Genomic DNA, 224,506 nt, shown 5'->3' with positions numbered 1-224,506 from the left:
ATCGCGACCTTGGTGGCCACCCCCTTGAACACACTGGTGGTGCTGGCCGAGGGTCCCGTCGAAACCCTGGCCGACCTGGAAGGCCGCAAAATCGGCTACTCCGTCGGCGGCTTTGCCGAGGCCATGTTGAGCGGCATGCTGGCGCCGGCCGGCTTGAGCCTGGAGGACGTCGAGCTGATCAACGTCAACTTCGCCCTCAGCGCCTCGCTGCTGTCGGGTCAGGTGGATGCGGTGATCGGCGCCTACCGCAACTTCGAGCTCAACCAGTTGGAAATCGAGGGTTCGGAAGGCCGCGCCTTTTATCCCGAGGAGCATGGGATTCCGGCCTACGACGAGCTGGTGGTGATCGCCAACGCGAACCGTCTGGAGGACCCCCGCCTGCCGGCCTTCATACGTGCCCTCGAACGCGGCACGATCTACACCATCAACCATCCCGAAGACTCCTGGGAGATCTTCAAGGCCTACAAACCGGGGCTGGACGACGAGTTGAATCGACGTGCCTGGTGGGACACCCTGCCGCGCTTCGCTCTGCGGCCCGCGGCCCTGGACGAAGGGCGCTATCGCCGCTTCGCGCAGTTCCTGATCGATCAGGGCGTGATCGAGGAGGCCCCGGCCTTGGAGAGCTACGCGGTGGAGTTGGAGTAGACCTGAGATCAGGCCGCTTTAGCCGGCGCGGATCTCCGCCAGGAACTGCTCGACTTCGGCGCCCAACTCGTTGGACTGGTTCGAGAGATCGCCCGACAGCCCGAGCAACTGCTGCGCGGTCTCGAGGTTGGTCTGAGCCGCAGTGGACACGCTGGAGATATTGCGTGCCGTCTCCTGAGTGCCCCCGGCCGCCTGCTGAGCGTTGCGGGCGATCTCCTGAGTGGCGGCCGACTGCTCCTCGACCGCCGCCGCGATAGTCGCCGAGATCTGTTGCATCGAAGAGTTGGTCGTCCGAATCGTCTCCATGGCCTGGGCCGCTTCGACGGAGATGCCCTGCATGGAGCTGATCTGTTGGCCAATCTCCTCGGTGGCCTTGGCCGTCTGAGTCGCCAGATTCTTGACCTCACTGGCCACGACAGCGAAGCCCTTACCGGCCTCGCCGGCCCGCGCAGCCTCGATGGTCGCATTCAGCGCCAGCAGGTTGGTCTGCTCGGCGATCTCCTGGATCAGAGTCACGATCGCACCGATCTTCTCGGCCGAGGTCTTCAGACTTCCAACGGTTTGACTGGTCTGCTCGGCCTTGCTGGATGCCTCATCGGCGATCCGCGCGGCCTCGCCGACCTGACCGCTGACCTCCCGGATCGAGGCCGACAGTTCTTCGGCGGCACTCGCAACGGTCTGAACGTTCTGTGCGGCTTCGTCGGTCGTCGCGGCGACGCTGACGCTGGACTGACTGGCGCTCTCGGCACTCTCCGCGACGGTCTGGGACGCAGACTGCATGCTGCCGGCGGCGCTGACCAAGCCGCCCACGAGTCCACCGACCGAACTCTCGAAGCGGGAGGCCAACTGATCGAAGGTGCGACGGCGCTCGGCTTCGGCCTCGCGGCGCGCCTGTTCGGCTTCGGCCTGCATCTGCTGCTTCTGTTGCGCTTGCTCCTTGAAGACCTGCAGCGCCTCCGCCATCCGGCCGACTTCGTCGCCGCGACTGGTCTCGGCGATCGCAACCTCCAGGTCGCCGTCGGCGATCCGTCGCATCTTGGCCGAAAGTCCCCCGAGGCTGCTGACCAAGTCTCTCTGGACCGCGTAGACGAGCGCCACCGCAATCAGAGTGAGCACGACAATCGCCGCCGCCACGCGCGTTGCCAGCGCCATGAAGGCAGCTCGAAGATCGTCGAGATAAACGCCGGTGCCGACGAAGGCATCGAGACTGGGAATAGGAACGACGTAAGACAGTTTCTGTTCCGGCACATCCGAACCGGCGCGCGGCCACATGTAGTATTCACGTCCGCCGCCAGCGCGCGCGGTTTCCGAGAGATTTCGGAAGAAGTAGACACCGTCCGCATCTTGGGTATCCCAGAGATTGCGGCCTTCGAGAGCTGGTTTCGCGGCATGCGCCAAGACCTCGCCATCAAGCTTGATGATGAAGAGATACTCGTTTTCCGCGTACCACATATTGTGAATTACACTGCGAAGCTGTGCGAGTGACTCCTCGGGGGCCAACTCACCGGCGCTCACGCGCTCAGCGAGAGAAGCCGCATAGCTCTGAGCCGTCTCGGAGATGTTCTGCAGCTTGCTAACCCGATCCTCGACCATCTGCAGTCGAGCGAAATGGAGACCGATACCCGCCGCGATCAACAAGGAGATCACGGTAAGCCCCAGCAAACTCCAGAGCTTGGTAGCAATCGACAGGGATTTCAAAGACATGGCAAGCCTCGGCTGGGTGGGTAACGCTCCCGAGACGTTCTATGGGAAAGAGGTCAATGAAAGGTTATTTCGCCTCTAATAACCAAAAAATACACTATAAGTAGAATTTGAAGGCTAAATACACCTCAGCAAAAAGAGCCGGCGCAGTCCGCGCGCCGGCTCTTTCGCATTTCTTGCACTGACTCCAAGCTTAGCCTCAGGCAGCGGCGATCTGCTCGGCCTTCTTGACCATGACCTCGGCCTGCTTGATAGAGGCGATGTCGATCAACCTACCGTCGAGGCTGACCGCACCCTTACCCTCTTTCTGCGCCTGGTCCATGGCTTCGATGATGCGCTGCGCCTTGGTGACCTCTTCCTCGGAGGGGCTGTAGACCGCATTGGCCAGTTCCAGCTGACTCGGGTGGATCGCCCACTTGCCTTCGCAGCCCAGAACGGCAGCCCGATAGGCTTGAGCCTTGTAACCTTCGGGGTCGGAGAAGTCGCCGAAGGGTCCGTCCACCGGACGCAGGCCGTTGGCCCGGGCTGCCACCACCATGCGGGCAATGGCATAGTGCCACATGTCGCCCCAGTGGTAATCGCGGCCGCCGTCGCCGTTGGGGTCGGTCAGAACGCCGTAGTTCGGGTTCGGTCCGCCGATGACGGTCGTGCGCGCCCGCGTCGAGGCCGCGTAGTCGGCGACACCGAAATGCAGCGACTCGTTACGCTTGCTGGCGCCCGCGATGGCGTCGACGTTCGCCATCCCGAGCGCGGTCTCGATGATCATCTCGAAGCCGAGCCGCTTCTTGCGCCCGACCGCGTCCTCGACCTGAGTGACCAGCATGTCGACCGCGTACACGTCGGCGGCAGTGCCGACTTTCGGGATCATGATGAGGTCGAGGCGCTCCCCGCCCTGCTCGATCAGGTCGACCACGTCCCGGTACATGTAGTGGGTGTCGAGGCCGTTGATGCGGACCGACATGGTCTTGCTGCCGAAGTCGATCTCGTTGAGCGCCTTGACGATGTTCTTGCGCGCCTGCTCCTTGTCGTCCGGCGCCACCGCGTCTTCCAAGTCCAGGAAGATGACGTCGGCCTCGGCGTCGGCCGCTTTTTCGATAAAGCGATAGTTGCTTCCAGGCACGGCAAGCTCGCTGCGGTTCAGGCGCGGCGTTGCTTGCTCGACAATCGTAAAGCTCATTCAGTCTTCCCCTTGATTGGCTGATCTTCTCGCGGCGGACGACAACCGCCAGCATAGGAATAGCGCCGCCGCAGCATCAGTGACGAACGCAAGGGACGCGGCGAGGCGCGACTTTACATAATTGCTGGTAATACCAATCGCAACGGCAAAGCGATGACGGAGATCACTCCGCCGCCTCGGTCTCCTCCGGCTCGACCGGATTGGTCGGCTGAGCCAGGGGATGATGGTCTTCGACCAGCGTCTTCAGCCGATCGCTGAGCACGTGGGTATAGATCTGCGTGGTCGCGATATCGGCATGCCCCAAAAGCTGCTGAACGGAGCGCAGGTCCGCGCCTCGCGCCAGCATGTGGCTGGCAAAGGCATGGCGCAGCACATGCGGCGAAATCTTGCTGGGCTCCAGCCCGGCTTCGACGGCCAGTTCCTTCAGCAGCTGCGCGACTCTGTGACGCGTCAGATGCCCGCCAAGACTGCGCGAGGGAAACAGCCAGGCATCGTCCTCGGACCGGCGGAGAAAACGACGGCGCACTTCGCAATAGGCGTCGAGTGCGGCACGTGCAGGGCGGCTGACCGGCACCATGCGCTCCTTACCACCCTTGCCGCGAACGACTAGCAGACGCGGATCGCGCGTCACCGCCGAGACCGGGAGGCCGACCAGTTCGGAGACACGCAGCCCAGTGGCGTAGAGCACCTCCAGAAGCGCCGTCAGCCGCAGCCCCTCGGCCCCCTCGCGCTGGCGGGCGGCCTCCAGCAAGCGATCGACCTCCGCCTCCGACAGGACCTTGGGCAGGCTGCGGCCCTGCCGCGGACTCTCCAGCGTTGCCGTGGGATCGTCCTGGCGCAGCCCTTCGCCGTAGATAAACCGGTAGAACTGCCGCAAAGCCGAGAGCCGCCGCGCGGCTGTCCGCGCCGACATTCCGGTCGCAGAGAGATGACTCAAGTAGCGGCGCAGCGCCTCGGCGTCGGCGCTTTCCAGAACGCCGCCGTCTTCGGCCAGAAAAGCGCCCGCATGGCGCAGGTCGCGCGCATAGGCGTCCAGGGTGTTCTTTGCCGCTCCTCGCTCGACGACCAGCATCTCGAGAAAGGCTTCGGCTTGTGCAGAAAGGTCAAATCCACGCGCGGATTTTCGGTTCGAGGGGGCCGTCATGGCATTGAGTCTCCGACTCTTTTTTCCGATCTTGTACTGTTTTATGGCGTCAGAGACCCCGTGATGCCAGGGCCTCCATGGCGAATTGTCGTGCTTCCACCCCCAAATCGAGAGAAACCAAGGCTTCTACGACGGCCGCAAGTTCAAGCGGATGCAACTCGCCAGCCGAGCGGTCACCCAGAACGGCCGAGGCCCGGAGCAGTGCCTCGCCCAGGCGCGACGCCTGTCCGGCAGTCGCCAAGGCCTCAAGCTGCGGTTCACCGGTCGGGGCCGCGGCACTTGCGGGGCCGGGGCTCACGGCCGCAAGAGCCTCTCTCTCTCCCAGCCCGTATAACGCAGCCGCGAAAAGCGCTACGGTTTCGCTATCGAGCCCCGTGGCCGCCGTGTCGCTGGCCCAATCTTGAAGATCGGTCCAGCCGGCTGCCGGGGTTCCGGCAAGACGCGCATAAGGCCAGAGAAGGCGGCGCGCCTCGGCGGCCTCCGGCCACTGCGCGGCCGCACTGCCTGCATTCTCAAACCACGCAAGGGCCTGTTCCAGCCGCCCGCTGTAGAAGAGCGCGCGCCCCGGTCCCGAAGCCCAGCGCGCCAAGGCCGGTTCCGGCTGCAAATCAACTACGACCGGCTCGGCAGCCTGCAGACCGGCGAGCGCAACTCCCTGCAGGCTCGTTCCGCTCAGATAGCGGGAGAGCAATTCGACCCGTTCCGGCGGCGAGGCCCCGCTTTCCAGTGCCTGAAACAACAGTGCCCGGTCGCTCGGCTCCGCCGGATCGAGATCCGCACCGAGGGCACCCCGCAGGGTCGGGGCGTCGAAATCGAAAACGTCGTAGAAGTCCGCCAGGCGGCCGCCGGGCAGGACACCGGCCTGTACCGCACGCTCCGCCAGCAGCACACGGTCGGCCGCGGGGAGCGACTGCAGCCCGAGCAACTGCTCGCTTCGGCCAAGTGGCGCATCCGACAGCAATACCACATCGGGGCGCGCCTGAAGCTTGGCGAGCATGGCGATGTTCAGCGCGGTCGGCGCCGGCTTGTCCGGAGCACGGCCAAAACCCAGGAGAGCGTTGGCAAGCTCCAGGAAATCGGGATCGGCCTGTTCCCCGGCATCGGTCCGGTCCTGCTCTCGCAAAAGATCGAGACCGAGCAGGGCGGCCCTCTCATCTCCGGCAGCCAATTGGCAAAAGATCAGCGCCTTGGACCACCAGACACCGCCATGATCGGCAACGCCTTGCTGTCCGAGCCGGCAGGCCTCTCGCTCGTCACCCGTGATCAGACGAGCCTGCAAGCGCGTTCTGTCGAGCAGTTCGTCGCCGGTTGCCTCCGGCGCGACCTCGAGCAAGCGGATCAAGGCGGGCGTGTCGCCCAGCGCAAAGAGCCGGTCCGCCCGCAAACCCAGCAGACTGGGCATACCCGATCCGGCCGGCGCGCCACCCGGTGCCTTGGCGCTGGTCAGCAACAGCCGGCGCAGCAGGCTGCGCAAGGTGGGCGAGGCCAGATCGGCCGGGATGCCGCTCAGGAGCGCTGCGACCTGACGGCGTTCCAATCCAGCCCAGACATCGCCGCCGAAACCGTCTGGATCGCGTTCCGTGAGCACGCCGACAGTGGCGGGATCGATTGGCGCCAGCACGTCGACGAAAATTCCGTCGCGGGCGCGCGGCGCGTCGTCGATCGGCGCCGCCGGCAAGGCATCGACCTGCATACCGTCCGGCACGCGCGGCCGATCCTGTAAGGTTCCCTCCCCGGTCGCGCCAGGTGGCGGAAACAACGACCGGGGTGCACCGGCTTGATCGCTTTGCGCCGCGGCCGAACCGCCGAGCACCGGACCGCACAGCAACAGACCCACGCAGAAAGCGGTGGCCAGATGCGCGGACCCGATGGGCCGCAAGAAGCGAGGGATATCAGTCGAACAGGCGCTCATTCGGAATTACTTTCTCTACCTGCGCAGTCGGCGGCGGTAGGTCGAGGGTCATGATCGCGGCACCCGCCGCCGTCAGAAGCAACAGAAACAAAACCAAAACACCGGCAACAATCTTGCCCATTATCGACCTCGCAACGATTCATCTTTGGTCACTTCGCCTCTCACTCCGCCGGGTCAAACACCAGCGACACGCTGCCGCCCAGCGCAATCGTCGCGGCACCGGCCTGCATCGCTGGCGCTTGCACTCAGCCGGGCTGTCTGTGGTAGATTTTGTCTGTGGCGAAATGGCGGCAGTGATCATAAGTGTAAACGCCGCAAAACGGGCATGCAACGCCGCCCGAAGCCAAGCTGCCGGTGCGGCGGGGGTAAGACTGAGAACAACGGAGACACGGCCAATCATGCCGGAAGACGGCAGTTCAGGCCTCACGGCACCGGCTGACCCCTCGGCGATGGAGCGGCCGCAGAAGCCTCAGCCGCACGGACCGGCGCGCAGGCTGGCCTCCGAGGATAGCGTCGTACTGGTCGGACTGATGGGCGCAGGTAAATCTTGCATCGGACGGCGCCTGGCACAGCGATTGGGCCGACGTTTCGTCGATGCCGATACCGAGATCGAACGGGCGGCCGGCTGCTCGATCCCGGATATCTTCGCCGAGCACGGCGAAGCCTACTTCAGATCGGGTGAAAGGCGGGTGATTCAACGCCTGCTGCAGACGCCGGGGCAAGTCATCGCCACTGGCGGGGGTGCATTCATGGATCCGGAAACCCGGGCCGCCGTGGCCGCGGCCGGCCTTTCGGTCTGGCTACGTGCCGATCTGGATCTGCTGGTCAAGAGAACGTCCCGGCGGGATAGCCGACCGCTGCTGCGCGGGGGCAACCCGCGCGAGATCCTGCAACGGCTGATCCACGAACGTTATCCGGTCTACGCGCTGGCGGACGTCACGGTGGACGCGGCGGAGGGGCCGCCCGAAGCCACCGTCGAGCGCGTTCTCGAGAGTCTGTATCCCAAAGCGCGCAAGTCGGCGCCCGCGGGCACCCATGCCTAACCTCACTGCCGAGCGGCTCAGCGTGGATCTCGGTGCGCGCAGCTACGACATCGCGATCGGTCCAGGCCTCATTGCCCAGGCCGGCGCCGAGATCGCCGGTCTGTCAGACGCACCGAAACGGGTCGTGGCGGTGACCGACCATCACGTCGCGGAGCTACATTTGGCGACGCTCGAGCGCAGCCTGGGCAACGCCGGGCTCGCCTTCGACGCCTTCGTCGTACCGGCCGGCGAAGCCAGTAAATCCTTTGCAGGCTTCGAGAAGCTCTGCGAGGCGCTGCTGAGTGCCGGACTGGAGCGCAAGACCTGGCTGATCGCCTTGGGCGGTGGCGTGGTCGGCGATCTGACGGGCTTCGCAGCCGCCGTGCTGTTGCGCGGCCTCGATTTCGTGCAGATCCCCACCAGCCTGCTGGCGCAGGTAGATTCCTCGGTCGGCGGCAAAACCGGGATCAACGCCGCACAGGGCAAGAATCAGGTGGGGTCTTTCCACCAGCCCCGCTTGGTGCTGGCCGACAGCGGGGCTCTGGCCACGCTGCCGCGACGCGAGTTGCTGGCCGGTTATGCGGAGGTCGCGAAGTACGGCGCCCTTGGGGATGCCTCCTTCTTCGCCTGGCTGGAGGAGCACGGACCCCACGTCATCGAGGGCGACGCCACGGCACAGATCCGGGCCGTCGCCACGTCTTGCCGTGCCAAGGCGGAAATCGTCGCCGCGGACGAGCGCGAAAGCGGGCAGCGCGCCTTGCTCAATCTTGGTCACACCTTCGGCCACGCTCTCGAAGCCGAGACCGGCTACAGTGCCGCCCTGCTGCACGGTGAAGCCGTCGCAATCGGTATGGTCATGGCCTTCGACCTGTCGGTTCGTCTCGGGTTTTGCCAACCGGAGGAGACCGACCGCCTGCGCCGGCATTTGGCCGCCGTGGGCCTGGCCACGGACTTAACCGACCTGCCCCAGGTGGACTGGAACGCCGAGCGGCTGCTCAGCCATATGCGCAAGGACAAGAAAGTCGCGAACGGCCGCCTCACCTTCGTTCTCGCGCAGGGCCTCGGGCGTGCCTTTGTCACCCAGGACGTGCCGGAAGCCGAAGTCCTGGCCCTGCTACAGGACGTGATCGCCGCAAGCGCGCTCGGCCAGCAGGCGATCGGATAGACGGCGCACGACGAGACAAACGGACATGGATGCAGACCTGATTTTCTCCATCGGCGCAATCGCCGCGCTGTTGCTGCTCTCCGGCTTCTTTTCCGGTTCGGAAACGGCGCTGACGGCGGCATCGCGGGCACGCATGCATACCCTCGAGCAACAGGGCGACAGCCGCGCCCGGCTGGTCAACCGCCTCTGGCATCGCAAGGAGCGGCTGATCGGCGCGATCCTGCTCGGCAACAACGCGGTCAACATTCTGGCGTCCGCGATTGCCACGTCGGTGCTGATCCGGTTGGTCGGGGAGGCGGCGATCGCCTACGCGACCATAGGCATGACCCTGCTGGTGCTGGTCTTCGCGGAGGTTCTGCCGAAAACCTACGCGCTGATGTTCGCCGAGAAGGTCGCCCTCTTCGTCGCTCCGGTCATGCGCGTCGTGGTCACGGTCTTCAACCCGGTGGTACGGCTGGTGAACGGCATCGTCGCCGCCACGCTCCGCCTGTTCGGGACCCGTGTCGCCCTCGCCTACGGCTCGGAAGAGTGGGAAGAGGAACTGCGGGGGGCCATCGAGTTGCACAAGGGCCCTGGCGACGAAGTGCGCCACGAGCGCGAAATGCTGCGCTCCATTCTCGACCTGGCCGACGTCGAGGTCAGCGAGATCATGGTTCACCGACGCAACGTCACCACGATAAACGCGGACCAACCCTTCGAGCGCATTATCGAGGAGGTCCTGTCCAGTCCCCACACACGCCTGCCGCTCTGGCAGGATCAACCCGACAATATCGTCGGCGTCCTGCACGCAAAGGCGCTGTTCCGCGCGGTTCAGGCAGCCGGGGGCAAGCTGGACGACCTGGACATCGGGAGCATCGCGGCGAAGCCCTGGTTCATTCCGGATTCCAGCGACCTGCTGAGCCAGCTACATGCCTTCCGGAAGCGTCAGGAGCACTTCGCCATTGTGGTAGACGAATACGGCGAACTGTTGGGCGTGGTGACTCTGGAGGATATCCTGGAGGAGATCGTCGGCGACATCTCCGACGAGCACGACATCGAGGTCGAAGGCGTCGAGGTGCTGAAGGACGGCGCGGCCATCGTCAACGGCTGGGTCACCATCCGCGATCTCAATCGAAAGTGCGATTGGCGCCTGCCGGACGAGGAGGCCGCCACCGTGGCCGGTCTGGTGCTACACGAGGCGCGGCGCATCCCCGAGGTCGGTATGACCTTCGCTTTCCACGGCTTCCGTTTCGAGATTCTGGGTCGGCAGCGCAACCAGATCACCCTGATCAAGCTGACCTCTCTGGAACCCGTCGCCGACGACGACGGAGTCAGGGAAAGCCTGGCGGCAAGCTAGCCTGCTGCCCGACAAATCCGCCCGGTTGGAGTGCGGTCCCGCCCTAGGCGTGACCGGCATCTCCGCTAAGCATGGCGGCATCGAAACCCAGCTTGCGGATCGCTCGTTCCCACTTGTCTTCAAGCCCGCCGTCGAAAACTAGGATTTCGTCCGCCTCAACGTGCAGCCAGCCGTTCTTCTGAATCTCCTGATCGAGCTGGCCGGGCCCCCAGCCCGCATAGCCCAGTGCCAAGAGGGCCTGACGCGGGCCGGAGCCGTAGGCCAGGTCGCGCAGGATGTCCACCGTGGCGGTCAGCGCAAAGGCATCGTTCACCTGTAGGCTGGAATCCTGCAGGTAGTCCGCCGAGTGCAAGACGAATCCGCGGCCGGTCTCGACCGGACCGCCGAAGTGGACGCGAATGTCCTCGCGTGCCTCGGGTCCGTCGATACCGAGTTGTTCCAGCAGATCGGGGAACGTTAGCGAGCCGGCAAGCTTGTTGACCACCAGCCCCATCGCACCCTCGGAGCTATGGGCGCAAAGATAGATGACGCTGCGCTCGAAACGCGGATCGGCCATGGTCGGCATTGCGACAAGCAGCTGCCCGGTCAGATAACCAATGTCTTCCGCATCCTGATCGTCCGGCTTGTCCATTCTATCGACGCGCCTCCTTCCAAACCGCCTAGATAGGGACCTGATCGCGCCCACGGGAGGCTGGACCTGGCGGACAAGAGCAATATGACGCGATCAACACGCCCTTTTGAGGGCACGTGACACGCTGTCCGGTAGTTTGGCCTGCTGACTGCACTTATCTTTAGATCCAAGACCAACAGCCTAGCGCGGAGCCATGCTGAAGGCGATGCCCGGAGTGAGACCGCTGACCCGCATTTTCCTGGCGGCCCTGTTTTTGTTCGCGAGCAGCGGTAGTGCCCTGGCGGCGGCCGGCGCGTGGGACGAGAACGAACAGGCGCGCGTACGCGTCATCGCCGCAACTGGCGCTGTTGGGACCGCCGACCAGCTCAGCGCCGGGCTCCAGTTCGAGCTGGCGGAAGGCTGGAAGACCTACTGGCGCTCGCCAGGGGATGCCGGTCTGCCCGTCACGGCCGATTGGAGCGGGAGCGAAAACGTCGCGGCGGTGGAGTTCGGCTGGCCAGTCCCGCATCGCTTCTCTCTCTTCGGACTCGAGACCTTCGGCTACGGCGAGCAGGTGGTCTTCCCCCTGACCGTCACACCGGAGACACCGGGCGCACCCGTCGCCCTGCGGGGCCGAATCGACTATCTGGTCTGCGAGGAGATCTGCATCCCCCATAGCGCCGAGGTCAGCCTGGACCTGCCGGCCGGCGCGCAGACCCCGGCCCGCGAAGCCTTCCTGATCGAGCAGTTTCGCAGCCAATTGCCGAGCGAAACCTCCGGTCTTTCTCTCGAGAACGCCAGGCTGGTCGGCGAGTCGCTGGAGGTGGAAATCGCGTCGATCCTGCCTCTGACCGATCCCGATGTGCTGGTCGAAGCGCCGTCCGGCTGGGCCTTCGCGGCGCCCCAGAAAACAGTCGGCGCGGAGGGCAAGACGGCGCGCCTCACCCTGACGGTGATCGAGGGCAAGCGCACCGAGGCGCCGCTGGCCGGTACGCCCGTGACCTTGACGCTGACCGACGTCAACCGTGGAGTCGAGCAGGAAATTCGGCTCGATCCGCCGGCCGCCCTCGCGCCTTCTGTGCAACTTGCGCCGGTGTTGCCCGAAACCGGTCTGCTGACGGTGCTGGGGCTGGCACTGCTGGGCGGATTGATCCTCAATCTGATGCCCTGCGTGCTGCCGGTTCTCTCCATCAAGCTGCTCTCGGCAGTCAGCCACGGCGGCCGGAACCGCGCCGCGGTGCGTCTGTCGTTCCTGGCCTCGGCGGCCGGCATCCTCTTCTCCTTCCTGGTTTTGGCCGGTGGCGCCATCGCTCTACAGCTCGGCGGTCTCGCTGTCGGCTGGGGCATTCAGTTTCAGCAGCCGGTCTTCCTGGTCGCCATGGCTGCGGTGGTGACGCTCTTCGCCTGCAACCTCTTCGGCTTCTTCGAAATTCCCCTGCCAAGCTGGCTTTCGGGCACGGCGCAGCTCGGGGACAACCATAGCCTCGGCGGTCATTTCGTTACCGGCGCCTTTGCGACGCTGCTCGCCACGCCTTGTTCGGCGCCGTTTCTCGGCACCGCAGTGGGCTTCGCACTTTCCCGGGGGCCTGGAGAGATCCTCGCGGTTTTCGCGGCGCTCGGACTGGGACTCGCGCTGCCCTATCTCTTGATTGCCGCGGCGCCGGGTCTGGCGACCGCGCTGCCGCGGCCCGGCGCCTGGATGATCACGCTGCGCCGACTGCTCGGACTGGCCCTCGCCGCGACCGCCGCCTGGCTGCTCTCCGTGCTGGCCGTCCAACTCAGCTTGGCCGCGGCCCTGATCCTCGGTGGTCTCCTGACGCTTCTCGGCCTGACGCTCTTCGCCCGTCATCGCGGCCGCCTCGCGGCTCTACCGGGCCGCGCCGCTGCGGCCGGACTGATCGCGATCTGCATCGCCGTGGCAGCGCTGGCCCGCAATCCCGCGCCTGCGACGGCGGAAACTGCCGACTGGGCTCCCCTGGACCGCCAAGCCATCGCCCGCCACGTCGCCGAGGGCCGGACGGTTTTCGTCGACGTCACGGCGGAGTGGTGCATCACCTGCCAAGTCAACAAGACCCTGGTCCTGGACACGGCCGAGGTCACCGAACTGCTGGGCGGCGAGGGGCTGGTGGCGATGCGCGGCGACTGGACCCGGCCCGACCCTATGATCGCCGACTATCTGGCCAGCTTCGGGCGCTACGGCATTCCCTTCAATGCGGTTTACGGCCCCGACGCTCCCAACGGCCTGACCCTCCCCGAACTCTTGAGCCGCTCTGCTGTCCTGGAAGCCCTGGACACCGCCGGCTTCGACGCCAGCACCGCGACGGCGGCGTCACAATAGAGTCTCCCGCGCCGCGCTTGGCGCTGAACGGCCGGCGTCTTATCTATGCGGCGTTACACCACGCGACCGCATTGCGGCGGGCCGCTCGGTTCAGCCGTTGAATCAGGAAATAGTCAGGGAAGGGAAGCTCCGTCATGACGATCAAGGTGGGCGACAAGATCCCCAGCGCCACGCTGAAAGTGAAGACCGAAAACGGTATCGAAGACCTCACCACGGACGCGCTGTTCGGCGGCAAGACGGTCGTCCTTTTCGCCGTTCCGGGCGCCTTCACGCCAACCTGCTCCGCCAAGCATCTTCCAGGCTTCGTTGCCCATGCCGACGAGATCAAGGGTAAGGGCGTCGACACCATCGCCTGTCTCTCGGTCAACGACGCCTTCGTCATGGACGCTTGGGGCAACGATCAGAAAGCCGCTGACAAGGTCACGATGGTGGCCGACGGGAACGGTGAGCTGACGCAAAAACTGGGCCTGGAGATGGACGGGTCGGCCTTCGGCCTGGGCACGCGCTCTCAGCGCTACGCCATGGTGGTCAAGGACGGCACGTTGGCCGCCCTGCATCTCGAAGAGCCCGGCGCCTTCGAGGTCTCGAGCGCCGAGGCCGTGCTCAAAGCGCTGTAAGAGCGTCCTGCTCTTTCCAAAGCCAACGGCGCCGGGGTCACTCTCCGGCGCCGTTTTCCTTTGAACCGAGGGAAGATCGAGACGCCTGGAAGCCCGATTCTAGACCAGACCCTAAACCAATCCTTGAGCCGTCGGGTTGCCGAGCAGCGAGAGGAATTCGCGGCGTGTGGCCGCGTCCTTGCGGAAACAGCCGAGCATCCGGCTCGTCACCATTGTGGTGCCCGGCTTGTGGATGCCGCGTGTGGTCATGCAGTGGTGAGTTGCCTCGATCACCACGGCGACACCGGAAGGCTCCAGCACCGCCTCGACCGTGTTGGCGATCTGCGCCGTCATCTTTTCCTGAATCTGCAGACGTCGAGCATAGGCGTCGACGACGCGCGCCAACTTTGAGATGCCGACCACCCGATGGGTCGGCATGTAGGCGATATGCGCCCTGCCCACGATCGGCGCCAGATGATGCTCGCAGTGGGACTCGAAGCGGATGTCGCGGAGCAACACCATTTCGTCGTAACCCTCGACCTCGCTGAAGGTGCGCTGAAGCAGCTCCAGAGGATCGATCGCGTAGCCGCCGAAGAACTCCTCGTAGGCCCGCGCCACGCGTGCCGGCGTGTCCTGCAAGCCTTCGCGATTGGGATCGTCGCCCGCCCAGGCGAGCAGGGTGCGGACCGCGGCCTCCGCCTCCTCGCGGCTGGGGCGACTGTCGGCGGTCTCGCCGGTGGGGACGGGAGTCAGGGTCATGGGCGATCGCCCTTCGTGCTGTTGGGAAGATCGGCCGAACTGGCCTCTTGTCGAAGCGCGAAATGGCATTAAACCAGCGGAAGTCAAGCAGTCTGCGCCAGCGCCCGAAGCCGGTTCAATTCGGCTGCATCACCTCATAGGGCGAGTCGAGGGAAAAGGCGGGGATATCGATTTCGAAGTTCTGGCCGGCCTCGGGGCCGTCGCAGCGAACCAGTTGATAGCGTCCCACCATCATGCCCGAGGGCGTCGGAAGCGGGCAGCCGCTGGTATACTCGAAGCGCTGCCCCGGTGAGAGCGTGGGCTGCTCCCCCACCACGCCGGCACCCCGCACCTCCTGAATGCGACCGCGCGCATCGGTGATATGCCAGTAGCGGCTGACGAGTTGCACCGTTTCCTCGCCCCGATTCTCGATGTTCACCTGATAAGCCCAGACGAAACGGTCGTCGGTCGGGGACGACTGATCGTCGAGATAGATGGGCCGCACGGTCACACGGATCCCCAGGTCGTTTTTTCGTAGATTCCGCCTTCGTGCATAGCGCCTTTAGATCCTCTACCAGCTTTCAAAAGAGTGACACGGCTGCGGGACGGAACCAAGCCCCGCAAACGACAAGCCCTGCAAGTGATCTGCGGTTTCAGCGCCGGCCGAACAGCTTTTCGATATCGGCCAGCTTCAGCTCAACGTAAGTCGGCCGGCCATGGTTGCATTGGCCACTGTGGGGCGTGGCCTCCATCTGGCGCAGCAAAGCGTTCATCTCCTCGGCGTTGAGCTGCCGGCCGGCCCGCACGGACCCGTGACACGCCAAGGTGCCGCAGACCTCCTCAAGCCGCTCCTTGAGGCTCAAGGCCTGATCCCATTCGGACAGCTCGTCGGCCAGATCGCGCAACAGGCCTTGAAGGTTCGGTTGGCCGAGCAGCGCGGGCACTTCGCGCACGGCGACGGCGCCGGCGCCGAAGGCCTCGAATACCAGGCCCAACTCGGCCAGTTCCCCGGAGCGCGCCAGCAGACGCTCCACTGCCGGCTCTTCCAGTTCGACCACTTCGGGGATCAACAGGAGCTGGGTCTTCACACCGCCTTCGGCCAACTGTCGCTTCATGCGTTCGTGCACGAGGCGCTCATGCGCGGCATGCTGATCTACGATCACGATGCCGTCCTGGGTTTGCGCGACGACGTAGGTGCCGTGTAACTGCGCGCGCGCCGCGCCGAGCGGATAGTCCAACGCCGGCGTCACGGACTCGGAGAGAACTTCGCTGCGCGCCGCCGGCGCGTCGTTCAGATCCGGTAGCGGGGCATGGTAGGTCGCAGCCGCCTCGCGCAAACCGCCACCGAGCCCGGCACCGTAGGATTCGCCGTAAGCCGGCTGTCCGGAGACAGCCTGCGACGGCCGCCAAGCACCGCCGCCGGTGAAAGATGCCGGTGCGGGGCCTTCTTGCGGCCGGAAGGCGCCAAGCGCCGCTTGGGCGACGCTGGTCGAGGCGCGATGCCCGGCCTCGGCAAGGGCATGGCGGCAGGCACCGACAATCAGCCCCCGCACCAGGCCAGCCTCGCGGAACCGCACCTCCGCCTTGGCCGGATGTACATTGACATCGACCGCTTCGGCCGGAGCCTCCAGGAACAGCGCCGCCACCGGATGACGGTCGCGCGCCAGGAAGTCGGCGAAGGCACCGCGCAGCGCGCCCAACAACAGGCGATCGCGCACCGGCCGGCCGTTGACGAAAAGATACTGATGCTGCGCCGTGGCCCGGTTGAAGGTCGGAACGCCGATCAGACCGGTCAGACGAAAGCCTTCGCGCTCGGCCTCCACGGCCAAGGCGTTCTCCGCGAAGTCCTTGCCGAGAAGAGCGCCGAGCCGCCGCAACCGAGCCTCCAAAAGACCGTTGCCAGTCAGATCGAGGTCCGCGCCCAAGTCCGGGTGAGCCGATTCCAGCCGCAGCAGCGTCTTTTCGCCATCGCCGAGCGTGAAACCCACCTGAGGGTTCGCCATCGCCAAGCGCATGAGCGTGTCGCGACAGGCCTGCAATTCCGCCCGCGGCGACTTCAGGAACTTGAGCCGCGCCGGCGTCGCATAGAAGAGGTCGCGCACCTCGACCCGCGTGCCCGGCGGCTGTGCCGCCGGCTTGGGCTGTCCCTGGCGCCCGCCCTCGACGGTCAGAGACCAGGCTTCGGTCGCCTCTCTAGGACGACTGGTCAATGTCACGCGCGCCACCGCACCGATGGAGGGTAGCGCCTCACCCCGAAAGCCGAGACTGCGGATATGCACCAGATCGTCGTCGGGCAGTTTCGAGGTGACGTGCCGCTCGACGGCGACCTCCAGTTCGTCGCGACTCATGCCGCAGCCGTCGTCGGTGACTGCGATCAGCGCCCGCCCGCCGTCGCGCAGCAGCACCTCGATCCGTCCGGCGCCGGCGTCGAGAGCGTTCTCCACCAATTCCTTGACCGCCGCCGCCGGCCGCTCGATGACCTCACCCGCAGCGATCCTGTTGACCAAGGTCTCCGGCAATCGGCGCAGGGCACGCGTTGGGGCTGAGGACTCCGAGAGTGTCACGGTGAGATGCGCTCCAGGTACGCGCGTGCCAGCACTTTGCCTTCCTCCACCGCCGGCTGATCGAAGGGATCCACCTCGAGCAGATGCGCGGCCAGGATCGTCTCCAGCATGAAGTGCATGAAGAGGCCGCCGAGCGTTTCCTCGTCCACAGCGTCGATCAGGATCTGGCGGGTCGGGCGGCCGTTGCGGATCAGAGTGTCGGCCGTGGCCCGTGCTTCGGCATCCAGGAGATCGCCCATCCGCCGGCCCGCCAGATAATCCAACCGCGGATCGTCGAGCAGTTCCGGATCGACCCGTCGCCCCTCGCCTTGCGTGTCCATGCGCAGCACGGAAAACATCTTGTCCCAGGGACCGGCAAGATAGAGCTGAAGCTGGCTGTGCTGATCGACGGTGCCCATAGCCCGGATCGGGGTCGTCCCCTTGCCGTCCTTGCCAAGACTCTCCGCCCAAAGCTGCCGATACCAGAGGCCGAAGTGAGCCAGGCGGTCCAGGTAGGGCATCAGCACGGTCTGCGTGATGCCGTTGGCGCGCTGCAGACCGATCGAAACCGCCGCGCCCAGTGCCGGCGCCGCCCCCTCGGTCGTCGTCGCCGAGAGCGTGCCGTCCAAAACTGCTGCGGCGCCCGCCCGCAAGGCTTCCAGGTCGAGGCCGGCAAGGCTGGCCGGCAAGAGCCCGACGTTGGTCAGCACCGAAAAGCGTCCGCCGACCCCGGTGTTGTGGTCGAGGACCGGCAGCCGGAACCGCTCGGCCAGTGCCTTGAGCGAAGACTCCCTGGGCTCCGTGATCACCGCAACGCGCGCGGCCAGACGCGATTCGTCCACCTCGCGCAACAGCGCATGCAACAGGATCGCGAATTGGCAGAGGGTCTCCGCCGTGCCGCCGGATTTGGAGATGGCGATCACCCCCAGACGTGACAGATCCACCGAGGTGAAAAGCGCCGAAAAACTGTCCGGATCGACATTGTCCAGGAAGATCAGCTTCGGTCGCCCGGCCGGAGGTCCGAACCCGCGATCGACAAGCGCGTTCAGAGTCTGACCGCCGAGCGAGGAGCCCCCGGTGCCGAGCACCGCCACGTGACTGCAGGTCTCCATCAGGGTCGCGGCCACATCGCGCAACGGTCCTAGATCGTCGCTCTGATCGGGAACCTGCAGGAGCGGCAGACTGCCATCCTGTCTCTGCTGAGCAAGCTGCGCCACCGCGGGCGCCAGCGCGCCGAGAGATCGCGCGAAGGTTGCTTCGTCGAGCCCGCCCTTGCCGACGGCGCTGGCTAAGCAGGCTGAATGATCGATCATGAAAGGCATGGCGGAGAACCTAGCAGTGCCGTGGAGTCTCGCAAAGCAGTCCTCGCCTTCGAGCGGCGCTGTCGCCGCAGATATCACAGCGTCGTAACCCGATGGCCGGCTTATGACGGGAGCTGCGCCAGGCGAAACGCTTCCCGGCTTGCGCCCCGGACCGGGCTGGCCTAGGAGACGGAGGTGATGGAGCCGCCTCTACAGGACCGGGGAGACAATGCGTCGGTTATCGGCGTTCCACCGCGGGATGCGGTGAGCGACCGGCCTTCTGCGCAGCCGCAGGCTGCGATTCACCGCCTGGTTCCTCTGATCTTTTCGCTCGTTGTCCTGGGCTATTTCGCCTTGCAGGTCGTCTTCCGGGTGCTCTCGTCCGGCAATCTGGGATTGGACGAAGCCGAGCAGCTGGTGATGGCCCAGAGCCTCGAGGCCGGCTACGGACCGCAGCCGCCGCTCTATACTTGGCTCTTCCTGGCGCTACAGCCGCTCACCGGCCAGGGCGTTCTAACCCTCGCCCTGCTCAAGTTCGGGCTGCTGGCGGTGACGCTGCTTGCCACCTATCGCCTCTGCCGGCAGCTTTTCGGCGATCCTCTGGTCGCGGCAGTGGCGGCGCTCAGTGTCTTCTATCTCCCGCAGGTCGCCTGGGAATCCCAGCGCGCGCTGACACACTCGGTCATTGCCTTGGCGGCCGTAGCCGTGACCTGCACGCTCTTCGTCGACTTGGTGAGCAAAAGGCGAAGCCGGGACTACTGGCTCTTTGCGGTGGCGCTTGCCGCCTGCGCCCTATCCAAGCATAACGCGGTCTTGCTGCCGCTGGGCCTGCTGACAGCCGCTCTTCTGCTGCCGGCGACACGGCCGGCCCTGCTGGACAGGCGCCTGCTGCTGGCCTCGGGACTGACGGCGCTTCTGCTCCTGCCCAATGCGATCTGGATGGCGCTGAACAGTGAGGCGGTGCTCGCCCGAAGCGTGAAGCTCGACCTCGAGCCAACCACCGGCCCACTCGACAGTCTCTTTGCGATGGGCCGTGCGCTGCTCAACTTCGCCCTGCTTCCGGCAGTCCTGCTCGCCCTCCTCGCTCTCCTGCCGACCGCTGGAACGTCGCCCAGGAGACAGGTCGCGGCAGGCGTCAGACGGCTGCTCACCCTGGGCCTGGCGCTGGCGGCGCTAATGGTACTGCTGCTGGTGCTGGCCGCGTCGGCCGACACCCTGAAGGACCGCTGGCTCACCCCGCTGCTGTTCCCGGCAGTCCCTGTCGCACTGGCCTGGATGGCACCGCGCCTCGACCGCAGGCACCTGAGATTGGCCGCCGCGGCAGCGATGGTCATCGCATTGGGCAGCATGGCGGTCTTGTGGCTGCGCCAGTTCGTGCCGCCGGACTGGGCCAGGCCGCCCAACATGGAAGCCCCCTTCGACGCCCTGGCCAGGGACCTGCCGAGCACGGGCACGCTGCTGAGCACCTCCAATTGGGTGGCAGGCAATCTGCGCCTGCACCGCCCCGGACTCGCAGCCATCACACCGGAGTACAGAGCCGCCCTGGATCCGCCGGCTGCCGGTCCGATCCTTCTGGTCTGGCAAGCACGAGACGGCGAGCAGCTTCCGACACCGCTCGCCGCGTTGGCTGCGGCCGCCTGGGGCGGCGATCTGCCCCCGAACCCTCCGGTCGAAACGCTGGAGGCGCCTTTTCCGGGCGGTGCTCCTTTGCTTTCGCTGCGCGTGATTCGGCTGGAGAGGTCGCCCGGCAATCCGTAAACCCAGCACTTGAAAACGAAGGGCGCCGCGAGCCTCCTAAGCTCGCGACGCCCCGATCGTCGGACGACACCGGCGGACTGCCCCACCGCATCGTCCGCTGCAGCCGTAAGCCTGGGACGCAAGCGCTCCTCGACCCGCGGATGGTCGCGACGCCCCCGTGACCGCCGCCGACGAACCTGGCGCTCTCGTCGACCGCAGCCGGACGCCGCGCAACGGGCCGGCAACGCTTGCGACGGTTACGGTCCGCGGCGCTTCGCCGCAGCTCGAAGGCCCGCAGACAGGGTGGGCCCTCCAAAAGCTGCAGCGATCGCGACTTGGATCGGCACCGGCCCAACGGACTCCCCGAAGTCGCCTCCATCGAGTCCCGCCTGGCCGGCGCACGGAGCCCGCTTTCGAACCGGCCGGCTGCTATCCTCCGAAAAAGCTAAGGACGCGCCGACGAGACCGCTCGGGACCATCCGGTAACCGCCTACGTGCTGACGTTCGATTTTGCCTGAACCGCCAGCGTGCGCAAGATGAAGTACAAGGACTCGAAGTTGTTTTCTGTGTAAAAAAGGCAAAACTGCACACAAATATTGCACATGCTACCCACAAATCGATCCACAGATCAAGATATAGCGCGTCTAATGCAGCCTCTTTCTGCTTCCGTCAAAGTTTTCGTGGCATCGGCGTCCAGGGCGCGCGAAACCCTGTAGAGACCGGACTATCGTTCGCAGTCGCGGCAATTCGCAGAATTATGGCGGTGAATTGACTCGTTTGCCGCAGCGCACTAAACACTTAAGTAGGATATCCAAGTCAAAATCGTGAGTCTCAGGTCTGACCGCTTCGTTCTGCAGAGTGCCTGCGAGCCCTGCAGCGACAGCCGGAGTCTCGCCTTAACGATCACCGCAATCGGTGAAGAAGCCGCAGGCGGCGGCGAGCCAAGGAGCGATACATGCCCGCTGAGGAGCAGGCCGTGAAACGGCCACTTTCGCCGCATCTGCAGGTCTATCGCCCGCAGCTGACGTCGGTCCTTTCGATCCTGCATCGAATCACCGGCCTGGCGCTCGCCGGTGGCACGCTGCTGCTGGTTTGGTGGTTGGTGGCGGCCGCAGTGGGACCGGAGGCCTACGCGAGCGCCACCGGGTTCATCGGCTCGTGGCTCGGCCTTTTCATGCTGCTGGGCTGGTCTGCCGCGCTCTTCTATCATCTCGCCAACGGCATCCGGCATCTGGTCTGGGACGCGGGCTACGGCTTCGAGCTGGAAACCGTCTACAGGTCCGGCTGGGCCGTCGTGATCGCAACCATCGCGCTCACCGCCCTGGCCTGGATCATCGGCCTGGTGATCTGGTAAAGGAGCAAAAATCCATGTCGATGAACCTGCGCAGCCCACTTGGACGCGTCCGCGGCCTGGGATCGGCCAAGGACGGTACCGGACATTGGTGGGCGCAGCGCCTCACCGCACTCGCCCTGGTTCCCTTAACGCTTTGGTTTGTCGCCGGCGTGATCGGCAACGTCGGTGCGGATCACGGCGAGCTGCTGGCCTGGATCGGCCATCCGGTAACGGCCGGGCTGTTTCTGCTGCTCATAGGCGCGACCTTCTATCACGCCACGCTCGGTGTGCAGGTCGTGATTGAAGACTATCTTCACAATGAGTGGATTAAGCTGGTCGCGTTGCTGTTGATGAAAGCGACCTTCGTTGTTTTAGGATTGGCAACGGCCTTGGCGGTTCTGTCGATCCTGTTCGCCTAGGGGTTCGTGCGCGAAACCGCTCGCAGGTTCGCGGTCGTATGAAGCTCCGGATTTTTGGGATCGATCAATCTTTCTGCCTTTAACCGGCTGCGGATTGATCTGAAGGGCGCAAGCTCGAAGCAAGAGGGCAAAAGACGCCATGGCCGAGAAGTCGAAGTCGCCGAAGACGTCAGCTAAGAAAGTCACCTCCAGCTACGATATCGTCGACCACAGTTACGACGTTGTGGTGGTCGGTGCCGGCGGCGCCGGACTGCGCGCCACGCTGGAGTTGGCGCAGTCGGGGCTGAAGACGGCCTGCATCTCCAAGGTCTTCCCGACCCGCAGCCATACGGTCGCCGCCCAGGGCGGCATCTCGGCCGCGCTCGGCAACATGGGCGCCGACGACTGGCGCTGGCATATGTACGACACGGTGAAGGGGTCCGACTGGCTCGGTGACCAGGATGCCATCGAGTACATGACCAAGGAGGCGATCCCGGCGATCATCGAGCTGGAGCACTACGGCGTGCCCTTCTCGCGCACGCCCGACGGCAAGATCTACCAGCGTCCCTTCGGCGGCATGACCACCAACTTCGGCGAAGGCACCGCCCAGCGCACCTGCGCGGCGGCCGACCGCACCGGCCATGCCATTCTCCACACGCTCTATCAGCAGTCGCTGCGCAACAACGCGGAGTTCTTCATCGAGTACTTCGCCCTCGACCTCATGATGGAGGATGGGGTCTGCCGCGGCGTCATGGCCTGGAATCTGGACGACGGCACGCTCCATCGCTTCCGCGCGCACAAGGTGATCCTGGCAACGGGCGGCTACGGCCGCGCCTACTTCTCCTGCACCTCGGCGCATACCTGCACGGGCGACGGCAACGCCATGGTGCTGCGCGCCGGCCTGCCGCTTCAGGACATGGAGTTCATCCAGTTCCATCCGACCGGAATCTATGGCGCCGGCTGCCTGATCACCGAGGGTTCGCGCGGCGAGGGCGGCTATCTGACCAACAGCGAGGGCGAGCGCTTTATGGAGCGCTACGCCCCCAGCGCCAAGGACTTGGCCAGCCGTGACGTGGTCAGCCGTTCCATGACCATGGAGATCCGCGACGGCCGCGGCGTGGGCGAGAACGGCGATCACATCTTCCTGCACCTGGAGCACCTGGACCCCAACGTGCTGCACGAACGCCTGCCCGGCATTTCAGAGACGGCGAGAATTTTCGCCGGCGTCGACGTCACCAAGGAGCCGATCCCGGTCATCCCGACCTGCCACTACAACATGGGTGGCATTCCGACGAACTATCACGGCGAGGTGCTGACCACGGTCGACGGCGATCCGGACAAGGTGGTGCCCGGCCTGATGGCGGTGGGCGAGGCCGGCTGCGTCTCGGTTCATGGCGCCAACCGCCTGGGCTCCAACTCTCTGCTCGACCTGGTGGTCTTCGGTCGGGCCGCCGGCAAGCGCTGCGCCGAAACCCTGCTGCCCGGCGAGTCGCACAAGCCGCTGCCCCAGGATTCGGCCGATCTGGCGCTGGAGCGTCTGGACCGTCTGCGCCATGCCGACGGCGAGACCGCGACCTCGGCACAGCGTCTCGAGATGCAGAAGATCATGCAGAACCACGCCGCGGTCTTCCGCACCGGCGACGTCCTGAAGGAAGGCGCCGATAAGCTGGAAGAGGCCTGGAAGCTGCGGGACGACGTCTCCGTCTCCGACCGCTCCATGATCTGGAACTCCGATCTGGTCGAGACCTTGGAGTTTGACAACCTGATCTATCAGGCGGTCGCGACCGTGCACTCGGCGCTGAACCGGACCGAAAGCCGCGGCGCACATGCCCGCGAGGATTTCACGGAGCGCGACGACGCCAAGTGGATGAAGCATTCGGTCGTTTGGGTCGAAGAGACGGGCAATGTTAGGTTCGACACCCGCCCGGTGCACATGAACCCGATGACCAACGAGGTCCAGGCCTTCCCGCCGAAAGCCCGGGTTTACTGATCCCAGTCGCCCTCCTCAGCGATTTGCACGAGAGAAAAGGCAGAGGATACCTATGGCCGAGTTCGCGCTTCCCGCAAACTCCAAGATCGGCAAGGGCAAGGCTTGGCCGAAGCCCGAGGGCGCCAAGAATGTCAAGACCTTCAAGGTCTATCGTTGGCAGCCCGAGGACGGTCGGACCCCAAGCATCGACAGCTACGAGGTCGACCTCGATAGCTGCGGTCCGATGGTTTTGGACGCGCTGATCAAGATCAAGAACGAGGTCGACCCGACCTTGACCTTCCGCCGGTCCTGCCGGGAGGGCGTATGCGGCTCCTGCGCCATGAACATCGACGGCACCAACACCTTGGCCTGCACCAAATACATCTCCGACATGCAGGACGACGTGAAGATCTACCCCCTACCGCACATGCCGGTGGTCAAGGATCTGGTTCCCGACCTGACCCATGCGATCACCCAATATTCCTCGATCGAACCCTGGCTGAAGAGCACGACACCGGCGCCCGAGCGCGAGCGTCTGCAAAGCCCTGAAGAGCGGGCCGAACTGGACGGGCTGTGGGAGTGCATCCTCTGCTTCTGCTGCACCACCTCCTGTCCGAGCTACTGGTGGAATGGAGATCGCTACCTGGGCCCGGCGATCCTGTTGCAGGCCTATCGTTGGATCGCCGACAGCCGCGACGAAGCGACCGGCGAGCGGCTCGACGAGCTGGAAGATCCCTTCCGGCTCTATCGCTGCCACACCATTATGAACTGCACCCGAACCTGTCCGAAGGGTCTCAACCCGGCCAAGGCCATTGCCGAGATCAAGAAGCTGATGGTCGAGCGCAAGGGCTAGCCAACCTTCTGTGGTCTGAAGAAAACGGCCGCCCGATGGGGTGGCCGTTTTGCCTTTCGGCCCACGCTTGGCGCAGGCCTACCATGCAGCCGATGACGGCTCTCCGACGGCACGCCCGCAGGTAACCTGGAGGCCCGCAGCACTTCGACGGGGAAGTCGATATGTACGTTCCGCCCGAGTTCCGGCTCGACGATCCGTCTGCAGTCGAAGCGCTGCTGGACAAGCACGACTTCGGTTTGCTGGTGACCGCCGGTCGGGAAGGACCCGAGGCAACGCATCTGCCCTTCGTCTATGACCGGGAACGCCGTCTGATCGAAGCGCATCTCTCGCGCGGCAACGCCCAATGGCGCAGCCTTGAAAAGCTGGCGAAGGAGGGTGGACAGGCACTGCTGATCGTCCAAGGGCCGCATGCCTACGTCTCGCCCCCTGGTACGAGACGCCGGCGTCGGTGCCGACCTGGAACTACCTCGCGCTCCATATCTACGGCCGGCCCCGTGCCATCGCCGACCGGGAGCGCCTCTATACACAGCAGCAGCGCCTCGCAGCCCGCTACGAGGACCCCGCCGTCTGGACCATGGACTCGGTGACCCCTGATCTTCTGGAGAAACTGCTGCGCGGCATCTACGGCTTCGAGTTGCCGCTCGACCGACTGGAGGCAAAGGCGAAGCTGAGCCAGAACAAGTCGGCCGGCGACCGGGCCGGGGTGGTTTCCGCTCTCGAGGCGGAAGAGCGCGCGGAGTCACGGGACACCGCCGGCTGGATGCGGCGCCTGACCGATCTGTAAGGCTGAAAGACGATCGGGCTGAAGCTAGGCTACAAAGATGACGATTCCGCCGGACGATAGACCGCTACCCGAAGGCAAGCCCGGGCTGTCACGCCACTCGCGCAGCCTGCTGATCCTGACCGGGCTGCTGGCGGTGGTCGCCGTGGCGACACTCTTCGTCGGCGAGGCGCCCGACGGCCCCGCGACCGATATCTGGAACCGGTCCTTCGATCTGCAGGCGCACCGCGCCGGGCGCGGCCTGATGCCGGAGAACACGCTCGCCGCCGTCCGTCATGCCCTGGAGATCGGCGTCACCACTCTGGAGCTGGACCTCGGCCTCACCGCCGACGGGATCGTGGTCGTCCTGCACGACCGTCGCCTCCACCCGGATCTCACCCGCGGGCCGGGCGGCGACTGGCTGGCCGAGGCGGGCCCGGCGGTCCGGAGCCTGACGCGTGCCGAGCTTTCCGCTTACGAGGTCGGACGCCTGAAGCCGGGCAGCGGGACGGCCAAGCGCTTCCCGGAACAGATGCCGGTCGAAGGTGCTCCTATTCCGTCTTTGGTCGAGGTCTTCGACTTAGCCGAAGCTCTCTCCGGGGAAACGATTCGCTACAACCTGGAAACCAAGATCGCACCGGGCGACTTGGCTTCGCCCGCGCCGGAGGCCATCGTCACCGCGTTGTTGCGGGACATCGCAGCAGCCGGTGTCGCGGAGCGCACGGCCATTCAATCGTTCGACTGGCGCAGTCTCGACCTGGTCGAGCTGCAGGCACCGGACATCCCGACGATCTACCTGACCGCCGAGCGAAGATGGCTGAATAACTTGGAGCGCGGCCGGCCGGGCCCCTCGCCCTGGACCGCGGGACTGGATCTCGACTCCTTCAATGGTTCGGTCCCGGCTGCCGTCGCACAGGCCGGCGGGCAGGTCTGGTCGCCCTATTTCCGCGACCTGCGCAGCGGCGATATCGCGGAGGCGAAAAGCCACGGTCTTGCAGTGATCGTCTGGACGGTCAATGAGACGGCGGACATGACCCGTCTGATCGAAGACGGCGTCGACGGTATCATCACGGACTACCCAGACCGCTTGCGCGCCGTGATGATGGAGGCAGGCATGGACCTGCCCCCGTCGGTCGTCGCGAACCAGCCGTGAGAGGCTGCGAGACGATCACAGCGCCCGTTCCAAGAGACGCTCGTCGAAGGGATAATGCGACATCCGTTGGACGCCTGTCTCGGTGACCAGAAACTGGTCTTCCAGCTTGACGCCTTCGGGTCCGCCCGGCTCCCCGATGTAGCTCTCCACGCTGACGACCATGCCGGGCTCCAGCATGCCTTCTCCGGTGAAGCGGTCGAGGTCGCAGGCGTGGGCGACAATCGGTTTCTCGCCATGCATCCCGACACCGTGAATGATCGAGGGATACCGCAAGTCGAAGAAGCGCTCGGGAATCGGCCAGGCCTTCTCTGCAATCTCGCGGAAGCTCATGCCGGGGCGCAGGATCGAGGCGTTGTGGTGAACCTGTTCCCAAGCCATCCGGTAGAGCGAGCGCTGATAGCCGGTCGGCTTGCCGGGACCGGAGAAGAAGGTTCGCGAGATGTCGGCATAGTAGCCGTTGACGCCTACGGTGTCGGTGTCCAGCGCCAGAAGCTCGCCGGGCCTGAGGCGTCGGTCGCCCGCCTCGTTGAACCAGGGATTGGTCTTGGCGCCGGAACTCAAAAGGCGGGTTTCAATGAACTCGCCACCGCCGAGCAGTACCTTGTGATAGAGCTCGGCGAAAAGCTCATTCTCGCTGACACCGGGAGCTAGAGACTCCTCGACGCTCCAGACTGCCGCCTCCGCCGCCGACAGACTGAGCGTCAGACAGGCGACTTCCTCCGGTGTTTTGAGACGGCGAACATGCAGCAGCATCTGCATGCAGTCTTCGACTTCCAGGCCTTCGTCCTGCAACGCCAATGCCAATCCGAAAGCGCAGCGGTCCATCGCGACACGCCGGTTGCCGCCGCCGTCCCGGCGCAGGAGTTCGGCGATTTCGGCGGCGAAGGGTTTAGCCATGATGCGATCACGGCCATTCACGGAGGCGAAGACCAGCTTGGATCCGCGCGCCTCCTGGATCGTCTCCAGCCAGGTGGAAACATGGGCGCTGCCGGGATATTCGAAGAGAATGACGTCGCCTTCCTGCGGGATATAGAGGTAGCGGCTCGAGTTGCGCAGAAAGTAGCCGAACATGTTGCGCGAGCCGGTGGCGTAGCGCTGATTGTAGGGATCGAAGAGGACGACGGCCGCGAGATCTTCTTCACGCATCATCGCGCGAACCCGATCCAGGCGACCCCGCCGCAAGGCGACTGGATCGAAGTCCATCGGCAAACTGTCCATCGGCGAAGTGGAACGGTTTGCCGGCTTCGCCTCGATGGGTTCGAAATCCCCCAAGTCCGGAACTTCGCGCAAGGTGGGGTGGCGACGGTGATCGCTCATAGCCGAAGGGGTCCTTCCTTAAATGAGACCGCGAACCTGCGCGCTCGCCCATCCGCCCGACGGCGGACCGGATGTTAGCTCAACCAGGTGTCGCCGAAGTCGTGATACTGCGTCGGATGCATCTCGTAGCCCTGCACCCTTCGGTTTCCGGCGGACAGCACGGAACGCCACAGCGGCTGCGCAATCACCGCGTCTTCCTGGAGAATGCGCTGAACCTGTTCCATGGCGCTTCGCCGTGCCGTCGGGTCCAGCAGGCCGCTGGCCTCGGTGAGCGCCGCATCGAAATCCGGATTGCTGTACTTGCTCTCGTTCCAGGGGACGCCGGAGCGATAAGCGAGGTTCAACACCATCACCCCCAGAGGCCGATGGGTCCAAGGCGTGAAGCCGAAGGGCGTTTTCAGCCAGACGTCCCAGAACTTCGCGGCCGGCAGCGGGTTCGGCTCGAGCACGATTCCAGCCGGCGCAAGCTGCTGCTTGAGGGCGAGCACGGCGTTGAGTTCCCACTGTCCGGTGGAGCTGGCGACGTCGATCGACACACGCAGGCCGTCGCCGTGACCGGCCTCGGCCAGAAGCGCGCGCGCCCTGTCGTGATCTTGCTTCAGGGGCGGGAGCTGATAGTACTCGGGATGAATCGGGCAGACGTGATGGTTCTCCGCAGGTGCGCCGCGACCGCGCAACGCGATCCTCAGTAGCGCCTCGTGGTCCATGCAGGCCGTGACCGCCTGGCGCACGCGCCGGTCGTCGAAGGGCGCTTGCGTCATCTGCATCCGCGCGACTCCGGTTTGCGCCGTCAGCGCCTCGAAGATCTGCAGACTCGACTGCCGCTCCAGAATCTCCAGCTGGTTGACGTCGTTCTCGTAGGAAAGATCGACCTGATCGGAGACAAGAGCCGAGAGCGTCGCCGCCGGGTCGTCGCCCACGTCTATGTAGTGCACTTCCTCGAGCAGCGGCGCCTGACCCCAGTAGTCGTCCCGGCGGCGCATGACCTGCTTTGCGGAAGGCGCCAGTTCGACCAGCTCGAAGGGACCCGTTCCGACCGGCGCAGCGGCGAGGTTGCCCCCCATCTCCTCAAGGCCGCGGTGAGCCAGGCAGCAGCCGTAGTTGTAGAAGTTCTCCGGCAACGCCAGTTCGGCGCGGTTGAGATGAAACCGGATCGTGTGTTCATCGAGGACTTCGATCGCGCCTTCCGTCATGCCGGTGCGCGTCAGCGGCTTGCCGCTCTCGTCCGTCCCACCGGTCCGCACCTCCTCGGTCATGGCGCTGAAAAGGCCGATGTTGGCCGAACCGATTTCGGGATTCAGCCAGCGCCGCACGTTGAAGGCGACATCCTCCGCAGTGAAGGCATCGCCGTTGGACCAACGTACACCCCGGCGCAGGTTGAAGGTCCAGGTCTTCAAATCCTCACTGGTCGACCAGTTCTCCGCCAGGTAGGGCCGCGTCACGTTGTCGGTCCCGGTCTTGGTCAGATACTCCAGGATATGGCGGGCCTGGTTCGACTGCGTTACCGAATTGAGAAGGGCGGGATCGGCGATTTCCCGCACACGCATGGCGACCCGCAGGGTGCCGCCCGCCTTGGCCTCGGCGCTTCTCGCGGCGGCCGAGGCGGGTCGCGGCAAACCGGTCATGGCGTAAGCTGCGGTGGCGCCTAGGCCCAACAGGGTCGCGCTGCGCAGAAACTCCCGCCGCGAGACCTCGCCCCGCGCGACCTGCGACTGCAGCGACGGCAGCGCCGGATGAACCCTCTCGAGCTCGCGCTTCCAATAGAGATCGCTGGACATGCCTCTCTCCTCCCCAGTTCGTTTTTTGGCCCGAGTTTCTATTTCGTTGGAGTTTGGCAGAAGACGAACATCGATGACTTCACGAATGAAGCGTGAAACTGCATAATCGGACCATCATCCAGAGATCTCGCTGCATGAGCCCGAGTTTGACCACGCCAACGGCCTCGACAGCGGCCAAATCGGATCCAGTCCAGATCGGGATCCTGCTGTTCGACGCCTTCCCCGCGATGGCACTCGCCTGCCTCACCGAGCCTCTCAGGGTCTTCAACAGCCTTTCGGGCGGCCAGCGCTTTTCCTGGTCCCTGCTGGGCTTCCAGACCGACCGGGTGACCTCGTCGAGTGGGCTGGAGATCGCGGTGAGCGGCCGGTTCGAATCACTGCGGCGGCCGCCCGACCTGCTCGCGCTCTGTACAGGCGGCAATGCGACGGCTCTCGCCTCGCCTCAACTTGTCGGACGCCTGCAGGAAGAGGCCCGCCGCGGCGTCGCCTTCGTCACGGTCGCCGACGCGCCTCTGCTACTGGCAGCGGCGAACCTGCTGGACGGTCGCCAGATCGCCATTCACTGGCAGTATGCCGATCTGCTCCAGGAGTCCTCTCCGGCGGTCCGCCTGAGCCGCGATCTGATCTGTCTCGATCCGCCGTTCTTTTCCTGCCACGGCGGCGCCAGCGCCTTCGATCTCAGTCTCGAGCTGATCCGCCACTATCACGGCGAGCCCTACGAATCGCAGCTAAAAGCCTGGTTTCTCTACGATCTCGCCGGACCGGGGGCGCAGCGCCAGGACGACTTCCTCTTCGTGTCCGATGCGGAAGATCATCTGCTGGCGGCTTTCCTGGAACTGGCCTACGCCTCGATCGATCGGGGCCTGACCATCGCGGACATGGCCGCGAGTCTGAGCACGGCTCCGTCCACGCTCAACCGTCACTGCCGCGAGCGCTTCGGACTTTCGGCCGGCGCAACTCTGCTCAAGCTCCGGATCAACCGTGCCAAACGGTTGCTGAGCACCACGCGCATGACGAACGTGGAGATCGCCGTGGCTTGCGGCTTCTCCTCGGCGGAGCACTTCGCAACGCGGTTCCGTAAGGCCAGCGGCAGCACGCCGCGAAGCTACCGCGCCGTCAGGCAGGCGGCAGCCGCAGCTGGGCAGGAACCCGGACGGCCGGCAACAAGCTAGCTCAGCTTGATGCTGTGCTCGACCGTGTGTTCGACACCGAGGTCTTCGAGCTTCAGCAGAACGCTGGCCTTGACGCTGCCGTTCGGGTCCAGCTTGCCCGCCTCTAGAGCCTCGCGCACCGCCTTTTCGATCTCGCGCTGGGACGTGACGCCGACTTCCTTGAGGAACTTGCGCACCTGCATGTTGAACTCGTCTTCGTTCATAAGGGTCCCTCACCTTTCGCGCTGATGGCTATCTGCTTTCGAACGTCACAGCGCTGAAGCTACCGCCGGCAGCCAAGGGCAACAAGTCGCGATACCCCACACCCCGCCTTGTCCGGTGCTTTCCCGGGAAAACAAACTTTTTTTCGGCTGCTTGGAATAAACGCGTCGGTCGCCCCGTTCTCGCCGTGAGATGTCCGAATGGACCCTGCGCTCACAACGAGGAACCGACACATGAAATATCTTTCCGTAGGCGTCGTCGTACTGCTGACCGGTTGCGTTTCCGACGGCACGCAAATCCTGAACTCGATCGGTTCGGTGTTTGAAACCAACCGGCCGCAAACGGCCCAGGTCTCCTCCGAGCTGCCGATCGTGCAGGGTCCGGAGAGCTTCGGCGATTTCCAGACGACCAGCCTGATCGACGGCCGCAACCGCAGCTACGATGTCCAGTCCTACGGGAACGGCGTCCGCGTGCGCCAGGACGATGGCTGCGTCTGGACCCGGAACAACGACTGGTTTTCGCCGTCCGACAGCTGGGCCAACTGCGGCACCTCGAAGAACTGGAATGCCGGCCAGGCGCAAGTGCGCCAGCTGGACTCGCTCTACCCCCTGCGGGTCGGCAGTGAAGGCCGATACCGGCGCGAAGCGACATCCCATACGGGTCGCAGCCGTACGCGTGAAACGGTCTGCAAGGTGACCGGCGCGGTCGATGTCATCCGTCCGGGTCTGCCCGACACGCCCGCCTACGTCGTCAAATGCGACGACAGCAAGCGGGTCCGCACGACCTGGTACGCGCCCGGCGAAGGCCCGGTCGCCTTCACGCAAGTCTCCGACAGCCGGGGCCTCGAAGAGTCCTGGATCCGCAAAGACTGAATCTACCAAGTAAAAAAGAAGGACCGCGACCATGAAGTACTTCCAGCGAATCAAGGCGGAAATCGACCCGCTTCCGTTCCTCCAGGAGATCGACCGGATCGACAATGCCTGGGACGCCTCGACGGGGCGCCAATCCAAGATCAAGGTTCAGCGCGAGGCACTCTCGATCCCGCTGCGCGGCCTGCGCAAGTCGGCAATCGGAGACCGTGACAGACGCGACGTGCATGAGAGCCGTTGGACAACGTCTTCGCGCCACTATCCGCTGGCCTGCAGCTTCATCAAGGATTTCGCAAAGGAACGTAAAGCCCTGCTCAGCCGCGCCAAACTGGTCTGCCTGCCGTCGGGCCACAAGGTCTACCCGCACATCGACCGCGGTCTCTACTACCTGCTGCGCGACCGCTACCACCTGGTGCTGCGTTCGACCCAGGGCTCTTTCCTCCGTGCCGGCGACGAGTCCGTGCGCATGCGCGAAGGCGAACTCTGGTGGTTCGACAACAAGCAAGAGCACGAGGCCGTCAACGACAGCGACGAAGATCGCATCCACATGATCTTCGACCTCCTGCCGCGCCACCTCGAAGCCGAGATCGGCGGCGCCAAAGCCGCGCAGAAAGCTCAGTCATGACTGCGCTGCTGCACCACCTGGAGGTTCCAATGCGAAGCAAAAAGTCGGCACTGGTTCACAGACCGGCACGCGGCCGCCGCGGCCTGTCCTGCTGGATGGTCCTGCCCAACTCCGTCGCGCCGGACGCCGTGCCGCTGATCGCCGTCCACGGCATCCAACGCGGCGCCTACGAAAAAGCCTCGAGGTTGCGCCGGCGGGCCGAAGCCCTGGGCCGACCGCTGATCGCACCGCTTTTCGACCGGGAGACCTGGCCGCATTATCAGCAGCTTGTCCGCAAGGGACGCGCGGACCTGGCACTCCTGGCACTCCTGGAAGAGCTGCGGATGGAAGGCATCTGGCAGACCTCGCAGTTCGACCTTTTCGGGCATTCCGGCGGCGCACAGTTCTCACACCGCTTCGCGATGCTCTACCCCCATCTTGTCAAGCGTCTGATCGTGGGCGCGGCGGGTTGGTACACCTTCCCCGATGCGACCGAGTTTCCTCTCGGCTTAGCCGCGCGTCAGGACAAGCGTGACGACTGGGGCCCTCGGATGGAGGCTGGCTTGGAGCGCTTCCTGCGTCTGCCGATTCGGATCTACGTCGGCGAACACGATAGCCAACCGGACGACAACACGCGCAGCGGCCCGGAGATCGATCGGCAACAAGGGCTGGATCGTCTGACTCGGGCCAAGCGCTGGAGCCGCGCCATTCAAGAAGCGGCCAAGGCACGAGGCCTTCGTCCAGACGTCAGCCTGCAGGTTCTGCCCGGCTGTACCCATCACTTCAGCGACTGCATCACGCGGAGCGAGCTGACCCATCTGGTGCTGCCCGATTCCGACGATATCGGCACCGCAAACAGCAAAATCGCCAAGGCCTGAGCGCCGCACCAAAGGAGTTTTTCCCATGACCAGCTACCGCACCCCTTTCACAGCCTCCCTCGCCGGCGCCAAATGGGCCTTCTCGACCCGCCGCGTGCAGCAGAGCGATATCGTCGGCATCAATGACCGGATCGAAGAGGCGAGGTCCGGCGACCTGGTCCTTGGCCGAGTCGAGCAGATCGGCTCTCACAAGCGCCTGCAGCTGACCTCCGGACGCGGTTCGGAGCTCTACCCGGACGACCTGGTGGTCGTCGCCTGCGGCGACCGTTACGCGCCGGACCAATTCGAAGGCATCGCCCGGCTCAACCGGCAGTCCTCGGACTTGCTCGCCAGCGGCGGCGTGCTCGGTCAGATGCGGCAGAAAAACGGCCGAATCGGCCAGCCCACGAGCGTCGTTCCGATCGGCCTGCTGACGGATGCCAACGGTCAGATCGTCAACCTGTCATCCTACGCCGAAGCATCTGCCCGACCCAGCAGGCGGCCGACAACGATCGGCCTCGTCGGCGCCTCGATGAACTCCGGCAAAACCACAGCAGCAGCGGCTTTGGCCAATGGATTGCGGCGGGCCGGCCACCGGGTTGGCGTCATCAAAATCACCGGCACGGCAGCCTTCGGAGACTACAACGCCTATATCGACTCCGGCGCGCACTTCGTCTGCGACTTCGTCGATGCGGGCATGGTCTCGACGTACCGGCAGCCGGTGAAGCAGATCGAAACGGCGCTGGAGCTTTTACTCGGGCTGGCCGGACAGGCCCATTGCGATGTGGTGATCGTCGAGTTCGCGGACGGCATCCTGCAGAGCGAGACGGCAGCACTGCTGCGCAGCGACTACGTGCGCAGTGAGGTTCCGAGCTTCCTCTTCGCTGTTCCCGACGCCCTGTCGGCGGTCGGCGGCAGCACGACTCTGAGCGAGATCGGTATCGAGCCGCTGGCCATCACCGGCGTCGTCAGCCAATCGCCGCTGGCGTCGGCCGAGGCCGAAGCCATGACCGGCCTGCCCATCTGGACGCGCGACGCTCTCTGCGACCCGGCCAAGGCCAATGCGCTGCTCGCCAGTGCAGCATCGGCCGCACCGCTCTGCGAGGCGGCGGCATGAATAGGCTCCCGCCACTCCTAGCGGGCGGTCGCCGGCTCAGGATTCTGCTCGTCGCGGCCCTGGCCTTGGGCCAGGCCACCGCGGCGGGCATCGCCGCCTTCTCGACGCGCGATGTCTTTGCCGCCTTCCGGGCCTCGTCGGAGGTCTTTCCGCTCCAGCCGTTGCTATTGATCGCGGGCGCCGGCTGCGCCATTGCGCTCCTGCGCGTGGCGGAGCGGGTGGTCGCCGAACGGCTGGGGCAGGACTACGCCCTGGCTCTGCGGATCAAGCTGTTCGAGCATCTGACCCGGATGTCGTCGAAGGACGTGGCGCAACGCCGCATCGGCGCCCTCTCCATGCGCTTCGTCGGCGACCTTGCCGCGGTTCGCAACTGGGTCAGCCGAGGGATCGGACGTTTGATCTCTGCCGGTATCGTCTTGCCCGCCGGAGGTGCCATTCTGTATCTGCTGAACCCCACCCTAGCCTACGCAGCCGCGATTCCGGTCGGTGTCGGGCTGCTCCTGATGGCGCTCGCGGGGCTGCCGCTGGGCCGCATGCATCGCCGGCTGCGCGCGCGCCGCGCGCGTCTGGCCGCCGATATGAGCGAACGCATCCCGCACGCGCCCGAGCTTCGCCTGCTGGGCCGTATGGATATCGAACGGGATCACCTGCAGCGCCGCAGCGAGAAGTTGATCGAATCCTCCGTCGCGCGAACCCGGGTCGCCGAGCTGTTGCGGGCGATCCCCGACGCCGTCGCCGGCTTTACCGCCGCAAGTATCTTGCTGGTCGCACTGACCAGAGGCATGGCACCGGCCGAAGCCGCCGCCGGACTGGCAGCCGTCGGGCTGATGCTCCAGCCGATGCGCGATCTGGCCGGCGTTTGGGATCGCCGCAGGGCCTGGGTCGCCGCACGGGATAAGTGCGAGGCACTGTTGGCGCGTCCGCGCCTGCGCCGCAAGCCGCGCACGGTATCGCGCGAGGACTTGGCGGGACCGCATGCCCTCCGCTTCTCGAAAGTCTCGGCGGGCGTCCTCGAGGACTTCACCGCCACGGCGGCGGCCGGCGAGAAGATTGCCATCGTCGGCGGCAACGGCTCCGGCAAGTCCACCCTGCTGCAGCTCGCCGCCGGCCTTGAAGACTGCAACAAGGGCAAGGTGCGTCTCGGCGACTGGCTGCTGTCGAACCTGAGCGCAAGCGCACGCCGCCGGGCGATTTCCCTGGTCAGTTCGCGTGCCCCGATCCTGGCCGGCAGTTTGCGCCGCGCCCTGACCATGGGCCTGGGCGCCCGGCCGGACGACGCCGAAATCCTGGGCACGGCGGAGACCTTCGGACTGGCCGGCGTGATCGAGCGGATCGGCGGCCTGGGCGGTACGCTTGCCGAAGGCGGCCGCAACCTCTCCATCGGCGAGGCCCGCCGCGTGGTCCTGGCCCGCGCGGCGCTCTCCAAGGCGGGGCTGCTGCTGCTCGACGAACCGGAATCCGGCTTGGATGGCGGCGGCGAGGCGCAGGTCGCGGATCTGCTGCGCAACAGCGGTGCAACGGTGCTGGTGGCAACCCACAGCCGGTCGGTTGCGGCCCAGATGGATCGAATCTGGTATCTGGAGGGCGGCCGGCTGATCGAGAGCGGCAAACCCGAGGAGCTGATGAGGAGCGACCGGCCAACCGGTCGGTTCTTTCGCGGACTCCGCAGCGGCGGAGCGGACGCACCGTTAGCCCTGGCGGGCTGAGCAGCGCCGGGACGGATCGCGAGGTCGGGTTGGACCAGCGCGTAGGACTGCGCGATCAGCGGCGTAGGCGAAAGAAGGTCGTCAGCAGCGCGGCGCAGTCGCTTTCGCGAAACCCGCCGACCACCTCGGGCCGATGGTTGGTGGTCGGCTGTTCGAAGATGCGCGCGCCGTGGTCGACGCCGCCTCCCTTGGGGTCGTAGGCGCCGAAAACGACCCGACGCAGGCGGGCGAAGGCGATCGCCTGTGCACACATCGCGCAGGGTTCCAGAGTCACGTAGAGCTCCGCGTCCTCCAGCCGCTTGCTACCGAGACGCTGAGCGGCATCCCGGATCGCCAGCAGCTCGGCATGAGCGGTGGGATCCTGGAGGCGCTCGACCAGATTGTGTGCGCGCGCCAGGACCTGTCCCCGGGCATCCGCCAGCACTGCGCCGACCGGCACCTCGCCGGCAAGAGCGGCGGCACGGGCCTCTTCCAGCGCCATGCTCATGAGGTCGGGCCTCCGCGGTTCCGTCTGCTCTTCCTGCCGTGCCATGGTCCGCTCAACACCACGGGCCTTGCCCTGGGTCAAGCTTCGCGTTAAGTGCGCGGGCACAATTCGCCAACCTGCCCAATCCCCAAGGAGTTCTCCATGCTGGAGATGGACGTCGACAAGGTCTGTTTCGTCGTCGTGAAGATGCGCGAGTATGAAGAGGAAGGCCTCATTCGGGCGGAGACCGAGGACGACGAGGTCGAACTGGATGAGGACGCCGAAGAGGAGCTGGAGTCCTCTGGAGGCCTGGACGGCGAGGACGTCGACGAAGACGACGAGGAGCCGTTGGAGACCGCCAGCGAGGACGGCATTCTGGAGGAGTTGACCACCTTCATCCGCAACCTCGACGAAGAGGAACAGGTCGAACTGGTGGCACTCACGTGGCTCGGCCGTGGCGACTACGAAGTCGACCAGTGGAGCGAAGCGACCGAGACGGCGAGCGAACGCCACAATAGCCGAACGGCCGAGTACCTGATCGGCATTCCGCTTTTGCCGGACTATCTCGAAGAAGGTCTGGCGGCCTTCGATCTCTCCTGCGTCGACTTCGACGAGAGCCGGCTCTAAGAGCAGGACCTTTGGGCAAACCCGCGATGCCACAGGACACCACCGGGCCCAGCGAAACCGACGGCACGGCGGGCGAGCGCATTGCAAAGGCGATCGCCCGCTCCGGACTCTGCTCGCGCCGCGAAGCCGAGGCGCTGATTGCCCAGGGCCGTGTCGAACTGGATGGAGCGCCGGTCGCGAGCCCGGCCGTCAACGTGACGCCAAGCCAGGCCATTACCGTCGACGGAGAGCCGCTGCCGCGACGCGAACCGCCCCGGCTCTGGCGCTATCACAAGCCGACGGGGCTGCTGACCACGGAACGCGACCCGGAGGGCCGCCCGACCGTTTTCGACCGTCTTCCGGCAGGGCTGCCGCGGGTCATGCCGGTCGGTCGGCTCGATCTCAGTTCCGAAGGGCTGCTGCTGCTGACCAACGACGGCGGGCTGAAGCGTCAACTGGAACTTCCGGCCACCGGCTGGCGCCGCCGCTACCGGGTGCGGGTGTTCGGGATGGTCGCGCCGAAGGCCTTGGAGCGCTTGCGCGACGGCATCGAGGTGGATGGCGTCAGCTACGGTCCGATCGAAGCGCAACTGGATAACAAGCCGACGGAGCGCACCGGGGGCGCCAATGCCTGGCTGACCATGACGCTGCGCGAAGGTAAGAACCGGGAGATCCGGCGTGTCTGCGAGGCGCTCGGCCTCAGGGTCAACCGGTTGATCCGACTGGCGTTCGGGCCCTTTCAATTGGGTGCCTTGAAGCCGGGCGAAGTCGAAGAGGTCCCGCCCAAAGTCATGAAGGAGCAGCTCGGCACCAAGCTGGCCGTCGAGCTGGGAGTGACCAGCGATGCGCATCGTCGCCGGTAGCCTGCGCGGCAAGCGTCTGGTCGCTCCCGACGGTGAAGGTGTCCGGCCGACGGCCGACCGCACCCGTGAGGCCTTGTTCGGGATTCTGGAGGGCGGCCGCCTGACCGGCGGCGTCTCGCCTCTGCCTGCGGCCCGTGTTCTGGATGCCTTTGCCGGCACCGGCGCGTTGGGGTTGGAGGCCCTGTCCCGCGGCGGCGCCCGGGTGGACTTCCTGGAACGCTACGCCCCAGCCTTGAGCGTCTTGCGCGCCAACGTCGCCGCCCTGGGCGTCGCGGAGACCTGCCGCGTGCATGATCGCGACGTGCTGCATCCGCCGAAAGCGGAGGCTCCGGCGGATCTCGTTTTCATGGACCCTCCCTACAATCAGGGTTTGGCGCGGCCGGCTCTGGAGGCCCTGACGAAGGCCGGCTGGGTCGGGTCGGGCACTCTGGTCTGCCTGGAGTTGCTGAAGAGCGAACCTCTGGACTTGCCATCCGACTTTACAGTGCTCGACGAGCGCAGATACGGCAAAGCCAAGCTCTGCTTCCTGCGGATGACGGTACCGCCGGCCGCGGACTCCTCTTCGACCTGAGCCTTGCCCGGCGCGCAGGCTGGGCGTAAGGCTCTCTCCCGCATCACCTTTGAGAGCCTGCCTGCCATCCCATGCCTCTGTTCGAAGCCTCAGATCTCGGCTGCATTCGCGGCGACCGGGCGATCTTCGCGGGGCTCGGCTTCTCGTTGGAAGCCGGCGGTTTGATGCTCCTGATCGGCCCGAACGGCGCCGGCAAGTCCAGTCTGTTGCGGGTGCTGGCGGGGCTGCTCCGCCCTGCCGTCGGGCGGCTTGCCTGGAACGGACAGGAGGTTTGGGACGATCTCGGCAGCCATCACGAGCGCTTGCGCTACCTCGGTCATGGAGAGGCGGTGAAGCCAGCGCTTAGCGCGGTCGAGGACCTTCGGTTTTGGGCCGCTTTACGCGGCCTGCAGGCCGCCGACATCGACCGGGCGCTCGCCCGTTTCGATTTGGCCGATCTGGCAGACCGGCCGGGACGCCTCCTGTCCGCCGGGCAGAAGCGGCGACTGGCGCTCGCACGCATGACCCTCGGCAGCGCGCCGCTCTGGCTGCTGGACGAACCCACCGTGGGCCTGGACCACACCTCGGTCGAGCGGTTGGCGCGAGCCGTCGCGGAACACCGCGCCGCAGGCGGGATGGCGGCCATCGCCACACATATCGGCTTTCCAGGCGAGACCCCTCACGTGCTGGCGGTCGACGAATTCCCGCCGGCTCTGCCCGACCCGGAGGACGAACTTTGGTAGGCGGCCCGCTGACCGCGGTGATCGCCCGCGACCTGCGCCTCGCCCTGCGTCAGCGCGGCGACGCCCTTACGGTGGTTCTGTTCTTCGTGCTAACGGCGGCGCTCTTCCCCTTCGGCTTGGGACCGGAGCCGAATCTGCTGGCGCGGATCGCGCCCGGCATCGTCTGGGTGACGGCCCTGCTCGCCGTGCTGCTGTCGCTGGAGCGGCTGTTCCTGGCCGACTACGAGGATGGCAATCTAGAGCTCCTGGCTCAGGCACCGTTGCCGCTGGAGATCGTCGTGCTGGCAAAGGTCCTGGCCCATTGGCTGACCACCGGCTTGCCGTTGCTGGCGGCGACGCCACTGATCGGCTTGCTCTACGGCCTGCCACCCGAGGGCTACACGGTGCTGATGGCGGCGATGGCACTGGGAACGCCCAGCCTCAGCCTGATCGGCGCGATCGGTGCCGCCATGGCCTTGGGCGCCCGGCGCGGCGGGGTCCTGGTGCCATTGCTGGTGCTACCACTCTATGTTCCCGTTCTGATCTTCGGAGTTTCGGCCGTGGATGCCAGACTTCAGGGCTTCGCGCCCGAACCGCATCTGCTGCTGCTGGGCGCGATCCTGGCAGCGACCTTGCCGCTCGCGGCCTTTGCCGGCGCGGCGGCCCTGCGGCAATCTGTCGAGTAGCGGGCCGGCGGTACAAAATAGCCGGATTTGTGCCGGATTCCAGCGCGATAAGGCTGGCCTCCAGCGATTTGTTCGCACAGAATTGACCCTGCTGCTCTAGACCTGTGGTGTTTCGCTGGTCATGTTATGGCGGCAAAAAGAAAATCGCATCGCGCTGCGCAGAATAAGCAGTGGCAAGCGGCGCGAAGCAGGACGGAAACGGATCGAACCTCCTTTGGTGGACCTGACCCCGTGAGTCGCGCAGCTACGACCGCCAGCGAAAGTCGTTCGCTGCACCGTTTCGCCAATCCGGCGCGCTTTATGCGTGCGGCGGACATCGTCTATCCCTGGGCACTTGGCGGCTTGGTGATCAGTCTGGCCGCCGGGCTTTACCTGGCTCTCTTCGCCTCGCCAGCCGACTATCAGCAGGGCGAGACGGTACGGATCATGTATGTCCATGTGCCGGCCGCCTGGATGGCGCTGTTCGTGTACGCCAGCATGGCCGCCGGCTCGGCCAGCTACCTGATCTGGCGACACCCGCTCGGCGTGATCACCGCCAAGGCGGCGGCGCCGATCGGAGCGGCCTTTACGTTCTTGGCGCTGGCGACGGGCAGTCTCTGGGGCAAGCCGATGTGGGGCACCTGGTGGGTCTGGGATGCCCGCCTGACCTCTGTGCTGATCCTGTTCTTTCTCTATCTCGGCTACATGGCCCTGATGAACGCTTTCGAGAATGCGGAGCGCGGACAGAAGTCCGCATCGCTGCTTTGCCTCGTCGGCGTGGTCAACCTGCCGATCATCAAGTTTTCGGTCGATTGGTGGAATACCCTGCACCAGCCCGCCAGCGTCTCGCGCATCGGCACGCCGGCGGTCCACGAATCCATGCTCTGGCCGCTGGGCCTCATGGCCCTGGCCTTCACGCTCTACTTCGTGGTGGTTCTTATCCTGCGAACGAAGAGCGAGCTGCTGGCTGCGCGCCTGCGCGCGCTCGGCGCCGCCGGGACGGAGGCGCGCTAGGGCCATGGAGGCTTTGCTGACCTATCTCGACATGGGCGGTTACGCGCCCTTCGTCTGGCCCTGCTTCGGACTGGCCGCGGCGGTGATGCTCTACTTCTTCGTCGCCTCGCGGCGGGAACTCCGTCAACGCGAGCAGCGCCTGGAGGTTCTGCGGGCAGCCAGTCCGCGCCGCCGCCGAGACACCATAGGCCAGGAGGCCCCCTCGTGACCCGCAAGCGTCGCCGACTCCAGATCGCGATCCTTGGCATGCTGTCGCTGGGCACGGCGACCGCACTCGTGCTGACCGCCTTCCAGGACAATCTCGTTTTCTTCTACTCGCCGACCGATATCACCGAAAAAGGCCTGTCGCCCGATCAATACGTGCGGATCGGCGGTCTGGTTGAGGAAGGGTCGGTGCAGCAGCTCGCAGACAATCATGTCTCTTTCCGCGTGACCGACTTGGCCAATGCGATCCCCGTCACCTACGACGGCATCCTGCCGGACCTCTTCCGCGAGGGGCAGGGCGTGGTCGCACAAGGCTCGATCGGCGACGACGGAACAACGTTCGTCGCCCGCGAAGTGCTGGCGCGCCATGACGAGAACTACATGCCGACCGAAGTGGCGGAAGCTCTGCAGGCCTCGGGCCAGTGGCGTCCGGAAAGCGGCGAGGCACCGCCAAGGTAGCGACAGTCAAGATCGACGCGCCGTCGGGTGACCGCATCCGGCAGCAGGAAATTGATCGATTACAGAGCTTGGAGCACTCCGCCTCCGCCCCAGGCGGGTTGCTCTAGCCCAGGCAGGAAGGACGTTGCAGGCATGATCCCCGAACTCGGCCATTTCGCCCTGATCCTGGCATTGCTCGTCGCCAGCGTGCAGACGGTCGTGCCGCTGTGGGGCGCACAGCGCGGCAGTGCCGCCTGGATGGCGACGGCCAGCCCGGCAGCCGTCGCCCAGCTCTTTCTCACGGCGGTCTCCTTCGCCGCCCTGACCTACGCCTACGTGGTCAGCGACTTCACCGTGATGAACGTCGTCGCCAACTCCCATTCCGCTAAGCCAATGCTCTACAAGATCACCGGCGTCTGGGGGAATCACGAAGGCTCGATGCTGCTGTGGATCCTGATCCTGGCGGTCTTCGGCGGCGCCGTCGCGTTGTTCGGCGGCAACCTCCCGCCAAGCCTCAAGGCACGGGTGATCGGCGTTCAGGGGCTGATCGGAATCGGCTTCATCTCCTTCACCCTCTTCACCTCCAATCCCTTCGAGCGGGTCTTTCCGCCGCCGCTCGACGGCCAGGACCTGAATCCGCTCCTGCAGGATCCGGGCCTCGCGTTCCATCCGCCAATGCTCTACCTCGGCTACGTCGGCTTCTCGATCGCCTTCGCCTTCGCCATCGCGGCGCTGCTGGAAGGCAAGGTCGATGCCGCCTGGGCGCGCTGGGTGCGACCCTGGACCCTGGCCGCCTGGGTCTTCCTGACCGGCGGCATCGCGCTGGGCAGCTGGTGGGCCTACTACGAGCTTGGCTGGGGCGGCTGGTGGTTCTGGGATCCGGTCGAGAACGTCTCCTTCATGCCTTGGCTCTTGGGCACCGCACTGCTGCATTCGGCTGTGGTGGTGGAGAAGCGCGACGCCCTGAAGGTCTGGACCATCCTCTTGGCAATTCTGACCTTCTCGCTGTCGTTGCTCGGCACCTTCATCGTGCGCTCCGGACTGCTGACCTCGGTTCATGCCTTCGCCAGCGATCCCGAGCGCGGTCTCTATATTCTGATGATGCTGATCATCGTGATCGGCGGCTCGCTGACCCTTTTCGCGATCCGGGCGCCGACCCTCAAACCCGGCGGTCTCTTCGCGCCGATCAGTCGCGAGGGTGGGCTGGTCATGAACAACCTGCTGCTCGCGACCGCCACGGCGACGATTCTGATCGGAACGCTCTACCCGCTGATTCTCGACGCGGTCGGCGGCGGTTTGGTTACCGTGGGTCCGCCCTTCTTCAACATGACCTTCGTGCCGCTGATGCTGCCACTGGTCTTCGTCATGGGTTTCGGGCCGATGATGGCCTGGAAACGCACCGACATGGCCGGCGTGCTGAGCCGGCTGAAGGTCGCGGCGGCCGTCGCGCTCGTCGTCGGGTTGGGCACGCTCTACCTGCAAAACGGCGGGCCTCTGCTTGCGGCCCTGGCACTCGGCCTCGCGGCCTGGCTCTTCGTCGCCGCCTTTACCGATCTGGCGGCCAAGACCAAGCTGTTCCGCGCGCCCTTTAGGGATTCCTGGTCGCGGGCGCGGGGCTTGCCACGCTCACAGTACGGTACGGCGCTGGCCCATGGGGGCCTTGCCATCGCCATCGCCGGCATGATCGGCTCGACCGCCTGGAAGGTGGAGAGCATCTCCGTCATGCAGCCCGGCGAGAGCAAGGATGTCGCCGGCTACAGCTTCACCTTCGAAGGCGTGGAACGCCTGCCGGGACCGAACTTCCTGTCGGAAACGGCAAGCTTCACGGTGCGCGACGGCAACGGTGAAGTCATCGCCCTCATGACGCCGGAGAAGCGAATCTATCCGGTCGCCAACATGCCGACGACCGAGGCGGCGATCCACACCCGATGGCTGGCGGATCTCTATGCCGTGATCGGGGACAAGGAAGAGCAGGGCGAAGGCTGGACCGTGCGGATCTACTACGAACCGCTGGTGCCCTTCCTCTGGCTCGGCTCGCTGGTGATGATGCTGGGCGGGATCGTGTCTCTCAGCGACCGGCGTCTGCGGGTCGGGGCGCCACGCCGGACCAAGGTCCCCGCCGGCCCGGTCATGCAGCCGGCAGAGTAGTCCCGGCAGAGCAACAAGGGTCTTTATGCGCTACCTCCTGTATCTTCTGCCGCTGGTCATCTTCTGCGGCGCCGGCGTCGCCTTCTGGTGGGCACTGGATAGCGGTCGTGACCCGAGTAGGTTGCCTTCGGCCTTGATCGACCGGCCGGCACCCGAGTTCGCGTTGCCGCCGATTGCCGGGATCGACACACCGGGCCTCTCGAGCGGCGACCTTGCGACAGGCGAAGTGACGCTGGTCAACGTCTTCGCGTCCTGGTGCGTGCCCTGCCGGGCCGAGCACCCGATCCTGGTCCGCCTGAACCAGGAGGAGGGTATCCGGCTGGTCGGCATCAATTATCAGGACAAGCCCGAGGATGCCGTCCGCTTTCTGGACGACTTGACCAACCCCTATAGCCGGATTGGCGCCGACCCAGAGGGCCGCACCAGTCTGGACTGGGGGCTGACCGGCGTTCCGGAGACCTTCGTGATCGACGGCACGGGGCGGATCCGCTACCGCCATGTGGGCCCGATCCACCCCTCGGAAGTCGAGTCGATGATCCTGCCGGCGGTCGAGGAGGCACGAAAATGATGCGCGAACTGTTTGCCGTCCGAAACGCCGGACGAGACATCGCCGGAACTCTCCGGGAGATCTTCGGGCGGACCGTCGGAGGACTCGCCGCCGCCGTCGTCGCCCTGCTGCTGGTGTCGCCGGTCTCGGCGCTGATGCCGGACGAAATCCTCAACGATCCGGCCCTGGAGGCACGCGCCCGCGCGCTTTCCAAGGATCTGCGCTGTGTTGTCTGCCAGAACGAGTCGATCGATTCCTCGAACGCCGAGATCGCGCGACAGATGCGTCTTGTGGTACGCGAAAGGCTGGTCGCCGGCGACGGCGACGGTCAGGTCTTGAGCTACCTGCAGGCGCGCTACGGCGACTACGTGCTGATGAAACCGCCGATCAAGCCGGAGACCTATCTGCTCTGGTACGGCCCCGCCGTCGTTCTGGTCCTGGGCGCCATCGGCGCCGGCGTCTACCTTCTGCGCCGGCCCAAGGCGGCGGAGGTGGCGGAGCCCCTGACGGCGGCCGAACGCGCGCGGCTGAACCGCCTGCTCAACAAAGACGACGCATGACCGGTTGGATCTTCTGGACCGCCGCGGCCGCGCTCTCCGCTTCGGTCGTTGCCCTGTTGTTACGACCGCTGCTGCGCCGGCCGCAGCGTCAGGCTTCCAGCGCCGCCTACGACCTGCAGGTCTACAAGGATCAACTGGCCGAGGTTGCGAGTGAACTGGAGCGCGGCAACCTCACCCCCTCCGAGGCTCACGCGGCTCAAGCGGAGATCGAGCGGCGCCTGTTGAAGGCGGCCGAAGCCGAGCAGCGCCAGGACCGGGCCGGTGCCGGTCAGCCGGCCAAAGTCTTGGCGATGGTACTGACAGCTCTGCTGCCGCTCGGGACTCTCGGCCTCTACCTTTACAGCCTCGGTTCTCCCGGCGTGCCGTCGATGCCCTTCGCCGAGCGCGCAGCGGAGCGGCAACAGTCGAACGAACGCGAACGCCTGATCGCCGAGTTGGCGGACCGCATGCGCGAAGACCCGAGCGATCCTCGGGGTTGGGAGATCCTGGCGCGCAACTACGCGGCAATCGGCCGCTATCTTCAGGCAGCGGAGGCCTACGGAGAGGCCATCGCTCGAGGCTTCGATCGGTCCGACCTGCGCGCCAACCGGGCGGAAACGCTGATCGCCGCCTCCGACGGCATGGTGACGCCGGAGGCGCGTCGGGAGATCGAAGCGGCCTTGCGGCAAAACCCCAACGAACCTCTCGCCATCTACTATGTCGGCGTGATGCACGAGCAGGCGGCCCAACCACGCCAAGCCGTCGAAACCTGGGCCAGGCTGCTGCGCGAACTTCCGCCCGACATCGCCGGACGCGGACAGGTGATGGCGCGGTTGACCGAAGTCGCCCGCTCCGCCGGCCTCGAGCCCGCCGACTTCGATACCGCGTCTCGGCTGCCCCCGGTCGGCGCACCGCCGCTCGGGGCCCTACCCCCTGGATCCGCGCCACCTGGCCAAGCTGGAAACCAGTCCGGAAGCCAACCGGGCCCGACGCGCGAGCAGATGGACGCCGCGCAGGAGATGAGCCCGGAAGAGCGCCAGGCGATGGTGCAGGGCATGGTGGAGGGTCTGGCGAGCCGCTTGGAGGAAACCCCCGACGACCTCGACGGTTGGCTGAGACTCGCGCGCGCCTACGCCGTGCTCGGCCAGCGCGACGAGGCTGTCGATGCCTTGGAGCGGGCGCAGCCCCTGATTGAAAATCTGGCAAGCGACGACCCGCGTCGCCAGGCCGTGGAACAAGGCCTGCAGTCCCTCCGCAACGGGTCGTAACACCGGGGCGAGACTTCGCGGCTCAGGAGTTGCGGCCAAAGAGTCGGGGTCAGGGGCAGGGAATCGTATGTTCGGCGTGGATCGCTTCGATCCCCTCCAAAACCTCTTGCGAAAGCTGCACCTCGGCAGCGGAAAGCTGGATTTCCAGCTGCTCCAGCGAGGTGGCGCCGACGATGGAGGCGGTCGCGAAAGGCCGCGAAACGACGAAAGCGTTGGCCATGACCTCGGGCCTCAGATCGTGCCGCCGCGCCAGATCCACATACTTGCGCACGGCCGGCTCGGACGTCGCTGTCCGATAGCGGCTGTTCTGCGGGTAGAGGGTCAGGCGCGCGCCGGCCGGCTGAGCCCCGTCCAAATACTTCCCGCTCAGCACGCCGGCCGCGATGGGCGCATAGGCCAGCAGACGGCAGTCCTCGCGAATCGCCACTTCGGCTTGGCCGACTTCGAAACTGCGATTCAGGAGGCTGTAAGGGTTCTGGACCGACACCATGCGCGGACCCTTGCCCAGCTCGGCGAGTTTCAGGAAGCTCATCGTGCCCCAGGGCGTCTCGTTGGACAGACCCACCGTCCGCACCTTTCCGGCCTTGACCAGATCGTCCAGCACGGCCAGCGTTTCCGCGAGGGGCACCGACTGGTCGTCGGGGTCAGGGTGATAACCGAGCTGGCCGAAGATGTTGGTCGAGCGGTCCGGCCAATGCAGCTGGTAGAGATCGACGTAGTCGGTTTTCAGCCGTTGCAGGCTGGTGTCGATCGCCGCTTCGATGTTCTTGCGGTCCAGCCGGCAGGCTCCGTCGCGAATGTAGGGAAAGCGCGAACCGGGCCCCGTCACCTTCGTTGCCACTACGATCTCGTCGCGGCAGGCCCGGCTCTGCAGCCAGTTGCCGACGATCTCCTCCGTCCGGCCGTAGGTCTCGGCCGACGGCGGTACAGGATACATCTCGGCGGCGTCGAAGAAGGTCACCCCGCGCTCCCGCGCGAGATCCATTTGAGCAAAGCCCTCTTGCTCGGTGTTCTGGGTGCCCCAGGTCATGGTGCCGAGGCAGATCGCGCTCACCTCGATACCGCTGCGCCCAAGCGGACGGTAGTCCATGGTCTCTTCCCCCGATGTCGAAAGGTACCTCTAAAGAAACAGCGTCAGAACGCCGGTGTAGCCGTAGAGGCGGTCGTGACAAATCTCGCCGTTGCCGAAGAAACCGATCATCGGTACCTCGGCTCCGCCGCCGGCGCGTGCCAGCGCCTCCTGCACGAGCGTTGCCTCCAACCCCTCTTGGCCGAAGAGGCTGCGTCCGCGCGCCACGCAGGAGAAATAAAGTGCGGCCCTCGGTACGCTGTCGGCACGCGCCAGCGTTTCGCTCAGCATGCGCTCCAGGTCCTTCCGGGCACTGGCCGGATCGCGGCGGACGAAGACCATGGCCCGGCCCGGTTCGACCGGCTCGCCGACCGCGATCAGACCGCGCTCCGCATCGATCCCCACAAGATTGCGAACCAGATAGTCGGAGCGGTCGGAGTTCTGCAGCGGAAAAGCCACATGAATGTAGCCAGCCGCGCGGCGCAGGTCGCGCGCCAGCAGTTCGCCGACATCTTCCTTCAGGACCTCCAGCGCCGGACGTTCGTCGAGGGTCGCGACGACATTGCGCTCGGCCGAGGTGATTCGACGCACCGGCCCAACCGGCGAACAGCCTTGGCTGAGACCGACGGCGACGGGCAGGGCGCGATCCAGGATCGCGCCCGACAGGCCGTGACCCTGCGGGGCGTCGTGGAGCCGTTCGCCGAAGGTGACGAAGCGATCCGAACCGCCCGCCAGGCCGCCGACAAGATAGGATTCGGCTCCGGCCAGGGCCATCAAGCCCTCGGTCACCTCCAGACTGCGCGGGTCGCCGTGCACGATCCCGAGCCCGGGGGACCGCGGCGGCGGCCTGTCGGGTTCGATGACCTGCACGAGATCGTCGGTCAGATCCGCGACCATCAAAGCGACGGCGGGACGGTCGTAGAACTCGCGCGGTCCGGCGATGATCCCGCCGCCGACCGTGCCGATCCAGCGCGACACGCCGGTCCGCTGCCGCAGCAGCGGGACGAGTCGGCCCTGCAGCGGCCACATCGCTTCGTTGACATAGACGATGCCGAGTCCGCCGGCCTCGGCCGGCTGGCCGAGCCGTGCCATCGCAGCTTCGATCGCTTGCTCCGGCGTATCGCCAAGACCGTAGGCGTCGCGGAAGCCGGTTGCGGCGACGGAGAGACCGTCGTTCATCCCTCGGCCGCCGCGCTCCGCTCGCGGACTCGCAAGATCAGCTCTTCGACCTTGGGGAAGATGTTCTCGACGATCGTCGCAACACCCTCGGCGTTCGGATGGATGCCGTCCGCCTGGTTGAGCTCCGGCACGGTCGCAACGCCCTCGAGAAAGAAGGGATAGTAAATCGGGTCGTATTTCGCTTGCAGGTTCGGAAACACGGCGTCGAAGGCCTCGGCGTAGTCGCTGCCGAGATTGCGCGGCGCCAGCATACCGGCGAGCAGCACGGGAATACCGGCGCGCTCCAACTCCTCCAGCAGCCCATCGAGATTCTGCATCGTGTTGGCGGGCTCGATCCCGCGCAAACCGTCGTTGGCGCCCAACACGACGATCACCGCATCGGGATCGTCGGCCAGGGCCCAGCCGATCCGGGCCAGTCCGGCTGCGGTGGTGTCACCCGAGTTGCCGGCGTTGAGCACGGTGACCTCGCCGTAGCCTTCGTCCTGCAAACGCGCTTCCAGCTGCGCCGGAAAGGGTTCGCCGGCGGGCAGGCCGTAGCCGTGAACCAGCGAGTCGCCGAAGGCCATGATCTTGAGAGGCTCCGCCTGGGCCGGGACGGCGAAGGCGAGAGCCAGCAGTAGGGGAGCGAGAATGCGCATAGCGCCCCAAGAGTTAAGCGTCCCGCGCCGACGATCAAGCGACCTTTCGGCCGACTGATCGGCCTGGGTCCCGCTTACGTAGAGTCATCTGTGACTTCCAATCCAGCGACAACCGCCCATATCCGCCCATATCCCTTGCCTTAACTTCGCCTGAGCCGGCCCGCCAAGGAGACTCCATGACCGAGCCGATGATCCGTTTGAACGATCTCGTCCTGACTTACAGCAACGAAGCGGGACCGGTCGAGGTGCTGCGCCGGATCGAGCTCGATGTGAGGCGCGGCGAAACGGTCTCGGTCGTGGGCCCGTCGGGTTCGGGCAAGTCTTCGATGATGATGGTCATGGCAGGCCTGGAGCGCGCCACCTCCGGGACCGTCGGGATCGACGGGACGGACCTCGGCGGTCTGGATGAGGACGCCTTGGCGCGTTTTCGCGGCGAGCGGATCGGAATCGTCTTTCAGGACTTCCACTTGATCCCGACCATGTCGGCCCTGGAGAACGTGGCCGTACCGCTGGAACTTGCGGGACGGCGCGACGCCTTCGAGCAAGCGGCCGAGACGCTCCAGCAAGTCGGCCTCGACCACCGCCTCACCCACTACCCCGGCCAACTGTCCGGTGGCGAACAGCAGCGCGTAGCTCTCGCCCGCGCCTTCGCGGTACAGCCGCGTTTGCTCCTGGCCGACGAACCGACCGGCAACCTGGACGGCAATACCGGCGAGAAGGTCATCGAACTGTTGTTCGATCTCGTCACGCACCAGGGCACGACCCTGGTGCTCATCACCCACGACCCCTCGCTCGCGCAACGCTGCAGTCGCACGGTGCGCCTGGCCGACGGACAGATCGTCGACGACGGCACGATCTCGGCGGCGGCCGGCGAGCCTCCGGAACCCCAGTTGGCAACAGGAGCCTGAGGCGAATATGGCCGAAGCGATCCTTCCCGCGTCGCGCGGCGCGCGACGCGCAAGTCCCAACGGTCCGCTCGCCCTTCGTCTGGCGCGGCGCGAACTGCGTGGCGGCCTCAAGGGGTTTCGCATTTTTCTGGCCTGTTTGCTGCTGGGCGTCGCCGCCATCGCCGGTGTCGGCTCGCTGTCGTCGGCCATGCTCGACGGTCTGGCCCAGAATGGCCGCGCGCTCTTGGGCGGTGAGGTGGAACTGCGATTGATCCACCGAAAGGCGACCGATTTGGAAGTCGCCTGGCTGCAGGACAACTCCGAACGGCTGTCGCGAACCGCCGAAATGCGCGGTATGGCCCGCAATGTCGAGGCACCGGACACGCGCCGCCTTGTCGAGCTGAAGGGCGTTGACGGTCTTTACCCGCTCTACGGCGAAGCGACCAACAACGAAGGTATTGCTCTGGAAGCCGCCCTGGAGCGGCGCGACGGCGTCTGGGGCGTACTGGTCGACGAAGGGCTGTTGTTCCGCCTCGACCGCGAGATCGGCGACCGGATCGGCATCGGCGAGGTCGAGTACGAGATCCGCGGAACGGTTGCGCGGGAGCCGGACCGGGCCGCCCGCGCCTTCACGCTCGGGCCGCGCGCCATGGTCGCGCTCGATTCCTTGGCCGAGACCGGCTTGGAACAGCCCGGCGCCCTGATCTACTACCATTACAGGCTCGATCTGCCGGCCGGCGAGAGTTTGCCCGAGTGGCGCCAACGCCTGGGCGACGAGCTGCCGGGCGCAGGCTGGCGGGTCCGCGACCTGCAGAACGCGGCACCCGGTCTCGCCGACTCGGTAGAGCGCGTGGCGCTTTTCATGACCCTGGTCGGGCTGACTGCCTTGCTGGTCGGCGGTGTCGGCATCGCCAATGCGGTCCGCGCCTTCTTGGACGAAAAACGCGCCACCATCGCGACGCTGAAGTGTCTCGGCGCGCCCGCGTTCCTGATCTTTCAGACCTATCTGCTCCAGGTTCTGGCCCTGGCGTGCCTGGGAATCCTCGCCGGACTGGCACTGGGTGCCGCCGTGCCGCTGGCCGCCGCGCCGCTTCTGGAGGCGCGGATGGGCTTCGATTTCGCCGGCGGCGTCTATGCGGCCCCCTTGATCGAAGCCGCCGCCTTCGGCGTGCTGACCACGCTGGTCTTCTCGCTCTGGCCCTTGGCCCGCGCGCAGCAGATCCCTGCCGGCAGCCTGTTCCGGGACATGATCCAGCGCGCCAGCGCTCTGCCGCCGACGTGGGCCCTCGCCACTCTGGCGGTGGCGTCGGCGGCTCTGGCAGCCCTGGCGATCCTCGGGTCCGACGAACGGCGCTTCGCGGCGGGCTTCGTGGTCGGCGCCGTCGGTGCCCTGATCGCCTTCCGCCTGGCCGCGCTGGGCGTGATCTGGTTGGCCAGGCGCCTGCCGCGCGTGCGCTACCCGGGCCTCAGGCTGGCGATCGCCAACCTGCATCGCCCCGGCGCCCCGACCAGCAACGTGGTGATGTCGCTGGGCCTCGGCCTGACGGTGCTGGTCGCCATCGCCCTGGTGGAAGGCAACTTGCGGAGCCAGGTCGTCGAGGAGATGCCGGAGGAAGCGCCCGGCTTCTACTTCATCGATATCCAGCCGGAGCAGATCGAACCTTTCAAGGAATTGGTGCGCGGGTTCGACGGCGTGGAAGAAGTGGAATCCGTGCCGATGCTGCGCGGGCGCATCGTCGGCGTCAACGGCCAGCGACCGGAGGACATGGAGCTGCCGGAGGATATCCGCTGGGTCTTCCAGGGCGACCGAGGCCTGACCTGGGCACGCGAGCAGCCGGCGCGCGAAACGGTGATCCAGGGCGAATGGTGGCCGGCCGACTACGATGGGCCGCCGCTGGTCTCGCTCTACGAGGACATCCAGGAAGCGCTCGGCCTGCAGCTCGGCGACCGTCTGACCATCAACATCCTGGGCCGCGACGTCGAAGTCGAGATTGCCAACGTGCGCACCATCGACTGGTCGGAGCTGACCATCAACTTCGTGATGATCTTCTCGCCCGGCCTGTTGGAGGCCGCCCCGCAGACCTCGATCGCCACGGTGCATCTGGACGCGGCTCAGGAGTCGGCGCTTGAGCGGGCCGTCACCGACGCCTTCCCGAACGTTTCGGCGATCCGGGTCAAGGAAGCATTGGCCGGTTTCGCCGAGACCCTGCGCGACATCGCGACCGCCGTCAGTGCCACCGCCAGCGTCACGGTCTTGGCCGGCGTGCTTGTTCTGGCCGGCGCGGTGGCGGCAGGACACCATCGACGAATCTACGATTCTGTCGTGTTGAAAGTGCTGGGTGCGACCCGAAGCACGATCGGAAAGGCCTTCCTGCTGGAGTATGGCCTGATGGGTCTCGTCACGGCAGTCATCGCAGCCGTGATCGGAACGATCGCCGGCTGGGTGATCGTTACCCAAGTGATGGAGCTGGAGTTCGGGTTCCTGCCGCTTTCGGTCGCTGTCACCATGGCCTTGGCGGTTGGCGTGACGCTGCTGTTCGGCTTCGCCGGAACCTTCCGGGCGCTTTCGGTCAAGGCCGCCCCACTGTTGCGGAACGAGTAGACTCCGCGTCAAATATCGGGGGATTTTCGCAGAGTTCATGCGAGAATCGGTTGATTCGCACGTCCCGATTCCCAATATGTATGGGCGATATACGTCAAGCCACGTGATCTGGAGAGAAATGCAGATGGCAAGCCCTGATCGTCGCTATATGACGCGCAACCAGGCTGAAGTAGCGCAGATCGATGAGGGTCTGCGCAGCTATATGCTGCGTGTTTACAACTACATGTCCCTCGGCGTTGCCTTCACGGGCGCCATCGCCATGATGGTCGCGATGAACCCGGCCATGGTTCAGGCGCTGTCCGGCGGTCTGTTCTGGGTGCTCTTCATCGGCATCCTGGGTCTCGGCTGGTTCGCGCCTAAGGTCATGATGACCAAATCGGTCGCCGCCGCGCAGGCCTGTTTCTGGGCCTATGCCGCGCTCTGGGGCGCCTTGCTCGGTCCGATGTTCTACGCCTACCTGGCCGTCGACCCGATGCTGATCCCGCAGGCCTTCTTCATCACGGCCGGCACCTTCGCGGGCATGAGCCTCCTAGGATACACCACGAAGAAGAACCTCGGCCCGATGGGCGCCTTCCTCGCGATGGCCACCATCGGTCTGTTGATCGCGATGCTGGTCAACGTGTTCTTCCTTCAGTCGAGCGGCTTCGAGCTGATCCTCTCGATCGGTGTGGTCTTGGTCTTCTCCGGCCTGACCGCCTATGAGACGCAGATGATCAAGAACATGTACTACGAAGCCGACGGAGCCGAGGTGCAGACCCGCAAGTCGATCTTCGGTGCCTTCATGCTCTACGGCGCCTTCGTCGTCATGTTCATCCACATTCTGAATATTCTGGCCATACTGCGCGGCGATTAGGTCCAACGCTCAAGCGGTTGAACGGGAAAGGCCCGGGAGGCGTTCCTCCCGGGCCTTTTTCGATTCCAGGAGTGACCGCTGAATCGGCGATCGATGACATCGGGCTGCGGGAGTCGTGACCAAGATCACACCGCTGACTTCGGTTGTCGCTATTCTATCATTCGTGGAAATCGGTGAAATTTCTATCGGGAGACGGGCAGATGTTGAAGACAAGGCGTATCGCCGCCATGGCACGGACGGTCCTGGCGCCAATCGCATTCATCGGCTTGATCGTGGCCGCCACGCCGGTCTCGGCGGCTTGCATGGACGTTTTCACCGAAAAACTGGCTGAAATGGGCGTGGCCGAGAGCGACATCCGCAGCATCGAGGTCACCACGACACGAAACGCGAGCGCTGGCGCCGGCAGTCGCGTGCGGGGATACCAGGCGTGGACCCGGCTTGCGTCCTGCGACGGCTACCTGGTGGTGAGCGTGAGCAACATGTGCACCTACCGCGATGCCCACACCACCGGTGGCTGCCGCATGAGCGGCATGCCGACCTACTGAGGCAAAAGGCGATTCACGCCGACCTGCGGCGGGGCGATACCCTCAGGCGCTCGCCTCATCGCGCCGGCGGCGTTGCGACAGCACGAAAATCACGGCGGCAGCGGCAGCCAGCGTGAACCAGGTGATAGCGTACTGTAGGTGGTCGTTCTTCAGCTCCACCCGCGTCTGCCCACCGATCGGGTAGCGGCCGGAGTGCTGGTCGGCAATGGCCGCCAGGTAGAGTTGGGTGACCGGTTGGGACAGCCCTGCGGCCTCCGCCATCTCGGGCAGATCCATCCAGAGCCAGGCATTCGCGGCTGGATCGTTTTCGGGCCGCAGGAAGTCCCGCCCCTGCCAACCGCCGAGCCGAGCCAAGCCGACCAGAGTCACGATGCCCTCGGGTTGTCCATCCGCGCGCAGAGCCGGATCTTCGGCGGAGAGCGATACCCAGCCACGGTCGACCAGCAGCCGCTGACCGTCGGACAAGGCGAGGGGCGTGACGATGTGCAGTCCGGGCTCCCCACGATAAGTCCGCGCCAGCAAGCGCATTTCGCGGTCATGCAGCCAACGCCCGGTGACACGGATCGGACGGTATTCCGCCGTGCCGGGGCTCGCCAGCGCCTCGCCGAGAGTGATCGGCGCCGCAGCGGTGCGCTGCTCCATATCGGCAAGCAGCGCGATCTTCCACTCCAGGCGCTGGAGCTGCCAGCTACCCAGGCCGATCAACACCGCGACCATCAGCAGGGTCAGCAGGCTCGGCAGCAGCTTGGGCCGGAACAGAAGCCGGCCGTCGCGCAGGGGTTGGGAGTCTTCGGACATCTCGTTCAGTCGTAGTGAATGGTACCGCTGTCGCTGGCCTTGTTGCGAAACTGCAAGGCGATCAGCGTCGCCTTGAAGGGCCGCAACAGGGCGAGCGTCAGAGCCAGGATGGCAAGGGGCCAAAGCACGGCATGCAGCCAGTAGGGTGGAGCGAAGACCACCTCGACCCACCAGGCCAGCGGCACGATCACTGCGCCTAAGGCGAAGATAATGAAAACCGCCGGGCCGTCGCCGCTCTCGGCCTTCTGCAGGTCTTCGCCGCAGACCGCACAGCGTTCGGCCACTGTCAGGAAACCGCGGAACAACCGACCGCGACCGCAGCGCGGGCAGCTGCAGGAGAGCCCGGCGGTCCAGGGTGATGCCGGACGGGGTGGCGAACGACGGATTCGAGGGTCCCGATCGCTTGGCATCGGCGGCCTGCCGCTCCTTACCGCAAGAGCCGGAACTGTCCGCAAGAGGGCAAGTTCCCTATAACGCTCAACGGACGGCCCGCCTTCCGTGGCGCGCGGAGGTCCTGCTGTTGCCGCTTGCGAACCCGAGGCGCGCAAGCGGCCGGGCCGGCCTTGGGGCAGGAGCCCTAAAGCAGCTCGGGTCCCGCGCCCCACCAGTAGATGGCGACGAACAGGAACAGCCAGACCACGTCGACGAAGTGCCAATACCAGGCCGCCGCCTCGAAGCCGAAATGATGGTCCTTGGTGAAGTGCCCCTTGTAGGCGCGGAACCAGCAGACGGCCAGGAACAGCGTGCCGACGATCACGTGAAACCCGTGGAAGCCGGTCGCCATGAAGAAGGCGCTGGTATAGACGTCGTCGGCGAAACCGAAGGGCGCGTGGCTGTACTCGTAGGCCTGCAAGCCAGTGAAGAGCAGACCCAGGACGACGGTGAGACCTAGGCCCTGCAGCATGCCGCGGCGGTCGCCCTCGCGCAGCGCATGGTGCGCCCAGGTCACCGTGCAGCCCGACAACAGCAGCACCAGGGTGTTCATGAAGGGCAAGGTGAAGGGGTTGAAGGTGACGGTCCCTTCCGGCGGCCAGACACCGCCCAAGGCCTCGGTCCGCGCCACCTGCTTGGCTTCGTCGGGGAAGAGAGCCGGATCGAAGTAGGCCCAGAAGAAAGCGGCAAAGAACATCACCTCGGAGGCGATGAACAGCAGCATCCCGTACCGCAGGCCGAGCTGCACGACAGGCGTATGCACCTTCTGGAAGGTCGCCTCGTCGACCACCTCTCGCCACCAGCCGATCATGGTGATGATCACCATGATGAAGCCGATCGGCAGGAGCCAGAACGTGATGTCGTGCATGAAGAGGACCAGCCCGACGGCCAGAACGCCGCCCGACAGGGCACCGATCAGCGGCCAGGGGCTGGGATCGACCAGGTGGTAGGGATGGTTCGGCTTCGCGTGATCGCTCATTCTTCCGCCTCTCGGCTTACTGCCGGCTTTTGGCCGGCTTGCTCTGTCGTCGCGGCTGGATCAGCCGCAGGTCTGCTCGCGCTCTAACCTTGTCCGCCCGCGCAGCTACTGGCGCGGCAAGGCCGCACTTTGCGGCGCGGCAGCCGGATCGGAGCCCGGTGCCGCCTTGTCGCTCAACTGCTCTTCCTGCTCCAACTGCCGCTCCCAGTCCTCCAGGTCGCGAAAGAAGGTGTAGGAAAGCGTAATGGTGGTGACGTCGGCCGTCGCCGGATCTTCCTCGATCTCGGGGTCGACGTAGAAGCTGACGCCCATACGGGTCGCCTCGCCCTCGGCCAACTCCTGCTCTTCGAAACAGAAGCACTGGACCTTATGGAAGTAACGACCGGCCTTGGCCGGCGTGACGTTGAAGACCGCCGTTCCGACCGTCGGTATCTCCGCCGTATTTTCGGCGGTGTAGAAGACCAGGCCGGGTTCGCCCGGCACCAGCGTGACCGAGCGCTCTTCCGGTCCGAAATCCCAGGGTAGCTTCTCGTCGACCAGGGCGTCGAAGCGGACCGTAACCTGCCGCGCGCCCATATGCTCAGGCATCGCTTCCGCCACCTGGGTCGTGCCGCCGAAACCCGTCACTCGGCAGAAGAGGTCGTAAAGCGGGACCGCCGCAAAGGACAGGCCCACCATGCCAAAGACCACGCTGACCAAAGCGACGGCCACCTTGGCGTTTTTCGATCCCGCTCTGCGTGTCTCGCTCATTCGAGCCTCCTAGGCGCCCATCCGGACGATTGCCACAATGTAGACGAGGACGATGAAAGCTAACAGGGCCCCCAGCAGGGCCAGATTCTTGCCGCGCTTCTGGCGGTGGATGTCGCTGTCGCCGGACCGGCGGCGCTCTTCCGTCACGGTGCTCACCCTCCCAGCCCGACGAAGGCGACCAGACCCGGCGCCTTGTCCAGCATCATCAACCCGAAGAGGCCGAAGAGATAGGTGAGCGAGAACTTGAACATTGCCTTGGCGGGCTTGTGGTCCTCACCGTCCGCCTCCGGCGACCGCAGCACTCTCAGCGCATGACCGACAAAGGCCAATCCCAGGAGCAGGGCCGCAACGCCGTAAAGCCAACCGGTCAGACCCATGACCGCGGGCAAGGGCGCCAAGGGCAGCAGCAGCAAGGTGTAAAGCAACATCTGCCGCTTGGTCGCCGCCTTGCCGGCCACGACCGGTAGCATCGGAACGCCCACCTTGGCGTAGTCCTCGCAGCGATAGAGCGACAGCGCCCAAAAGTGCGGCGGCGTCCACATGAAAATCAAGCCGAAGAGCAGGATGGAGCCCGGATCGACGGTCCCGGTCACCGCGGCCCAGCCGATCATCGGCGGAAAGGCGCCGGCGGCCCCACCTATCACGATGTTCTGCGGAGTGCGGCGCTTCAGCCAGATCGTGTAGACGAAGACGTAGAAAAGCGTGGCGAGCGCCAAGAGGGCCGCCGCGGTCCAGTTGACCGCCAGCCCCATCACCATGACCGAGAAGATCGTCAGCACGATGCCGAAGGCCAGCGCCTCGGACGGCTCGACACGACCGGTCGGGATCGGGCGGCGTTTGGTTCGGGCCATCACCGCGTCGATGTCGCGGTCGTACCACATGTTGATGGCACCGGCCGCACCGGCCGAAACCGCGATGCAGAGGATCGCGACGGCGGCCAGAACCGGGTGCAGACTGCCCGGCGCCACGATCAGTCCGGCGATCCCGCTGAAAACCACCAGGGTCATGACCCGCGGCTTCAGCAGGTCCCAGTAATCCTGGACCTGCTCGCGCACCGGCTGTCCGGACCCGGACGCCGCCGTAACGCTCCGCTGGTAGACGCTGTCGCTCACGACCTGAAACTCTGCACTCGCCCGTCCAACTCACTCTGTTTTGCAATCGCCGCCCGCCACCGTCGGTCTCGGTGGCGGGCGGCGAAAGATGGTGCCGAGGCCGGCGCCTCTACTTGATGCGCGGCAAGGTCTCGAAGGTGTGGAACGGCGGCGGCGAGGACACGGTCCACTCCAGCGTCGTCGCACCTTCGCCCCAGTAGTTCTCGCCGACCTTGCGGCCGCTCGTCAGCACCCAGATCATCAGGCCGACGAAGAACAGCGTCGACGCGAAGGCGATGTAGGCGCCGATCGAGGAGACATAGTTCCAGAGCGCGAAGGCGTCGGGATAGTCGATATAGCGGCGCGGCATGCCCTGCAGCCCCAGGAAGTGCTGCGGGAAGAAGGCCAGGTTCACACCGACGAAGGTGGTCCAGAAGTGCAGCTTGCCGGCCCACTCCGGATAGGTCCGGCCGCTCATCTTGCCGAGCCAGTAGTAGATGCCGCAGAAGATGCCGAACACGGCGCCCAGGCTAAGTACATAGTGGAAATGCGCCACCACGTAGTAGGTGTCGTGCAACACGGTATCGATACCGGCGTTGGCCAGGACGACACCGGTCACGCCGCCCAGCGTGAAGAGGAAGATGAAGCCGATCGCCCAGAGCATCGGCGTCTTGAACTCGATCGAGCCGCCCCACATGGTCGCGATCCAACTGAAGATCTTGATGCCCGTGGGCACCGCGATGATCAGCGTCGCGATGGTGAAGTAGGCCTTGGTGTTCACATCCAGTCCCACGGTGAACATGTGGTGCGCCCAGACGACGAAACCGACCACGCCGATCGCCACCATGGCGTAGGCCATGCCCAGGTACCCGAACACCGGCTTCTTCGAGAAGGTCGAGACCACATGGCTGATGATGCCGAAGGCCGGCAGGATCATGATGTAGACCTCGGGGTGTCCGAAGAACCAGAAGAGGTGCTGGAACAGGATCGGATCGCCGCCGCCCTCCGGATTGAAGAAGTTGGTCCCGAAGTTGCGGTCGGTCAGCAGCATGGTGATGGCGCCACCCAGGACAGGCACCGCCAGCAGCAGCAGGAAAGCCGTCACCAGCATCGCCCAGACGAACAGCGGCATGCGGTGCAGGGTCATGCCCGGCGCGCGCATGTTGAAGATCGTGGTGATGAAATTGATCGCGCCCAGGATCGAGCTGGCGCCCGCCAGATGCAGCGCGAAGATCGCCATGTCTACCGACGGTCCGGAATGGCCGAGCGAGGAGGACAGCGGCGGATAGATCGTCCAGCCGGTGCCGGCACCCGTGCCGACGAAGGCCGAGCCGAGCAGCAGGAAGAAGGCCGGCACGATCAGCCAGAAGCTGATGTTGTTCATGCGCGGAAAGGCCATGTCCGGCGCGCCGATCATCAAGGGCACGAACCAGTTGCCGAACCCGCCGATCAGCGCCGGCATGACCACGAAGAAAACCATGATCAGGCCGTGAGCGGTGATGACCACGTTCCACATCTGACCGGGGTCGGCCGACAGGAACGTGAAGATCTGCATGCCCGGCTCCTGCAGCTCCATGCGCATGAGCACGGAGAAGGCGCCGCCGATCAGGCCGGCGATCACGGAGAAAATCAGATAGAGCGTGCCGATGTCCTTGTGGTTGGTGGAGAAGAACCACCGAACGAAGAAACCCGGCTTGTGATCGTGATGATCGCCGTGGGCGTGCGTGTCGCTGTAAGCCATGATCTTTCCTCGAGCCGTCGGTTGCTGACGAGCCAGTTGTTCTTATGCGTTAGACGGGCGCTGGTTAGCGGGCGGCCTGAAGGGCATCGGCCACCTGCTTGTCGCCCGGCTCCGGCAGCAGCGCGGCCTGCTGCTCGGTAATCCAAGCCTCGAAAGCCTCCTGCGAGACCACCTCGACCATGATCGGCATGTAAGCGTGGGCCGTGCCGCAGAGCTCTGAGCACTGACCGTAGTAGGTGCCCTCCTGGGTGACGTGGACCCAGGTCTCATTCAAACGGCCGGGAACGGCATCGACCTTCACCCCGAAGGACGGCACGGCGAAGGAGTGCAGCACGTCGCCGGCGGTCACCAGGATGCGCACGGTCGTATCGACCGGAATGACCACCGAGCGGTCGGTCGCCAGCAGACGGGGCAACCCCTGTTCGGCGGCTTCATCGTCTTGCAGCATGAAGGCGTCGAAGACGAAGTTGCCGTGGTCGGGATACTCGTAGGTCCAGTACCACTGCTTGCCGATCGCCTTGATGGTCATGTCGGCCTCGGGGATCACATCCTGCGCGTAGAGCAGCTTCATGGAGGGGATCGCGATGATCACCAGAATCATGACCGGCACGGCCGTCCAGATCACCTCGACCATGGTGTTGTGGGAGGTTTTCGAGGGCGTCGGGTTCGCGGAGGCGCGGAAGCGCCGCATGACGTAGACCAGCAAGGCCAGCACGAAGAGACAGATCAGCGTGATGATCACCAGCAGCAGATTGTGGAAGTCGTGGATCTGCTCCTTGATCGGCGTCGCTCCGGCCTGCAAGCCGAGTCCGCCCGGAACCGGCTGACCCAAAAGCGTTTCCTGGGCCCAAGCGCCGCCGCTGGCCAATAGACTCGCCAGCAAGGCGAAGAATGCGCCGGTCTTGCTCATCAGCTTCATCATCTTTGGTGTCTCGACCCTTATTCTTCATCGGTCCGAAGCCTGCTTTGCAGTCATTCGTCCGGGCCTGTCCTGCGATGTTTTGGCCAATGCGCCCGCAGATGACCACGGACGGAGGCCGCATATGACGGATGTGAACCTAAACCAGGGATCTTAACGCAACAAGTCAGCACCTCTGCGGCATAGTACCGCCAGGATCGGCGAACCGCCCCGGCGACTCGCCCGTGTACGCACGGTCGCGCCACGGCATCGGAATCCGATAACATATTCGCTTGCGGCAATTTGACGCAAAGCCTTGGGATGACTGACAGATTCTCCGCTACTTGCCGACGCGGTCATCCCTGCGCTCCTCCTGGCGCTCGCCACGGATCGAACGCTTGACCCGGCGCACGCCCAGCCAGATCAACAGGACGATGACCGGAATCGACAGGGCGGTGATCTGATCCGGTGCGAGCGGAAGGCCGAAGGACTTACTGCCTTTGGCCAGGTAGCCGACAAGACTGACGAGATAATAGCTGACCGCCGCAATGGAGAGACCCTCGACCGTCTCCTGCAAGCGAAGCTGCAGCTTCGCACGGCGATTCATGGACTCCAGCAGATCGCGGTTCTGCGCCTCCAGGGTCACATCGACGCGCGTGCGCAGGAGCTGGCCGGCTCGCGCGACGCGGCGCGACAGGACGTCCAGGCGATCCTGAGTCGACTCGCAGGTACGAATCGCCGGTGTCAGGCGCCGGTCCATGAATTCCTGGACCGTCTGGACTCCTTCTATGCGTTCCTCTCGAAGCTCCTGAATACGGCGCAAAACCAGTGCGTGGTATGCCCGCGCGGCGGAAAAGCGATAGCTAGTCGCCGCGGCGATCCGCTCGATTCCGGCCGAAATCTCCGTCAGGTCACGGAGCAGCCGTTGCTCGTCCTCGAGCCGGTCGCAGTCGGTCATCTCCCCCAGGCTACCCTGCAGCCGTTCCCCCAGACGCGATAGCTCGCCGCCATGCTGCCGCGCCAGAGGCAAGGCGAGCAAGGCCATCATGCGGTAGGTCTCGATCTCGCAAAGACGCTGAACCAGACGGCCAGCCTGACGCGGACCCAGGTTGACGTCGCGCACCAGCACCCGCCCGAAGCCATCGTCCCCGACCCAGAAGTTCATCCAGGTCTTGGCCGCGCCGCCTGACATCGAGGAGCCGGCGTAGTTGTCGACCCCCATCAGGACCCCGATCCGATCGGGATCCTCCTCAAGCGGTGGGGCGTCACGCGCCTCCAGTTCGACGTGCAGCCCGACCAGAAGCCGGCTCTGCATCTGCTCCAGCCAGTCGCGCGGCACCCGCTCGATCACCGGATGCGCAAAGCGCTCGACCTTGCCGTCGTCCCGCAGCGGTGCCGCTTCGCGCGCGTAGAAGGCATAGGTCGAAAACTCGGTATGGCGTTCCCAACGCAGCCGGAAGGGTCCGAGATCGACCATGTGAAAGTTGGCCGTATCGCCCGGCGGCGGCTTGCCGTAACGGCGGCAGAGCTCGGCCACCAGCGCCCGCTCCTCCGCCACTCCGCTCTCGCCGCTGTGCAGAGCGATATGCGTCACGCGCTCGCTCGGCCGCAGATGCGCAAAGGGGCGCGCATGCACCTCGCGCGTCAGCTCCTGGCGCAGTTCGTGTTCGGTCAGGCCCAAGGGCATGCGCCGTAAATCCCCTCGCTGCGCGCGGAAGAGAACTGCCCCGGCGGCCTGCCCCCTGCATTCGCGCGTTCTAGCCTCTACATTATCGTGACGGGAACTGAAACGCCCTATCCCGATCGCAGCCTATCTAGATCGCAGTGGAGAAGAGTTCGCCATGACCCACCTCGCCGAAACCGACGAACTGTTCTATGCGCGCGCCGGCCTGGATCGGCCGAAGCTGGAGGGCATCGTCGACGATGCCCTGGCCAAGGCCGACGACGGTGAGCTTTTCCTGGAATACCGCCAGTCGGAGGCCCTGGCCTTCGACGACGGGCGGCTCAAGTCGGCCAGCTTCGACACCGATCAGGGCTTCGGCTTGCGCGCGGTGGCCGGCGAGGCGGCCGGCTACGCCCATGCCAGCGAATTGAGCGAGGCGGCGGTGCAGCGCGCCGGCGAAACCGTCAAGGCGGTGCAGACGGGTCACGGCGGCACCATGGCCGACGCGCCCAGCAACACCAACCGCCAGCTCTATACGCCGGACAATCCGCTGAACGCGCTGGCTTTCGAGGCCAAGGTGAAGCTCTTGAGCGAAATCGACGCTTATGTCCGCAGCAGGGATGCGCGCGTGCGTCAGGCCACGGTCTCGCTCGCAGGTTCCTGGCAAGCGGTGCAGATTCTGCGCGCCGGCGGTGAGCGCCGGGCCGATATTCGCCCGCTGGTGCGCCTCAACGTCTCGGTGGTTCTGGAGAAAGACGGCCGCATGGAGACCGGTTCCTACGGGACCGGCGGGCGCGTCGGCTACGACGGCCTGATCGAGCCGGCGAGCTGGCAGGCTGCGGCCGACGAGGCCCTGCGCCAGGCCGAGATCAACCTCGGCTCGGTCGACACGCCGGCCGGCGAGATGCCCGTCCTGCTCGGGCCGGGCTGGCCCGGAATTCTGCTGCACGAAGCCGTCGGACACGGCTTGGAGGGCGACTTCAATCGCAAGAAAACCAGCGCCTTCGCCGGCCTGATGGGCGAGCAGGTGGCGGCGCCCGGCGTGACGGTGATCGACGACGGCACCCTGCCCGACCGGCGCGGGTCCCTGACCGTCGACGACGAGGGCACGCCGACCGAACGCACGGTCCTTATCGAGGACGGCAAGCTGGTCGGCTACATGCAGGACAGGCAGAATGCGCGGCTGATGGGCATGAAGCCGACCGGCAACGGACGGCGCCAATCCTACGCCCATATCCCCATGCCGCGCATGACCAACACTGTGATGCTGGGCGGCGAAGCCGATCCGTCCGAGATGCTGGCCGGTGTGAAGAAGGGCCTCTTCGCCGTCTCCTTCGGCGGCGGTCAGGTCGACATCACCAGCGGAAAGTTCACCTTCTCCTGCACCGAGGCCTACCTGATCGAGGACGGTAAGATCGGACCCGCCGTCAAGGGCGCGACCCTGATCGGCAACGGCCCGGAGACCATGAAGAAGGTGACCATGATCGGCAACGACATGGCACTCGACCCGGGTATCGGCACTTGCGGCAAGGACGGCCAGGGCGTGCCGGTGGGCGTCGGACAACCGTCTCTGCTGGTCTCCGCCATCACTGTGGGCGGTACGGCCTAGAAATTTTATACACAGGCCCTGTCGCCAAAGCGTCATCGTCGCTTTGCGCAAGTGACGCGGCGGTTACATGAGCCCGACACGCTAACGGTCTAGCCTGTCTCCTTCGTCGTTCGGTCTCCGCGCGATGCGGTCCACTTGGGCCGCACTGTTCCGGTCGCCGCCTTGCGAGAGGGAGAATCCTGGCATGCTCAAATCTTTGCTCACGGCCGCGGGCATCGCCTGCGCCGCACTGGCCGGCGGCCTGTTTCCCGGCACCGCGGCGGCACAGACCGTCAGCCTGGCCGTCACCGACGTGGAGGGTCTGGAGCAGCTCCAGCGCGACTGGAGACCGCTGCGCGACAAACTGCAGGCCGTGACCGGCTACGAAATCGAGTTCTTCCCTGTCAGCAGCCGCACGGCAGCTGTCGAGGCGCTGGGCGCCGAGCGATTGGATTTCGTGCTGACCGGCCCGGCCGAGTACGTGGTCATGAACAAGCTGACCGGCGCTTATCCAATCGTCGGTTTCGGACGGCCCGACTATTTCTCCGGCGTCATCGTGCTGGCCAGCAGCGGCATCGCCGGCGTGCAGGATCTTCGGGGCAGAAAGATCGCACTCGGCGACATCGGCTCGACCTCCTCCCACCTCGCCCCCTCGCAGCTTCTCGCCGACTACGGTCTCGACCCTCGCAGCGACATGGAGGTGATTCACACCAGCGAGGCGATCCAGTGGGAGGCGCTGAAACGCGGCGACGTGGACGCGGTCGGCATGAACTATATGAGCGACTTCATCGCCCTTCGCGACCAAGAGACGGAACTGCCGCCGGGCGCCTTCAAGGTCGTCGCCCGCGGGCCCGACCTGCCCAACGACGTGCTGATGGCCGGCCCCCATGTGGATCGGGAGATCGTCGAGGCTTTGCGTAAAGCCTTTGTCGAGAACTCCGACGACCTGGTCGCCGCCGTCATCGCACCGGGGGGCGAGAATACGAAGTACGAAGGCATGGCCTTCGTGCCGGAGGTGACGGACAGCGACTACGACTATGTCCGGCGTGCCTACGCCGCCATCGGGCACCCGCAGTTCGGCGAGTTCGTTGGCGAGTGAGGCCGCTCGCGCTTTAGCCGAGACGTTCGGCGCGGCACTTCGGGAGGCGGCCGCGCCGAATGTCACGTCCCGGATTGCGGCTAACGGTTCGACAGGTAGGGCCGTCCTGACCGTCGAAGGCCTCACAAAACGCTTCGAAACCGGCGAGCCCGTCTTGAACGGCATCGACTTCGCCTTCGGGGTGGGCGAGACCGTCGCCCTGATCGGCGCCAACGGAAGCGGCAAGTCCACACTTCTGCATTGCTGCACGCGCCTGGTCGAACCCAGCGGCGGTCGCATCAGTCTTCTGGGCGACACGGTCACGCGCCTGCCGCGCCGGCGTCTACGGCGGCTGCGCGCTCGTGTCGGTTTGGTGTTTCAGAAGCACAACCTCGTCGGACGCCTCTCGGTGCTGACCAACGTGCTTCACGGTGCGCAGGCCCGCCAATCGGGTCCGCGCAGCTGGTGCCAAGCCTTTGCCACAAGAGCCGCGCGTAAGGAAGCGCTGCACTGCCTGGAGCAGGTCGGTCTGGCCGATCTGGCCGCGCGTCGCGCCGATCGGCTGTCCGGCGGGCAGTCTCAGCGGGTGGCCATTGCACGCGCCCTGATGCAGCGCCCCGAGTTGCTGATGGCCGACGAGCCGGTTGCCAGCCTCGATCCCAGAGCGGGACAGGAGGTCATGGCTCTCTTCGCAGAGCTGGCCCGGGCGCGCGGTTTGACCCTCTTCTTCACCACTCACAATCTCGAACACGCGCTCGACTTCGCGGAGCGCGTTCTGGCGCTGAAACAGGGACGACTCGCACTCGACGCCCAGACTGGAACGCTGCGAACCGAAGATCTTGGGGATCTCTATGCCTAGCCGGGCCGAGGAGCTGCCCAACGGCCGTCGGGAGACCCGGCTGCCACCGCGCTTCTCGCGACCGCATCCCTTGACTTGGCTCGCCTGGGTGATCCTGGCGGCTTTCTTTATCGTCAGCCTGGAGGGCACGAACTGGTCCTTCACGGATCTCGCCGAGGGCGTTCCGGCGCTCGGGCGCTTCCTGTCCAAGGCCTTCCCACCGGACCTCGAACGGATCGATGCCGTCCTATGGGCTCTGCTCGAGACCTTCCAGATGGCACTGGTGGGCATGGTGGTCGGCGTCCTGATCAGCCTGCCTCTCGCGGTGCTCGCCAGCCGAAAACACAGCCCGGCCAAAGCGACCTATGTCGCCGCTCGTGGCCTGATCGCCCTGTTCCGGGTGGTTCCGGACCTGGTCTGGGCTTTGATTTTCGTGGTGACGGTAGGGCTAGGTCCCTTTGCCGGAACCTTGGCCTTGGCTGTCGACACCATCGGCTTTTGCGGGCGCTTCTTTGCCGAAACCATGGAAGAGGTGGACGAGGGGCCACAGAAGGCGCTCGACGCCATCGGTGCCAGCCGCAGCGGCGTCGTCGCCTGTGCCGTTCTGCCAGCGGCTCTGCCAAGCTTCATCAACACCAGCCTCTTCGCTCTGGAGAAAGCCGTGCGCTCCTCCGTCGTTCTGGGACTGGTCGGAGCTGGAGGCATCGGCATCGAGCTGAAGGTCGCGATGGATTTTTTCGAGTTCGACCAGGCGGCGACGATCATTCTCTGCATCTTCGTGCTGATCCTCGCTGTCGAGCGAGTCAGCAGTTGGGCACGCACAAAGGTTATGTAGTTGGGACGGCACAAGGACGGCGAGACGATGACCCTCCAGACAACCGATACTGCCCACCTGGCCTGGGAAGCCGCTTGGCAAAGCGAGGCCGGCCGCGCCGATTGGCTGGTGCCAGAACCGGAGGTCGTGCAGCTTGGGGCCCGTCTGCGCCAGGCCGGCGCCGCGCGAGCCTTGGATCTCGGCTGCGGCGTGGGGCGTCATGCCCTGGCACTGGCCCGGCTCGGGTTTCGGGTCGAGGCGCTGGATGCCAGTCCCTCCGGCTTGGCGGAACTGACTGGCGCTGCGGCACGGGAAGGGCTGGAGATCGCCGCGCACCGGGCGTCCATGACCGGCCTGCCCTGCAGCGACGCGCGCTTCGACCTGCTGCTCTCCTGGAACGTGATCTACCACGGCGACCCGACCGTCGTACACGGCGCAATCGCCGAGATTGCCCGGGTCCTCAGGCCCGGTGGCATCTTCCAGGGCACGATGCTGAGCAAACGCAACAGACACTTCCGCCAAGGCCACGAGATCGCCCCGGACACCTGGGTCGACGAAGCCGGGGAGGGCGACAAGGCACACCCGCACTTCTTCTGCGATGCAACCGAACTTTGTGCGCTCTTCACCGATTTCGAGCTGCTGACCCTCCACCAGGACGACCACGGCAAGGCCGGCCACTGGCATTGGCATCTCACGGCCGAGCGGCGCTAGGTCACGCCTCGACCGCCGCCAGCTGGAGCTGCCGCGCGTCGGAGAAGACCAGCACCTCCAGCGGCTCGCTGCGGCCGCGCAGTTCGAGGTGACGCCGTTCGGCACCTGCCTGCGGCACGCCGGCGCGCTCTGCCAGGGCCGCCGAAATCACCAGTTGGGCGCCGAAGTCCTTGGTGGCCTGTTCCAGGCGGCTGGCGGTGTTAACCGTGTCCCCGACGGCGGTCAGAGAAACGGCCTCACCCCAGCCCATCTCCCCGACGATCGCCGGACCGATGTGGATCCCGATGCCGATGCGCAGGGGCTCGGGCTGGTCGCCGGCGAGCACGCGCTCGACCTCCTGCAGGCCCTCGGCCATCAGTTGAGCCGCTTGCAAAGCATTGCGCGCGGCCTGACGACCGTCGTCCGACAGCGCAGGTCCGACACCGAACAGCGCCATCACACCGTCGCCGATGAACTTGTCCACCCGGCCACCGGCGCGCTCCACCGCTTCGCCCGTCGTCCGAAAATAGCGGTTCAGCAGAAAAACCACATCGAAGGGCAGACGGGATTCGGACAGGCGCGTGAAGCCGCGCAGATCGGCGAAGAGCACCACGATCTCGCGTTCCTCGCCCTGCAGATAGCCTGGCCGGGCACGGGCTTCGCGGGTCGTGACGTTGGGCGGCAGCAGCGGCTGAACCTCCAAATCGTCGGTCGGACGGGTTTGGCAGGCAAGGCGGACGGTGGGCGCGGCGCCGACGCGATGGAGGACCTTCGCCTCCGCTGAGTCGGCCGGCGGCAGGGACGAAAGTCCGAATCCGATCCGAACCCGACAGGTCGAACAGCGCCCGCGCCCGCCGCAGAGCGCAGCGTGCGGGATGCCGGCGCTCCGGCTCGCCTCGAGGATCGTCGTGCCCTGCGGCACCCTGACCCGCCGTCCGTCGGGGTAGGTCAGGATCACAACACCGCGCCGATGCTCGAGGAAACGACGCGCGCGGCGCGCGGCAAGGGCCACCAAAAGCAAGGCGCCGTAGCCCAACCAGACATTGCGTTCCACCGAACCGATGAAGGCGCCCTTCCGGGGATCGGCAATCTGCGAGACCAACGCCTCGGTGAAGGGCGGCTCCCGCTGCTCGTAGCGATACTGAGCCCACTGGCCGGCCATCCAGGTTCCGGTCAGAGAGAGTGTCGGCACCAGTAAAGCGGCGGCGAACAGCCAGCTGCGCCAACGCGGGAACCAGGGTTTGAAGCGAAGCCAGAGGTAAAGGCCGAGGCAACCGTGCATCCAGACGATCAGCGTGACCAGCAGCTGCCGAAGGCCGCTCATCTGTGAAAGCTCGAAGTAGATCAGGAGGATCGGGGGATAGCCGACCTCCGCGCCCAGGAAAGTCTCGATCCCCCGGGTGCCGGCGATATGCAGGACCAGAAGCGGCGGGATGGCGAGGCCCAGCAAAAGCTGCCAGGTCTCGCCCGGCCGCATCCGGAAGTCGCGTCGGGCGTAGAGCGCCCAGACCGCCAGCCCCGCGTGCACGCTGAAGGCGCCGTAGAGCAAAAACAGCCCGACCAGGCCGTTCCAGATAAAACCCTGCAGGATCAAGACGTCCTGCATCGCGGTCAGCGAGACCAGGCCGGCCATGTGATTGATCAGGTGCGTCAGCACATAGGCGAAGAGGATCAAACCCGAAATCAAGCGGGCACGACGGATCACATGGAGGCTCTGCATGCCGGGTGACTGGTCTCGCGTCGGGTCGTGCTGTCGCGGGCCTGCGATCAGCTGGAAGCGGCCGGATCATAAGCGCTGCGGGATCTTTGTGCGACGCGAAACGCGCCTATATGGTGCTGCGCCTTTCGTGACGGACCCGGACCCATGCCGCTTGCACTGACGACCGAAGAGCGACGCCGGCGGCGCTTCTCGCTGCGTAGCGAAGGCCGCAGCCTGATGGACGACTCCGTCGCCAGTCCCTGCGTGTCGATCTGCAAGATCGACAAGACGACGAACCTCTGCCTCGGCTGCAGCCGCTCGGTCGGCGAGATCACCGACTGGTGCCTGCTGACCGCAGAGGAAAAGCGCGGCGTCGCAGCCGAGCTGCCGGCCCGCGATCCAGGGCAGCGGTTCGCCGAAAAGGGCACGGCTTGATCGTCGCCGCATTTTCTTCCACCTGATGGCAGATAACGAACACCGATAAGCGAGAACGACGGAGAGATCGCGTATGCAGTACCTGCACTCCATGGTCCGAGTCAGCGACGTCGAGGCGTCCCTGGACTTCTTCTGCAACAAGCTCGGCCTGGTCGAGGTCGAGCGGATGGACAACGAGAAGGGGCGCTTCACCCTGATTTTCCTGGCCGCGCCCGAAGACGTGGAGCGCGCCAAGTCGCCCCAGCGCGCGCCCATGGTCGAGCTGACCCACAATTGGGACCCGGAAGACTACGACGGCGGTCGCAACTTCGGGCATCTCGCTTACCGCGTGGATGACATCTATGCGGTCTGTCAGCGCCTGCTGAACGGCGGCGTCACCATCAACCGTCCGCCGCGCGATGGCCGCATGGCCTTCGTCCGTTCGCCGGACGGCATCTCGATCGAGTTGCTACAGCGCGGCGAGTCGCTGCCGGCCCAGGAACCCTGGAGCTCCATGCAGAACACCGGCAACTGGTAAAGCGGCGGACGTACTGAAAAACGGGCGGCGCCCTCCCGCGCCGCCCGTTGTTCTTTCGCCCTTTTTCTTTCGCTGGAGACGCCTACTGACCCTGGCCGAGCGAAAAGCCGGGTTCGCCGTCGAAGGTGCAGAGATGTTCGGTCTTGATGAAATCGACACCCGACTCGGCAGCACGCACCTGCAGCGCGGCGATCTGGCCGTGATCGACGGCTGACCCGTCGGCCTCGGCCAGGAAGCGGCAGCGCCAGTGGTCGGTGCAGAAGGTCTCCGGCAAACCCTCCGGCCAGACCTTGACCCCGCGGTTGGTGATCATCGACAGCTTCAAGCCATTACCGCCCAGCGGGAGCACCTTGTCGGCAAGCTGCTGCGGGCTGCCATCGGCCCAGTGCACGAAGAGATCGACGCCAACGGTCTGCTTCACCTTGGGTGCCGAGCGCACCGCCGGCGGGACGGCGATACCCTTGCCCTCCTTGTTGTAGACGACGGCCGGCAGCGTCTCCGGCTTTTGCCCGAGGCGGGCGATCACGGCGTCGGCGAAGGCACTTGTACCCACCTTCTGGCGGCTGACTCCCTCCGCGAAGATGTCGTAAGTGTGGATGCCCTCCTCGAGGGTGCGCAGCCAAGCGTTATGTACACGCTCGGCCGCTTCGGCTTGGCCGATGTGAACCAGCATCATCACGCCGCCCAGCAACAGACCGGAGGGGTTGGCGACATCCTGGCCCGCGCGGCGGGGGGCCGACCCGTGAATCGCCTCGAACATCGCGCAGTGCTCGCCGATGTTGGCGGAACCGGCCAGCCCGACCGATCCGGCGATCTGCGCCCCGACGTCCGACAGCACGTCGCCGTAAAGGTTCGGCATCACCACCACGTCGAAAGCGCCGGGCGTGTCGGCCAGCTTCGCGGCGCCGATGTCGATGATCCAGTGCTCGTTCTCGATCTCGGGGTAATCCGCCGCGACCTCGTCGAAGACTTTATGAAACAGGCCGTCGGTCAGCTTCATGATGTTGTCTTTGGTGAAGCAGGTGACCTTCTTGCGGCCGTTCGCCCGTGCATACTCGAAGGCATAGCGGGCGATGCGCTCAGAGCCTGGACGTGAAATCAGCTTCAGGCACTGCACGACCTCGTCGGTTTGGCGATGCTCGATGCCGGCGTAGAGATCCTCTTCGTTCTCCCGCACCACGACCACGTCCATCTTGGGGTGTTTGGTCTCGACGAAGGGGTGATAGGACACGCAAGGACGCACGTTTGCGAACAGACCGAGCGACTTGCGCACTGTCACGTTCAGGCTCTTGAAGCCGCCGCCCTGAGGCGTGGTGATGGGGGCTTTGTAGAAGACGCGGGTCCGGCGCAGGGAGTCCCAGACGCTCGCTTCGATCCCGGCCGTATTGCCGCGGTTGTAGACCGCCTCGCCGATCTCGACAGTCTCGATGTCAAGCTCCGCGCCGGCCGCCTGCAGGATACGCAGACTCGCATCCATGATTTCCGGGCCGATACCGTCCCCGTGGGCAACGGTGATAGGCGTCGCAGCCATAGTCTTCCTCCTTCTGATCGCTTCTGACGGAATATCTCTTTCGGCGGGACTCCACCGCTGCGAGATCTAGGCACACGAGATGCTTTGGGGAACTTGATTCCGCCAATGACAGCTATCGGCACGTCCAATGGAACCGTTCGATCGAACGCGACGGCGGAGCGTCCGTTATCCGGTTTGCAAGGCGTTCAGCGTCAGAAAGAGGTTTTCGACCGGCTCGGCGAGCAGCGATGGCGGCTCCGGCGACACCTCGGCCAGAGGCGGCTGCAGCTCCGCTGTCGAAGAAATGATGTAGCGAAGCTGCCCCTTGTCGTCCGCCAGCGGCAGGCGAAGCACCTCGACCAAGCCTTCGCGACCCGAGGGAAAGCGATCGCGTACCGTGGTGAGCTGAGCGCAGGGCTCGTCCAGGACGCGGTTCATGGCCGCCATGACATTACTTTTGAAGCGCTCGGAAAAGACTTCGAAGATATTGGCACCGGTCGGATCTACGCCGATCCGCATGACGACCCGTTGGCCGACGATCCGCACGCGAAAATGATCTGGCTCGATCCGTTCGTAGACGATCAGATCCGGGAGAAGCTGGGGAATCTCGGTCGGATCGATCTCGGACTCCCGCGGCAGTCCATCGTCCCTCCGCTTCGAGAGCCAATAGTCTAGAAGAGCCCTATTGAGTGCATGCAAGGCAGGCTGAGGAAGACTATTACTTGAACTACTGGACATGTTAAGCGGCATTATAGACCGGTAAGTCACTTGGCGATCGGCGCAGGCGCGGCGGCCGAGATAAGGTGGACGACGCGTCCGGGTCCCATCGTATCCGATATACCCGCTTATGCGAAGCAGGCCATGGTAGGCTCCACAGGCAAAGCGGTCGCGGCGCGTCCGACATCATCATGCGGGTGACGTGACGCCAGATACACCTGCGCGCACTCTGGCCGACAGCGATTTTTTCGGCTGGCTCGCGCGCTATCAAGGAATGGCGCGCCCGGGAAGATTCGAACTCCCAACCTCCTGATCCGTAGTCAGGTGCTCTATCCAGTTGAGCTACGGGCGCTTGCCGGACGAGACGCAGCGACACCATTGCCGCCTGCACTCTGCCGTGAAGGCGCGGAACATAGGCGAATCGAATTGGGGGTGCAAGAGCCTGTCAGACGCCTATTCCACACGTTCCGGATCCGGCCGATCGGTGCCTTTTCGCCGCTTGGAAGCCAAAGCACGCGCGCTTCACGCGAACCTGCAAGGGCGCTCGACAAGTCCACCGAAATGCGGGCAAATCCGCTTGTCCCCCTGTGACCGCTCAAGTAATATCGCAGCGCCGCGTTTGGGGGACTCGGCATTGGTTTTGTTTACCCGTTGGGAAATCCTGGGTCTCGGCCAGGCAATTCTTTACCGAGTCTTGCAACAGCATGAGATGATCGAATGAAGCGCGTTTCAGGCCTGACCGCCGTCGCCGTAGCTATCGCGATTCTGACCGGGTGTTCGGCCGACGAATCGGATCTGTGGCCCTCGCTCGAAGCCGCCGATCCGGCGGGCGGTGCCCAGGCGACGCAGGATCAAGTCCAGGCGGGCGGGCCGTTGCAGCTCAATACCGGGGTCTTCGAACCCGCGGGCGTGACTCCAGGCCAGCCGACCGGAACAGCCGTCGGCGAGAAGGTGCAGGCTCTGCGCAGCGACCTGCAGCGCCTGCAGACGCAGGTCGGCGAGGAAAACCGGCTGCTTCAGCAGTATCGCGGAAACGCTCGGGAGACGGCGCGCGACTACAACACGATGGTCAGCACGATCAACGCGCGCCTTCAGACCGGCACGACACCCGGCAATCCCGATCTCGTGCAGCTCTGGAACCAGTCACAGCTCGAGCTGTCGCAGGTCGCGACTTCGATCAACAACATGAATGCACTGGCCGCCAATACCGGTGCCACGGCCTCGCTCTCCACTTTCCTGCTCGACTCCGTTCGCGCCACCTATGGCCTGCAGGGTGCCGTCGACGAGGACCATCGCCAGCTTGCGATCCTGGAGGACGAGACCAACCAGACGGTGGTTCTGATCGAACGCCTGCTGACCGAGCTGACGGAGGACGTACAGCGGCAGACGGCTTATCTCGCCTATGAGCGTTCGGAACTGACCGCTCTCTCCGTCGCCATCCGCAACGGTGAGTTTTTTGCCGGCAGCCTCGGCAACCGCTCCTTCGGCATAGCCGCGCCGCCGCCGAGCGGCGGTGCCGCAGGCCTGGTCGGCAGAACACAGCCTTTGGTTGTTATTCGTTTCGATCAGCCGAGCGTCGAATACGAGCCGGCGCTCTACGGTGCCGTCAATCAGGCCCTGTCCGCTCGGCCGAATGCCGGCTTCGATGTCGTCTCGGTGGCCGCCGGTTCCGGCGCCCAAGGTCAGGTGGCCTTGGCCAGCGGACGCTCCGTGCGCAATGCCGAAGCGGTGGTCCGTTCGCTGACCGACATGGGACTTCCGGCCGATCGGGTCTCGCTGTCAGCGGCGACCAACCCGGCGGCAGCGGTGAACGAGGTTCATATCTACCTACGCTAGCGTCCTTGCCGCAGCATCGGGCGACAGGCTGCGGTCAGGGTGACCGTCGCAGACGAGCCTTCGGAAGCCGTCGTCTGCGGCACACCACTGGTCTTTGCCACGCAACGCCCCATCGTTCTCCATAACCCTTCCGGCCATTGCGCTCCGCGCGGCTGGACGGATCGGAGAACCATTTGGGGGCACCAAGACCATGCGCAGTAACCTCCTCGCGGCCGTTCTTTCGGTTTTGGTCATCGGGAACGGCGCATTTCTGGGCGCCGGGACGGCGCAGGCGGATTCCGCAACCGAGTCTGCCAGCGATATCCGTCTGGTGATCGAAAACCAAATCGATGCCTTCAGGCGGGACGATGGAGTCGAAGCCTTCTCCTACGCGTCACCGTCGGTGCAACGGAGGTTTCGGAGCGCGGATACCTTCATGCAGATGGTCCAAACCGGCTACCCGCAGGTCTATCGCCCGCGGGCCGTCGAGTTTCAGGGGCTGGACATCGAAACCGGCCGTGCGGTGCAACGCCTGTTCTTCATCGGTCCCGACGGCGCCGGCGCGCTCGCGCTTTACTTCATGGAACAGCAGCGGGACGGGAGCTGGAAGATCGACGGGGTGCAGCTTCGGCGTTTGCGCGATACCGCCACCTAAGGCGCCTCGCGACCCGACATCCCAGAGCGCCGGCACAGCTAGACCCGCCACAGCTAAACGTTGTCAGCAGCCGCGCCCTCGGCTAGACCCCTGCGGACTGGGGTTGGGAACACGAGGGCATGATGATCGGCAAGACCTTTCCGGTTTCTTGGTGGGAGCTGCATCGCGATGCCAAGGCGCTCGCCTGGCGCCTGATGGATAAGTCCGAGAAGACAGGACCCTTCAAGGGCGTCGTTGCCGTGGCGCGCGGCGGCATGGTGCCGGCGACCATTGTCGCCCGGGAACTGGAGCTGCGTTTGGTCGATACCCTCTGCATCGCCTCCTATCAGGACCGGGATAAGGGCCAAGTCCAGGTCCTGAAGTCGATCGAGGGCGACGGCAGGGGCTGGGTCATCGTCGACGATCTCGTGGATACCGGAGCCACGGCCCGCGCCGTGCGCGGGCTGCTCCCCAAAGCCCACTTCGCCACGGTCTACGCCAAGCCCGAGGGCCGGCCGACGGTCGACACCTTCGTCACCGAAGTGAGCCAGGATACCTGGATCCTCTTTCCTTGGGACAGCGAGATGCAAGAGGTGCCTCCGATCGCCCGCAGCCGCTAGAGCGGATAGGCCGGAGGCGGCGCCGAAACGAGCGCTCTAGGATGACTCCACGGCAATATTGTCGATCAAACGGGTCTTGCCCAGCCAGGCGGCGGCGAAGAGGCGGGCAGGGCGGTCGACCCGCAACAGCGGCGTCAAATCGTCGGCCGCATGCAGGGCCAAGTAGTCGATCTTGGTGAAGCCGGCTGAACCGAGACGTTGCTGGCCCTCGGGCAGAAGGAGCGTCGCTGGGGTCTGACCGTCCGCAAGCTCTTCGGCGATCTCGGTCATCACGCGATGCAGCAGCGGCGCGACCGCGCGCTGCGCCGGCGTCAGATTCACGTTGCGCGAGGAGAGAGCGAGGCCGTCCGCTTCACGCACCGTCGCCACCGGCACGATTTCGACCGGTATATCCAAATCGCGCACCATCCGCTTCACCACCGTGAGCTGCTGATAGTCCTTCTCTCCGAAGTAGGCGCGGTCCGGCTGGGCCTGCAGCAGGAGTTTGCAGACGACCGTGGTGACACCGTTGAAATGACCGGGACGATAGAGCCCCTCCAGAACGTCGCTCACCCCGGTGACACCCACCGTCGAGGCGAAGCCCGGTGGATACATCGCCTCGACCTGCGGCGCGAACAGAAGGTCGCAGCGATGTTCCGCCAGAAGCCGGGTGTCGCGGGTCTCGTCGCGCGGGTAGCGGCTGAGATCTTCCTTGCGATCGAACTGCTTGGGATTGACGAAGATGGTCGCGACGGCGCGGTCGCAGTCGGCAACGGCCCGGCCAAGCAAGGCCAGATGGCCGGCATGAAGAGCACCCATGGTCGGCACCAGACCAATGGTCTGTCCAGCCCGGCGCCAAGGTAGCGTGGCCGCACGCAACTCCTCGACGCGGCGCAGAATGGGCAGCAACGCGGCGGCCGCGCTCATCCACCGCGCTTCCGATAGAGCTGATCCGGGCCCGGGAAGGTGCGGTCGCGTACCTCGCCGGCATAGCGCGCCACCGCCTCTTCGACGACCGGAGTGAGATCGGCGTAGCGCTTGACGAATCTCGGCACTCGGGCTCCGGAAAGGCCGAGCAGATCCTCCGTCACCAGGATCTGGCCGTCGCACTCCAAAGCCGCACCGATGCCGATGGTGGGAATGGAAACGGCTTGGGTGGCTTGTTGCGCCACCTCCTCCAAGGTGCCCTCGATCACCAGAGAGAAAGCGCCGGCTTCGGCCACCGCCCGGGCATCGGCAAGGACCTTCTCGGCCTCCGCCGCATCGCGCCCTCGCGCTCTGAAACCACCCAGGGCGTTCACTGCCTGAGGCGTCAGGCCGACATGCCCCATCACCGGCACGCCACGCGCGGTCAGGAAGGCAACCGTTTCGGCCATTTCCTCTCCGCCTTCCAGCTTGACTGCCGCCGCACCGGTCTCGGCCAAAACGCGCGCGGCGCTGCGAAAGGCCTGTTGTGGGTTTTCCTGGTAGCTGGCGAAGGGCAGATCGACCACGACGCAAGCCTGTCGGCTGGCGCGCGCGACGGCACAACCGTGGGCAATCATGGTTTCAAGCCGGACCGCGAGGGTCGACTCAGCGCCGTAGATCACCATTCCCAGAGAATCGCCGACCAGCAGGACATCGACATGCGCATCGAGAAGACGCGCCATCGGGGCGCTGTAGGCCGTCAGGCAGACCAAAGGGGTCGCCCCCTTGCGTGCCGCGATATCGGGAGGCGTCAGGCGTTTGGCCGCTTTGCTTCGCTCGGGTTCGGCGGGCGTGGTGGACACGGGTTGGCAAGGCTCCGCACTGCGCCATCGCACCTAGTCGGTTAGGGCGTGACCTAGAGACACGATCGGTGTTCGGGAGCAATAGCTTGCCGAGAGCAGCGAAGGCAACGTGCAAGCTGAGTTTGTATCCAACCCGAGCGATCGAAAAGCCGGGCACTCAAGGCGATCGCTCAGATGCCTTCGGCGATCTCGCGTAGGGCCTCGACGCGGGTCAACTCGACCTTGTTGGCCGGGAGCAAGGAAATCAGATTGCTAGTTTTGAGCTGCGTGAAGGTCCGGCTGACGGTCTCGGTGGTCAGGCCCAGGTAATCGCCGATGTCGGTCCGGCTCATCGGTACGGCGATCGGGTTGGGGCTCTGGCCGCGCTGCTCCGAGCGCTTGGAGAGCATCAGGAGAAAGCTCGCGATCTTCTCCTTCGCCGTCTTGCGTCCCAGAAGCAGCATCTGCTCCTGTGCGACGGCAAGTTCGTGACTGGCCATACCGAGCAGCCGGCGCTCCATCTTCGGAAACCGCTCAAGCAACTGCTCGAGCTTCTTGCGCGGGAAGCGGCAGACCGCCGAATGGGTGATCGCTTCGGCGCTGTAGGCATAGAGGCTGTTGTGCGCGAGCCCCATGAAATCGCCGGAAAAGAGGAAACCGATCACCTGCCGACGTCCATCCGGCAGCAGCTTGTAAACCTTCACGGCGCCCGCAGTGACGCTGTAAACGCTTTCGGCCGGTTCGCCTTCGTCGAACAAAGGATCGCTGGGATGCAGCTCGACGGTGCTGACGATCTTGGCGACGTGACCGAGTTCGTCCTCGGCCATCGGCGCGCAGAAGGTCAGGTGGCGAACCGAACAGGCGCCGCAGGGCGAAGGACCGGCCGACACATCCTCCTGCTCGGAGGCGGTCGCTGGACCGAGTTCGCGGATACGAGTGACGTCGAAGGGCGACATGATGCTGCGCTGCGTCCCGATCCGATATCGCATAGGGTCATATGAATTTGACGCATCCGGCCGGACAATTCAACAGCTACCGGCCAGCGTCCAAACCTTTATACACCAAAAGTCATTCGTAGAGCCACAGTTTTAAGCACTTGATAAAACTGGGCAATAGAGGCGGGACCTTGAGCTGCCGCCCGCGTTGACGCAGATCAAGGCGGTCGTCACGCGGCACGCCTCAGGATGCGGCGATGCGCTGCCCCGACCCCGTCTCTCGCGATCAGAACCTCACCGCCGTGGAAAATCCGCCACCCGGGAGAAACGTCACCGTCAAGTCTTTGACGGTCGACCGAGTCGACCAAGCCTTTCCGCTGATTCAGGCGATCGCGCCGGGTATCACCCTGGAGGAGTGGCAGGCTTTCGCCCAGTCTCTGCTCGGCGGCGCGACCGATTCGATGCCCGCGCCCGGTGGCATACTGATTGCCGAAGACGAGCGCGGCTACATCGCCGGGCTGGTGGCCTACCGGGTTCAGCGCGATCTCTTGCATGGCCCGGTTCTGGTGGCCGAACATTTCATCGCGTTCGATTTCTTCGAGCGCGACCGCATCGCCGACGCGCTGGCGCGCGCGCTGGAAGGTCTAGCCGCCGGTCACCGCTGCGCCGCGATCCACACAGTTCTGCCGGACGGCATCGAGCGGGCACGCCGCCAGTGGCTGGTCGAGATGCTCGAGCATCGCGGCCATGCTCCTCATTGCTTCGCTCTGCAGAAGCCGATGATGCAAAAGTGCGCGGACTCGAAAAGCCTGTCTATGCCGCAGACCACGTGATCGTTAGACTGATTGCATTGTGCGTTCCAACTCTGACAGCCGCCTCCCCAATCTGGTCCGCCGCGCGCTAGCACGCGCGCTCGGCGGTGCCCTGCTGGTTTCGGCTCTGCTGCTGCCCTTGCCCACCGCAGCGCAAAGCACGGCGGCGCCGCAAGTGGAAGAGCTCCAGGCCGAAGCGCCGGCGCGCGCCATGGTTTCGGCGGCCAACCCCCATGCGACCCGAGCTGGGGTCGCGATGCTGGAGGCCGGCGGTAGTGCCGTCGATGCCGCGATCGCCGCGCAGTTGGTGCTGGGACTGGTGGAGCCGCAGTCCTCCGGTATCGGCGGCGGCGCCTTTCTACTGCATCACGATCCGGACACCGGGGAGACACGGGCCTACGACGGACGTGAGACCGCTCCGCTGGCAGCCACCGCCGATCAGTTCTTAACGGCCGATGGTACGCCTCTCGGCTTCTGGGATGCCGTGCCCGGCGGCCTCTCCGTCGGCGTGCCGGGCGTCCTGAAAATGCTCGAGTTGACTCACACGGAGCATGGAAGGCTCGCCTGGGCGCGCCTGTTCGAACCGGCCATCGCGCTTGCCGAGACCGGCTTTCTGGTTTCCCCGCGTCTGCACGCCTTAATCGAACGGGACAGGTTGCTACCGAAATCTCCGGCCGCCGCGTCCTACTTCTACACACCGGGGGGCGACCCAAGACCCGTCGGTACGATTCTGCGTAACCCAGCCTATGCCGAGACCCTGCGGCGGATTGCAGCCGAGGGCACGGATGCTTTCTACGAAGGCGAAATCGCAGCTGACATCGTGCGGGCCGTGCGCGGCGCGTCCGTGAATCCCGGCCGTATGACGCAAGCCGATCTCGCCGCCTACCGAGCCGTAAGGCGCGCGCCGCTTTGCGGCGACTACCGGGATTGGCAGGTCTGCGGCATGCCTCCGCCCACGTCCGGGGGGGTGGCGGTCTTGCAGATGCTGGGCATACTTGAGCAGCACGACCTGGGCACGGCGGAGCCGTCGGACCCCCGGACTCTGCATCTGCTTGCCGAGGCCGGAAAGCTCGCCTTCGCCGACCGCAATGCGTTTCTCGCCGACCCGGACTTCGTCGAGGTGCCGGTCGATAACCTGCTCGATCCGGACTACCTGGCCGCCCGAGGCAGCCTGATCGATCTACAACGCGCCCTGCCCGAGGCCGCGCCGGGTCTCGAACTGCGAAACGGGACCTGGATGCAGGTCGAGCCGCCCTCGACCAGCCACCTGAGCGTGGTGGATGCCGAGGGACGGGCCGTGTCGATGACCAGTTCGATCGAAAATGCCTTCGGCTCGCGGCTGATGGTGCGGGGGTTCCTGCTCAACAATCAGCTGACCGACTTCGCCTTCGTGCCGGAGGTCGATGGACGCCCCGTCGCCAACCGGGTCGAGCCAGGCAAACGCCCGCGCAGTTCCATGTCCCCGACCCTCGTCTTCGATGACGGCGGGGGGCTCCGCCTCGTCGTCGGCTCGCCGGGGGGCAGCCGGATCATCGGCTATGTGGTGCGCGCTTTGACGGGTGTCCTCGACCACGGTCTGGGCGTGCAGGAGGCGATCGATTTACCTCACGCGGTCAACCGCAACGGTCCCACGGACCTGGAGTCCGGCACGGCCGCCGCTGCTGCCAAGACTGCGCTGGAGGCTTTGGGTCACGTCGTGCGAGAGACCGAGATGACCAGCGGTCTGCACGGCATCCTCGTGCTGGACGACGGCAGCCTCGAGGGCGGCGCGGATCCACGCCGCGAGGGTATCGCCCTGCCAGCCAATGTCCAACCGTAAGACGGCGGTCGGGCGTCCCAGTCTTCGCCTGAAGTCTAAAGCGGAGCGGCGCCTGCTGCTCGGTCACCCTTGGGTTTTCTCCAACGAACTGGAGATGACCGCCGAGGCCAAGGCCCTCGATCTCGGTACGCTGGTGCGCTTGGAAACGCACGACGGCCGGGCCCTCGGCGTCGCCAGCTTCAACCGCCATACCTTGATCGCCGCGCGCGTGCTGGCGCGCGATCCCGAGGCCGAGATCGACAAGGTCTTCCTTCTGGAGCGCCTGGAGCGCGCCATGCGCCTGCGGGAGCGTCTGATAGACGGGCCCTACTACCGACTCTGCCATGCCGAGGCCGACGGACTTCCAGGCTTGGTGATCGACCGCTTTGGGGAAACGGTCGTCCTGCAGTGCAACACGGCTGGCATGCAGGCCTTGGAGACGCCGCTGATCGAGGCGATCGATAAGCTGCTGCAGCCCCGCAGACTGGTCTTGCGCAACGATTCTCCGGCCCGCACGCTCGAGGGCCTGGAACAGGAAACACGGGTGCTCGACGGCACCGCAGGCGGCCCGCCCGAGGGGCCGGTTGAAGTTCAGGAGTATGCGGCCCGCTTCCTGGCGGACCCGCTGCGCGGCCAGAAGACCGGATGGTTCTACGACCAGCGCGACAACCGCCGCTGGGTTGCGCAGCTGGCACCCGGTGCACGGGTGCTCGACGCTTACTGCTATTCCGGTGGCTTTGCGATCCAGGCGGCACTGGCGGGCGCCGAGTCGGTCACCGCCCTCGACCGCTCCGAAAGCGCTCTGTCGCTGGTCGAGGCGACGGCAGCGCTCAACAAGGTGGCGAATCGGATCGCGACCCGGCGGGGCGACGTTTTCCGGAAGCTGGCGGAACTCGCCACTGCCGGCGACTCCTTCAATCTGGTGATTTGCGATCCGCCGGCTTTCGCCAAGTCGAAGAAGGATCTGCCGCCGGCCCTGAGAGGCTATCGAAAGCTGACCAAGCTGGCGGCCAATCTTGTGGCTCCTGGCGGCTACCTGGTGCTCTGTTCCTGCTCCCATCACGTCAGCGCGGAAGCTTTCGCCGAACAGTGCGCAAGAGGACTGGCGGATGCTGAGCGCCCGGCCCGAATCCTCCACCGCGCCTCCGCGGCTCCTGATCACCCGGTCCATCCTCAGCTTCCGGAGAGCGACTACCTCAAGTGCCTGGTCTTCGCACTGGATTAGGATGAGGACCGTCTAGAGCGAGGAGAGTGTCGTGATCGACCACATCTCCGTTCCCGTCGCCGATTTGGACGCGAGTACGGCCTTCTATGAGCAGGTCCTGGCACCGCTCGGTATGACGCTGCTCGTCGAGCGCGAACGGACGGTGGCGTTCGGCAAGCGCTATCCGGAGTTCTGGCTGAATGCCCGCCCCGCCCTAGCGCCGGCGGCGCCGGACAGCGGGCACCATGTCGGCCTGCGTGCGCGCTCGCGCCAGGCGGTCCTGGCTTTCCACGAGGCTGCACTCGCGGCGGGCGGACGGGATGCCGGACCTCCGGGCGAGCGCAAGGCCGCAATGACGGACTACTTCGGCGCCTTCGTCTTCGACCTCGACGGCAACAAGATCGAAGTCCTGACCTTTCCGCCGAAAGCGTGAAGCCCTAGTGCTCCTGGGAGATTTCAGTCGTGCTGCCGGCTTGCCTCTCGGCGCCGTCATAGCCACGCTTGATCTGCCAGAAGATGAAGAAAACCGAGAAGAGAGCCATGATCAAGCCGGCTTCGTAGAGCGCACTTTCATGGGTGCCGGCAGCCATGAAGAGACCGACCAGACCGATCAGGCCGACAGCCACGCAGATGATGATTCGCAAAATCATGACAACGGTTTCCTCCTGTCGCTGCGGTCGATAAAGCCATTCCGTCGACGCTCTGCGCGTTGACCCACATCAAGCTGCCGTCCGGGCACCGCGGCCGTTGCGCCTTTGGTGAGCCTTCTGGCGCAGAGGCAGCTGGACGCGAAAGCGGGTGCCGCTCGCGTCGCTGTCCTTCAAACGGATATCGCCGCCGTGGGCACGCAGGAGTTCCTTGGCGATGGCCAGCCCCAGGCCGGTTCCTCCGCTACGCGTCGAAACCGCAAAGGGTTGAAACAATCGCTCCCGCGCCCGTGCGGAAAGGCCTGGACCGTTGTCTTCCAGATCGACCTCGATCTTGGTTTTCTGCTGACGGGCACTGATCGTCACCCGTTCCGCACCGGCCTGATAGGCGTTGCGGGCCAAGTTTTCAAAGACTCGGAAAAGCTGATTGCGGTCGGCCTCGACCACTGTGCCGGGCACGACTCGGTTATCCCATTGTCGGCCGTCTCGGGTCTCGGCTGTCAGGTCGTTGCCGACATCCTCCAGCAGGGCGTTGAGGTCGACTCGGCAGAGATCGAGCGATGCCGGGCCTTCCCGGGTAAAGTCCAGCGTCCGGCCGCAGAGCTCGACCGCGCGATCGATCGCGCTGAACAAGGTGGGCACGACGCGGCGCACTTCCGAATCGCTCGATTGGGCCAGACGGTCGGAGATCAGCTGGGCGGTCGACAGCATGTTCCGCAGATCGTGATTGATCTTGGTCACCGCGATGCCGAGAGCCGCCAGCCGCGTCTTCTGATGGAGCGAGGCGCGCAGAGCCTTCTGCATGTCGTGAAGCTGGCGTTCCGCCACCCCGATCTCGTCGCTTCGCCCGGAGGGCTGGACGACTCTCGCCCCATCTTCCGGATCGTCGCGGAAGGAAATCATGTTCTCCGTCAGGCGGCGCATCGGAACCACCATGACCCGGACGAGGGTGAGGTAGACGAGCCCGGCCGTGATCGCCGAGATCACGAGGCTAAGGCCCAGAATTCGCCAGCCGAAGGCGCGCAACTCGTCCTGAAGAGGGGCCTCGTCCATGACCAGTTCGACCAGGGTGTCGGGGCCCTTGGGCGACCAGCCGACAACCCGAATCACGCGATTGCCCTTCGGAAGCAAACAGCCGACGGCGTCGCGGATCAAACCGAAGAACCCGGCCTCGCGCAGGTCGTAGCTGGCCTGGACGCTACCAACCGGCTCCTCGATCATGAGCATCAGCTTGCCGGGGCGCCCGGGCTTCTGCAGTGCGACGGAATAGACGCCGATATGGCTCAGGATTTCCCGTTCCGAGACGGGGTCGATCATATCCACCGGGCTGGCTTCCAGCGCCAGGATGCCGAGATGTCCGGTTGCCAGCTTCTCTTCGAGATAGCTCAGGCGGTAGCGTCCCACCGAAGGCGCAAAGATCAGCACTTCCGCCAGCATGACGAAAAGCACCGTCAGCACCAGCAACCGCGCCGACAGGCTGCGGGCCGGCGGCGGCAAGGACAAGCGGCGCGACGGACGAGCCTCGGTCATGGAAGCCTTATATCACCAGCCACCGCAGTCAGACACACTTCCGGCCCGGGGGAACACGCAGCGGCCGGATAAACGGCCGCGCGGCGCGCTCGCCGGATTGAAAATCAGTCCGGCGAGCGCGCCGCGCGGGCAAACAATCTCTGCTGAAAACCTTAGTTCTTCTTCGCGGCGCAGGGATTGCAGGGGTTACAAGGGTTCGCGGCAGCGCAAGGGTTGGCCGCTGCACAAGGGTTACAGGGGTTCTTCGCCGCACAGGGATTGGCGGCGGCGCAAGGATTGCACGGATTGGCCGCCGCGCAGGGCTTGCAAGGCGTGCAGCTGGCGATTTGCAGGCCGGCAGGACCGGCTTGGGCATGCGCCACGGCCGCGGGCAGCGCCACGGCAACCGTCGCCAGGCTGGCGACCGACAGTGCGAGGGCCGTCTGCTTCGCCGTTTTCTTGATCATGAGGAGCGTCTCCCAATCCTGTTCATGTAAGGCCAGGTCGGCCTGAATCGTCAGGGCTTGGTTTTCTTGCTCAAACCCTTCGCCGCAAGAATGGAGCTACTCGGCAGAAAGCTCGAATCACGATGGCGCACCGAGCTTCACCTTCGCGTGAGAGCGACGTGTAGTTCGGCATCAGGGCAGCCGAAGCAGCAGACGAACGATCTTCTTGGTGCGCTCGCTGAAGAGCTTCGGCGTGTAGAAGCTACCGGCGGCACGCTTGCTGACTTCGCCCAGAGTCGGATAAGGCGCGATGAGCTGCGCCATTGCCGAGATCTTGAGCCCATTGGCAATCGCCAAGACCCAAGGCTGGATCAACTCGCCGGCTTGCGGCCCCGCGATGGAGGCGCCGAGAATCTTGCCCTTCGGAGTGACGACGACCTTACAGAGGCCCTCGGTCTGGCGTTCCGCACGGGCTCGGTCGTTCTCGTGAAAGTCCCAGCGCAGGAGGTTGATCTGCTGCCCGGCCTTTCGGGCCATGGCTTCCGTGAGGCCGACGTGGGCCAGCTCCGGTTCGGTGTAGGTGACCCAGGGCACAGCCTTGGTTTCAACCTTGGCAGGCAGGCGGAACAAGGCATTCTTGATGACGATCCCGGCGTGGTGGCCGGCCATATGGGTGAATTGCGGGCCGCTCGCCACATCGCCGGCGGCGTAAACCCGCTTGTTGCTGGTCCGGAGCCGGGCATCCGTCTTAATGCCGCGCCGGTCGTAGGCGATCCCCGCCATATCCAGCCCGAGACCCTCGACGGTGGGCTGGCGCCCGGCGGCAAGCAGTAAGTGAGAGCCTTCGATCCGTTCCTCGTGCCCCTCGCGCTCGATGGTAACGGCCACACCGTTTCCAGCGGCATCGACTCGCGCGACCTTGGCCTGCTCGTAGAGCTCGACTCCGTCCCGGGTCAGTCGCCGGCGCACCACCTCGACCAGCTCGGGATCGTCGTTCTGCAGGATCCCGCCCATCTCGACCAGCGACACTCGAGCGCCCAGGTGCCGAAAGGCCTGGCCCAACTCGCTGCCGATCGGGCCGCCGCCGATGACGATCAGATGGTCCGGCCGCTCGGTCAGGGAGAATACCGTCTCGTTGGTCAGATAGGCGACCCGATCCAGTCCCTCGATCGGCGGAAGGGAGGGGCGGGAGCCAGTCGCGATCACGAAGCGTTTGGCACGGATGCGCGCACCGTCGGCGACGACGGTCCGGGCGTCCTCGAAGGCGGCTGCGGCTTGGATCACGTCGACCCCGAGGCCGGTGAAGCGCTCCACCGAATCGAGCGGCGCGATGCCATCGATGACATCGCGGACATGGGCGTGCACGCGGGCGAAGTCGACGCTGGGCTCCGGCGTGTCGATGCCGAAAGCCGCTGTATGCCGCCAAGCCTGCGCGGCACGGCCGGCGACCAGCAAGGACTTCGAGGGCACGCAGCCGTAATTGAGGCAATCGCCGCCCATCTCCGCCTTTTCGATCAGCACCGTCTCGGCACCCATCTGGCTGGCACCGGCGGCGATCGACAGACCGGCCGAGCCGGCCCCGATCACGCAGATATCGGGTTCCAGAGATTTCATGGCTGACTCCCAGGTCGGGCTCGAACAGGAACGGGCTTCGGCTTTAGCTCGCGGCGGCGCGGCGGGCCTTCCAGGTCTTATAGGCAACCGGCAGCAGCGCAAGCACCGCCAGGCCGAGAATCGGCGTCAGGATGTCGGGACTGAAGATGATGCCGATATCCGGCGTTTCGCCTTGATCGAACAGGGCGCCGACACCGTTGCCAAGGCTGGCGTAGACGAAGGTCCCTGGGACGATGCCCAGCAGCGTTCCGATCACATAGGTGCGCAAGGGCACCCCCAGGAAGGCCGGAACCAGGTTGACCAGCCAAAAGGGAAAGATCGGAATCAACCGGAGGACCAACAGGTAACTGAGGGCATGCTCGCGAAAGCCGGCCTCCATCCGCTTAAGGGTGCCGCCGACCCGCTTGCGCAGGCTGTCGCCCAAGGCCGTGCGGGCGGCCAGGAAGACTGCGACGGATCCAAGCGTCGCACCGGTCACGACATAGACCGTGCCGAGCAGCGTCCCGAAGAGAAAGCCGCCAAGAACCGTCAGCACGGCTCCGCCAGGAATGGAGAAAGCTGTCGCCAAGGCATAGGCGAAGATGAAAACGGCGACCGTGCGCAGCTCATAGCGCTCGACCTGGTCCAGCAGCCATCCACGGTTCTCGGCCAAGGCTTCAAAGCTCAGATAGCGGCCCAGATCGAAGACGAACCACGCCGTGGCGCCGACCCCGAAGAGCACCGCCAGCGGCAACCAACGCAACCAGGCGGGACCGCCACTGCGATCCACCACCTCCGCGTCCTTGGACTCCTGAGGTGTGTCATCGTTCTTGATGTTGCCGTCGATCTGGGTCATGGCGCCTGTGGAGCCCCTTGCCTTTTGCGGAAGGCCATGGATGTTTTAGCCAGACAACGATGTAAATTTCGTTGCGTTCACCGGCCAATCACCGATCGGTGATGCCTGTGGAGAGCATCACAGATGCGACGGCCACAGCCATCGATCGTCCGCGCCCGAAGATGCGCCCAAAGAGTCGTGCTGCCAGCCGGCAACGTTGACACTCCGCGGGGGCAACTCTATACACCCTCGGCAATTCCGCACAGCTTCCGTGGTATGGAGACTTCAAGGTGAAGCGCACGTATCAGCCGAGCGCGCTGGTCCGCAAGCGTCGGCACGGGTTCCGTTCCCGCATGGCGACCAAGAACGGCCGCAAGATTCTGGCTCGCCGCCGCGCCAAGGGCCGCAAGGTTCTGTCGGCCTAAGCGACCGTGTGAAAAGGCGCCTGACGGCGCCTTTTCGCAGAGTTTTGTCCTGCTTCCTCTGCCGGCTTGCCAACCACGGTGTCTTGGACGGCGCGGTCGGTCGAGGAATCGGACGAAACGGTGCAACAGCGAATGGTCTCTAACCTACGCGCCAAGCGACCGGCCAAGCAGCTCGCACGCCTCAAGCGTCGCAGCGAGTTTCTACGCACGGCTGGACGCGGCCGCAAATGGGCGACCCCCGGACTCGTTTTGCAGGCCTGCAAGAGATTCAAGAGCGACGACGGCGACCCGGACCTGGGGCCGCCGAGGGTCGGTTTCACGGCCAGCCGGAAGGTTGGCTCGGCCGTGCAACGCAACCGTGCGCGGCGACGTCTGCGCGCCGCGGCGGATTTCCTGTTGCCGCAATCGGCAAGCGCCGGAATGGATTACGTCCTGATCGCCCGCGCCGGAACGCTGACGCGACCCTACCAGGATCTGCTCGTAGATCTGGAAACCGCCTTGAAGCGCGTCACGGAGGCTCGCAACGACCGCCGGTCGCCCCCATCTCGGCCACGTAGCAAGACTGTTGGGAAGGGGCGATGAGCGGGTTGACGACGCGACGGAGCGCGGCACCGGGCAACCGGAAGTCTCTCGCCGGCTGGCTCGGACTTCCGCTGGTTTGGTTTCTGTCCGGCCTGATTTGGGCTTACCGCCTGCTGCTTTCACCGCTGTTGCCGCCGTCTTGTCGTTTTGCACCGACCTGCTCGGCCTATGCTTTGGAAGCCCTCGGTGAGCATGGACCGATCCGCGGAAGCTGGCTGGCCGTACGTCGAATTTCCCGCTGCCATCCCTGGGGTGGCGACGGCTACGATCCCGTGCCCGGGCCAAAACGGCCGGAGCTAGAACGTTCACCCCGTCCGACCTGCGGTCACGCAGCCCACAGGAGCCGATAACCCCACCATGGACCAGAAGAACCTGATCCTCGCGATCGCCCTGTCGGTCGGCATCATTCTGCTTTGGGAAGTCTTCATCAGCGGACCGCAGCGCGAGGCCGAGCTTCAGCAGCGGCAGCAACAGATCGAGTTGCAGGCCGAACGGTCCGCCGATGCCGAGATCGCCCCGAGCCTCGATGGCCAGACGACCGGAGTCGAACCGGGCGGTCCAGGCGGATTCGACCGGGCCCAGGCGCTCGAGCAAGGGCCGCGCCTGCGAATCGAAACGCCAACGCTCGACGGCACCATCAATTTGATCGGTGCCCGCTTCGACGATCTGACCCTGCTGCGCTATCGCGAGACGATCGACGACGACAGCCCCAATATCGAACTGCTGCAGCCGGTGGGCACCGCAACACCCTATTTCGCGCGCTTCGACTGGACGTCCGTCGGCGGCCTGCAGGTTCCCGGCCCCGACGCGGTCTGGGAGGCCGACGTCCGAACGCTGACGACGGACCAGCCGGCGACACTGACCTGGCAGAACGACTCCGGGCTGACCTTCGTCCAGGAAATCTCGATCGACGAAGACTACCTCTTCACCGTCACCAAACGCGTGATCAACCAGTCCGGCGACGAAGTCACCCTGGCGCCTTACGGCGCGATCTCGCGCAGCGGAACGCCTGCCACGCTCGACTTCTTCATCCTGCACGAAGGGATGATCGGCGTGTTGGGCGAGGAACTCTTCGAGATTTCCTACGACGACATCCGCGACGACCGGCAGGTGCAGGCCGCCTCCACCGGCGGCTGGATCGGTATCACCGACAAGTACTGGATGACGACGCTGGTTCCCGACCAGCAGACCGAGGTCCAGGGCCGATTCCTCTACTCGGAGGATGCCGGTGTCCCCAAGTACCAGACCGACTTCATCTATCAGCCGCTGGCCGTGCCGGCCGGCGGCAGCGCCGAAGTCACGACCCGTATGTTCCTCGGTGCCAAGCAGGCCACTCTGCTCGACAGCTACGCCGAAGAGTACAGCATCGACCGCTTCGACCTCGCGGTGGACTTCGGCTGGTTCTACTTCCTGACCAAGCCGATCTTCCTGGCCCTGCATTGGCTGAACGGCGTGATCGGCAACTTCGGCGTCTCGATCCTGGTCCTCACGGTCGGCATCAAGCTCGTGTTCTTTCCCCTGGCCAACAAGAGCTATCTGGCCATGGCGAGAATGCGCAAGCTGCAACCGCAGATGCTGGAGATGCGCGAGCGCTTCGGCGACGACAAGCAGCGCCTCAACCAGGAAATGATGGCGCTCTACAAAAAGGAAGGCGCCAATCCACTTGCGGGCTGCCTGCCGATTCTTATTCAGATCCCGGTATTCTTCGCGCTCTACAAGGTGCTTTTCGTCACCATCGAGATGCGCCATGCGCCTTTCTTCGGCTGGATTCAGGATCTTTCCGCCCCCGACCCGACGACTGTCCTCAACCTCTTCGGCCTCCTGCCCTGGGACGCTCCGGAACTCGGCCTTCTAAACATCCTCAACCTCGGAATCTGGCCTCTGTTGATGGGCATCTCGATGTTCATTCAACAGAAGCTGAACCCGCAGCCGGCCGACCCGATGCAGGCCAAGATCTTCCTGGCCATGCCGATCGTCTTCACCTTCCTGCTCTCGACCTTCCCGGCGGGCCTGGTGATTTACTGGACCTGGAACAACACCCTGTCCGTATTGCAGCAAGCCGTGATCATGAAGCGCGCAGGCGTCCCCTTCGGCAACAAGGGCCGAGACATCTTGCCGAAGCACATGCGCAGCTTGGGCAAAGACAAGGGGCAGGACGACGAAACCACGGACCAGGACGAGGACGCCGCGGAAACGACGAACAGCGAGAAGACCGCCGCAAACGCGGATGCGGCTCCCGATAATCCCACGCCCAGCAATCCTGGTCCCAGCAAGCGCGAACGCAAGCGCTCGGCCAAGGGTAACGGCAAACGCCGCAAGCCCTGAGGAGCGGACCGTGGAGCCGGAGGACGACGCGCCCACAGCGACCCCCCGAGCGAATCTCGGAGCGGAGCCCGGCGATCCTGCCGAACGGGAGGCACTGCAAGAGGCGGGCCGGCGGCTCTTCGCCGCCCCCTGCGGCTTCCTTCTCTCGGTCGCGCAGATGGCCCAACTCCCGGCCAGCGACCTGCCGGAAATTGCCTTCGCGGGTCGCTCCAACGTCGGTAAGTCGTCACTGGTGAATGCGCTGACGGGCCGTAAGACGCTGGCCCGCACCTCCAACACACCGGGCCGCACCCAACAGCTCAACTTCTTCGATCTCGGCGGCCGGCTGATGCTGGTGGATCTGCCGGGCTATGGTTACGCGCAGGCGGCCAAAAGCGACATCACTCAGTGGACGAGGCTGACCCGCGACTACCTCCGCGGCCGGGCCCAGTTACGCCGCGTGCTCTTGCTGATCGACGCCCGCCACGGCCTCAAACCCAACGACCGCCAGGTAATGGCGGAACTCGATACCACCGCGGTGGTCTATGAGGTGGTACTGACAAAGGCCGACAAAGTGAAGCCGGCGGAGCTGGAAGCGCTGCTGGCACGTTGCCGGGAGGAGCTGGCAAGCCACGTCGCCGCCCATCCCGAGATCGCCGTCACCTCGGCCGTCAAGCAGAGCGGCATCGCCGAGTTGCGTGCCGGATTGGGCGAACTGGCATTGCGGGAGCCGCTTAGTTAAAGTCCGCGGCGCCATGACCCAGATCCGCAAGAACATCGCCGAGACGAAGCACTGGCTGCGCACGGCGCGCACCCTGACCGAAGCGCTGCCCTTCATGCGCCGCTACGCCGGGCAGACCTTCGTCATCAAGTACGGCGGTCACGCCATGGGCGATGCCGAGCTGGCGAACATCTTCGCGAGCGATGTGGTGCTGATGAAGCAGGTCGGCATCAACCCTGTCGTGGTGCACGGCGGAGGCCCGCAGATCGGCCGCATGCTGGAGCGCCTGAATGTCGAGACCGAGTTCATCGACGGGCTGCGTGTGACCAGCGCGGCAACCGTCGATGTGGTCGAGATGGTTCTGGCGGGCACGATCAATAAGTCCATCGCCTCGGCGATCAATCAGGCGGGCGGCACGGCCATCGGACTGTCCGGCAAGGACGGGAACCTGATCCGGGCCCGCAAGCTGCGCCGGACCAAGCGGGATCCGGAAAGCAATATCGAGCAGATCCTCGATCTCGGCTTCGTCGGCGAACCGGTCAAGGTCAACCCGCAAGTCCTCGCGGCCCTGCAGCAGTCGGGCATGATCCCGGTGATCGCCCCGATCGGTGTGGGTGCCGAGGGTGAGACCTACAACATCAACGCCGACACCGTGGCAGGCGCGGTCGCGGCGGCGATCGGCGCAGCGCGCCTGCTGTTGTTGACCGACGTGATCGGCGTGCTCGACAAGCAAGGCGACTTGCTGACCGACCTGACGGTCGAAGATGTCGCGCGCCTGGAAGCGGACGGCACGGTGACGGGCGGGATGATCCCCAAGCTGCAAACCTGCGTGGACGCGGTGCAGGGTGGCGTCGAGGCCTCGGTCATTTTGGACGGACGGGTTCCGCACGCGTTGCTGCTCGAAATCTTCACCACCAAGGGCCTCGGCACTCTGGTCCGGCGATAATCGCTCTCGCGCCGCAACCTTATAACCTGGACGGGTCTGGCGGCACGGCCCACCTCTGCCGCATGACGCAAGCAAAGGGTCATAATCACGGGCACGGGAACGGGCACAGAAACGAACGACAGGTCGGCCTGGCGGCTCTGGTGATCGGCAGTTTCATGCTGGTGGAAGTCGTCGGCGGGCTGCTCTCCGGATCGCTGGCCCTACTCGCCGACGCGGGCCACATGTTGACCGATTTCGCGGCCCTCAGCTTGGCTTGGTTCGCCTTTCGGATCGCACGCCGTCCGGCCGACCGGGCACGCACCTACGGTTTCGACCGGGTGCCCGTGCTCGCTGCCTTCGTCAATGGCGTTCTACTCGTCGCGCTCTGTCTCTGGATCGTTATCGAAGCGCTGCAGCGGCTGGCCGATCCGCAGCCGATTCTGGGCGGGCCGATGCTGGCGATCGCCCTGCTCGGTCTGCTGGTCAACATCGGCGCGTTCTGGCTTCTGCATCGGGCCGAAAGCGGCAATCTCAATATCCGCGGCGCCATGAGTCACGTGATCGGCGACCTGCTCGGGTCGGTCGCGGCGATCATCGCGGCTTGCGTCATTCTCTGGACCGGCTGGATACCGATCGATCCGCTGCTGTCCCTCCTGGTCGCGGGCTTGATCCTGCGCAGCGCCGTCCTGCTGCTCCGCGACGCTGGACACATCCTGTTGGAGGGTGCCCCGAAGACCTTACGGCATGACGTCATCGCGGACGACCTGCTCGCCGCGGTGCCAGAAGTTCGAGAGGTCCATCACGTCCACGCCTGGTCTCTGTCCCAGGAAAGGCCGCTGGTCACCCTGCACGCCAGGATCGAGGCAACGGCCGAGCCCGAGGAGGTGATCAGAGCGATCAAGAAACGTTTGGCTGCGCGTTTCGAAATCGAGCATTCGACCGTCGAGATCGAACGGCACCTTTGTGCCGACCGACAGGCCGCGCCGGCGATTTAGCGGCGCGCCTTGCGACCTTTCAAGGGCCTGCGCCGTTACAGATCGCGGGCGACGGCGCTGACGAGGTCCCCGAATTCCCTCAAAAAGACGGACCCCTTGACGGTGCGCTGTACCAGGATCGAGCGTTTGTCGGTCTCGTCGATCTTGCGCTTGGCGAACTCAAGCTGCCCCAGGCGATCGAGCGCCCGGCTCACGGCCGGCTTCGAAATCCCCAGCTTCTCAGCCAGACCGCGCACCGTGTGCGGCGGGGCGGAGAGATAGACGTCGAGTAGAATCGCGAGTTGGCGCTGTGTGAGATCGGGCCAGTCGCGTACCAAAACGGCAGATCCCGTGGCTCGGTAGAGCGCCAAGGCCTGTTGCGGCGTCATCTCCATGGCGGTCCGCTCAACGGGTGGTGACGACCGTGCATTTCGCCAGGCTCGCCACCTTGTGCGAGACACTGCCGAGCAGCACCCCCTCGACATCCCCCATTCCACGCCGGCCAAGGACGATGGTGTCGACCTTCCGGCGCTCGGCATACTCCATGATTCCGCGCGCCGGATTTCCGGTCTTGATCTCCGTCTTGACCCCTTTCAGTCCGCAGGACTCCGCCACATCCTTGGCCTTGTCCATAATCGTTTCGGTGTACTCGTCGAGCACGTACTGCGGCTCACCCGAAAGATGCTCCAACTCAATGAAACGCTTCACCTGTTCGCTAGGCTTCAGTTCCTTGGCGACGGTCATCAAGGTCAAGGCGCTACCGAACTTCTGAGCCAGGGCACAGGCATGTTCGGCCGCGCGCAAAGCATGCTTCGATCCGTCGACACAACACAAAATGTTCTGAAACATCGCTCCCCCCAGACCTCGCCGGCTCCCTTCTCATCCGAAATGAGAGCTTAGCATAGGCAACCGCCCGACTGGAGTTTCGCCGGAGGCGGCGGTCTGTCATCCGCTTGCGACGTCTCGGCGGTCTCAGCGCCAGCTCCCGCGCTCGACGGTCGTCTGCACAAGAGCATAGAGCGCGCGCAGGCCCTGGGCCTCGCCGCCTTCGGGCCGCCCCGGCCGTCCCGCCGTGTTCCAGGCCATCAGGTCGACGTGAATCCAAGGCGCCCCTTCCGGCACGAAACGTTCGAGGAAAAGGGCCGCCGTGATCGCTCCGCCGAAGCCACTGCTACCGGTGCTCGAGAGATCCGCGACCTTGCTTTCGAGAAAGCGCTGGTACGGCTGGTGTAAGGGCAAGCGCCAAAGAGGGTCGGCCTCCCGCGCCGCGGCGGCGAGCGCGGCGGCGGCGAGATCGTCGTTGTTGCTGAAGAGCGCCGGCAGGTCCGTGCCCAGGGCAACCCGCGCCGCGCCGGTCAGGGTCGCCATGTCCAGCAACAGATCGGGACGGTCGCGACCCGCCTCGGCCAAGGCGTCGCAGAGAATCAAGCGCCCCTCCGCATCGGTATCGCCGACCTCGACCGTCAAGCCCTGGCGGGTGCGCAGCACGTCGAGCGGTCGAAAGGCCTCACCCGACACGGCATTCTCGACCGCGGGGACCAGAACCCGCAGGCGGAGCGGCAGACCGGCATCCATGATGAGGTAGGCAAGGCCCAGCGCATGGGCGGCACCGCCCATATCCTTTTTCATCAGCTTCATGTTGGCCGGGCTTTTGAGATCGAGCCCGCCGCTGTCGAAGCAGACGCCCTTGCCGATCAGGGTAACCTGCGGACCGGTCTGGCTGCCGGTCCAGGTCAGATCGATCAGCCTCGCCTCGCGGCCGTCGCCGGCGGCACGTCCGACCGTGTGGATTGCCGGATAGTCGCTCTCGAGCAACTGCGCACCCGAGATCACGGAGATCTGGGCACCGTAGCTTGTCGCCAAACTGCGCGCGCTGCGCTCGAGATCGCCCGGCCCCATGTCTTCCGCCGGTGTCGTGACGAGGTCGCGCACCCAGCCGACACCGGCGGCCAAGCGGGTGACGGCCGCCCGATCGACGCCTTCCGGCCAGACGAGGCGCGCGACCGGCGCCTTGTCCTTGGTCTTGTATCTCCGGAAGCGGTAGCCTCCGACCGCCCACCCCAAAGCCGCCGCTTCGGCAAGTGCCCGCGGGCTTTGCGCGGCGAGATGATAATCACCCTCCGGCAAGGCTTCGGGCAGACCCGCGAAGGCCCAGAGATCGACAGGCTCCTCGACCCCGAGCAGCACCCGCGTCAGTTTGCCGTCGGCCGCCGGCAACAGAGCTTGTTTACCGGGGTCCGCCGAAAAACCGAGCGCTTCAACCCAGGCGGATTCGACCGGTTCCGCTTTTGTCAGCCAGCTCTCCAGCTCTGCTTTCGTCAGCGCCACAACTTCGACAGGCGCATCGGCCGTTTCGATCAAATGATCCGAAGCTGTCGGGTTGACGATAACGGTATAAGACTCGCTCATGATCGACCAAGAATTCCTGCGGTTGCGGATGACCGTCCGGCAAGCCAGAAATCGCCACACCTACCCGGCGCGCGCGACCGTGGGCAAAGCCGAAAAAAGAGGGCAGAGAATGTCAGAGGCGCAGACGGAAATCACCTCCCCAAAGCCGGAAGCTGGAAGCAGCGGGACTCCCGGCGCAATGACCCTGGTGATCGGCAACAGGAACTACTCCTCCTGGTCCATGCGGGCGGCCCTCGTCCTGGCGATGACGCCCGCTCAAGCGAAGGAAATCCTGATTCCGCTGGATCAGCCGGAGACACGCTCCCAGCTTCTCGCCCATTCGCCCAGCGGCCTGGTGCCGGTCCTGCTTCATGGGGAGCTTCTCGTCTGGGACTCGCTGGCGATCGCCGAGTACCTGCACGAGATCTTCCCCGCTGCCGGACTTTGGCCTGCCGAGCGCCAGGCGAGGGCTTTCGCCCGCGCGGTCAGTGCCGAAATGCACAGCGGGTTCGCCACTTTGCGGCAGGAGATGTCGATGGACATACGGGCCAGCAAGCCGAGAACACCGAGTCGCGCTTGCCAGGCCGACATCGACCGCATCGCTCAGATCTGGCAGGAATGCCGTGTCGGCTTCGGAGACGGCGGGCCGTTTCTGTTCGGCCGGCCATCGATCGCCGACTGCATTTATGCGCCGGTCGCCTCGCGCTTCAGGACCTACGGCGTACCGCTCGATGCGACCTGCCAGGCTTACGTCGAGGCCCTGTTCGCTTGGCCGCCGATGCAGGTTTGGGTCGAAGCCGCCAAGATCGAGCCTTGGGAGCTGCCGGATCACTGAGGCGGAACAGCTGAAGGACTCCCGGTCCCGATCACGCGGTCGGGCTGGGACCGCCACCACGGTTGCTGCCGAGACGGCGAGCTAGCTTGCCGGCAACGGCACCGGTGATCCGGTCCGCAAAAGAGCGTCGGACGGGAAAGAAACCCTCGCCGCTCAGTTGGTAGCACTCGGCAAGAAAATTGACGTAGCGCCGTGGAAAGCGGGTCGAACTGCGCGGTGAAACGCCGTGTAGGCTGTCGGGCGTATTCAGCCACATGACGAGAGTGTTCGCGCGGTAGGGGATTTCGGCCACCCGTTCGACGCAGCGATCCTTAATATTGTAGTGGCGATCGAAGACCCGGCGATTGCCCCGGTAACGATAGAATCCGAGGTCACCGCCAGGCGCCTCGTCCTGTGGATGCCGGAAATAGAGCAGCCCGGCAAACAGCTTGCAGGGCTTGTCGACATGGGGGCCGCGCACGCTGCTTTCCGCGGTGACCGGGCTGTTGACCCCGAACTGTACATCCAACAGAATGTTGGCCGCTTCCTTGCCAGAGGCTGCCAAGCCAGCCTTGTCCGGCCGGATCGCCGTGGTCACGGCGTCGAGCGGCCTTCCAAGGACCTGCTCGATGTCCGGATAGACACGGCGAATCGCAGGCTGCCAGAAAGCCAGGCATTCCCGGAAGAAATCGTCCGAGGCGTGGTAGGTGAAGAAATCTCTCCAGATCGACGGCATCCGAGGATTCTGCACCACCTCGACGGCGTTCAGCAGATAGGCCTTGTTGCTCTCGAGCGCTCGCTCTTTGCGGATCGTCTCGAAATCCGGATAGCACTCCGAGAGTTCCGCGTAATAGCTTGGCTCGAGCGCATCGGTGACGATCAGATGGGGAAAAGGGTCGTACAGGATTTTGGAGCTGGAACGGCCAGCAAGAATACTCGCAACCACGACAACCGCCTCCGGCAAAAGCGTCTCTACTGATCGACTTCGCCGGTTGTAATGCAGATCGCCGCAGTAGGGAAATGCTTAAGTGTCGGAAGCACCGAATCCTGGTCCGGAAAATAAATCGAGCCCGGTTGTCGTAGGAAGACACCGGCCTGTCCGACTTGAGAGGGAATGAGGAGTTGGAATCGGCGGGAAATCTTCGGGAACGCGGCATTCAGCCGCTACTCGATTTCCCCAAACCCTTCGTGCTGAAGTTGCGGAACGACGTCGAGCTCGGAGGTCGAGGGCTCTTCAGCCGGATCGTACTCCTCGTCGAGGAAGGTGATCCCACGCTGCTCGTAGTAGGCGAGTGCTCCGGGGTGCAGCGGAACGCCCAGACTGTTCAGCGCGGTGTCGAGCTCGATCAGTCTACCCTTCGGGTGGCCGGTATCGAGCAGTCGTCGCGAGGCCGGATGCCAGAGAGCGGCAGTGATGCCGGTGACCAGGTCGTCGGGTAGATCCGCCGACACGAGCCACTGAGCGCCGACGCTGAGCGTCCGAGTCGCGGCGACACCGCGGTAGGTGCCGGACTGGATCGTCGTATGGCTGAAGAAAGGCCAGCTCTGCTCGATCACGATGGCTTCCTCTCCGCTGATCGGCACGAGTTGGATCGCGGTCGTCTCGGCAAGGCCCGCGATCGCCGCCGTAGGCGTACCGGCCACCAGAAACAGCCCTTCCAGCTCGCCCTTGCGCATCAGTTCGACGGCCTGACCGGACGCCAGGTACCGAGCCTCCAGGTCCTCGACGTCGAGGCCGTAGGCGGCCAACACCAGACGTGCATCAACCAGAGTGCCCGAGCCCTCTCGGTCGACCGAGATCCGCTTGCCCTTGAGATCCTCGACCGAGCGAATTCCGGCATCGGCCCGCACCACCAACTGAATGGCCTCCGGGTAGAGGTTGGCCAGCGTGCGGAGCTTCGTAACCCTTTCGTTCCCCTCGAACACCGCCTCGCCATGAAAGGCCCAGAAAGCGACGTCGGCTTGGCAGAGCCCGGACTCCAGCCGGCCGCCGGCGATCGCCGCCACATTGGCGACCGAGCCCTCGGTCGACTGCGCCACGGCGATCAGTCCCGGCACACCGCAACTGCCGCCCCGGTCGCAGCCGCGGCTGCCGGGCGGATTGGAGATCACGCTGGCCAGAAGACTGCCGATCGGGAAGTAGGTGCCGCCGGTCGATCCGGTCCCGATCCGGAAGAAGCTCGCCTGATCGGCGACCGCACGGCCAACGCCGGCTGGCGTCGTCGCCAGCAGCCCGGCGGCAGCCAGTCGCTGGAGCAAGGTTCGGCGCGTCAAGGGCATTGGAGGGTCTGGCCTTTCACTGATCTGCGGCCGTAACCGGGATTATGACGCGCTGCAGTGCAAAATGAAACGGCCATGCCCTTGCCTCACCTCCACTCTCTTGCACAGACTGCGCGCCCTATGATTGAAACAAGCTTTACGATAGTACGCAGCGCGGCCTGGAAATGAACCTCGTCCAGCTTCTTGTCCGGACCGCCCGTGGTCGCGGCGAACGCGCCGCCATCGTCCAGGGTGCCGGCACCCCGACGACCTACAGCACCCTGGCGCGACGGGCAGCCTGTCTCGGCGCCAGTTTGCGCGGACGCTTCGACCTCGTTCCCGGCGATCGCGTCGCCCTCGCGATGAAGAACTGCCCAGCCTACCTTGAAGTGCTCTACGGCTGCTGGTGGGCCGGCCTTGTGCCGGTGCCGATGAACGCCAAGCTGCACCCGAGAGAACTCGCCTACATGCTGGGCAAGTCCGGTGCCCGTCTCTGCTTCGTGACCCCCGATCTGGCGACGGATATTCGGAGCGAAAGCGCCGGCCTCGATCGGTTGCAGGAGGTGATCGAGGTCGAGGCACCGCTCTACCGACAGCTCTTGCAAAGCGATCCGATGCACCCGGCCGATCGCGACCTGGACGACTTGGCGTGGCTTTTCTTCACCAGCGGCACCACCGGCCGGCCGAAGGGCGCCATGATCACCCATCGTAATCTCTGGACGATGACCTCCTGCTACTTTCCGGATGTCGATGCCGTCGGGCCAGACGACGCCCTCGTCTACGCCGCGCCGATGAGCCACGGCGCCGGTCTCTACAACTTCCCCTACATGGCGCAAGCCGCACTGCATGTGATTCCGGAGTCGGGGGGGTTCGATCCCGCCGAATTCATCGGCCTGATGAAGGTCTATCGAGGTCTCGGGGCCTTCTTCGCCCCCACCATGATCAAACGTCTCGTCGAGCACGCCGATGCAGACTCGGCCCCGACGGCCAACCTGAACACGCTCGTCTATGGCGGCGGACCGATGTACGTCACCGACCTCAAACAAGCCCTCGAGGTTTTCGGAAACCGCTTCGTGCAGATCTACGGCCAGGGTGAAAGCCCCATGTGCATCACCTCGCTCACGCGCGACCAGCATGCGGAGATCGACCATCCGGCCTACGAGACGCGTCTCGCCTCGGTTGGACGTGCCCAGATGCTGGTCGAACTTCGGGTCGCCGACGAAGACGACCGCAGTCTGCCACCCGGCGAAGTCGGTGAAGTGCTGGTGCGCGGGCCTTCGGTGATCCCGGGCTACTGGCAGGACGAAGCCGCCAGCGCACAGACGCTGAAAGGCGGTTGGCTGCACACCGGCGATATGGCGAGCCTGGACGAAGACGGCTTCCTGACCCTGAAGGACCGCTCCAAGGACGTAATCATTTCCGGCGGCACGAACATCTATCCGCGCGAAGTGGAGGAGGTCCTGCTCCGGCATCCGAAGGTCGCCGAAGTCGCGGTGATCGGCCGCCCGCATCCGGACTGGGGAGAAGAAGTGGTCGCCGTCGTGGTCGCTCGCAAGACAGCAGCGCCCAGCGAAGACGAGTTGAACCGGCTCTGCCTCGAGCACATCGCGCGCTTCAAGCGGCCGAAGGGCTACCGCTTCGTCGCCGCTCTGCCGAAGAACAACTACGGCAAGGTGTTGAAGACCGAACTGCGGGCTCTGCTCGAAGCGGACGAGCGCTCTCGAGAGACCTGAACGACGGCCGCCTATTCGCCGTGGGTCTTCACATCGCCGCGCAACCGGCGTGCGTGATCCTCCAATTGGCGCGCGGCGGCCTTGAAAGCGTCCTTGATCGCAACGTTGATGTCGGTGTGCCGCGGGTCTCCTGGATGAGCGCGCGTGACGTCGATGGTCCGGCTCGGCGGCACGGTGAGATGAATGCCGATCCGATAGAGGTTCCCCTTGCTGTGCTGTTTGTGGGGCGCCTCGACAACCACGCGGCAGGACGTGATGTGGCTGAAGAAGCGGTCGAGTTTCTGGGCCTCCTGCCGCACGCGGTCCTCCACCGCATCCGAGTGGTCCAGGTCCTTGAAAGCGATTTCGAGAGGCAGTTGCATTGTCTGACACCCCGCTGCGTGGATGAGGGCGTTACCTTCTGGCGGTCCTGGCCGCAGGTCGCCGAAGCGTGGCCAGACCTCCAGCAGAAATCATGACAGCCTCGGCCAGACTTGGCAAAACGGACCGGTCTCAGGCGCCGCGAGAGTCAGGCGCCCAAGAGGCCCATGTCCCAGAAGCCGATCTCCAGGCGGCAGGCCGTCTCGAACAGCTGCCGAAGCGCCGGCCAGCGTGGGTTGGCCGTCAGGTCGCCGGTCAGACCTCTCGCCCTCGCGACGCGTTCCAGCTGTTGCCGGCAGAGTTCGGCGCCTTCCTGGAACTCGCTGCCGCCGTACATCTCTATCCAGTCCCGGTAGGGATTGCCCTCCAGCCGTGTCGCCGGGTCGGCTGCGAGGCGCCGGCCGATCTCCGCATATCCCAGGCTGCAGGGGCTTAAGGCCACCAACAGGTCGAGCAGATCGCCGCTGAGGCCCGTATCCATCACGAAGCGGGTATAGAGACGATTGGCATCGGCTTCCGGCAGGCGAACGAGGTCGGCCTCGCGCAGCCCCCAACGCTCGCAGTAGGTGACATGCAGGGCCAACTCGTGATTGAGCAACAGGTCGACCGCCGCCGCCGACTGGCGCAGATCCTCTACGTCCTGCGACTTCACCACGGCCAGGGCCCAGGCCCGGCTGTAGTGCAGCAGGAAGAGGTAATCCTGTCCAAGGTAGTGGCGAAAGCAGGCCTCGGGCAGCTCTCCCCGCGCCAACTGACGGACGAAGGGATGCCCGATGTAGCCCTCCCACGACGCCGTCGCGGCGGACTTGAGAGTCTCGTAAACAGACGGATTGCTGGACACGGCCGGCGGCTCTATTCCAACAGCATGTTGCGGGTTTCCCCCGGCAACCTGACGGTCAGGCCATCGAGTTCCTCGGTCAGGATGATCTGGCAGCCCAGGCGTGAGGTCTTGGTCAGACCGAAGGCCAGGTCGAGCATGTCTTCCTCGTCCTCGCTCGCTTCTTCCAGACGGGCATACCAAGAGTCGTCAATCACCACATGGCAGGTGGAGCAGGCCAGCGAGCCCTCGCAGGCGCCTTCGATATCGACGTCGTTCCGGTGGGCGATTTCCAGGACGGACAGCCCGGACGGTGCTTCCACCGTCTTCGTGCGGCCGTCACGTTCGATGAACGTCATCTTCGGCATCTAGGATCCTCGGATCTCTTCTTCGTCGTTTCGGAATTTGCGCGCTGGATGTAGCGAATGACGGCTGCTTTTGCCAGACGGCTGAGCCGATCTATTCCGCAGCGGCGGCGGCGGCGCGCACCGCCACGACGGCAGCGGCCAGCAAGTCGGCGGCGCGCCCGACCTCCTCGGCTGTGGTCATGCGCCCGAAGCCGATCCGCAGAGAGCAGGCGGCATCCGCGTCGCTCAGCCCCAGGGCACGCAGAACGTAGGAGGGCTCCACCGCCGCGGAACTGCAGGCGCTGCCGGTGGAGACGGCAAGGCCGCGCGCGGCGGCCATGATCTTGTCGGCGGGGGCTCCGGGAAAACAGAGATTAAGATTACCGGGGATGCGCGCCTCCAAGCTGCCGTTGGCCGCGATGGGTCCAAGCTTCGCCTCGATCGCCGCGAGGAAGGCCTGGCGCAGACCCTCGAGACGCGAGGCCTCTGCCTCCCGCTCGGCGGACGCGAGGCTGCAAGCCTCTCCCAAGCCGACGCAGAGCGGCGTCGGCAAGGTGCCGCTTCGCAAGCCCCGTTCCTGTCCGCCGCCATCGAACAGCGGCTCCAGCCGCACGCGCGGACGGCGGCGCACATAAAGCGCGCCGACACCCTTGGGACCATAGAGCTTATGGCCGGAAAGACTGAGCAGATCGATACCCGCCGTGACGACGTCGAGGGGAACCTTGCCCACCGCCTGAGCGGCATCGACATGCAGCCAGGCACCGGCGGCGTGGACGCGCTCGGCGATCGCCGGCAGCGGCTGGATCACGCCGATCTCATTGTTGACGGCCATGACGGAGACCAGGGCTGTCCGCTCGTCGAGCGCGGCACCCAGTCTATCCAGATCGACCAGACCGTCGGGACGGACCGGCAGGATCTCGGTCTCGAACCCCTCCCGCGCCAAGGCGCGCGTCGATTCCAGAACGCACTTGTGCTCGGTTTCCAGCGTCACCACCCGGTTACGGCCCTCGTGACTCCGGCGAAAGCGCGCCGCCCCCTTGATCGCGAGGTTGTTGGATTCTGTCGCACCGGAGGTAAAGACGATCTCGCGCGCATCGGCGTTCAGACTCGCCGCGACCTGACCGCGGGCTCGCTCCACGGCCTCCTCCGCGTCCCAGCCGTAGGCATGGGCGTCGCTATGGGGGTTGCCGAACTGTTCGGTGAACCAGGGCAACATGACCTCGACGACGCGCGGGTCGGTCGGCGTGGTCGCCTGATAATCCAGATAAATGCCCCTCGGACGGCGGTTCGGGAGATGGGTCGGGCGTGAATCGCTCATGCCGTGACCGCACCTTTCGCAACGGCGCTTCCGGTCACCGGAAACCTCTGCGCCAAGGGCCGCCAAGCTTCGAGGAAGCGCGCATAGTCGGAGTCGCCGCTGGCCCAGCCCGTGGAAATCCGCAGCGCCGCCTTAGCTTCCTCAGTCGATGCCCCCATCGCGCCCAGAACATGCGAGGGCGCCACCTTGCCGGAGGAGCAGGCGGAACCGGAGGACACCGCGATACCGGCCAGATCGAGCGCCATCAGCTGACTCTCGGACGTCAAACCGGGTAAAGCAAGGCAGGTCGTGTTGGGCAGGCGCGGCGCCTCGGCACCGAAGATCACGGCGGAGGGGGCCAGACCTCTCAGCTCAACCTCGAAGGCATCGCGTCGCGCCTCCAGGTGGGCCAAGGTCTGCCGTACCACGGCGGCGGCGGCACCGAAGCCGGCAATAGCCGCCACGTTTTCCGTACCGGCGCGCCGCCCACGCTCCTGACCGCCACCGAGAAGAAACGGCTGCAGCGCCACATCGTCGGCCACGACCAGCGCTCCGATCCCTTGCGGCCCGCCAAGCTTGTGCGCCGACAGGCTCATCAGATCGACACCGAGCAGGGCGAAATCCACAGGAATCTTACCGGCGGCCTGAACGGCATCGCAGTGCACCAGAGCCCCAAACTCGCGGGCAAGCGCCGCCGCCTCCGCCACGGGCTGGATCACACCGGTTTCGTTGTTCGCGAGCTGCAAGGAAACGATGGCCGGCGCCGTATCACCGGCGAGGAGGCTGGCCAGCTTGGCCAAGCTCACCACACCGTCGCGGCGCAGCGGAACCCGGACGACCTCCGGCACCGCCTGCAGCACCGAGGCGTGTTCACCTGCCGAGACGAGCACGCGGGGCCGGCCATGGGCGCGTAAGGCCTGGTTGTTCGCTTCCGTGCCGCCTCCGGTGAACACAAGCTGCTCCGGCCGGGCACCGACGAAGGACGCCACCTGCTCGCGCGCATCCTCCACGAGTCGCCGCGCTCGCCGCCCGAACCCGTGCGGAGATGAGGCGTTTCCGGTCACCGCCAAGGCCGCAGTCATGGCCGCCAAGGCCTCCGGGCACAGCGGAGCCGTTGCGTTGTAGTCGAGATAGACCGGCTCGATCATGGCACTCCCGGGAGGCCGGCCTACTGAGCGGCGATCGGCGGTTGGAAATCCCGGTCCGTCTGAATCAGCCCGCTGCTGCCGAGCACCCGACGCTCGACGACGTCGGCAACGCTGACCGAGGAGAGATAGAGGTAGATCTGATTGCCCAGCTCTTCCCAGAGATCGTGCGTCATACAGCGGGTCTGGTTGGAGCGGCAGCCGAAGGGTTGACCGGGCATGCAACGCGTCGCGCGAATGGGCTCGTCGACAGCCAGAATGATATCTGCGATCCGGGTCGCTTCGGCCTCGCGTGCCAGCAGGTAACCGCCACCGGGCCCGCGTACGGACTTGACCAGACCGCCGCGGCGCAACTTTGCAAAGAGCTGCTCTAGATAGGACAGGGAGATTTCCTGACGCTCGGCGATGTCGGCCAGAGAGACCGGACGGCCCTTGCCGTTGGCGGTCAGGTCGCACATCGCCATCACGGCGTAACGGCCTTTAGTCGAAAGCTTCATCAGTTCAGACCTCTCATCTCTCCGGGGGCGCTTGCCTCTTCGTCCCGGGTACTGCTCCGCTTTAACAGGCGGACTTTTCGCTTTTCGCGGGTTCTTCACCGTTGTGCGCGACGCCGCGTTTCGCTTGGGCGCGTTCGGACCCCGTGGGCTTCGGCCCGGCCTGCTCACCCAGCTTCGCCTCCAGGTCCCGCACCTGCGCGCGCAATCCATGAACTTCGTTCAGGAGACCGTCGAGAGCCCGAGCTACGGGGTCGGGTATATCGCCGGTCGGGGTTCCGTAGGCGACGAAGCGTGCATCCGCTGCTTCCAGGCGAGCGGTTTGATCGCCGACCGCGCGTGCGGGCACGCCAACCACCGTCACTCCGGCGGCGACATCTTTCGTCACAACCGCATTAGCGCCGACGCGGGCGCAGCGTGCGACCGTAATCGGTCCGAGAACCTGGGCGCCGGAGCCGACGATCACATTGTCCTGCAATGTCGGATGACGCTTCTGGTTGCGCTGTTGATCGCTGTCGATCGAGGGCGCAACACCTCCCAACGTGACATCGTGATACAGCGTGACATCGTCGCCGATCTCAGCGGTTTCGCCGATCACCACGCCCATGCCGTGGTCGATGAACAGGCGTCGTCCGATGATCGCGCCGGGATGGATCTCGATACCCGTCAGCAGGCGAGCGATCTGGGAGACCCAGCGGCCGAGCAAATGAAAGCGCCGACGCCAAAGCGAATTCGCGAGGCGGTATATCAAAAGAGCCTGGAAACCGGGGTAACAAAGTGCCACTTCCAGCCGCGACCGGGCGGCCGGATCGCGTGCCATAGTAGCGTCAATGTCCTCGCGGAGTGTCTTGAACATGGCTTTACCCGCCGGTATGGTCCGCGGCCTTTGCGGTATCGCAGTCTGCGGGCAGCCGGGCCCGCAGATCGTTTCGGATGCCATAATATGGTTGTCCGAGTTCTGCGGTCAACTATTCGCGCCTCTGATATCTGCCCGCTGAGGCATTGCAGAGGTGACACCGACGAAAAGATGATGCGGTCAACCCGCTGTCATGCCAGGGAAGCGATCGCGTCGAAGACTCCAGGAATTCAGGAAAGTTCAAGCATGCCCGAAGTCATTTTCAACGGTCCCGAAGGCCGCCTCGAAGGGCGCTACCAGCACGGCAAGGGTCCGACCGCGCCGATCGCTCTGCTGTTGCATCCGCACCCGCAGCACGGCGGCACGATGAACAATAAGGTGGTCTACGCCCTCTATCAGATTTTCGCGCAGCGGGGTTTTTCCGTTTTGCGCTTCAATTTCCGCGGCGTCGGGCGCAGCCAAGGTGTCTTCGACCGCGGCGAAGGCGAATTGTCGGACGCCGCCAGCGCGCTGGATTGGCTCCAGAGCTATAATGAGAATGCGCGCGCCTGTTGGATAGCCGGCTTTTCCTTCGGGGCCTGGATCGGCATGCAGCTGCTGATGCGTCGCCCCGAGATCAGCGGTTTCATTTCGGTGGCCCCGCCCGCCAATCTTTACGACTTTTCCTTCCTTGCGCCTTGCCCTTCGTCGGGCTTGGTCGTGCAGGGCAAATCCGACGAGATCGTGCCCGAAGGGTCGGTCAAGAAGTTAATCGACAAACTGCAGAACCAGCGCGACATCGAGATCGAGTATGCGTTGATCGAGGGTGCCAACCACTTCTTCGCTACCCAGCTCGATCAGCTTTCCTTGTCGGTTCACGACTACCTGAACCGCCATACCGATACGCAGCAGGCCGGCAAGAAGGCGAGCTGACAGGACCTCGTCACGACGTCACTGGAAGTGGATCACCGCGAGCAATCGGGTGACCTTGGATGCTGCGCCGGGTGCGACATCCTCATCGGCCAGCGGGCAGACCAGCGTCACGTACCGTTTGTAGTTTCGGCTCGACCAGGTCAGCGGGACGTCGGCCACGTAGGGCCGGCCACTCGCCACGGCATTGGCCATGCGCGCAGCGACCGGTTCCGAACCCGGAACTTCTTCGCCGTAGCGACCCGTCGGATCGAAACCGGCCTGCTCGACGGCATGGGTGCCCGCAAGGCGCACCCTGAACCTAAGCCTGCCGGCTTCGCGGTGCTCCACATCGACCAGGAATATGTACCCGAGCGCACGGCGGGGCAGCCCGAGAGGATCGACCTCACGCGCCAGCGGCATCGCGCGCCCCGCGGCTAGGCTGTGCCAATAGCGAAAAACCTCGGCCAGCATAGGATCGCTGATCTCTTCGACCCGCTCGACTTCCCGGTAGCAGTCTTCCGAAAGCTGGTCGGACACTTCGAAGGCGTGCGAGCTAGCGTCCTCCATCGTCTACCGAAACTCTCCGTTGAGAGGTCAGCCTTCAGAATACAGGCATATGCGTGAGCCTGTCCTAAATCTCGGGGAGATGCAATTGACCGCCTGCGGTCGGCAGGGCAACGCCGGTCGTCGTGGGCAGGGACAGCGGCAGTCCGGCGCGGCTGCGGAGAGCCAGATAGGCGAAAGCCTGAGCCTCGAGAGCGTCGCCGTCCCAGCCGACGGCCTCCAGACTCTCCACTGCGGCACCAAGGCGCGCGCGCAGGGCCAGCATGATCGCCGGGTTCTTGCGTCCGCCGCCGGTGACCAGCCAGCGCCTTGGCGGCGACGGCAAGAGCGGCAGCGCCGCCGCCACGCTGGCAGCCGTGAACTCGGTCAAGGTCGCAGCCCCGTCACTGACGGAGAGACCCGAGACAGCGGCGGGATCGAAGGCATCCCGATCCAGCGACTTAGGGGCGGGCCGCGCGAAGTAAGGGTGCGACATCAAGACCGCCAGGGCCGCGGCGTCCGCTCTGCCGGCGAGTGCCAAGGCGCCGTCCAGATCGCAGGTCAAAGCGGCATGCTTGGCACACCAGTCATCGATCAACGCATTCCCCGGACCGGTATCGAAGGCGATCGGCGGCTGACTCGCCGACCCGATCCAGGTCACGTTGCCGACGCCCCCGAGGTTCAGCACCGCCACCGGCCGTTCGCTTGGATCCGGAAGGGTGGAGGCGATCAGCGCCTGATGAAATAGCGGGGCGAAGGGCGCGCCCTCTCCACCGGCCGCCACATCGGCGCTACGGAAGTCGTTGACCACCGGAATGCCGAGCTGTTGCGCCAAGAGCGCACCATCGCCGATTTGCCAGGTGCGGCGTACCTCGGGTGCATGCAGCAGAGTCTGACCATGGAAGCCGACTACGGCTATCTCGCCAGGAGCGGCACCGGCCGTCGCGAGCAGCCCTCTGACGGCGGCCGTGTGGCGTTCGGTCAGGGCCAGTTCGACCGCCGCGATCTCTCCGGCCAGTTCGGGCGCCGCCGCGCGTCCGCCAAGCAAAGCCCGCAAGCGCGCGCGGAACGCCGGATCGTAAGGGTGGCTGTCGAAGGCGACAGGCCGAACCTCGGCGTCTCCATCGCTGTCGATCAGAGCTGCGTCGATACCGTCGAGGGACGTACCGCTCATCAGGCCAACGGCCAGGGACATACTGAAAAGGCTCCGCGTTTTCCGAGCAGGCGTTGAGGCGACCGGGGGAGTGTGCTAAGCGAGCGCCCTCCTGGCAACCAGCTTGCCGAACGCCTTTCACCAACGAATCTCAGGCCGATGACCGCTCTTCGCTCCGAGTTCCTGCAAACCCTGCAGGCACGCGGCTACATCCACCAGTGTACGGATCTGGACGGTCTCGACGCCCTGGCACGGGAGGGCGGGGTGACGGCCTATGTCGGCTACGACGCAACGGCCGACTCTCTGCATGTCGGTCATCTCGTCTCCATCATGATGCTGCGGCAGCTTCAGCTCTGCGGCGGCCGTCCCGTCGTACTGATGGGTGGCGGAACCACCAAGGTGGGCGACCCCTCCGGCAAGGACGAGACCCGCCAACTGCTCAGCGACGCACAGATCGCGGACAACATCACCGAGATCCGAAGAAGTTTCGAAAACTTCCTGGCGTTCGGAGCCGATCAAGCAATTCAAGTGAACAACGCGGACTGGCTCGACGCGCTGCACTACATTCCGCTGCTGCGCGACGTCGGCCGTCACTTCACGATCAACCGCATGCTGACCTTCGATTCGGTGCGTCTACGGCTCGAGCGCGAGCAGCCGCTGACCTTCCTCGAATTCAACTACATGATCCTCCAGGCCTACGACTTCCTGGAGCTGTCGCGCCGTCACGACTGCCGCTTGCAAATGGGCGGCTCCGATCAGTGGGGTAACATCGTCAACGGCATCGAGCTGGGGCGGCGCGTCGACGGCGCCGAGCTGTTCGGCTTGACGACAGCGCTGATCACCACGGCCTCCGGCCAGAAGATGGGCAAAACGGCGGCCGGCGCGGTCTGGCTGTCGCCGAAGCGACTGAGCCACTACGACTACTACCAATACTGGCGCAACAGCGACGACGCCGACGTCGGGCGCTTCCTGAAACTCTTTACCGACCTGCCGCTGCCGGAGATCGCGCGGCTGGAGGCCTTGCAGGGCCGGGAGCTCAACGAGGCCAAGAAGGTTCTGGCCCTTGAAGCGACCAAGCTTTGCCGCGGCGAGGCGGCCGCCCAAGAAGCTGCCGAGACCGCGCGGCGAACCTTCGAAGAAGGCGCGGTCGCTGCACAGCTGCCGACCTTGGAGGTGCCGACCGAGCGCCTGGCGGCCGGCATCCCGCTCTACGCTCTGCTGGCAGAGGCGGGACTCTGCGCCAGCAATGGCGAAGCGCGGCGCCTGATCAAGGGCGGCGGTGCCCGCGTGAACGACGAGAAGGTCGAGGACGAGACGGCTCTGGTCAGCCCCGACAGGCTGCTTCCCGAGGGCGTCGTCAAGATCTCCGCCGGGCGCAAGAAGCACGCGCTGGTTCGTCCGCAGTAGCTGCCGGAAACGGCGATGTCGTGAGCCGGACGAGGCGGGTGGCCTCGCCGCCTTGCCGCTGCACCGGCTTTGCGGCATGGTGCGCCGCGCGCGGGTGACTTGCATCGGGGATCTGCCCGCCGCCCTCCACCGCCAGCCATAGAGGACATTCCATGAGCGACGAGTCCGGCTCCTTCGACTACGACGTGATCGTTATCGGTTCGGGCCCGGGCGGCTACGTCTGTGCCATCCGGGCGGCGCAATTGGGGCTGAAGACCGCCTGCGTGGAGTCGCGCGAGACGCTGGGCGGAACCTGCCTCAACGTCGGCTGTATCCCCTCGAAGGCGCTCTTACAGGCCAGCGAGAAGTTCGAGGAGGCGAACCACGCCCTGTCCAACTTCGGCGTGGAGGTCGGCCGGGTGAAACTGAATTTGCCGACCATGCTCAGCCACAAGGACAAGGTGGTCGAGGCCAACGTCAAGGGCGTCGAGTTCCTGTTCAAGAAGAACAAGATCGATTGGTTGAAGGGCCACGGCAGCCTGCAGGGCGGCGGGCGCGTCGAAGTAAAGGGCCAGAAGGCGGCGAAGACCTATAGCGCCAAGCAGATCGTGATCGCCAGCGGTTCGACCCATGTCGACCTGCCAGGTCTGACGGTGGACGAGAAGCAGATCGTGAGTTCCACTGGAGCACTCGACCTGCCCAAGGTACCGAAGCATCTGGTCGTGGTCGGGGGCGGCTATATCGGACTGGAGATGGGCTCGGTCTGGCTGCGTCTCGGCGCCAAAGTGACGGTGGTCGAATTCCTGGACCGTATCGTCCCCACCATGGACGGGGAAATCGGCAAGCAGTTCCAGCGAATTCTCGGCAAGCAAGGCATGGCCTTCAAACTCGGCACCAAGGTGACCGGCGCCAAGACCGGCAAGCAGGGGGTGAGCCTGACCGTCGAGCCGGCCAAGGGCGGCGACGCGGAGGAGATCAAAGCGGATGTGGTCTTGGTGGCGATCGGCCGCAAGCCCTTCACCGAAGGGCTGGGCCTGGAGGCCGCCGGCGTCGAAACCGACGAGCGCGGCCGAATCGTGACCGACAGCCACTTCAAGACCTCGGCCGAAGGCGTCTATGCCATCGGCGATGCGATTGTCGGCCCGATGCTCGCCCACAAGGCCGAGGAGGAAGGCGTCGCGGTCGCCGAGAGCCTGGCCGGTCTGCCCGGCCACGTGAACTACGAGACCGTGCCGGGCATCGTCTACACTTGGCCCGAGGTTGCCAGTGTCGGCCCGACCGAAGAGGAACTGAAGGCCAAGGACGTCGACTACAGGGTAGGCAAGTTCCCTTTCACCGCCAACGGTCGCGCGCGGGCCGCCGGTTCCACCGACGGCTTCGTCAAGATCATCGCCGATAGGCGCAGCGACCGTATTCTCGCCGCCCATATCATCGGGCCGGAAGCCGGCACGCTGATCCACGAAGTTGTGGTCGCGATGGAGTTCGGCGGCTCGGCGGAGGACCTCGCGCGCTCGTTCCATGGCCACCCCACGCTCAACGAAGCCGTCAAGGAAGCCGCGCTGGCCGTCGATGGCCGCCCGATTCACATCTAGAGCGGCTAAATCCGGACCGAATCGCGATCACTTGGACTCGAAGCGGCAGGCGAGCGAGCAGGGGACTCCGCGTCTCCGGATCAGGCCTCGATGCGGTCGACAAGGGCTCCGTCGAGCGTGAAGCAGGCAGCGGCGAGCGGCCCACCGAAACCGCAACCGGCATCGATCGTCACGGTGTGATCGGTTTCGACGATTCCTGGTGCGCCCTCTTCCCGGCCCGGCGCGAAGCCGCGCACAACGCGTGCGAAACCGGCATAGGGCTCGCTTAAGCGTCCAAAGCCGCCGGACGACCACCAGAAAGAGTCCCGCTGAGCCTCGAGCGGGCGTGTCGGATCCAATCCGGCGTTGACGAACAGAAGGGTGCCGTGCCGTCCGTCCAGTGCGGCCATACAGGCGCGACGCAGAGCGGCCATGAACGCGACATGGCCTTCACGGGCCTGCATGGCCCGTCGCAAATCCTGGGTCCAGCGGGTCAGACCGACCGCGCCACCGCGCACCCGCTGCAAGGCCTCCTCGGCGGAGCTGCCATAGGCCGAAAGGGTTGCGCCTACGCCTTGCGCGAGCATCCAGTTGAGCACGCCGCGCGGGTCGGTGGCGAACTGCAACTGAAGCAGCTTCTGCCACATCTCCTCCTGCCCTCCACGCAGAATCACCACGTGCGGCGCTTCCGCCGGCTCGCGGGCCATCACGCCGCAGCGGAAGGCGAGCAACTCGTTGATGGTCCCGAGAACATCGGTCCCACGGCCCAAAACATTGCCCAGGTAGACCAGATGATCGCCGGCTTCCAGCCGCGGCCAGAGTGCGTCGTGCAGCGCTTCCAGACGCTCGCGCTCGCCATGGATCGATCCAACCGCCCAGACACGCCGGGCGGCGCTCAGGACAGCGAATTTCTCCTGATCGCTCATGGCGCAAATGACCCCGTGGCCGCCGTCACGTCAATCGTCTGAAACCGGCGGGCAGGCCAGGACATGGAGGTAAAAAAGAGACACGGTCGCTCAGATTCGGCGGCCGCGATGACTCCGCTGAGGTCTAGGCCGCCTTGAGAAGCTTCTCCAACTTCTCGGCCGCAGCCTGCTCGTCAATCGCCTCGAGCGCCGCCAGTTCGCGGGCCAGGCGATCAAGTGCGGCCTGATACATCTGCCGCTCCGAAAAAGACTGGTCAGGCTGGTCGTCGGCGCGGTGCAGGTCACGCACGACTTCGGCAATCGAAACCGGATCGCCGGAATTGATCTTCGCCTCGTACTCTTGGGCGCGCCGACTCCACATGGTCTTCTTGGCACGGCTGCGGCCCTTCAAGGCCGCCAGCGCCGAGTCCATCATTTTACGGGAGGACAGGCGACGCAGACCGGACTGCTGGGCTTTGCCGACCGGCACACGCAACGTCATGCGATCTTTCTCGAACTTGATCACGATCAGGTCGATCGTCTCGCCCGAAATCTCGTGAGTCTCGATCCCCAGAACCTTACCCACGCCGTGTGTCGGATAGACCACGTAATCTCCGGCGCTGAACTCGATCTTCTTGACCATGATTGAACTTGAGCTCCATCGTTCTGGCGTACCTCGACCATGATCGTCCGGAGGGCTTGACCGTGGCCGGCCTCAAAGTCGACGCTGACGCGCGGTTGCCCGCCGTGGTTCCGTTGCCGCCAAGACCGAAGCGCAACCCTCGCGCTTGCCTCTCACCAACTTCGGAGCGCCAAACGTTCCGTCGAAATCGTCTCACCCCACGGGACGCCCTTCCGCGGTCTCTCACGACTTCAACTGCCCTTCTCCTCATCGGCCTCGCTATCGCACGCAAGCAACCGGCGCAAATCGCCAAAGCGCAATCCGCGTTCGAACTCTGCCGATGATCACGATGCTGGCTCTCCGCTTCCTGCGATACAGAAGTTTGCGCCATCCGCCGTGCTAATAGAGCAAGGCTTGCGTCACGCCGTTCTGCAGATGGCCAGCCTCGGTTTCCCCAAGACGCTGCGACCTGAACCCGGTTTTCCTATCGAGGAGAAACGGATCGTGTCACAAAACTAATATACTACAATCAGCCTCTCGAAACAACCGCCGCAATGCAGCGTCCCGCGACCACGAGGCTCTTGCAGTCAACACGACGTAGTCATTGAGAGATAAAAATTCTGAATATCAACTTTAGGTTTTCGGACACAGGCTGCCCTCTTAAACTTCAGCGATCACTCAGTCGCCCAACCCTGGTTTATCCGAAAAGTACTTGTCGTACTTTTTCTCTTCGTCTCTGTGGGCGTCGGCGTCTGTGGGCGCATCCTTCTTGCGTGTAATGTTGGGCCAGGCCTCTGAAAAATCCTTGTTCAACGTCAGCCACGTGTCCGCCTGCGGATCCGTGTCGGGAAGGATCGCCTCGGGCGGGCATTCGGGCTCGCAAACGCCACAGTCGATGCACTCATCGGGGTGGATCACCAACATGTTCTCACCCTCGTAGAAACAGTCCACGGGGCAGACCTCGACGCAGTCGGTGTACTTGCACTTGATGCAGGCTTCAGTGACGACGTAGGTCATCGCGATCGTATTCTCCTCATGGCCGGGCGCCAGGCGCACCGCACCGATTCTCGACCCCTTAGCAAATCCCCTCAGCCGCAAAGCCGCTCGGCGACGGACGGGGAGTTACCCTTGTATGTTCAACTTTGCCAAGGCGCGCTTGCGCGCCTGCCCGCTTTCCTGATCGGTCACGTGAATTAATGCGGCCAGACGGCGCAAGAGATTCGCCTCGTAGTCATGCAGTGAGCCGTCGGCGTAGACCACTTCCCAAAGCATCTCCAACAGCTCCACCCGCTCATCGTGATCGAAGCGATCCTTCACCGTTCGGACGGAGGAGAAGAGCTCCACGCTTTCGGCCACTTTCTGCTCCGCCAGATCGACCAAACGACCGGCTTCGGCGGGGTCCATTCCGAAACGCTCGGAGAGCATCCGCTGAACCGTCGCTCTTTCTTCGGCGTCGAAGTCGTCGTCCATGCAAGCCGCCTCGACCAGCAAGGCGGTCGCGGCCAGATGCAGTTCGTCCTCACTGTGACGCGCGCCTTCGGCCGGCGCCCCGCCGCGGTCGAGAAAAAATGTACGGATGCGGTCCATCATGATGCCTAGCTGCCTATCATTGCCTTCCGCCCGGGGGCAACCCTTGGCAGACTGCGGCTTTCCACTCAGCGGGTTCTTAGGGAGTCGTCGCGCGTGAGCCAAGATGGGCCTAACCAAACGGCAAACAAGATCGAATTGTCGCCGTCGACGCAAACCGACGACGCCAGACGCCATGCGCCAGCGACGGCACGGAACAGAAACCCGATTCTCGAGGTGCTGCGTCCCCTCGTCGCGGCGCTGCCGAAAGACGCCACGCTGCTGGAAATCGCCAGCGGTACAGGAGAACATGCCGTCTTCTTTGCACGCGCACTGCCGCAGCTCCGATGGCAGCCGAGCGAGCCCGATCCGGACCTGCGCGCAAGCATCCGCGACCACCAAGCCGCCGAGGGCAGCGCTCTCGAAAATCTACGGCCGCCGATCGATCTCGACGTGACTCGTTTTCCTTGGCCGATTTCCAGTGCCGACGCGATGATCTGCGTGAACATGATTCACATCGCACCCTGGTCCTGCTGCGAAGCCCTAATGAAGGGCGCCGCCCAACTTCTCCCAACCGAGGGACCGCTCCTGCTCTATGGCCCCTTCCGGCGCGGCGGATCTCACACGTCCTCCAGCAACGTGGCTTTCGACGACTCGCTGCAGGCGCGGAATCCGACCTGGGGCATCCGCGATCTGGAACAGGTCGCCACCACGGCCGAAAGCAGGGGGCTTCGCCTCACGGAAGTGCAAGAGTTGCCGGCCAACAATCTGGCGGTCATCTTTCGCCGGCACCAGCGCATGGACACCTGACAGTATACGGAAAGCATTTGCACCGAATTTGCGCCGATTTACGAGGTCTTAAGGGTCTAGAGGATTTAGTTTGTGTTGCGCTGGAAATCGATCAACGACCAAAGTCCTGGAGAACACGGGACGGCAACATGTGTAAGCCAGTCTTCGCCTATTGGTAGATGACAACCCCCGTCGCACGTGAGGAGCGGGAGCGGTGAACAGGGTTGACGGAACGGCAGGACGGCTTGAGCTCACCCTGTCGAGAAGAGCGGCGGTCAGGTTGGCCGTGGGCTCCACGGTCGGGTTGATCCTTGCGGCAGCTGCAGCACCGGCCGATGCCGCCGACCGCACCACTACTTTCTTTCGCCTCGGAACCGGCGGCACGGCGGGCACGTACTATCCGATCGGCAGATTGATCGCGGCACAACTCACCGACCATCTCGGCGCGGCCTGCATCGACGATTGCCCGGATCCGCGGATGCTCGCCGTAGCCCAGGCTTCGAACGGCTCGGTCTCCAATGTCAAAGAGCTTGTGGCACGGAGACTGGAAGCGGGGCTCGTTCAGGCCGACATCGCCCACTGGGGGTATCGGGGCGAAGGTATCTTTTCCGGCAGGTCCCCGATGCGCGAGCTGCGGGCGATCGGCCGCCTCTATTCGGAAACGCTGCATATCGTGGCCCGGGCCGATGCCGGCATCCGACGCTTCGACGATCTGCGTGGTCAACGGGTGTCGCTGGACGAAGAAGGCTCCGGCACGCTGATCGCGGCGCGGCTGGTGCTCGAAGCGCATGGCCTGGGAGAGGCCAGAATCGAGCCGATTTACATCAAGCCGGATCTCGCCATTCAGCGGATGCGCGCCGGTCAACTCGAAGCGTTCTTCACCGTCGCAGGCGCGCCGGTCCGCTCGATTACGGCACTCGCGTCGGAGCTGCCGATCACGCTGGTACCGATCGATGCCGAACGGCAAAGGGCAATCGCCGCACGCGTGCCTTTCTTCGCACCCGCGCTGATTCCCGCAGCGCTCTATCCGGACAGCGCGGCAACGGCGAGCCTCGAAGTCGGGGCGCTTCTGCTGACCCGTGCCGACCTGGACGAGGACTTGATCTATCGGGTGACCTCCGTCCTCTGGAACGAGGATACACACGAAGTGCTGGCGAAAGGTCATGCACGGGGCCGGACGATCCGGCTGAACTCGGCCCTGGACGGACTGCCGTTGCCACTTCACCCCGGAGCGGAGCGCTTCTACCGGGGGACGGGCCTGCTGCCCCCATGACGCGTCTGCTCGCCCGCTTGCCGCTGACAGCATACCTCACAGTCGCGCTGATTCTTGGCAGCACAGGCGGCCTGATCACCTACGTGCAGGAGGGCGTGACTCGCGTTCAGCATGGCCTTCCGGTGGAGGTCGTGAGCCAGCAACGTGATGTCGCGGTCTTGGTGCACGACCTCTCCGCACTGGTGCGTTCGCTCGAGGGGACTCGCCGACAGCTGGCTGAAAACCGGGATCTCGACGAAGCTCGCTACCAGCTGCTCCGCGCGCGGATCATCGTCGATCAGGTGCGCCACAGCTACAACCTCGACAATCTGGTCGGTGCCTCGGCACTGCATGCCGTGCTGCACCCGGCACTGATCGACCTGAACAGGTGGCTGAACGATGGCGTCCATGGCGCCGAGGCCGAAAGCGACCTCGTGCTCGATTTGGCTTTGCTGCGGGCCGACAATGCTCTGTCCCAGGTCAGCGCCCTCTTCGAACAGTCGAACATAGCCGCCCTCAACCTGCTCCGGGATCAGGAGGCTGCGCTCGACCGCTTCCAGGCCGGCTTCCTCGCCGTCGCAGTGGCGCTCGCAGCTTTGGCGTTGGGTCTCGCCGTTTTCGTGATTCGTCAGCGGGTCAGCGAACTGGCCGCCAGCAAAGCACAACAGCGTTTGATGCTGGCGATGGCGACCATGCCCGTCGGGGTCGCGCTCTTCGATTCCGACTGCTGCCTCGTCGCCTGCAATTCTCGTTATCGCGATCTTTGGGGCTTCACCGAGGAAGAGGCCAAGCCCGGCGCGGCACTGACCACGCTGGCCAAGACCTACGCCCGCATAGAGGAGATGACACCGGAGGAAGCGACCGCCTTCATGAAGCGCCGTTTGCAGCTCTACAGTCTCGAACAGGATACAGTCCGCCGAGAAGTCCGGAAAAACGGACGGGTGATCGAAATCCATCATCGCTGCATGTCCGACGGCAGTGCCGTGGCGACCTACGAGGACGTCACGGAACGTACGGCATCGGAGCGCGCGCTGCGCGCCGCCAAGGAAGAGGCCGAGTTCGCGAACCGCGCCAAGTCCGAGTTCCTCGCCAACATGAGTCACGAACTCCGTACTCCACTCAACGCCATCATCGGCTTCTCGGAGGTCATGAGCCATGAGGCCTTCGGGCCGCTGCAGGGTCGCTACCTGAGTTACGTCCGGGACATTCAGGCCAGCGGCCGGCATCTCCTGAGCCTGATCAGCGATATCCTGGATCTCTCCAAGGTCGAAGCCGGACAGCATGAGCTGCAGGAGGAGCGGATCGAGTTCGAAAAGTTGATCTCCGATACTCTACGGCTGGTCTCCGAACGTGGAGAATTCAATCGTGCCAGGGTGAAGATCGAGGGCTCGGAAAAGGCTCCAGCGCTTTGGGTGGATCACCGGGCTCTCGTGCAGATTCTGCTTAATCTCCTGTCCAACGCGCTCAAATTCAGCGACGCGGCCACCGACGTCACGGTTCGCGCCGATCTCGACTCGGCAGGCCGGCCGCAGATCAGCGTGGTCGACCGCGGTATCGGAATCAGTCCCGAAGAGATCGACAAGGTGATGCAGCCTTTCACCCAGCTCGAAAGCGCTCATGCACGCCGCTACCAGGGAACGGGTCTCGGCCTGACCATCGCGAGCAATCTGGCGGAGCTGCACGGCGGCAGTCTTGCAATCGAAAGCACATCCGGCAAGGGCACGGCCATCACCTTGACCTTGCCTGCCGAACGCGCGCTTCCGCGGGTGGCGGCACCCTGCGCGCCGACTGCTACGGAGGTTTCGGGGTTGGCTTAGGGCAGGATCGCTTTCCCATAGGATTAGAGCAGGATCTGGCTGAGAGCAGAGTCGTGTGATTTCCGTCGGCGTGTCTAAACTCCGGCCTCGTCTGCCCCAGGGCGCGCGACCGTGCTACACCCCCCGATATGAACGAGACCGATAGAGAATCCTCGCGCCTGCGCCTCGTTTTCATGGGGACGCCGGACTTTGCCGTGCCGGCCCTGCTGGCCCTCGGCGAAGCCGGACACGAGATTGCCTGTGTCTACGCGCAGCCGCCACGGCCGGCTGGGCGCGGCCAAAGGCTGCAACCGAGTCCCGTACAGGCGGTGGCCGAAGCCCGGGGCTGGCCGGTACGGACACCCAGCAGCCTGCGCAGTCCGCAGGCCCAGGCAGATTTCGCGGCGCTCGACGCCGATGCGGCCGTCGTGGCCGCCTACGGGCTGATTCTGCCGCAAGCGGTGCTGGACAGCCCGCGCCTCGGCTGCCTCAACATTCACGCGTCCCTTCTGCCGCGCTGGCGTGGCGCCGCACCGATCCAGCGCGCGATCCTCGCGGGCGACCGCGAGACCGGTATCTGCGTCATGCAGATGGAGGCGGGGCTGGACACCGGCCCGGTCTTGCTGGAGCGGAGCCTCGTCATCGGCGACCGGGAAACGGCTCAGGGCCTGCACGACCGCTTGGCTTCTCTGGGAGCCGGCCTGATCGTCGAGGCGCTCGCAGGCTGGGGCGCCGGCCGGCTCGAACCGCAGCTCCAGGCCAGTGACGGCGTAACCTATGCCGCCAAGCTGGAGAAAGCCGAGGCCCGGCTGGACTGGCGCCGGACGGCCGTCGAACTGGAACGGCAGGTTCGCGCCTTCACCCCCTGGCCGGGCGCCTTCTTCGAAACCGCCAACGGCACGCGCATCAAAGTGCTGGCCGCGGAGTTGGTCGCGGAGGGTCGCGGCCATCCGGGCGAAGTGATCGACGATGCCTTGACCGTCGCCTGCGCGACGGGTGCGCTCCGTCCGGTCAGCTTGCAGCGCCCGGGTAAGGCGCCCGCCGAAACGGCGGCCTTTCTGCGCGGTTTCCCGCTGCCGGCCGGTTCCCGTCTTCCGCCACCCGGATAGAGGTCGGCGCGTGACCCGCTACAAGTTGATCCTGGAATACGACGGCAGTCCGTTCGTCGGTTGGCAGCGCCAAGACAACGGCCCAAGCGTTCAGGCCGCCTTGGAGGAAGCCGTCTTCGGCTTCTGCGGGGAACGCACCACGGTACAGGGTGCCGGACGCACCGACACAGGCGTGCACGCAACCGGGCAAGTCGCTCACGTCGACATCGAAAAGTCCGTGGAGAGCGCCACGGTGGCAAAAGCGCTAAACGCCCACCTGAAGCCCGCCCCCATCGCGGTGCTGGCGGCAGAGCCCGTCGGCGAAGACTTCCACGCACGCTTCTCCGCGACCGGACGGCGCTACCTCTACCGCATTCTCTGCCGACCGGCGCCGCCTGCCGTGTTGCGCGGACAGGTCTGGTGGGTGCCGCAGCGGCTCGATCCAAACGCCTTGCAGGCCGGCGCCGACCGCCTCCTCGGCCACCACGACTTCAGCTCCTTCCGTGCCAGCGAGTGTCAGGCGGCCAGCCCCGAAAAGACCTTGGACGAGCTGCGTATCGAGGCGCGAGACTGCGGACCGGGCGGACTTGAGATCAAGGTCCACGCCGCCGCCCGCTCTTTTCTGCACCATCAGGTGCGCAACATGGTCGGCACCCTACGATTGGTCGGTCAGGGAAAATGGAGTCCCGAGCGGGTGACGCAAGCTTTGGAGGCCAGGGACCGCCGTGCGGCCGGCCCCACCGCACCGGCCGCCGGCCTCTATCTGACGGACGTAACCTACTGACGGCGTGTCGAACCTGCCGAATCCGCGGCACTCTAGTAGAGAGAGAGAGAGAGAGAGAGAGAGAGAGAGATCCAATGCTCTACGCAATTCTGTTCGAAGACGATCCGAATCGCGCCGACGAGCGCGCCAAGCACATGGCCGCGCACCTAGGTTTTCTGGAGGCAAATGCAGCAGTGATACAGGCCGCCGGCCCTCTCAAGGACGCGAAAGACGGAGCAGCGGCCGGCGGTCTATGGTTGGTTGAAGCGGAAAGCGCCGAAGCGGCCGAGGCCCTGGTCGAAAAAGATCCCTTCTGGCCGACCGGCCTCCGCAAATCGGTACGCGTTCTGGCTTGGACCCAAGTCTTCGCAAGCGGCCGCAGACAGGTGCCGGCCTGAGCCTAAGGCCCGCTAACCCACGATCATCGAGTGGCCGACACCGGCAACCAGAAGGTCGAGGACCCAGGCCATCAGGACGATACCGACCGCAGGAAAGGAGTCGACCTGCAGGGCAACGCGGGTGAGGTACCACTGGTAGACGAAGATCGCGATCTGCACCAGCAGCAGAATCCCGCCCAACGCGGCCACCTCGGCGGCACCGGCGAGAGCAGCGACCGGAACGGCGAAGGCGGCCTGAATCACCACGGCCCAGTTCCAGACGACGATGTGCCGGAAGTAGTGCTGGCTGCGCCCCAGTGCCTCGGCGACGAAGGTCATCGCCACGGGGAAGGCCAGCCAGGAAATCCCGTAGGTCAGGCCTTCGATCGCAAAGAGGAACGGCAGGCCGCCCGCCACGCGCTCGTCGCTCAGCAGCATCCATTCGTGCAGCAACCAGAAGGGCAGCACCAGCGCGGCGGCGAAGAACGACTTCACGAAGCCCTCCGGGCCCTCTTCAAGCAGACTTACAGCGCTCCGGTCGCCGCGCAGCAACCGCCAGACGGCGTAGAGGGACTTTAAGGTTTCGGCCTGACTCGGCAGGATCACGCGGTCCCGCTCCCATCAGCGTCGTGCTGTGCCAGCGCACCCTGCGAGACGGGTGCGAAGAAATCCTGCAGCACCAGACGGTACACCTCCGTCAGAGTCACGAGATCGCTCACCGCCACCCGCTCGTCGACCTGGTGCATGGTCTTGCCGACCAGACCGAACTCGGCCACGGGGCAAACATCCTTGATGAAACGCGCGTCGGACGTGCCGCCGGTGGTCGAGAGCTGCGGGCGTTGGCCCGTCGCGGCCTCGACCGCGGTCTGCAGCAGATCGGAGAGCGGTCCCGGCGGCGTCAGGAAGGACTCACCCGAGACCCGAACCTTGAGCTCATAGGCCGCCCGCGCTCCGTCGGGTTTCGCACCGGCGGACATAACCGCGTCGAAGGTCTCGCGCAGCCAAGCCTCCAGCGAGGCGCCGCTATGCAGGTCGTTGAAACGAATATTGAAGGCGGCCGTTGCCTTGGCCGGGATCACGTTTGTCGCCGGATTGCCGACATCGACCGTCGAGACCTGCAGGGTCGAGGGCTGAAAGTGGTCGCTGCCCGCATCGAGCGGTTCAGATGTCACGGCCTGCAGCAGGCGGACGAGATGATGCACCGGATTGTCGGCCAGGTGGGGATAGGCCGTATGGCCCTGAATGCCCTGGACCGTCAGTTGCGCCGTGAGGCTGCCGCGACGACCGATCTTGACCATGTCGCCCAACGCCTCGGGATTGGTCGGCTCGCCGACCAGACAGGCGTCCAGGCGTTCGCCCCGCTCGGCCAGCCAGGCCAGCATCTTGCGCGTGCCGTTGATCGAGGGACCTTCTTCGTCACCGGTGATCAGCAGCGAGATCGAACCGTCCGGACGGCCCCGCTCCGCAAGGTAGTCCGCAATGGCGGCCACCATGCAGGCGATGGCGCCCTTCATGTCGGATGCGCCGCGTCCGATCAATTCCGTGCCCCGGATCTCGGCCGCGAAGGGGTCGGACGACCAATCGGCCTTGCTCCCCACCGGCACCACGTCGGTATGGCCGGCAAAACAGAAGTTGGGTTGCGCCGTGCCGAGCCGGGCATAGAGATTATCCACGTCCGGAGTCCCGGGCTCGGAGAAGAGCAGGCGATGGCAAACGAAGCCCAAGGCCTCCAACTCGCCTTGCAGCAGATCCAGCGCCCCGCCTTCGTCCGGCGTGACGCTCGGACAGCGGATCAGCCGCTGGGCAAGGCCGAGCGGATCGAGCGTGCGAGCTTTGTCGAGGAGAAGGCTGTCGGTCATGATGACTGGTTATATCGCGCTGCGGAACGGCTTGTCTCCCCACGGCGAGATAGGCGCGCCGCCTTGCCGCGACCAGTGCGGCGCTTGCGGGGTCGCTTCAATCGCGCAGCAGCTCGTTGATCGAGACCTTGGAGCGGGTCTTCTCGTCGACTCGCTTGATGATCACCGCACAGTAGAGACTCGGCCCCGGAGATCCATCGGGCAGCGGCTTGCCCGGCAGGCTGCCCGGCACAACCACCGAGTAGGCCGGCACCTCGCCGCGGAAGACTTCGCCGGTCTCGCGGTCGACGATCTTGGTGGAGGCGCCGATGTAGACGCCCATGGAGAGCACCGCGCCCTCGCGCACGATCACGCCCTCGACCACCTCGGAACGGGCCCCGATGAAACAGTTGTCTTCGATGACCACCGGATTGGCCTGCAGCGGCTCGAGAACGCCGCCGATACCGGCGCCGCCCGAGAGATGCACGTTCTTGCCGATTTGCGCGCAGGAGCCGACCGTCGCCCAGGTATCCACCATGGTGCCTTCGTCGACGTAGGCGCCGAGATTGACGAAGGAGGGCATCAGCACCACACCCGGCGCGATGTAGGCACTGCGCCGCACGGTGCAGTTGGGCACGGCCCGGAAACCGGCCTTGCGGAAGCGTTCCTCGGTCCAATCGGAAAACTTGGAGGGCACCTTGTCGAACCAGGCCGCCTGCCCGTGTTCCGGATCCCAGGGACCACCGCTTATAACGGCCATGTCGTTGAGGCGGAAGGATAGCAGGACGGCCTTTTTGAGCCACTGATTGACAAACCAGTCGCCGTTGCCGCCACCGGATTTCTCCGCAACGCGGTAGCGTCCTTCGTCCAGTCCAGCCAGGGACAGCTCCACGGCATCGCGCACGATGCCCTTGGTCGACAGACCGATCTCGGCCCTCTGCTCCCATGCCTCTTCGATCGCCGCCTGCAGGTCAGCCGTCTGCATTCCGTCTCCGCCCCTTCTCTCTCTAAATATGCCGCCCAAAAGAGCGGCGGAGAGTGCGTCGGGGACGACCGGGAATCAAGTGCGCAGAGACTTTGCTTGTCGCGGACGGTCCGAAGTCTCAGGCGCGGTCCGCGCCCACCACCCCTTCCAGCCAGTCGGCGAGGTCTTCGCAACGGTGATGGATGTAGTCGGCCCCTTCGTGGGGATCGACGTTCCAGTCGGCGCCGTGCTGGACGTAGAGGGTGGCCATGCCCAGCGCATGGGCAGGCACCAGATTGCGCGCCGAATCCTCGGCAAAGAAGGCGCGGGTCGGGTCGATGCCATAGCGCACCAGCAACTCGCGATAGGGCGCCGGATCGGGCTTCGGCACGAAGTCGGAGGCGACGATGTCGAAAATCGCCTCGAAGTGGCGGGTCACGCCCAGACGCTGCAGGACGGCCTCGGCATGGGGCACGGAGCCGTTGGTGAAGACCAGTTTGCGGCCAGGCAGGCGGTTCAACGCCGCGTCCAGGCGCGGATTGGGCTGGACCGGCGTATGGTCGATATCGTGCACCACCGACAGATAGTCGTGCGGGTCGATATCGTGGTGGGTCATCAGACCGCGCAGGGTCGTGCCGTGTTCTCGGAAATACTGCTTTTGCAATGCCCGCGCCTCGGCCGGCTCCAGGCTCAGCAGATCGGCGACGTAGCGGCCCATGGCCCGGTCGATCTGCTCGAACAGGCGGCAGGAAGCCGGATAGAGCGTGTTATCCAGGTCGAACAGCCAGACGTCGATCCTGTCCGGGTCGAGCGATGAGCCGACCGGCAAGCGCGCAGGCGATGCTGCCTTCGGTACACCGGACTCAGACGGAGCCTGATCGGTGTCGGATCCGCCCGTCGCCCTCAGCGCGGTCAGCAGGCTCATCATGCTGTCCGGCACATCGGCTTGGACGATCTTGCCGCTCTCGTCGGCAGCCTGACCGCTGCCATCGCTCGAACTCTCTCGAGTCGGTTTTGACACGCCCGCGCTCCTCCCGGGTTCATCGATAGCGCGACATAGGGTTCCGCCGCCGCGGGTCCGATCCTAAATCGTCTTTCCGCAGGCGGCCAGCGCGGTCCCTTGGTTCTGCATGGCTGCGACCGTCAGAGTGCGATTGGACTCGACCCGCCGTAACGCTATCTTCGCTACCCGCAGTTCCTTAGAGCGCAACGACAAGACGATAAAAACAGGACGAACCGATGCCCAGCGACACGACCAGCCGGCAACAGACCCGGCCCCGCACACTGTTCGACAAGATCTGGGACGCCCATGTGGTGGATCGCCAGGACGACGGAACCTGCGTGATCTACATCGACCGCCACCTGGTGCACGAGGTCACGAGCCCGCAGGCCTTCGAGGGTCTGCGCCTGGCCGGCCGACCGGTGCGCCGTCCGGACGCGACCCTCGCCGTGGCCGATCACAACGTGCCGACCTCTGACCGTTCGCTGGGCATCGACGACGAACAGAGCCGCATTCAGGTCGACACGCTGGAGCGGAACGCCGCCGCCTTCGGCATCGAGTACTTCGACATGTCCGACCTGCGCCAGGGCATCGTCCACATCATCGGCCCGGAGCAAGGCCTGACCCAGCCGGGCATGACCATCGTCTGCGGCGACAGCCACACTTCGACTCATGGCGCCTTCGGCGCGCTGGCCTTCGGCATCGGCACCAGCGAAGTCGAGCATGTCCTGGCTACTCAGACGCTGTTGCAGCGGCCGGCGAAGAACATGCGCATCACGGTGGACGGTGACCTGCCGACCGGCCTTACCGCAAAGGATCTGATCCTGGCCCTGATCGGGAAGATCGGCACGGCGGGCGGCACCGGCCATGTGGTGGAATACGCCGGGCCGGCCATTCGCGCGCTCTCGATGGAGGGTCGCATGACGGTCTGCAACATGTCGATCGAGGCCGGCGCGCGCGCCGGACTGATCGCACCGGATCAAACCACCTTCGACTACCTGATGGGCCGCCCGCGCGCACCCAAGGCCGGCGCTTGGGAGCAGGCCTTGGCCTACTGGCGCACGTTACCGTCCGACCCCGACGCGACCTACGACACGGAGGTGTCGCTCTCGGTCGCCGATATCGAGCCGCAGGTGACCTGGGGCACCAGTCCGGAAGACGTGTTACCGATTTCCGGTGCCGTGCCGGGACTGGAGGGTGCGGCTTCGCCGGACCGTCAGGCGGCGCTGGAGCGCAAGCTGAGCTATATGGGCCTGAAGGCAGGTCAGCCATTGCAGGACGTGACCGTCGACAAGGTCTTCATCGGTTCCTGCACCAACGGTCGCATCGAGGACTTGCGTGCCGTCGCCGAGATCGCCAAGGGCCGCAAGGTGGCTGAGAGCGTCTACGCCATGGTGGTGCCGGGCTCCGGCCTGGTGAAGGAGCAGGCCGAGGCCGAGGGCCTCGACCGCATCCTGGTCGACGCCGGCTTCGACTGGCGCGAACCGGGCTGTTCCATGTGCCTGGCGATGAACGCCGACAAGCTGGCGCCAGGCGAGCGCTGCGCCTCCACCTCCAACCGGAACTTCGAGGGCCGACAGGGGCCTGGCGGACGCACCCACCTGATGAGCCCGGGCATGGCCGCCGCCGCCGCCCTCACCGGCCGTCTTGCCGACGTGCGGGACTTCACCGCCTAGTCTCTGGGCGACAGGTCGGAGGTTTGCCTGTTCCGTACGGGGCCCATGTCGGGCCTGAAGGAGTGCGCATGTCCAGTCGGTCGCTCATCTCCTTCCTTCTCGGTTTCGCCTCGCTGCTGGCGGCCGGCTTGGCACTCGCCGGCCCTGCCGCGAAATCGGCTGCGCAGGCGACCGCCCAAACAACACCTGCGGCCGCCGTGCCATCGGATCAGGCCTTGCGATCCGACGCCTTTGCGATCGAGATCACGCACCTTCTCGAGACGCAACTCGCAGCCGGAGCCACGGAGCAGCGCGTTCAAGATCTGGCGGCCTTACAGGGGCTCTATCGCGACTCCGGCTGGCGACCGCTTTGGAGCGATGCTACGGGCGCCGATCCGCGCGCCAAGGCGATGGTCGCCGCGCTGGCGGCCGCCGACAGCCACGGCCTCGATCCGGAAGACTACGGCAGCTCGGCCATTGCCGCCCTTATGGGAGCGACACGCCCGGACTTGCGGGCGGAGTTCGAGGTCCGCCTAGGCTTGGGCGCCATGGCCTACGCAAGCGACCTCGCGCAGGGCCGGACAATTCCCGGCGAGGTCTTCGCCGAGAATCATCTGGCGCCTCATCCAATCCAACGCTTGGCGATCCTGAAGCACCTGCGGGCGCAGCCGGCCGCGCGCACGGCAGGACATCTGGCGGGGCTCGCACCCGCCGACCCGGCCTACGACCGATTGCGCCACGCTCTGGCGGCGCTGCGCGCCGGGGCCGCAGCCGGCGTGAACTGGCCGAGAGTGGACGGCGGGAAGACGCTCGACACCCAGACGGACATCGCGGGCGAGGGTTCCCGTGTCGCCCAACTGCGAGCCCGTTTGCGGGCAAGCGGCGACCTCTCAGCCGAACTCGACGCAGCGTCGGAAGATCCTTCACGTGCCGGCGTCTTCGATTCAGCGCTGGCAGCCGCGGTAAGCCGCTTCCAGGGACGGCATGGCCTGGAGGTGGATGGCCGCGTGGGACCGAACACGCTACGCGCGCTCAACGTGCCTTTGGCCGCGCGCGTTCGCCAAGCTGAGATCAATCTGGAGCGTTGGCGCTGGATGCCCGACGACCTGGGCGACGATCATCTGCTGGTGAACCTCGCGGACTTCTCGGTCGAAGGCACCTTCGATGGCAAGCCGCTCTATTGGACGCGCGCCGTGGTGGGCGCGCCCTATCACCGCACGCCGGTCTTCAGCGACAGCATCGAATACCTGGAGATCAATCCTTACTGGAACGTTCCGCACTCCATCGCCATCAAGGAACTGCTGCCAAAGATCAAAGAAGACCCGGACTACCTAGCCGCCCGGCACTACGAGATCCTGGCTTCCTGGTCCGAGACAGCCACACCGCTCGACCCTGCGCAGATCGACTGGCTGCAGGTGACGGCGGGGAGCTTTCCCTACCGGGTGCGTCAGAAGCCGGGGCCGCAAAACGCCCTTGGGCGCATCAAGTTCATGTTCCCCAACCGCTTCAACGTCTACCTACACGACACACCGGCGCGTAGCCTGTTCGAACGGGCGAGCCGCGCCTTCAGCCATGGCTGCGTTCGGTTGGACAAGCCCCTCGAGCTCGCCGACCTTCTGCTGCGAGACGTACCCGACTGGACGCCAGAGCGTATTCGTCAGACCGTCGCCAGCGGGCGACGCACGATCGTTTCGCTACCGGAACACCTGCCGATTCACATCACCTACCTGACCGCCTGGGCGGACGCGGACGGCACACTGCAGTTCCGTGACGACATCTACGGCCGGGACGCGGCTCTTCTGGACACCCTCTTCGGGCCACGCGCCGGCGCCGACTGACCCGCGTTCGACCTGCCCTGGCGCCACGATCTCCAGGCACCGCAAGGCCCCCTAATGACCAATCTCAGCCTAGAGCCGCGAATTCCCTCGCGCTGTCCGAAAATTGCTTCCCGACAGCGGTGCTTTGGTTATTCCCCCGTTAACCATCTATTTGTTATGGCTTTAACGATTGACGGTGACCGCTACCACCGGTCGGACAATCAAACGGGGACAGCCGGGAAACGAGGAGCCTGCCCAAGATGACGGAGACGTCTCCGCCCTTTTCAGACTGCTGTGCGGCGCCCGACGAAGGCCTGTCCCGCCGCGATGTGATTGCCGGTTTGACTGGTACCGCGGCCCTCACGCTGCTCGGCGGCACGACGTTCGCGGCCTCCAGCGCCTTCGCCGGCGAGCCGCGAGCGCTCGCCTTTCGCAATCTTCACACTGACGAGACGCTCGAGACAATCTATTGGGCCGACGGAGGGTACCGGCACGAAGCCCTTCAGCAGATCAACCACATTCTGCGCGACTGGCGCACCGGCGATCTGCAGGAGATGGACCCGGCTCTGCTCGACTTGCTGTACAGCCTGAAGGCAAAGACGGATTCGCGCGGTCCGTTTCACGTGATCTCCGCCTACCGTTCGCCCAAGACCAACGCCGCCCTGGCATCCAAATCCGGCGGCGTGGCGCGGAAATCCTTCCACATGCGCGGCATGGCGATCGACATCGCCCTGCCGGACCACGACCTGACCGCTCTGCGCGATGCAGCCTGGGCGATGCAGCGGGGCGGCGTCGGCTACTACGCCAAGTCCGGTTTCATCCACGTCGATACAGGCCGCGTGCGCCGCTGGAACTTCTAGAGCGCTCCCGCTTCGCGATTCTAGCCTTGATACGGCCCGGGACTGAGCGGCCGCGGCCGCAAGGGCTGGCCGCTGGGGCAGTCCATCGCCGCCCGTTGCCAGCCGCCGAGGTTCGCGGCAGCGTCGTAGGTGCTCTGCAGGAAGGACAGTAGAGCCGCCCGGGGATCGGCAGCCTGACGCACGGCATCGTAAGGCAGGATGAATTCACCGGCTGCTGTGTCGAAATAGGCCTCCGCCGGCTGTACCGGCGCCGCCCCGAACCCTTCAGGAGTCGGATAGGCATAGGAATAGAAGGCAGGTGCATCGATCGGGCCGCCGCCCGGCCAGAATCCAGCCGAAGAGACCTCGTGGCTGTAGGCCTCTCGCGTCACTTCGTCGGGCAAGGCGGGAATGCCGCCGGGATGCATGGGCGCCGGCCGACCGGAGAAACGCGTCACCGCCAGGTCGAAACTGCCCCAGAAGAGATGGACGGGGCTGACCTTGCCGAGAAAGCCTGTACGGAACTGCTGGAAAACGCCCTCGACAGAGACGAGCGCAGCATGGAACCGCCGCACGGCTTCGCCATCCCAAGGCCGCTCTTTCCGGTCCTGCCGGAAGGGTAGAGGATCGGGTAGCTCATTCGGGCGACCGTGGAACTCCGGCGTTGCCCCGACCGTCTCCAGGGCTGTCAAGAAACGGGCGTGGAAGTCCGCGACGCTCATCGGCTCCAGCGCGAAACCATCCCGATGGCCTCCGGTCGCCTCGGCGATGAGCCGTTGTTCGAAGAAGTCGAACTTAACCTCCACACCGAGATCGCCGTCCGGCACCAGCGCCGTGGTGAGGCCGCGGGGCGTCACATAGAGTGTGGCGTGCCAGGAGTGATTGACCCAGGGCGTGCGGGCCAGCCGGTACTTTCCAACGATCTGCGTGAAGAGATGCAGGGCCGCGGAGGTCTCGCGCCAAGCCTCGAAGGGAATCTCCGGCCAAGCCGCTGTCGGGATGCGATTTTTCGTCTGCATTTCGGACATTAGGCTCATCTCCTGGGGCTTGGCGACACATCCTGCAGCTTAAAGTCGGGTCCGTAAGCTGGCAGAGGCGGGCCGGACTTTCCAATGACAAAGAGTGCAGCAGGGTGACGCCGTGACACATCGATCAACCTCCGTTCAGGAGGGCTCGGCAAACACGGGGGTGTTCCCGCCTGCGCTGCCCACTAGAGTGCGCCTCAGAAGCGATTCCCCCGAATCTAAACTCTCGGAGCGACAGGAATGCCCGCTTTCGATCCCAGTCCGATGGAACTGTTGTTTTGGAACGCTTTGGCCTTGATCGCGGCAGCCTGCTTTTTCGCCCCGGTCTTCCGGCGGCTCGGGCTGGGCACGATCCTGGGCTACCTCGCGGCAGGCTTGGCGGTGCAGCTTGCCTTTTCGGGCAGCTTCTCCGAACACCCGGAAGAACTGCTGCATTTCGCCGAGTTCGGAGTCGTTCTTTTTCTCTTCGTGATTGGGCTGGAGCTGCGACCGACGACCCTCTGGGCCATGCGCAGTGACATCTTTGGGCTGGGAACGGCGCAGATGCTGGTCTGCGGCGGCCTCCTGGCAATTCCGGCCCTCCTCCTGGGACTGCCGGTGGCGGCAGCGGCCATCATCGGTCTCGGCCTGGCGCTCTCCTCCACCGCCCTGGTCATGCAGACACTGGACGAGCGGCGCCAGCGGGCCAGCCTCTACGGACGCAAATCCTTCTCGATCCTGCTGTTCCAGGATCTGGCGATCGTGCCGCTGCTCCTGCTGGTGGCCTTTCTCGCGCCGACCGGCGAAAGCTTGGATCTCGGCCAGAGTCTGGTCCAGTTGGCCATCGCACTGGCGGCGATCGCCATCCTCGTCATCGTCGGAAAGTATCTGCTCGACCCTCTCTTCCACCTGCTCGCCCGCAGCGGCATGCAGGAGATCATGACGGCCAGCGCATTGGGTGTGGTGATCGGCGCGGCCCTGTTGATGGACGTCGCGGGCATGTCCTACGCCATGGGCGCCTTCATCGCCGGCGTGATGCTGGCCGAATCGGCCTATCGTCACGAGGTCGAGGCAAACATCGAGCCGTTTCGCGGCCTGTTCCTCGGATTGTTCTTCATGGCCGTCGGACTGTCGCTCGACCTCGGGGCCGTAACCGCGAACTGGGCGTTGATCCTGGCCGCCGTACCCGTGGCGATGACTTTGAAGGGACTTGCGCTCTACGGAGTGGCACGGCTGTTCAAGATCGACCGCAACGCCTCGATCCAGGTCGCCCTGGCCCTGCCGCAACACGGCGAGTTCGGTTTCGTGCTTTTCGCCGCGGCCGCGACGGCAGGCCTGCTGGGTGATGAGCTTTCTTCGACGCTGATCGCGATCGTGACCCTCTCCATGGCGGTTTCACCGCTTGTGGCGCGTCTGGAGCCCTTGTTTCTGACACAGAGCGCCCCGCGGAACCTCGAAGAGAGTTTCGACGATGCCAAGGGGCGCACGCTGGTGATCGGCTTCGGGCGCTTCGGACAGGTGGTGTCGCAACCGCTGTTCGCCGACGGGGTGGAGGTCACGATCCTCGACAATGACGCGGACCGCGTGTTGGACGCGAAACGCTTCGGCTTTCGGGTGCATTTCGGCGACGGTCGGCGGCGCGACGTGCTGCGCGCCGCCAGCGCGGCCGAGGCCGATTTGATCGTGGTCTGCGTCGACGATCCGGAGTCCGCGGACCGGATCGTCGCCCTGGTCAAAGCGGAATTCGCACAAGCGAAGCTCTATGTGCGCTCCTACGACCGGCGGCACTCTATCCGGCTCAGCCAGGCGGACGTGGACTATTCCGTGCGCGAAACGTTCGAATCGGCCCTGCGATTGGCGGAAAAGGTACTGCTGGCGCTCGGGACTTCGGAGGAAAAGGTGACGCATACGATCGCCGACATCCGCGAGCGCGATCTCGACCGTTTGCGCCAGCAGGCCGAGGGCGGTCTGCAGTCCGGCCTCGACCGTCTGCACGTCGCGCCAGTCAGGCCCGAACCCCTGAACACGACGGAGTGAGGACCGGGCCGCGTTTGGCGCGCCAACTCCCGCGCGACCTCCCTTTATGCAGCCATCTGGCGATGTTACCTTCCGCGCGATCTCGATTGCGGACAGTCGGACCCCGTGCCCAAGAAACTCTATATCAAGACCTATGGCTGCCAGATGAACGTCTACGACTCCGTGCGTATGGCGGACGCTCTGGCGCCGCTCGGCTATGCCAAGACGGCGTCACCCGAGGAGGCGGATTTCGTCATCCTCAATACCTGCCATATCCGCGAAAAGGCGAGCGAGAAGGTCTATTCCGAACTCGGCCGGCTGCGCCCCCTGAAGGCGGCGGCGGCGGCCGAGGGACGACAGGTCCTTCTGGGCGTCGCCGGCTGCGTCGCCCAGGCCGAGGGCGAGGAAATGCTGCGCCGGGCACCGGTCGTGGATCTCGTGTTCGGGCCACAGACCTATCATCGTCTGCCGGAGATGGTGACCCGACTGCTGGCCGGCGAAGGAGGTGGCCTCGTCGACACCGACTTCCCGCTGGAGTCCAAGTTCGATCATCTGCCCGAGGAAGGCGCGAGCCAAGGCGCAGCCGCTTTCCTGTCGGTGCAGGAAGGCTGCGACAAGTTTTGTAGCTTCTGCGTGGTTCCCTATACGCGTGGCGCCGAGTTCTCGCGGCCGGTCGCAGAGGTCGTTGCGGAGGCGAAACGGCTGGTCGCGAGCGGCGCCCTGGAAATCACGCTGCTCGGCCAGAACGTCAACGCCTACCATGGCGACGGCCCCGACGGCGCCACTTGGGGCCTCGGCCGCCTGCTGCGGCGCCTGGCCGAAATCGAAGGGCTGGCGCGCCTGCGCTACACCACCAGCCACCCGCGCGACATGGACGCCGAGCTGATCGCAACCCACCGCGACGAGCCGAAGATCATGCCCTATCTGCATTTGCCGGTGCAGTCGGGGTCGGACCGCATCCTCTCGGCGATGAACCGCAAACACAGCGCCGACGACTACCGACGCATCGTCGGCGAACTGCGCAACGCACGCCCGGACCTGGCCCTGTCCAGCGATTTCATCGTCGGCTTCCCAGGCGAGCGGGACCTTGATTTCGCGGCCACCCTGCGATTGGTGACCGACGTCGGCTATGCTCAGGCCTATTCCTTCAAGTACTCGCCGCGGCCCGGGACCCCGGCCTCCAGCATCGAGGAGCAGGTGCCGGAGGCCATCAAGACCGAGCGCTTGAGCGCCTTGCAACAGCTGATCGACGCCCAGCAACTGGCGTTCAATCACGCGAAGATCGGGGAACGCCTGGAGGTGCTGCTGGAAAAGCCGGGCAAGCGGGCCGGTCAACTCATCGGCCGCAGCCCCTGGATGCAGTCCGTGGTGGTCGAAGCGCCCGAGCGGCTCATCGGTCACATTATCGAGGTGGACATCGAGGCCGCACATGGGAACTCTTTGGCGGGACGCGTAGTCACGCTAGACTGTGCATCGGAATCGCATATTGCCCGCACGGTCTTTGCCCAGACCGGGGCCGCCTGAAGGACCCGCCCGCGTTTGAACGACGCTTCCCCGATCAAGCTTCACTTCGACGATAATACCCTGCTGCCGCTGCTGTTCGGCCAGCACGACCAGAATCTGGTTCGCTTGGAAGAGCTGATCGGCGTCCAGCTGCATTCCTTCGGAAACGAAGTCACTGTCGTGGGTTCGCCCGAAGCCCAAGCCGCGGCAACCCAGGCGCTAGAGGCCTTGGAACAGCGTCTGCGGAAGGGCTTGAGCGTCGGCGCAGCGGAGATCGACGCCGCCGCCCGCATGGCACTTGAGTCGGGACCGAATGGCGAGGTACCGGCGGAGAACGGCGAGACGGACGGGCCAGCGGCCCTGCACGCCGGCGACCTGACGGTCACAACCTACAAGAAACACATCACGCCGCGCTCCGGCCGACAGGCCGCTTACTTGCGTGCCCTCATGTCCAAGGATCTGGCCTTCGGACTGGGTCCGGCCGGAACCGGCAAGACCTACCTGGCCGTCGCGATGGCGGTTGCGCTGCTCAAGCAGGGCGAGATCGACCGCATCATCCTGTCCCGCCCGGCCGTGGAGGCGGGCGAACGCCTCGGTTTCCTGCCCGGAACGATGGAGGAGAAGGTCAATCCCTACCTCCGCCCACTCTATGACGCGCTGCATGACATGATGCCGGGCGACGCCGTGACCAAGCGGATCACGGGCGGCGAGATCGAAATCGCGCCGCTGGCCTTCATGCGCGGGCGGACCCTGTCCAATTCCTTCGTCATTCTCGATGAGGCACAGAACACCACGGCAACGCAGATGAAGATGTTCCTGACCCGACTGGGCGAGAATTCACGCATGGCCGTCACCGGCGATCTCAGCCAGGTCGATCTGCCGCGCAATGAGCGGTCCGGCCTGCTGGAGGCCGTGGCGATCCTCAAGAACGTGCCGGGAATCGGCTTCACGCAGTTCACCGATGCCGATGTGGTGCGACATCCGCTTGTGACGCGTATCGTTCGCGCCTATGACCAAGCGCTTGAAGAAGGGCCGCGAGAAGCCGATCTCTTTGAAGGGAAATAGTTTAGGGACCCCGAAGCCGCCGAGAGCCGTCGAAAGTCTAGACCGCTGCGGACCGGCGCACTCGCCATGACCGACGACGACGAACCCGATCCGAGTCACCGATCTCTTGAGATCGACGTGCTCTGCAACAGTCCGGCCTGGAACCTCGTCCTGCCCGAACCTGTGGCTTGTGTCGAGGCAGCCGCACGCGCTGCGTTGGCGACAAGCGATGGAAAAGACCCGGTCAGTCTAGCCGTCGCCTTGAGCGATGACGCCGAGGTCCGGCGTCTGAACGCCGCCTATCGCGGCAAGAACCGACCGACCAACGTGCTCTCCTTCCCCGATGGCACCGCCGACCCTGCCGGCTCAATTGCACTCGGCGATGTGGTTCTGGCTTATGAAACGGTCGCGCGCGAGGCCGTCGAACAGAAAAAGAGCCTGACCGACCACCTGAGTCACCTGACGGTGCACGGCGTACTGCATCTGCTCGGCTGGGACCACGAAACGGGGCCGGAAGCCGAAGCGATGGAAGCTTTGGAACGGCGGATTCTAGCCGGCCTGGGCGTCCGTGATCCCTACCGAATCGAACCGCTGAAGGAAGCGGCCGGATGAGCGATACACCGCAGGCAGGCAACGGACGCGGCTGGTTGAAGCGGTTGTTCAAGGGTCGCAACGGCGACCAACTGCGCGACACCATCGAAGAAATCATCGGTGGCATCGACGAGGGCGAAGACGACAGCGCCCAGCCGATCGGCAGCAACGAGCGCATGATGCTCGCCAACATCCTGAAGCTGCGCCACCTGACGGCCTACGATGTGATGGTGCCGCGCGCTGACATCGTCTCGGTCGAGGCCAACACCGAACTCGACAGCTTGATCGAGACCTTCAATCAGGCGGGCCACTCCCGCCTCCCGGTCTATCGGGAGAACCTGGACGACCCGATCGGCTTCGTCCACATCAAGGACGTGCTCGGCTATGCCAAGGGCGACCGGCGCTTTCGCCTTCCCAACATCGTGCGGCCGCTGCAGGTCGTGGCGCCCTCAATGCTGGTCCTCGATCTGTTGCTGGAGATGCGGTTGCGACGCGCGCACATGGCGGCGGTGGTCGACGAGTATGGCGGCATCGACGGGCTGATCACCATCGAAGACCTGGTCGAGCAGATCGTCGGCGAGATTGAGGACGAACACGACGTTCTGGAGGGGCCGAAGCTGGTGCGGCGGGCCGACGGGTCGCTTCTCGCCGATGCGCGGATGCCGATCGAGGACTTCGAGCAGGAAGTTTGCCCGCTCCTCTCCGGCGAAGAACGCGAAGAAGACATCGATACCCTGGGCGGGCTGGTGGTCTCGCTGGCCGGACGGGTGCCGGCACGCGGCGAATTGATCGAGCATGCCCACTCCCAGGTCATCTTCGAGATCGTGCAGGCCGATCCGCGCCGGGTGAAGCGCCTACGCCTGCGCAACCTTCCGCCCGGCAGCGGCGGCACCGCCGGCACAGGTCCCAGCCCGATGAAGAAACACGGCAAGCCACCTTCCAATGCGCCGGACGAAGAGTCTTCGACGAGAGCAGCCGCGGCCTCTCGCACGGACACGGCGGGCATACCGGGCGCTTCGGATCGCGATCCCGCTGTCCGGGACGCCACCGCTACCGGCCGGTCCGTCAGCGCCCCCTCCGCCGAGACCTGAGCGCGATGCTGTCTGCCTTGGCGGCACGTCTGTCGCATCTGAAGGGGCGACGACGACTGGCGCTCGGCGTGCTGCTCGGCGTTGTGGCGGCGGGCGCCTTGCCGCCGCTCTACCTGGTGCCGCTCTTGATCCCGGCCTTCGTCGGCCTGGTCTGGCTGATGGATGGCGCCACCACGCGTTCCGCCGCCTTCGGCCTCGGCTGGGCCTTCGGGGCCGGCTATTTCCTGGCCGGCCTCTACTGGGTCGGCATCGCCATGACGGTCGATTTCGCGGCCTTCTGGTGGTTTCTGCCGATCGCCGTGGGCGGCTTGTCTGTCGGACTTGCGATCTTCACCGGAGGTGCCACCCTGGCGGCCTGGTCGCTGGGCTGGCACGGACCCGGCCGTATCTTTCTCCTGACGGCAGCCTGGCTTACGGCCGAGTGGCTACGTAGCTGGGTTCTGACGGGCTTTCCCTGGAACCTCGTCGGCAGCGTCTGGAGTTTCTCGGACATCATGCTTCAGCCGGCCGCACTCGGTGGCGTCTGGCTGCTTTCGGTCCTGACTCTGCTGGCCGCGACCGCGCCGGCGACACTGATAGATCGCGGAGTCGGATTGCGGCGCTGGGGCGTTACGATCGCCGCCTACGGTCTCTTGCTGCTGGCGGCCGCCGGCGGGTCGCTGCGTTTGGGTTTCGCCCCACCGACGGGCGAGCCGGCGGTGCCGGATCTCCGCCTGCGCATCGTCCAGCCGAACATCGCTCAAGAGACCAAATGGCAGCGCGAGCTGCGTCTGCAGCACCTGCGCGATCAGGCCACCCTTTCCATGTCGCCTGGCTGGGAAGAGATCACTCACGTGATCTGGCCGGAAACGGCGGTGCCTTTCCTGCTCGACCGCGACAGCGACCTGCTCGACGAACTCGGGCAACTGGCGCGACCGGGCACGGTCTTCTTGTTCGGAGCACCCCTTCGCAACAGCGAGGCCGACGACTCCCGGGGACCCGACACCCTTGTCTACAACTCGGTCCTGGCGCTTCAGCAGAACGGAGAGATCGCCGCGCGTTACGACAAGTTCCACCTGGTGCCGTTCGGAGAGTACGTGCCCTTCCGCGGCCTGTTCGGTATGGACAAAATTACCGGCGGGCGCCGGGACTTCACGCCGGGTCCGGGCCTTCGCACGCTGGAGATCCCCGGCCTTCCCGCAGTCGGGCCGCTGGTTTGCTACGAGGTGATCTTTTCCGGCCGCGTCGTTGCCGACATCCGCCCGAACTGGCTGCTGAATCTGACCAATGACGCTTGGTTCGGCACGTCGAGCGGACCGCATCAACACTTCGCAACCGCCCGTCTGCGCGCCGTCGAGGAGGGGCTGCCGCTGGTACGCGCGGCCAACACAGGCATTTCGGCCGTGATCGACCCCTACGGTCGGACCGTGGTCCGGCTCGGCCTCAACAGCAAAGGCGTCATCGACGCGGCCTTGCCCGAGCCTTTGACCGAGACGCCCTACGCAAGTCTTGGGCGCTGGTTTCTCTTACCGATAATCCTGTTGCTTCTGATCGCGGGTCTTCTGCTTGGCCGCCCCAAAAAGGCGCCCCCCGCAGACTAAATTCGGTCGGTTATTTTCGGTCAATTACATCGAATTCTACAATAATTCAATCCGATAAGCGTAAAGATTAGCCCGACCTTGGCTGTACAACGTTGCCTCGGCTGATATAACGCGATGATGGTGCCGCAGTGTCAGGCGCTCTCACATATATGTCAGAGTGAATTCACGCAAAGCAGGTGTTCCAATGCTTGTACTTCTAAATAACGCAACAAAGTACTAGCGTAACGAAAAGTGTTCTTTTCCCAGTTTCGCTCCGAAGTGGTATCAAAATTAGATAGTTGACGGCATACATAAGTGTGACTAGGCCTTGGATATCGGTAACGTTCAGCGACAGGGGCATATGCGGGGATGACTACGCAACGTCCGAGAGGGCGAGGAGGCGACGGGCCTAATCCAGTGGATGTGCACGTTGGCCAAAGAGTACGGCAACGCCGCACTCTTTTGGGAATGAGCCAAGAGAAGCTCGGCGAGGCCATCGGCCTGACCTTCCAGCAAGTACAGAAGTATGAAAGAGGCGCCAATCGGGTGAGCGCAAGCCGGCTCTATGATTTGGCGCGCGTGCTCGACACCGACATCAATTTCTTCTTCGAGGAAATGCACGACGAGGTGGCGGTGCGCTCGCCGGGTCAACTGCGCGGCCTGGCCGAACAGCCCGAGCCCTACGAAGCCGAGCCCGATCCTATGGCCAAGCGCGAGACCCTGGAACTGGTGCGCGCCTACTACCGAATCCACGACCCTCAAGTGCGTAAGCGGCTGTTCGAGATGACGAAGGCTCTAGCGGCGCGCAGCGACGAAGTCATCGGACGCGATCCGGAGGAGTGATCGGCCAGAAAAGGTCACACCGCTGCCCACCGCTGTCTCCATGTAAATGCGCAGGATGTCCCATTACGGGCTTGCACCTCCGACCTCCTCTTTGCAAAGTGGCGGCGCTCTGAGCTGCACCGGATTACTATCCGCTATTCGCACAGTGAGCCGCCCGGTGCCACGACACCGTGGCGCCCAGAATAGAGGCCTCGGCGCTTCATCGTAGACATCTAGAAGTCCCGAAATCCGGGTCTAGCGAGCGGAGGAATAAGACGTGCGTGCCGGCAACTTCCTGTTCACAAGCGAATCCGTATCGGAAGGGCACCCAGACAAAGTCTGTGATCGCATCTCCGACGCTATCGTCGATACCTTCCTGACCCACGACCCGCTGTCGCGCGTCGCCGTTGAAACCATGACAACGACGAACCGAGTTGTCTTGGCCGGCGAAGTCCGCGGGCCGAATCAGGTCAGCAAGGAAATGCTGGAAGACGTGGCGCGCCACGCCGTGCGGGACATCGGCTACGAACAAGAGGGCTTTCACTGGAAGAACCTGACCCTCGAGAACTACATTCATCAGCAGTCAGCCGACATCGCCATGGGTGTCGACGCCGCCGGCAACAAGGACGAGGGCGCGGGCGACCAGGGGATCATGTTCGGATTTGCCTGCGACGAGACCGAAGATCTCATGCCGGCACCGATCTACTACAGCCACAGTATCCTGAAGTCGCTGGCCGAAGCGCGTCACTCAGGCGCCGAGCCCGGCCTTGGGCCGGATGCCAAGAGCCAGGTCACGCTAGCTTACGAGGACGGCAAGCCGGTGCGCGCCACCTCGATCGTGGTTTCGACCCAGCATCGCGGCGATCTGAACCAGGATGACGTTCGCGAGATCGTGCGCCCGCACGTGGTCAATGTGCTGCCCGACGGCTGGATGTGTCCGGAGGACAGCCTCTACGTGAACCCCACCGGCCGCTTTGTGATCGGCGGCCCGGACGGCGACGCCGGCCTCACCGGCCGCAAGATCATCGTCGATACCTACGGCGGCGCCGCCCCTCACGGCGGCGGAGCTTTCTCAGGCAAGGACCCGACGAAGGTCGACCGCTCGGCCGCCTACGCAGCGCGCTACCTGGCCAAGAACGTCGTCGCTGCCGGGCTGGCCCAGCGCTGTATTCTGCAGCTTTCCTATGCGATCGGCGTGTCGAAGCCTCTCAGCGTCTACGTCGACACCCAAGGCACCGGAAAGGTCTCCGAGGACGAGATTGTTGAGGTTCTCTGCCAGTTGGTCGAGCTTTCGCCGCGCGGGATCCGTGAGCATCTCCACCTCAACCGGCCGGTCTACGCACGCACCGCGGCCTACGGGCACTTCGGACGCAAGCCGGACACCGACGGGGGCTTTTCCTGGGAACGCACCGATCTGGTCGATGCGCTGAAAACCCGCTTCGGCGCGGCCTGAACCCCGCTCGAGCAGACGAAATCAGGAGCGCCGGGAGCCCGGTCAAGAGGCCGGCGGAGCCGCGGCCCTGGACCTGAACATCCTAAGACGTACGCACCATGCTTCACGCGAAGCTTCACGGACGCCGCAAAGGCCGGCCTTTACGGGCCGGCCTGCAGCGGCTGATGCAGGACGTCTTGCCGCAGTTCGCCCTGGAACTGCCGGAAGCGCCGACGCTGGACCCGAAAACGCAGTTCGATCCGCCGCCATCGGCGGTCTGGCTCGAAATCGGCTTCGGCGGCGGTGAGCATCTGGCCCGCCAGGCTTCGGAGAGTCCGGACGTCGGCCTGATCGGCTGTGAAGTGTTCGAGAATGGCGTCGCCACCCTATTGCGCGCCGTCGAGAGCGAAGCTCTCAGGAACGTGCGCATCTTTACCGCCGATGCTCGCCTGCTGCTCCAACGTCTGCCGGCCCGCAGCCTGGCGCGCGCGTTCCTGCTGTTTCCCGACCCTTGGCCGAAGCGCCGCCACGCCGCCAGGCGCTTTCTTCAGCCTGAAACTCTGGACCTGCTGTCGCACGCCCTGAGCGACGACGCGGAATTTCGGGCCGCCAGCGACGACCCGAAGATGCAGGCCTGGATGCTGAGCCGTTTGCTGGAGCGCCCGGAGTTCATTTGGACCGCCACTAGCGCCGAAGACGCCTGCAGGCGCCCGGACGATTGGTCGCCGACCAGGTACGAGGCCAAAGCCGTCGCGGCCGGTCGCACGCCGATCTATCTGAGCTTCCGTAGGCGGCCCCGTTCGGGGACCTAGCGGAGAGAAAGCTCGCTTGCGCCTTGAAACGGCGACCGCTCCGGGATTATCTTCGCGGTTGCCATAGAGAAGGCTCTCTGTTTGAGTCGGCTCACTCGATATGGTGGGCTCCGGCCCGCCATTTTTTATTGCTAGGGACTGGCGGGCCGGCGTTGCGAGGAGGTGGCCGCGACGATGAAGCGTTCGGCCCGCAGGCGAGACAATCGGGAGACCAAGGGCGCGCGTGTCGCGGAGCGCTCGACCGGCGGCGAAACCGGCGGTATCGATGCAGCTCAGTCGGCGATCGTGTCGGATCTGATTACGCCGGCGTTGGAGGATCTCGGCTTCCATGTCGTTCGCGTGCAGCTTTCGGGCGGTCGCGGCTTCAAGCTGACGCTCCAGGTTCTGGCGGAGCGGCCGGACGGCAGCATGACTGTTGCGGACTGTGCGCAAGCCAGCCGCACCGTTTCAGCGCTGCTCGACGTAGAAGACCCGATCGGGAAAGCCTACCTCCTGGAGGTGGCCTCGCCGGGGATCGACCGGCCGCTGACGCGGCTGAAGGACTTCTCCCGTTGGGCCGGTTTCGAGGCTCGCGTGGAACTGGTGGCCCTCCACGAAGGCCAGCGCCGCTTCAGCGGGCCGCTGATCGGCGTAGAGGGGCAGGACGTGGTGATCGATACGCAGGAGGGGCGCAAGCACTTGCCCTTCGCTGGGATCGCCAAAGCGAAGTTGATCATGACCGAGGCGTTGCTGAAGAGGACGGCGCCGAGCCGGTCGGAGACCTAGGGACGGACGACGAAAAGCGATGGACACTACGCCGACCTATCGCACCGAACTGCTGCAAGTGGCCGAAGCGGTTGCGCGCGAAAAAGGCATCGAGCCCGATGAGGTGATCGTCGCCATGGAGCAGGCGATCCAGAAAGCGGGCCGGGCCAAGTACGGCCACGAGCACGATATCAGGGCCGAGATGGATCGCCGCACCGGCGAGATAAAACTGCGGCGCTACCTGACGGTGGCCGATCCGGTGGAGAACGAATTCACCGAGATCACACCCGCCAACGCCAAGCTGCGCGAACCGGAAGCCGAACTGGGCGACGAGCTGATCGACGAGCTGCCGCCGATCGACCTCGGGCGGATCGCCGCGCAGACGGCCAAGCAGGTCATCGTGCAACGCGTCCGCGACGCCGAACGCGGCCGTCAGTACGAGGAATACAAGGACCGCATCGGCGAGATCGTCAACGGCATCGTCAAACGCAACGAGTTCGGCAACGTTACAGTCGACTTGGGCCGTGCCGAGGGCTTGATGCGGCGCGACGAAACTCTGCCGCGCGAGTCCGTCCGCACCGGCGACCGAGTCCGTGCCTATATCTACGATGTACGCAGCGAGCCGCGCGGTCCGCAGATCTTCGTTTCGCGCACCCGCGGCGATTTCATGAAAAAGCTCTTCGCCCAAGAGGTCCCCGAGATCTACGACGGCGTGATCGAGATCAAGGCGGTTGCCCGGGACCCGGGCAGCCGTGCCAAGATCGCGGTCATCAGCCACGACAACTCGATCGATCCGGTCGGCGCTTGCGTCGGCATGCGCGGCAGCCGCGTGCAAGCGGTGGTCGCCGAGCTGCAGGGCGAGAAGATCGACATCATTCCCTGGTCGCCCGAGCCGGCAACCTTCGTGGTCAACGCCTTGGCGCCGGCCGAAGTCACCAAGGTGGTACTCGACGAGGAGCAGGGCCGCATCGAAGTCGTGGTTCCCGACGAACAGCTGTCGCTGGCCATCGGCCGGCGTGGCCAGAACGTCCGCCTGGCTTCGCAACTGACCGGCTGGGATATCGATATCCTGACCGAGGAGGAAGAAAGCGCGCGCCGCCAGCAGGAGTTCCACAACCGCTCGCAGCTCTTCATCGAGGCACTGGATGTCGACGACGTCATCGCTCACCTTCTGGTCGCCGAAGGCTTCACCTCGGTCGAGCAGATCGCCTATGTGCCGATCGAAGATCTCATCGACATCGAAGGCTTCGACGAGGAAGTGGCGGAGGAGCTGCGCGCGCGCGCCGAAACCTGGCTGGAAGAGCAGGAACGCCAGCTCGACGCGAAGCGCGCGGAGATGGGGGTCAGCGACGAGATTGCCGCCATCGAGGGTCTGACCGCGTCCATGCTGGTCAAGCTCGGTGAGCCGCCCGCACCCTACGAAGCGGTCAAGACGCTTGACGACCTTGGCGATCTCGCCAGCGACGAGTTGATCGAAATCCTGGGCGACGAGGCCCCGAGCGAGGAGGAGGCCAACGCCATCATCATGGCCGCGCGCGCTCACTGGTTTGGAGACGAAGCCCCGGCCGGACAAGATGGAGAGGCCAAGGACTCTGCCGAAGACTCCGCGGCGGAGGTCGACGGTCAGGACAGCGAAGATCCGGCGCAGCCGGGACCCCAGGTCTAAGGGAGCAGACTGAGACCGCATGCAGGTAACGACTCCCCCGCAGCAGGACGAGCGTTCGGAGATCCGACGCGGCGACGGCGCGCCTGGCCGGAAGACGGCTGGGCCCCAGCGGCGCTGTCTGGTCACCCGCGCCAGCCGTCTAAAGGGCGGTTTGCTGCGGTTTGTCGTCTCACCCGAAGGCATGCTGGTGCCGGATCTGAGTGAAAAGCTGCCTGGCCGGGGGCTTTATGTCACACCGGATCGGGCGCTTCTGGAGACCGCGATCGCCAAGAAGCTCTTCGCCAAGGCGGCACGGCAGACGGTCGAAGTACCTGAGGATCTGCCGGCACGAGTCGATGAACTGCTGCGGCGACGCGCCTTGGATCTAATCGGCTTCGCCAAGCGCGCGGGCCAAGCGGTCGCGGGGTTCGACCGGGTGAAAAGCTGGATCGAACAGGGTCGTGCGGCGCTTGTCGTACAGGCTGCCGACGGCTCGGAAGGCAGCCGGCAGCGGCTGGCAGGGATCGCCGCGGCGGTCGGTGAGACCCTGCCGGAGTCGGCCGGCCATCACCCGAAACTGGTGGAAATGTTCGGTCAGGCGGAGCTTGGGGCAGCTTTCGGCCGGACGACCGCGGTGCATGTGGCGATCGCACCCGGCGGACTGGCCAAGCAATTAACTTCGACGACGGAACAGATCTTGAGTTATGAAACGGCTGCAGCCGCGCAAAAGGCGGCGGCCAGTGAACGCAAGACGCGTTAGACTAGAGAGACCATGACAACGACCAAAGAAGAGAAGACGTCCGGGGAAAAGAAGCCGCTCACGCTTGGGCGGTCGAAAAAACTCGAACTGAAGAAGACGGTCGAGACGGGTCAGGTCCGCCAGTCCTTCAGCCACGGCCGCACCAAAACGGTGCAGGTCGAGGTCAAGCGCAAGCGCACCTATCGCGCCGGCGAAGGCGGAAAGATGGCGGAGGTTCGCCCTGGCGGTTCCGAAGCCGAAGCAGAGGCCGAAACCACCTTTGCAAGTGGCGGTGCGAGTAGCCCGGCACCGGTCGCAGTTCCGCCGCCGCCGCTCGAAGACCTCTCGAACCTGACACCGGCGGAACGGGAAGCGCGGCAACGCGCCATCGAGCAGGCGCATGTCGATCGCGAGCGCCGCGCCCAGGAGGAAGAGGAGCGCAAGCAGCGCGAAGCCGTCGAGGCGGAGCGCCGCGCCCGCGAGGAAGCCGAACGTCAGGCCCTCGAGGCGGAAGAGGCGAAGCGGACCGCCGAGGAAGAAGCCACGCGCGCCGCCGCGAGCCCCACAGCCGCGGCGCCGGCCGCGGAGAGCGCACCGGAACAGGCCGTACCGACACCCGAGGAGATTGCCGCCAAACAGGCCCAGGCTCCGAAGGAAGGCGCAGCCGCACCGAAGCGCAAGCCGGCCGAGGAAGCCGAAAGCGCGGAAAACAAGAAGCGCAGCAAAGCCAAGCCGGTTCCGGCGCCCACCGCCAAGAAAGGCGAACCTCGGCGGCGCCAGGGAAAGCTCACCATCAGCCAGGCGCTGGAGGACGACAGCGAGGAGCGGGTGCGCTCTCTAGCTGCGCTGAAGCGCCAGCGCGAGCGCGAGAAACAGAAGTCGCGCGAAGCGCTTCAGAAGGGCGCAAAGGTTTTGCGCGAAGTGACCGTGCCCGAGGCCATCACGGTGCAGGAGCTGGCCAACCGCATGGCGGAACGTGGCGGCGAGGTGGTCAAGGCCTTGTTCAAGATGGGCGTCATGGCGACCATCACGCAGACGATCGACGCCGATACCGCCGAGCTTGTGGTGGAGGAGTTTGGCCACAAGGCCAAACGTGTGTCCGCCGACGATATCGAGATCGGTCTGCGGGCACCCGACGGCGATGAAGGTGGGGCCGTGTCGGGGCGCCCCCCGGTCATTACGATCATGGGCCACGTCGACCACGGCAAGACCAGCTTGCTGGACGCCCTGCGTAAGACCGACGTGGCGTCGCACGAGGCCGGCGGCATCACCCAGCACATTGGCGCCTACCAGATCGTCACGCCGGCCGGCAACAAGCTGACCTTCCTGGACACCCCTGGCCACGCCGCCTTCACGGAGATGCGAGCGCGCGGAGCCGACGTGACCGACATCGTGATTCTGGTGGTCGCCGCCGACGACGGCATCATGGCGCAGACCGTCGAGGCCATCAGCCACGCGAAGGCGGCAGAGAAGCCGATCATCGTGGCGATCAACAAGATGGACAAGCCGGACGCCAACCCGGACCGGGTCAAGAACGAGCTGCTGCAGCACGAGTTGGTGCCCGAAGACATGGGCGGCGACATCATCTGCGTACCGGTCTCGGCGACCACCGGTCTGGGACTGGACGATCTGGAAGAGTCGATCGTCCTGCAGGCCGAACTCATGGAGCTGACGGCCAATGCCGACCGGCGGGCCGAGGGCGTGGTCGTCGAAGCCAAACTGGAGCAGGGCCGAGGGTCCGTTGCTACCGTGCTGGTGCGGCGCGGGTCGCTCAAGGTCGGCGACATCTTCGTCGCCGGATCCGAGTCCGGGCGCGTCCGCGCCCTGATCAACGACCGCGGCGAGCAGGTGAAGTCCGCCGGCCCCTCGGAGCCGGTCGAGGTTCTCGGCCTCTCGGGCACCCCGGAGGCCGGCGACGAGTTGATCGTGGTGGAAGACGACGCGCGCGCCCGTGAGGTTGCCGCCTTCCGCCACGAAAAGCGCCGCCAAACGGAGCTCGCATCCCAGGGACGCGGAACGCTCGACCAGATGCTCTCCAAGATCAAGGAGGGCGAGGCCCAAAGCCTGCCAGTGGTCATCAAGACCGACGTGCATGGCTCGCTCGAGGCCATCCTGGGAGCGCTGAACCGCCTGGGGACCGACGAAGTGCGCGTGCAGGTTCTGCACTCGGGCGTCGGCGGTATCAACGAGTCGGACATCACGCTCTCCAGGGCGTCCGAGGCGATCATCCTCGCCTTCAACGTTCGCGCCAATGCCCAGGCGCGGGAGCTGGCGCGACGCGACGGCGTCGATATCCGCTACTACTCGATCATCTACGAGCTGATCGACGACATGAAGCAGGCTCTGTCCGGCATGTTGGCGCCCGAACAGAACGAGCGGTTCCTGGGCTACGCGGAGATCCGGGAGGTCTTCAGCGTCTCGAAGTCCGGCAAGGTCGCGGGCTGTATGATCACGGAAGGGCAGGTCAAGCGCGGTGCACGCGTGCGCTTGCTCCGTGACGACGTGGTCATCCACGACGGCGTGCTGAAGACCCTGCGCCGCTTCAAGGACGAGGTCCGCGAGGTTCAGCAGGGCTACGAGTGCGGCATGGCCTTCGAGAACTATCAGGACATTCAGAAGGGCGATCGCATCGAGTGTTACGAGATCGTCGAGGTGGCGCGCACGCTTTAGCCGGCGTGCCATCGTCCGACGACGCGATGCGGGAGTGAGGATTTCGCAGTCATGAGCCGCGGAGCGGCCAAAGCGCCGAGTCAGCGCCAGTTGCGCGTGGGCGAGCAGATTCGCCACGTTCTGGCGCGCCTGTTGCAGGAGGGACGCACCCACATCGAGGTGCTGGCCCAGCGCGACGTCACAGTTACCGAGGTTCGCGTCAGTCCCGACCTGAAGGTCGCGACGGCGTTCGTCACGCCGCTCGGCGGTCGCGACGTCCCCGGCACCTTGGCCGATCTGCGGACCGCGGCACCGGCGTTGCGCCATGAACTGGCGCGCGAGTTGAACCTGCGCTTCACGCCCCGGTTGACCTTTCAGGCCGACCGGTCGTTCGACGAGGCTGCGAAAATCGACACCTTGCTGCGCAGCGACCGGGTTCGGCGCGATACGGCGGCTCCCGAAGAGCCGGAAGAGGACGACAATGGCGCGGCGTCGTAAGGGCCAGGATCTGCACGGTTGGCTGATCCTCGATAAACCCTCCGACATGACTTCGACCGATGTGCTCAACAGGGCACGCCGTCTGCTTGACGCGCGTAAGGCCGGGCATGGCGGCACTCTGGACCCTCTCGCAACCGGCGTCCTGCCGCTCGCATTCGGCGAAGCCACCAAGACCGTCGCCTGGGCGATGGAAGGCGCCAAGACCTACCGCTTCACCGTGCGCTGGGGCCAGGCGACCGAGACCGACGATGCCGAGGGCGCCGTGGTGGCGGAGAGCAGCGAACGGCCCGAACGCGACGCGATCGAAGCTGCAGCCGCCAAGCTTGTCGGAGAGATTGCGCAGGTGCCGCCGGCCTATTCGGCGATCAAGGTCGAAGGCCAACGGGCCTACGACTTGGCACGCGACGGCGAGGAGGTGAAACTGCGCGCCAGGCCTGTGCGGATCGACCGGCTGGAATTGGTCGCACAAGACGACGTCGACCACGCGACCTTCGATTGTGACTGCGGCAAGGGTGCCTACATGCGCTCCCTCGCGCGCGACCTCGGCACGCTTCTCGGCTGCCATGGTCACATCTCCAAGCTCCGCCGCCTGGCGGTCGGGCCCTTTGCGATTGCCGACGCGATTCCACTGGACTTGCTGGAGCAAAAGACCCAGATTGCGACCGCTGCGGAGCTTCTGCTCCCGGTCAAGACCGCGCTGGACGACATCCCGGCACTGGCCTTGACGGACCAGGAGGCGACCCGGTTGAGGCAGGGGCAGGCGGTTTCAATGCTCGCCCGCTCCAACCTGGACCGGATCCGTGACCTCGAAAACGGTGAGATCCTTTGTGCCATGGCTGGCGATAGGCTTGTGGCAATCGCCCGTTTCGAGGCCGGAGACGTCAAGCCAATCCGGGTTCTGAACCTGTGATGTCGAGAAGTGAAGAGAGACATGTCGATCACTGCTGAGCGCAAGACCGCGCTGATTCAAGAATACGCCCGCGGCGAAGGCGATACCGGCTCTCCAGAGGTGCAGGTCGCGATCCTCACGGAACGCATCAACAACCTCACGGAGCACATGAAGACCCACAAACATGACTTCCACTCCCGCCGCGGCCTGCTGGTCATGGTGGGACAGCGTCGTCGCTTGTTGGATTACCTCAAGAAAAAGAGTCACGGGCGCTACGCCTCCGTGATCCAAAGCCTCGGCTTGCGCCGCTAACGACAAGTCGATCCGCGACGTGACCCGCCCATTCCCCGCCGATCTCAGCCTCCAGCGCCACAGCGCGCCGCGATGCCTGGACCGGCTAAGGAACGGGCGGGTCTTTGCATTGACACGACACCCAGGGATCTCCGCAGCCGGCCGGCCAGCGGGAATCCCGAAACGCCGGGCCGACGTAAGCTGCGTTGCCTGACCCCGCTCAACCGGGGCGGCAACGCGATTTACGCGGGTCCGGTGCCTGCATGAAGGCCGGTCGGACCGAAGAGGACTCCATGTTTACGATCCACAAGAAAGAACTCGACTGGGGTGGCCGCAAGCTGACCCTGGAAACCGGGCGCATCGCCCGCCAAGCCAGTGGCGCCGTTCTGGCGACCTACGGCGAAACCCAGGTGCTCTGCACCGTGGTCGGCACCACCTCCGGGCGGGACGTCGACTTCTTCCCCTTGAGCGTTCACTACCAGGAGAAGACCTCCGCCACCGGCAAGATTCCCGGCGGCTTCTTCAAGCGCGAAGGCCGGCCGACCGAGAAGGAGGTGCTGACCTCCCGCCTGATCGACCGCCCCATTCGCCCGCTCTTCGTCAAGGGTTTCCGGAACGAGACCCAGGTGATCTGCACGGTGTTGAGCCACGATTTGGAGAACGATCCGGACATCGTCGCCCTGGTCGGCACCTCGGCAGCCCTAACCATTTCCGGCCTGCCGTTCCTGGGCCCGATCGGCGGTGCGCGCGTCGGCTATATCGACGGCAAGTACGTGCTCAACCCGTTGCGCGACGAGATGCCGACCTCAGACCTCGACCTGGTCGTCGCCGGAACCCAGGACGGCGTACTGATGGTCGAGTCGGAAGCGCAGGAGCTGACCGAGGAGGTCATGCTGGGCGCCGTCACCTTCGGGCATGAGCAGATGCAGCCTGTCGTTCAGGCGATCATCGACCTGGCCGAGCAGGCCGCCAAGGAGCCCTGGACCCTGACGCCGGAGCCGGAGGCGAAGGCGCCGCTGGCGGCCCGTCTCAAGGAAGCTTTCGGCAGCAAGCTGGCCGAGGCTTACGGGATCGCCGACAAAGCGGAACGGCGCAGCGCCGTCGACTCCGTCAAGGACGAGGCGAAAGCCTCCCTCGGCGACAACGAGGCGGAGCTGGCCGTCTTCGGCGACGTCTTCAAGGCCTTGGAGAGCGATGTGGTGCGCGGCACCATTCTGGATACCGGCAGCCGGATCGACGGCCGCGATACCCGGACGGTGCGTCAGATCGACTGCCAGGTGGGCGTGCTGACCCGCACCCACGGTTCCGCGCTCTTCACGCGCGGAGAAACCCAGGCGCTGGTCACGACCACGCTGGGCACCGGCAGCGACGAACAAATCATCGACGCGCTTGACGGCGAGTACCGCGAGGCCTTCCTGCTGCACTACAACTTCCCGCCCTATTCGGTTGGCGAGGCCGGCCGCATCGGGTCGCCGGGTCGCCGCGAGGTCGGTCACGGCAAGCTGGCCTGGCGGGCCATCCGCCCGGTTCTGCCGAGCCGCGAGGACTTCCCCTATACCCTGCGCGTGATCTCCGAGATCACCGAGTCCAACGGTTCCTCCTCCATGGCGACCGTCTGCGGCACCAGCCTCGCCATGATGGACGCCGGCGTGCCGCTTCCGCGCCCCGTGGCCGGCATCGCCATGGGCCTGATCAAGGAAGGCGAGCGCTTCGCCGTGCTCTCCGACATCCTCGGCGACGAGGATCATCTCGGCGATATGGACTTCAAGGTGGCCGGCACGGAAACCGGGATCACCTCGCTGCAGATGGACATCAAGATCACCTCGATCACCCAGGAGATCATGGAGATCGCCTTGGCTCAGGCCAAGGACGGCCGCCTCCATATTCTGGGCGAGATGGACAAGGCGATCAGCTCCGCCCGCGACGGGGTCTCCGCCCACGCGCCGCGCATCACCACGATCAGCATTCCCCGCGATAAGATCCGCGAAGTGATCGGGACCGGCGGTAAGGTCATCCGCGAGATCTGCGAGACCACCGGCGCCAAGATCGATATCGAAGACGACGGCACCATCAAGGTGGCGGCGGTCGAGGAGAGCGCCATGCAGCAAGCCCTCGACTGGATCGAGTCGATCGTCGCCGAGCCCGAGGTCGGCAAGGTCTACACGGGCAAGGTGGTCAAGATCATGGACTTCGGCGCCTTCGTGAATTTCCTCGGTCCCCGCGACGGCTTGGTGCACATCTCGCAACTCGCGCCGCAGCGGGTGCAGACGGTGACCGAAGTCGTCAAGGAGGGCGACGAAGTGAAGGTGAAGGTTCTCGGCCTGGACGATCGCGGCAAGGTCAAGCTGTCGATGAAGGTCGTCAACCAGGAGACCGGCGAGGACCTGGAGGCCGAGCAGGCCGCCTCCTAAAGCAGATGGCCATCGCCGGGAGACGGTAGGCGGCACGAACGCTGGCTTGCCTGTGATCCGGAGGTAGACCTTTTCGCGGCGGCGGTTCCGGAACGGAGCCGCCGCTGCTGTTTTTTTGCCGCCGTTCTCGTTACCACCGGCGGCTCCTCGTGCAGAGCTGACCTCCACAAGCGCTGCGTGCCTTCGAACCGGCTGCGATCTAGGATACCGTCAGACCGGTGCGCGCGGGAACCTGCTGCACCCGTCTTTTCGCATCCCTGCAACCAGAGTCCGGACCGAGCCGCATCGTGATACCCCGCAGACTCGAGCTGCGCATGACCGCCGGTTCGGCGATGTTGCTCGGGATCGCTCTCATGACCCTGGCCATGTTGACGATTCCCGTCGTCGACGGCCTTGCGAAGTATCTCAGCAGCAGCCAGTCGCCACTCTTCATCGCCTGGGCGCGCTATGCCGCGGCCTGCTTGATCGTCTTGCCGCTGGCGCTGGCGACTCATGGACGGCACGCCCTGCCGCGTAAGGGACTTGGCCCGCATTTCCTGCGGACCGTCTTCCTGATGGCCGCGATGACGCTCTACTTCCTGGCGATCGCGGAGATTCCCCTGGCGACGGCGATCAGCGCCTACTTCGTCGGCCCCATCATCGCCACCCTGCTGGCCATCGTCTTGCTTGGCGAGCGGCTAACGGGCCGCAAGGTGTCTGCACTGCTGCTCGGTTTCGGCGGCGCACTTCTGATCCTGCGGCCGGACGCCGAGCTGGAGCCCGGAGTGCTGCTCGCCATGGGGAGCGGTGCCTGTTTCGCGTTCTACATGATCGCAACGCGCTTAGCCTCGCAGAGCAGCGACCCGATTCAGACTCTGGCGTTCCAATGCCTGGTCGGCGCGGCACTCCTGACACCGCAGGCCATCTGGACCTGGTCGCAGCCGACCACGAACGAACTGCTGCTTTTCCTGATCATGGGCCTGCTGTCGGCGGCCAGCCACATCCTCTCGATTACGGCCTTCCGCTACGCCGATGCCTCGACCCTGGCGCCGCTGGTCTATCTGGAGCTGGTCGCCACCTCGGCCATTGGCTTCTTCGTCTTCGACGAACTGCCCGATCTGCTGGTCTGGATCGGCGCCGGCGTGATTATCTCCGGTGGCTTACTGCTGCTACGCCGGTCCCCGTCCTAGAGGACTGCCAGCCCAACCGGCCGTCTAGAGCATATTGTAATCGTATGGACTCGCTTCGCGGTTCCGCCGATCTCAAGAAACAGACTCTACCGCTTTGAATCTAGACTGGATCTAACGTAATCGCCGGACCCAATACGTGGGTCCGGCTGATCACTATCTGGTCTAGCACCTAAGTTTTGGCCTTCTTGATTTCGCCGGAGGTCATGCTGCCGGGATGAGGGATGCCCACGACGTTGTAGCCGCTGTCCACATGCAGCACTTCGCCGGTCACTCCGGCCGAGAGGTCCGACAGCAGATAGAATCCCGTTTGCCCCACTTCCTCGAGGGTCACCGGACGCTTCAAGGGCGCATGATCCCGGCTCCAGCCGTAGACGAAGCGTGCATCGGCGATCGCGGAACCCGCCAAGGTACGCATTGGGCCCGCCGAGATGGCGTTGACGCGCACTCCCTGCTCGCCGAGATCGACCGCCAGATAGCGGACCGAAGCCTCCAGTGCGGCCTTGGCAACCCCCATGACGTTGTAGTTCGGCGTCACCCGCTCGGCGCCGAGATAGGTCAGCGTGATTAGGGAGCCGCCATCCGACATCAGCGGTTGGGCCAGCCGCGCGACGGCCGTGAAGGAGTAGCAGGAGATTTCCATCGTCTGCGCGAAATTGGCGCGGCTGGTGTCCAGATAGCGGCCCTTCAGTTCCTCCTTGTCGGAGTAGGCCACGGCATGGACCACGAAATCGAGCTTGCCCCAGGTCTTGTCCAGCCGTTCGAACACCGCCTCCAGCGACCCCTCGGTTCCCACGTCGCACTGCATCAGCTCGGTGACGCCCAGCTGCTCCGCCAACGGCGTGATGCGCTTGAGAAAAGGCTCACCCTGATAGGTAAGCGCCAACTCCGCACCTTGGGCGTGAACCGCCTTCGCAATGCCCCAAGCGATCGAATGGTCGTTGGCAACGCCCATGATCAAGCCGCGCTTGCCACTCATCAAGCCCATCGGGGAGTCTTCTCCTCGCAAAAGTTGCAAGCCGGCCGTCGGAGAGTCCGCAGCCCAGGATAGATCGGCACCGCCTAACTCTCGAGACGGCGGAAAGCCAGGGTAGCGTTGGTGCCTCCGAATCCGAAAGAGTTGGACATCACGCAGTCCAACTGCACGTCCTCCGCGGCGCCGGTCACGATCGGCACACCGGCGGCTTCCGGATCGGGGGTCTCGATATTGATCGACGGGGCGACGAAACCCCGGTCCATCATCAACAAAGCGTAGATCGCCTCGGTCACGCCGGCCGCGCCCTGGGCATGGCCGGTCATCGACTTGGTCGAGTTGATCTTCGGTAGATCGCTCCCGAAGACTTCCTTGATCGCTCGCAGTTCCGAGGCATCGCCGATCGGTGTGGAGGTCCCATGGGTATTGATGTAGCCGACCCGTGTGTTGCCCATGGTCGCCAGCGCCTGGCGCATGCAGCGCACCCCGCCCTCACCGCTGGGGGCGACCATGTCCGCGCCGTCGGAGGTCGCGCCGTAGCCGACCAACTCGCCGTAGATCTTCGCGCCGCGAGCCTTGGCGCGCTCGTACTCCTCGAGCACCACCACGCCGCCGCCGCCGGTGATGACAAAGCCGTCGCGCCCCTGATCGAAGGCGCGTGAGGCTTCAGCGGGCCGGTCGTTGTAACCGCTGGACAGCGCGCCCATGGCGTCGAACAGCATCGAAAGCGTCCAGTGCAGCTCCTCGCCACCACCAGCGAACATGATGTCCTGCTTGCCGTATTGGATGGTTTCGGCGGCGTTGCCGATACAGTGCGCGGAGGTCGAGCAAGCCGAAGAAATCGAGTAGCTCAACCCCTTGATCTTAAAGGCCGTCGAAAGGTTTGCCGAGTTGGTCGAGGACATGCAGCGCGGGACCATGTAGGGGCCGATCCGCTTGACGCCCTTCGCTCGTGCGATATCGGCGGCCTGAACCTGATTCGAGGTGGAAGGGCCGCCCGAGCCCATGACCAGACCGGTGCGTTCGTTGGAGATCTCCGACGGCGTCAGGCCGGCGTCTGCAATCGCCTCGACCATGGCGACGTAGTTGTAGGCCGCACCGTCCCCCATGAAGCGCCGCAGCCGCCGGTCGATGTGAGCCTCCAGGTCGATGACGATCTCGCCTTTGACCTGGCTGCGAAAGCCGTGCTCCGCCTGATCTTCGGCAAAGACGATGCCGGGCCGACCCGAGCGCAGCGACTCGACCACTTCCTGCTTGTTGTTGCCGATACTGGAAACGATGCCCAGTCCGGTGACGACCACGCGTCGCATATCGTCCCGCTTGTCCTTCTGTGATGGCGGCTCGCCGGCAAAACCCCGAACGCTCGGAGGTTGCGCCACCGCACCCCTTGCCCAGCCGCTTGCCGCGAAACGGCAATTACCTGGATCAGGCCGGCTCGGCTGCCGCCGCGTCCTCGGCCTGGAACAAACCTACCCTCAGGTCCTTCACTTCGTAGATGGTTTCTCCGTCGGCCTTCAACACCCCATCGGCGATGCCAAGAACCAACCGGCGCATGATCACGCGCTTGAGATTAAGGTGATAGGTCACCTTCTTGACGGTCGGCAAGACCTGTCCGGTAAATCGGACTTCGCCGACACCCAGCGCACGGCCCCGGCCCGACGCGCCGGTGCGGCCGAGAAAGAAACCGACAAGCTGCCAGAGCGCATCCAAGCCGAGGCACCCCGGCATGACGGGGTCGCCCTTGAAGTGACAATCGAAGAACCAGAGGTCGGGGCGAACGTCCAACTCGGCGACGATCTCGCCCTTACCGTGGTCGCCGCCTTCGTCGCTGATGCGCGTGATGCGGTCGAACATCAACATGGGCGGCAAGGGCAACTGTGCGTTCCCCGGCCCGAACAGCTTGCCATTGGCGCAGGCAATCAGGTCGTCGTAGTCGTAAGCGGTCTTCTTCGCGGTCACGCGTATGCCCCGGCATGGAATGATGACTCCCGGCCTCCGCGCGCCCATCCCGGCGACGCGGTGCTGGTGGCGCTCACGATACGCAACAGCATGGCCGTTGAAAAGCCGCACAAAGCGATCAAACGTTTCAAAGGCTTGCTGGAAGCCCGATAAATTGGCGAACAGGCGGGTTCGCCGCTCGCGCGACCGCCCGGCTGCAAATTCGATCAATTCTAAAAAATGAGCTAAGGTGCGGTTTGCCCCTTCAATTTGCTCAGATGACGCTTATATTGCCGATTATGACCGACGTACGCCCCTATACCGCTCTGATCGAGCGCCTGAAGTTGGCAGGCCTCCGGCCGACCCGTCAGCGCCTGGCCTTGGCCAAGCTGTTGTTCGACGCCGCCAAAGAATTGCCGAATCGCCATGTCACAGCCGAGCAGCTGCATGGCGAGGCGATGGAGGCTGAGGTGAGGGTCTCGTTGGCCACGGTCTACAACACATTGCACCAGTTCACCGACGCCGGCTTGCTACGCGAAGTCGTGGTCGAATCGGGACGGTCCTATTTCGATACCAACGTCGACGACCATCACCACTTCTATTTCGAAGACGATGGCCGCCTGCAGGACATTCCGGGCGATCATGTGCGCCTTGCCGAGCTTCCGGACGCTCCGGAGGGTGCCGCGATCAGACGCGTCGACGTGATTATCCGAGTGCGCGAGAGCTGATCTTCATCGCGTCTAGATGCGATTGCGACAAGATCGCAAAACTCTTTTCCTTCTACCTCCTAAATTTCATCTTAGAGCAATTCCAAACTGTTGACAGTTTGGTGAGTTCCTCTATATCGCTGCCCATGGAGAGAGCGAAGCGTCTTTCCGATGCCTTCGCTCGCCGCAGCCGAGCCCCGCTCGACCGTGGGCGCCGCACCATCCAGCTAGTAATGGGAGAGAGAAGATGTCCCTCAAGGGCAGCAAGACCGAACAGAACCTGAAGGACGCCTTCGCCGGTGAGTCGATGGCGAACCGCCGTTACCTCTATTTCGCCCAAAAGGCCGACGTTGAGGGCTTCAACGATGTTTCGGCCGTATTCCGCTCGACGGCCGAAGGCGAAACCGGTCATGCGCACGGGCACCTTCAGTTCCTCGAGGAAGTCGGCGACCCGGCCACCGGCGAGCCAATGGGCGATACCAGCGCCAACCTGAAGTCCGCGATCGCCGGTGAGACCCACGAGTACACCGACATGTATCCGGGCATGGCCCGCACCGCTCGCGAAGAGGGCTTCGACGAGATCGCCGATTGGTTCGAGACCTTGGCGAAGGCCGAGAAGAGCCACGCGGGTCGCTTCCAGAAAGCGCTCGACACGATGGCGTAAGACGAAGGGGCGCCGACCGGCGGCAGTCGGTTTTGGCGCCCCTTTGTTTTCTCGAGACGTTCTCTGGCGCGACATGAGCCTCGGCTCGCGCGCCGAAAGACGGCCTCCTTGAGCCCGACCCGATAGAGATCCAAGCTTGGCTTCCCTCCCAGGAGTCACCGCCCTGTCGAGAATCGAGACCCTGGAGCGGCAGAGGCGGAGAGGCCGAGTTTGAGGAGACAGACGACATGCGCGAAGGCAGCCTCGACGCCCCGGTGCGTCATCCGCTCGAGTGGCACGATCCCGACTTCTACGACATGGGGAAGATCGAGGCGGAGATGGAGCGGGTGTTCGACATCTGCCACGGCTGCCGCCGCTGCTTCAATCTCTGCGATTCCTTCCCGATCCTCTTCGACCTGATCGACGAGTCCAAGACAGGCGAACTCGATAGTGTCGACACGGCCGACTACAAGAAAGTCGCCGACGCCTGCACGCTCTGCGACATGTGCTTCATGGTGAGCTGCCCCTACGTGCCGCCGCACGAGTTCGACCTGGACTTTCCGCATCTCATGCTGCGCTTCCGGGCCGCCGAGCAGAAGGCCGGCAAGGGCGAATCCGGGCTGCCGGCGCAACTGACCAAAACCGATCGCAACGGCAAGCTGGGCGCGCTGCTGCCGATCCTCGCCAACTGGGCGATCAAGGTCGACAACAGCATGACCCGTCCGCTGATCGAGCGCATGGCGGACATCCACCGCGATGCATGGCTACCGCGCTTCTCCGGCACGACGTTCGAGGAGCGCGCCAGGGGCAACGGCATCGAGATCGACCGCGATGCCCCGGCAGCCGGGCGCAAGGTTGCGCTCTACGCGACCTGCTTCGTCAATTTCAACAACCCCGGCACAGGTATGGCCACCCGCCAGGTTCTCGCCAAGAATGGCGTCGAGACCCAGATCGTCTATCCCGAGTGCTGCGGCATGCCGCAGTTCGAACAGGGTCAGGTCGAGACCGTGGCGAAGAAGGCGGAGCGCATCGCCAGCGAACTGGAGGGCTGGATCGACCAGGGCTACGACATCGTTGCGCTGACCTCCTCCTGCGCATTGATGCTGAAGTTCGAGTGGCCGCTGCTCCTGCCTGAGAACGAAACCGTCAAGAAGCTCAGCCAAGCCACCTACGATGTCACCGAGTACGTCGTCGATATTGCCGCAAAAGAGGGACTGGCCGAGGGTCTCGGCCCGCTCGACGGCGGGGTTGCCCTACATATCGCCTGTCACGCCCGCGCGCAGAACATGGGCATGAAGGCCCGCGACATGATGAAGCTGATCCCGGAGGCCGACATCAAGATGTTGCCGCGCTGCTCCGGCCACGGCGGCACCTGGGGTGTGCGGAGCGAATACTTCGAGACGGCGATGAAGGTCGGCAAACCGGTCATGCGCGACGCCCTGAAAGCCGAGAAGACCTATCTGTCCAGCGAGTGTCCTTTGGCAGGCCTGCATATCCTCCAGGGCATGGAACGCATGGCGAAAGACAAACCGGATGGGCCGCAGCCGACCAGCGAGCCCGCCCGCCATCCGATCGAACTCTTCGCCCAGGCTTACGGCTTCGATTTGGAGCGCTGAAGCGCTAGAGAGTTATAGGGAGACGCAAGACCCATGAACGCCGCCATCAAACGCCGCATCGAGCGGGACGACATCATGCCCATGGCCGAGTACGAGGCCGGCCGCAAGGAGCGCCGCAAGGACCTCGTCGCGGTCAAACGCCACCGGCGCGTCGAAACCGGCCCCGTTTGCACCTTCTATTTCGAGAACTACGAGACCATGTGGCATCAGGTTCAGGAGATGCTCTACATCGAGAAAGGTGGTGAAGAGCAGATCGAGGACGAGCTCAACGCCTACAACCCGCTGATCCCTCAGGGACGCGAGTTGATCGCCACGGTCATGTTCGAAATCGACGATCCGGTTCGCCGCAAAGCCTTCCTCTCGAAACTCGGCGGTGTCGAGGAGACGGCCTTCATCGAGATCGACGGCGTCGACCGCATTGTCGGCAAGCCCGAAGAGGACGTCGACCGCACGACGGCCGACGGCAAGGCCAGCTCGGTCCAGTTCATCCATTTCCCCGTGACCGACGCTCAAGCCGAGGCCATGAAGGTCCCGAATACCCGCGTCGTCATCGGCTTTACCCACTCACACTACAGCCATATGGCGGTCTTGACCGAAGAAGCGCGGGCGGCCCTGGCAGCCGACCTGGCCTAGGACGCGATTCGCTCTCTAGACCTAGGAGAGAGCTGGAGCGCGTTATCCTCCGAAGGTCTCGCCGGCGAATACGCCGTAGACGGTGGTCCGGGGTAACCAGCCTCGATAACCGCTGGCGGAGACCGCGCACCAGTCCTGGCGACAGGCTTCCAGTCGGGCGACCAAGCCCCGCTGTAAGCGCGCCAGACCGGCCGCTTCCTCGTCGGGCTCTCGGAGCAGAAGCGTTTCGTCGGCCATGACGATGACGGTGCGCTGACCGGCGAGAAGCGACTGGTGCATCCAGCCCTCCGTGCCTTCCCAGTCCCGCACTTTCCGCCAGGCGTCGAATTCCTGGATGATTTCCACCGGCATGTTGCGAAGCCGGTAGACCCATTCGGCCGGATAGCGAAGACCCGGGCCTATGCGCATCTTGGCTTCGCTGGCTCTTACGGAGGCGAAGCGGGGCAGCGGTAATCCGGTGGAGTCCCCGACTCGCTGACTGCCCGCCGGCTCGACCGCAGGCACACTTATCGATCCTGTCTGCTGGGCCGCCGACGGCCCGACAAAACAGAGGGCGGCGACCAGCACCGCAAGCGACACACCACGGATCCCCCACATGATTTGTCCGTTACCCGCGCAGCCCCGCGCCGGTCAAGCGGGGGATGGGCGGCAGCTCCGCCGCGGGCCGCTTCGCCGCAGCAACCTGGACAAGGCGGCACGGGGCTTGCTAAGCAGCCCGTAGGCTGGTGCTTCGACTGATACCTCAAGCCGAACGCCGCCGCGCCACAGCCAACGGTCGGGAACCGCCGATGTCCACTCAGAAGCCTTTGGTCGTCGTCACGCGCCGCCTGCCGGACCCCATCGAAACACGCATGATGGAACTTTTCCGGGCGCGCCTGAATCTCGACGACACACCTTGGACCCAGGCTCAACTGATCGAAGCGGTCAAGGAAGCGGAAGTTCTGGTCCCCACGGTCACCGACCGGATCGACGCGGCCGTGCTGAGCCAGGCCGGGCCCCAGCTCCGCTTAATCGCCTCCTTCGGGACCGGCGTGGATCACATCGATCTAAAGACGGCGCGGCAACGCGGCATCACCGTAACCAATACGCCGGGCGTGCTGACCGAGGACACGGCCGACATGACCATGGCCTTGATCCTCTCGGTCTCGCGCCGGCTCACCGAAGGCGAGCGGCTGGTGCGCTCCGGCGCCTGGGGCGGTTGGAGCCCGACGGCTATGCTCGGCCATCGCATCTCAGGCAAGCGGCTTGGCATCGTCGGGATGGGACGGATCGGATCGGCCGTTGCTCTTCGGGCGAAGGGCTTTGGCCTGTCGGTGCATTATCACAACCGGCGCCGCGTCCATGAGGACATCGAAACCGAGCTCGAGGCCACCTATTGGGAAAGCCTGGACCAGATGCTCGCCCGCATGGATATCGTCTCGATCAATTGCCCACACACGCCGGCGACCTATCACCTGCTCTCGGCGCGGCGGCTCAAGCTTCTGCAGCATCACGCGATCATCGTGAACACGTCGCGCGGCGAGGTGATCGACGAGAATGCGCTGACCCGGATGCTGGCGAACGGCGAGATGGCGGGCGCCGGTCTGGACGTCTTCGAACACGAGCCGGCGGTCAACCCGAAGCTGCTCAAGCTCGATAGCGTGGTCCTGCTGCCTCACCTTGGGTCTGCCACGATTGAGGGCCGCATGGCGATGGGCGAAAAGGTCATCATCAACATCAAGACCTTCGCCGACGGCCACACGCCGCCGGACCGGGTCCTGGAAGCCATGTTCTAGACCGAACCTCGGGCCGGTCCGGGACTCCAAGTCCTAGACCGGGCCGAGACCCGGTCTAGGACGCCAAAGCCGTAACTTCCCAATCGCCGGCACCGCACGGCCGATGCAGCACCGGCAGGGCATTCGGCAGATCGCCCTCAAAGCCGGTGTCGAGTGCACGCTGGACCGCCCAGTAAACACCCCCGTGCGCGACGATCAGCGGCGGTGCCGTCGCGTCGGAGCTGAGCCGCAGAACCGCCTCCAGAGCCCGCTGCGCCCGTGTCAGGAACGCGGCGTAGGTCTCCGCGCCGCGAAGGGTCTGGCCCGCCATCCAGGCGGCACGCCAGCCGGGCCTCAGCTGTTGGGCTGCTTGGCCCTCCAACTCGCCGAAATCACACTCCACCAGATCGTTCACGCTGCAGAGCGGCAGCCCACGTCCGCCCGCAGCAAGCTGCGCCGTTTCGTACGCGCGATCCAGCGGACTGTGAAACACCGTAGAGAAGTCGAAGCGCATCAGCGCCCGGCGGGCTTGGCGCGCCTGTCTTCGCCCGGTCTCGTTGAGCGGAGGATCGCGACGGCCTTGCAGCCGGCCGTCGCGGTTCCAGTCGGTTTCTCCGTGCCGCAGAAAGACGAAAGGCACGCGTGGCGGTTGCCAGTGAGTCACGGAGCAGTCTCGAGTCGCAAACGCCGGCTCGCGTGTCCTAGAGCCCCTCGAACAGGGCAGTCGAGAGATAGCGCTCCGCGAAGGATGGAAGAACGATGACGATCGTCTTGCCCTTCGACTCGGGGCGGGCCGCCACTTCCAACGCCGCGGCAATAGCGGCTCCGGACGAGATCCCGACGGCCAGACCTTCGGTGGCGGCAGCTTCCCGAGCGGTGCGGAAAGCCGTGTCGTTTCCGATCCGGATCACTTCGTCGATCAGATCCGTTTCCAGAATGCCGGGCACGAAGCCGGCCCCAATTCCCTGGATCTTGTGCGGTCCGGGCTCACCGCCGGACAGAATCGGGCTGTCCTCCGGCTCCACGGCGATCATCTTCAGGCCCGGTTTGCGCGGCTTCAGTACCTGGCCGAGACCGGTCAGCGTACCGCCGGTTCCGACGCCGGAAATCACGATGTCGACCTGACCGCCGGTATCGCTCCAGATCTCCTCCGCCGTGGTGGCCCGATGGACCTCCGGGTTCGCCGGGTTCTCGAACTGCTGCGGCATCACGGCGCCGGGAATCTCCGCCAGAAGCTCCTGCGCCCTGGCAACCGCGCCCTTCATGCCCTTAGGTCCCTCGGTCAGGACCAGCTCGGCGCCGAGCAGCTTCAACATCTTGCGCCGCTCGACGGACATGGTCTCCGGCATGGTCAGGATGAGCCGGTAGCCTTTGGCCGCCGCCACGAAAGCCAAGGCAATCCCGGTGTTTCCACTGGTCGGCTCGACCAAGACGGTCTCGGGGCCGATCTTACCGTCCGCTTCCAGCTTCTCGATCATGGCCAGGCCGATGCGGTCCTTGACCGAGGCGAGGGGATTGAAGAACTCGCACTTGCCGATCAGGTCCGCCTCGATCCCATGCGCAGCGGCCAGTTTGCGCATGCGCACGAGAGGGGTCGCGCCAATGGTCTCGAGAATCGAGTCGTAGACCCGGCCACGGAACTCACCCGTGGCTGCCCGAGGGGACTCGATCATCTCGCTCTTCGCCGCTGCGTCGCTCATCGATCCGATCCTCCTACCCGACATGCGCCTGGAAGCGCTTCAGACTGATTTGGGATTTGCCTGATTTAGGATGTGATCGTGGAGAATGCCAACGAAACCCGCGCCGGGACCGTGAAATCAGATCATAGCTGTTGCTTCGGCAGGTCGCAGGCCGGCCTCGGCATCGATGCCGAGGCGAGCTAGATCGAGAAGTCGGCCGTCACCTTGCCTTCCGGCGTGATCCCGCGTTCGCGGGCGCGATGGCAGAGTTCGTCGATGGTTGTGTTGTCGAAGCGCTCCATCATCTCGCGCTGCATGTCGATCCAAATCGGGCGGACCACCTTGACACCGATCTCGGACCCGTCGGGCTCACTGGCCGGGTCGGCGGTGCCCTCAAGCTTTCGCACGATCCTGATGATCTCGCCGACCGAGATGCGCCGCCGTTCGCGGGCCAGGCGATAGCCGCCGCGCGGCCCTCGCTGGCCGGCGAGAATGCCGTGATGCACGAGCTGCTGCAGCACCTGCTCCAGATAGCGGCGGGGGATGCCCTGGCGGCGCGAGATATCGGTGGAGCGCACCGGGCCAGCATTGGTGTGATAGGCGATATCGACGACGGCTTCGATGGCGAACAGCAACTTCTTGGATAGTCTTAGCATCTTCTTGCGGACCCTTTCGTCCGTTACGCGTCCCTGTTGTCTTCTACGACCTAGCGGCGGACGTGCCGGTCGATCCGAAACCGCCAGTTCCGCGCCGGGTTTCGCTCAAAGCCGCAACCGGGCGCCAAACCGCCTGTACCACCGGCGCGACAACCATTTGAGCGATTCGCGTGCCCCGCTCGACCGCGAAGTCCGCCTCGCCCAGATTGACGAGCAAGATCTTGATCTCGCCGCGATAGTCGGCGTCGATCGTGCCCGGCGTGTTGAGACAGGTCACCCCGTGCTTCAACGCAAGGCCCGAGCGCGGCCGAATCTGCGCCTCGGTTCCGGCGGGCAGGGCAATGGACAGGCCGGTCGGCACCAATGCGCGGGCGCCCGGGGTCAGGACCAGCGGAGCCTCCACCGCCGCCAAGAGATCGAGGCCGGCCGAAAGCTCGGTCTCGTAGCGCGGTAGCGGAAGATCCTGTGCATGGGGCAACTGAACCACTTCGACGGGAATGCTAGGGGTCTCCCCGTTCACTCGGCAACTCCTTCGGACAGCGTTTTCGAGGTCGGTGAAGCGTCCAGGGTCTCGGCGATGCGCTGCACCAGCCGGTCGGCCACGGCCTGCTTGCGCAAGCGCGGCCAAGCCTCGACTCCGGCAGCTTCGACGAGATGTATCGTCGTCTCGTCTCCGCCGAAGGTGCCGCTGGCCGGCGAGACATCGTTCGCGAGAATCCAGTCGCAGCCCTTCGCCGTCAGCTTGGCACGGGCATGATCGACGAGCTTTTCCGTTTCGGCGGCGAAACCAACCACCAAACGCGGGCGCTGGGGCCCGGACCGGGAGAGGCTGGCCAGTATGTCCGGGTTCGGCTGCAGCGCGATCTCGGGGATCTGGCTGCCGTCTCCCTTTTTCAGCTTCTGCTCGGCCGTCCGCACCGGTCGCCAGTCCGCGACTGCGGCGGCACAGACCGCGATCTCCACCGGCAGCGCTTCGCGGCAGGCCGCCAGCATCTCTTCCGCCGTTTCGACATGCAGCGTTGCAACCCCCGGCGGATCGGGCAGCGCGACCGGCCCGGTGACAAGAGTGGTTTCCGCACCGGCGGCGGCAAGCGCGGCGGCAACGGCATGGCCTTGCCGGCCCGACGAGCGGTTCCCGAGAAACCGAACAGGGTCCAAGGCTTCAAAGGTCGGACCGCTGGTCACCAGCGCCCGCCGGCCGGTCAACCGGCCAGCCGCATGAAACTGCGCCTCGATCGCCGCCAGGATCTCCGCAGGCTCGGCCATGCGGCCGTAGCCGTACTCACCACAGGCCATATCGCCCTGGTTGGGCCCGACGAAGCGTGTTGCCCGACGTTTGAGCGTCTCCAGATTGCTCCGGGTCGCCGGATGCTCCCACATGCGCACATTCATGGCCGGCGCCATCAGCACGGGCTTGTCGGTTGCCAGCAGCGCGGTCGAGGCCAGGTCGTCGGCCCGCCCCGTGGCAAGCTTCGCCATGATGTCGGCCGTCGCCGGCGCCACCACGACCAGATCCGCGTCGCGCGACAATTGAATGTGCCCCATCTCCGCTTCGTCGTTGAGATCAAAGAGCTCGCTGTAGACCTTGTCGCCGCTCAGAGCCGCAAGCGACAAGGGCGTCACGAACTGCGCACCGGCAGGTGTCAGGAGAGCGCGAACGGAGGCTCCTCGCTCACGCAGGCGGCGGATCAGCTCCAGTGTCTTGTAGGCCGCAATCCCACCGGCGACGACGAGCAGGATCCGTCTTCCACTCAGCATGCAGACGACGCCCTTATTTCACGGCTAGGTCAGGTAGATAAACTAGCGAGCGGTACCTTGCATCCGCAAGCCCCTGCTACTGTATTTTCGCAGACTAAGGGATCATTTTTTACGTGCTTCGATTGCATGCCGTCCAGACAGACGTCAGTCCAGAAGCGCGACCAAGGCAAGCGCCAAAGCAAGCAGAGACAGCCAGAAAGCCGTGCTTCGACCCGAACCGTCCCGGCTAAAATCCCGCTCTTCGTTGGCGTCGTGTCGCCCCCGCGGCGGCCAACTCTCAAGCACCTCCTCCGCACGTCGGGCGAGCAGCGGCAAGCGGCTCAAGGTCTGGGTCATTTCCTCGACGCCGCGCGCCGCGCGGGCCCCCGGCCCGCGATTTGCCCGAACCCACTGCGCGATAAGGGGCTCGGCCAGCAACCAGATATTGAGCTCTGCGTCCAGTCTGCGACTCACCCCTTCCGCCATCAGCATATTCTTCTGCAAGAGCACGAGCTGAGGCTGCACCGGCATCTGGAAAGACTCCGTCAGCTGCAACAGCTGACCGAGCAGGCGGGCAAAGGAAATGCGCTCCAACGGCTGGCCGAAGATCGGTTCGCAGACCGCACGCAGCGACTGCGCATAGAGGTCGAGCGGCTGACCGGGCGGCAGGAAACCCGCCTGGGCCTGCACCTCGGCAAGACGCCGATAGTCGCGTCGCAAGGTGGCCAAGAGCATGTCGGCCAGAAGCGCCCGTGTCACGCCGTCCAAGCGTCCCATGATCCCGAAGTCGACGGCGACGATGCTTCCTTCGGCGTCCACGAACATGTTGCCCGGATGCTGATCGCCGTGAAAGAAGCCGTCGCGGAAAACCTGGTTGAAGAAGATGGCGGCAGCCTTCTCCAACACGTCGCGCAGATCGTGGCCGGCCGCCAACAGCGCGGCCCGGTCGTCCAGCCGAATCCCGGAGATACGCGCCATGGTCAACACCCGCCTGCCAGTGCGCTCCCAGTCCACCTCGGGCACCCGATAGCTCTCGTCGCCGACGAAGTTCTCCGCAAGTTCGCTGGCGGCCGCAGCCTCCAGCCTCAGATCCATCTCGGTCTTGACCATACGCTCGAACTCGGCGACCACGGCGACCGGGCGGAAGCGGCGCAAACGCGGCTCGGTTCGCTCGGCCAGACGGGCCAGCCAGTAAAGCAGCTGTAGATCGCGTTCCAGCTTCTCTTCCACCTGCGGGCGCAGCACCTTGACCGCAACCTCGCGATCGCCGTCCCGCGCATCCTCGTCCGTACCCTGTGGATCCTGCGGTCGAATCACCGCGAAGTGGACCTGCGCGATCGAGGCGGCGGAGACAGGTGTATCGTCGAAATGGCTGAAGAGCCGTTCGAGCGGTACGCCCAATTCCTCCGCAACCGCGGCACGCGCGGCGGACGCGGGAAAGGGTGCCAGGCGATCCTGGAGTTCGGACAGATCCGCCGACATTTCCTCGCCGATGAGATCGGCGCGGGTCGCGAGGAACTGGCCCAGCTTGATGAAACTAGGCCCCAGCGCGACGAAGGCGCGGGCCAGCTTCTGGCCCGGCCGCCCGTCGCGCTGCCGCGGGACCAGCCGCCGCAGAAGCGCGGTCAAGGTCGGCGCGACGCCCGTCTTCTCGACCGCCGCCAGAGCGTCGTACCGCGCCAGCGTGCGGGCGATGCGGAGCAATCGCCAGAGCATGAGAGGACTGCGCAGCATCGCTCCGCCGATCAGATGCGCCACCCGGAATGGATCGCCGCGATGCCGCCCGAGAGATTGCGCCAGCGCGCACGTGCGAAACCCGCCGCCTCCATCCTGGCCGCCAGATCCGCCTGAGGCGGGAACCGGCGGATGGACTCGACGAGATATTGGTAGGAGCTGCGATCCCCGGCAACCAGACCGCCGAGCCGCGGCAGCACTTGGAAGGAATAGAGATCGTAAGCCTTGTCGAGCAACGGCAGCACCACCTGGCTGAACTCCAGACACAGGAAACGGCCTCCGGGCCGCAGAACCCTCCGCGCTTCCGCCAAAGCAAGGTCGACGTCGGTGACGTTCCGCAGGCCGAAGGCGATGGTGTAGGCATCGAGCGAGCGCGCCGGCAGGGGCAGCGCCAGCGCATCGCCACAGACCCAGGAGATATTCCGCAGCAGGCCCCGGTCGATCGCGCGATCGCGGCCTTGGCGCAACATACCTTCCGTCAGATCCAATACGACGATATCGCCAGCGGCGCTCTTGCCCGAAGAGTCTGCGCTCTCGGTCGGCGCCGGGCTCCTGGAGATCACTGGATTTTCAGGGAGTTCGGGGCGGAACAGACGTTCCGCGACGCGAAAGGCGATATCGCCGGTCCCGCCCGCCACGTCCAAGAGCCGCAGGCCCGGACGCGGATTCAACAGGCGTACGAAGGTATCCTTCCAAAGGCGGTGCACACCGAAAGACATGAGATCGTTCATCACGTCGTAGCGGCCGGCCACCGACTCGAAGACGTCGCGGACCAACGTCGACTTGTCGGCCGGCGGGACCTCGCGGTAGCCGAAGCTGACGGTCTCGTCGGAGCCCTGGGGCACGGCGGTTTCCGAGTCTGGATTTCGAGATGGATGGGGCATCGGGGCGGAAGATAGCGCCCCGGCAAGGCTTCGGCTAGGTTGCGCGCACCATGCCTGAGCTGCCTGAAGTCGAAACCGTCATTCGCGGCCTTCGCCCTGTCCTTGAGGGACGGACTCTTTCCGAGGTGGTCCAGCGCCGTCAGGACCTTCGCTTTCCGCTGCCGTCGGGCTTCGCCGACCGTCTGACCGGGCGCAGGATCGAGCGGATCGTGCGCCGGGCCAAGTACATTCTCGTGCATCTGGAAGCCAAGGGGCGCGCCGGCTCCGAGGTCCTGTTGATCCATCTCGGCATGTCCGGTCGCATGACGTTGTTCCCGGCCCGCCCCAACGTGCCCTACCTGCCACACGATCATGTCGTCTTTATCACCGACGAGGGGCGCGAGGTGCGCTTCAACGACGCACGCCGCTTCGGCTTCATGGATCTCTTCGACAAGGACGAGTTGGCCGGCCATCCGAGGCTCTCGTGTCTCGGTCCCGAGCCACTCTCCGAGGACTTCGACGGCGCATACCTCGCCGCTGCCTTGGCAGGCAAGTCGACGCCGATCAAGGCAGCGCTCCTCGACCAAACCGTCGTGGCCGGTCTCGGCAACATCTACGTCTGCGAAGCGCTCTACGGCGCCGGCCTCTCGCCCAAGCGCCTGGCGCGGGCGGTACAGGGCGGACGGGCCGATCGGCTCGCCGCAGCGATCAAGGCGACCCTGACCCGCGCCATCGCAGCGGGTGGCTCCAGCTTGCGCGACTACGTGCAGGCCAGCGGCGAGTTGGGTTATTTCCAGCATGAATGGGCGGTCTACGGCAAAGAAGGCGAAGCCTGCCCGACCTGCGACTGCGACCTCACCACATCCGGCGGCATTCGCCGCTTCGTTCAGTCGGGGCGTTCGACTTTCCACTGTCCCCGGCACCAGCGTTGAGGCTAGTTTGCACGACATGTCTCGGAGGTTACCCCCCCTTTTTCTCGGTCTGCTGCTCGCCTTGACCGCAACGGTCGGAGCGGCGCAGGAGACACGCTACTTCGAAGCTTTACCCGATCTGCCGGTCATGCCGGGCCTGACGGAATCGGAAGCCGCCGGCATTGCCTTCGATAAACCGGGCGGGCGGATCGTTACGCTCTATGCAACGGGCGAAGCCGCACCGGAGGCGATCCTCGGCTTCTACCAGGAGACTCTGCCGGCACTGGGTTGGCGCGCGGTCGAGCGACAAGCCTGGTTGCGCGAGGGGGAGCGCCTCACGCTGGAGGCAAACCGCGATGCGCGCGTGCGCGGCGGAGAAACCGTCGCCCGCTTTACGCTGGCACCCGAATAATCTGAAACGTCGCCACGACAACCATAGCCTGCGCTCCATCGCGCGGGCCGGAGGGAGGAGCCGCCATGGCCTATGACTACATTGCCACCGAGACCCAGGACGCGGTGGCCGTCATCACCTTGAATCGTCCGAAGGCATTGAACGCCCTGTGCGCCGGTCTGATCGCCGAACTCGGCGAGGCCTTGAAGGGCTTCGACGCCGACCCGGGCATCGGCTGTATCTTGATCACCGGCAGCGAAAAGGCCTTCGCGGCCGGTGCCGACATCAAGGAGATGAAAGACAAGACATATCAGGAAGTTGAGGCGGAAGACTTCATCACCGGCGATTGGGAGATCCTCGCGACGGTCCGTACACCGACGGTCGCCGCCGTTTCGGGCTTCGCGCTGGGTGGCGGCTGCGAAGTCGCGATGATGGCCGACATGATCGTTGCCTCCGACACCGCTCAGTTCGGTCAACCCGAGATCACGATCGGCACAATTCCCGGCTCCGGCGGTACGCAGCGTCTGACCCGTGCCGTGGGTAAGTCCTTGGCGATGTACATGTGCCTGACCGGGGAGTTCATCGACGCGGAGACGGCCTTGCGCGCCGGACTGGTTGCCAAGGTGGTGCCCGCGGCCGAATTGATGGAGGAGGCGCTTCGCATCGCCAGGAAGATCGCAGGCATGAGCCGGCCGGTGACACGGGTCTGCAAGGAAGCGGTCAAGGTCGCGCTGGAGACGACCTTGGCGGAAGGCGTGCGCTTCGAGCGCCGGACCTTCCACGCCACCTTCGCCTTCGATGACCGCAAGGAGGGCATGGAGGCCTTCGCCGCCAAACGGAAACCCGTCTGGACGCATCGCTAAAGGGTCCGGGGCAGCCAAACCGCGACATCGAACCCTTGACGACTGGTGGGGGCGTAGCTATAACCCGCGCCTTCGCCGGCCGAGGTGCGCCTGACTTTTACGGCGCGAACCGACGCAAGCGATCCCGAATGTTCCAGGCCATCGAATAGGGTAACCATGGCGAACCATAAGTCCGCCGAGAAGCGCATTCGTCGCAATGAGCGCCGGCGTGAAATCAACAAGGCACGGGTGAGCCGCATCCGCACCTTCCTGAAGCGTGTCGAGCTGGCAATCGCCAGCGGTGACCAATCGAGCGCAAGAGACGCGCTTAAGGCCGCTCAGCCGGAAATCCAGCGCGGCGTTACACGGGGCGTCTATCACAAGAATACCGCCGCACGTACGCTCTCCCGCCTATCCAAGCGGGTGAAGGCACTGGCCTGAGACTGCGGTCGTGTTCCCGGATCCGCGTTGATCCGGAGGCTTGGTGGTACAATCAAGAGCCCTGTCGATAATCGGCGGGGCCTTTTTTGTTGCTGCGCAGCCGTCCGAACCGCTCGCTTGGCATAGATGGCATCTTCACTCCGACTGCCGTGGAGGAGGTGTGGACGATGAGCCACACCTCGGGGCGGAATCATCTCCGGAGGCCGAAATCTCTGTTGTAGCGGATACACAACCCATAGGTGATATGCTGGAGTCTGAAAGCCTTGCTCGCGAGTCTTTGATGAGGGTGCCAGAGTCATCGAGCAAGCTGACAGGCGTTCCGCCTTCGGTCTCGTTGCGCCGGATCTAGGTGACAGGTAGATTACGCGGCCTCCGAAGACGGTTAACGTTTGCGGATGAACTGATTAAAATAAAGTAAAATCCTCAGGGTCTTGTGGATAAGTAATGTATAGATAATAATAGGGGGAAGCGTTGTGGGGTGGATTAATTCGACCGTTTTAGTTAGTACTGCGCCCAGACAGAACTCCACTGAAGTCGGGGTGTAGTTTCCCCCAATTCCTTAAAAGTCGAGTGTGCCGCCACGGTCGGCAAACGCGATGCGTCTGATAGCCGCTTCGACGGCGCAGCTTTGTCTGAAGCCAAGCCTCGGGCAAACGTCACGCCGAGCGCATGAAACGAGAGACTAGAAAGGGCATTTGCGGTCATGCAGAGGGCGACGATTGCAAGAGGTGCGACTTCCGACCGAGAGGGAGCGTATCGAGCGTCACCCAAGGACGCTGGCGCTGCCTTGAGCTACGGCGAGCGCCGACCCGCCGGGCAAGGCGAGGACCGCAAGCATCTGGATGAGCAGTGGGCGCGCGTGCGTGTGCGTCTGCGCAATGAGGTCGGCGAGAACGCCTTTAGCTCCTGGCTTAAGCCGCTGATCCTCGTCGGCCCGCGCGGCGACAAGATTCGCATGGCCGTGCCGTCGCGCTTCATGCGCGATTGGATTAACGGCAACTATAGCCAGCGCCTCGCCGAACTCTGGGCGGAAGAGCGTAATGCGGCGGTCGGCATCGAGGTGGTCGTTCAACCGCCGGCACGGCCGACACCGCGCGAGTCGCAGGACACGCCGCTGCGCTCGTCACCCGCTACCGCACGCGCTACGCCGTCGAACGAAACGGCCGATACGACCGGTCATACCAACTCGGACGCCAGAACTCATGAGGCCAACGGCGAGCGCCGCGCCTCCCTCGTGTCGACGGGTGGAACGGACATGCGAGACTTGGAAATTTCCGCCTCGCTCGATCCGCGTTTCACTTTCGACAAGTTCATTGTCGGCAAGCCGAACGAACTGGCCTATGCCGCCGCTCGGCGGGTGGCCGAGGCCGAGGCGGTTCCCTTCAACCCGCTGTTCCTCTACGGCGGTGTCGGGCTCGGTAAGACTCACCTGATGCATGCCATCGCCTGGCACCTGCGGGACCATCGTCCGGAAAAGCGGGTGATCTACCTGTCGGCCGAAAAGTTCATGTATCAGTTCATCCGTGCGCTGAGGACAAAGGACACGGTCGCGTTCAAGGAACAATTCCGATCGGTCGACGTTCTGATGATCGACGATGTCCAGTTCATCGGGAACCGGGACGCCACGCAGGAAGAGTTCTTCCACACCTTCAACGCGCTGGTCGATCAGAATCGCCAGGTGGTGATCTCAGCCGATAAGAGCCCGAACGATTTGGAAGGCGTGCAGGAGCGCATGAAGTCGCGTCTGGGCTGGGGCCTGGTCGCCGATATCCATCCGACCACCTACGAGTTGCGGTTGGGCATTTTGGAATCGAAAGCCGAAAGCGTCGGCGTCGTCATCCCACGGCGGGTGCTCGAATTCCTCGCTCATAAGATCACCTCCAACGTTCGAGAATTGGAGGGCGCGCTCAACCGCATCGTCGCTCACGCCACGCTGGTCGGACGGTCGGTCACGCTCGAGACGACGCAGGAGGTTTTGACCGATCTACTGCGCGCCAACGATCGTCGCGTCACAATCGAGGAGATTCAGCGCAAGGTCGCCGAACACTTCAACATCCGTATCTCCGATATGCATTCGGCCCGACGCGCACGTTCGGTCGCGCGGCCTCGGCAAATTGCGATGTACCTCGCCAAGCAACTGACCAGCCGTTCGCTTCCGGAGATCGGTCGGAAGTTTGGCGGACGCGACCACACCACAGTCATGCACGCGGTCAAAAAGGTGGAGGAGCTCAAGGGAACCGATCACCGCTTCGCGGAAGACGTCGAGTTGCTTCGCCGCATGCTGGAAGGCTGACAATCCCTTTTTGGAAACCGGACTGCGCGCTCTGGCGCCAATTACCGAAGCTTGAACTTCGGAAAGTCGTCGGTCTTAGCTCTAGGTGAGTTTGGTCCGGTGTGAGCTTGCCTTATAGCTCGTCGACGCAGTTGCTCTAGGATAACGGTGTGGCTTCCCAAGGGGGCCACATTCTAGGGAGCTGCGAAGGCGGTCAGCGGTCGGCTTTTGAGTTCGGCATCGTCCAATTCAGCTAGCCTGTTGTGACGCATCAACGCCCGCAACTTGCCGACATAGCCGTCGATTTCCGCGTAGCGCTCCAGGCCATGCACCAGGTTCCCCCCGCCAGGCCTTTTCCCAGCAGCCGCCAATCGTGCCCGCTCGCGCCTGAGTTCGCCATAGGCTTGATGGCTGTTGAGGTTGTGCATGTAGGCCCGCACCGAATCCATCAGGTCGATGAAAGCCTTGACCCGGACGCCTCGGTTCAGTTCCGGCACGATCGCCAAGGCCTCGGCGGACCAGGTGCGCTGACCGAAAAGCGCGTTGCCTTTCAAGGCGAAGCGGCTGGTTCCCCAGCCGGATTCGACGATCGCCTGAGCCAACGCCAGACTAGGCGGAATCTCGTCGACTCGCAGCGTGAGCCCGGCAAGATCACCATGGGCCAAGCCGTAGTGCTCCGCCAGCGCGTCCAGCCAGGCCCAGTCGGTTAGTGAAATCTCCGCACCGGCCTCGATCCGGTTTGCGAGATCGAGCAGGCGCCCGCGTCTTTGCCTGAGTTCTTCGTTCGCCAAGAGAATCAGCGGCAGCACGCTGCCCAGGAACACCTGTTTGCGGGTTTCGATTTGGCCGATCTCGGATAGATCCGGCGGTAAGGTGGCAACGTAGAGCCGTGGAACCTCGGCGGCGCCGTCACGGATCTCGGTGAGCTGGAAGTCGACGCGCTCGAGAGCAACTTTGAGTTCGGCCACGTTCGACGGCTCGATCACCTCGGCGATCCCCAGGGACAAGCCGCCGCCCTCGGCCCCCGCTTGCGGTCGCGTGAAGTCACCGGCACCTGTCGAGGCGCGATCCAATCGGCTTTCGAAGCCGCTGGTTGCTGCGGCCGCGTGAAGGCGCGGGCCCGTGACGGCATCGACGAAGGTCAGGGAGCAAGCGAGGAGCAAGGTGGCGATGGCCGCGCACAGCACTCGGGGGCGACCAGAGGTCGCCTCGGCGATTGTGAACATGGTCTCGACTAGCCTTATTGCTTGACGCTGCGGCTCGACTCTTCCAGGACCGAGTTGGTCCCTAGGCCGGACGGGCTCGGAAAAGCGCTGATCTTTGCCGAAGCGGCAGTCCGGCGGAGGCAGGCTCCCAAAGGGCCCTCAGCCTCAACGGACTCGAACGGTCTTCGAACTGAGCAAGCACTGCCAAAGCCGATCCGGCGCGAGCGCGCGCAGGTTGATGCTTATCCCCAAGGCCGGGAAAGGTTGGCCGTCAATTGACGGCGCGCACCTCGGTCACTTCCGGCACGTAATGCCGCAGCATATTCTCGATGCCCATCTTCAAAGTCGCGGTGGAAGAGGGGCAGCCGGCACAGGCGCCTTGCATGTGGAGCAGCACCACTCCGTCTTCGAAACCACGGAAGATGATGTCACCGCCGTCTTGCGCCACGGCCGGACGGACGCGCGTGTCGAGCAGTTCCTTAATAGTGGAAACCACCTCGCTATCCGTCTCGGCTGCGGCGTTCCCGTCGGCTTCCGCCTCGCGCAGCAGGTCCTTGCCGGCGACGAAGTGCTCCATGATCACCCCCAGCACCGCCGGCTTCAGGAGATACCATTCCTGCGCCTCGGCCTTGCTGACGGAGATGAAGTCGCTGCCGAAGAAGACGCCGGTCACGCCCTCGACCTCGAACAACCGCTCTGCAAGCGGCGAACGCTGAGCTTCCTCTGCGCTTGCGAAACTCGCCGTTCCTGTCTCGCCCATCACGGGGCGGCCAGGCAGGAACTTCAGCGTCGCCGGGTTCGGCGTTTGCTCGGTCTGAATGAACATTCTGACAATCTCCCGCTTGGGAAAGGACTTTGGCGACTTAAGGGGCCATTAAGACCTTTTCAAGCGTAGAAAGAAGCGGGTCCGTGGCCGCTCAGCGCATGGCGAGCCGGCACGGGGCCTGCACAGCGTCGTTACGACAGCGAATCGATTTCTTCCGAAGCGAGGCTATCCGGCACGATGGTGACAGGTACCCGCAGACGGCCGATGTACTTTCCCGTCAGCGCAGCCACCAAAGGCCCCGGACCACCCTTCCCGGTTGCAGCCCCAAGGACCAGGATCGAGATGTCCGGCTCGTCCTCGATCAACTGAAAGAGCTGGTCGCGGGGGCTCCCATCGCGCAAATGCAGGATGGGCATGCGGCCGACCCATTCGTTGACCTTCCCGGCGAGCCGCTGCAGCACCTGTTCGCCCTTGTGCCTCGCCTCGTCGCGCATCAGCTCGCCGACGGTCAGCCAGTTCTCGAACTCACTCGATTCCGTGACGTAAAGCAGGGCGACACGACCGCCGGTATGCCGCGCTCTACGGCAGGCGAAGCGGAGCGCGACGTCCATCTCCGGACTCTCGTCGACAATCACCAGAAAGACGCGGCCGACGCCCCGGTTCGGATCCTCTCCGGGATCCGGACGGTCGGAGGACAGATCTCCGTCCGGCGTTGCCGCGCTCGGTGTGGTCTCGTCAGGCGTCATAGAGCGTCAAAACCCACAACTGGCATGGACGTGACGGCGGGTCATTGCCCAAATCAGTCACGCCTGAAAATGAAATGGCCCGCCCATCCTGCCATCAGCGCAAGGATCACGGCAATCAGGCCGTAAGCCCCCGCCTGGCCGTGGGCGAAGTCGAAAAGCTCCGCCTCCAGCCCGATCTTGCTGACGCTCAGCGGAATAACCTGGGCGGACGCCACCTGCCCGTCTCGAAACAAGAAGACCTGCGCCTGATAAACGCCTGTCGGCACGTTCGTGGGGAAATAGACGGCGCTGCGGAACAGGGTCTCGCCGAGCAGGCTGACCTGACCGACATCCGGCGCGTAGAGGCCCTCGCGCTGCTTGGCGCGGATCAGGCCCTGACGCCACTCCTCGCGCAAGGAACCGCTGGCCTTGGCCGCCGGCAGGTCGAAATCCAGATGATCGAGTCCGATCCCGTTGGCCGCCAGCACGGTATCCTCGGCGATCTCCTCCAATGGGCGATTGGCCGCGACGGCATAGAAGCTGGGCACTTGCCCAAAGGTCAGGCTTGCGGTGTTCATCCAGATGCCAGCGACCTTCGCCTTGCGATGCAGAGTCTGCGAGCGCTCCGGTCCCCGCACGACCACCACGACATCGCCCGGCGGCAGGCCTGCCAACTCAGGATCGGTGGGCGGCTGGACGGCGCCAAACAGCAAGACATCCACTCCAACGAATCCGGTGGTGATCGCGACGAGATGCTCCGAAAGGTCGGCGATCAGAGACTGGGCACGCAGGGGCGTTGCCAGCGTCACGGCCAGCACCGCGGCGAAGAGGACACCTCGAGCACCCATGTCAGGACACCCCCAGGCTGTAGATGTCGACCGGCGGCGTCACGAGATCGAAAAGCAGCTTGCCGCCAACGGTCAGGATCAGCAGTCCCAGCATGATACGCAGGGAATCCGCCGGCAGACGCGCGCTGAAGCGGCCGCCGAACTGGGCGCCCACCACGCCACCGAGCACGAGCAGCAGCGCCAACACCAGATCGACGGTCTGGTTCTGAGTCGCCTGCAGGAAGGTGACGTTGGCCGAAACGAAGATGATCTGAAACAGGCTGGTGCCGATCACCACCGTGGTGGGCATGCCCAGGATATAGATCATCAGCGGAACCAGGATGAAACCGCCCCCGACACCCATGATCGCCGAGAGCACGCCGACCCCGAAGCCGAGCGAAAGCGGCAAAAGCGCCGATATATAAAGCCGGGACTTTGGAAAACGCATGCGCAGCGGCCAGCCGGCGGCCCAGGCGTGACCTTTGCGGCTGGGAGCGGCCACTTTGCGCCGGCGCCGCACCAGAGCGCGACCACCCTCCAGAAACAGCAGAATGCCGATGATCCCCAGCAAAAGCACATAGGAAAGGCTGATCACCAAGTCGATCTGACCAAGGCCGCGCAGCAGAGAGAAGAGTGCCACGCCCACGGTCGACCCGAGGAAACCGCCGGCCAGCAGCACGAGCCCCATGCGGACATCGACGTTTCCGCGCTTGAAGTGAGCCAACACGCCGGAGACGGAGGAGGCCACGACGTGATTCGCCTGGGTCGCCACCGCGACCGCCGGCGGCACACCGATGAAGATCAACAACGGCGTCATCAGAAAACCACCGCCAACCCCGAACAAACCTGCCAGGAAGCCGATCAGACCGCCGAGACCGAGCAGCAGCAGGACGTTGAGCGAGATTTCGGCAATCGGCAGGTAGATCTGCATAGCGGCGCCCTAGACCTTCCCGCCAGCAGAGAGCGGGCTTCCGCAGCGCCAAAAGGCGCAAGCCGACCCCACAAAAGTCGCGCGCCAGGTTTCGCGCGGGCACCTCGTCACCCGAACGTGCCGCGCGCGCTGCGGCCCCAGCTGCTCCATGAGTCGAATTCACCTGCGAAGAGACGTACAAGCCCGGACGCCCGACCGCTGCACGACAAGCAACTGCTGATCGGGGTCTTAGCGTATCCATGAAACATAACCGGGTCTTTCCAACTCATGAAAGACCCGAAGTTTTTCAGAGAGATGACCTTTGGGACCAGAGCCGTCCGAGAGGCGCTCGTCAAGACTGAACAGGTTGCCCGTTCTTACCCCGCCGGACGCAGAGGTGCGACGCCACAGAGAGACGCCCCTCCTCATCGCAAAGATCACACAGGCTGAACCGGACCAGGCTAATTAAACTGCAACCAAAAGCAAGTTTCAAAGACCTCGATACTCGTTCAGCGCGCGGAATTATCGTGTGCTTCGAAGCTCAGCGGGGAAATTGCGATGAAGAGATATCGGGCGCAAAAACTGAGATTTGCCTTTGCCTTGGGGATCGCTTTTTGGATTGCCGCGTCCGCAGCCGTTGTCACCTCGCCGCGAGCCGACGACCGGCCGGGTCCGCCCTACAGCTTCACAGTCGGAACACAGTCGAACCATCCGAACGGGACTCAGCTCTTCGTCGAAGACGTCACGGTCCACCAGGACTTCGTGGAAGTTCAGATCCGGGCGATCAACGGAGCACGCGAAGCCGTCACACTTAACGTGGATAACCGCAGCATCCTGACGGACAGCGCAACGACGCAGTACCGCATCATGCCACCCAGGGACAATCGCGACCTTCGCGTCGCCGAAGGGGGCGTTCTACAAGGAACCCTGGTATTCATCAGCCACGTCGCCGAGACCGCTGACTGGATCGAATTGCGCATCAATCCTCACCGCGCCAGCGTGAGCGACCGAACGCGAACCCCAAACTTCGACGTGCGGATCCCGCTCGCCGAAGCCGTGGCCGCCGATGGAAAAAAAAGCCCTGACGGACGTTTCGGGTGACCCGATCTCGGTCTTCGAGACGTTGGTCCTGACGCCTTCGACCGTTCAGTCGGTGACCACGGTTCCGGCCTCGAGCCTGTCGGCGTCCGGCGACCCCACGGCCTCGGCCCTCACGAGTGACAGCATGATTCCGAGTACGGCTGTCGAAGTCACCGTGCAGGACCTCATCACCGAGTTGGACGGTGAGGAGACCGAACGCGGCACGCTGATCAACTTGCCGGGCGATGTCCTGTTCGACTTCGACAAGTCGGACATCAGGCCCAACGCCGAGCCAGTGCTCGCGCGCTTGGCAAGCCTGATCGAAAAGCTGCCGCAGGCACCCGTCGAGATCGAGGGCCACACCGATGGCAAGGGCAGCGAAACCTACAACCAGAGCCTTTCGGAGCAGCGCGCCAACTCGGTGAAGAGCTATCTTGTCGAGAGCTTCGGCTTGAAGGGCGCGCGGTTGCGCACCCGAGGCTACGGTGAAAATCGACCCGTCGCGCCTAACAGGCACGCCAACGGCTCCGACAACCCCGTTGGCCGTCAACTCAACCGCCGAGTGGAAGTGATCATCGCCAACTGAGTCGGACGGTGACAGAATCAGATCCGACGAACGGCCCTAGCCTTCCGACTGCTGCAACCGGCTATGCAGGTGCACGTCTTCGGCGCCGGCCTCTTCCAGAATCGCCGTTGCGCTGGCCTGCGTCTCGGGGGTATCCGCCCGCACCCAGAGCAGAACCGCGCCGGCTTCAAGGGCGCGCGCGAAAGCCTCGGTATGCGGAGTCGCCTGGATCTTCTCCAGCACGTCGCGCGCAGCAAGTCCTGAGAGCCCCGCACCGGCGGCCAGAGCGATGGCGCCCCCGACCGGCCCGGTGGCGATTGCAATCAGGCCGGCCGCCGCGATCGGGCCGATGAAATTCACCTCGCCGGTCAACGCGGCCAGAGTTTCACGCCAGGCTTCGCGCTCCTCACCGGCGGCGTCCAGCGACTCGTGGCTGTCCAGCACCGATAGGTCGGCATGGCCGAAGCCCGTGGCGGTCAGCGCCCTGACCGCCTGTTCGAAGGCCGCTCTCGTTTCGAAACGGCCGACCACTTCGATGACCGGCATTGTCCCGTCGCTCACGCTCTATCGCCTCCAGTTGATCTGTATTGGCTTTGTCCTATTCGGAGTCGCAGGACGAGGCAAGGATGCTCGGCGCCCTTTTCATTTCGATCTCGAATCTCCAGGTACCGAAATTCCGAGTCGGGACACGCGGGCCCCGATGCTACTGTCCGCCTCCCGCATCCGCTCACCTCCGCAGCCCATGCCAGACAGCGCCCCTTCCGCTTCCGAAACGAAATCCGCGCCCCCCGCGACCCCGATGATGGCCCAGTATTGGGAGATCAAGCGGGCATACCCGGACGCCTTACTGTTCTACCGCATGGGCGACTTCTACGAACTCTTCTTCGAAGACGCCAAAGTCGCGGCGGCGGATCTGGACATCACCCTGACCAAGCGTGGCCAGCATGCTGGGGAGGAGGTCGCAATGTGCGGCGTGCCGGTGCATGCTGCCGAGGCCTATCTGGCGCGCCTGATCCGCCAGGGCCACAAGGTCGCGATCTGCGAGCAGCTCGAAGATCCGGCTCAGGCGAAGAAACGCGGCAGCAAGTCGGTGGTCAAGCGCGACGTGGTGCGCCTGGTCACCCCCGGTACACTAACCGAGGATGAGCTGCTCGACGCCCGCCGGCACAACTATCTGGCCGCGCTGACGGACGCGGGCAGTGAACTCGGACTCGCTTGGCTCGATGTCTCGACAGGCGACTTTCTGGCCGAAGCCGTGACGCCCGGCAATCTGGGTGCGGCCCTCGCCCGGATCGCTCCCGGCGAGCTGCTGCTGCCCGAACGCCTGCTGCAGCGTGCCGACCTCTTCGAGCTGCTAGGCGACTGGAAGGCGGCCTTAACCCCGCTGCCCTCCGCGCGCTTCGACAGCGAAAATGCGCGGCGCCGTCTGCAGGCGGTGTTCGAGGTCGAAGCGCTCGACGCTTTCGGCGCCTTCGAGCGGGCTGAGCTGGCCGCGGCCGGAGCGCTACTCGACTACGTGGAGCTGACACAGAAAGGCAAGCTGCCGCGCTTGACGCCGCTGCGCCGTCAAGCGCGCGGGACAGTCATGGAGATCGATCCGGCGACGCGGCGAAACCTCGAGCTGACCGAATCCCTGACCGGCGGACGCAAGGGCACGCTGCTCAACGTTCTCGACCGCACGGTGACCGGGGCCGGCGCCCGCCTGCTGGCACAAAGGCTGTCGGCGCCCTTGACCGACGAGGGTGAGATCGCGGCACGGTTGGACGCCGTCGCTTGGCTGGTCGAACGCGCGGATCTACGTGAGGGCCTGCGCAACCGTCTGCGCCAGGCTCCCGACATGGAACGCGCGCTGTCGCGGCTATCGCTGGGGCGCGGCGGTCCTCGCGATCTGGCCGCGATCCGCGACGGCCTCAGGCAGGCCGCCGGTCTGCAAGGCGATCTGCTGGGCCTGAGCGAAGACCCGCCACCCGCCGCTTTGACCCGTTCAGCCGAAGCGTTGGGCCAGCAAGAGGGACTCATCGACCGCCTCAGTCGAGCTCTGGCACCGGAGTTGCCCATGCTCACGCGCGACGGCGGTTTCGTCGCCGCCGGCTATGCGCCGCACCTGGACGAGCTGAAGCAGCTTCGCGACGAATCCCGACGCCTGATCGCCGGCCTGCAGGCCAAGTATGCGGCGGCAACCGGTATCGGCAGCCTCAAGGTCAAGCACAACAACGTGCTGGGCTACTTCCTGGAAGTCTCCGCAACCAATGCCGCGAAGATGCCGCAGGATCCGGCAGCCGGTTTCGTCCATCGCCAGACCTTGGCGTCGGCGGTCCGCTACAGCACGACCGAACTTGGCGAGCTGGAACAGAAGATTCTGCAGGCTGCGGACAGGGCGCTGGCAGTCGAGCTGGAAATCTTCGCCCAGCTCGTCGAGGAGGTGCTACAGCGCGCGGATCCGGTCGCGGCAGTCGCGCGCGCCCTCGCCGAACTGGACGTGGCCGCCGGTCTGGCCCAGTTGGCGGCCGAAGCACGCTGGACCCGGCCCCAGGTCGAGGACTCGACGATCTTCGTCGTGGAGGACGGGCGACATCCGGTGGTGGAGGCGGCGCTTGCGGCCAACGAGGGCGCGCGTTTCGTCGCCAACGACTGTGACCTCTCCAAAGCTCAGCAGCTTTGGCTTGTCACCGGCCCCAACATGGCCGGCAAGTCCACCTTCCTGAGGCAGAACGCCCTGATTGCCGTGCTCGCTCAGATGGGCAGCTTCGTCCCAGCGGCCCGCGCGAAGATCGGCACCGTCGACCGGCTGTTCAGCCGAGTCGGCGCGGCCGACGATTTGGCGCGCGGACGCTCCACCTTCATGGTGGAGATGGTCGAGACAGCCGCAATCCTGAATCAAGCAACGGCTCGGTCCCTGGTCATCCTGGACGAGATCGGCCGTGGGACCGCGACCTTCGACGGCCTGTCGATCGCCTGGGCCTGCGTCGAACATCTCCACGAGGTGAACCGCTGTCGCGGCCTCTTCGCAACCCACTATCACGAGCTCACGCATCTGGCCGGCAAACTGGAGCGCTTGTCCTGCTACGCCATGCGGGTGAAGGAATGGCAGGGCGAGGTGGTCTTCCTGCATGAGGTCGCACCGGGCGCCGCCGACCGCTCCTACGGCATCCACGTCGCCCGTCTTGCCGGCTTGCCGCCTGCCGCCGTGACCCGGGCCGAGGAGGTGCTGGGACTGCTCGAACAGGGCGAACAAGCGGGGGCTTTGACCCGGCTCGCCGACGACCTGCCGCTCTTCGCGGCGGTGCCCCGGAGCGATAGGGCCGTCCCGCAGCCGCAAGAAAGCCTCAGCGATACGGAACTTCGGACCATCAACCCGGACGAGTTGACGCCGAAGCAGGCGCTGGAGTTGCTCTACAGATTGAGAACTCTCGTCGAGGACTGACGCCCTGGCCCGCCCCAGTCTCGGCCGAAACGGGACCCGGCCTCAGGCCTGCGTGTCGACGGTCGAGCCGGGCTCGGGCGGCTCGTCGTTCTCCTGACCGCCGGCAGTTCCCGCCTTCGGACCGCCCTTCGCGACGGCAACCCGGGCCGGGCGCAACAGGCGCTCGCCAAGCAGCCAACCGAGTTCGTAGACCTGCGCCACCGTGCCGGCCGGCTTGGTCGGGTCGTCGATCTCGATCATCGCTTCGTGGCGGTGAGGGTCCAGCTTCTCGCCGATCGGATCGATGGGCACGATTCCATGCTTAGCGAAGGCGTCGCCCAAGGCCTTGTCGGTCATCTCGACGCCGGTCAAGAGCGTCTTCAGCGCCGGGTCCTGCTCGACGGCATCGGTCGGAACGGCGGCCAGAGCGCGTTTCAGGTTGTCGGCCACGCTCAGCAGATCCTTCGCCAATGGCGCGGCGGCGTATTTCAGGGCTTCGGCCTTCTCGCGGCGGGCGCGGTTGCGCAAGTTCTCGGTCTCGGCCAGCGCGCGCACGAGTTGATCCTTCGTGTCGGCAACCTGTGCCTCGAGTTCGGCCTCACGCGGCGTTGTCGCCTGAGGGCTGCCGAAGTTGCCTTCGCCTTCGTTTAAATCCAGAGCCTCCAAGGTCTCTTCGTCGAACGAGATTGCCTCCTCCTCGTCCGCGGCCTGCGCAGCGGCAGCTTCCGCTGCGGCGGCCTCGGCCGGTTTCGGGGCAGGCTCATCGGATACAAAGTCGGCCGTGCTCGGCCCTTCGGGCTTCTGCTTCGGATCGGCGGTCATGACGCTCCGTTTCTTACCTTAGTCTCTCAGTTGCGTGGATCAGGATGGCCGGCCGAGCAAACGGCCGACAGCCTGGGCGGTATAATCCACCATCGGAATGATGCGGGCGTAGTCGATGCGTGTCGGGCCGATCACGCCGACGGCGCCGACGATCTGTTGCTCACTGTTGGTGTAGGGCGCCACCACCAGGGAACAGCCGGTCAAGCCAAAGAGTTCGTTCTGGGCGCCGATGAAGATCTGCACGCCCTCAGCCATCTCCGTCATCTCCAGCAGCTTCAGCAGCGCTTCCTTGCGCTCCAGCGCGGTGAAGAGGTGACGGATGCGCTCCAGGTCTTCGAGAGCCTGCACATCGTCAAGCAGCTGATGCTGACCGCGCACGATCAAAGCTCCACCGCCGCTCGGCGCATCGCCGGACCAGGTGGCCAAACCCGCCTCGATCACCTTTCGGGTCAGCGTGTCGAGCTCGGCGCGCGTCTGAGTCAACTCGCTCTGGATGGCGCCGCAAGCCTCGCCGAGACCGCGATCGCGCAAGCGCGCCGCCAGGTAGTTGCCCGCTTCGACCAGGGACGAGGGCGGCAAGCCGATCGGAACGTCGATCACGCGGTTCTCGACCTGTCCCGACTGGGTGACCAGGACGACCAAAGCGCGGCCGGGGCCAAGCGAGACGAACTCGATATGCTTCAGCGGCGCGTCCGACTTGGGGGCGAAAACCAGGCCGGCACAGCGTGACAGACCGGACAGCATGGAGGAGGTTTCCTCCATGACTTCGGTAAAGCTGCGTCCCTGCGCGGCGCAGCGCGAATCGATTTCCGAGCGCTCCTCGCGGGTTAGGTTCCCGCGCTCCAGGAGACCGTCCACAAACAGCCGCAGCCCCAGTTCGGTCGGCAGGCGGCCAGCGGAGGTGTGCGGCGCCATCAGCAAGCCGAGATCCTCGAGATCCGCCATGACGTTGCGGATCGTCGCCGGTGACAGCGTCATGCCAAGCTGTTGCGACAGGCTGCGCGAGCCGATCGGCGCGCCGGTCTCGACATAAGCCTCCACGATACGGCGGAAGATGTCGCGATGCCGGGCGTTGAGGCCACCCAGTTCGCTGGCGATTTGCTCGACTGCGGACCTGACGCTGCTCATCTCGGTTGCGCGCTACTCCCCGGTTGAATCGCCGCCTCGCCCGCAGCGACTGCGCTCTTGGCGGCCGTCTCCGATGTAAGCGAATCGGCCGGTCACTTCAACGTCGCCCCCTGCCGCACAAGCGCCGCCGGCGGACTCCCACGACAGGCCCGATCTCAAAGCGGCGCCAGAGGGCCCTTGCAAGCCTATAGGAACCCGCGCTATGCCGCGCTCAACGCCTCTTCACCGGAAACACCAGGAGTTTTCTATGCGCCCAAGCGGCCGCACGCGCGATCAACTGCGCCCCGTCGTCTTGGAGACGGAGGTCAACAAATATGCCGAAGGCTCCTGTTTGGCGAAGTTCGGCGACACCCACGTCCTCTGCACCGCCAGTCTGATCGAAGGTGTGCCACCTTGGCTGCGCAACTCCGGACGCGGCTGGGTCACAGCGGAATACGGCATGCTGCCCCGCTCGACCGACAGCCGCATCGACCGCGAGGCGGCGCGCGGCAAGCAATCGGGTCGCACCCAGGAGATTCAAAGACTGATCGGCCGCTCTCTGCGCGCCGTTACCGATCTGACCGGCTTCGGCGAGCGGCAGATCAAACTGGACTGCGACGTTATTCAAGCCGATGGCGGTACACGTACGGCCTCGATTACCGGCGCGTACGTGGCCCTTCACCTCTGCTTTCAACACATGCAACGCTTCGGGGCCGTCAAGACGATCCCCCTGCGCGAGCCGGTCGCAGCGATCTCCTGCGGCATCTACCAGGGCGAGACCATCCTCGATCTGGACTATGCCGAGGATTCGACCGCTCAGGCCGATGCCAACTTCGTACTGACCGCCGGCGGCGGCATTGTGGAAGTCCAGGCCACTGCGGAGCAGGAACCTTTCACCCGCGAGCAATACGACCAGCTGCTGGAGTTGGCCGAGAGGGGTGTTGCCGACCTGGTTGCGCTTCAACAAAAGGCCGTCGGGTTGGCGCCGGCGTAACGTTGGCGGTACGCCTCGCGAGCGGGGGCTGCACAATCTTTGCCGCGTAACTATGTTACCGCGTATGCATTCGCGTACGCTCACAGGCAAGCTGGTGATTGCCAGCCACAATCCCGGCAAGATCCGGGAAATCGACGATTTGATCGCGCCCTTTGGGCTCGAAGCCATCTCGGCTGGCGCGCTGGGGCTGCCCGAGCCGGAGGAAACCGGCACGTCCTTCGCCGCCAACGCGGAGTTGAAGGCCGTGGCCGCAGCCATCGGCGCCAATCTGCCGGCGCTCGCCGACGACTCCGGGCTCGTGGTCCCGGCGCTCGATGGTGCCCCGGGCATCTATTCGGCGCGCTGGGCGGGCCCGCAGAAGGACTTCTCGGTCGCCATGGCGCGCGTCGAGCAGGAACTGGGAGATCGCACAGCCCTGGCACAGCGCAACGGCAGTCATGCCAACGCTTACTTCGTCTGTGCGCTGGCACTGGCTTGGCCGGATGGTTCGGTCGAAGTCTTCGAAGGCCGTGTTGAAGGCGAGTTGACTTTCCCCCCGCGCGGCGACCGGGGCTTCGGATACGACCCGATCTTCCTGCCTCAAGGCGACTCGCGCACCTTCGGAGAAATGCCGCCGGCCGAAAAGCATGCGATCAGTCACCGCGCCCGCGCCTTCGCACAACTGAAGCGCCGTCTGGAAGATCTGCAGTAGGCTGCTCTCCGGCCGGCGGCGGAGCATGCCGGCGGCACCAGTCTGCACCCTCGCCGCGAGAAGGCTCGAGATACCGTGCAAGGCCACCCTAGTCATAGAGACGAAGCGGACTCTTCTCAGTCTCGCAGCGGACAGGGAATTTCCGATAGGGAGTCGGACCGGACAACGCTCGATGCCCGGCCGAAGCAGGATCCCGGGTTCGGCGTCTACATTCACTGGCCCTTCTGCCGCTCCAAGTGCCCCTATTGCGACTTCAACAGCCACGTCCGGGACACAGTCGACCAAGTGCGCTGGCGGGAGGCGCTGTTGGCGGAACTCGCTCACTATGCCGGTGAAACGCCGGAGCGGCGCGTCAGCTCGATCTTCTTCGGTGGCGGTACGCCCTCCTTGATGGCGCCGGAAACGGCCGCAGCTTTGATTGCGGCGGTCAAGCACCACTGGCCGGCAGCGCCCGAGCTGGAGGTGACGCTGGAGGCCAACCCCACTTCGGTCGAGGCACCTCGCTTTGCGGCCTATGCCGACGCCGGCGTCAACCGCGTGTCGCTCGGCGTGCAGGCCCTGAACGATCGGGACTTGAGCTTCCTGGGACGCGAGCACGACACCGCCGAAGCGATGGCAGCCGTGGCCCTGGCACGAGGGCAGTTCCAGCGCGTCTCCTTCGACCTGATCTATGCCCGGCCCGGCCAGACTCCGGCGGCCTGGGCGGAAGAGCTACGCCGCGCCTTGGGTGAAGGTTGCGACCATCTTTCACTCTATCAGCTGACCATCGAGCAAAACACGGCTTTTCACGCGCGGGCACGCCGTGGCGAGCTGCCGCTGGCCGAGCCCGAGACGGCCGCCGACCTCTTCGAGGCGACACAAAACACCCTCGCCGCCGAAGGATTGCCGGCTTACGAGATCTCCAACCACGCCCGTCCCGGCGAGGCCTGCCGCCACAACCTCACCTACTGGCGCGGAGGCGACTACCTGGGCATCGGGCCGGGTGCGCATGGCCGTATCACTCGGGGGCGCGACAAACTCGCGACCCGCCAGCACCGCGCACCGGAAATCTGGCTGGCCACGGTCGAGCAGGCCGGCCATGCGACCAGGACCCGTAAAGCTCTGACCCGAGAGGACCGGCTCACCGAGCTGCTGATGATGGGATTGCGGTTGCAAGACGGCATCGACCGGACCGCGTTCCACCGGGAGCTCGGCAGGGAACCGGAAGCGCTTCTGGACGAGCGGAAATTGAAGGCTTTGGCGGAGGAGGGCTATCTGGTTCTCGACGCACCCGGGTTGCGCGCGACTGCGGAAGGCCGAGCGCGGCTGAATTCCTTGTTGGCCTATCTCATTCCCTAGACCAGGTGGTGGATCCAGCCGATCGGGTCGCGATCCGGCTCTAGATACTGACGGGCCCCGGAGCACAGCGGCAGACGGCAAGGTGCTGCTGCAGTTCCCGCGCCAAGGACAGGCGCTCCTCGGCTGTCAGAAACGCGCCAATGGCCAGGGACTTGCCGTGACTGCGCAGAGTGAGCTGGCTTTCGTGCTCGGGCGGATCGTCCATGCGCACTTGCAGCCAGTAGGGCTGGAAGGTCCAGCGCTTCTCCGCGCCCCAATGGTCGACCCGGCGCACCACGAGCGCGTCGCGGGTCAGCACCACTTCCTCGAACATCCGCGCCCGGCGGTAGTTGATCCGAAAGGCCAGGTAGATCAGCAGTACGTCCGCGCCCATGAAGCCGACCACCGGCCAGGCGCCCATCAGGAAAAAAGCAAGCCCGGCCGTGAAGCTGACGGCGCAGACCAGCGACATCAGCACAATGAAGCCGCGCGGACTGAGCGACCTATGGGGCGTCAGCATCGCGTCGAACAGCACCGCAGCGGCCCGCGGTGCGGTCTCGGCGCTCGCAGCAGTCGGTAGAGCAGGAGCCATGACACTGAAAGTCTAGGTCGGATTGGCCATTCGGGCTACCCGCACCGCGACCTGTCGCGCCATCTCGTCGCGGCTTCGGCTGTTCGGGCACCCATCCGGACGGGCGCCGGGGCTTCGCGGCAGAGGCCCTTTCGGCTTTGAGCCAGGACTGTCCGGTGCATCCGGAAGGCCCGGCGCGCTTTCGCCTTCCACGACTGCGGTAACCCCGCCTCCCGGCGTGTGATGCGGAAAGCAGGGATGGTCTTCGAAGGCATCCTGCGGTGATACTCTGTTCGCCCGAACATCTCTCCCCACCCCCGCGACGGCGTCCTCTACGCTCGCGTTGAGCCAACTGCAGCGAAGCTTTGCTCTGAGAAGCCGTCGAAAGCCGCCTGTCTTCGGGGAAAGCCGACAAGATGAAAGCCTGACATGAAGAAAGCCGATATCGCCGAGTTCTTCGACCGCCTGGCCACCGCCCTGCCGGAGCCGAAGGGTGAGCTGGAATACGTCAACGCCTACACCCTGCTGGTTGCGGTGGTGCTGTCGGCGCAAGCCACCGACGTCGGCGTCAACAAGGCGACACGCCAGCTGTTTCAGGTCGCCGACACGCCGGAAAAGATGCTGGCCCTCGGCGAGGCGCGTCTGAAGGATCACATCAAGACCATCGGTCTGTTCAACTCCAAGGCCAAGAACGTCATCGCCCTGTCGCGGCAGCTCTTGAACGAGCACGACAGCCAGGTGCCGCAGAACCGCGAAGCCCTGGTCAAGCTACCCGGCGTCGGCCGCAAAACCGCCAACGTGGTGCTGAACATGGCCTTCGGACAGGACACCATTGCCGTCGACACCCATATTTTCAGGGTGTCGAACCGGACCGGGATGGCACCGGGAAAGACCGTCGATGCGGTCGAGCAGAAACTTGAGAAGGTGGTGCCGTCAAACCGGAGGCAGCACGCTCACCATTGGCTCATCCTGCATGGCCGCTACGTCTGCAAGGCCCGCAAACCGGACTGTCCGGCTTGCCCGGTCAGCGATCTCTGCGCCTACAAGGCCAAGACAACGGTGGCCATGACGGCCGCGAAGCCGGCCAAGCGGCGCAAACCGGCGGCCTGATCAGAAACGCCAAGGTCCTGCGGCCAGCCTAACGGAAACGTCAGGTTTGTTTGTGGATCGGCTTGATCATGCGGCCGAGGTCGGTTCCGGCGAAGAGGTGCATGTGAAAGTGCGGAACCTCTTGGTGGGCATCCTCGCCGTGATTGGCGACGATGCGGTAGCCGGCCTCCGCTGCTCCCAGATCGCGGGCGACCTGGCCGAGCAGGCGAAAGAAATCCCCGATTTCCGCGTCGCTTGCCTGTGACGCGAAGTCGTCGGACGAAACGTAGGCTCCCTTCGGGATCACCAGGACATGAGTCGGCGTCTGCGGTTCGATGTCTCGGAATGCCAGACTGTGGGGGCTTTCGGCCACCTTGTCGCAAGGAATTTCACCGAGGATGATCTTGGCGAAGACGTTGCTGTCGTCGTAGGTCGCGTGGGTCACCTGCGTTTCCTCATCTTTTCAGTCAGCGCTTTAATAGCTTGCCGCGCAGAACCGCAACAAGACCGGCGCGGCTGTCAACAGGAAGCTGCGGGGTTTTGGGTTCGGATCTCGGCGCCGGAGCGGGCAGACGCGGGTCCACCGAGCCTTCACCGCCTTCGGTCAGGCTGCTTGTGCGCGATCCAAGGCATAGCCGGCGGAGCGGACGGTCCGAATCAGGTCCGCTTCGTCATCGATGTTGAGCGCTTTCCGCAGCCGGCGAATGTGCACATCGACCGTCCGCGGCTCGACGTAGACGTCACGCCCCCAGACGGCGTCGAGCAACTGCTCCCGGCTGAACACCCGGCCCGGATGCTGCATGAGGTAGCGCAGGAGGCGAAACTCGGTCGGACCGAGATGAACGTCGCGTGGGCCGCGGCGAACCCGATGGGCCGCAAGGTCCATCTCCAGATCGTCGAACTGCAGCGTCTCGTTGGCCAGTGCCGGCTGCGCACGTCGCAGGACGGCACGCATGCGGGCCACCAATTCGGCCGGGGAGAAGGGCTTGGTGATGTAATCGTCGGCGCCGCTGTCGAGTCCTCGGACCTTGTCGGCCTCCTCGCCGCGCGCCGTCAGGATGATGATCGGGACGTCGCGGGTTTCCGGCGCACGCCGGAGCTGCCGGCAGACTTCCAGGCCGCTCATCAAAGGTAGCATCCAGTCGAGCAGGACGAGGTCCGGCCGCTCTTCCTTGGCGAGAACCAGGGCCTCTTCGCCATCCCGCGCATCGGCTAGGCGGAAGCCCTCGCGTTCCAGATTGTAGCGCAGCAGCGTGACCAGAGCCGCCTCGTCTTCAACAAGCAATATCAACGGCTTCATAACGGCAGGGATCCCCCGAAACTGCGGTGCCAGTGACGGCACCTCTTCTCCTGAACGCCCGCTCAGGTGCTCACACCTCCGTTGGTGGCGACAGCACCGCGTAACTGCTGGTGTCGCCCTTGGGGCGACCGCCAACGATCTTGTTCCCGGTGACCAGGAAGTGAATGACTTCGGCGATGTTGGTCGCATGGTCGCCCATGCGTTCGACGTTCTTGGCGATAAAGAGCAGATGCGTACAGGGCGTGATGTTCCGCGGATCTTCCATCATGTAGGTGAGGGTTTCGCGGAACAGCGAGGTATACATCTCGTCGACCTCGGCATCGCCTTCCCAAACGTCGATTGCCTTGGCCGGGTCGCGCTCGACGTAGGCATCGAGAACTCGCTTGATGTTGGCCAACACGAGCTGAGCCATGCGCGGCAAGGTGTGCGCCGGCTCTGTCATCGGCACCTGGTTGAGCGCCATGGATCGCTTGGCGACATTGGCGGCGTAGTCGCCGATCCGCTCCAAGTCGGCCGAGATCTTCAGGGCTGCGATCACCTCACGCAGGTCCTGGGCCATCGGCTGGCGCAGCGCCAAGAGCTGCACTGCCTGTTCGTCGATCTCCTGCTCCAGAACATCGATCTGCACATCGTCCTGAACGACCTGGGCCGCCATCTCGCTGTTGCGGCGGCTCAAGGCCTCGACCGCAGACGCCAGTTGGCTTTCCGCGAGGCCGCCCATGCGGATGATCGATTGGCTGAGCCGCGTCAACTCCTTGTCGAAGGCGCGCACCGTATGTTCGGCGGAGGTATCTGGCACTGTCATTCCTTTCCGTCCCGGCGCCGCTTGCGCCGAGCCCGAGCGATCAACCGAAGCGCCCGGTAATGTAATCCTGTGTACGCTGATCCTTGGGGTTGGTGAAAATCTGCTCGGTCTCGTCGGTTTCGACCAGAATCCCAAGGTGGAAGAAAGCCGTGCGCTGGCTGACGCGCGCCGCCTGTTGCATCGAGTGGGTCACGATCACGATGGTGAAGTTCTGCCGCAACTCGTCGATCAGTTCTTCGATCTTGGCCGTGGCGATCGGATCGAGCGCCGAGCAGGGCTCATCCATCAGGATGACTTCCGGATTGACGGCGATCGCGCGTGCGATGCAGAGGCGCTGCTGCTGGCCGCCTGACAAGCCGGTACCCGGCGTATCCATGCGGTCCTTCACCTCTTCCCAAAGGCCGGCCCGCTGGAGGCTGCCCTGAACGATCTCGTCCATTTCCGACTTCGAACTGCCGATCCCGTGAATGCGCGGGCCGTAGGCGATGTTGTCGTAGATCGATTTGGGGAAGGGGTTCGGCTTCTGGAACACCATGCCGACCCGGGCCCGAAGCTGCACGACATCCAGCTTCGGGTCGTAAACGTCCTCGCCATCCATCTCGATGCTGCCTTCGACCCGGCAGCCGTCGATCACGTCGTTCATGCGGTTGATGCAACGCAGATAGGTGGACTTGCCGCAGCCGGAGGGGCCGATCAGGGACGTCACTTCGTACTGCCTGATGTCCAGGTCGACATGCTTCAGCGCGTGCGCCTGGCCGTAGTAGACATTGACGTCGCGCGACTTGATCTTGACGGGTTGTTCGTTGCTCAAGGCCACGGGGCCCTCTGCCTTGTCATGCGCGACATCCAGCATGTCGGAGATACCGCTATCGGTCATGTTTTCCTGTGCCTCTTGAATGCTCATGGTCGTCGCCCCCTACCATCGCCGTTCGAAGCGTTTCCGCAATACCACGGCCATCGCGTTCATAAAGATCAAGAAAGCCAGTAGCACCATAATCGCCGCGGAGGTCTTGGCCACGAAAGCCCGCTCCGGAGCATCGGCCCAGAGAAAGATCTGCACCGGCAAGACCGTGGCCGCATCGGTGAAGCCGCCCGGCACGTCCGCGATGAAGGCCACCATGCCGATCATGAGCAGAGGCGCCGTCTCACCCAGGGCCTGCGCCATCCCGATAATCGTCCCGGTCAGAATACCCGGCATGGCAAGGGGCAGCACATGGTGGGTCACGGTCTGCACCTTTGAGGCGCCGACACCCAAAGCCGCCTCACGGATCGACGGCGGCACGGCCTTCAGCGCGGCACGGGATGCGATGATCACCGTCGGCAGCGTCATCAGCGCCAGGACCATGCCACCGACCAGCGGCGCCGAGCGCGGCAGTCCAAAGAAGTTGAGGAACATCGCCAAGCCCAGCAGGCCGAAGACGATCGAAGGGACCGCCGCCAAGTTGTTGATGTTGACTTCGATCAGGTCGGTCAGACGATTCTTCGGTGCGAACTCTTCCAGGTAAATGGCCGCCAGGACACCGACCGGGAAAGCCAGGGTCAGCGTTATCACGAGAGTCAGGAACGACCCGACGACGGCACCCCAGATCCCGGCCTGCTCCGGCTCGCGGCTATCCGCTTCGGTGAAGAAAGGCGTGTTGAAAACGGTCTGCACCTGACCCCGCTCGCGCAGCGTCTCGACCCACGCGACTTCGTTGTCCTTCACGCGGCGATTGGACTCGGCGATGACATAGGAAATCAGATTCCAATCCTGCGGCTGCGCGCTCGCCTCCGACTCGAGGGGGATCAGAACTTGACCTGTGGCGCGCGCCGGGCTGACCGCGGTGAGCTTGACCAGGCCGCCGTTGATTTCGACAAGATAGCTCGGCAAGCGGTTGTTCAACTCCTCCGTGCTGCCGACCTGCGCCGCACGGACGCGCAGGTCTTCGGCATCGCGTGCCGCGGATTCAGCATTGGAGGTCAAGGAGTCGATCTGCCCTTCGAGGCGCTCCACGCGCGCCTCCAGCCGCGGAACATCCTCGGCTTCGGCCGTTCCCAGATCGCTTCGGGTTTCAGCCAAATCGTCCCGCAGACGGACGGCGGCATTGCCCGCCGCCTCGGCATTGGCGGCCCGATCCTCGGCGAGCTCCGCAAGCCGCTCCTTCATCTCGCTGGCGATGTTGGCGAAGTCGTTGGCACCGGTCAGGATCTCGATCTCTCCGGTCGTACCCGTCGGCGTCGCGATGCCGGCCACCTCGAAGGTCTCGATCGGCGTGATCTGACCTTTCACATAGGTATCGACATCGTCGGACGAGGTGATCCAGACTCTGACGGTTCGGTCGATCAGATCCGGATCGTTCTCAACGGCGGCCCGCAGTTCGAAGGCAGCGTCTCTGGTCACGAGGTTACGGAGCGCCCGCCGTTCGGTGCGTTCCTCGACGTTGGGAAAGAGAGCGAAGAGCGCCTCGTTGACGAGGCTGCGAAACTCGCCGTCGATGTCGATGATCTCACCATCCGCATTTCGCTCGATCTGGATCTCGTTCGGATCCAGGAAAACGTCCACGGCGATTTGGGTCTGGAAGAAGGCTGTCCAGCCCCTGCCGACGATCGAGAACAGCAGGATGCCGAGCATGACGACGGCCGCCGCGATGGCCAAACGGCCATAGGTCTTGAAACGCGTCTCGGCGGCGTAGCGACGGCGGACCCGCGCCGGAGAGAGGTCCGGTCGGCGGATCGCGATGCCTTCGGAGGGTGCGGTCGCGTCAGTCATACTTCTCTCGGTATTTGCGGACGACATGGAGGGCGATAACGTTGAGGCACAGCGTGACGAAGAAGAGTGTGAGACCGAGCGCGAAGGCAGCCAGGGTCTTGGCGGTATCGAACTCCTGATCGCCGACCAGAAGCGTGACGATCTGCACCGTCACGGTCGTAACCGCCTCCAGAGGATTGGCGGTTAAATTGGCGGCCAGTCCGGCGGCCATCACGACGATCATGGTCTCACCCACCGCACGGCTGACCGCCAGCAGCACCGAACCGACGATGCCCGGGAGCGCTGCGGGCAAGATGACCTGGCGCACGGTTTCGGCCTTGGTCGCGCCCAGGGCATAGGCACCGTCACGCAGAGATTGCGGGACGGCGTTCATCACGTCATCCGACAGAGATGAGACGAAGGGGATGATCATGATGCCCATGACGATCCCCGCCGCGAGCGCGGACTCCGACGACACGGTCAGACCGATGGATTCACCTGTGTTCCGGAAGAAGGGCGCCACCGTCAGAGCGGCGAAGAAGCCGTAAACCACGGTCGGCACGCCCGCCAGAATCTCAAGTATCGGCTTGACGGAGGCCCGCAGCTTCTTCCCGGCATACTCGGACATGTAGATCGCGCTGAAGAGGCCGATCGGCACCGCCACGCACATCGCGATCAGGGTGATGAGCAGAGTGCCCGCGAAGAGCGGGATCGCGCCGAAGGCGCCGGAAGAGCCGACCTGGTCGGCGCGCAACGCGATTTGCGGCGACCACTGGGTTCCGAAGAGAAACTCCGTGATCGGGACCTTGCTGAAGAAGCGGCCGGTCTCGAACAGCAGAGAGAAAATGATCCCGATCGTGGTCAGGATCGCGATCGTCGAGGCGATGATCATGATGATGGAAGCGGTCTGCTCCACCTTGTTCCGGGCGCGCATATCCGGCTGCACCCGCCGCAGTGCGAGAAGACCGCCGCCGGCCATCAGCGCCACCATGACCGCGATCATCAGCCAGCGGCTGGCGGCCAGGGTTTCGGCGTAAACTTCGCCGGCCGCCTGGAACATGGGATCCAGAGCGCCTGAAACGATGCCGCCAAGCGCCCGCGCCTCGATATCGCCGATCAGAAGCCGCTGCTCATCGGAACTGCGTTGCGAGAAGTCGTCCGGCAGATTGGCGATCAACCGCATTTCCGCGACATGCGGCTCGGCGATCAGCCAGATAACCATCACCACGAGCGCCGGCAGCAGCACCCAGGACGCCAGGTAGAGTCCGTGGTAGCTGGGCAGGGAGTGAAGTTGGTGAGGCTTGTTGCCCGTCACGGCATAGGCCTGACGCGTGCCGAGCAGATAGCCGACAACGGTCAAGGCGAGCATGACAAACAGAACGACCGAGATGCCCATAGTCCCCACGCGTCCCCAATCGCGCTACCGAAATAATTCGCCCGCCTTCCGGCCGGCTGGAACATAGAGTTCCGTGACGTCGTGTAACGGACTTCGTGTAACTCGCGGTCTCACCCAAACCCATGCAGATCAGCCAGACGCGGCCCTAGGCTTGCGGTCGGCTTTCGATCCGATGCTCCTTAACGGGAGCTGGCGCCTCTTACGGCGGATCCGAGGAAGCAATCACAGCGTCGGCTTCAACGGATCCGGGCATTCCAAAAGAAACAGCTTCGCAAAGTTCCGTCTGGTCGGAAGAAATCCAAACCGGCGGTCGGTGCACTCTAGCCACCGACCGCCGGATGTCTAACGTCTTCAGACCGAGTTCAAAAGCCTACATCGTCAGCTTCTGAAGACCACGAGCCTGCTGCTGCATTTCGGCGCGTGCGTCCTCGGGGAGCGGGATCAGACCCCGGTCGGCGAGGTAGCCGTCCGGACCCCAGGAGTCCTCGGAGGTGAACTCGGAGATATACTCCTCGATGCCGGGGATCACGCCGACGTGCTCGTTCTTGACGTAGAAGTACAGCGAGCGAGACACGGCATAGTCACCAGCGGCGATGTTGTCGAAGGTCGGCTCGACACCGCCGATCACCGAACCCTGGATGGCATCGCGGTTCTGATCGAGGAAGGAGAAGCCGAAGATGCCCAGAGCGACCGGATTGGCCTGCAGCTTCTGAACGATCAGGTTGTCGTTTTCACCGGCTTCGACATAGGCACCGTCCTCACGGATCTCGGCACAGGCGTCGTCACCCAGGGTGTCGGCCATACCGGCCTCTTCGCAACCCGTCTCCATCATCAGCTCGACGAAGGCGTCACGCGTGCCGGAGGTCGGCGGCGGGCCCAGCACTTCGATCCGCTCGGCCGGCAGCGAAGGATCGATGTCGGACCAGAGGTCGTTCGGATTGGCGACGGACTGGCCATCGACCACGACGGTCTTGGCCAGCGCCCGGAAGACCTGGTCTTTCGTCAGCTGGTAGCGCGCGTGATCCTTGGAGTTGGCGAGCACGATGCCGTCGAAACCGACGCGTACCTCGGTGATGGTGATGCCGTTGGAGGTGCAGTCCTCATATTCGGAGGACTTGATCCGGCGCGAGGAGTTGGTGATGTCCGGGTGCCCTACGCCCACGCCGGCGCAGAACAGCTTCAGACCGCCGCCGGAGCCGGTGGATTCGACCACGGGCGTCGGGAAATCGGTGTTGTTGCCGAACTGCTCCGCGACTGCAGTTGAGAAAGGGAACACCGTCGAAGATCCGACGATGCGGATCTGATCGCGCGACTGGGCCGCAGCCGAAGTGGCGGCAAGCGCCATGGCTGCAGCAGCCGCGAAGGCGAGCGTGTGCTTGATCACAGATAGTCTCCGCTTGGCTGTGTTGGGCCGTAATTGGGCCTGACGAAAACCGACGCCTCCCGAGCGCCAGCCAAGGCGGACCCTATCCAGAGGTAGGGTAGGAATTACTACGGTAATATTACGCTTGGATGACACCGAGGCCGGTTTGTGGACGAAATCCGCTGTCCGGCGACCGACCCCTTAGACGGCCCGGCGTCGGCCCGCTTCCCGCCCGTTCCCGGAACTCTGCGGCGTCCGCACAGCCACCGTGGAAGACGCCTCGCCCTGCAGCCCGCTGCCATCCTCAACAACCTCCGCGCGCTGCAGATAAACGGTGAAGGTCGTGCCGCGCCCGGCTTCACTTTCGATCGTCAGCTGGCCACGATGGCGATTGACGATGTGCTTGACGATGGCGAGCCCCAGGCCGGTGCCGCCGAGCTCTCGCGAGCGGGCCGTGTCGACGCGGTAGAAACGCTCGGTCAGGCGCGGCAGGTGCTCCCGGGCAATCCCTTCGCCGTCGTCGGTCACGGAAACGGCGACGGCCGGGCGTCCCATCCGGCGGGCCGCCGGATCCTGTTGCGTATCCGGCAGACGCGCGCTGACACGAACCTGGCCACCTCGGCGGCCGTACTTGATGGCGTTGTCGAGCAAGTTCTGAAACACCTGAGCCAACTCGTCCGCCTCGCCGATCACCGGCGGCGCCTCCGTCACGTCCAGACGGACTTGAACCTCGCGTGCGCGCGCCTTCAACTCCAGCGCCCGGGCCACCGACTCCAACACGCGTTCCAGCTCCGCCGCTGCGGTCGGCGGCGTGTGTTCCTGCATCTCGATCCGCGACAAGCTGAGCAGATCGTCCACCAACCGGGCCATGCGCAAGGCCTGCTCATGCATGATGCCGAGAAACCGATGCTGTGCCTCGCTATCGTCGCGCGCCGGGCCGGACAGGGTTTCGATGAAACCGATGAGGCTCGACAGCGGTGTGCGAAGCTCGTGACTGGCATTGGCGACGAAGTCGGCCCGCATGCGCTCCGCCCGGCGAACGCCGGTCAGATCGTGGAGCGACAGGATCGCTACCGTACCGTCCAGCGCCGGCGTGCGCAGCGGAACCAGACGGGCGGAGAAGTAGCGCTCGATATCGCCGTGCAGAGCGAACTCCACGACTCGGTTCTCGCTCCGCCCGACGGCTGCGTCGGCGGCATCGAGCAAGGCGGGATTGCGCAGCACGCCGACGAGATCGCGGCCCATCAAACTGGTGCCGAAGAGGTCCTCCGTCGCCGGATTTGCCCGTACAATCCGCCGGTTGCGATCGAGCATGATCAAGGGGTCGGGCAGATTGGAAAGGATCGATTCGTTTCCGGCGATCGCCGCTTCCAGTTCGCGCCGACGGCGTTGGCGCTCGCGCGCCGTATCGACGAGCGATTCGTCCAGCTCCGGCGCCAAGACCGGCGAAGAGCCGTGGGGTGGACGAGGGAGAGGTGCGTCGTTGGTCCCGGCCGACTTGAGGGCCTCGATGTAGCCGGCCAGAGCCTTCACGTGGGCGAAGTGAGGATACAGGATCGTGAAGACCGCCAGAACCACCAGCCCCGAAGCGATCGCTGCCGTCCGCCAGTCCAGATGGCCCAAGGCGGCCAAACCGAGCAAAGAAATCACGCCTGGCCCGGCGAGTAGAAACGTGGCCACCGGCAGGCGCCTTCGTAAAATCGATTTACCGTGCATCGGCCGCAGCCCCGCTTCCTGCAGATCCCCAGCCTGCCGTGACACCGCCCCGGTCCGAACCTCCGTTGCCGGCATCGATGTAAGTGCGCACCATAACACAGGCCCATTACACAATGGCTGCGACACCTGGCAACAGATCCGGCCAGGGCCGTGTGGCAGCGATTCAAAGCGCCAAAGTCCCGGTCGGGCCGGGTAAACCTACGTGGCGCCTTGCCTTTTGAAATTGGTCATACCATTCTCGTTTAAATTGGTCATACCATTCGCGGCGGGCAGTTCTTGGGAGAAATCGCGCTATGACAGATGCCACGCCTGAGGCCGGAGAAACCGGTCCGAAAGTCGCGCTCTTCGTTACCTGCCTGGTGGATTTCTTCCGCCCGACGGTGGGCTTCGCGACCGTGAAACTGCTGGAACAGGCAGGATGCAGGGTCGAGGTGCCGCGCGGTCAGACCTGCTGCGGGCAACCGGCCTACAACTCCGGCGACCGGGAGGACACCAAAGCCATCGCCCGTCAGGTAATCGCGGCTTTCGACGGGTACGACTACGTGGTCGTTCCCTCAGGTTCCTGTGCCGGCATGTTGCGCAAGCACTATCCGGCTCTCTTCAAGGACGATCCCGAGTTGGCCGGACCCGCCGCGACTCTGGGGGAGCGAACCTACGAACTGGTATCCTTCCTGACCGATGTCATGAAGGTCCAGGCGCTGCCGGGCAGCTTTGCCGGCAGCGTGACCTACCACGACTCCTGTTCCGGCCTGCGCGAGTTGAAGGTCAAGGAGCAGCCGCGCGCTCTGTTGCGCGGACTGACCGACCTCCGTTTGCTTGAGATGAAGGAACCCGAAGTCTGCTGCGGCTTCGGCGGAACCTTCTGCGTGAAATACCCGGAAATCTCGAATCAGATGGTCGACACCAAGGCCGAGGACATCGAGAAGACCGGAGCGGATCTATTGCTCGCAGGCGATTTGGGCTGTCTGCTCAATATGGCGGGCAAGTTGAAGCGCCGCGGCGCCAAGACTGAGACGCGCCACGTCGCCGAAGTGCTGGCCGGCATGACAGGCGGGCCCGCCATCGGCGAAGGGAAGGACTAGCGCTTTGCAGGCAACCAGCCGCGATTTCAAGGACAACGCCCATCGTGCGCTGAACGACGAACAGCTGCGGCGCGCGCTGAACAATATGAAGGAGGGCTTCATCGCCAAGCGCGCGAAAGCGGCGGCGAAGCTGCCCGAGTTCGACGCGCTTCGCGACCAGGCGAAAGAGATCAAGGACCACACCCTCGAGAACCTCGACGCCTACCTGGAGATCTATGCGGAGCAGGTCGAGGCCGCGGGAGGGAAGGTCCATTGGTGCCCCACCGCCGACGATGCCCGCAAGGCCGTGGTGGAGATCTGCCAGGCGGTCGGCGCCAAGACGGTGACCAAGGGCAAGTCCATGATCGCCGAAGAACTGGCTTTGAACGACCATCTCGAGGCCAACGGGCTGGTCCCGATCGAAACCGATCTCGGCGAATACATCATTCAGCTGCGGAAGGAACCGCCCAGCCACATCATCGCGCCGGCGATCCACCTCAATAAGGAACAGGTGGCGAGTGATTTCCGGGCCGCCCACAAGGATCTGCCGGACGACCGCCAACTCGAGGAACCGCAGCAGCTCGTCGCGGAAGCCCGTGCCGTGTTGCGCCAGAAGTACCTGGACGCCGACGTCGGCATCACCGGCGCCAACTTTCTGATCGCCGAAACCGGCACGTCGATCATCGTCACCAACGAGGGCAACGGCGACCTGACCCAAAGTCTGCCGAAGGTCCACATCGTCGTGGCCTCGATCGAGAAGATCGTTCCGACTCTGGAAGACGCCAGCGCCATTCTGCGCGTGCTCGCCCGTTCCGCCACGGGTCAGGAATTCTCCACTTACACCACCTTCTCGACGGGCCCGAAGCGGTCCGAGGACCCGGACGGGCCCGAGCAATATCACGTCATCCTGCTCGACAACGGCCGTTCGCAGATGCTGGGCGGCGAGTTCCAGGACATGCTGCGCTGCATCCGCTGCGGTGCCTGCATGAACCACTGCCCGGTCTACCATTCGGTCGGCGGTCATGCTTACGGCTGGGTCTATCCGGGACCCATGGGCGCCGTCCTGACGCCCTCGCTGATCGGCGTCGACGAAGCCGGACACCTCCCCAACGCCTCGACCTTTTGCGGACGCTGCGAGGCCGTCTGCCCAATGCGCATTCCCTTGCCCAAGATGATGCGGCACTGGCGGGAGCAAGAGTTCGAGAAGCACCTCTCGCCACCGGCCATGCGCATCGGCTTGCGTGCCTGGACCTTCGTTGCGCGCCGCCCGGCGCTCTACCGCTTCGCCACCGGACTGAAGGCGAAGGTCTTGGCAAGGTTCGCTGGCAAACGAGGGCGCTTCGCCGCCGTACCACTGGCCGGCGGCTGGACGGCTCACCGGGACTTGCCGGCACCGGAAGGGCGAACCTTCATGGATCTCTGGGCCGAGCGGCAGAAGGACGTCGCGACCTCCCATCGAGAGCCGGCATGAGCGCCGGCCGCGAAGCCGTCCTCGGCGCCGTCCGCCGCTCCCTCGGGCACGGCGCGACGGATACCGCCGCCGCCAGGGCACGGATTGCGGCGCACCCGCGTGGCCTCCTGCCGGAGCGGAGCCAACGGGAAGCCGCCGCACAAGTCGACCTCTTCCAGGAACAGGTCGAAGCCGTCAACGCGACCGTGGTTCGTCTCGCCTCCCTGGAAGAGGTTCCGCGCGCGGCCGCAGACTATCTAAAAGACCGCAACTTGCCAGGCGCCCTCCGGCTGGCACCGGAGCCGGAGTTGCAGACCCTGCCCTGGGCAGAGACCGCACCGATGCTGTCCGTGGCCAGCGGTAAGGCGGAGCCGGAGGACGCAACCTCCCTAACCGCCGCCTTCGCCGGTGTCGCCGAGACCGGCACCCTCATGCTGCACTCCGGACCCAAAGGCCCGACGACCCTGAACTTCCTCCCGGAGAACCACATCGTCGTCCTCAAGACCAGCCAAGTCGTCGGCGCTTACGAAGAAGCCTGGGATCGGATGCGCAGAACCCAGGACGCACGCACGCTCCCACGCACGGTCAACTTGATAACCGGTCCCTCGCGCACCGGCGATATCGAGCAGACGATCCAGCTTGGTGCTCACGGCCCGCGGCGCCTGCACATCCTGCTGGTCGAAGACGCGGTAGAGTGAGCAAGGACGATGACCTGGCGCTCTGGCGCAAGGTCGCCGAGACCGTCAGACCGCTGAGAGGCCGGAAAGTCCGTTTTCGGCCGAAGGCCAGCGGGTTGACTGCGAGACCATCTCCTACGGGAGCATCGGCGGAACCGTCAGTCGACCAAGCGGCGGCCAAACCCGCCCGCCGACCGGCGCGGCCGCCGAACCCCCAGAGTCCGGCGCGCGCCTCCGCCATACCCACCGAACTGTCTCACGGAGCCACGGCAGGTGTGGACGGCCGGACGGCAGATCGGCTGCGCCGTGGCAAGCTGCCGATCGAAGCGACGTTGGACCTGCACGGTCATCGCCAAGACGACGCCCATCGTGCCCTGATCGGCTTCGTCACCTCGCATCAGGCTGCCGGGCGGCGTTGCCTGCTGATCGTCACCGGGAAGGGGCTGCGGGGAGAAAGCGGCGGTGTGCTGCGCCAGAAAGTGCCGCTCTGGCTGAATTCTCCGCCCCTGCGCGACAAGGTGCTGGCTTTCGACTTCGCCCGCCCGGAACACGGCGGCAGCGGCGCACTCTACCTGCTGCTCCGCCGCCAACGGGACCGCTAGAAAGGCCCGCGTTGACAAAGCTGGGCCTTATCGACATTCCATAAACTTGAATTGAGTTTATTCGCCGCCTTGCGAAAGGCCAAAGCCGATGACCCCTTTCGGTCAGTGTCTGCGTAAACTGCGCGGACAACGCAACATCACCGCTAAAGACATGGCGAGCGCTTTGGGCGTGAGTCCAGCCTATCTCTCGGCTCTCGAACACGGAAAACGGGGCAGACCCAACCGGCGCTTCGTACACGAAGTTTGCCAATATCTCGGCATCATCTGGGACGAGGCGGAAGACCTCCAACGCCTGGCCGATCTCTCCCACCCCCGGGTCGTGGTCGATACCGCCGGTCTCTGCCCCGAGGCGACGCTGCTCGCCAATCTGCTCGCGGAGCGTATCGGCAAGCTGCCTCGCGAGCAGATCTCCAGCCTGCTCGATCTTCTGGAGCCGAGGTCAGAACCCCTGTCCTGATCGATGCGCTTTCTGATCGGCTCGCACTAGACCAGACAGTGATCGGTCGGACCCACGTATTGGATCCGGAAATTACGTTAAATCCAGTCTCGATTCAAAGTGCGAGAGTCTGTTTCTTGTGATCGGCGGAACCGCAAAGCGATTCCATACGATCACAACGGGCTCTACGCGGCGCGCAGGGTTTTGAGGAAGCGCTCGACCTCCTCTTTCAGAGTCACGGTCTGCTCCGTCATGGCGCCGGAGGCGTCCAACACCGCATCCGCAGAGCGACCGGTCTGATCGACCGCCGTACTCACTTCCGAGATATTGGCGGTCACCTCCTGCGTACCTGCCGAGGCTTGGCGGACCGTGCTGGCAATCTCCTCGGTTGCCGCGTTCTGTTCGGTCACCGCCGCGGCAATAGCATCGGCGATCTCGTTCATATCCAGAATGGTCTTGCCGATCTCCTGAATCGCCGCGACCGAATCCTTCGTCGCAGATTGCATGCCGCCGACCTGCTGACCGATCTCCTCAGTGGCCTTTGCCGTCTGAGTCGCCAGACTCTTCACCTCGCTTGCCACGACCGCAAAGCCCTTACCTGCGTCGCCCGCGCGCATCGCCTCAATCGTTGCATTCAGCGCCAGAAGACTGGTCTGCTCCGCGATCTCCTGGATGAGAGTTACGACCGTGCCGATCTTTTCAGCCGCCGCGGCCAAGCCGGCAACCTGAGCGTTGGTCGCCTCGACTTTCTCGCGCGCCTGGGCAGCGATGCCAGTCGATTGGCTGACCTGCCGGCCGATCTCTCCAACCGACGCCGCAAGCTGCTCCGCCGCCGAAGCCGCGGTGTTGACGGAGCCGGCGGTCTGGTCGCTGGCACCGGTAACGGCGATGGCCCGCTCTCCTGCCGTCTGAGCCGAAGTGGCCATCCCTTCGGCCGCCGACTGCAGTCCGCCGGCCGCCGTCGAAAGCGACTCGACCACCTGCGCAACGCTCATTTCGAAACCGGACGCAAGATCCAGCATCTCCTGGCGGCGTTGGGTCGCGGCGGCGTCCCGCTCGGCTTCGTTACGCAGGCGTTCGTCCTCCGCGCCAGCCAAGTCGCTGCGCAAGCTCGCCAAAGCCTGACCCATCTCGGTCAGTTCGTCGCTTCCCGCCACCTGTACTTCGGTGGTGAGATCGCCATCCGCGATCCGCTGCATATCGGCAGACAGCAAGTTCAGACGATGCAAAAGTCCGCGCCCGACGTAGAGCCAGGCGATCAGGACGGCGACGGCGATCGAGGCACCAGCAATCATCATCAGCCAGATCTGCCCCTGGGTCACGGCTGTCGCGATGGTTTCGGCACCTGCCGCCACATCCTCCTGCGCGTTCCGCACCAGCAGCGCGACTTCGCTATCCAAGGCCGCGGCCGCCGCACGCGCCGCCGCCAATGCGACTTGAGCTTCGGCTTGCGACTGCAGTTCGGCCACGCGAGCCGGAAAGACCCCGGACGCGCCTTCGCCGAAGTCGGCGAGCAGCGTTACGCGATCGAGCAGGACACCCTCGTCCAAGTCCTCGGGAAACTCGGAAATCACGCGTTCGATACGCTGGCGGATCAGATGAAAACGCTCGTTCAGCGGCGTCAGGGCATCGCCCTGCGCGGCAGTCGAGGCTTGCAACAACACGTTGGTCAATCCCGACAGCTCCGCGCGCAACTCCAGGAGACCGCGGAGTTCTCCGACACCGTCGCTCATCAGCGCCGAGACGGCGCGGCTCGCGTTGCCGGTCGCTTGCTCGCTGCCGAGCAGGACGTTGAAGCTGGCCTCATCCACCAGGGGCGTTAGAAGCCGCAGCGTCTCGTTCTGCACGGCAAGCATATCGGCGGAAATGCTCTCCATCCGGGCGGCGATCAGCCTTCGCTCCTCGCCAGCGCTCGGTGGCAGCTCGAGCCAACGGGCGCGCAGGTCGAACACGTTCTGCTCGGAGTGACCGAACTCGGCCAGTCGAATAGCCAGATCCTTGGCCTCTGCCACGCCGGGAAAATCGGCCGGCATGGACTGCAGGCTTTCGTCTATACGGGCGACCGAGCCGATCAGCCGTTCTTGCAGAGCGGTAAGATCGTCCGAGGTCCGGGCGTTGGCCGCCTCGGCAATCAGACCGCCGAGCAGATTGACCTCCGCCAGAACCTCGAGCGCGCCACGCAGGGCCCCGACTTCCCGATCCATCAGGCCGGAGATTGCCTGTCCCGTTCCGCTGGTCACGTCATCCGCATCGATCACCAAATCGAAGCTGGAGTCGTCGATCAGGATGGCGACACGCCCGGCGAGATCGCCGTAAGCCACCTCGATGGCGCCGACGCGCTCGCTCCGCTCATCGGCAAGACGGAGCGACGTGGCGACCGCACGGTCGAGCCGCTCCAATTCTGTCGCCAGTCGATCGACCTCGCCGGAGATGACATCCAAGACAGTCGCGTCGGCTCCTCCCGTCTCCAACTGCCGCAGCTTGCCGCGAAGCTGCACCAGCTGGGCGGTCAGGCGGGCCGTCTCCGCTTGCCGGGTCGTTTCGTCGGGCGCACCGGCCAGCGCCGGAGCGGCGGCGGCGAGAGCCGCGGAACCGGCGGAGAGAGAAAGGGCCGTCGTCATGGCCGGCACGGTTTCGTTCAAGGCACGAGAAACCGCGTCCTCGAGGTTGCCGTAGGACAGCCAGGCGACAGTAGCCGAAGCCAGAGTCAGCGCGGCGACTCCGCCAAAGGCGAGGAAGAGCTTGCCGCCGATACCGAGACCACGGCGGCGCCGTCGCTGCCTCTCGCGAGATCCCAGCAGTTTCGACTGACCGTCGTCCGGACCAGCGGAGAGGGCCGTCGTTCGAGGTTCAGGCGCTACGGACATCTCAGCGGTCTCTTTCGCTCTCTTCGGCATCACAAAAAGCAAGGATGGAGCTGTGGAAAAAGACGAAGACAGGCGTCCCGACCCGAGACGCGAGTCCAGCCGTCCAATCGGCGAATCGAGTCCAGCTGCGATCGACCAAGAGCTCTTCCGAAATGGTCGCGCGCATGAGGCAACCCCTTCGCAGTTTCACGGACGGCAGACCACGGCCACCCCCATGGGGGGCGTGATGCAACCTTTCCGCCAGTTTGGCGCGAAATGAAGCTTCGCACTCATATGTTTGCAGGTTGTTAACGTCGACATCGGAACGACGGCGACCTAACTCGGACGCGTCTTACCGGTTCGGACATCCGAAACGGAACCGCGCGAGCTCACGGATCGCGAAGCGAGTCGACGCGGCTGACCGACGGCAGGGCCGATTGCAGATCCGATGGCGGAAGCAGGACCGGGCTATTTGGTCCTGTCTGCGATCGCCTCGTAAGCCGCGAGCGCCGCGGAAGTAACCAGATCGTTCACCGTCGCCCCCATCTGGACGATCTGCGCGGGCTTGGCGAGACCCATGAGCAGCGGACCGATGACCTCGCCGCCGCCCATCTCCTGCACCAGACGGGTTGCAATATGGGCGGAGTGCAAGGCCGGCATGATCAGCACGTTGGCCGGGCCGGACAGGCGGCAGAAGGGATAGAGCTCCTGCATCAACTCATAGTTCAGGGCCACGTTGGCCTGCATCTCGCCGTCGTACTCGAAATCGACGCCGGCCCCTCCGGCCGCACGGCTATCCAGGACCTCGATCGCCTCGCGCACGCGCACCGCCTTCTCGCGCGGCGGGTTCCCGAAGTTGGAGAAAGATAGCAGCGCAACCCGCGGCTCATGGCCCATCAAGCGGGCGGCCGCGGCGGTCTGCATGGTGATGTCCGCCAGTTCCTGAGGGCTCGGCAGCTCATGGACCTGAGTGTCGGAGACGAAGACCGAGCGGCCCCGGTTGACGATGATGTTGAGCCCGAACACCCGGCAGCCCGGCTTGGAATCGAGAGCCCGGCTGATATCCTCGAAGTTGACGTTGAAGGCGCGGGTGAGGCCGGTGACCATCGCATCGGCTTCCCCGCAGGCGACCATGCAGGCCGCGAAGACATTGCGGTTCTGATTGACCATCCGCACGCAATCGCGGAACAGCAGGCCCCTGCGGTTCAGCCGGTTATAGAGAAACTCCGTATAGCGCTCGCGGTGGTTGGAGACTCCCGCATTGACGATTTCGCAGAAGTCCGCCGGCAGACCGATGGCCGTCGCGGCCTCTTCGATCTGCCCCTGGCGGCCGATCAGGACCGGAGTTCCGTAACCGGAATTGAGGAAGGCGTAGGCGGCACGAATCGTCTTCTCTTCCTCACCCTCGGCGAAGACGACTCGCTGCGGATGCTCGCGAACCTTGTCGAAGATTCGCTGCAGGCTTGCGGTGGTGGGGTCGAGCCGGGCCGAGAGCTGATGGTCGTAGTCTTCGAAGTCCTCGACGGGGCGGCGCGCCACGCCACTGTCCATCGCCGCCCGAGCGACCGCCTTGGGCACCTCGACGATGAGCCGGGGATCGAAAGGGGCAGGGATGATGTACTCAGGCCCGTAGCGCAGGCGGCGGCCGCGATAGGCACGGTCGACCTCGTCGGGCACGTCCTCGCGCGCCAGCTTGGCCAGGGCTTCGGCGGCCGCGATCTTCATCTGCATGTTGATGGTGGTGGCCCGCACGTCGAGCGCACCGCGGAAGATGTAGGGAAAGCCGAGAACGTTGTTGACCTGGTTCGGATGGTCGGAGCGCCCGGTGGCCATGATTGCATCGGGCCGGACGGCCTTGACCTCCTCCGGCGTGATCTCCGGATCCGGATTGGCCATGGCGAAGAGGATCGGCTTCTCGCCCATCTTCTCCACCATCTCCTGCGTCACGGCGCCCTTGACCGAGAGGCCGAGAAAAATGTCCGCGCCCTCCAGCGCGTCGGCCAGGCTGCGCGCCTCGGTCTCGACGGCATGGGCCGACTTCCATTGGTTCATGCCGGTCGTCCGGCCGCGATAGATCACACCCTTGGTATCGCAGAGGAGAACGTTTTCCGGCTTTACGCCCATGGCCTTGACCAACTCGGCGCAGGCAACGCCGGCCGCGCCGGCGCCGTTAATGACGACGCGCGTCGCTGCCATCTCGCGGCCGGTCAGATGCAGGGCGTTGATCATGCCCGCGGCGGCGATGATCGCCGTGCCGTGCTGATCGTCGTGGAACACCGGAATGTCGAGCAACTCCTTTAGCCGCTCTTCGATCATGAAGCATTCGGGCGCCTTGATGTCCTCAAGGTTGATGCCACCGAAGGAGGGGCCGAGAAACCGCACGCAGTTCACGAACTCGTCGACGTCTTCGGTCGAGACCTCCAGGTCGATGGAGTCGACATCGGCGAAGCGCTTGAACAGCACCGCCTTGCCTTCCATCACCGGCTTGGAGGCCAGAGCACCGAGGTTGCCGAGGCCGAGAACCGCCGTGCCGTTGGAGATCACCGCCACCAGGTTTCCGCGGATCGTGTAGTCGTAGGCAAGGCTGGGATCTTCGTGGATCCGCTTGCAGGGCTCGGCGACGCCCGGCGAATAGGCGAGCGACAGATCGCGCTGCGTGGTCACGGGCTTGGTCGGCGCGATCTCGAACTTGCCGGGCCGGCCTGAGGAATGGAAGTCAAGCGCTTCCTGCGCCGTCGTCAGCGCCTTGGTCTCGGTCATGATCGGAGGACGTCCTTACCCTGTCTGCGCCGCACTCGGGTCGGGCGGGAACGACTGCCCGGCGCGGTCTTGGTTGGCGGGCGGCGATGTTAGAAGCCTAGCGATGAGCGGTCAAAAGGTATGGGCGCGAGAGCACGAGAGACTCCGGCCTCGGCAGGCCGAGCCTCACCGCGCCGGCAGATAAAACTGGCGGCCGAGCCAGCGCCAACGGCCGTCCGGCCCGGGCATGGTGCAGTTGACCCTCGTGCGTCCTGGCCGCAACGGCGCGGCAAATCGCACTTCGATCCGACGATCGAGCCGTTGCAGCCGCGCCTCGTTGCCGCGACCGGCATAGCATTGCAAGCCGTTCAAGGAACCCACCGAACGCGGCACGGTGAATCCATAGGCCGGGGGATTGTCGTTCGGCCCGATAAGCGGATCGTCCGGCGTGATGTCGAGCGCCGGCAGCGGCAGGGTTTCGACGACCAGACTGAAACGCTCGGGCGTGCCATAGGCTTCGTTCAGTGCAAAACGGGGCAGCCGGAAAGGATCGCTGGCGTGACCAGCGGCGCCCGAGTGTTGACCGAAGGCTGCGCGAAACCCCTCGGTCGCGACGAGATCGCGCACGGCCAGTGAGAATTCGCCGAAGGGGTAGGCGAAAAGGCTGGGTCGGCTCCCCAATTCGCGCTCGAAACGCGCATGCGAGCGCAGAATCTCCTGGCGATTCCGCTCCGGCGACTGTTCGGGCATATGCGGATGGCTGGCAGTCTGGCTACCGATCGTCACCAGCGGCGAGGCGGCAAGTTCGCGAAGCTGCGACCAGGTCATGCTGCGCGGCGTTTCGCGATCCACGCTATCGGTTGCGACGAAAAGCGTGAAGGGCAAGCCCGCAGTACTCAGTCGGGGCCAGGCTTCGGTCCAAACGGAGAGATAGGCGTCGTCGATGGAAATCCCGACCGTACGCGGCGGCAAGGGTCGACCCTCGGCCAAAGCCGCAACGATCTCCGGGAGCGGCCGGACGTCGTAACGGCCGGACGTGAGGATCGCCAGATGCGCATCGAACTGCTCGAGCGTGATGTTGGTCGAAGGATGATCGCCTTCGCCGAAGCGATGGTAGACCAGGATGACGGCGCCCCGGTCGGCCAACTCAGGCGTGACGGCTCTGGCGGCCAGCGGATCGGCAGCACCGATCCCTAGGCCCACACCGAGTCCAAGGCCTAGGACCAGCGCGCGTGACCGCAGGCCCGCCGCCAGCCGGCCTACAGCCGACAAGCGGTAGCTTTCCGCAACAAGCAGCCTGAGAGAGATTACGGCCATAGCCGACACAATCGTCTTCGCCCCCGCTAAGGCGCTCCCTACACGTCCGACCCGGCAGAGAAGCGATACCCTTCAGAGGCGGAGATTTAGCCATCTGGAACCAGTAGCGGCAAGCGCCGAAGAGGGGACGCTTGGGCTATGCGCGACCGCATCGCTTGTCTGGAGCCGGCTGCTCCACCAATGTATGGCACCTGCTTAGAGCGACGACTCGGCGCAACAGAGAGGCGAGACGTGACCGATATCTTGAACGACGAGAGCCTGGACCGGTTGTTCCGCGCTGCGCGAACCCACAATGTCTGGCGCGACGAACCTGTCGGCGACGTCTTGCTGCAGGCGATCTACGATCTGGCAAAGATGGCGCCAACCAGCGCCAACTGCCAACCGATGCGTTTGCTCTTTGTCAGAAGCCCGGATGCCAAAGCACGGCTGAAACCACATCTTTCGGACGGCAACGTCGACAAGACCATGGCAGCGCCGGTGACAGTTATCGTCGGCTACGATCTGAAATTCTATGACGAGCTGCCGCGGCTGTTCCCGCACACGGACGCGCGCGCCTGGTTTGCCGGGAACGATGCGAAGATCCTCGAAACGGCCTTCCGTAACGGCTCCCTGCAGGGCGCCTATCTCATGATCGCCGCTCGAGCCTTGGGCCTGGATGTCGGCGCCATGTCGGGCTTCGACACTGCCGGAGTCGATGCCGAGTTCTTCGCTGGCACGTCGATCAAATCCAACTTTCTATGCAATCTCGGCTACGGCGATCCCGGCAAGCTTCACGAGCGCGCGCCGCGTCCCGACTTCGACGATTTTTGCCAGATCCTCTGATCCGCGTGCGCCTATGACCGCTCGCACGGTTCTCGCCTTCGACTGCGCAGGCCGGGCGCTGTCCGTCGCGCTTGGCCGAGGCGGCGGACTGCTCGCGGCCCGGCGGGAAGAGCGGCTGCGCGGCCACGGCGAGCGACTGTTCGGCTTGATCGAGGAGCTTCTGGCCGAAACCGGGCTCGATTATCCAGATATCGATTTGATCGCGGTGACGCGCGGTCCTGGCAGCTTCACCGGCCTGCGTATCGGTTTGGCGGCGGCGCGAGGCTTGGCGCTGGCGAGAGGACGGCCGGTCTTCGCCGCGACAACCTTCGAGCTGGCGATGGCCGGGGTGCGAAGCGCGCAGCGCCTGAACCGGCACATCGTGGCACTGATCGACTCCAAACGGCAGGAGCTCTTCGTCCAAATCCAAGCGGCCAGCCTCGATCCGGCCGATAGGCAAACAGCGGCGACGCCTTTTGCAGCGGCACCGGAACAGCTCCATGATCTGCTGCCGCCTGGGCAGTTGTTGCTCTGTGGCGACGGCGCGGTTGCGGCGCTGGAGCCGCTCCGGTCAAGAGGACGAGACGTGCAGGCACCGCCGGAGACCGCCCGGCTGGACGCCCGCTGGCTGTTGCCGCTGGCGGCCGCCGCAGATCTCGATCGATTGCCCACGGTCCAACCTCTCTATCTTCGACCGCCGGACGTAACCCTGCCGAAGCTTCGCGACACGGCAAACGGTGGAGAGGGCGGTCCCGGAGCCGACAAGTGAAGGGATCCTACCGCGCGCTGACCGCTCTCGATCTTCCGGTGCTGGAATGCCTTCATCACGAGAGTTTTCCCGAAGCCCCCTGGTCGGCCCGTTCGTTTGGTGAGCTGCTGGCCCTGCCGGGAACCGGCGGCCTGCTCGCTCACGCGGGTCTCGAGCCGTTGGGCTTCCTGCTGTGGCACCGCGTGACCGACGAAGCCGAGGTGCTGGCGCTCTGCGTGCGGCCTGCTGCACGGCGCCGCGCGTTCGCACGCACCCTGCTGCGAAGGGCGATGACGGCTTTTCCGAAGACGGAGATTCGCCGGGTGTTCCTTGAAGTCGCGGAAGACAACGCCGCAGCCCGCGCACTTTACAAAGGTCTGGGTTTCCGTGAGATCGGACGGCGTCGAGGTTACTACCGGCGGCCAGAGGGAACCAAAACTGATGCGCTGCTGCTTGAAATCACGCTAACAGATGAATGAATCCTTACAACGACAGGGTTCTTTTTCGCTGCAATTTTGCTGACCTAAATTCCGAAAAGGCGATGCAGAGAGAATTTCTTCATCTGAAATAATCATCATTGCATGTCTCAATGAAGCGCTATATATGAGCCATGATCCTTACTTATGGAGCAAACATCTACCATGTCCGAACAGGCTAAACCGAGCGAGCTTCTCTCGTTGACCGCCAATATCGTTGCCGCTCACGTCCAGAACAACTCTGTGGCTGTCGCCGATCTGCCACATCTCATCCGTGACGTGTATACGACGCTCTCCAGTGTCGGCGGCCAAGCGGAAAAAGAAGCCGAAAAGCCAGTTCCGGCTGTTCCCATCAAGAAGTCGATCACCCCCGACTACATCGTTTGTTTGGAAGACGGCAAGCAGCTCAAGATGTTGAAGCGGCATCTCAAGACCGCTTACGACATGACTCCCGAGGAATACCGAGACAAGTGGGGTTTGGCCGCAGACTATCCCATGGTCGCGCCGAACTATGCCAAGCAGCGCAGCAAGCTGGCCAAGGAAATCGGGTTAGGCACGCGCGCCCGTCGCGGCTAGCGAGCCGGTCGGCAGTTCGTCGACCCTTCGTATCAGCGTGATCGAACGGCGTTGCAGGCCTGATGGCTGGCGGCGCCGTTCTGCTATTCCTATAGTGCTTTAGACGACAAACAGGTCTGCGCGAAGATCGCGCGGAAGCTGCCAACAAGATGATTGGGGGATGGATCGCAGGACCATGCCGGACCGAATCGAAAAGCTCTGTACCGACAAAGGGCTGAAGATGACCGAGCAACGGCGCACCATCGCGCGCGTGCTCTCGGAAGCGAGCGACCATCCCGACGTGGAGCAGGTCTACCGCCGCGCGACCAAGATCGATTCGCGGATCTCGATCGCCACGGTCTATCGCACGGTCAAACTGTTCGAGGAGGCCAACATCCTGACCCGGCATGACTTCGGGGACGGGCGGGCCCGTTACGAGGAGGCGCCGGCGGAGCATCATGACCATTTGATCGACATGAACAGCGGTCAGGTCATCGAGTTCGTCGATGAGGAGATCGAGCGCTTGCAGGAAGCGATCGCCAGACGCCTCGGCTATCGGCTGATCGACCACAGGCTCGAGCTCTACGGCGTCAAAATCGGCAGGCCAGATCCGGATGAGACGCCTGGAGAACCGACATCGTGAGTGGTTTGCCGGCGGTTCCGACGACGTACGAACGTCGCCCGGTCGATATCCGCTCGCGCAACTTTCACCTTCGGCTTGCCGAGACACCGGAAGAAGTCGCCGCATCCCAGGCCCTGCGGTATCAAGTCTTTGTCCAGGAGATGGCCGCTCAGCCGACGCCGGAACGGCAGACGGAACAGCGGGAATTCGATCGTTTCGACCCCTTCTGCGACCATCTTCTCGTCTTCGATACGGATGCCGACCCTGCGCCCGGTAGGGTCATCGCCACCTACCGCTTCATGCGCCGCGAGGCGGCGCTGCGTGCCGGCGGGTTTTACACGGCGACGGAATACGACATCGGACCGCTTGAGGCCTACCACGGCGAAGCCATGGAACTGGGCCGCTCCTGCGTGCACGCCGACTATCGGGCAGGCGCCAACATGCAGTTGGTTTGGCGCGGCATCACCGACTACGTGATGCACTTCGGCGTCGATTTGATGTTCGGCTGCGCAAGCTTGCCGACCGTGGAGCCGGCGGAGGTCGCCGAGCAACTGACGTACCTCTATTACCATCATCTTGCGCCACCGGGGTTGCGGCCACGCGCCCGGCCCGAACTCCACGTCAAGATGGACCGGCTGTCACCGGAGGCAGTCGATGCCAAGGCCGCGCTGCAAGCCCTGCCGCCTCTGATCAAGGGATACCTGCGGCTAGGCGGATTCGTCGGCGACGGCGCAGTGATCGACAGCGACTTCGGTACGACCGACGTCTGCGTCGTGGTCAAGACCGACATGGTGACCGACCGTTACAGGCGCCATCTCACCCGTGAGCGGACCACGGAAGACTAGAGGAGGGCGCAGGCGATGGAATATCCCGGCTCCTACATCTTGGCGATCCGGCGCATCCTTCTCTTTGTCTTGCTGACCTTGTTTACGGCACCGCTGCAGTGGCTGATGCTGAAACTCGGCTCGCGTCTGCAAAGACGGATACCGCACTGGTATCATCGGAGAGTGACAAAGGCTCTCGGCATCGAAATCGTGGTGTGTGGCCACCCCTCGTCGGCGCATCCGACACTCTACGTGGCCAATCATGCCTCCTACCTGGACATCACGGTTCTCGGCTCACTCCTGAAGTGCTCCTTCGTGGCCAAGTCGGAAATCGCCGACTGGCCCGGATTCGGTCTGCTGGCGAAGTTGCAACGCTCCGTCTTCGTGGATCGGCGCCGTGGCTCGACAGGAAATCACCGCGACGAAATGATGCGACGCTTGGAGGCCGGCGACGACCTGGTGCTGTTTCCCGAGGGGACGAGCGGAGACGGCACCTTCGTCCTGCCGTTCAAATCCGCTCTGTTTTCGGTTGCGGAACGACGTCCTCACGGGCGGCCGCTGCCGGTTCAACCTGTCTCCATCGCCTACACGCGGCTCGACGGCGTGCCGATGGGCCGCTATCTGCGCCCCTTCTTCGCCTGGTACGGGGACATGGATCTCGGCAGCCACCTCCCGCAAGCGCTGGGTATGGGCGATCTGACAGTCGTGGTCGAGTTCCACGACCCCGTCAGCCTGGATGACTTCGAGAGCCGCAAGGCGCTCACAACTCAATGTCAGGCAGCCGTGTCCCGCGGATTGGCAGCGGCTCTCTCCGGGCGCAGTCTCGCCTTACCAGAGGGCGAAGCGCTGCCCGACGCAACGACGGCGCCGGCCTGACCGCTTGGCGCGGCAGGGAACTAGACTGTGCCAGACCCATTTTCGAAAGAGAAAGCTTTGGAAAGTGGGGAGGAGATGACTTTAAACGTATGGGTCCAGTGGCGCCGGGTCGCCGAAATTCTGGACATCGAGGCCGACGCCGTGAAGCGAGCTGGAGGCCTGCAACGCCAAGGCCACGCGCTCCGCCGCGCCGCCCGCATCGGTCCGGCGGAACACCACCCACCAATCCAGGCTGACACCGGGTTGACCGCCGCCGGGCGGCTGCAAGGGTCGGGCGACGAGAGTCCCGTCGGCCAACTCCGGTGAAACCGCCCAGCGCGACAGGGAACTGATACCAACGCCGGCCCGCACCAGATCGATAATCGCCTCCGGCAATTCGACAACCGAGACTCTTTGTGGCGCGACGCCGGCCGGGCGCAGCACCGACTCCCATTCGAAGCCGGGCTCCGGCCGATTGGAGTAGGTAATGTAGCGCTCCCCCGCGAGATCCTCCGCAGTCACCGCGACCTTGTCTGCCAAGCGATGCCCTGGCGCCATGACGGCCATCAGCGGATCGGATCCGAGCCGGAGCCAAGTCAGATCGCCTGTTTGGCCGCCGCGGCCATAGAGCATCACGACGTCCGCGGCGCCTTCGCGCAGACTCCCCAGCGGATCGCGCGCGGCGCGCGCGGCCAGGTCCACTTCGATCTCCGGGTGCCGACCGGCAAGGAACTCCAGGAAGGCGGGCAACCAGTGGTACCGGCTGTAGGGCGCCTGGCCGAGACGGACCAGGGTCCGACCGCCACCGTGGCGGTCGGACAGGTCGCGCTCGGCGCGCGCCAAATCTCCGATCGCGCCGCGTGCCGAAACCAGCAGCTGCGCGCCGGCTGAGGTCAAGCGGACCCGCCGGCCGACCCGCCGCACCAGTGCTACGCCAAGGCGCCGCTCGGCTTCGCGCAGGCGATGACTGGCAGCCGACTGGGTAATCCCAAGCCGGTCGGCGGCCGTCTGCACGCCGCTGGTCTCTTCGAGAGCGAGCAGCAAGGCATGGTGGCGAATGTCCAAGCGAGGCAGGTCGACCATTCATTCATCTTCTTCATGTATTAGCGTCTAAATATGAATTAGATGATGATTGGATGCCAGTGGTATCGCCCTTGGCATGACCTTGACCATCCCCACGAGAGGCGATCTGCCAGGCGGGCGAGACTCCCGCCTTCCGACTGCTGCGAGCCTTTGGTTGGCCCTGGCGGTCGCCGGCTTCGGACTGGTGCCGCTGTTCGCTCGGCATCTTCTCGATGCCGGTCTCTCGCCGGAAGCGATCGCTCTCTACCGCTTTGGACTGGTTCTTCTGATCACGGCTCCGCTGTTGCCCCGCGTGGTCGGAACACCGCAGAAGCGGCGCCCGGCGCTGCTTCTGGCAGGCGCTGGCTCAGCGATGGGCCTCGCTTGGTCAAGTTACCTATACGGACTAGATATAGTTTCTATTGCCTGGGCCGGCACTATATATATGACTTATCCACTGTTCGTGTTGGTTTTGGCCTGGGCTTGGTTGCGCCAACCTTTCGAGCGTCGGGCCATTTTCGCAGGCGGGCTGGTTCTGGCAGCGGCCGTCACTCTGCTCATCGGCGCGAAGAGCGACCTGGAGCAACTGGGCCCCGCTCTCCTGCTGTGTCTCCCGGCACCGCTGGCCTTCGCGTTTCTCATCGTCGTGCTGGTGCGGAAGGCCGACGCTCTCGGAACGCTCGAGAAGCTTGCGGTCGGTCTGCTGGGCACCGTGGCCGGCCTTTTGCCGCTGGTGCTCCGTGGAGATCCGGCCAGCCTGGTGCCGGCCGCTGCGACAGACTGGTTTTGGATCGCCGGCATGGCCCTGTTTACCGCCGCCTTGCCGCAGCTGATCTATACCGCGATGGCACCGCGTCTACCCGAAGCGCAAGTCGCAATGCTGGGCGCTCTCGAACTGCCGGTCATGGTCGCCATCGGTTGGCTTGCCCTGGAGGAGTCCCTGGGCCTTCCCGATGCCTTGGCGATCCTCCTCGTGATCGCCGCTGTCGCCGTGGCACCGCAGCCGGCGTCTCCGCGGCGCGATCCCGACAAGGCCGAGGGCACTTAGGAGGGCACTTAGGCCGAGAGCACTTAGATCGTCAGAATTGTGCTCCCCGTTGTCTTCCGCGCCTCGAGGTCGCGGTGGGCCTGGGCCGCTTCCGCCAGGGGATAGCTTTGATTGACACCGATCTTGACGGCTCCGGAGCGCACCACCTCGAACAGCTCGTTGGCGCTGGCGACAAGATCGCTGCGCTTGGCAATGTAGGTCATCAATGTCGGACGCGTGACGAAAAGCGAGCCCTTCGCCGAAAGCACACCCAGGTTAACGAGTGGTACCGGGCCCGAAGCATTGCCGAAAGACACCATCAGGCCGAACGGCGCCAAGCAGTCGAGCGAGCCCTCCCAGGTGTCCTGACCGACGGAATCGTAGACGACCGGCACGCCTGCGCCGTCGGTGATTTCCTTGACCCGTTCGACGAAATTCTCGCGCGTGTAGACGATAGGATGGTCGCAACCGTGGGCCCGAGCCAGCTCGGCCTTCGCATCGCTGCCGACCGTGCCAATCACCGTCGCACCCAAGGCCTTCAGCCATTGGCAGGCGATGAGACCCACCCCGCCGGCGGCGGCGTGGAGCAGAACCGTCTCGCTTGCTTTCACCCGATAGGTGCGGCGGATCAAATACTGCACCGTCATGCCTTGGAGCATCATGGCCGCAGCCGTCGTATCGTCGATTTCCTCGGGCAGCTTGACCAGACGATCGGCCGGCATGAGCCGCGCCTCCGCGTAAGCGCCGATCGGCGCGCTGGCGTAGGCGACCCGGTCGCCCTCCTTAAGATCGGTCACCCCCGGTCCCACGGCTTCGACCCGGCCAGCCGCTTCCAATCCGAGTCCACTCGGCAAGTCGATCGGATAGAGGCCGGTGCGGTGATAGACGTCGATGTAGTTCAGTCCAACCGCCGTCTGCGCCAAGCGCACTTGCCCCTCGCCAGGCGGACCGACCTCGACGTCCCTCCAGTGGAGTTCCTCCGGACCTCCGGCTTTCTCGATGCGAATCGCATGGGGCATGCTCTCTATTCTCCCTAGCCGTGAGGAGCGTTGCGCTCTGTTTTCATCAATATAATGTGAAAAATAAACGAGTGGACCACAATATGTTGTGGTTCTTTACATCTTACCCGAGATGGTCGGCGAAGAACGCGAGGGTTCTCTGGTTGGCTGTCTGCGCCGCCGCGGCGTCGTAGTGAGCGCCGCCTTCGCGGGCGAATGCATGATCAGCGCCCGGATAGACATGCGCGATGATCGCCGACAGATCGGCCACGGCGGCCGTAATCTGGTCCTGGGCTTCCCTCGGCACGAACTGATCCTCGCTCGCGATGTGCAGCATCAGCGGCTTGCTGACCTGCGGCAGTTCGCCTAGCAGCCCCTCCAGACCGACGCCGTAGTAGCTGACGTTGGCATCGGCGTCGGACCGAGTCGCCATCAGAAAGGCGAGACGGCCGCCCAGACAGTAACCGACCGATCCCGCCCGGTCCGTGGTCGATTCATGAGAGCGCAAGGCGGTCAACGTCGCCTTCAAGTCCTCAACACCTTGATCGACATCGAATTTTTTCATCAGATCGAAGGCTTTTTGCCATTCGGCATCGGTCTTGTCGGTCAGTTCGACACCCGGTTCGAGGCGCCAGAAGATGTCGGGACTGGCGGCGACATAGCCCTGGGTCGCAAACCAATCGCAGAGGTCGCGTATCCCCTGATTGACGCCAAAAATCTCTTGAATGACCAACAACGCGGGAGCCGGTGTCTTGGCCGGCACGGCCAAGTAGGCGCCGAAGCTGCCACCATCCGCGGCCGTGACCCGAAGTTCCGCCAAATTTCACCTCCCTGCGTTCTGCGCCCGACCCTCGGGGACGGCGCCATTTTGAGGCGCCAATCTAGCGACCCGTGTGTCGGCTGTCATGCGCTGCGACAGGTCTTAAACCCGTGCCGGGCGGGAACAGATGGTCCTAAAGCAAGGAGAGCTGAGGCGCGACCGACACACCTTCGTGGCGCAACAGCCAGGTCTTGGTCGGACCGCCACGACCTCCCGAAAAACCGCCGAGCCGACCGCTCGCGGCCACAACCCGATGACAGGGGATCACGATGGGAATCGGGTTGGAGCCGCAAGCTCCGCCGACGGCCCGCGCAGCCGACGCCAGGTCGGTCGCAAGCTCACCATAGCTACGAGTCTTGCCGAAGGGGATCGCCTGCATCGCCCTGTACACCCGTTTTTGAAAAGCTGTACCATCCGGTGCCAAAGGTAGCTCGAACATCTTGAGGTCACCCTCAAAGTATGCCGCAAGATGTTGTGTGACGCTTCGCAGAAGAGGCGTTTCATCCGAGCCCGCCGATTCGCCCCAGACCAAGCTCACCAGAGCTCCATCACGCTCCGTCAGCGTGAGCCGGCCCACCGGCGAGTCGACGGTCACAGATGCGCTCATCCCCTCAGCTCCCTCAGGCTGTCCTTGAGGTCTTGAGCATCCACGATCGGCAGGGAACAGCTGGTGCCACGGCAAAGATAGGCCGCAGGCTCGCCATCGACGCGACTCTTTCCGTAGGCCGGATGGAGGCGCGGCAGATTTTCCTCGGACGTCACGGTTTGGATCACCAGCGTAGGTGCGGAAATTTGCCAGCGGCTCGCCAGAAATTCCCTCATTTTGGGGTCGCTCTGATCTCCAACCACAACAAGTTGTGGTGCATCATGAAGCAGCTCGCTACCCAACAGGAAGCTCGCCATGGCTGAGAAGAGTCGCGCCAGCTCGCCTGAGAAGGCCGCGACGGTCGCGTCCGCCCTTTCCCGGTAGGACGCTTGGCCGGTCAGGTGCCACAGCCTGGCAAGGACCTGCAGAATCACGCCATTTCCCGATGGGGTCGCGTTGTCGTGCGCGTGCTTCGGCCGCACCAGCAGACGCTCTGTATCGTCGGCCGTCAGGAAATAGCCGCCGTTCTCGGTATCCCAGTAGTGGCGGTCGAGCACCGCGACCCAGGTCTCCGCCTGCGAAAGGTAGACCCGCTTGCCAGTGGCCTCGAACAGCGCCAGAGCCGCGTCGCTCATGAAGGCATAATCGTCCAAAGTAGCCGGATGCTTGAGCCGGCCATGACGCCATGAGTGGCGTAGCCTGCCATCCTCCTGCATCTCCTCGACGACGAAGGCGAAAGCACGCTCGGCAGCCGTCAGCCAGTCGTCTTCGCCGAAGACCGGCGCGGCCCGCGCCAAGGCAGCGATCATCAGGCCATTCCAGTCGGCCAGCACCTTGTCATCCCAGCCGGGCCAGATCCTGTCGGCGCGCCGAGCGAACAACCTGGCGCGCTGTTCCGCGAGCTTCGCCTCGGTCGCCGGATCGCCCGGCTCCAGCCGGTTCAGTCGATTGAGGATGTTGGTGGCTTCCCAATTGCCGTCGGTCGTGACGTCGTACCACTCGGCGAAGACCGAAGCCTCGGCCCCCAAGACCTCCTGCACTTCCGCGGCGCTCCAGACGTAGAACTTGCCTTCCTCACCTTCGCTGTCGGCATCGTAGGTGGCCGCGAAAGCGCCCGACGGCGGCCCGCCGGGCCCGGCCGGTGCCAACATCTCCCGCAGCAACCAGTCAACCGTCTCGCGGGCGCGCTGGGCGAAAAGCGCGCGCTTCCAAGGTTCGCTCGCGTCCTGGGCGCCCCAGGTCAGGAGATCGAGAATCTGGGCATTGTCGTAGAGCATCTTCTCGAAATGAGGGACCAGCCAGGCTTCGTCCGTGGCATAGCGGGCATAGCCACCCCCCAGATGGTCGTAGAGACCGCCCTGACTCATATGCAGGAGAGTCAGCTCGACCCCCTGCCGCAGGGGGGCCTGACCGCTACGGAGCCAAGCCTGCCAAAGAAGCTTGAGAATCGCAGGCTGCGGAAACTTCGGCGCTTCGCCCAACCCGCCGTGAAAGGGGTCGATCTGGCGCGCCAAGCGTTGCGCCGCCTGCAAACCGGCTTCGGGCAACACCTGACCTCCGGCCTCCGGCGTCGAGAGCTTGCCCAGCGCCTCCTTCAAAGCCACGACGTTCTTGTCGATGTCGTCCGGTTTTTCTTCGTAGACCTGTGCGATTCGCTCCAGAATCTCCGGGAAGCCGGGCCGGCCCCAGCGCGCGTCGGGCGGAAAGTAGGTCCCACCCCAGAAGGGCGCGCCGTCAGGGGTCAGGAACATGGTCAGCGGCCAGCCGCCCTGCTGATTCATCAACGCGAGAGCCTGCTGATAAATCTGGTCGACGTCCGGCCGCTCTTCCCGGTCAACCTTGACGTTGACAAAGAGGCGGTTCATCAGCCCGGCGATGTCGCTGCTCTCGAAAGATTCGTGCGCCATGACATGGCACCAGTGGCAAGCCGCATAGCCGACCGAGAGCAGGATCGGCTTGCCATCGGCCTTGGCCTTGGCGAAGGCGGCTTCACCCCAGGGATACCAATCGACCGGGTTGTCGGCATGTTGCAAGAGATAGGGGCTGGTCTCCGCCGCCAAGCGGTTGGTGCTAGCGTGGCTTTCGGGCATGGGACGGGCTCCCTCGCAACGGTGTATCCGCCAGGATGGCCGGGATAGCGTTGATCGCTGCTGCGCTCTATATGAGGGTCAGCGAGGGACAGCCTCAACCCCACGCGGATTACGGGGAAGCGCGCCATGAAGATCCATGTCGACATTGACTGTACGCCGGACGAGGCGCGCCGGTTCCTGGGTCTGCCGGACGTCACCCCGATGCAGACGGCCGTCATGAAAGAGCTGCAGAACCGGATGCTCGCAGGACTGCAGGCGATGGAGCCGGAGCAACTCATGCAAACCTGGATGCAGGGCGTTCTTCCGGCCGGTCTGCAGTCTTGGGATCAGATGCAGAAAGCTTTCTGGACGCAGATGGGCACGATGGCCGCCGGGAGTGGTGCCAGCAGCGACGCCGGCACCGACGACAAGACGTCTTAGGCAACTTCGGCCGGAGTCGAGACCTAAAGTGGGACAATCCTCGCCAAACCGCGGCAAGCAGTTCGGCTGTGGCCGCAAGAAAGAGAGGGATAAGGAAAGGAATGGAGCCGATCATCGAGGCGCTCATGCGCCGTCAATCGACCAAGGCAACGACGCTGGTCGAGCCCGCTCCCAGCGATGCGGAGTTGACCCCGGTCTTCGATACGGCGGTCCGCGCTCCTGACCACGGCGCAATCCGGCCTTACCGCTTTCGGGTGATTCGGGGCTCCGCGCGAGAGGAACTGGGTCGGGTTTTCGCCGAGGGTCTGAAACGCAGGAAGCCGGATGCCACCTCCGAAGAGCTGTCGGCCCTGGCGGCAAAGCCGCTGCGCAGCCCGCTGATCATCGCGGTGATGGCCAAGGTTGTGACCAATCACCCGAAGGTTCCCCCGCTCGAACAGGTCATCACTGCCGGAATGGCGGCACAGAACATCTTGCTGGCGCTCGAGGCGCTTGGTTACGGCGCGGTCTTCCTGTCCGGGGCGCCGACCCTGGACCCGCACGTTAAGCGCGCCTTCGGCCTCGAAGACAAGGATACGCTGCTCGGTTTCCTTTACATCGGCACGCCAAGCGAGGAGCGGCGCGACAAGAAGCGTCCCAACGCCGCCGCCTTCGTCGCCTCCTGGACCGCAGCGCTGACGGTGGATGCCTGACGCTCAGGTTCAAGGCGGAGACGCAAAACCCCGTCAGGCCCGTTCCGTGAGCGAGACGATTTTCGCTCCATCCAGCGGCAGCGGGCGGGCAGGGGTGGCGGTGCTGCGGATTTCCGGACCTCAGGCCGCAGATGCTTTGGGAAGCTTAACCGCTCGACCGCCGCCGGAACCGCGCCAGGCGGTCCTAACAGCCCTGCACGATCCCGACAGCGGCGAACTCTTGGACCGTGGTCTGGTCGTCTGGTTTCCGAGCCCGAACAGCTTTACGGGAGAGGATGTCGCCGAGCTTCATCTCCACGGGAGCCATGCGGTGGTCGCCGCGGTGCTGGACGCGCTCAGCCGTCAGCCCGGCTGCGTACCGGCCGAGCCGGGCGCCTTCACGCGCCGCGCCTTCGAAGCCGGCAAACTCGATCTCGCCGAGGTGGAGGGTCTCGCGGATCTCATTGCCGCCGAGACCGCGACCCAGCGGCGCCAGGCCCTGCGGCAGTTGGACGGTGGTCTTTCCAAGCGGATCGGCGACTGGCGAGACCGCTTGGCGCGCCACCTGGCCCACCTGGAAGCAGCCATCGACTTTCCCGACGAAGATCTGCCGGCTGAGCTCGAATCCGAGGCTTCAGCCGACATATCGCGTATTCGCGATGAAATGGTACAAGATCTGGGTGCCGCACCGGTCGGCGAACGACTGCGTGACGGCGTGGAAATCGCAATTCTCGGTCCTCCCAACGCCGGTAAGTCGAGTTTGCTCAACGCTCTGGCCAAGCGCGAGGTAGCCATTGTGGCCGAGACCGCGGGAACGACACGCGACGTGGTGGAGGTGCGCCTCGATCTGGAGGGCTATCCGGTGACGATCGCGGACACTGCCGGTCTGCGCGCCGCAGAGGAGGGCACCCTCGATCCCGTGGAAGCGGAAGGCATCCGCCGTAGCCGCGCCCGCGCCGAGACAGCTGACCTCAAGCTGATCGTCTTCGACGCGACCAAGGCATTCGATCCGGAGGTGCTTGCACTGGCGGATGCCGACACTCTGCTCTGCTTGAACAAAACCGATCTCCTGCCGGGTCGACTGCCCAGTCTTGCAGGTCACGCCACCATCGCTCTGTCGGTCAAGGATGGGACGGGACTGACCGATTTGATCTCGGCCCTAAGCCGAACCGTCGCGGGGCGCCTCACGAAAGCGGCGACCACACCGCTTTTGACGCGAGTCCGTCATCGCCGGGCCGTTGAGGATGCTATCGCCGCCTTGGAGCGCTCGACGATAGCCACACTCCCGGAGCTCGCGGCCGAGGATCTCCGCTTGGCTCTGCGCGCTCTCGGCCGTGTCGTGGGGCAGGTGGATGTCGAGGATCTGCTTGATGTGATCTTCCGCGAGTTCTGCATCGGAAAGTGAAGCTGGCGTTTCACGTGAAACAGGCCGGGCGCCCCAGTTAAGCGAGACCGAATCGACAGGCCGTTTTGGCCGGGAGATCCTTGACCCTCGGTTCTGAGCACCGCATCTTCCCTCGATGCGGAAGGTCGATGTCATCGTTGTCGGGGGCGGGCACGCAGGCTGCGAAGCCGCTGCGGCTGCAGCGAGGCTCGGCGCCCAAACCCTCCTGATCACGCACAAGCGGGCGACAGTCGGCATCATGTCGTGCAACCCGGCCATCGGCGGTTTGGGAAAAGGTCATCTGGTGCGCGAGATCGACGCGCTGGATGGACTCATGGGTCGCGCGATCGACCGAGCCGGCATTCAGTATCGGTTGCTCAACCGCCGAAAGGGGCCGGCTGTCCGAGGGCCACGGGCGCAAGCCGACCGAACACTCTATCTACGCGCGGTTCAGGCGCTGCTGGCCGAGCAGCCGAGCCTGGAGCTCTATGAAGCCGAAGTTGCCGATCTCCGCTTTGACAGCGCCAACCGCTGTGGCGGCGTGATTACCGCGACCGGCGAAGAAATTGCCGCGGCGGCTGTCGTCCTGACCACGGGAACCTTTCTGCGCGGGCTGATCCATCGAGGTGAAACTCGGATTCCCGCAGGCCGCGTCGGCGAGGCACCCGCCGTGGGACTGGCGCTCACACTCGAGCGTTTCGGTTTCGCGCTTGGGCGCCTCAAGACCGGCACGCCGCCCCGGCTCGACGGTCGAACGATCGACTGGTCGATCCTGGAGGTTCAGCCAGGCGACGACCCACCGGAGCCGTTTTCCTATCTGACGGAGCGCATCACGGTTCCGCAAATTCCTTGCCACATCACCTACACCAATGCGCACGGGCACATGCTCCTCCGCGAGAATCTCCATCGGGCTCCAATCTATTCCGGCCAGATCGATTCGACAGGACCCCGCTATTGTCCCTCCATCGAGGATAAGGTCGTACGTTTCGCCGAGCGTGCCCGACATCAGATCTTCTTGGAGCCCGAAGGGTTAGACGACGACACGGTCTATCCGAACGGTATCTCCACCTCGCTGCCGGCGGACGTCCAGGATGCCTTTCTCAAAACCATTCCCGGACTGGAGCGGACAGCCGTCCTCCAGCACGGCTATGCGATCGAGTACGACCACGTCGATCCTCGCGAGCTCACAGCCGCTCTGGAGACGCGTCGCTTGCCCGGTCTCTATCTGGCAGGCCAAATCAACGGTACGACCGGCTACGAGGAGGCCGCCGCGCAGGGCCTCATTGCGGGACTGAACGCCGCGCTCGCCTGCGGTGGACGGTCCGAGCCCTGGCGCCTGGATCGAGCCGAGGCCTACACCGGCGTATTGATCGACGACTTGGTGACTCGGGGCGTGACCGAACCCTATCGCATGTTTACCAGTCGCGCCGAGTACCGTCTGCGCCTGCGAGCCGACAACGCCGACCAGCGGCTGACACCAAAAGGTGTCGCGCTCGGCTGCGTTGGCCCTGATCGTGCCGTAGGTTTCGAAGCAAAGCGGGCGGCTCTGGAAGCCGCCCGGGCGCAAGTGCACCAGCTAACGGCAACGCCAGACGAACTTTCCCGGGCGGGTTTCACCATCAACCGGGACGGGGTGCGCCGGAGCGCGTTCGAGCTGCTGCGTTATCCGGACATCGATTTTCCGCGTTTGGCCAGCTATTGGCCCGAGCTGGGCCAGGTCGCACCGGCAGTTTCGGAGCAACTGGCGATCGATGCTCGCTACAGCGGCTATCTTGATCGCCAGGAGGCGGACGTTCGTGCATTCCGCCGGGATGAAGCTCTGTCGCTGCCCAAAGATCTGGACTATGGCCAGGTTCATGGTCTGTCAAACGAGGTTCGCGAGAAACTTGCGGCGGCGAGTCCGGACACGCTTGGCGCGGCCAGCCGGATACCGGGCGTGACACCGGCTGCTTTGGTCGCCTTGCTCCGCCATGTAAAGCGAAAGTCGCCGGCAGAGTCGGCTGCCTAGGATACCGATCGTCTCCGGTCCTGTTTCACGTGAAACAGGACGAAGCTGCCCCCATCTTCCCCGCTGTCCACAGCCATCCGGCATTTGAAGTCGTCTTGTCGCTGAGAGGGAAGGGGCGTAAGACGTAGCCATGACAGCGGCTCTCCCTGCCGAGACCTATGGGTCGATCGAGTTTCAACGCGAAACGGGTGTTTCACGTGAAACGATGGTCCGCTTGCAGATCTATGCTGATCTCCTGGTCAAGTGGAACCGCGCGATCAATCTGGTCGGCCCGGCGACACTTCCGGATCTTTGGCGCCGTCACATGCTGGATTCTGCGCAGCTTCTGCCGCTGCTGCCCCTCCGCGACGAGCTGACCATTGCGGATCTCGGGAGTGGTGCCGGCTTTCCAGGCCTGGTTCTGACTCTCTGCGGAGCAGGCCATGTTCACCTCGTCGAGTCCGACCAGAAGAAGGCCACTTTCTTGCGTCAGGTTCTGCGAGAAACCGGTGCCACCGCCGACATCCACTGCTGCAGGATTGAAACCTTGCACGACCTTCACGTCGATATCGTCACGGCGCGCGCGCTCGCGCCCCTGCCTGCACTCGTCGCCCACGCGCGACCTCTTCTGAAAAGCGATGGGCTATGCCTCTTCCTGAAGGGCAGGGGCGTTGGAGACGAATTGACCCAGCTCCCGAAAGCCCTTCAAGATAGATGCGACCGCGTCCCGAGTCGAAGCGACCCAGCCGGATGCATCCTACGGCTAGAGGGACCCCTGCCGTGAACCTACAAGATATCGAAAATCTGACAGCGAGGACGCCGCACTCCGGTCCGCGCGTTCTGGCCATTGCCAATCAAAAAGGCGGTGTGGGAAAAACCACCACGGCCGTCAATCTCGCCACGGCCTTAGCGGCCTGTGGAAAGCGGGTTCTGATCATCGACTTGGATCCCCAAGGCAATGCCTCGACCGGCGTCGGGCTCGATTGGCGCCGCCGCGGCCCGACGATCTACGAAGCCCTCCTGGGGGCCACATCTCTGAGCGACTGCGTCGTCGAGACGCCGGTCCCCAACATGTCCATCGTGCCGTCATCGGTGGACCTTTCCGGCGCCGAGATCGAACTGGTCGCTGCCGAGCGGCGCGATACGCGCCTCCAGAGCGCGCTGCGGCAGGAGCGGGACCGTTGGGACTACGTTCTTATCGACTGCCCTCCGGCACTCGGCCTGCTTACGGTCAATGCCATGGTGGCGGCAGATGCGGTCCTGGTACCGCTGCAAGCGGAATTCTACGCACTCGAGGGTCTGAGTCATCTGCTGCGGACCATCGAGCGGGTCCGGCGTGTGCTGAATCCCTCCCTGACCCTGCAGGGCGTCGTCTTGACCATGTACGATCGCCGCAACAACCTCTGCGACCTGGTCGCCAAAGATGTCCGTAGCTATCTCGGCGACAGTGTC

At 64.7% G+C, this 224,506-nt stretch carries 218 protein-coding genes, 1 tRNA gene and 3 pseudogenes (2 of these 222 running past the window's edge); 124 read left to right on the top strand and 98 right to left on the bottom strand.

Annotation, left to right across the window (positions count from 1 at the left end):
* A protein-coding gene (locus DBZ32_RS13025; RefSeq protein ID WP_407923496.1) for an ABC transporter substrate-binding protein crosses the window boundary here: on the top strand, positions 1–645 show its 3' portion. Its footprint begins 294 nt before the window's first position; only the last 645 of its 939 coding nucleotides appear in the window; the start codon falls outside the window, past its left edge; the stop codon is at positions 643–645.
* 18 nt (positions 646–663) lie between these two features.
* Here DBZ32_RS13025 and DBZ32_RS13020 read toward each other — a convergent pair whose 3' ends face one another.
* The 5 genes from DBZ32_RS13020 to DBZ32_RS22125 all read right to left on the bottom strand — a co-directional run bounded on the left by DBZ32_RS13020 (position 664) and on the right by DBZ32_RS22125 (position 6,700).
* Positions 664–2,349, bottom strand: coding sequence for a methyl-accepting chemotaxis protein (locus tag DBZ32_RS13020; RefSeq protein ID WP_119167552.1), 1,686 nt, complete (start codon positions 2,347–2,349; stop codon positions 664–666).
* Between the two features lie 196 nt (positions 2,350–2,545).
* Positions 2,546–3,523, bottom strand: a complete 978-nt coding sequence (locus DBZ32_RS13015; RefSeq protein ID WP_119167551.1) for an HpcH/HpaI aldolase/citrate lyase family protein — start codon at positions 3,521–3,523, stop codon at positions 2,546–2,548.
* Positions 3,524–3,686: 163 nt separating this feature from the next.
* Entirely contained in the window at positions 3,687–4,667 is a 981-nt protein-coding gene (gene xerD / locus DBZ32_RS13010) for a site-specific tyrosine recombinase XerD (protein ID WP_119167550.1), read from the bottom strand.
* 49 nt (positions 4,668–4,716) lie between these two features.
* Complete coding sequence (locus DBZ32_RS13005) at positions 4,717–6,579, bottom strand: hypothetical protein (protein WP_119167549.1); 1,863 nt, start codon at positions 6,577–6,579, stop codon at positions 4,717–4,719.
* Positions 6,560–6,700, bottom strand: a complete 141-nt coding sequence (locus tag DBZ32_RS22125; protein ID WP_162906741.1) for a hypothetical protein — start codon at positions 6,698–6,700, stop codon at positions 6,560–6,562. The genes DBZ32_RS13005 and DBZ32_RS22125 overlap by 20 nt, the downstream gene beginning before the upstream one ends.
* 328 nt (positions 6,701–7,028) lie before the next feature.
* Between DBZ32_RS22125 and DBZ32_RS13000 the strand changes: the two genes are divergently transcribed.
* From DBZ32_RS13000 to DBZ32_RS12990, 3 genes are read left to right on the top strand one after another with little or no spacing between them, the layout of a single operon-like run.
* Positions 7,029–7,622, top strand: coding sequence for a shikimate kinase (locus DBZ32_RS13000; RefSeq protein WP_119167810.1), 594 nt, complete (start codon positions 7,029–7,031; stop codon positions 7,620–7,622).
* Positions 7,615–8,766, top strand: a complete 1,152-nt coding sequence (gene aroB / locus DBZ32_RS12995) for a 3-dehydroquinate synthase (protein ID WP_119167548.1) — start codon at positions 7,615–7,617, stop codon at positions 8,764–8,766. The genes DBZ32_RS13000 and aroB overlap by 8 nt, the downstream gene beginning before the upstream one ends.
* Positions 8,767–8,791: 25 nt before the next feature.
* Positions 8,792–10,102: an HlyC/CorC family transporter gene (locus DBZ32_RS12990; RefSeq protein WP_119167547.1), complete on the top strand. Its 1,311-nt coding sequence runs from the start codon at positions 8,792–8,794 to the stop codon at positions 10,100–10,102.
* Positions 10,103–10,145: 43 nt separating this feature from the next.
* On the opposite strand, the gene DBZ32_RS12985 is transcribed toward DBZ32_RS12990, so the two are convergent.
* Positions 10,146–10,733: a YqgE/AlgH family protein gene (locus DBZ32_RS12985; protein WP_119167546.1), complete on the bottom strand. Its 588-nt coding sequence runs from the start codon at positions 10,731–10,733 to the stop codon at positions 10,146–10,148.
* Between the two features lie 193 nt (positions 10,734–10,926).
* Between DBZ32_RS12985 and DBZ32_RS12980 the strand changes: the two genes are divergently transcribed.
* A complete protein-coding gene (locus tag DBZ32_RS12980; protein ID WP_235830181.1) occupies positions 10,927–13,050 on the top strand; it encodes a protein-disulfide reductase DsbD family protein in 2,124 nt (707 codons plus the stop codon).
* A gap of 134 nt (positions 13,051–13,184) precedes the next feature.
* Positions 13,185–13,667 carry a peroxiredoxin gene (locus tag DBZ32_RS12975; RefSeq protein WP_119167545.1) on the top strand — a complete coding sequence of 161 codons (483 nt, stop codon included), beginning with the start codon at positions 13,185–13,187 and terminating at the stop codon, positions 13,665–13,667.
* Between the two features lie 111 nt (positions 13,668–13,778).
* Here the strand turns inward: DBZ32_RS12975 and folE are convergent, their stop codons facing one another.
* From folE to DBZ32_RS12955, 4 genes are all read right to left on the bottom strand, one after another.
* The gene (gene folE / locus DBZ32_RS12970) at positions 13,779–14,405 is read right to left on the bottom strand and encodes a GTP cyclohydrolase I FolE (protein ID WP_119167544.1); all 627 of its coding nucleotides are present in this window, start codon (positions 14,403–14,405) and stop codon (positions 13,779–13,781) included.
* Between the two features lie 115 nt (positions 14,406–14,520).
* Positions 14,521–14,901, bottom strand: coding sequence for a Co2+/Mg2+ efflux protein ApaG (gene apaG / locus DBZ32_RS12965; protein ID WP_235830205.1), 381 nt, complete (start codon positions 14,899–14,901; stop codon positions 14,521–14,523).
* A 136-nt stretch (positions 14,902–15,037) separates the two neighbouring features.
* Positions 15,038–16,948 (bottom strand): DNA mismatch repair endonuclease MutL, encoded by a 1,911-nt coding sequence (gene mutL / locus DBZ32_RS12960; RefSeq protein WP_119167542.1) that lies wholly within the window; start codon positions 16,946–16,948, stop codon positions 15,038–15,040.
* A complete protein-coding gene (locus DBZ32_RS12955) occupies positions 16,945–18,249 on the bottom strand; it encodes a glucose-6-phosphate isomerase (protein ID WP_119167541.1) in 1,305 nt (434 codons plus the stop codon). The genes mutL and DBZ32_RS12955 overlap by 4 nt, the downstream gene beginning before the upstream one ends.
* Before the next feature lie 177 nt (positions 18,250–18,426).
* On the opposite strand from DBZ32_RS12955, the gene DBZ32_RS12950 reads away from it, so the two are divergent.
* From DBZ32_RS12950 to DBZ32_RS12915, 7 genes and pseudogenes are all read left to right on the top strand, one after another.
* Positions 18,427–19,986, top strand: a complete 1,560-nt coding sequence (locus tag DBZ32_RS12950) for an ArnT family glycosyltransferase (RefSeq protein ID WP_119167540.1) — start codon at positions 18,427–18,429, stop codon at positions 19,984–19,986.
* 934 nt (positions 19,987–20,920) lie between these two features.
* On the top strand, positions 20,921–21,319 hold the full coding sequence (gene sdhC, locus DBZ32_RS12945; protein ID WP_119167539.1) for a succinate dehydrogenase, cytochrome b556 subunit: 399 nt from the start codon (positions 20,921–20,923) through the stop codon (positions 21,317–21,319).
* A gap of 14 nt (positions 21,320–21,333) precedes the next feature.
* The gene (sdhD, locus tag DBZ32_RS12940) at positions 21,334–21,717 is read left to right on the top strand and encodes a succinate dehydrogenase, hydrophobic membrane anchor protein (RefSeq protein WP_328587488.1); all 384 of its coding nucleotides are present in this window, start codon (positions 21,334–21,336) and stop codon (positions 21,715–21,717) included.
* 139 nt (positions 21,718–21,856) lie between these two features.
* Positions 21,857–23,686, top strand: a complete 1,830-nt coding sequence (gene sdhA / locus DBZ32_RS12935; protein WP_119167538.1) for a succinate dehydrogenase flavoprotein subunit — start codon at positions 21,857–21,859, stop codon at positions 23,684–23,686.
* A gap of 52 nt (positions 23,687–23,738) precedes the next feature.
* Positions 23,739–24,518 carry a succinate dehydrogenase iron-sulfur subunit gene (locus DBZ32_RS12930; protein ID WP_119167537.1) on the top strand — a complete coding sequence of 260 codons (780 nt, stop codon included), beginning with the start codon at positions 23,739–23,741 and terminating at the stop codon, positions 24,516–24,518.
* 161 nt (positions 24,519–24,679) lie between these two features.
* Positions 24,680–25,302 (top strand): annotated as a pseudogene (locus DBZ32_RS22830) (FMN-binding negative transcriptional regulator).
* A 37-nt stretch (positions 25,303–25,339) separates the two neighbouring features.
* On the top strand, positions 25,340–26,431 hold the full coding sequence (locus DBZ32_RS12915; RefSeq protein ID WP_119167534.1) for a glycerophosphodiester phosphodiesterase: 1,092 nt from the start codon (positions 25,340–25,342) through the stop codon (positions 26,429–26,431).
* 15 nt (positions 26,432–26,446) lie between these two features.
* Here the strand turns inward: DBZ32_RS12915 and DBZ32_RS12910 are convergent, their stop codons facing one another.
* Both DBZ32_RS12910 and DBZ32_RS12905 read right to left on the bottom strand, forming a co-directional pair.
* Positions 26,447–27,748, bottom strand: a complete 1,302-nt coding sequence (locus DBZ32_RS12910; protein ID WP_119167533.1) for a M24 family metallopeptidase — start codon at positions 27,746–27,748, stop codon at positions 26,447–26,449.
* Between the two features lie 74 nt (positions 27,749–27,822).
* Entirely contained in the window at positions 27,823–29,526 is a 1,704-nt protein-coding gene (locus tag DBZ32_RS12905) for an ABC transporter substrate-binding protein (protein WP_119167532.1), read from the bottom strand.
* A 134-nt stretch (positions 29,527–29,660) separates the two neighbouring features.
* Between DBZ32_RS12905 and DBZ32_RS12900 the strand changes: the two genes are divergently transcribed.
* Positions 29,661–30,698, top strand: a complete 1,038-nt coding sequence (locus tag DBZ32_RS12900; protein ID WP_119167531.1) for a GlxA family transcriptional regulator — start codon at positions 29,661–29,663, stop codon at positions 30,696–30,698.
* Here DBZ32_RS12900 and DBZ32_RS12895 read toward each other — a convergent pair.
* The gene (locus DBZ32_RS12895) at positions 30,695–30,901 is read right to left on the bottom strand and encodes a DUF6494 family protein (protein WP_119167530.1); all 207 of its coding nucleotides are present in this window, start codon (positions 30,899–30,901) and stop codon (positions 30,695–30,697) included. The genes DBZ32_RS12900 and DBZ32_RS12895 overlap by 4 nt on opposite strands.
* 231 nt (positions 30,902–31,132) lie before the next feature.
* Here DBZ32_RS12895 and DBZ32_RS12890 point away from each other — a divergent pair, with 231 nt between their 5' ends.
* Genes DBZ32_RS12890 through DBZ32_RS12870 form a run of 5 tightly spaced genes read left to right on the top strand, consistent with a single transcriptional unit; the run spans position 31,133 to position 36,052 of the window.
* Positions 31,133–31,771, top strand: a complete 639-nt coding sequence (locus DBZ32_RS12890; protein WP_119167529.1) for a hypothetical protein — start codon at positions 31,133–31,135, stop codon at positions 31,769–31,771.
* 31 nt (positions 31,772–31,802) lie between these two features.
* Positions 31,803–32,393, top strand: coding sequence for an aspartyl/asparaginyl beta-hydroxylase domain-containing protein (locus DBZ32_RS12885; RefSeq protein ID WP_119167528.1), 591 nt, complete (start codon positions 31,803–31,805; stop codon positions 32,391–32,393).
* Positions 32,390–33,250 carry an alpha/beta fold hydrolase gene (locus tag DBZ32_RS12880; protein ID WP_119167527.1) on the top strand — a complete coding sequence of 287 codons (861 nt, stop codon included), beginning with the start codon at positions 32,390–32,392 and terminating at the stop codon, positions 33,248–33,250. The genes DBZ32_RS12885 and DBZ32_RS12880 overlap by 4 nt, the downstream gene beginning before the upstream one ends.
* Before the next feature lie 25 nt (positions 33,251–33,275).
* Positions 33,276–34,346 (top strand): DUF1611 domain-containing protein, encoded by a 1,071-nt coding sequence (locus tag DBZ32_RS12875; RefSeq protein ID WP_119167526.1) that lies wholly within the window; start codon positions 33,276–33,278, stop codon positions 34,344–34,346.
* Positions 34,343–36,052 carry an ATP-binding cassette domain-containing protein gene (locus DBZ32_RS12870; RefSeq protein WP_119167525.1) on the top strand — a complete coding sequence of 570 codons (1,710 nt, stop codon included), beginning with the start codon at positions 34,343–34,345 and terminating at the stop codon, positions 36,050–36,052. The genes DBZ32_RS12875 and DBZ32_RS12870 overlap by 4 nt, the downstream gene beginning before the upstream one ends.
* Before the next feature lie 55 nt (positions 36,053–36,107).
* On the opposite strand, the gene DBZ32_RS12865 is transcribed toward DBZ32_RS12870, so the two are convergent.
* On the bottom strand, positions 36,108–36,539 hold the full coding sequence (locus DBZ32_RS12865) for a nucleoside deaminase (RefSeq protein ID WP_119167524.1): 432 nt from the start codon (positions 36,537–36,539) through the stop codon (positions 36,108–36,110).
* Between the two features lie 141 nt (positions 36,540–36,680).
* Between DBZ32_RS12865 and DBZ32_RS12860 the strand changes: the two genes are divergently transcribed.
* From DBZ32_RS12860 to ccmI, 12 genes are all read left to right on the top strand, one after another.
* Positions 36,681–37,145: a DUF3775 domain-containing protein gene (locus DBZ32_RS12860; protein WP_119167523.1), complete on the top strand. Its 465-nt coding sequence runs from the start codon at positions 36,681–36,683 to the stop codon at positions 37,143–37,145.
* Between the two features lie 26 nt (positions 37,146–37,171).
* Positions 37,172–37,987, top strand: a complete 816-nt coding sequence (locus tag DBZ32_RS12855) for a pseudouridine synthase (RefSeq protein ID WP_119167522.1) — start codon at positions 37,172–37,174, stop codon at positions 37,985–37,987.
* Complete coding sequence (gene rsmD / locus DBZ32_RS12850; protein ID WP_119167521.1) at positions 37,968–38,558, top strand: 16S rRNA (guanine(966)-N(2))-methyltransferase RsmD; 591 nt, start codon at positions 37,968–37,970, stop codon at positions 38,556–38,558. The genes DBZ32_RS12855 and rsmD overlap by 20 nt, the downstream gene beginning before the upstream one ends.
* A gap of 71 nt (positions 38,559–38,629) precedes the next feature.
* Positions 38,630–39,280, top strand: coding sequence for a heme ABC exporter ATP-binding protein CcmA (ccmA, locus tag DBZ32_RS12845; RefSeq protein ID WP_119167520.1), 651 nt, complete (start codon positions 38,630–38,632; stop codon positions 39,278–39,280).
* Positions 39,274–39,945 carry a heme exporter protein CcmB gene (gene ccmB / locus DBZ32_RS12840; protein ID WP_235830180.1) on the top strand — a complete coding sequence of 224 codons (672 nt, stop codon included), beginning with the start codon at positions 39,274–39,276 and terminating at the stop codon, positions 39,943–39,945. The genes ccmA and ccmB overlap by 7 nt, the downstream gene beginning before the upstream one ends.
* A gap of 270 nt (positions 39,946–40,215) precedes the next feature.
* The gene (locus DBZ32_RS12835) at positions 40,216–40,938 is read left to right on the top strand and encodes a heme ABC transporter permease (RefSeq protein ID WP_119167806.1); all 723 of its coding nucleotides are present in this window, start codon (positions 40,216–40,218) and stop codon (positions 40,936–40,938) included.
* 4 nt (positions 40,939–40,942) lie between these two features.
* Complete coding sequence (ccmD, locus tag DBZ32_RS12830) at positions 40,943–41,146, top strand: heme exporter protein CcmD (protein ID WP_119167519.1); 204 nt, start codon at positions 40,943–40,945, stop codon at positions 41,144–41,146.
* The gene (gene ccmE / locus DBZ32_RS12825; protein ID WP_119167518.1) at positions 41,143–41,601 is read left to right on the top strand and encodes a cytochrome c maturation protein CcmE; all 459 of its coding nucleotides are present in this window, start codon (positions 41,143–41,145) and stop codon (positions 41,599–41,601) included. The genes ccmD and ccmE overlap by 4 nt, the downstream gene beginning before the upstream one ends.
* A 132-nt stretch (positions 41,602–41,733) precedes the next feature.
* Positions 41,734–43,728 carry a heme lyase CcmF/NrfE family subunit gene (locus tag DBZ32_RS12820; protein ID WP_119167517.1) on the top strand — a complete coding sequence of 665 codons (1,995 nt, stop codon included), beginning with the start codon at positions 41,734–41,736 and terminating at the stop codon, positions 43,726–43,728.
* 25 nt (positions 43,729–43,753) lie between these two features.
* Positions 43,754–44,296, top strand: a complete 543-nt coding sequence (locus tag DBZ32_RS12815; protein WP_119167516.1) for a DsbE family thiol:disulfide interchange protein — start codon at positions 43,754–43,756, stop codon at positions 44,294–44,296.
* The gene (locus DBZ32_RS12810) at positions 44,293–44,835 is read left to right on the top strand and encodes a cytochrome c-type biogenesis protein (protein WP_268877944.1); all 543 of its coding nucleotides are present in this window, start codon (positions 44,293–44,295) and stop codon (positions 44,833–44,835) included. Before DBZ32_RS12815 ends, DBZ32_RS12810 begins: the two co-directional genes overlap by 4 nt.
* Positions 44,832–46,082, top strand: coding sequence for a c-type cytochrome biogenesis protein CcmI (gene ccmI, locus DBZ32_RS12805; RefSeq protein WP_119167515.1), 1,251 nt, complete (start codon positions 44,832–44,834; stop codon positions 46,080–46,082). Before DBZ32_RS12810 ends, ccmI begins: the two co-directional genes overlap by 4 nt.
* A gap of 49 nt (positions 46,083–46,131) precedes the next feature.
* Here ccmI and DBZ32_RS12800 read toward each other — a convergent pair whose 3' ends face one another.
* From DBZ32_RS12800 to DBZ32_RS12790, 3 genes are read right to left on the bottom strand one after another with little or no spacing between them, the layout of a single operon-like run.
* Entirely contained in the window at positions 46,132–47,172 is a 1,041-nt protein-coding gene (locus DBZ32_RS12800; protein WP_119167514.1) for an NADP(H)-dependent aldo-keto reductase, read from the bottom strand.
* A gap of 30 nt (positions 47,173–47,202) precedes the next feature.
* A complete protein-coding gene (locus DBZ32_RS12795) occupies positions 47,203–48,330 on the bottom strand; it encodes an FIST signal transduction protein (protein ID WP_119167513.1) in 1,128 nt (375 codons plus the stop codon).
* Entirely contained in the window at positions 48,327–48,968 is a 642-nt protein-coding gene (locus DBZ32_RS12790) for an arylesterase (RefSeq protein ID WP_119167512.1), read from the bottom strand. The genes DBZ32_RS12795 and DBZ32_RS12790 overlap by 4 nt, the downstream gene beginning before the upstream one ends.
* A 176-nt stretch (positions 48,969–49,144) precedes the next feature.
* Between DBZ32_RS12790 and DBZ32_RS12785 the strand changes: the two genes are divergently transcribed.
* From DBZ32_RS12785 to DBZ32_RS12770, 4 genes are all read left to right on the top strand, one after another.
* Positions 49,145–49,876 (top strand): ABC transporter ATP-binding protein, encoded by a 732-nt coding sequence (locus DBZ32_RS12785; RefSeq protein WP_235830179.1) that lies wholly within the window; start codon positions 49,145–49,147, stop codon positions 49,874–49,876.
* A 7-nt stretch (positions 49,877–49,883) separates the two neighbouring features.
* A complete protein-coding gene (locus DBZ32_RS12780) occupies positions 49,884–52,457 on the top strand; it encodes an ABC transporter permease (protein ID WP_119167511.1) in 2,574 nt (857 codons plus the stop codon).
* 124 nt (positions 52,458–52,581) lie between these two features.
* On the top strand, positions 52,582–53,310 hold the full coding sequence (locus DBZ32_RS12775) for a Bax inhibitor-1/YccA family protein (RefSeq protein WP_119167803.1): 729 nt from the start codon (positions 52,582–52,584) through the stop codon (positions 53,308–53,310).
* Positions 53,311–53,510: 200 nt separating this feature from the next.
* The gene (locus tag DBZ32_RS12770; protein ID WP_119167510.1) at positions 53,511–53,855 is read left to right on the top strand and encodes a hypothetical protein; all 345 of its coding nucleotides are present in this window, start codon (positions 53,511–53,513) and stop codon (positions 53,853–53,855) included.
* A 42-nt stretch (positions 53,856–53,897) separates the two neighbouring features.
* Here DBZ32_RS12770 and DBZ32_RS12765 read toward each other — a convergent pair whose 3' ends face one another.
* The 9 genes from DBZ32_RS12765 to DBZ32_RS12730 form a co-directional block, all read right to left on the bottom strand.
* The gene (locus DBZ32_RS12765) at positions 53,898–54,653 is read right to left on the bottom strand and encodes an SURF1 family protein (RefSeq protein WP_119167509.1); all 756 of its coding nucleotides are present in this window, start codon (positions 54,651–54,653) and stop codon (positions 53,898–53,900) included.
* Between the two features lie 5 nt (positions 54,654–54,658).
* Positions 54,659–54,958 carry a DUF983 domain-containing protein gene (locus DBZ32_RS12760; protein ID WP_328587487.1) on the bottom strand — a complete coding sequence of 100 codons (300 nt, stop codon included), beginning with the start codon at positions 54,956–54,958 and terminating at the stop codon, positions 54,659–54,661.
* 272 nt (positions 54,959–55,230) lie between these two features.
* Positions 55,231–56,064 carry a cytochrome c oxidase subunit 3 gene (locus DBZ32_RS12755; protein WP_119167507.1) on the bottom strand — a complete coding sequence of 278 codons (834 nt, stop codon included), beginning with the start codon at positions 56,062–56,064 and terminating at the stop codon, positions 55,231–55,233.
* Positions 56,065–56,169: 105 nt separating this feature from the next.
* Positions 56,170–56,814, bottom strand: a complete 645-nt coding sequence (locus DBZ32_RS12750; protein WP_119167506.1) for a cytochrome c oxidase assembly protein — start codon at positions 56,812–56,814, stop codon at positions 56,170–56,172.
* A 9-nt stretch (positions 56,815–56,823) separates the two neighbouring features.
* On the bottom strand, positions 56,824–56,970 hold the full coding sequence (locus DBZ32_RS22120) for a hypothetical protein (protein WP_208539211.1): 147 nt from the start codon (positions 56,968–56,970) through the stop codon (positions 56,824–56,826).
* The gene (locus DBZ32_RS12745; RefSeq protein ID WP_119167505.1) at positions 56,967–57,926 is read right to left on the bottom strand and encodes a heme o synthase; all 960 of its coding nucleotides are present in this window, start codon (positions 57,924–57,926) and stop codon (positions 56,967–56,969) included. Before DBZ32_RS12745 ends, DBZ32_RS22120 begins: the two co-directional genes overlap by 4 nt.
* A 109-nt stretch (positions 57,927–58,035) precedes the next feature.
* Entirely contained in the window at positions 58,036–59,646 is a 1,611-nt protein-coding gene (gene ctaD, locus DBZ32_RS12740; protein WP_119167504.1) for a cytochrome c oxidase subunit I, read from the bottom strand.
* A 64-nt stretch (positions 59,647–59,710) separates the two neighbouring features.
* Positions 59,711–60,568, bottom strand: coding sequence for a cytochrome c oxidase subunit II (gene coxB / locus DBZ32_RS12735; protein WP_235830178.1), 858 nt, complete (start codon positions 60,566–60,568; stop codon positions 59,711–59,713).
* Positions 60,569–60,884: 316 nt separating this feature from the next.
* Positions 60,885–62,231, bottom strand: coding sequence for a DUF3422 family protein (locus tag DBZ32_RS12730; protein WP_119167503.1), 1,347 nt, complete (start codon positions 62,229–62,231; stop codon positions 60,885–60,887).
* Between the two features lie 154 nt (positions 62,232–62,385).
* Here DBZ32_RS12730 and tldD point away from each other — a divergent pair, with 154 nt between their 5' ends.
* The 5 genes from tldD to DBZ32_RS12705 all read left to right on the top strand — a co-directional run bounded on the left by tldD (position 62,386) and on the right by DBZ32_RS12705 (position 67,236).
* Positions 62,386–63,816, top strand: coding sequence for a metalloprotease TldD (gene tldD / locus DBZ32_RS12725; RefSeq protein ID WP_119167502.1), 1,431 nt, complete (start codon positions 62,386–62,388; stop codon positions 63,814–63,816).
* 184 nt (positions 63,817–64,000) lie between these two features.
* A complete protein-coding gene (locus tag DBZ32_RS12720; RefSeq protein ID WP_119167501.1) occupies positions 64,001–64,894 on the top strand; it encodes a phosphate/phosphite/phosphonate ABC transporter substrate-binding protein in 894 nt (297 codons plus the stop codon).
* Between the two features lie 154 nt (positions 64,895–65,048).
* Positions 65,049–65,732: a phosphonate ABC transporter ATP-binding protein gene (locus tag DBZ32_RS12715; RefSeq protein ID WP_208539210.1), complete on the top strand. Its 684-nt coding sequence runs from the start codon at positions 65,049–65,051 to the stop codon at positions 65,730–65,732.
* Positions 65,725–66,546, top strand: a complete 822-nt coding sequence (gene phnE, locus DBZ32_RS12710) for a phosphonate ABC transporter, permease protein PhnE (protein ID WP_119167499.1) — start codon at positions 65,725–65,727, stop codon at positions 66,544–66,546. The genes DBZ32_RS12715 and phnE overlap by 8 nt, the downstream gene beginning before the upstream one ends.
* A 27-nt stretch (positions 66,547–66,573) precedes the next feature.
* Complete coding sequence (locus tag DBZ32_RS12705) at positions 66,574–67,236, top strand: class I SAM-dependent methyltransferase (protein WP_119167801.1); 663 nt, start codon at positions 66,574–66,576, stop codon at positions 67,234–67,236.
* Between the two features lies 1 nt (position 67,237).
* Here the strand turns inward: DBZ32_RS12705 and DBZ32_RS12700 are convergent, their stop codons facing one another.
* A complete protein-coding gene (locus tag DBZ32_RS12700) occupies positions 67,238–68,935 on the bottom strand; it encodes an adenylate/guanylate cyclase domain-containing protein (protein ID WP_119167498.1) in 1,698 nt (565 codons plus the stop codon).
* Between the two features lie 144 nt (positions 68,936–69,079).
* Here DBZ32_RS12700 and DBZ32_RS12695 point away from each other — a divergent pair, with 144 nt between their 5' ends.
* Both DBZ32_RS12695 and DBZ32_RS12690 read left to right on the top strand, forming a co-directional pair.
* Entirely contained in the window at positions 69,080–69,349 is a 270-nt protein-coding gene (locus DBZ32_RS12695; RefSeq protein ID WP_235830177.1) for a DUF1289 domain-containing protein, read from the top strand.
* Positions 69,350–69,422: 73 nt separating this feature from the next.
* Entirely contained in the window at positions 69,423–69,866 is a 444-nt protein-coding gene (locus DBZ32_RS12690; RefSeq protein WP_119167497.1) for a VOC family protein, read from the top strand.
* Between the two features lie 82 nt (positions 69,867–69,948).
* Here the strand turns inward: DBZ32_RS12690 and DBZ32_RS12685 are convergent, their stop codons facing one another.
* The 3 genes from DBZ32_RS12685 to DBZ32_RS12675 form a co-directional block, all read right to left on the bottom strand.
* Positions 69,949–71,397: an NADP-dependent isocitrate dehydrogenase gene (locus DBZ32_RS12685; protein WP_119167496.1), complete on the bottom strand. Its 1,449-nt coding sequence runs from the start codon at positions 71,395–71,397 to the stop codon at positions 69,949–69,951.
* A 165-nt stretch (positions 71,398–71,562) separates the two neighbouring features.
* Entirely contained in the window at positions 71,563–72,114 is a 552-nt protein-coding gene (locus DBZ32_RS12680) for a PAS domain-containing protein (RefSeq protein ID WP_162906738.1), read from the bottom strand.
* Positions 72,115–72,368: 254 nt separating this feature from the next.
* A tRNA-Arg gene (locus DBZ32_RS12675) sits at positions 72,369–72,445 on the bottom strand.
* 365 nt (positions 72,446–72,810) lie between these two features.
* Between DBZ32_RS12675 and DBZ32_RS12670 the strand changes: the two genes are divergently transcribed.
* The 3 genes from DBZ32_RS12670 (at position 72,811) to gpt (ending at position 75,162) form a co-directional block, all read left to right on the top strand.
* Entirely contained in the window at positions 72,811–73,929 is a 1,119-nt protein-coding gene (locus DBZ32_RS12670) for a hypothetical protein (RefSeq protein WP_208539209.1), read from the top strand.
* Between the two features lie 190 nt (positions 73,930–74,119).
* Positions 74,120–74,563, top strand: a complete 444-nt coding sequence (locus tag DBZ32_RS12665) for a DUF4864 domain-containing protein (protein WP_119167494.1) — start codon at positions 74,120–74,122, stop codon at positions 74,561–74,563.
* A 119-nt stretch (positions 74,564–74,682) separates the two neighbouring features.
* Positions 74,683–75,162 carry a xanthine phosphoribosyltransferase gene (gene gpt / locus DBZ32_RS12660; protein WP_119167493.1) on the top strand — a complete coding sequence of 160 codons (480 nt, stop codon included), beginning with the start codon at positions 74,683–74,685 and terminating at the stop codon, positions 75,160–75,162.
* Positions 75,163–75,198: 36 nt separating this feature from the next.
* Here gpt and panC read toward each other — a convergent pair whose 3' ends face one another.
* The 3 genes from panC to DBZ32_RS12645 form a co-directional block, all read right to left on the bottom strand.
* Positions 75,199–76,068 carry a pantoate--beta-alanine ligase gene (gene panC, locus DBZ32_RS12655; protein WP_119167492.1) on the bottom strand — a complete coding sequence of 290 codons (870 nt, stop codon included), beginning with the start codon at positions 76,066–76,068 and terminating at the stop codon, positions 75,199–75,201.
* Positions 76,065–76,910 (bottom strand): 3-methyl-2-oxobutanoate hydroxymethyltransferase, encoded by an 846-nt coding sequence (panB, locus tag DBZ32_RS12650; RefSeq protein WP_119167491.1) that lies wholly within the window; start codon positions 76,908–76,910, stop codon positions 76,065–76,067. Before panB ends, panC begins: the two co-directional genes overlap by 4 nt.
* A 170-nt stretch (positions 76,911–77,080) precedes the next feature.
* Positions 77,081–77,845 (bottom strand): cyclic nucleotide-binding domain-containing protein, encoded by a 765-nt coding sequence (locus DBZ32_RS12645; protein ID WP_119167798.1) that lies wholly within the window; start codon positions 77,843–77,845, stop codon positions 77,081–77,083.
* 236 nt (positions 77,846–78,081) lie between these two features.
* Between DBZ32_RS12645 and DBZ32_RS12640 the strand changes: the two genes are divergently transcribed.
* Genes DBZ32_RS12640 through DBZ32_RS12625 form a run of 4 tightly spaced genes read left to right on the top strand, consistent with a single transcriptional unit; the run spans position 78,082 to position 82,071 of the window.
* Positions 78,082–78,657 (top strand): hypothetical protein, encoded by a 576-nt coding sequence (locus tag DBZ32_RS12640; protein ID WP_119167490.1) that lies wholly within the window; start codon positions 78,082–78,084, stop codon positions 78,655–78,657.
* Between the two features lie 19 nt (positions 78,658–78,676).
* Positions 78,677–80,455 carry a gamma-glutamyltransferase gene (ggt, locus tag DBZ32_RS12635; RefSeq protein WP_235830176.1) on the top strand — a complete coding sequence of 593 codons (1,779 nt, stop codon included), beginning with the start codon at positions 78,677–78,679 and terminating at the stop codon, positions 80,453–80,455.
* Positions 80,442–81,659: a class I SAM-dependent rRNA methyltransferase gene (locus DBZ32_RS12630; RefSeq protein ID WP_119167489.1), complete on the top strand. Its 1,218-nt coding sequence runs from the start codon at positions 80,442–80,444 to the stop codon at positions 81,657–81,659. The genes ggt and DBZ32_RS12630 overlap by 14 nt, the downstream gene beginning before the upstream one ends.
* A 31-nt stretch (positions 81,660–81,690) precedes the next feature.
* A complete protein-coding gene (locus DBZ32_RS12625; RefSeq protein ID WP_119167488.1) occupies positions 81,691–82,071 on the top strand; it encodes a VOC family protein in 381 nt (126 codons plus the stop codon).
* A 4-nt stretch (positions 82,072–82,075) separates the two neighbouring features.
* On the opposite strand, the gene DBZ32_RS12620 is transcribed toward DBZ32_RS12625, so the two are convergent.
* The 5 genes from DBZ32_RS12620 to DBZ32_RS12600 all read right to left on the bottom strand — a co-directional run bounded on the left by DBZ32_RS12620 (position 82,076) and on the right by DBZ32_RS12600 (position 86,689).
* Positions 82,076–82,288: a hypothetical protein gene (locus DBZ32_RS12620; RefSeq protein ID WP_119167487.1), complete on the bottom strand. Its 213-nt coding sequence runs from the start codon at positions 82,286–82,288 to the stop codon at positions 82,076–82,078.
* Positions 82,289–82,357: 69 nt separating this feature from the next.
* Positions 82,358–83,815, bottom strand: a complete 1,458-nt coding sequence (locus tag DBZ32_RS12615) for a sensor histidine kinase (RefSeq protein ID WP_119167486.1) — start codon at positions 83,813–83,815, stop codon at positions 82,358–82,360.
* A 152-nt stretch (positions 83,816–83,967) separates the two neighbouring features.
* Positions 83,968–84,261 (bottom strand): hypothetical protein, encoded by a 294-nt coding sequence (locus DBZ32_RS12610; RefSeq protein WP_119167485.1) that lies wholly within the window; start codon positions 84,259–84,261, stop codon positions 83,968–83,970.
* A 171-nt stretch (positions 84,262–84,432) separates the two neighbouring features.
* Positions 84,433–85,854 (bottom strand): dihydrolipoyl dehydrogenase family protein, encoded by a 1,422-nt coding sequence (locus DBZ32_RS12605; RefSeq protein WP_119167484.1) that lies wholly within the window; start codon positions 85,852–85,854, stop codon positions 84,433–84,435.
* Between the two features lie 43 nt (positions 85,855–85,897).
* Positions 85,898–86,689: a TVP38/TMEM64 family protein gene (locus DBZ32_RS12600; protein WP_119167483.1), complete on the bottom strand. Its 792-nt coding sequence runs from the start codon at positions 86,687–86,689 to the stop codon at positions 85,898–85,900.
* A 269-nt stretch (positions 86,690–86,958) separates the two neighbouring features.
* Here DBZ32_RS12600 and rpmH point away from each other — a divergent pair, with 269 nt between their 5' ends.
* From rpmH to DBZ32_RS12565, 7 genes are all read left to right on the top strand, one after another.
* Positions 86,959–87,093, top strand: a complete 135-nt coding sequence (gene rpmH, locus DBZ32_RS12595; protein ID WP_119167482.1) for a 50S ribosomal protein L34 — start codon at positions 86,959–86,961, stop codon at positions 87,091–87,093.
* A gap of 120 nt (positions 87,094–87,213) precedes the next feature.
* Positions 87,214–87,675 (top strand): ribonuclease P protein component, encoded by a 462-nt coding sequence (rnpA, locus tag DBZ32_RS12590; RefSeq protein ID WP_235830175.1) that lies wholly within the window; start codon positions 87,214–87,216, stop codon positions 87,673–87,675.
* On the top strand, positions 87,672–88,025 hold the full coding sequence (gene yidD / locus DBZ32_RS12585; RefSeq protein ID WP_119167480.1) for a membrane protein insertion efficiency factor YidD: 354 nt from the start codon (positions 87,672–87,674) through the stop codon (positions 88,023–88,025). The genes rnpA and yidD overlap by 4 nt, the downstream gene beginning before the upstream one ends.
* Positions 88,026–88,032: 7 nt before the next feature.
* Positions 88,033–90,000, top strand: a complete 1,968-nt coding sequence (gene yidC, locus DBZ32_RS12580; RefSeq protein WP_119167479.1) for a membrane protein insertase YidC — start codon at positions 88,033–88,035, stop codon at positions 89,998–90,000.
* 10 nt (positions 90,001–90,010) lie between these two features.
* Positions 90,011–90,721: a ribosome biogenesis GTP-binding protein YihA/YsxC gene (gene yihA, locus DBZ32_RS12575; RefSeq protein ID WP_407923495.1), complete on the top strand. Its 711-nt coding sequence runs from the start codon at positions 90,011–90,013 to the stop codon at positions 90,719–90,721.
* 13 nt (positions 90,722–90,734) lie between these two features.
* Positions 90,735–91,646 carry an acetylglutamate kinase gene (argB, locus tag DBZ32_RS12570; protein WP_119167477.1) on the top strand — a complete coding sequence of 304 codons (912 nt, stop codon included), beginning with the start codon at positions 90,735–90,737 and terminating at the stop codon, positions 91,644–91,646.
* Between the two features lie 62 nt (positions 91,647–91,708).
* A complete protein-coding gene (locus DBZ32_RS12565; RefSeq protein WP_119167476.1) occupies positions 91,709–92,620 on the top strand; it encodes a cation diffusion facilitator family transporter in 912 nt (303 codons plus the stop codon).
* A 35-nt stretch (positions 92,621–92,655) separates the two neighbouring features.
* Here DBZ32_RS12565 and DBZ32_RS12560 read toward each other — a convergent pair whose 3' ends face one another.
* The 3 genes from DBZ32_RS12560 to DBZ32_RS12550 form a co-directional block, all read right to left on the bottom strand.
* On the bottom strand, positions 92,656–92,994 hold the full coding sequence (locus DBZ32_RS12560) for a MarR family transcriptional regulator (protein ID WP_119167475.1): 339 nt from the start codon (positions 92,992–92,994) through the stop codon (positions 92,656–92,658).
* A gap of 10 nt (positions 92,995–93,004) precedes the next feature.
* Complete coding sequence (locus DBZ32_RS12555) at positions 93,005–93,448, bottom strand: universal stress protein (protein WP_119167474.1); 444 nt, start codon at positions 93,446–93,448, stop codon at positions 93,005–93,007.
* A gap of 123 nt (positions 93,449–93,571) precedes the next feature.
* Positions 93,572–95,008 carry a leucyl aminopeptidase family protein gene (locus DBZ32_RS12550; RefSeq protein ID WP_119167473.1) on the bottom strand — a complete coding sequence of 479 codons (1,437 nt, stop codon included), beginning with the start codon at positions 95,006–95,008 and terminating at the stop codon, positions 93,572–93,574.
* Positions 95,009–95,117: 109 nt separating this feature from the next.
* On the opposite strand from DBZ32_RS12550, the gene DBZ32_RS12545 reads away from it, so the two are divergent.
* A complete protein-coding gene (locus tag DBZ32_RS12545) occupies positions 95,118–95,822 on the top strand; it encodes a glutathione S-transferase family protein (protein WP_235830174.1) in 705 nt (234 codons plus the stop codon).
* A gap of 31 nt (positions 95,823–95,853) precedes the next feature.
* On the opposite strand, the gene DBZ32_RS12540 is transcribed toward DBZ32_RS12545, so the two are convergent.
* Complete coding sequence (locus tag DBZ32_RS12540) at positions 95,854–96,747, bottom strand: 2OG-Fe(II) oxygenase (protein ID WP_162906737.1); 894 nt, start codon at positions 96,745–96,747, stop codon at positions 95,854–95,856.
* Between the two features lie 218 nt (positions 96,748–96,965).
* Positions 96,966–98,081, bottom strand: a complete 1,116-nt coding sequence (locus DBZ32_RS12535) for a TAXI family TRAP transporter solute-binding subunit (protein WP_208539208.1) — start codon at positions 98,079–98,081, stop codon at positions 96,966–96,968.
* Positions 98,082–98,245: 164 nt separating this feature from the next.
* Between DBZ32_RS12535 and DBZ32_RS12530 the strand changes: the two genes are divergently transcribed.
* Complete coding sequence (locus DBZ32_RS12530; RefSeq protein ID WP_119167471.1) at positions 98,246–99,793, top strand: AMP-binding protein; 1,548 nt, start codon at positions 98,246–98,248, stop codon at positions 99,791–99,793.
* Between the two features lie 11 nt (positions 99,794–99,804).
* Here DBZ32_RS12530 and DBZ32_RS12525 read toward each other — a convergent pair whose 3' ends face one another.
* The 7 genes from DBZ32_RS12525 to cysE form a co-directional block, all read right to left on the bottom strand.
* On the bottom strand, positions 99,805–100,155 hold the full coding sequence (locus DBZ32_RS12525; RefSeq protein WP_119167470.1) for an HPF/RaiA family ribosome-associated protein: 351 nt from the start codon (positions 100,153–100,155) through the stop codon (positions 99,805–99,807).
* Positions 100,156–100,301: 146 nt separating this feature from the next.
* Complete coding sequence (tenA, locus tag DBZ32_RS12520) at positions 100,302–100,994, bottom strand: thiaminase II (RefSeq protein WP_119167469.1); 693 nt, start codon at positions 100,992–100,994, stop codon at positions 100,302–100,304.
* Positions 100,995–101,005: 11 nt separating this feature from the next.
* Positions 101,006–101,338, bottom strand: a complete 333-nt coding sequence (locus DBZ32_RS12515; protein WP_119167468.1) for a ferredoxin family 2Fe-2S iron-sulfur cluster binding protein — start codon at positions 101,336–101,338, stop codon at positions 101,006–101,008.
* Between the two features lie 91 nt (positions 101,339–101,429).
* Complete coding sequence (locus tag DBZ32_RS12510) at positions 101,430–102,635, bottom strand: cysteine desulfurase family protein (RefSeq protein ID WP_119167467.1); 1,206 nt, start codon at positions 102,633–102,635, stop codon at positions 101,430–101,432.
* A complete protein-coding gene (locus DBZ32_RS12505) occupies positions 102,632–103,762 on the bottom strand; it encodes a cysteine desulfurase family protein (protein ID WP_119167466.1) in 1,131 nt (376 codons plus the stop codon). The genes DBZ32_RS12510 and DBZ32_RS12505 overlap by 4 nt, the downstream gene beginning before the upstream one ends.
* Positions 103,763–103,782: 20 nt before the next feature.
* Positions 103,783–104,256 (bottom strand): Rrf2 family transcriptional regulator, encoded by a 474-nt coding sequence (locus DBZ32_RS12500; RefSeq protein WP_119167465.1) that lies wholly within the window; start codon positions 104,254–104,256, stop codon positions 103,783–103,785.
* A gap of 61 nt (positions 104,257–104,317) precedes the next feature.
* Positions 104,318–105,109, bottom strand: coding sequence for a serine O-acetyltransferase (gene cysE / locus DBZ32_RS12495; protein WP_119167464.1), 792 nt, complete (start codon positions 105,107–105,109; stop codon positions 104,318–104,320).
* Between the two features lie 246 nt (positions 105,110–105,355).
* Between cysE and DBZ32_RS12490 the strand changes: the two genes are divergently transcribed.
* A complete protein-coding gene (locus tag DBZ32_RS12490; protein ID WP_119167463.1) occupies positions 105,356–106,021 on the top strand; it encodes an alpha/beta hydrolase in 666 nt (221 codons plus the stop codon).
* 18 nt (positions 106,022–106,039) lie between these two features.
* Here the strand turns inward: DBZ32_RS12490 and DBZ32_RS12485 are convergent, their stop codons facing one another.
* Both DBZ32_RS12485 and DBZ32_RS12480 read right to left on the bottom strand, forming a co-directional pair.
* Positions 106,040–106,567: a PAS domain-containing protein gene (locus DBZ32_RS12485; protein ID WP_119167462.1), complete on the bottom strand. Its 528-nt coding sequence runs from the start codon at positions 106,565–106,567 to the stop codon at positions 106,040–106,042.
* Positions 106,568–106,631: 64 nt separating this feature from the next.
* Positions 106,632–107,738, bottom strand: coding sequence for an anhydro-N-acetylmuramic acid kinase (locus DBZ32_RS12480; RefSeq protein WP_119167461.1), 1,107 nt, complete (start codon positions 107,736–107,738; stop codon positions 106,632–106,634).
* A gap of 117 nt (positions 107,739–107,855) precedes the next feature.
* On the opposite strand from DBZ32_RS12480, the gene tyrS reads away from it, so the two are divergent.
* Positions 107,856–109,103 carry a tyrosine--tRNA ligase gene (tyrS, locus tag DBZ32_RS12475; protein WP_119167460.1) on the top strand — a complete coding sequence of 416 codons (1,248 nt, stop codon included), beginning with the start codon at positions 107,856–107,858 and terminating at the stop codon, positions 109,101–109,103.
* Between the two features lie 152 nt (positions 109,104–109,255).
* Entirely contained in the window at positions 109,256–110,674 is a 1,419-nt protein-coding gene (gene lpdA, locus DBZ32_RS12470) for a dihydrolipoyl dehydrogenase (protein WP_119167459.1), read from the top strand.
* An 80-nt stretch (positions 110,675–110,754) separates the two neighbouring features.
* On the opposite strand, the gene DBZ32_RS12465 is transcribed toward lpdA, so the two are convergent.
* From DBZ32_RS12465 to DBZ32_RS12450, 4 genes are all read right to left on the bottom strand, one after another.
* Positions 110,755–111,579 carry a hypothetical protein gene (locus DBZ32_RS12465; protein ID WP_119167458.1) on the bottom strand — a complete coding sequence of 275 codons (825 nt, stop codon included), beginning with the start codon at positions 111,577–111,579 and terminating at the stop codon, positions 110,755–110,757.
* Positions 111,580–111,703: 124 nt separating this feature from the next.
* Positions 111,704–112,201, bottom strand: coding sequence for a CarD family transcriptional regulator (locus DBZ32_RS12460; protein ID WP_119167457.1), 498 nt, complete (start codon positions 112,199–112,201; stop codon positions 111,704–111,706).
* Between the two features lie 657 nt (positions 112,202–112,858).
* Positions 112,859–113,197, bottom strand: coding sequence for a ferredoxin FdxA (fdxA, locus tag DBZ32_RS12455; protein ID WP_119167794.1), 339 nt, complete (start codon positions 113,195–113,197; stop codon positions 112,859–112,861).
* Between the two features lie 105 nt (positions 113,198–113,302).
* A complete protein-coding gene (locus DBZ32_RS12450) occupies positions 113,303–113,770 on the bottom strand; it encodes a tellurite resistance TerB family protein (protein ID WP_162906736.1) in 468 nt (155 codons plus the stop codon).
* A 93-nt stretch (positions 113,771–113,863) separates the two neighbouring features.
* Here DBZ32_RS12450 and DBZ32_RS12445 point away from each other — a divergent pair, with 93 nt between their 5' ends.
* From DBZ32_RS12445 to DBZ32_RS12420, 6 genes are all read left to right on the top strand, one after another.
* A complete protein-coding gene (locus DBZ32_RS12445; protein ID WP_268877943.1) occupies positions 113,864–114,556 on the top strand; it encodes a DUF938 domain-containing protein in 693 nt (230 codons plus the stop codon).
* A gap of 193 nt (positions 114,557–114,749) precedes the next feature.
* Complete coding sequence (locus DBZ32_RS12440) at positions 114,750–115,808, top strand: TAXI family TRAP transporter solute-binding subunit (RefSeq protein ID WP_119167456.1); 1,059 nt, start codon at positions 114,750–114,752, stop codon at positions 115,806–115,808.
* Complete coding sequence (locus DBZ32_RS12435) at positions 115,805–117,604, top strand: sensor histidine kinase (RefSeq protein WP_119167455.1); 1,800 nt, start codon at positions 115,805–115,807, stop codon at positions 117,602–117,604. Before DBZ32_RS12440 ends, DBZ32_RS12435 begins: the two co-directional genes overlap by 4 nt.
* Before the next feature lie 128 nt (positions 117,605–117,732).
* On the top strand, positions 117,733–118,692 hold the full coding sequence (gene fmt / locus DBZ32_RS12430) for a methionyl-tRNA formyltransferase (protein ID WP_208539207.1): 960 nt from the start codon (positions 117,733–117,735) through the stop codon (positions 118,690–118,692).
* A 10-nt stretch (positions 118,693–118,702) separates the two neighbouring features.
* Positions 118,703–119,455: a tRNA pseudouridine(38-40) synthase TruA gene (gene truA, locus DBZ32_RS12425; protein WP_119167454.1), complete on the top strand. Its 753-nt coding sequence runs from the start codon at positions 118,703–118,705 to the stop codon at positions 119,453–119,455.
* Between the two features lie 74 nt (positions 119,456–119,529).
* Positions 119,530–119,832 carry a YciI family protein gene (locus DBZ32_RS12420; RefSeq protein ID WP_119167453.1) on the top strand — a complete coding sequence of 101 codons (303 nt, stop codon included), beginning with the start codon at positions 119,530–119,532 and terminating at the stop codon, positions 119,830–119,832.
* A gap of 12 nt (positions 119,833–119,844) precedes the next feature.
* Here the strand turns inward: DBZ32_RS12420 and DBZ32_RS12415 are convergent, their stop codons facing one another.
* From DBZ32_RS12415 to DBZ32_RS12400, 4 genes are all read right to left on the bottom strand, one after another.
* On the bottom strand, positions 119,845–120,417 hold the full coding sequence (locus tag DBZ32_RS12415) for a hypothetical protein (RefSeq protein WP_119167452.1): 573 nt from the start codon (positions 120,415–120,417) through the stop codon (positions 119,845–119,847).
* Positions 120,414–121,670, bottom strand: a complete 1,257-nt coding sequence (gene dapE / locus DBZ32_RS12410; RefSeq protein ID WP_119167451.1) for a succinyl-diaminopimelate desuccinylase — start codon at positions 121,668–121,670, stop codon at positions 120,414–120,416. Before dapE ends, DBZ32_RS12415 begins: the two co-directional genes overlap by 4 nt.
* A gap of 97 nt (positions 121,671–121,767) precedes the next feature.
* Complete coding sequence (dapD, locus tag DBZ32_RS12405) at positions 121,768–122,634, bottom strand: 2,3,4,5-tetrahydropyridine-2,6-dicarboxylate N-succinyltransferase (RefSeq protein ID WP_119167450.1); 867 nt, start codon at positions 122,632–122,634, stop codon at positions 121,768–121,770.
* 118 nt (positions 122,635–122,752) lie between these two features.
* Positions 122,753–123,634, bottom strand: a complete 882-nt coding sequence (locus DBZ32_RS12400; protein WP_235830172.1) for a pyrimidine 5'-nucleotidase — start codon at positions 123,632–123,634, stop codon at positions 122,753–122,755.
* Positions 123,635–123,852: 218 nt separating this feature from the next.
* On the opposite strand from DBZ32_RS12400, the gene leuC reads away from it, so the two are divergent.
* The 3 genes from leuC (at position 123,853) to DBZ32_RS12385 (ending at position 127,945) form a co-directional block, all read left to right on the top strand.
* Complete coding sequence (gene leuC, locus DBZ32_RS12395) at positions 123,853–125,289, top strand: 3-isopropylmalate dehydratase large subunit (protein ID WP_119167449.1); 1,437 nt, start codon at positions 123,853–123,855, stop codon at positions 125,287–125,289.
* A 68-nt stretch (positions 125,290–125,357) separates the two neighbouring features.
* Positions 125,358–127,106 carry a L,D-transpeptidase family protein gene (locus DBZ32_RS12390; RefSeq protein WP_119167448.1) on the top strand — a complete coding sequence of 583 codons (1,749 nt, stop codon included), beginning with the start codon at positions 125,358–125,360 and terminating at the stop codon, positions 127,104–127,106.
* Between the two features lie 239 nt (positions 127,107–127,345).
* On the top strand, positions 127,346–127,945 hold the full coding sequence (locus DBZ32_RS12385; RefSeq protein WP_119167447.1) for a DUF882 domain-containing protein: 600 nt from the start codon (positions 127,346–127,348) through the stop codon (positions 127,943–127,945).
* Between the two features lie 20 nt (positions 127,946–127,965).
* Here DBZ32_RS12385 and DBZ32_RS12380 read toward each other — a convergent pair whose 3' ends face one another.
* On the bottom strand, positions 127,966–128,952 hold the full coding sequence (locus DBZ32_RS12380; RefSeq protein ID WP_208539206.1) for a DUF5996 family protein: 987 nt from the start codon (positions 128,950–128,952) through the stop codon (positions 127,966–127,968).
* A gap of 237 nt (positions 128,953–129,189) precedes the next feature.
* On the opposite strand from DBZ32_RS12380, the gene DBZ32_RS12375 reads away from it, so the two are divergent.
* From DBZ32_RS12375 to DBZ32_RS12290, 18 genes are all read left to right on the top strand, one after another.
* Complete coding sequence (locus tag DBZ32_RS12375) at positions 129,190–130,965, top strand: cation:proton antiporter domain-containing protein (RefSeq protein WP_208539205.1); 1,776 nt, start codon at positions 129,190–129,192, stop codon at positions 130,963–130,965.
* A gap of 105 nt (positions 130,966–131,070) precedes the next feature.
* Positions 131,071–132,468, top strand: coding sequence for a tRNA (N6-isopentenyl adenosine(37)-C2)-methylthiotransferase MiaB (gene miaB / locus DBZ32_RS12370; RefSeq protein WP_119167446.1), 1,398 nt, complete (start codon positions 131,071–131,073; stop codon positions 132,466–132,468).
* A gap of 15 nt (positions 132,469–132,483) precedes the next feature.
* The gene (locus DBZ32_RS12365; protein ID WP_208539204.1) at positions 132,484–133,512 is read left to right on the top strand and encodes a PhoH family protein; all 1,029 of its coding nucleotides are present in this window, start codon (positions 132,484–132,486) and stop codon (positions 133,510–133,512) included.
* 66 nt (positions 133,513–133,578) lie between these two features.
* Positions 133,579–134,103, top strand: a complete 525-nt coding sequence (gene ybeY / locus DBZ32_RS12360; RefSeq protein ID WP_119167445.1) for an rRNA maturation RNase YbeY — start codon at positions 133,579–133,581, stop codon at positions 134,101–134,103.
* Positions 134,100–135,173 (top strand): hemolysin family protein, encoded by a 1,074-nt coding sequence (locus tag DBZ32_RS12355; RefSeq protein ID WP_119167444.1) that lies wholly within the window; start codon positions 134,100–134,102, stop codon positions 135,171–135,173. The genes ybeY and DBZ32_RS12355 overlap by 4 nt, the downstream gene beginning before the upstream one ends.
* Before the next feature lie 5 nt (positions 135,174–135,178).
* The gene (gene lnt / locus DBZ32_RS12350; protein WP_119167443.1) at positions 135,179–136,753 is read left to right on the top strand and encodes an apolipoprotein N-acyltransferase; all 1,575 of its coding nucleotides are present in this window, start codon (positions 135,179–135,181) and stop codon (positions 136,751–136,753) included.
* Between the two features lie 348 nt (positions 136,754–137,101).
* Positions 137,102–137,575, top strand: coding sequence for a helix-turn-helix domain-containing protein (locus DBZ32_RS12345; RefSeq protein WP_119167442.1), 474 nt, complete (start codon positions 137,102–137,104; stop codon positions 137,573–137,575).
* 256 nt (positions 137,576–137,831) lie between these two features.
* Positions 137,832–139,007: a methionine adenosyltransferase gene (gene metK, locus DBZ32_RS12340; protein WP_119167441.1), complete on the top strand. Its 1,176-nt coding sequence runs from the start codon at positions 137,832–137,834 to the stop codon at positions 139,005–139,007.
* 98 nt (positions 139,008–139,105) lie between these two features.
* The gene (gene trmB, locus DBZ32_RS12335) at positions 139,106–139,798 is read left to right on the top strand and encodes a tRNA (guanine(46)-N(7))-methyltransferase TrmB (protein WP_119167440.1); all 693 of its coding nucleotides are present in this window, start codon (positions 139,106–139,108) and stop codon (positions 139,796–139,798) included.
* 174 nt (positions 139,799–139,972) lie between these two features.
* Entirely contained in the window at positions 139,973–140,563 is a 591-nt protein-coding gene (gene rimP, locus DBZ32_RS12330) for a ribosome maturation factor RimP (RefSeq protein ID WP_119167439.1), read from the top strand.
* Between the two features lie 19 nt (positions 140,564–140,582).
* Complete coding sequence (gene nusA, locus DBZ32_RS12325; RefSeq protein ID WP_119167438.1) at positions 140,583–142,208, top strand: transcription termination factor NusA; 1,626 nt, start codon at positions 140,583–140,585, stop codon at positions 142,206–142,208.
* A 19-nt stretch (positions 142,209–142,227) separates the two neighbouring features.
* Positions 142,228–142,947 carry an RNA-binding protein gene (locus tag DBZ32_RS12320; protein ID WP_119167437.1) on the top strand — a complete coding sequence of 240 codons (720 nt, stop codon included), beginning with the start codon at positions 142,228–142,230 and terminating at the stop codon, positions 142,945–142,947.
* 12 nt (positions 142,948–142,959) lie between these two features.
* On the top strand, positions 142,960–145,596 hold the full coding sequence (gene infB / locus DBZ32_RS12315) for a translation initiation factor IF-2 (RefSeq protein WP_119167436.1): 2,637 nt from the start codon (positions 142,960–142,962) through the stop codon (positions 145,594–145,596).
* A gap of 51 nt (positions 145,597–145,647) precedes the next feature.
* Positions 145,648–146,073: a 30S ribosome-binding factor RbfA gene (gene rbfA, locus DBZ32_RS12310; protein ID WP_119167435.1), complete on the top strand. Its 426-nt coding sequence runs from the start codon at positions 145,648–145,650 to the stop codon at positions 146,071–146,073.
* Positions 146,057–146,983, top strand: a complete 927-nt coding sequence (gene truB / locus DBZ32_RS12305) for a tRNA pseudouridine(55) synthase TruB (RefSeq protein WP_119167434.1) — start codon at positions 146,057–146,059, stop codon at positions 146,981–146,983. The genes rbfA and truB overlap by 17 nt, the downstream gene beginning before the upstream one ends.
* 21 nt (positions 146,984–147,004) lie before the next feature.
* Positions 147,005–147,274 carry a 30S ribosomal protein S15 gene (rpsO, locus tag DBZ32_RS12300; RefSeq protein WP_119167433.1) on the top strand — a complete coding sequence of 90 codons (270 nt, stop codon included), beginning with the start codon at positions 147,005–147,007 and terminating at the stop codon, positions 147,272–147,274.
* 242 nt (positions 147,275–147,516) lie between these two features.
* Positions 147,517–149,664 (top strand): polyribonucleotide nucleotidyltransferase, encoded by a 2,148-nt coding sequence (gene pnp / locus DBZ32_RS12295; RefSeq protein ID WP_235830171.1) that lies wholly within the window; start codon positions 147,517–147,519, stop codon positions 149,662–149,664.
* Positions 149,665–149,978: 314 nt separating this feature from the next.
* The gene (locus tag DBZ32_RS12290) at positions 149,979–150,833 is read left to right on the top strand and encodes a DMT family transporter (RefSeq protein ID WP_119167432.1); all 855 of its coding nucleotides are present in this window, start codon (positions 149,979–149,981) and stop codon (positions 150,831–150,833) included.
* A 169-nt stretch (positions 150,834–151,002) separates the two neighbouring features.
* Here the strand turns inward: DBZ32_RS12290 and DBZ32_RS12285 are convergent, their stop codons facing one another.
* From DBZ32_RS12285 to fabA, 3 genes are all read right to left on the bottom strand, one after another.
* Positions 151,003–151,809, bottom strand: coding sequence for an enoyl-ACP reductase FabI (locus tag DBZ32_RS12285; protein ID WP_328587491.1), 807 nt, complete (start codon positions 151,807–151,809; stop codon positions 151,003–151,005).
* Between the two features lie 83 nt (positions 151,810–151,892).
* Entirely contained in the window at positions 151,893–153,113 is a 1,221-nt protein-coding gene (gene fabB / locus DBZ32_RS12280; protein WP_119167430.1) for a beta-ketoacyl-ACP synthase I, read from the bottom strand.
* A 115-nt stretch (positions 153,114–153,228) separates the two neighbouring features.
* Positions 153,229–153,972 (bottom strand): 3-hydroxyacyl-[acyl-carrier-protein] dehydratase FabA, encoded by a 744-nt coding sequence (gene fabA, locus DBZ32_RS12275; protein ID WP_235830170.1) that lies wholly within the window; start codon positions 153,970–153,972, stop codon positions 153,229–153,231.
* Positions 153,973–154,040: 68 nt separating this feature from the next.
* Here fabA and irrA point away from each other — a divergent pair, with 68 nt between their 5' ends.
* The 4 genes from irrA (at position 154,041) to DBZ32_RS12255 (ending at position 157,340) form a co-directional block, all read left to right on the top strand.
* On the top strand, positions 154,041–154,469 hold the full coding sequence (gene irrA, locus DBZ32_RS12270; protein ID WP_119167429.1) for an iron response transcriptional regulator IrrA: 429 nt from the start codon (positions 154,041–154,043) through the stop codon (positions 154,467–154,469).
* A 226-nt stretch (positions 154,470–154,695) separates the two neighbouring features.
* The gene (locus tag DBZ32_RS12265) at positions 154,696–155,112 is read left to right on the top strand and encodes a rubrerythrin family protein (RefSeq protein ID WP_119167428.1); all 417 of its coding nucleotides are present in this window, start codon (positions 154,696–154,698) and stop codon (positions 155,110–155,112) included.
* A 227-nt stretch (positions 155,113–155,339) separates the two neighbouring features.
* A complete protein-coding gene (locus DBZ32_RS12260) occupies positions 155,340–156,707 on the top strand; it encodes a (Fe-S)-binding protein (RefSeq protein ID WP_119167427.1) in 1,368 nt (455 codons plus the stop codon).
* Positions 156,708–156,740: 33 nt separating this feature from the next.
* The gene (locus DBZ32_RS12255; protein ID WP_119167426.1) at positions 156,741–157,340 is read left to right on the top strand and encodes a DUF3501 family protein; all 600 of its coding nucleotides are present in this window, start codon (positions 156,741–156,743) and stop codon (positions 157,338–157,340) included.
* A 42-nt stretch (positions 157,341–157,382) separates the two neighbouring features.
* Here DBZ32_RS12255 and DBZ32_RS12250 read toward each other — a convergent pair whose 3' ends face one another.
* Positions 157,383–157,937, bottom strand: coding sequence for an SH3 domain-containing protein (locus DBZ32_RS12250; protein WP_119167425.1), 555 nt, complete (start codon positions 157,935–157,937; stop codon positions 157,383–157,385).
* A 191-nt stretch (positions 157,938–158,128) separates the two neighbouring features.
* Between DBZ32_RS12250 and DBZ32_RS12245 the strand changes: the two genes are divergently transcribed.
* Positions 158,129–159,115, top strand: coding sequence for a 2-hydroxyacid dehydrogenase (locus DBZ32_RS12245; RefSeq protein ID WP_119167424.1), 987 nt, complete (start codon positions 158,129–158,131; stop codon positions 159,113–159,115).
* A 55-nt stretch (positions 159,116–159,170) separates the two neighbouring features.
* Here DBZ32_RS12245 and DBZ32_RS12240 read toward each other — a convergent pair whose 3' ends face one another.
* The 7 genes from DBZ32_RS12240 to DBZ32_RS12210 form a co-directional block, all read right to left on the bottom strand.
* The gene (locus DBZ32_RS12240) at positions 159,171–159,758 is read right to left on the bottom strand and encodes a histidine phosphatase family protein (RefSeq protein WP_162906735.1); all 588 of its coding nucleotides are present in this window, start codon (positions 159,756–159,758) and stop codon (positions 159,171–159,173) included.
* A 37-nt stretch (positions 159,759–159,795) separates the two neighbouring features.
* Positions 159,796–160,794 carry a cysteine synthase A gene (cysK, locus tag DBZ32_RS12235; RefSeq protein ID WP_119167422.1) on the bottom strand — a complete coding sequence of 333 codons (999 nt, stop codon included), beginning with the start codon at positions 160,792–160,794 and terminating at the stop codon, positions 159,796–159,798.
* A 179-nt stretch (positions 160,795–160,973) separates the two neighbouring features.
* The gene (locus tag DBZ32_RS12230; protein WP_119167421.1) at positions 160,974–161,429 is read right to left on the bottom strand and encodes an RrF2 family transcriptional regulator; all 456 of its coding nucleotides are present in this window, start codon (positions 161,427–161,429) and stop codon (positions 160,974–160,976) included.
* A gap of 43 nt (positions 161,430–161,472) precedes the next feature.
* Complete coding sequence (dut, locus tag DBZ32_RS12225; protein ID WP_119167420.1) at positions 161,473–161,949, bottom strand: dUTP diphosphatase; 477 nt, start codon at positions 161,947–161,949, stop codon at positions 161,473–161,475.
* On the bottom strand, positions 161,946–163,187 hold the full coding sequence (gene coaBC / locus DBZ32_RS12220) for a bifunctional phosphopantothenoylcysteine decarboxylase/phosphopantothenate--cysteine ligase CoaBC (protein ID WP_119167419.1): 1,242 nt from the start codon (positions 163,185–163,187) through the stop codon (positions 161,946–161,948). The genes dut and coaBC overlap by 4 nt, the downstream gene beginning before the upstream one ends.
* A gap of 144 nt (positions 163,188–163,331) precedes the next feature.
* Positions 163,332–164,924 carry a 2-polyprenylphenol 6-hydroxylase gene (gene ubiB, locus DBZ32_RS12215; protein ID WP_235830169.1) on the bottom strand — a complete coding sequence of 531 codons (1,593 nt, stop codon included), beginning with the start codon at positions 164,922–164,924 and terminating at the stop codon, positions 163,332–163,334.
* Complete coding sequence (locus tag DBZ32_RS12210; protein WP_119167418.1) at positions 164,912–165,784, bottom strand: class I SAM-dependent methyltransferase; 873 nt, start codon at positions 165,782–165,784, stop codon at positions 164,912–164,914. Before DBZ32_RS12210 ends, ubiB begins: the two co-directional genes overlap by 13 nt.
* 50 nt (positions 165,785–165,834) lie before the next feature.
* Here DBZ32_RS12210 and mutM point away from each other — a divergent pair, with 50 nt between their 5' ends.
* The 5 genes from mutM (at position 165,835) to dnaA (ending at position 170,641) form a co-directional block, all read left to right on the top strand.
* Positions 165,835–166,695 carry a bifunctional DNA-formamidopyrimidine glycosylase/DNA-(apurinic or apyrimidinic site) lyase gene (gene mutM, locus DBZ32_RS12205; protein WP_119167417.1) on the top strand — a complete coding sequence of 287 codons (861 nt, stop codon included), beginning with the start codon at positions 165,835–165,837 and terminating at the stop codon, positions 166,693–166,695.
* 16 nt (positions 166,696–166,711) lie between these two features.
* Positions 166,712–167,086: a hypothetical protein gene (locus DBZ32_RS12200; RefSeq protein ID WP_162906734.1), complete on the top strand. Its 375-nt coding sequence runs from the start codon at positions 166,712–166,714 to the stop codon at positions 167,084–167,086.
* 65 nt (positions 167,087–167,151) lie between these two features.
* On the top strand, positions 167,152–167,928 hold the full coding sequence (locus tag DBZ32_RS12195; RefSeq protein WP_119167415.1) for an enoyl-CoA hydratase-related protein: 777 nt from the start codon (positions 167,152–167,154) through the stop codon (positions 167,926–167,928).
* A 156-nt stretch (positions 167,929–168,084) separates the two neighbouring features.
* Positions 168,085–168,348, top strand: a complete 264-nt coding sequence (gene rpsT, locus DBZ32_RS12190) for a 30S ribosomal protein S20 (RefSeq protein WP_119167414.1) — start codon at positions 168,085–168,087, stop codon at positions 168,346–168,348.
* Positions 168,349–169,135: 787 nt separating this feature from the next.
* On the top strand, positions 169,136–170,641 hold the full coding sequence (gene dnaA / locus DBZ32_RS12185) for a chromosomal replication initiator protein DnaA (RefSeq protein WP_235830167.1): 1,506 nt from the start codon (positions 169,136–169,138) through the stop codon (positions 170,639–170,641).
* Positions 170,642–170,814: 173 nt separating this feature from the next.
* On the opposite strand, the gene DBZ32_RS12180 is transcribed toward dnaA, so the two are convergent.
* The 5 genes from DBZ32_RS12180 to DBZ32_RS12160 form a co-directional block, all read right to left on the bottom strand.
* Positions 170,815–171,846, bottom strand: coding sequence for a glucosaminidase domain-containing protein (locus DBZ32_RS12180; protein WP_119167412.1), 1,032 nt, complete (start codon positions 171,844–171,846; stop codon positions 170,815–170,817).
* A gap of 250 nt (positions 171,847–172,096) precedes the next feature.
* Positions 172,097–172,651, bottom strand: a complete 555-nt coding sequence (locus tag DBZ32_RS12175; protein WP_119167411.1) for a NifU family protein — start codon at positions 172,649–172,651, stop codon at positions 172,097–172,099.
* 131 nt (positions 172,652–172,782) lie between these two features.
* Entirely contained in the window at positions 172,783–173,337 is a 555-nt protein-coding gene (locus DBZ32_RS12170; RefSeq protein ID WP_119167410.1) for a universal stress protein, read from the bottom strand.
* Positions 173,338–173,390: 53 nt separating this feature from the next.
* A complete protein-coding gene (locus tag DBZ32_RS12165) occupies positions 173,391–174,164 on the bottom strand; it encodes a TIGR02186 family protein (RefSeq protein WP_119167409.1) in 774 nt (257 codons plus the stop codon).
* 1 nt (position 174,165) lies between these two features.
* A complete protein-coding gene (locus DBZ32_RS12160; protein WP_119167408.1) occupies positions 174,166–175,074 on the bottom strand; it encodes a sulfite exporter TauE/SafE family protein in 909 nt (302 codons plus the stop codon).
* Positions 175,075–175,611: 537 nt separating this feature from the next.
* On the opposite strand from DBZ32_RS12160, the gene DBZ32_RS12155 reads away from it, so the two are divergent.
* A complete protein-coding gene (locus DBZ32_RS12155) occupies positions 175,612–176,154 on the top strand; it encodes a hypothetical protein (protein WP_119167407.1) in 543 nt (180 codons plus the stop codon).
* Entirely contained in the window at positions 176,120–176,719 is a 600-nt protein-coding gene (locus tag DBZ32_RS12150; protein WP_119167406.1) for an OmpA family protein, read from the top strand. Before DBZ32_RS12155 ends, DBZ32_RS12150 begins: the two co-directional genes overlap by 35 nt.
* Positions 176,720–176,755: 36 nt before the next feature.
* Here the strand turns inward: DBZ32_RS12150 and DBZ32_RS12145 are convergent, their stop codons facing one another.
* Positions 176,756–177,259 carry a hypothetical protein gene (locus DBZ32_RS12145; protein ID WP_235830166.1) on the bottom strand — a complete coding sequence of 168 codons (504 nt, stop codon included), beginning with the start codon at positions 177,257–177,259 and terminating at the stop codon, positions 176,756–176,758.
* A gap of 181 nt (positions 177,260–177,440) precedes the next feature.
* On the opposite strand from DBZ32_RS12145, the gene mutS reads away from it, so the two are divergent.
* Complete coding sequence (mutS, locus tag DBZ32_RS12140; protein ID WP_235830165.1) at positions 177,441–180,122, top strand: DNA mismatch repair protein MutS; 2,682 nt, start codon at positions 177,441–177,443, stop codon at positions 180,120–180,122.
* A 42-nt stretch (positions 180,123–180,164) separates the two neighbouring features.
* Here the strand turns inward: mutS and DBZ32_RS12135 are convergent, their stop codons facing one another.
* On the bottom strand, positions 180,165–180,923 hold the full coding sequence (locus DBZ32_RS12135; RefSeq protein WP_119167403.1) for a nucleotide exchange factor GrpE: 759 nt from the start codon (positions 180,921–180,923) through the stop codon (positions 180,165–180,167).
* Positions 180,924–180,962: 39 nt separating this feature from the next.
* A complete protein-coding gene (hrcA, locus tag DBZ32_RS12130; protein ID WP_119167402.1) occupies positions 180,963–182,051 on the bottom strand; it encodes a heat-inducible transcriptional repressor HrcA in 1,089 nt (362 codons plus the stop codon).
* A gap of 247 nt (positions 182,052–182,298) precedes the next feature.
* Between hrcA and rph the strand changes: the two genes are divergently transcribed.
* The 3 genes from rph (at position 182,299) to hemW (ending at position 185,053) form a co-directional block, all read left to right on the top strand.
* Positions 182,299–183,024 (top strand): ribonuclease PH, encoded by a 726-nt coding sequence (gene rph / locus DBZ32_RS12125; protein WP_119167401.1) that lies wholly within the window; start codon positions 182,299–182,301, stop codon positions 183,022–183,024.
* Positions 183,025–183,088: 64 nt separating this feature from the next.
* Positions 183,089–183,715, top strand: a complete 627-nt coding sequence (rdgB, locus tag DBZ32_RS12120; RefSeq protein ID WP_119167400.1) for an RdgB/HAM1 family non-canonical purine NTP pyrophosphatase — start codon at positions 183,089–183,091, stop codon at positions 183,713–183,715.
* Positions 183,716–183,790: 75 nt separating this feature from the next.
* Complete coding sequence (gene hemW / locus DBZ32_RS12115; RefSeq protein WP_328587486.1) at positions 183,791–185,053, top strand: radical SAM family heme chaperone HemW; 1,263 nt, start codon at positions 183,791–183,793, stop codon at positions 185,051–185,053.
* Between the two features lie 40 nt (positions 185,054–185,093).
* Here the strand turns inward: hemW and DBZ32_RS12110 are convergent, their stop codons facing one another.
* Positions 185,094–185,624: a DUF2244 domain-containing protein gene (locus DBZ32_RS12110; RefSeq protein ID WP_119167399.1), complete on the bottom strand. Its 531-nt coding sequence runs from the start codon at positions 185,622–185,624 to the stop codon at positions 185,094–185,096.
* Between the two features lie 408 nt (positions 185,625–186,032).
* On the opposite strand from DBZ32_RS12110, the gene nth reads away from it, so the two are divergent.
* The gene (gene nth / locus DBZ32_RS12105) at positions 186,033–186,713 is read left to right on the top strand and encodes an endonuclease III (protein ID WP_119167398.1); all 681 of its coding nucleotides are present in this window, start codon (positions 186,033–186,035) and stop codon (positions 186,711–186,713) included.
* A 40-nt stretch (positions 186,714–186,753) separates the two neighbouring features.
* On the opposite strand, the gene DBZ32_RS12100 is transcribed toward nth, so the two are convergent.
* The 9 genes and pseudogenes from DBZ32_RS12100 to DBZ32_RS12065 all read right to left on the bottom strand — a co-directional run bounded on the left by DBZ32_RS12100 (position 186,754) and on the right by DBZ32_RS12065 (position 195,964).
* Positions 186,754–187,137, bottom strand: coding sequence for an HIT domain-containing protein (locus DBZ32_RS12100; protein WP_119167397.1), 384 nt, complete (start codon positions 187,135–187,137; stop codon positions 186,754–186,756).
* A 159-nt stretch (positions 187,138–187,296) separates the two neighbouring features.
* The gene (phoB, locus tag DBZ32_RS12095; protein WP_119167396.1) at positions 187,297–187,992 is read right to left on the bottom strand and encodes a phosphate regulon transcriptional regulator PhoB; all 696 of its coding nucleotides are present in this window, start codon (positions 187,990–187,992) and stop codon (positions 187,297–187,299) included.
* A 70-nt stretch (positions 187,993–188,062) separates the two neighbouring features.
* Positions 188,063–188,797 carry a phosphate signaling complex protein PhoU gene (phoU, locus tag DBZ32_RS12090; protein WP_119167395.1) on the bottom strand — a complete coding sequence of 245 codons (735 nt, stop codon included), beginning with the start codon at positions 188,795–188,797 and terminating at the stop codon, positions 188,063–188,065.
* 40 nt (positions 188,798–188,837) lie between these two features.
* On the bottom strand, positions 188,838–189,650 hold the full coding sequence (gene pstB, locus DBZ32_RS12085; protein ID WP_119167782.1) for a phosphate ABC transporter ATP-binding protein PstB: 813 nt from the start codon (positions 189,648–189,650) through the stop codon (positions 188,838–188,840).
* Positions 189,651–189,713: 63 nt separating this feature from the next.
* Positions 189,714–190,517, bottom strand: a pseudogene (gene pstA, locus DBZ32_RS22480) (phosphate ABC transporter permease PstA); the annotation flags it as partial.
* Positions 190,518–191,060: 543 nt separating this feature from the next.
* Positions 191,061–191,546, bottom strand: a pseudogene (locus DBZ32_RS22475) (DUF3333 domain-containing protein); the annotation flags it as partial.
* Positions 191,539–192,921, bottom strand: a complete 1,383-nt coding sequence (gene pstC / locus DBZ32_RS12075; protein WP_119167393.1) for a phosphate ABC transporter permease subunit PstC — start codon at positions 192,919–192,921, stop codon at positions 191,539–191,541. The pseudogene DBZ32_RS22475 and the gene pstC, both read right to left, overlap by 8 nt.
* Positions 192,922–193,291: 370 nt before the next feature.
* A complete protein-coding gene (locus DBZ32_RS12070) occupies positions 193,292–194,305 on the bottom strand; it encodes a substrate-binding domain-containing protein (RefSeq protein WP_208539203.1) in 1,014 nt (337 codons plus the stop codon).
* A gap of 180 nt (positions 194,306–194,485) precedes the next feature.
* Entirely contained in the window at positions 194,486–195,964 is a 1,479-nt protein-coding gene (locus DBZ32_RS12065; protein ID WP_235830164.1) for an ATP-binding protein, read from the bottom strand.
* 329 nt (positions 195,965–196,293) lie between these two features.
* On the opposite strand from DBZ32_RS12065, the gene DBZ32_RS12060 reads away from it, so the two are divergent.
* The 5 genes from DBZ32_RS12060 to DBZ32_RS12040 all read left to right on the top strand — a co-directional run bounded on the left by DBZ32_RS12060 (position 196,294) and on the right by DBZ32_RS12040 (position 200,247).
* A complete protein-coding gene (locus tag DBZ32_RS12060) occupies positions 196,294–197,082 on the top strand; it encodes a (Fe-S)-binding protein (protein WP_119167391.1) in 789 nt (262 codons plus the stop codon).
* Positions 197,083–197,086: 4 nt separating this feature from the next.
* Complete coding sequence (locus DBZ32_RS12055) at positions 197,087–198,532, top strand: LutB/LldF family L-lactate oxidation iron-sulfur protein (protein WP_119167390.1); 1,446 nt, start codon at positions 197,087–197,089, stop codon at positions 198,530–198,532.
* Positions 198,529–199,209 carry a LutC/YkgG family protein gene (locus tag DBZ32_RS12050; protein ID WP_119167389.1) on the top strand — a complete coding sequence of 227 codons (681 nt, stop codon included), beginning with the start codon at positions 198,529–198,531 and terminating at the stop codon, positions 199,207–199,209. Before DBZ32_RS12055 ends, DBZ32_RS12050 begins: the two co-directional genes overlap by 4 nt.
* Before the next feature lie 254 nt (positions 199,210–199,463).
* A complete protein-coding gene (locus DBZ32_RS22470; RefSeq protein WP_235830163.1) occupies positions 199,464–199,790 on the top strand; it encodes a Smr/MutS family protein in 327 nt (108 codons plus the stop codon).
* Positions 199,791–199,878: 88 nt separating this feature from the next.
* Positions 199,879–200,247: a helix-turn-helix domain-containing protein gene (locus tag DBZ32_RS12040; RefSeq protein ID WP_119167387.1), complete on the top strand. Its 369-nt coding sequence runs from the start codon at positions 199,879–199,881 to the stop codon at positions 200,245–200,247.
* Positions 200,248–200,411: 164 nt separating this feature from the next.
* On the opposite strand, the gene DBZ32_RS12035 is transcribed toward DBZ32_RS12040, so the two are convergent.
* The 3 genes from DBZ32_RS12035 to DBZ32_RS12025 form a co-directional block, all read right to left on the bottom strand.
* Positions 200,412–203,093, bottom strand: a complete 2,682-nt coding sequence (locus DBZ32_RS12035; protein WP_119167386.1) for a methyl-accepting chemotaxis protein — start codon at positions 203,091–203,093, stop codon at positions 200,412–200,414.
* A gap of 447 nt (positions 203,094–203,540) precedes the next feature.
* Positions 203,541–205,832 carry an NADP-dependent malic enzyme gene (locus tag DBZ32_RS12030; RefSeq protein ID WP_119167385.1) on the bottom strand — a complete coding sequence of 764 codons (2,292 nt, stop codon included), beginning with the start codon at positions 205,830–205,832 and terminating at the stop codon, positions 203,541–203,543.
* Between the two features lie 165 nt (positions 205,833–205,997).
* On the bottom strand, positions 205,998–207,128 hold the full coding sequence (locus DBZ32_RS12025; RefSeq protein ID WP_119167384.1) for a polysaccharide deacetylase family protein: 1,131 nt from the start codon (positions 207,126–207,128) through the stop codon (positions 205,998–206,000).
* A gap of 231 nt (positions 207,129–207,359) precedes the next feature.
* On the opposite strand from DBZ32_RS12025, the gene DBZ32_RS12020 reads away from it, so the two are divergent.
* The 7 genes from DBZ32_RS12020 (at position 207,360) to DBZ32_RS11990 (ending at position 212,030) form a co-directional block, all read left to right on the top strand.
* The gene (locus DBZ32_RS12020; protein ID WP_235830162.1) at positions 207,360–207,950 is read left to right on the top strand and encodes a malonic semialdehyde reductase; all 591 of its coding nucleotides are present in this window, start codon (positions 207,360–207,362) and stop codon (positions 207,948–207,950) included.
* A 13-nt stretch (positions 207,951–207,963) separates the two neighbouring features.
* Positions 207,964–208,698 (top strand): tRNA (adenosine(37)-N6)-threonylcarbamoyltransferase complex dimerization subunit type 1 TsaB, encoded by a 735-nt coding sequence (tsaB, locus tag DBZ32_RS12015; RefSeq protein WP_119167382.1) that lies wholly within the window; start codon positions 207,964–207,966, stop codon positions 208,696–208,698.
* A complete protein-coding gene (rimI, locus tag DBZ32_RS12010; protein WP_208539202.1) occupies positions 208,695–209,156 on the top strand; it encodes a ribosomal protein S18-alanine N-acetyltransferase in 462 nt (153 codons plus the stop codon). Before tsaB ends, rimI begins: the two co-directional genes overlap by 4 nt.
* Before the next feature lie 162 nt (positions 209,157–209,318).
* On the top strand, positions 209,319–209,729 hold the full coding sequence (locus DBZ32_RS12005; protein ID WP_119167381.1) for a MucR family transcriptional regulator: 411 nt from the start codon (positions 209,319–209,321) through the stop codon (positions 209,727–209,729).
* A gap of 175 nt (positions 209,730–209,904) precedes the next feature.
* The gene (locus DBZ32_RS12000; RefSeq protein ID WP_119167380.1) at positions 209,905–210,351 is read left to right on the top strand and encodes a Fur family transcriptional regulator; all 447 of its coding nucleotides are present in this window, start codon (positions 209,905–209,907) and stop codon (positions 210,349–210,351) included.
* The gene (locus DBZ32_RS11995; protein ID WP_235830161.1) at positions 210,348–211,175 is read left to right on the top strand and encodes a GNAT family N-acetyltransferase; all 828 of its coding nucleotides are present in this window, start codon (positions 210,348–210,350) and stop codon (positions 211,173–211,175) included. Before DBZ32_RS12000 ends, DBZ32_RS11995 begins: the two co-directional genes overlap by 4 nt.
* A gap of 15 nt (positions 211,176–211,190) precedes the next feature.
* Positions 211,191–212,030, top strand: a complete 840-nt coding sequence (locus DBZ32_RS11990) for a lysophospholipid acyltransferase family protein (RefSeq protein ID WP_119167379.1) — start codon at positions 211,191–211,193, stop codon at positions 212,028–212,030.
* 81 nt (positions 212,031–212,111) lie between these two features.
* Here the strand turns inward: DBZ32_RS11990 and DBZ32_RS11985 are convergent, their stop codons facing one another.
* A complete protein-coding gene (locus DBZ32_RS11985) occupies positions 212,112–213,092 on the bottom strand; it encodes a LysR family transcriptional regulator (protein ID WP_119167378.1) in 981 nt (326 codons plus the stop codon).
* A gap of 76 nt (positions 213,093–213,168) precedes the next feature.
* On the opposite strand from DBZ32_RS11985, the gene DBZ32_RS11980 reads away from it, so the two are divergent.
* Complete coding sequence (locus DBZ32_RS11980) at positions 213,169–214,119, top strand: DMT family transporter (RefSeq protein ID WP_119167377.1); 951 nt, start codon at positions 213,169–213,171, stop codon at positions 214,117–214,119.
* A gap of 23 nt (positions 214,120–214,142) precedes the next feature.
* Here the strand turns inward: DBZ32_RS11980 and DBZ32_RS11975 are convergent, their stop codons facing one another.
* From DBZ32_RS11975 to DBZ32_RS11960, 4 genes are all read right to left on the bottom strand, one after another.
* Complete coding sequence (locus DBZ32_RS11975) at positions 214,143–215,117, bottom strand: quinone oxidoreductase family protein (RefSeq protein WP_119167376.1); 975 nt, start codon at positions 215,115–215,117, stop codon at positions 214,143–214,145.
* A 103-nt stretch (positions 215,118–215,220) separates the two neighbouring features.
* Complete coding sequence (locus DBZ32_RS11970) at positions 215,221–215,916, bottom strand: dienelactone hydrolase family protein (RefSeq protein WP_119167375.1); 696 nt, start codon at positions 215,914–215,916, stop codon at positions 215,221–215,223.
* 133 nt (positions 215,917–216,049) lie between these two features.
* The gene (locus tag DBZ32_RS11965) at positions 216,050–216,523 is read right to left on the bottom strand and encodes a methylated-DNA--[protein]-cysteine S-methyltransferase (protein ID WP_119167374.1); all 474 of its coding nucleotides are present in this window, start codon (positions 216,521–216,523) and stop codon (positions 216,050–216,052) included.
* On the bottom strand, positions 216,520–218,592 hold the full coding sequence (locus tag DBZ32_RS11960) for a thioredoxin domain-containing protein (RefSeq protein WP_119167373.1): 2,073 nt from the start codon (positions 218,590–218,592) through the stop codon (positions 216,520–216,522). The genes DBZ32_RS11965 and DBZ32_RS11960 overlap by 4 nt, the downstream gene beginning before the upstream one ends.
* A gap of 126 nt (positions 218,593–218,718) precedes the next feature.
* Here DBZ32_RS11960 and DBZ32_RS11955 point away from each other — a divergent pair, with 126 nt between their 5' ends.
* From DBZ32_RS11955 to DBZ32_RS11930, 6 genes are all read left to right on the top strand, one after another.
* A complete protein-coding gene (locus tag DBZ32_RS11955; protein ID WP_119167372.1) occupies positions 218,719–219,012 on the top strand; it encodes a DUF6489 family protein in 294 nt (97 codons plus the stop codon).
* Positions 219,013–219,113: 101 nt separating this feature from the next.
* Positions 219,114–219,704 carry a nitroreductase family protein gene (locus DBZ32_RS11950; RefSeq protein ID WP_119167371.1) on the top strand — a complete coding sequence of 197 codons (591 nt, stop codon included), beginning with the start codon at positions 219,114–219,116 and terminating at the stop codon, positions 219,702–219,704.
* Positions 219,705–219,750: 46 nt separating this feature from the next.
* Entirely contained in the window at positions 219,751–221,088 is a 1,338-nt protein-coding gene (mnmE, locus tag DBZ32_RS11945; RefSeq protein WP_119167370.1) for a tRNA uridine-5-carboxymethylaminomethyl(34) synthesis GTPase MnmE, read from the top strand.
* Positions 221,089–221,203: 115 nt separating this feature from the next.
* Positions 221,204–223,075: a tRNA uridine-5-carboxymethylaminomethyl(34) synthesis enzyme MnmG gene (gene mnmG, locus DBZ32_RS11940; RefSeq protein ID WP_119167369.1), complete on the top strand. Its 1,872-nt coding sequence runs from the start codon at positions 221,204–221,206 to the stop codon at positions 223,073–223,075.
* Between the two features lie 130 nt (positions 223,076–223,205).
* On the top strand, positions 223,206–223,838 hold the full coding sequence (gene rsmG / locus DBZ32_RS11935) for a 16S rRNA (guanine(527)-N(7))-methyltransferase RsmG (RefSeq protein ID WP_119167368.1): 633 nt from the start codon (positions 223,206–223,208) through the stop codon (positions 223,836–223,838).
* Positions 223,835–224,506, top strand: partial view of a ParA family protein gene (locus DBZ32_RS11930; protein ID WP_235830160.1) — the 5' portion only. Its footprint extends 171 nt past the window's final position; only the first 672 of its 843 coding nucleotides appear in the window; its start codon is at positions 223,835–223,837; its stop codon lies off the right edge, out of view. Before rsmG ends, DBZ32_RS11930 begins: the two co-directional genes overlap by 4 nt.

The sequence above is a fragment of the Algihabitans albus genome (genome assembly GCF_003572205.1).
GTDB classification, from domain to species: domain Bacteria; phylum Pseudomonadota; class Alphaproteobacteria; order Kiloniellales; family DSM-21159; genus Algihabitans; species Algihabitans albus.
This window is presented reverse-complemented; position numbering and strand designations above follow the sequence as displayed.

What these genes read in the sequence shown, in the direction of transcription:
- DBZ32_RS13020 (WP_119167552.1), bottom strand. Translation starts at nt 2,349, where the DNA reads ATGTCTTTGAAATCCCTGTCGATTGCTACCAAGCTCTGGAGTTTGCTG.
- DBZ32_RS13015 (WP_119167551.1), bottom strand. Translation starts at nt 3,523, where the DNA reads ATGAGCTTTACGATTGTCGAGCAAGCAACGCCGCGCCTGAACCGCAGC.
- xerD (WP_119167550.1), bottom strand. Translation starts at nt 4,667, where the DNA reads ATGACGGCCCCCTCGAACCGAAAATCCGCGCGTGGATTTGACCTTTCT.
- DBZ32_RS13005 (WP_119167549.1), bottom strand. Translation starts at nt 6,579, where the DNA reads ATGAGCGCCTGTTCGACTGATATCCCTCGCTTCTTGCGGCCCATCGGG.
- DBZ32_RS22125 (WP_162906741.1), bottom strand. Translation starts at nt 6,700, where the DNA reads ATGGGCAAGATTGTTGCCGGTGTTTTGGTTTTGTTTCTGTTGCTTCTG.
- DBZ32_RS13000 (WP_119167810.1), top strand. Translation starts at nt 7,029, where the DNA reads ATGGAGCGGCCGCAGAAGCCTCAGCCGCACGGACCGGCGCGCAGGCTG.
- aroB (WP_119167548.1), top strand. Translation starts at nt 7,615, where the DNA reads ATGCCTAACCTCACTGCCGAGCGGCTCAGCGTGGATCTCGGTGCGCGC.
- DBZ32_RS12990 (WP_119167547.1), top strand. Translation starts at nt 8,792, where the DNA reads ATGGATGCAGACCTGATTTTCTCCATCGGCGCAATCGCCGCGCTGTTG.
- DBZ32_RS12985 (WP_119167546.1), bottom strand. Translation starts at nt 10,733, where the DNA reads ATGGACAAGCCGGACGATCAGGATGCGGAAGACATTGGTTATCTGACC.
- DBZ32_RS12980 (WP_235830181.1), top strand. Translation starts at nt 10,927, where the DNA reads ATGCTGAAGGCGATGCCCGGAGTGAGACCGCTGACCCGCATTTTCCTG.
- DBZ32_RS12975 (WP_119167545.1), top strand. Translation starts at nt 13,185, where the DNA reads ATGACGATCAAGGTGGGCGACAAGATCCCCAGCGCCACGCTGAAAGTG.
- folE (WP_119167544.1), bottom strand. Translation starts at nt 14,405, where the DNA reads ATGACCCTGACTCCCGTCCCCACCGGCGAGACCGCCGACAGTCGCCCC.
- DBZ32_RS12955 (WP_119167541.1), bottom strand. Translation starts at nt 18,249, where the DNA reads ATGCCTTTCATGATCGATCATTCAGCCTGCTTAGCCAGCGCCGTCGGC.
- DBZ32_RS12950 (WP_119167540.1), top strand. Translation starts at nt 18,427, where the DNA reads ATGGAGCCGCCTCTACAGGACCGGGGAGACAATGCGTCGGTTATCGGC.
- sdhC (WP_119167539.1), top strand. Translation starts at nt 20,921, where the DNA reads ATGCCCGCTGAGGAGCAGGCCGTGAAACGGCCACTTTCGCCGCATCTG.
- sdhD (WP_328587488.1), top strand. Translation starts at nt 21,334, where the DNA reads ATGTCGATGAACCTGCGCAGCCCACTTGGACGCGTCCGCGGCCTGGGA.
- sdhA (WP_119167538.1), top strand. Translation starts at nt 21,857, where the DNA reads ATGGCCGAGAAGTCGAAGTCGCCGAAGACGTCAGCTAAGAAAGTCACC.
- DBZ32_RS12930 (WP_119167537.1), top strand. Translation starts at nt 23,739, where the DNA reads ATGGCCGAGTTCGCGCTTCCCGCAAACTCCAAGATCGGCAAGGGCAAG.
- DBZ32_RS12915 (WP_119167534.1), top strand. Translation starts at nt 25,340, where the DNA reads ATGACGATTCCGCCGGACGATAGACCGCTACCCGAAGGCAAGCCCGGG.
- DBZ32_RS12910 (WP_119167533.1), bottom strand. Translation starts at nt 27,748, where the DNA reads ATGAGCGATCACCGTCGCCACCCCACCTTGCGCGAAGTTCCGGACTTG.
- DBZ32_RS12905 (WP_119167532.1), bottom strand. Translation starts at nt 29,526, where the DNA reads ATGTCCAGCGATCTCTATTGGAAGCGCGAGCTCGAGAGGGTTCATCCG.
- DBZ32_RS12900 (WP_119167531.1), top strand. Translation starts at nt 29,661, where the DNA reads ATGAGCCCGAGTTTGACCACGCCAACGGCCTCGACAGCGGCCAAATCG.
- DBZ32_RS12895 (WP_119167530.1), bottom strand. Translation starts at nt 30,901, where the DNA reads ATGAACGAAGACGAGTTCAACATGCAGGTGCGCAAGTTCCTCAAGGAA.
- DBZ32_RS12890 (WP_119167529.1), top strand. Translation starts at nt 31,133, where the DNA reads ATGAAATATCTTTCCGTAGGCGTCGTCGTACTGCTGACCGGTTGCGTT.
- DBZ32_RS12885 (WP_119167528.1), top strand. Translation starts at nt 31,803, where the DNA reads ATGAAGTACTTCCAGCGAATCAAGGCGGAAATCGACCCGCTTCCGTTC.
- DBZ32_RS12880 (WP_119167527.1), top strand. Translation starts at nt 32,390, where the DNA reads ATGACTGCGCTGCTGCACCACCTGGAGGTTCCAATGCGAAGCAAAAAG.
- DBZ32_RS12875 (WP_119167526.1), top strand. Translation starts at nt 33,276, where the DNA reads ATGACCAGCTACCGCACCCCTTTCACAGCCTCCCTCGCCGGCGCCAAA.
- DBZ32_RS12870 (WP_119167525.1), top strand. Translation starts at nt 34,343, where the DNA reads ATGAATAGGCTCCCGCCACTCCTAGCGGGCGGTCGCCGGCTCAGGATT.
- DBZ32_RS12865 (WP_119167524.1), bottom strand. Translation starts at nt 36,539, where the DNA reads ATGAGCATGGCGCTGGAAGAGGCCCGTGCCGCCGCTCTTGCCGGCGAG.
- DBZ32_RS12860 (WP_119167523.1), top strand. Translation starts at nt 36,681, where the DNA reads ATGCTGGAGATGGACGTCGACAAGGTCTGTTTCGTCGTCGTGAAGATG.
- DBZ32_RS12855 (WP_119167522.1), top strand. Translation starts at nt 37,172, where the DNA reads ATGCCACAGGACACCACCGGGCCCAGCGAAACCGACGGCACGGCGGGC.
- rsmD (WP_119167521.1), top strand. Translation starts at nt 37,968, where the DNA reads ATGCGCATCGTCGCCGGTAGCCTGCGCGGCAAGCGTCTGGTCGCTCCC.
- ccmA (WP_119167520.1), top strand. Translation starts at nt 38,630, where the DNA reads ATGCCTCTGTTCGAAGCCTCAGATCTCGGCTGCATTCGCGGCGACCGG.
- ccmD (WP_119167519.1), top strand. Translation starts at nt 40,943, where the DNA reads ATGGAGGCTTTGCTGACCTATCTCGACATGGGCGGTTACGCGCCCTTC.
- DBZ32_RS12820 (WP_119167517.1), top strand. Translation starts at nt 41,734, where the DNA reads ATGATCCCCGAACTCGGCCATTTCGCCCTGATCCTGGCATTGCTCGTC.
- DBZ32_RS12815 (WP_119167516.1), top strand. Translation starts at nt 43,754, where the DNA reads ATGCGCTACCTCCTGTATCTTCTGCCGCTGGTCATCTTCTGCGGCGCC.
- DBZ32_RS12810 (WP_268877944.1), top strand. Translation starts at nt 44,293, where the DNA reads ATGATGCGCGAACTGTTTGCCGTCCGAAACGCCGGACGAGACATCGCC.
- ccmI (WP_119167515.1), top strand. Translation starts at nt 44,832, where the DNA reads ATGACCGGTTGGATCTTCTGGACCGCCGCGGCCGCGCTCTCCGCTTCG.
- DBZ32_RS12800 (WP_119167514.1), bottom strand. Translation starts at nt 47,172, where the DNA reads ATGGACTACCGTCCGCTTGGGCGCAGCGGTATCGAGGTGAGCGCGATC.
- DBZ32_RS12795 (WP_119167513.1), bottom strand. Translation starts at nt 48,330, where the DNA reads ATGAACGACGGTCTCTCCGTCGCCGCAACCGGCTTCCGCGACGCCTAC.
- DBZ32_RS12790 (WP_119167512.1), bottom strand. Translation starts at nt 48,968, where the DNA reads ATGCGCATTCTCGCTCCCCTACTGCTGGCTCTCGCCTTCGCCGTCCCG.
- DBZ32_RS12785 (WP_235830179.1), top strand. Translation starts at nt 49,145, where the DNA reads ATGACCGAGCCGATGATCCGTTTGAACGATCTCGTCCTGACTTACAGC.
- DBZ32_RS12780 (WP_119167511.1), top strand. Translation starts at nt 49,884, where the DNA reads ATGGCCGAAGCGATCCTTCCCGCGTCGCGCGGCGCGCGACGCGCAAGT.
- DBZ32_RS12775 (WP_119167803.1), top strand. Translation starts at nt 52,582, where the DNA reads ATGGCAAGCCCTGATCGTCGCTATATGACGCGCAACCAGGCTGAAGTA.
- DBZ32_RS12770 (WP_119167510.1), top strand. Translation starts at nt 53,511, where the DNA reads ATGTTGAAGACAAGGCGTATCGCCGCCATGGCACGGACGGTCCTGGCG.
- DBZ32_RS12765 (WP_119167509.1), bottom strand. Translation starts at nt 54,653, where the DNA reads ATGTCCGAAGACTCCCAACCCCTGCGCGACGGCCGGCTTCTGTTCCGG.
- DBZ32_RS12755 (WP_119167507.1), bottom strand. Translation starts at nt 56,064, where the DNA reads ATGAGCGATCACGCGAAGCCGAACCATCCCTACCACCTGGTCGATCCC.
- DBZ32_RS12750 (WP_119167506.1), bottom strand. Translation starts at nt 56,814, where the DNA reads ATGAGCGAGACACGCAGAGCGGGATCGAAAAACGCCAAGGTGGCCGTC.
- ctaD (WP_119167504.1), bottom strand. Translation starts at nt 59,646, where the DNA reads ATGGCTTACAGCGACACGCACGCCCACGGCGATCATCACGATCACAAG.
- coxB (WP_235830178.1), bottom strand. Translation starts at nt 60,568, where the DNA reads ATGATGAAGCTGATGAGCAAGACCGGCGCATTCTTCGCCTTGCTGGCG.
- DBZ32_RS12730 (WP_119167503.1), bottom strand. Translation starts at nt 62,231, where the DNA reads ATGCCCTTGGGCCTGACCGAACACGAACTGCGCCAGGAGCTGACGCGC.
- tldD (WP_119167502.1), top strand. Translation starts at nt 62,386, where the DNA reads ATGACCCACCTCGCCGAAACCGACGAACTGTTCTATGCGCGCGCCGGC.
- DBZ32_RS12720 (WP_119167501.1), top strand. Translation starts at nt 64,001, where the DNA reads ATGCTCAAATCTTTGCTCACGGCCGCGGGCATCGCCTGCGCCGCACTG.
- phnE (WP_119167499.1), top strand. Translation starts at nt 65,725, where the DNA reads ATGCCTAGCCGGGCCGAGGAGCTGCCCAACGGCCGTCGGGAGACCCGG.
- DBZ32_RS12705 (WP_119167801.1), top strand. Translation starts at nt 66,574, where the DNA reads ATGACCCTCCAGACAACCGATACTGCCCACCTGGCCTGGGAAGCCGCT.
- DBZ32_RS12700 (WP_119167498.1), bottom strand. Translation starts at nt 68,935, where the DNA reads ATGCAGAGCCTCCATGTGATCCGTCGTGCCCGCTTGATTTCGGGTTTG.
- DBZ32_RS12695 (WP_235830177.1), top strand. Translation starts at nt 69,080, where the DNA reads ATGCCGCTTGCACTGACGACCGAAGAGCGACGCCGGCGGCGCTTCTCG.
- DBZ32_RS12690 (WP_119167497.1), top strand. Translation starts at nt 69,423, where the DNA reads ATGCAGTACCTGCACTCCATGGTCCGAGTCAGCGACGTCGAGGCGTCC.
- DBZ32_RS12685 (WP_119167496.1), bottom strand. Translation starts at nt 71,397, where the DNA reads ATGGCTGCGACGCCTATCACCGTTGCCCACGGGGACGGTATCGGCCCG.
- DBZ32_RS12680 (WP_162906738.1), bottom strand. Translation starts at nt 72,114, where the DNA reads ATGTCCAGTAGTTCAAGTAATAGTCTTCCTCAGCCTGCCTTGCATGCA.
- DBZ32_RS12670 (WP_208539209.1), top strand. Translation starts at nt 72,811, where the DNA reads ATGAAGCGCGTTTCAGGCCTGACCGCCGTCGCCGTAGCTATCGCGATT.
- DBZ32_RS12665 (WP_119167494.1), top strand. Translation starts at nt 74,120, where the DNA reads ATGCGCAGTAACCTCCTCGCGGCCGTTCTTTCGGTTTTGGTCATCGGG.
- gpt (WP_119167493.1), top strand. Translation starts at nt 74,683, where the DNA reads ATGATGATCGGCAAGACCTTTCCGGTTTCTTGGTGGGAGCTGCATCGC.
- panC (WP_119167492.1), bottom strand. Translation starts at nt 76,068, where the DNA reads ATGAGCGCGGCCGCCGCGTTGCTGCCCATTCTGCGCCGCGTCGAGGAG.
- DBZ32_RS12645 (WP_119167798.1), bottom strand. Translation starts at nt 77,845, where the DNA reads ATGTCGCCCTTCGACGTCACTCGTATCCGCGAACTCGGTCCAGCGACC.
- DBZ32_RS12640 (WP_119167490.1), top strand. Translation starts at nt 78,082, where the DNA reads ATGCGCTGCCCCGACCCCGTCTCTCGCGATCAGAACCTCACCGCCGTG.
- DBZ32_RS12630 (WP_119167489.1), top strand. Translation starts at nt 80,442, where the DNA reads ATGTCCAACCGTAAGACGGCGGTCGGGCGTCCCAGTCTTCGCCTGAAG.
- DBZ32_RS12620 (WP_119167487.1), bottom strand. Translation starts at nt 82,288, where the DNA reads ATGATTTTGCGAATCATCATCTGCGTGGCTGTCGGCCTGATCGGTCTG.
- DBZ32_RS12615 (WP_119167486.1), bottom strand. Translation starts at nt 83,815, where the DNA reads ATGACCGAGGCTCGTCCGTCGCGCCGCTTGTCCTTGCCGCCGCCGGCC.
- DBZ32_RS12610 (WP_119167485.1), bottom strand. Translation starts at nt 84,261, where the DNA reads ATGATCAAGAAAACGGCGAAGCAGACGGCCCTCGCACTGTCGGTCGCC.
- DBZ32_RS12605 (WP_119167484.1), bottom strand. Translation starts at nt 85,854, where the DNA reads ATGAAATCTCTGGAACCCGATATCTGCGTGATCGGGGCCGGCTCGGCC.
- DBZ32_RS12600 (WP_119167483.1), bottom strand. Translation starts at nt 86,689, where the DNA reads ATGACCCAGATCGACGGCAACATCAAGAACGATGACACACCTCAGGAG.
- yidD (WP_119167480.1), top strand. Translation starts at nt 87,672, where the DNA reads ATGAGCGGGTTGACGACGCGACGGAGCGCGGCACCGGGCAACCGGAAG.
- yidC (WP_119167479.1), top strand. Translation starts at nt 88,033, where the DNA reads ATGGACCAGAAGAACCTGATCCTCGCGATCGCCCTGTCGGTCGGCATC.
- argB (WP_119167477.1), top strand. Translation starts at nt 90,735, where the DNA reads ATGACCCAGATCCGCAAGAACATCGCCGAGACGAAGCACTGGCTGCGC.
- DBZ32_RS12565 (WP_119167476.1), top strand. Translation starts at nt 91,709, where the DNA reads ATGACGCAAGCAAAGGGTCATAATCACGGGCACGGGAACGGGCACAGA.
- DBZ32_RS12560 (WP_119167475.1), bottom strand. Translation starts at nt 92,994, where the DNA reads ATGGAGATGACGCCGCAACAGGCCTTGGCGCTCTACCGAGCCACGGGA.
- DBZ32_RS12555 (WP_119167474.1), bottom strand. Translation starts at nt 93,448, where the DNA reads ATGTTTCAGAACATTTTGTGTTGTGTCGACGGATCGAAGCATGCTTTG.
- DBZ32_RS12550 (WP_119167473.1), bottom strand. Translation starts at nt 95,008, where the DNA reads ATGAGCGAGTCTTATACCGTTATCGTCAACCCGACAGCTTCGGATCAT.
- DBZ32_RS12545 (WP_235830174.1), top strand. Translation starts at nt 95,118, where the DNA reads ATGTCAGAGGCGCAGACGGAAATCACCTCCCCAAAGCCGGAAGCTGGA.
- DBZ32_RS12535 (WP_208539208.1), bottom strand. Translation starts at nt 98,081, where the DNA reads ATGCCCTTGACGCGCCGAACCTTGCTCCAGCGACTGGCTGCCGCCGGG.
- DBZ32_RS12530 (WP_119167471.1), top strand. Translation starts at nt 98,246, where the DNA reads ATGAACCTCGTCCAGCTTCTTGTCCGGACCGCCCGTGGTCGCGGCGAA.
- DBZ32_RS12525 (WP_119167470.1), bottom strand. Translation starts at nt 100,155, where the DNA reads ATGCAACTGCCTCTCGAAATCGCTTTCAAGGACCTGGACCACTCGGAT.
- DBZ32_RS12515 (WP_119167468.1), bottom strand. Translation starts at nt 101,338, where the DNA reads ATGCCGAAGATGACGTTCATCGAACGTGACGGCCGCACGAAGACGGTG.
- DBZ32_RS12510 (WP_119167467.1), bottom strand. Translation starts at nt 102,635, where the DNA reads ATGAGCGATTCACGCCCGACCCATCTCCCGAACCGCCGTCCGAGGGGC.
- DBZ32_RS12505 (WP_119167466.1), bottom strand. Translation starts at nt 103,762, where the DNA reads ATGATCGAGCCGGTCTATCTCGACTACAACGCAACGGCTCCGCTGTGC.
- DBZ32_RS12500 (WP_119167465.1), bottom strand. Translation starts at nt 104,256, where the DNA reads ATGAAGCTTTCGACTAAAGGCCGTTACGCCGTGATGGCGATGTGCGAC.
- cysE (WP_119167464.1), bottom strand. Translation starts at nt 105,109, where the DNA reads ATGTTCAAGACACTCCGCGAGGACATTGACGCTACTATGGCACGCGAT.
- DBZ32_RS12490 (WP_119167463.1), top strand. Translation starts at nt 105,356, where the DNA reads ATGCCCGAAGTCATTTTCAACGGTCCCGAAGGCCGCCTCGAAGGGCGC.
- DBZ32_RS12485 (WP_119167462.1), bottom strand. Translation starts at nt 106,567, where the DNA reads ATGGAGGACGCTAGCTCGCACGCCTTCGAAGTGTCCGACCAGCTTTCG.
- DBZ32_RS12480 (WP_119167461.1), bottom strand. Translation starts at nt 107,738, where the DNA reads ATGTCCCTGGCCGTTGGCCTGATGAGCGGTACGTCCCTCGACGGTATC.
- tyrS (WP_119167460.1), top strand. Translation starts at nt 107,856, where the DNA reads ATGACCGCTCTTCGCTCCGAGTTCCTGCAAACCCTGCAGGCACGCGGC.
- lpdA (WP_119167459.1), top strand. Translation starts at nt 109,256, where the DNA reads ATGAGCGACGAGTCCGGCTCCTTCGACTACGACGTGATCGTTATCGGT.
- DBZ32_RS12465 (WP_119167458.1), bottom strand. Translation starts at nt 111,579, where the DNA reads ATGAGCGATCAGGAGAAATTCGCTGTCCTGAGCGCCGCCCGGCGTGTC.
- DBZ32_RS12460 (WP_119167457.1), bottom strand. Translation starts at nt 112,201, where the DNA reads ATGGTCAAGAAGATCGAGTTCAGCGCCGGAGATTACGTGGTCTATCCG.
- fdxA (WP_119167794.1), bottom strand. Translation starts at nt 113,197, where the DNA reads ATGACCTACGTCGTCACTGAAGCCTGCATCAAGTGCAAGTACACCGAC.
- DBZ32_RS12450 (WP_162906736.1), bottom strand. Translation starts at nt 113,770, where the DNA reads ATGATGGACCGCATCCGTACATTTTTTCTCGACCGCGGCGGGGCGCCG.
- DBZ32_RS12435 (WP_119167455.1), top strand. Translation starts at nt 115,805, where the DNA reads ATGACGCGTCTGCTCGCCCGCTTGCCGCTGACAGCATACCTCACAGTC.
- fmt (WP_208539207.1), top strand. Translation starts at nt 117,733, where the DNA reads ATGAACGAGACCGATAGAGAATCCTCGCGCCTGCGCCTCGTTTTCATG.
- DBZ32_RS12420 (WP_119167453.1), top strand. Translation starts at nt 119,530, where the DNA reads ATGCTCTACGCAATTCTGTTCGAAGACGATCCGAATCGCGCCGACGAG.
- dapE (WP_119167451.1), bottom strand. Translation starts at nt 121,670, where the DNA reads ATGACCGACAGCCTTCTCCTCGACAAAGCTCGCACGCTCGATCCGCTC.
- dapD (WP_119167450.1), bottom strand. Translation starts at nt 122,634, where the DNA reads ATGCAGACGGCTGACCTGCAGGCGGCGATCGAAGAGGCATGGGAGCAG.
- leuC (WP_119167449.1), top strand. Translation starts at nt 123,853, where the DNA reads ATGCCCAGCGACACGACCAGCCGGCAACAGACCCGGCCCCGCACACTG.
- DBZ32_RS12390 (WP_119167448.1), top strand. Translation starts at nt 125,358, where the DNA reads ATGTCCAGTCGGTCGCTCATCTCCTTCCTTCTCGGTTTCGCCTCGCTG.
- DBZ32_RS12385 (WP_119167447.1), top strand. Translation starts at nt 127,346, where the DNA reads ATGACGGAGACGTCTCCGCCCTTTTCAGACTGCTGTGCGGCGCCCGAC.
- DBZ32_RS12380 (WP_208539206.1), bottom strand. Translation starts at nt 128,952, where the DNA reads ATGTCCGAAATGCAGACGAAAAATCGCATCCCGACAGCGGCTTGGCCG.
- DBZ32_RS12375 (WP_208539205.1), top strand. Translation starts at nt 129,190, where the DNA reads ATGCCCGCTTTCGATCCCAGTCCGATGGAACTGTTGTTTTGGAACGCT.
- ybeY (WP_119167445.1), top strand. Translation starts at nt 133,579, where the DNA reads ATGACCGACGACGACGAACCCGATCCGAGTCACCGATCTCTTGAGATC.
- DBZ32_RS12355 (WP_119167444.1), top strand. Translation starts at nt 134,100, where the DNA reads ATGAGCGATACACCGCAGGCAGGCAACGGACGCGGCTGGTTGAAGCGG.
- lnt (WP_119167443.1), top strand. Translation starts at nt 135,179, where the DNA reads ATGCTGTCTGCCTTGGCGGCACGTCTGTCGCATCTGAAGGGGCGACGA.
- DBZ32_RS12345 (WP_119167442.1), top strand. Translation starts at nt 137,102, where the DNA reads ATGACTACGCAACGTCCGAGAGGGCGAGGAGGCGACGGGCCTAATCCA.
- trmB (WP_119167440.1), top strand. Translation starts at nt 139,106, where the DNA reads ATGCTTCACGCGAAGCTTCACGGACGCCGCAAAGGCCGGCCTTTACGG.
- rimP (WP_119167439.1), top strand. Translation starts at nt 139,973, where the DNA reads ATGAAGCGTTCGGCCCGCAGGCGAGACAATCGGGAGACCAAGGGCGCG.
- nusA (WP_119167438.1), top strand. Translation starts at nt 140,583, where the DNA reads ATGGACACTACGCCGACCTATCGCACCGAACTGCTGCAAGTGGCCGAA.
- DBZ32_RS12320 (WP_119167437.1), top strand. Translation starts at nt 142,228, where the DNA reads ATGCAGGTAACGACTCCCCCGCAGCAGGACGAGCGTTCGGAGATCCGA.
- infB (WP_119167436.1), top strand. Translation starts at nt 142,960, where the DNA reads ATGACAACGACCAAAGAAGAGAAGACGTCCGGGGAAAAGAAGCCGCTC.
- rbfA (WP_119167435.1), top strand. Translation starts at nt 145,648, where the DNA reads ATGAGCCGCGGAGCGGCCAAAGCGCCGAGTCAGCGCCAGTTGCGCGTG.
- truB (WP_119167434.1), top strand. Translation starts at nt 146,057, where the DNA reads ATGGCGCGGCGTCGTAAGGGCCAGGATCTGCACGGTTGGCTGATCCTC.
- rpsO (WP_119167433.1), top strand. Translation starts at nt 147,005, where the DNA reads ATGTCGATCACTGCTGAGCGCAAGACCGCGCTGATTCAAGAATACGCC.
- pnp (WP_235830171.1), top strand. Translation starts at nt 147,517, where the DNA reads ATGAAGGCCGGTCGGACCGAAGAGGACTCCATGTTTACGATCCACAAG.
- DBZ32_RS12290 (WP_119167432.1), top strand. Translation starts at nt 149,979, where the DNA reads ATGACCGCCGGTTCGGCGATGTTGCTCGGGATCGCTCTCATGACCCTG.
- DBZ32_RS12285 (WP_328587491.1), bottom strand. Translation starts at nt 151,809, where the DNA reads ATGAGTGGCAAGCGCGGCTTGATCATGGGCGTTGCCAACGACCATTCG.
- fabB (WP_119167430.1), bottom strand. Translation starts at nt 153,113, where the DNA reads ATGCGACGCGTGGTCGTCACCGGACTGGGCATCGTTTCCAGTATCGGC.
- irrA (WP_119167429.1), top strand. Translation starts at nt 154,041, where the DNA reads ATGACCGACGTACGCCCCTATACCGCTCTGATCGAGCGCCTGAAGTTG.
- DBZ32_RS12265 (WP_119167428.1), top strand. Translation starts at nt 154,696, where the DNA reads ATGTCCCTCAAGGGCAGCAAGACCGAACAGAACCTGAAGGACGCCTTC.
- DBZ32_RS12260 (WP_119167427.1), top strand. Translation starts at nt 155,340, where the DNA reads ATGCGCGAAGGCAGCCTCGACGCCCCGGTGCGTCATCCGCTCGAGTGG.
- DBZ32_RS12255 (WP_119167426.1), top strand. Translation starts at nt 156,741, where the DNA reads ATGAACGCCGCCATCAAACGCCGCATCGAGCGGGACGACATCATGCCC.
- DBZ32_RS12250 (WP_119167425.1), bottom strand. Translation starts at nt 157,937, where the DNA reads ATGTGGGGGATCCGTGGTGTGTCGCTTGCGGTGCTGGTCGCCGCCCTC.
- DBZ32_RS12245 (WP_119167424.1), top strand. Translation starts at nt 158,129, where the DNA reads ATGTCCACTCAGAAGCCTTTGGTCGTCGTCACGCGCCGCCTGCCGGAC.
- cysK (WP_119167422.1), bottom strand. Translation starts at nt 160,794, where the DNA reads ATGAGCGACGCAGCGGCGAAGAGCGAGATGATCGAGTCCCCTCGGGCA.
- DBZ32_RS12230 (WP_119167421.1), bottom strand. Translation starts at nt 161,429, where the DNA reads ATGCTAAGACTATCCAAGAAGTTGCTGTTCGCCATCGAAGCCGTCGTC.
- coaBC (WP_119167419.1), bottom strand. Translation starts at nt 163,187, where the DNA reads ATGCTGAGTGGAAGACGGATCCTGCTCGTCGTCGCCGGTGGGATTGCG.
- DBZ32_RS12210 (WP_119167418.1), bottom strand. Translation starts at nt 165,784, where the DNA reads ATGCCCCATCCATCTCGAAATCCAGACTCGGAAACCGCCGTGCCCCAG.
- mutM (WP_119167417.1), top strand. Translation starts at nt 165,835, where the DNA reads ATGCCTGAGCTGCCTGAAGTCGAAACCGTCATTCGCGGCCTTCGCCCT.
- DBZ32_RS12200 (WP_162906734.1), top strand. Translation starts at nt 166,712, where the DNA reads ATGTCTCGGAGGTTACCCCCCCTTTTTCTCGGTCTGCTGCTCGCCTTG.
- DBZ32_RS12195 (WP_119167415.1), top strand. Translation starts at nt 167,152, where the DNA reads ATGGCCTATGACTACATTGCCACCGAGACCCAGGACGCGGTGGCCGTC.
- rpsT (WP_119167414.1), top strand. Translation starts at nt 168,085, where the DNA reads ATGGCGAACCATAAGTCCGCCGAGAAGCGCATTCGTCGCAATGAGCGC.
- DBZ32_RS12180 (WP_119167412.1), bottom strand. Translation starts at nt 171,846, where the DNA reads ATGTTCACAATCGCCGAGGCGACCTCTGGTCGCCCCCGAGTGCTGTGC.
- DBZ32_RS12175 (WP_119167411.1), bottom strand. Translation starts at nt 172,651, where the DNA reads ATGTTCATTCAGACCGAGCAAACGCCGAACCCGGCGACGCTGAAGTTC.
- DBZ32_RS12170 (WP_119167410.1), bottom strand. Translation starts at nt 173,337, where the DNA reads ATGACGCCTGACGAGACCACACCGAGCGCGGCAACGCCGGACGGAGAT.
- DBZ32_RS12165 (WP_119167409.1), bottom strand. Translation starts at nt 174,164, where the DNA reads ATGGGTGCTCGAGGTGTCCTCTTCGCCGCGGTGCTGGCCGTGACGCTG.
- DBZ32_RS12160 (WP_119167408.1), bottom strand. Translation starts at nt 175,074, where the DNA reads ATGCAGATCTACCTGCCGATTGCCGAAATCTCGCTCAACGTCCTGCTG.
- DBZ32_RS12155 (WP_119167407.1), top strand. Translation starts at nt 175,612, where the DNA reads ATGAAGAGATATCGGGCGCAAAAACTGAGATTTGCCTTTGCCTTGGGG.
- DBZ32_RS12150 (WP_119167406.1), top strand. Translation starts at nt 176,120, where the DNA reads ATGGAAAAAAAAGCCCTGACGGACGTTTCGGGTGACCCGATCTCGGTC.
- mutS (WP_235830165.1), top strand. Translation starts at nt 177,441, where the DNA reads ATGCCAGACAGCGCCCCTTCCGCTTCCGAAACGAAATCCGCGCCCCCC.
- DBZ32_RS12135 (WP_119167403.1), bottom strand. Translation starts at nt 180,923, where the DNA reads ATGACCGCCGATCCGAAGCAGAAGCCCGAAGGGCCGAGCACGGCCGAC.
- hrcA (WP_119167402.1), bottom strand. Translation starts at nt 182,051, where the DNA reads ATGAGCAGCGTCAGGTCCGCAGTCGAGCAAATCGCCAGCGAACTGGGT.
- rph (WP_119167401.1), top strand. Translation starts at nt 182,299, where the DNA reads ATGCGCCCAAGCGGCCGCACGCGCGATCAACTGCGCCCCGTCGTCTTG.
- rdgB (WP_119167400.1), top strand. Translation starts at nt 183,089, where the DNA reads ATGCATTCGCGTACGCTCACAGGCAAGCTGGTGATTGCCAGCCACAAT.
- DBZ32_RS12110 (WP_119167399.1), bottom strand. Translation starts at nt 185,624, where the DNA reads ATGGCTCCTGCTCTACCGACTGCTGCGAGCGCCGAGACCGCACCGCGG.
- nth (WP_119167398.1), top strand. Translation starts at nt 186,033, where the DNA reads ATGAAGAAAGCCGATATCGCCGAGTTCTTCGACCGCCTGGCCACCGCC.
- phoB (WP_119167396.1), bottom strand. Translation starts at nt 187,992, where the DNA reads ATGAAGCCGTTGATATTGCTTGTTGAAGACGAGGCGGCTCTGGTCACG.
- phoU (WP_119167395.1), bottom strand. Translation starts at nt 188,797, where the DNA reads ATGACAGTGCCAGATACCTCCGCCGAACATACGGTGCGCGCCTTCGAC.
- pstB (WP_119167782.1), bottom strand. Translation starts at nt 189,650, where the DNA reads ATGCTGGATGTCGCGCATGACAAGGCAGAGGGCCCCGTGGCCTTGAGC.
- pstC (WP_119167393.1), bottom strand. Translation starts at nt 192,921, where the DNA reads ATGGGCATCTCGGTCGTTCTGTTTGTCATGCTCGCCTTGACCGTTGTC.
- DBZ32_RS12060 (WP_119167391.1), top strand. Translation starts at nt 196,294, where the DNA reads ATGACAGATGCCACGCCTGAGGCCGGAGAAACCGGTCCGAAAGTCGCG.
- DBZ32_RS12050 (WP_119167389.1), top strand. Translation starts at nt 198,529, where the DNA reads ATGAGCGCCGGCCGCGAAGCCGTCCTCGGCGCCGTCCGCCGCTCCCTC.
- DBZ32_RS12040 (WP_119167387.1), top strand. Translation starts at nt 199,879, where the DNA reads ATGACCCCTTTCGGTCAGTGTCTGCGTAAACTGCGCGGACAACGCAAC.
- DBZ32_RS12035 (WP_119167386.1), bottom strand. Translation starts at nt 203,093, where the DNA reads ATGTCCGTAGCGCCTGAACCTCGAACGACGGCCCTCTCCGCTGGTCCG.
- DBZ32_RS12030 (WP_119167385.1), bottom strand. Translation starts at nt 205,832, where the DNA reads ATGACCGAGACCAAGGCGCTGACGACGGCGCAGGAAGCGCTTGACTTC.
- DBZ32_RS12025 (WP_119167384.1), bottom strand. Translation starts at nt 207,128, where the DNA reads ATGGCCGTAATCTCTCTCAGGCTGCTTGTTGCGGAAAGCTACCGCTTG.
- tsaB (WP_119167382.1), top strand. Translation starts at nt 207,964, where the DNA reads ATGACCGCTCGCACGGTTCTCGCCTTCGACTGCGCAGGCCGGGCGCTG.
- DBZ32_RS12005 (WP_119167381.1), top strand. Translation starts at nt 209,319, where the DNA reads ATGTCCGAACAGGCTAAACCGAGCGAGCTTCTCTCGTTGACCGCCAAT.
- DBZ32_RS12000 (WP_119167380.1), top strand. Translation starts at nt 209,905, where the DNA reads ATGCCGGACCGAATCGAAAAGCTCTGTACCGACAAAGGGCTGAAGATG.
- DBZ32_RS11990 (WP_119167379.1), top strand. Translation starts at nt 211,191, where the DNA reads ATGGAATATCCCGGCTCCTACATCTTGGCGATCCGGCGCATCCTTCTC.
- DBZ32_RS11985 (WP_119167378.1), bottom strand. Translation starts at nt 213,092, where the DNA reads ATGGTCGACCTGCCTCGCTTGGACATTCGCCACCATGCCTTGCTGCTC.
- DBZ32_RS11980 (WP_119167377.1), top strand. Translation starts at nt 213,169, where the DNA reads ATGACCTTGACCATCCCCACGAGAGGCGATCTGCCAGGCGGGCGAGAC.
- DBZ32_RS11975 (WP_119167376.1), bottom strand. Translation starts at nt 215,117, where the DNA reads ATGCCCCATGCGATTCGCATCGAGAAAGCCGGAGGTCCGGAGGAACTC.
- DBZ32_RS11965 (WP_119167374.1), bottom strand. Translation starts at nt 216,523, where the DNA reads ATGAGCGCATCTGTGACCGTCGACTCGCCGGTGGGCCGGCTCACGCTG.
- DBZ32_RS11960 (WP_119167373.1), bottom strand. Translation starts at nt 218,592, where the DNA reads ATGCCCGAAAGCCACGCTAGCACCAACCGCTTGGCGGCGGAGACCAGC.
- DBZ32_RS11955 (WP_119167372.1), top strand. Translation starts at nt 218,719, where the DNA reads ATGAAGATCCATGTCGACATTGACTGTACGCCGGACGAGGCGCGCCGG.
- DBZ32_RS11950 (WP_119167371.1), top strand. Translation starts at nt 219,114, where the DNA reads ATGGAGCCGATCATCGAGGCGCTCATGCGCCGTCAATCGACCAAGGCA.
- mnmG (WP_119167369.1), top strand. Translation starts at nt 221,204, where the DNA reads ATGCGGAAGGTCGATGTCATCGTTGTCGGGGGCGGGCACGCAGGCTGC.
- rsmG (WP_119167368.1), top strand. Translation starts at nt 223,206, where the DNA reads ATGACAGCGGCTCTCCCTGCCGAGACCTATGGGTCGATCGAGTTTCAA.